The organism is Pseudoduganella sp. GW821-FHT05F09, from assembly GCF_059419605.1.
The window spans coordinates 451168-616682 of record NZ_JBWKSD010000005.1 but is presented as its reverse complement, the minus strand read 5'-3'; the positions used below and the strand labels follow the sequence as shown (position 1 = coordinate 616682).

The window sequence follows — 165515 nt, the reverse complement described above, 5'->3', positions numbered from 1 at the left end:
GCGCTTAGCTCAGTTGGTAGAGCGGAGCCCTTACAAGGCTTAGGTCGGGAGTTCGAGCCTCTCAGCGCCCACCATCGTCGGACATGCAAAAGCCAGTTGCGTAAGCAACGGAGCGGTAGTTCAGTTGGTTAGAATACCGGCCTGTCACGCCGGGGGTCGCGGGTTCGAGTCCCGTCCGCTCCGCCAGCATCCTGAAAAAGGCCTGATTCGTCAGGCCTTTTTCTATTTCCGCGCCCGTCCGGCTGCGCGATGTGTTTCCTTAACAACAAGCGGCAGCACTCTGTCAGCCGCCGGCGGCGAAACCGGGCGACAATGTTGCTTTGCAATGTATGCCCCACGGAGCACTGCCCGATGTTCGGCTTCCTCAAAACCCCCACCATGTCCCCGCGCCTGCACCGGCTGAAACAGTCGGCGCTGTTCGCCACGCTCACGCCGCTGGAGCTCAAGATCGTGGACGATATGCTGCACGAGCGGCGCTACCTGGCCGACGAGATCATCTTCGACGAGGGCGAGGAAGGCCAGGCGCTGTACCTGGTGACGGCCGGCCGCGTGCTGATCACGCGCGCGCACGACAGCGGCGTGGAAGTGGTGGCCGAGATCGCGCCCGGCTCCTTCTTCGGCGACCTGGCCCTGCTCGACAATTCGCCCCGCAACGCCCAGGCCCGCGCGCTCGACAACTGCGAGCTGGCGGTGTTCTTCCGCGCCGACTTCATGGGCCTGATGGAAACCGACGCCGTGGTGGGCTACAAGATCTCGCTCGCGCTGGCGCGCCATATTGCGCACCGGCTGCGTGAATGGATGGCGGGCAAGCCGCAGGTCGAGGCGCTGTGATGCAGGCCTACGCCGGCAGCCCGCAGCAAGCCTCCGGCCCGGTGGTGTGGAGCGGCATTATCGCCGCCACCTGCGCCCTGCTGCTGATGCTGCAGCATACGCTGTGGCTGGCCATTCCCTTCCTGCTGGCCATTATCCTGTACTACCTGCTGATGCCGCCCATGCAGCGCCTGCTGCGCCTGGGCATGGGCCAGAGCCTGGCCGCGCTGCTGGTGGGCAGCAGCTTCCTGGTCGCCGTGGCGCTGGGCGCGCTGCTGCTCAACCTGTGGATGGCGGGACCGTCCGAACCCTGGCAGGACCTGCTGGCGCGCTATCTGAACGGCGGCCTGGGCTTCGTGCGCGGGTTGCTCGCTTCGCTCGAAGAGCGCTTCCCCATCCTGCGCGACATGCACCTGAGCCAGGCCGTGAACGCCCAGTTCGCCGCCTACAGCGAAGACTTCATGCAGCGCCACCTGACCGCCATCGTGGTGTCGGTGGCGGGCTGGCTGCCGGCCCTGCTGCTGGCGCCCTTCCTCACCTTCTTCTTCCTGCGCGACGGCCACCTGTTCAAGAAATTCCTGGCGCGCGCCGTGCCCAACGCCTTTTTCGAACGCACGCTGTGCCTGCTGCACGAGGTGGACCAGACCGCGCACCGCTACTTCCAGGGCATGCTCAAGCTCACCGTGCTGGACACGGCGGTGCTGGCCTTCGGCCTGTGGTCTATCGGCGTGTCCTCGCCGGTGCTGCTGGGGCTGATTGCGGCCATGCTGGCCTGGGTGCCGTATGTGGGCTCTATCGTCGGCTGCTGCATGGTGGTGATGGTGGCGTCCACCGACGCGCCGGGCGATCCGCTGGTGGCCTACAGCGCCATCGGCGTGTTCATCCTGGTGCGCCTGCTGGACGATTTCGTGTTCATGCCGCTGACCCTGGGGCGCAGCCTGCACATCCATCCCTTGATTACGGTGCTGATGATTTTTATCGGCGGCTCGGTGGCCGGGGTCGCGGGACTGATGCTGGTGCTGCCGCTGCTGGGCGTGGTGATGGTGGTGGGCGAAACGGTGGGCCGGCTGGTGACCAACCCGCGCCTGCGCGCACGCCACCGCAACGCCAAGGCGCTGCGGGAAAAACAGGCCAGCGCAGACCTGGTGGTCTGACGCCGGCCTTCCGTCTTAGGCTGCCACCGCGACCGGTGCAGCCACTTCTTCCTCGTCGCCCGAGCGGATCAGGTGGTCGAATGCCGACAGTGCCGCCTTCGCGCCTTCGCCGGTGGCGATGATGATCTGCTTGTACGGCACCGTGGTCACGTCGCCGGCGGCAAACACGCCGGGGATGGAGGTCTGGCCGCGCGCATCGACTTCGATCTCGCCGTGCTTGGACAGGCTGACCGTGCCTTTCAGCCACTCGGTGTTCGGCACCAGGCCGATCTGCACGAACACGCCTTCCAGGTCCACGCGCTTGTCGGCGCCGCTGACGCGGTCCTTGTAGCTCAGGCCGTTGACGATCTTGCCGTCGCCATGGATCTCGGTGGTCTGCGCCGACACGATCACGGTGACGTTGGCCAGGCTGCGCAGCTTGCGCTGCAGCACCGCGTCGGCGCGCAGTTCCGCGCCGAACTCGATCAGCGTGACGTGCTTGACCAGGCCTGCCAGGTCGATCGCCGCTTCCACGCCGGAGTTGCCGCCGCCGATCACCGCCACGCGCTTGCCCTTGAACAGCGGACCGTCGCAGTGCGGGCAGTAAGCCACGCCGTGGTTGCGGTATTCCTTCTCGCCCGGCACGTTGATTTCGCGCCAGCGGGCGCCGGTGGCCAGGATCACGGTTTTGCTCTTGAGTACAGCGCCGCTGGCGGTCGTCACTTCCACCAGCTTGCCTGCGGTCAGCTGGGCGGCGCGCTGGGTGTTCATGATGTCCACGTCGTAGGCTTTCACGTGCTGCTCCAGCGCCACGGCGAATTTCGGGCCGTCGGTTTCGGTGACCGAGATGAAGTTCTCGATCGCCAGCGTGTCCAGCACCTGGCCGCCGAAGCGCTCCGACACCACGCCGGTCTTGATGCCTTTGCGGGCGGCGTAGATGGCCGCTGCCGCGCCGGCCGGGCCGCCGCCGACGATGAGCACGTCGAACACGTCTTTCTTGCTCAGTTCTTCAGCCTGGCGGGCGCCGGCGTTGGTGTCCAGCTTGGCGAGGATCTCTTCCACGCTGGTGCGGCCCTGGCCGAAGTGTTCGCCGTTCAGGAACATCATGGGCACGGCCATGATCTGGCGTTCCTCGACTTCTTTCGGGAACACGCCGCCGTCGATGGTGGTGACCTTGATGCGCGGGTTGATGACCGACATCGCGTTCAGCGCCTGCACTACCTCGGGGCAGTTGTGGCAGGTCAGCGAGATGAAGGTCTCGAAATGGAAATCGCCTTCGAGGTTGCGGATCTGTTCGATCACGGCGTCGTCGAACTTGATGGTGTGGCCGCCCACTTGCAGCAGCGCCAGCACCAGCGAAGTGAATTCATGGCCCATCGGGATGCCGGCGAAGGTCACGGCGATATCGGTCCCGGGGCGGGTAATGGCGAACGAAGGCTTGCGCACGTCGCCGTCGGTCTTTTCGACCAGGGTGATCTTGTCGCTCAGCACGACGATGTCGGCGAGCAGGGCCTGCATTTCGCGGGCTTTGGCGGAATCATCCAGCGTCGCAACGATCTCAATCGGCTGCACGACCTTTTCCAAATAGGTTTTCAACTGGGTTTTGAGGGCTGCGTCCAACATGGTGTTTTCCTTTTTTTCGGTTGGGCGCCGGGCAAATGCGCCGGCGCCTTACTACTCAACTTATTGCTTGAAGCTTAGATCTTGCCGACCAGGTCCAGCGACGGGGTCAGGGTGGCAGCGCCTTCGGTCCACTTGGCTGGGCAAACCTGGCCTGGGTGCTCGGCCACGTATTTAGCGGCTTTGACCTTGCGCAGCAGTTCGGAAGCGTCGCGGCCGATGCCGTTGTCGTGCACTTCCATTACTTTGATCTGGCCTTCCGGATTGATGACGAAGGTACCGCGCAGTGCCAGGCCTTCTTCTTCGATCATGACTTCGAAGTTGCGCGACAGGGTGCCGGTTGGGTCGCCGATCAGCGGGTAGTTCACTTTCTTGATCGCGTCCGAAGTGTCGTGCCATGCTTTATGGGCGAAGTGGGTGTCGGTCGAAATGCCGTACACGTCCACGCCCAGTTTGGCGAATTCAGGCTGGAAGTCAGCCAGGTCTTCCAGTTCGGTTGGGCACACGAAGGTGAAGTCGGCTGGGTAGAACATGAAGACGGACCACTTGCCTTTCAGAGACTCTTCGCTCAGGTCAATGAACTTGCCAGCGTGGTAAGCGGTTGCCTTGAATGGTTTTACTTGGGTATTGATCAGAGACATTGTGGTTTCCTCGTGAGGTTGTGTATCAGTGAGATGCCAGTTTAAGGCCTGCGTCGTCATTTGAAAAATTGATTGTTCCAATTATTCCAATTGACTTTGGCTATCGCAATGCGATGACCAGACCATCATTATCCCCGTTCCGGGGAAGATGCGTTGTCGCTTCGGCAGGGTTGCGTATCGGCGCCCTGAGATAACGCAAACTCAGGCGGCTACGGACTGGGCGCGCAGCAGCGCGTCGAATTCGGCGGCGGGGAGGGGGCGGGCGAACAGGTAGCCCTGACCGTAATCGCAGCCGGCGGCGGCCAGCAGGGCGCGCTGCTCGGGGGTTTCCACGCCTTCGGCGATGACGCGCAGGCCCAGCTTGTGGGCCATGACGATGATGGCGTCCGACAGCGCCATGTCGCTCGAGTCCGGCGCCAGGTTGCGGGTGAAGCTGCGGTCTATCTTCAGGTAGTCGATGTCGAATTTCTTCAGGTAGGACAGCGAGGAGTAGCCGGTGCCGAAGTCGTCCAGCGCCACCTGGATGCCGCCGTCGCGCAGCTGCAGCAGCTGGTCGGTGACGCTGCTGCTGGCGTCGAGCAGCAGGCCTTCGGTGATCTCGATCACCACCGCCTGGCCCGGCAGGCCCAGCTCGCCCAGCAGCGCCAGCCAGCTGTCGTAGCCGCCCTCGCGCTGGAACTCCAGCGGCGACTGGTTCACGCTGAGCTGGAACTCCGGGTGCACCTCGCTGCGCCAGCGCTGCAGCCAGTGCACCGATTCGCGGAACACCCAGCCGCCGATCTCGATGATGAGCCCGCTGGCCTCGGCCAGCGGAATGAATTCCAGCGGACTGACCAGGCCGCGCGCCGGGTGGCGCCAGCGCAGCAGCGCCTCGGCCTTGTGGATGCGGCCGGTTTTCAGGTGCACGATGGGCTGGAAGTACAGCTCCAGCTGCTGGCCCTTGACGGCGCCGCGCAGGTCGTTGGTCAGGCGCATGCGGTTCAGCGCCGCCACCTGCAGCGCCGGCGTGAAGTAGCTGAAGCGGTTGCGGCCCGCGCCCTTGGCCGCGTACATGGCCTGGTCGGCGTGCTTGAGCAGGTCCTCGATGGAGGCGGCGTCGTCCGGGTACAGGGTGATGCCTATGCTGGCCGACACGAAGGCCTGCTCGCCGCCCAGCGGGAAGGGCGCGCGCAGGCTGTCGAGTATGGTCTGGGCGATGGTTTCCACGCGGCCCAGGTCGGCGGCGGCCAGCTCGCTGAGGATCACGGTGAATTCGTCGCCGCCCAGGCGCGCCACCGTGTCGCACTCGCGCACGCAGGCGCCGATGCGGTGCGCCGCGTCCACCAGCAGCACGTCGCCCTGGTGGTGGCCCAGCGTGTCGTTGACTTCCTTGAAGTGGTCCAGGTCGATGAACAGGATGGCGATGCGGCTGCCGTCGCGCCGGCACTTGACGATGGCCTGCTCCAGCCGGTTCTGGAACATGCGCCGGTTCGGCAGCTGGGTCAGGGTGTCGAAATTGGCCTGCTGCCACACCAGCGCCTCGGTCTGCTTCTTGTCGGTGATGTCCTCTATCATGCACAGGTGGTGCGGCTGGCCGCCGGCGCCGCCGGAACTGCCGGCCTCGAGCGCGGTGATGGAGGCCTCCACCCACACCACCGAGCCGTCCGGCCGCAGCAGGCGCTTGGCCAGCTTGAAGCCGGCGATGCGGCGCGCCGCCAGCTGCGCCACCTGCTCCTGCTCGGCCGGCACGTCGTCCGGATGGCTGATGTCGCGCCAGCTGCTGGCCTTCATCTGCTCCAGCGAACGGCCGGCGATTTCCAGGTAGCGCGGATTGATGTCGCGGAACCGGCCGCTGGCGGTGTCGATCAGCGCAATGCCCATGGGCGCCGCCTCGAACATGGTGCGGAAGCGCGCCTCGCCTTCGCGGATGGCTTGCTGGGCGCGGCCGCGCTCGCGCGCCAGCAGCGCCATGTGCACGCCCGCCCCCAGCAGCAGCAGCACGCCGCCGCCGGCCAGCGCGCGGTACAGCCAGGCCAGCGCGCGGCCGCCGTCGGCCTGGTACAGAAAGCCGTCGAAGCCGGCGCCGCGCTCGATCAGGCCCAGCTCGGTGTACACGTCGGCGATATGCTGCCAGCGGTCCGGGTTCATATAGCCCACTTCCACCAGCACCGGCTGCACCAGCGCCACCATGGCGCGCGCCTCGTACAGCAGGTGGCGGCGATCGTTGCGGCGCGAATACTTGTTCAGGATGAGGTCGGCGGTTTCCTCCTGGTGGCTCATGGCGTACTGCCAGCCGCGCATGCTGGCGGCGCGGAAGGCCTTGACCCGCTCGGGATGGGCTTTGAGTTCGCGCTCGCTGGTGAACAGGTTGTCGCCGTAGAAGTCGATGCCGGCGTTGCGCGGGCTGTACAGGTCGTAGGGGAAGCCGGCCCGGTCCAGCAGGTCCGGCTCGTTGGTGGCGTAGACCGCCATGGCGTCGACCTTGCCCGAGATCAGGTCGTCCGGGTTGTAGCTGTGCTCAACGCGCCGCAGGCTGGACGGCGCGATGCCCTCCTTGCGCAGATAGGCCATCAGCTCGTCCGCCTGGTTCAGGTCGTCGGACAGCGAGCCTATCATCACGCGCTTGCCGGCCACCCGGTGCACGTCCGGCGCGGCCGCGCTTTGCGCCATCGCCAGCGCATACGGCGAATGCTGGAACACCACGCCCAGCACCACCACCGGCTTGCCGGCCAAGCGCGCCAGCAGCAGGCTGCTGTCGCCCACGCCATAGTCGGCCTGCCCGGCCAGCACCCGGCGCTCGGGCTCGCGGCCGCCCGCGCCTTCGCGGATCTGCACGTCCAGCCCCGCTTCGCGGTAATAGCCCTGCTCCAGCGCCGCGTAATAACCGGCGAACTGGAACTGGTGGCTGTGCTTGAGCTGCAGCACCACACTCTCCTGCGCCAGCGCCGGCGCGGGCAGCACGCAGCAGGCGCAGAGCGCCGCCAGGCGGGCCAGCAGGCCAGGGAGTGCGGTCAGGCGGCGCGGCAAGGCGGGTCCGGTCGGGGCGGGACGGCGGCTGGCGCCGTCCCTACTGCACAACCAGCACGGGCACACGCTGGTCGGTGGTCTGGCCGTTGCCCAGCTGGCCGTCGGCGTTCAGGCCCCAGGTCCACAGGGTATTGTCGAGCAGCATGCCCATGCTGTGGGCGGTGCCGGCCGAGACCGAGGTCCAGCCGGTGGAGGTGCCGATCTGCACCGGCGCGGTCTGGTCCACCAGGGTGTTGTTGCCGACCTGGCCGTTGCTGTTGGCGCCCCAGGCCCACAGCGTGCCGTCGGTGCGGATGGCCACGGTGTGCTTCAGGCCGGCCGATACCACGGACCAGTTGTTGGCGGTGCCCGCCAGCAGCACCTGCACCGGCACGGAAGAGTTGGTGGTGGTGCTCAGGCCCAGCTGGCCGGCGGCGTTGTCGCCCCAGGTCCACAGGGTGCCGTCGGTGCGGATCGCGGCCGAATGGCCGCCGCCGGCCGACACGCTGGCCCAGCTCTGGGTGCCGATCTTGACCGGCGCGGTGACGGCGGTGGCGCTGGCCGAGCCGTTGCCGAGCTGGCCGGTAATATTGCCGCCCCAGGCCATCAGCGAGCCGTCGCTGCGGCGGCCCAGGGAATGGATGTCGCCCGCCGCCACGGCGGTCCAGGTATCGGTGCCGATCTTCACCGGCGCCAGGCGCGGCAGCACGGTGCCGTCGCCCAGCTGGCCGTTGAAGTTGCGGCCCCAGGCCCACAGCGCGCCCTTGTCGTCGATGCCCAGGCTGTGCGCCTTGCCGGCCGCCACGTACAGCCACTTGCCGGTGCCGATCTTGGTCGGCACCAGCTTGTCGACCGAGGTGCCGTCGCCCAGCTGGCCGTTCTGGTTGAAGCCCCAGGCCCACAGCGAACCGTCGGCGCGCAGCGCCAGCGTGTGGAATTCACCCGCCGCGATCTGCTTCCAGGTGGTGTTGGCGCCGGCCACCACCACGGGCTTGCTGCGGCCTATGGTGGTGTTGTCGCCCAGCTGGCCTTGCAGATTGGCGCCCCAGGCGTACAGATTGCCGTCCTGGTGGCGCACCACGTTGTGCTTGCCGCCCGCCACGGCGGCGGCCCACTGGCCCTTCACCGTCACGTTGACGCTACCGGTGACCGCGCCGACGGTGGCCGTCACGGTGTCGGCGCCGACGTCCTTGGCGGTGACCAGGCCGCTGCCCGCCACCACGCTCAGGGCTGGGCCCTTGACGGTCCAGGTGACGCCGGTGGCCACGGCGGCGCTCTTGCCGTCCGAGTAGGTGCCGGTGGCCACCATTTGCTGGCTTGCGCCTATCGCCAGCGTGAGGGTGGCCGGCGTGACCGCCAGCGACACCAGCGTGGGCGTGGTAGGCGTGGTGGGGGTGGTCGGGGTGCTGTCGCCACCGCCGCCGCCGCCGCAGGCGGCCAGCAGCGCCAGCACGGGCGCCAGGAGCAGGGTTTTCAAGCTGAGGGTGTTTTTCATTTTCTTCCAGTCAGTGTCGCGAATGCAGGGGCGCGAGTCTGCCGCCAGTGTAGCCGCATCCCGCGCGCCTCGATCAGGGGAGCTGGGCAGAATTATCCATGCTATTGGAGAAAATGAGGGGATAAAACAACACCGCCCCTGGCAGGGGCGGTGTTGTTGGGGGAGCTGGCTTACTTGCTAACTTACTTGCGGCCGCGCGGCGGGGCGGCGGGACGGCCGCCCTTGGCCGGCGCCGCCGGCGCCGCGGCCGGCTTGGCCTTCACCTTGATGGTGTCCAGGATGGACGGACGCACCTTGGTCTCCGTGCTTTCACGCGCGGTCAGCGAACCGGTCAGCGCATTGGCGCGGCCGCCGCGGCCCACCACGCCCATCGCTTCGCGGCCGCTGCGCGTGCCCGGCAGGCCGGCGCGCGGCTTGGCCGCCGTCTTGGCGCCCGGCGCCGCCATCGGCATGGCGCGCTTGCCTTCCGGCGCGGCCTTGAAGTTCTCCTCGCCGGCCTGCCAGAACGGAATCAGGTGCTTCTCGCCGTTGCCGATCAGGTCGCCGCGTCCCATGCGCCGCAGCGCGTCGCGCAGGATGGGCCAGTTCTTCGGATCGTAGTAACGCAGGAAGGCCTTGTGCGCGGTGCGCTGCTTCTGGTTGCGCGGGGTTTCCACCACTTCCGAATCCTCGGTCACCTTGTGCAGCGGGTTCTTGCGCGAGTGGTACATGGCGCTGGCCATGGCCATCGGGGTCGGCATGAAGGTCTGCACCTGGTCCAGGCGGAAGTTGTTCTTCTTCAGCCACAGCGCCAGGTTCAGCATGTCCTCGTCCGTCGTGCCCGGGTGGGCGGCGATGAAGTAAGGAATCAGGTACTGCTTCTTGCCGGCCTCGATCGAGTACTTCTCGAACATGGCCTTGAACTCGTCGTAGGCGCCGATGCCGGGCTTCATCATCTTGCTCAGCACGCCGCTTTCGGTGTGCTCGGGCGCGATCTTCAGCAGGCCGCCCACGTGGTGGGTCACCAGCTCCTTGACGTACTCGGGCGAACGCACGGCCAGGTCGTAGCGCAGGCCGGACTGGATCAGGATCTTCTTGACGCCCTTGATCTCGCGCGCCTTGCGGTACAGCTGGGTCAGCTTGTTGTGGTTGGTGTTCAGGTTGACGCAGATCGACGGATACACGCAGGACAGGCGGCGGCAGCTCTCCTCGATCGCCTTGTCCTTGCAGGTCAGGCGGTACATATTGGCGGTCGGGCCGCCCAGGTCGGAGATGATGCCGGTGAAGCCCTTGGTCTTGTCGCGGATGTGCTCGATCTCGCGCAGGATGGACGGCTCGGAACGGCTCTGGATGATGCGGCCTTCATGCTCGGTGATCGAGCAGAAGGTGCAGCCGCCGAAGCAGCCGCGCATGATGTTGACCGAGAAGCGTATCATTTCCCAGGCCGGGATATTGGCGTTGCCATAGCTCGGGTGCGGGGAACGCGTGTATTCCATGTCGTAGACGTTGTCCATCTCGTCCATGGCCAGCGGCAGCGGCGGCGGGTTCATCCACACGTCGCGGTCGCCGTGCTGCTGCACCAGCGCGCGCGCATTGCCGGGATTCGATTCCAGGTGGAACACGCGCGAGGCGTGCGCATACATCACCGGGTCGTCCTTGACCACGTCGTAGCTCGGCAGGCGCACCACGGTGCGGTTGTGCTTTTCCTTGGCCATGGCCATGCGCTCTTCGCGCGTCATGATGCGGATAGGCTTGACGGTCGGTTCCGGCGCCGCGTTCTCGGTGGCGCACTCCTTCTTGTCTTCCTTGGCCATCGCATACGGGTCCGGATGCGGGTCGATGCGGCCCGGCACGTCCACGCGGGTGGAATTGTGCACGCCCCAGTCCTCGCCCGGCATCCAGCCCAGCGGCACCATGAAGGCGGTGCCGCGCAGGTCCTTGATGTCCTTGATGTTTTCGCCGGCGTCCATGCGGCGCGTCATGTCGACCAGCGCGCGCTCGGCATTGCCGAAGATCAGCAGGTCGGCCTTGGATTCGGTCAGCACCGACTTGCGCACCTTGTCCGACCAGTAGTCGTAGTGGGCGATGCGGCGCAGCGACGCTTCGATCGAGCCGATCACCACCGGCGTGCCGGGATAGGCTTCGCGCGCGCGCTGGGCGTACACGGTGACGGCGCGGTCGGGGCGCTTGTTGGGCGCGCCGTCCGGGGTGTAGGCGTCGTCCGAGCGCGGCTTGCGGTCGGCCGTGTAGCGGTTGACCATGGAGTCCATATTGCCGGCCGTGATGCCGAAGTACAGGCGCGGCTTGCCCAGCGCCCGGAACGGGTCCACCGACAGCCAGTCCGGCTGGCTGATGATGCCGACCTTGTAGCCCTGCGCTTCGAGCAGGCGGCCGACCAGGGCCATGCCGAAGCTCGGATGGTCGATATAGGCGTCGCCGGTGACGAGGATGACGTCGCACTGCTCCCATCCCAGGGCGTCCATTTCGGCGCGGGACATGGGCAGGAAAGGCGCGCTGGCAGCGCGGGCAGACCGCTTGGGAACGGCCGCAAATAAATTGGTAGGGGTCATAGGGACAGGATTGTACCGGAAATGCGCCCCGCCTGCTCAAGCGATAGGCACAATCAATTGGAAATTCTTTTAATTTTCAATAACTTGTGAATCATGGGCAAGCGTGACACCCAGACAAAAAATTAAGGGCAATGCATTGCCTTTGCTGTCAATTTTGCTATAACGAGAAGAACACACCTAGGAGATCACCATGCGACGCCGCCTCTATTTTGTGCTACCGGACATCCCCAGCGCCCGCGCCATGCTCGATGAAATGCTGCTGGCCCGTATCGAAGAACGCCACATGAAGTTCATGGCCAAGGAGGGTACGCTGCCGGACGACATGCCCGACTGCAGCTTCCTGCAGCGCACGGACCTGGTGCACGGGGCCCAGCTGGGCATGGTGATCGGCGGCATCGTCGGCCTGGCGGCGGCGGTGTTCCTGACCGTGTTCCCGCCCGACGGCATCACGCTGCGCACCGCCGCCATCCTGCTGGTGGCGCTGGGCGGCGCGATATTCGGCGGCTGGGCCTCCGGCATGAACGCGGCGGCCGTGCCGAACAAGAAACTGGAGCAGTTCGCGCCCGCCATCGAGCGCGGACAGGTATTGATGATCGTGGACGTGCCGCCCCGGCGCGTGCTCGAAGTGGAGGAGATGATCGCCAAGCGGCATCCCGAAATCAGCTTTGGCGGTATTGAACCGCCCATGCTGGCGTTTCCGTAACGCTGGCTGCCCGGGAGCCGGTCCCAGCAAGGCCGGCGGCCCCGGGTACCAATTGCAGTAATGTGCAGCAGCAAGGCGGGCGGCGCGACGGCGCCGTCCGCTTTTTATATGCCCATATTGCCCAGGATGCGCCCCAGTTCGCGCAGCGCCGGCTCCAGCGTGGGATGCTTGACGGCGAATTTGGCGGAAATTTCCTGGGTGCGTTCGGCCAGGCCGTAGGTGGTGGTGTCCTCCGCGCCGCCCGGGCCGCCCTGCAGCCCGCGCCCCTGCTGCGCCACGCGGCGCTCCAGCAATTGCTTGATATCGCCGTCCAGCTGCGTCAGCAAATCCAGCAGCTCCTCGTCCACCGGCCCCGGCGCGCTGGCCAGTTCGGAGTGCAGAGTCTTCAACGATGCCTTCAGATTGCTGTCCATGGTCCCGTCCCTTAAGTTGTGGTCCTAGTGGATTTATACACCCAATTGACCCGGCCAGCTATGACCGGGATCCACGCAGCCATTCGGCGTGAGCGCAGGACGGAAAAGCGTCGGCGAAGGCGGCGCGCAGCGTGCCCAGCGAGGGCCAGTCGCGCGACAGGCCGTCGATCTGCTCGACGCTGACCGAATTGACGTGGTCCATCATATTGAGTTCGCCCAGCTCGCCCATGGCGAAGATCTCGGCCAGTTCCTCCAGCTCGGCCTGGCCCAGCTGGCGCAGCGGGCCGGGCGGCACGCCCACCACCAGGTCGGCCATGCCGTCGATGGCGCGCAGTTGCCAGCCCAGCAGTTCACCGTCGATGGCCAGCACCTCGTCGCCGGCCTGCGCTTCGAGGTAGATCGGGGCATTGCGCGGCGGCACGCCGATGTCGATCAGCCAGCCCTCGCCCCGCAGCGGCAGGGCGCCGGACGCGGCGGCGCGCTCGCGGAATTCGGGCGCATTGCGCACCGCCAGGCTCAGGCGCAGCAGCTTGCCGTCGAACGGGTCCGGCCCCAGTTCCCAGCCCAGGTCGGGGTAGTCCTCCAGCGCCTCGCCCACCAGGGCCACGAATTCCTCCTGGCCCAGGCTGTCCAGTTGCGTCATGGCTTGCGCCAGCTTATCCAGCAATTGCTTCATCATGCTCTCCGAGTAATGCTCACAGCGACATGATAACCCTGCGCAGCATGGCGCTGCGCAGGGCTGGGACCGGCTTGTTGCTACGGCGTTGCTAAATTGTTACTTGCCGGCCAGGCCGCGGCGCTCCAGCAGCGGCTCGATGCGGGCGTCGCGGCCGCGGAAGTTGCGGAACAGTTCCAGCGCGTCCGCCGTGCCGCCGCGCGACAGCAGGGTCTTGCGGAACCAGTCGCCGTTCTTGCGCTGCAGGCCGCCGTTTTCCTTGAACCATTCCACCGTGTCCGCATCCAGCTTTTCGCTCCACAGATAGGCGTAGTAGCCGGCCGCGTAGCCGCCCGAGAAGGTGTGCGAGAAATAGGTGGTGCGGTAGCGCGGCGGCACCGGCGCATAGTCGACGCCGGCGTCCTTCAGCGCGGCCGCTTCGAAGGCCAGCACGTCGGCCGGCATCTGCGCGGCGCTCAGCTGGTGCCAGCGCTGGTCCACCAGCGACGAGGCCAGGTATTCGGTGGTGGCGAAACCCTGGTTGAATTTCTTCGATGCCGCCACTTTTTCCAGCAGCTCCTTGGGCATCGCCTCGCCGGTCTTGTAGTGGCGCGCGTAGTTGGCCAGCACTTCAGGCTGCACCATCCACATTTCGTTCACTTGCGACGGGTATTCCACGAAGTCGCGCGGCACGCTGGTGCCGGAGAAGCGCGGGTACTTCACATTGGAGAACATGCCGTGCAGCGCGTGGCCGAATTCATGGAAGGCGGTCTTCACCTCGTCCACCGTCAGCAGGGTGGGCTCGCCGGCCGGCGGCTTGGGGATGTTCAGGTGGTTGGCCACCACCGACTTGGTGCCCATCAGCGCGGACTGCGACACGTATTCATTCATCCAGGCGCCGCCCTGCTTCGAGGGCCGCGCGTACATGTCGGCCAGGAAGATGGCCAGCTGCTTGCCGTCGGCATCGAACACGTCGTACACCTTGACGTCCGGATGGTAGACCGGCAGATCCTTGCGCTCCTTGAAGGACAGGCCGTACAGCTTGCCCGCCGCGAAGAACACGCCCTTCTCCAGCACATTGTTCAGCTCGAAGTAAGGCTTGAGCTGGTTGCCGTCAAAGCTGAAGCGCTGGGCGCGCACCTTGTCGGTGTAGTAGGACCAGTCGGCCGCGCCGATCTGCAGGCCGGCTTTTTCCGCGTCGGCCACCGCTTGCAAGTCGGCCGCTTCCTTGCGCGCATTGCTCACGGCCGGCTTGGCCAGCTCGGCCAGCAGGGTGTTGACGGCGCTGGTGGACTTGGCGGTCTGGTCTTCCAGCGAATAGGCCGCGTAGTTCGGGTAGCCCAGCAGCGCTGCCTTGTCGGCGCGCAGCTTGGCGATCTTCAGCACATTGGCGCGGTTGTCGAAATCGCCGCCGTGGCTGCCGCGCGCCAGCGACAAGTCCATCATGCGCTTGCGGGTGGCGGGGCTGGTCAGCACGGACAGCGCCGCCTGGCCGGTGGTGTTGGTCAGCGCGACGGCGAATTTGCCGTCCAGGCCGCGCGCCTTGGCGGCCGCGGCGGCCGCGTCGATGGCGGCTTCGGACATGCCGGCCAGCTCGGCGCGGCTGTCCACCACCAGCGCGCTGGCGTTGATTTCCTTCAGCACGTTTTGCTGGAAGGCCGTTTGCAGCGTGGCCAGCTCGCCGTTCAGCACTTTCAGTTTTTCCTTGTCGGCGGCCGACAGCCTGGCGCCGGCGCGCACGAAGTCGGTGTGGTAGCGTTCCAGCAGGTGCCTGGATTCGGCGTCCAGGCCCAGCTTGGCGCGCTGCTCGTACAGCGATTTCACGCGCGCGTACAGCTTGGTGTTCAGGTAGATGGCGTCGTTGTGCGCGGCCAGCCTGGGCGACATCTCGGTGTCGATCGCATCGAGCTGGGCGTTGGTGTTGGCGCCCTGCAGATTGCTGAAGGTGGTGGACACGCGCGTCAGCAGCTGGCCGGAGCGCTCCATGGCCACCACGGTGTTGTCGAAAGTGGCGGGCTTGGCATTGTTCGCGATGGCCGCGATTTCCTTCAGCTGCTGCGCCATGCCTTCAGTGTAAGCCGGCACGAAGTGCTCGTCCTTGATCAAGTCGAACTGCGGATAGTGGAAGGGCAGCGGGCTGAGCTTGAAGAAAGGATTGCCGGCCTGGGCCACGGCGGCGGCAGCGGGCGCGGCGGCTTCGGCGGCGCAGGCGAACGGGGTCAGCGCCAGGCCGAGGCTGGCTGCGAGGACGAGCATCTGAGGACGGGACATAGCATCTTTCATGAAGTGGGCCAAGGACTGCCCTGCGGCCAGTGGCAAACCGGCTGCAGGACGGAAGCCGACGATAATAGCAGGCGGTCTATACAACGTCACCCGCAATCCATGGTGCAGCGCACGCTACAATCACCCGCATACTGAACGAAAGGGCAACAGTGGACTATTTCACCGCAGTGCGCGCGTTTGTGCGGGTCGTGGAAACGGGCAGTTTCGCCAAGGCGGCCGACACCCTGCAGTTCCCGCGCAACACGGTCACCAAGCTGGTGCAGTCGCTGGAGGCGCACCTGCAAGTGAAACTGCTGCACCGGACCACGCGCAAGGTGTCGCCCACGACCGACGGGGCGGCGTATTTCCAGCGCATGTCGCGCCTGCTCGACGAATGGCAGGAGGCCGAGGCCGACGTGGCGCACGCGCGCAACGCGCCGCGCGGCCGGCTGCGGGTGGACATGAGCACCGCGCTGGCCGCGCTGATGGTGATCCCCGCCCTGCGCGGCTTCCAGCAGCGCTACCCGGCGATGCAGCTCGACATCGGCGCCAGCGACCGCCCGGCCGACCTGGTGGGCGAAGGCATAGACTGCGTGGTGCGGGCCGGCGCCATCAGCGATCCCTCGCTGATCGCGCGCCACATCGGCGACCTGGCCATGGCCACCTGCGCCTCGCCGGACTACCTGGCGCAGCACGGCGTGCCGCAGCATCCGGCCGACCTGGCCAGCGGCCACACGCTGGTGCGCCACTTCTACGCCGGATCGAACCGCCAGTCGCCGGTGGTGCTGACGCACGCCAGCGACGCGGCCAGCCCGGCGACCATCAGCGGGCAGCACTTCCTCAGCGTGAACGACACCAACGCCATGCTGGCCGCCGCGCTGGCCGGACTGGGCGTGGTGCATTGCCCGCTGTTCATCACCGGCGCCCGGATCGCTGCGGGCGAACTGCAGCCGCTGCTGCAGGACTGGAGCGCGCCGGCCGTGCCCATCCACGTGGTGTATCCCGCCAACCGCCACCTGAGCGCGCGCACGCGCGCCTTCGTGGCCTGGATGGCGGAGCTGTTCGCGGCCAGCCCCTACGCGACTCCGCCCTCCCCTCCGCGCTAGCCCTGCGCCGCGCCGTGCTTGAGGCGCTCGACGAACCAGCGCCCGGCGGGTCCCGGCGGGTGGTCGCGCAGATGGATGGCGTGCATGGAAAAGCCCGCGCCCAGCCCGGTAATGCCCTCCAGCTCCAGGCGCACCAGCCGCCCGGCATCCAGGTCGTCCTGCACCATGTGCAGCGGCATATGGCCCCAGCCCAGGCCGGCTTTCAGGAAGGCGTGCTTGGCGCCCATGTCCGCCAGGCGCCAGGCCTGCGCCGCCAGCACGCCGAAGTTGCGGCCCTCGGTCAGCGGCGAGCGGTCCGTCAGCACCAGCTGGACATGTTCGGCGGCGCTTGCGCGCAGCACCATGCCCTCGATGGCCGCCAGCGGATGCTGCGGCGCCGCCACCGTCACGGCGGGCACGCTGAGCAGGTATTGGGAGGCGCAGCCGGGCGGCACTTCCGGCAGGGAGCCGATCACGGCAATGCGGCACTGCCCCGACAACAGCGGCTGCACCACTGCGCCCAGCGCCTCCACGAACAAGCGCAGCGGCGTGCCCGGGAATTGCCGGTGGAAAGCCTGCACCGCCGCCGTCAGCGTGGCGATGGGATACATCACGTCCACCGCCACCGCCAGCTCCGGCTCCAGCCCCTCGGCCAGGGTGCGCGCCTTGGCCTTGAAGGCGTCCATGCCCAGCACGGCGGAGCGCGCCTGCTCCAGCAGCGCACTGCCCTGCTCGGTCAGCTTGGGATAGCGGCCGCTGCGGTCGAACAGCGCGAACCCCACTTGCAGCTCCAGGTTGGCCAGCGTGGTGCTGACCACCGACTGCGCGCGGCGCAGCTTGCGTCCTGCGGCCGAGAAACTCCCCTCGTCGGCGGCGGCGATAAAGGTGCGCAGCTGGTCCAGCGACATGGCATCAAGCATCCATCTACTCCACAGATAGTATCCATCGAATTATATAGGCTTCCGCGATGGGTCATGCGGACCTAATATGGCATCCATACCGAACACACACCGAAAGGAAACGCAGATGAACCAGGCTATCCAGCCCGCGCAACTGGCTCCGGCCACCGGACGCGGCATCGTGGCGCGCACCCAGGGGCGCGGCCATCGCGGCATCACCCGTCTCGTCAGTCCCGGCGACCTGGGCGAGCTGATCAAACCCTTCGTGTTCCTGGACCTGTTCCGCATGGGCGCCAGCCACGGCATGAAGGGCATGGGCATGCACCCGCACTCGGGCATCGCCACCGTCACCGTGGTGATGGAAGGCGCGGTCGAATACCGCGAAACCACCGGCCAGCAAGGCGTGCTCAGCGCGGGCGGCGTGGAATTCATGAACGCCGGCGGCGGCGTATGGCATGGCGGCAGCCCGCACGGCGACGCCGGCGTGGCCGGTTTCCAGCTGTGGCTGGCCCTGCCCGAGCAGGACGAGAACGGCCCGGCGCACAGCCAGTATCTGGCGCCGGAGCAAGTGCAGTCCAGCGGACCGGCGCGCGTCATTCTCGGCAACTACGAAGGCGTCGCCAGCCTGATCCAGCCGCGCGCGCCCATCACCTATCTGCACGTGAAACTGCGCGACGGCGAACAGTGGACCTACACCCCGCCGGCTGGACACGACGTGGCTTGGGCGGCGGTGGGCAGTGGCACGCTGGCCGTGGACGACGCGCTGCTGCAGAGCGAAGTGGCGGTGTTCGACGAAGGCGGCGGCGCGCTGCAGTTCACGGCGCGCGGCGACACCGAATTCGTGCTCGGCTCGGCCGCCAAGCATCCCTATCCGCTGGTGACCGGCATGTACTCGGTGCACACCAGCGCAGCGGCCCTGATCAAGGGCGAGAACGAAATCAGCCGCATCGGCAATCAGTTGCACACCGCAGGTCTACTTTAATTTTGAAAGGAATCGCCATGAACACCAACAACACCTCCCCAGTACCCGTCATCGGCCGCATCCTGCTGGCTGCCATTTTCGTCATGAGCGGTATCGGCAAGCTGATGGCGCCGGCCGCCACCATAGGCTACATCCAGGCCATGGGCCTGCCGCTGGCCGGCGCGGGACTGGCCGCCGCCATCGTGGTGGAACTGGGAGGCGGCGTGCTGCTGGCCCTGGGCTACAAAACCCGCATCGTCGCGCTGGTCCTGGCCGCGTTCTCGATCGTAACCGGCCTGATCTTCCACAGCGCCGTGGGCGACCAGAACCAGATGATCCACCTGATGAAAAACCTGGCCATGGCGGGCGGCCTGCTGCAAGTGTTCGCCTTCGGCGCCGGCGCCTACAGCCTCGACGCCAAAGCCGCCGCAGGGCAGGCAGGGCGGGTAGGGCGGGCTAGCGAAGCGTAACCCGCCAAAACCAGCCGTCACCCAAACAGCTTGTTAGCCGTCTTCGCAATCAATCCCCCCTGAAAGCGCGCGCCGTCCAGCTCCAGCTGGCTCGGCTGCCGCTGTCCCTGGCCGCCGGCAATGGTGGTGGCCCCATACGGGCTGCCGCCCACGATCTCATCCAGCGTCATCTGCGCCTGGTAGCTATAGGGCAGCCCGACGATGGTCATGCCGAAGTGCATCAAGTTGGTAATGATGGAAAACAGCGTCACCTCCTGCCCGCCGTGCTGCGTGGCGCTGGACGTAAACGCGCCGCCCACCTTGCCGTTCAGCGCCCCGCTGGCCCACAAGCCGCCGGCCTGGTCCAGGAACGCCGCCATCTGCGACGGCATGCGGCCGAAGCGCGTCGGCGCGCCAACGATGATGGCGTCATAATTGGCCAGCTCGGCCACCGTCGCCACCGGCGCGCCCTGCTGCAGCTTGAAATGCGACTTCTCGGCCACCTCCTGCGGCACCGTTTCCGGCACCCGCTTGAGATCCACCGTCGCCCCCTCCGCCCGCGCACCATCCGCCATTGCTTCGGCCATCGACTCGATATGGCCGTAAGACGAGTAATACAAAACCAGAACCTTCGACATAGTTTTCTCCATGTGAATGACTAATCAGGCACGCGCCAGCGAGCGTGCGTTCTTAGCATAAAGCTATTTAAGAAAACGCGCGCACAAGCGGCGGATTATCACCGGCACAGGAACAGTGGAGCATTAAACGGCGGATTTATCACGCCATCCTTGCTCAATATACTGGCATCACCTGCTGGAGAAACAGCAGTCCAACCAACTGAGAAGGAAACGAAAATGAGCACTTCCACCGTGAACACCGTCGGCATCATCGGCGCCGGCTCGATAGGCCTGGCCTTTGCCAAGCAGCTGACAGCCGCCGGCATCAACGTCATCCTGAGCAACAGCCGTGGTCCCGAAACGCTGGCGGACGCCGCCAGGCAGCTGGGCGAGCGCGCCCGCGCCGGCACCGTGCAACAAGCCGCCGAAGCCGATGTGGTGTTCCTGAGCGTGGGCTGGGGCGCGGCGGAAAGCGTGCTGCGCGGCCTGAACCTGGCAGGCCGCATCCTGATCGACGCCACCAACCCGGTGCTGATGCCCGGCTTCCGCAAGGCCGAGCTGGGCGGCCGCAATTCGACCCAGGTGCTGAGCGGCTGGGCCCAGGGCGCGCGCGTGGTCAAGGCCTACAACACGCTGCTGTCGCAAGTGCTGGCCAGCGACCCGCGCGAAGGCGGCGGCCGCCGCGTGGTGTGGGTGTCGGGCGACGATGCCGAGGCCAAGGCCGTGGTGCTGCAACTGAGCGAACGCATGCAGTTTGCCGGCATCGACCTGGGCGGCCTGGAAGTGGGCGGCGCGCTGCAGCAATTCCCCGGCGGCCCGCTGCCGGCCCTCAACCTCGTCAAGCTGGGCTGAAGCGCGAGGTTTAGCCCGCGAGCCTGGTTTCGATGCGGCGGTCCGGAATGAACCACAAGACCGCGACCGCCACATACAGGCTCACGCTCAGCCACGGGTGCAGCGCAGCGACGGCGATACCCAGCACATAGATGGCGACCGACAGCCACAGCTTGCGCTCCTTGCCCACCGCCAGCGCCAGCGCCGAGTTGGCGCCGTGCAGCCTGATCAGCACTTTCTCCAGCAGCATATAGGCCAGCGCGCTCATGGTGAGCACCACGCCGTAGATGGCGGCCGGGATGGCGCTGAAATGGTTCTCGCCCATCCAGCCGGTGACGAAGGGAATCAGCGACAGCCAGAACAGCAGATGCAGATTGGCCCACAGCACGCTGCCATTCACCTTGCTGACGGCGTGCATCATGTGGTGGTGGTTGTTCCAGTAGATGCCCACGTAGACAAAGCTCAGCACATAGCTCAGCATCACCGGCGCCAGCGGCAGCAGCGTGTCCCACGTCGCCCCATGCGGCACCTTCAGTTCCAGCACCATGATGGTGATGATGATGGCGATCACGCCATCGCTAAATGCTTCCAGCCTGCCTTTGCCCATACTTCGCCTGTCAGTTATGAAATCCTGTGTGTATCATCAAATTGTGCACTACGCTGCCAGGCCCCAGAGCCAGCCGCTCTTGTAACAGGGTGCGCAAGCTCTGCCAGTATGCCGGTTCGTGTAAAATTTCCCAAACACCCCAAGAAAGCGTTGCGCAATGAGTTCTCAGGCATTACACGGTATTACTCTGGAATCGGTACTGACCCGGCTGGTTTCCCATTACGGCTGGAGCGGGCTGGCCCGCCGAATCGACCTCAACTGTTTCTCTAACGAGCCGAGCATCAAGTCGAGCCTGAAATTTCTGCGTCGGACCCCATGGGCGCGGGATCAGGTCGAACAGCTGTACCTCGAGACCAAATTCACCGATTAGAGAGAGCGCCTTCCGATACCCGCAGTGCCAACCAAGGTTTCCTTGGTTTCCAACCGTCTTGCACTGTCCAATCAATTATTGATATCGAGATCGCACCCAACGGGCAATTTTAACCCTCTATATCGTCCGCCGTTTCCTGACAATTCGGCTTCAAATTCTTTAGCATGAATGAGCTTGGCGTTATGCAAATTGAAGAGGAATTCATGGCTGGAGTTGTAGCTCCGCTTCGGGTCATAGCCAGGATGAAAAATCCGTATATTCAAATAGTATGGCAAGGACGGCTTCTCATCGTGATACCACGAAGCATACGCCTGAATTTGTGCCGGTTTCACAGCGCGAATCGTTCTTGCAACACAAGCTGGCAGGGTAGTCTCATGTGCGCCAATCCTCAACTTGACCAGCGGCTTTACTGAGCCGAGCCCATCCACAGTCAACTGGACTTTGCCAAACTCAGCAGGAACATCCCTTATCGAACCATCCGCTGCAATGTGCAGTATGCGGTCTTGATGTGCTTCTGCTGAACACACGAAAAACGCAAGCATCAACAGAAGAGCACTGATTTTTTTCATCCAAGCTCCATAAATGGCTTCGTAATGATGCGGCTACTCGCATGCAGACGCATTGTGATTCAACTTGTTCGGGCACGCAACTCGACACCGCCAATTTATCCACATAGACTTGGATCCACCATTCCCTCATAGCGCCGTGATGACACCGAAAATTCGCCTTCCAAAAATTCTTGCCCCCGCATTAGGCTTGCTTATGCTGGCCAGCGCGAGCAGCACTTTAGCCAGCGAAGAACGAAACACGCGCCCGATCGCAAATTTCAATAGCTGCCAAAAGCCCGAATGGCCAAAAGAAGCTCTACGCAACGAGCAAACCGGCACCGTGGTGCTATCTTTCCTGATCAGCGAAGAGGGCAAAGTCAAGGATTCGATGATCGTCAAGTCAAGCGGCGTGACCTTGTTAGACGAAGCGGCGCAACACGGCATCGAGCGTTGCGAATTTCACCCGGCAAGAGTCAATGGCATAGCGGTAGGCGCCTGGACGCAACTGCAGTATGTGTGGACTATAGAGACGCAGGAACAAACGCAAATAGCCTTGGCCCAGGCGGACGCCTATCGCACTGCTGCGCTGAAAGGGGATATGGCGGCCTTATATAAATTGGGCATGCTTTATCGCGGTATGGACGGGCTGCCCATGGACCAGCAATATGCGACCAAGATGTTTCAACTGGCTGCGGAACGTGGACAACCTGATGCCCAATATGAACTCGCGAACAGCTTGACCTATGGCGCGGGAGTACAAAGAAATCCCGAACACGCGCTTGCCCAGTATCAAAGTGCCGCCGAACTAGGCCATGTCAAAGCCCAATTCAAGTTGGCTGGCTTTTACGAGAACGGCGAAGGCGTCGCACGCAATGCTGCCCTCGCAGCGGAATGGTACAGCAAGGCCGCAGACCAAGGTGATCATGAAGCGGAGGGCAAATTAGGGATCTGCTACGAGAACGGAAATGGCGTTGAACATAACCATGCCAAAGCCGCCGCCTTATACCGCAAGGCGGCGGAAGCCGACATTCCTGCCGCTCAAACGCACCTGGGCTTAATGTACTTGCGCGGCAAAGGTGTTGAAAAGAACTTGCCTCAGGCTGTACTTTGGATCGGAAAGGCTGCACAAAAGCGCTATCCCGAGGCTGAGGTGATACTTGGTGAGTTGTATATTGCAGGCAAGGGCGTGCCGCAAAGTACATCAGATGGCTGGGGCTTCCTGCAACGCGCAGCGGCAGGCGGGAATATCCAGGCAATGGCTGTGATGGGATACATGCTCACCCGGGGGAGGCACTCGGTTGTGGATCTCGAACAAGGCCAGATGTGGCTGCGCAAAGCCTCGGCGCTTGGCAGTTCAGTGGCAAGCCAGTGGCTCGATAACAGCAGCGCGCCCAACTATATCTTTGGCGACTAACCGCCCCAGCTACCTCAGCTAGCCAAACGGGCGCACGCCGATCAGGGGGCCGTGCAGCCAGAAGGCGAAGGCGGCCCAGGCGAGGATGCCGGCCGCCACCGTGATAGCGGTGCCGGATGCGGTGCCCGGCGGGTAGACGGTGCCGGCGGCGCGGTCGCGGCGGCGGGAGGAGGCGAAGCAGACGATGGCCCAGACCAGGAAGCCGCCGAACAGCAGCACGTCCGCCACGGTGCCGTTGGCCAGCAGGTGCGCCAGCGCCCAGGTTTTTACGCCCAGCAGCATGGGGTGGTGCAGCCTGGCCTTGATGCCGTTGCGCGGCACGTAGGCGGCGGCCAGGAAGATGAAGGCGATCAGCACCAGCAGCGCGGCCAGGTGGCGCATGCCCGTGGGCGGCGTCCACAGCACGGTGGGCGTCTGGCGCGCCTGGCCGTAGCCCCACACCAGCAGCGCAAAGCCCGCCAGCGCCAGCACCGAATACATGCCCTTCCACGCGTTCTCGCCCAGCCGCGCGCGCATGGCGCTGCGCCATGGGTCGGCCACGATGCGCACCGAGTGCACACCCAGGAAAATCAGCAAACCCAGCACCAGAATAGTCATCGCGTCGCTCCAGATTGAATTGGCTTGACGATAGATCAAAATGGCCAAAGCAGCAACCTGCAAGCGGCGAAACTGCTTGAAATAGCAGGCAGGCAGCGTGCTACCATCATTGCATGGCCAACTCATCCCCCATCCGGTACGACGCCATCGTGGCAGGCAGCGGCCCCGGCGGCGCCAGCGTGGCGCGCGCCATGGCGCTGCGCGGCATGCGCGTGCTGGTGCTGGAACAGGGCAGCGCCGCGCCGCTGACGGGAACGCTGGGCCAGATGGCGGCCATTGCCGCCATCCCCGGCAAGGGCGCCTTCATCCACGGCGACGCTTCGCTGCTGGTGCGCGGACTGGTGGCGGGCGGCAGCTCGGCCATCAATTTCGCCACGGCCGCGCCGCCGCCGCAGGCCATGTTCGCCGCGCACGGCATCGACCTGGAGCCGCAGCTGGCGGCCTTGCGCGCCGAGCTGCCGCTGGCGCCGCTGCCGGACAACCTGGTCGGCCCCATGGCCGCGCGCATCATGCAGGCGGCGCGCTCGCTGGGCCTGGACTGGCACAAGCTGGACAAGATGATACGGCCGCAGATCTGCCGCAGCGGCTGCTGGCGTTGCGTGTACGGCTGCCCCTACGGCGCCAAGTGGACCGCGCGCGATTTTCTCGACCAGGCCTGCGCGAACGGCGCCGTGCTGGCGGCCGACGCACGCGTGACGCGCGTGCTGCTGCGCGGCGGCCGCGCGGACGGCGTGGAGGCGGTGGTGGACGGCGAGCTGCGCACCTTGCTGGCCGATACGGTGGTGCTGGCGGCCGGCGGCATCGGCAGCCCGCGCCTGCTGCACAGCTCGGGGCTGGCGCCGCGCTGCGCACCCTTCTTCAGCGACCCGGTGGTGGCCGTGATGGGCGGCGTGGACGACCTGGACGCGCCGCACCCCGGCGCCGAAGTGCCGATGGCGGCGGGCCTGCAGCTGCACGGCGAGGGCATTGCGCTGGCCGACCTGACCCTGCCCAAGCCCATGTACCAGGCCTTCGCTCTCCAGGCGGGCCGCTTCGGCCGCATGGGGGCGCACGCGCGCACGCTGAGCATCATGGTGAAGATACGCGACGGGATCGGCGGCGCCATCGGGCCGCACTGGGTCGACAAGCGGCTGCAGCAGGCGGACCGCAGCAAGCTGGATCAGGGCGAGAAGATGGCGCGCGGCATCCTGGCGGCGGCGGGCGCCAAGCAGGTGTTCCGCAGCCGGCATTTCGCCGCCCATCCCGGCGGCAGCGTGCGCATCGGCGAAGGCGTGGACAGCGATTTGCAGACCGGCACACCGGGCCTGTATGTGTGCGACGCGTCGGTGATACCGGGGCCGTGGGGCTTGCCGCCCACGCTCACATTGCTGTGCCTGGGCCAGCGCCTCGGCGCGCATATCGCGGGCGGGGCGTCGGCATCGCTTGCGGCGGCCACGGCGGCACGCCAGCAAGGCATGCCGATGCTGATCGCCGCATCCGGCCCGGCCCACGGCGGCGGCAGCGGCCCCGGCAATCCGGTCAGTAGTGCGGCGGACGCTCGTTGAGCGGACCCTGCCCGCCCTGCGGATTGTCGCGCACGTGCTGCGCCAGCGCGTGCAGCATCTGCTCCAGCTTGTCGATCTGCTTCTGCTGCTCGTAGATGCGCTGGTTCAGCGACTCCACCATGTCTTCCTGGTGGGCGATCTTGATTTCTATATCGACAAAACGGTCTTCTGTGCTCACTGCATACTCCCGGCGGTAAAGCAGCATTGTACCGCCCGGCGCTCAGCCGCCGTTCGGATTCGGCCGGGGCGCGGCCAGCAGTTCCTTCATGCGCGCCAGGCGCTCGCGCGGGCTGATGATTTCGGATTCCTTGGGCACGGCGTCGCCCACGTCCAGCTCCATCTCCTTGATGAAGCGCGACTGGTCGCAATGCACCTGCTCGCCGGCGCGCTTGCGCTTCTTGCACCAGGTGATCTGCAGCGTGCGCTTGGCGCGCGTGATGCCCACGTACATCAGGCGCCGCTCTTCCTCGATGCGCTGCGCCAGCGTTTCCACCGGCGCGTCCGGATCGCCCTTGTGCGGCAGGATGCCCTCTTCGCAGCCGACCAGGAACACGTGCGGATACTCCAGCCCTTTCGACGCGTGCAGGGTGGACATGCGGATCGCGTCCGGCTCCTCGTCCTTGCCCTCGAGCATGGACATCAGCGCCACCATCTGCGTCAGCTCCAGCACGTTCTTTTCCTCGCCGTCGCGGTCCTTGCCGCCCCGGCCACGGTCCTTCAGCCAGTTGACGAATTCCATCACGTTCTGGAACTTGCCCTGCGCGGCGCGCTCCTCGAAGCTGTCGTACAGGTAGGACTCGTAGTGGATGGCTTCCATCAGGTCGTCCAGCACCTGGGCCGCGTTGTCGCCGGAGCCGGCCGCGCCGGGGCGGCTGGCGCGCGCTTCCAGGTTGTTGATGAAGTTGCAGAACTCGCGCAGCGGCAGCAGCTGGCGGTCCGGCAGCTTGGCCTCGATGCCGCCCTTGAACACCGCCTCGAACAGCGAGCACTGCCACTGGCCCGAGAAAGCGCCCAGCACCTCCAGCGTGGACTGGCCTATGCCCCGGCGCGGCGTGGTCACGGCGCGGATAAAGGCCGGGTCGTCGTCCTGGTTGGCCAGCAGGCGCAGGTAGGCAATGATGTCCTTGATCTCGGCCTTGTCGAAGAAACTCTGCCCGCCCGAAATCGTGTACGGGATGCGCTGGTTGCGCAGCGCCTGCTCGATGATGCGGGCCTGGTGGTTGCCACGGTACAGGATGGCGTAATCGGTCCACTGGTTCTTGCGCTCGAAATGGTCGGCCGAGATCATGATGGCCACCTGCTCGGCCTCCTGCTCGTCGTTCGGCATGGCGTGCACCTTGATGGGCTCGCCCAGGCCGTGCTCGGACCACAGCGACTTCTCGAACAGCTTGGGATTGTTGCCGATCACCGCGTTGGCGGCCTGCAGGATGCGGGTGGTGGAGCGGTAGTTCTGCTCCAGCTTGATCAGCTTGAGGTCCGGGAAGTCCACCTTCAGGTTGGCCAGGTTTTCCACCGTGGCGCCGCGCCAGGCGTAGATGGCCTGGTCGTCGTCGCCCACGGCGGTGAACATGGGCTTCTTGCCTATGCCCGTCACCATCAGCTTGACCAGCTCGTACTGGCAGGTGTTGGTGTCCTGGTACTCGTCCACCAGCAGATAGCGCAGGCGGCGCTGCCATTTGTCGCGCACCGCGCCGTTGTCGCGGAACAGCTCCACCGGCAGGCGTATCAGGTCGTCGAAGTCCACCGCCTGGTAGGCCGCCAGCGTGGACACATAGCTGGCGTAGATGCGCGCCGACTGCGCCTCGTCCTCGTCCTTGGCGTCGCGCAGCGCGTGCGCGGGCTCGACCAGGCCATTTTTCCACAACGAAATATCGTTCTGGATGCCGCGGATAATGTGCTTGTCGGTGGTGATGGCCAGGTCCTGCACCAGCGCGTAGCAGTCATCGCTGTCCATGATGGAGAAGCGGTCCTTCAGGCCGAGATGGTTGGCCTCCTGGCGCAGGATTTTCACGCCCAGCGAGTGGAAGGTGGACACCGTCAGCAGCTTGGCCTGGCGCGGCTGCTTGAGCAGCTTGCCGACCCGTTCCTGCATCTCCAGCGCGGCCTTGTTGGTGAAGGTCAGCGCGGCGATGGTGCGCGGATCGTAGCCCCGGTCCTCGATCAGGTGGGTGATTTTCTGCGTGATGACGCGCGTTTTTCCCGAGCCCGCGCCGGCCAGCACCAGGCAGGGGCCGTCCAGGTAGAGCACGGCTTCGCTTTGCGGAGCATTGAGACCGAACTGTGGTGCGTTAGACATGATTTCCAGGCGGGAGGGGCAAAACAAGCCGATCATTGTAGCAGCGCAAGCATTGATAATTCAGGCTGCGGCAGAATATAGTGTCACTGGTCCCTTACCTTTTTAGGCAGCATCATGAAATTTGAACATCTGATTGAAATCAACGATCCGCTGAACCCGCTGATCGACGAACTCAGCCACGAACAGCTGTGGCGCGGCCTGGTGCTGCGCGCCGAATCGCCCAAGCTCTTCGTGCCGCACCTGGATGACTGCCAGATCGAGGACCGCCGCGAGCACAGCTTCAAGCGCACGCTGCGCTACGGCGACCTGGTGATCGCCGACAAGGTGCTGCTCGAGCCCATGCGCCGCGTGCGCTACGAAGTGGCTCCGCAGCAAGACATCAGCGCCTCCAGCCTGACCATGACCATAGAAACGCCGGAGCCGGGCACGCTGTGGGTGCGCTTCGAGTACGACGACGGCCACGACGCGGCCACCGACCAGGCCAACGCCATGTACGACGAGTTCCGCAAGTCGGCCTACCAGGCCTCGGACATCGACACCATCAGCGTGCTGCGCAGCCTGGCCGAGCAGGGCCGGCTCGACTCGCTGCTCAACTAAGCGCTACAGGGCCGCCGCGCGGCCCCACACCTGTTCCATGCGGAACGCCAGTCCCAAGCGGTCCAGCTCGTCTAGCTGCAGCACTTCGCGGATGGCGTTGAGTTCGTTGCGCGTGTCGCGCTGCACCGGCGGCGCCAGCGGCGCGCCAGCCGGGCCCGGCCCCAGCAGCGAGGCCACCCACGGCGAGGTGGAATTGAGCCCCTTGCGCATGACCACGCCCACTTCGCCGTTCAGCAGGCGCACGCAGGTGCCGATAGGATAAATCCCCAGTTCGCGTATCAGCACCGCCGGCAGCAGGCCGTCCAGGGTGTTGCGCGCCTCCAGCAGCAGGTCGCGCAGGGCCGCGTTGGGCGTCATGCCCGGCCGGTAGCGGCGCCGCGCCAGGCGGGCGCAATAGCGGTCGGCCAGCGCCAGCAGCTTGGCCGACTCCGGCACATAGGCACCGGCCTTGCCGCCCGGATAGCCGCTGCCGTCCTCGTTCTCGTGGTGGGCCAGCACGCAAGCCAGCCAGCCCGGGTGGCTGATGCCGGCCTGGCGCAGCAGCACCACGCCCGCTTGCGGATGGGCTTGCACCAGGCGGTGGTCGTCCTCGCTCAGCGGGCCGTTGAACATCTGCAGCCGGTCGTGCGCGGCCAGCATGCCCACGTTCATGGTCAGCGCCGCCAGCGTGATGGTCTGGATGTCCTGGTCCGGCTTCTTGAGCGCCAGCGCCAGCAGCTGCGCCACCACCGCCGTGTCCACGCAGTGGCGCACCGCATACGGCACGCCGGACTGGCCATGCAGGATGCAGGCCACCGCCACGTCGGCGTTCAGCTGCACCGCCGCCGTGACCAGGCCGGCGATATCCTCCAGCATGCGTTGCGCATTGCCAAAGGGCACACCGGTGGCGATCTGCTGCAGCACAGCCTGCAGTTCCAGCTGCGCCCCGCCCAGCAGGCGCGCCACCGACTGCGGCGCGCGCGACTGCGGCAGCGCTTCGCTCCAGTCCTCGACCACGCCGCGCTCGGCCAGGCTGTCGAGCTGGCCGCTGTCGGCGATCAAGTGCCCTTTGCGCGCCAGCAAGCCGCCGCCGTCCCCGTACACATCCCAGGGCAGCAGCTGGCCAACGTGGAGTTCGCCGGGACTGATCTTCCGTATCTTCATGCGCGCATTCTACATTGTTGCCCTACGTCAAGTAAGATCAAGCACAGCACACTCAGGTGCCCGGCGTGCAGTCCGGGCAGGGCTGGGGCGAGGGCGGCTCCTTGGCCAGCTGCTGGGCCAGGTCGCGCAGCGCGGTGCGCACGCCCTCCTCCACCACCGGATGGTAGAAGGGCATGTCCAGCATGGCGTCCACCGTCAGCCCGGCCTGGCAGGCCCAGGCCAGCAGATGGCCGAGGTGCTCGGCGCGCGGGCCTATCATTTCGGCGCCCAGGAAGCGGCCGCTGCCGAACTCGCCGTACACGCGCAGCATGCCGTGGTTCTGCAGCATCACGCGGCTGCGCCCCTGGTTGCTGAAGGACACCATGCCGACCGCGAAACGGCCGCTGTGGCTGGCGCACAAGGCCTGGTAGCCCGCGCCCAGGGTGGCGATCTGCGGCTCGCAGAAGGCCACCGTCAGCGGCGTGCGGCGCAGGCCGGGCTGCACGGCCGGGAAGCGCGCCGCGTTGGCGCCGGCGATCTTGCCCTGGTCGGCCGCCTCGCCCAGCAGCGGCAGCTCGTCGTCCGCATCGCCGGCGATAAAGATGGCGCTGCTGCCGCACTGCATGGTGTGGCGGTCGTACAGCGGAATGCCGCGCCGGTCCAGCGCAATCTGCGCCAGCTCCAGGTTCAGCGCGTGCACATTCGGCTTGCGGCCGATGGCCGACAGCACGTAGTCATAGCGCTCCTGGCGTTCCTGGCCGGCGGCGTCGCGGCTGGTGAGCACCAGCTGCTCGCCGTCCGGCTGGATATGCGCCACCTGGGTCTGGAAGCGGATGTCGAGCTCGGCGCCCAGCACGCGGGCGGCCTCGGCCAGCACCTGCGGATCGCCCAGCTGCGCCACGCTGCCGCCGCGCGCGTACAGGGCCACGCGCACGCCCAGCCGGTGCAGCGCCTGGCCCAGCTCCAGGCCGATCACGCCGCTGCCCACCACCGCCACCGAGCCGGGCAAACCGGTCCAGTCGAACACCGCGTCGCTGGTGATCACGCGCGGGCCGGCCAGCTGCCACTCCTGCGGCACCATGGGGCTGGAGCCGGTGGCGATGACGATGCGCTCGGCCTGCACCACCGTGTGCTCGTCCACCTGCAGCTCGCGCGGGCCGGTGAAGCGGGCGTGGCCGTGCAGCTTGTCCTCCCCGGGGATATGCTCCATGCCCTCCAGCACGAAGCCGACAAAACGGTCGCGTTCGCTGCGCACGCGCGCCATCACGGCCTGGCCATCGACGCGGACCTGGCCCGGATGCACGCCAAAGGCGGGCGCGGCGGCCAGCGCGTGGGCCGCCTCGGCCGCCGCGATCAGCAGCTTGCTGGGCATGCAGCCCACCCGGGCGCAAGTGGTGCCGTAAGGCCCGCTCTCGATCAGCACCGCCCGCTTGCCGCCGGCGCGCGCGGCGCGGTAGGCGGTCAGCCCGGCACTGCCGGCGCCGATCACCGCCACGTCCGTCTTTACGATCTTCATTGCCTTCTCCAATATTCACATTCAGAAATACTACTCTGTTGCGAAATTTAAAGCATGAATGCCGGAAACGCATTAGTATTGCTTATCATTTTAGATTTTTATAAGCCACACTTATGGGAAATCTGGATTACAAGGCGCTGGCCGTACTGGACGCCGTGGCCAGCCACGGCAGCTTTGAAAAAGCCGCGAGCGCGCTGGGCATCAGCCAGTCCGCCGTGTCGCAGCGCATCAAGGCGCTGGAGGACAGCAGCGGCCGCCTGCTGGTGGTGCGCGGCGTGCCCTGCGTGCCCACCGGCCTGGGGCAGCGCCTGATTTCCCACCACCGCAACGTGCGGCTGATGGAAGCGTCGCTGGACATCGACCTGGGCAACCGGGTCAGCATGCCGGAAATTTCGCTCGCGGTGGACGCCGCCAGCCTGGCCACCTGGTTTCCGCTGGCCCTGCCGCCGCTGCTGACGCCGCCGCGCTGCCAGCTCGACGTGCGCCAGGCCGGGCGCGAGCAGGCGCTGCACATGGTGCAGGAAGGCAGCGTGTTCGGCGCCGTGGCCGCCAGGGGGGCAGCGCCGGCCGGCCTGAACGGCCCCGCCACCGTGCCGCTGGGCGTGATGCGCTACCTGTGCGTGGCCACGCCGGCCTTCGCCGGGCACTGGTTCGGCGACGGCTTCTCGGCCGAAGCGGTGCAGCTGGCGCCGGCGGTGGTCAGCGAACGGGCCGCCATGGCGCGCTTCCTGGCCGGCGCGGTGGGCGAGCAGGGCAGTTTCCCGCACCACACGCTGCCGGTCTCGCCGGCGCTCTACGAATGCATCTACGGCGGCCTGGCCTACGGCCTGCTGCCGCAGCTGCACGCCGCCGGCGCCATCGACAGCGAGCGCCTGGTCGACGTCGCCCCCGGCCACGTGCTCGACGTCCCGCTCGACTGGCACGCCTGGAACCTCGACACGCCGTTCACGCGCGCCCTGTCCGAGCAAATCATCTCCAGCGCCCGGCGCTACCTCCTACAACCCTAATCCTCCCCCTACAAGCAGCCTGAGCCGCATTCGGGGTCTGACCCCGAATGCGGCTCAGGCTGCTAGATGTCGAGGGGGTCGACTTCGAGCGACCATTTGACGCGCGTTTTGAGGCTGCGCAGGGCGTCCATCCATTCTTTCAGGAACAGCTGCAGATTGGGCCGCGAGGGCGATTCCACCAGCAGCTGGGCGCGGTCGACGTTGTGGATGCGCGTCATCGTCATCGGGATCGGGTCGTTGATGGTGATGCCGGGGTGTAGCACGCAGCCGCGCGCGATGTCGAGGAACTCGATGGCCGTCGCCAGCTCGGCCGCTTCGGCCCGCAGCAGGGCCTGGAACAGATACGGCGGCAGCCCGGCCTGCTTGCGCTCGTCCAGCAAGGCCGAGGCGAAATGGTCGTAGTCGTGGTTCACCACCGCCGAGTACAGCGGGTGCTGGGTGTAGCGGGTCTGTATCAGCACTTCGGCCGCGCTGCCGCCTTCGGTCTGGGCCGCGCGCCCGGCACGTCCCGCCACCTGCATCAGCTGCGCGAACAGGCGCTCGCTGGCGCGATAGTCCTGCGAGAACAGCGCCGTGTCCGGGTTCATGATGCCGACCAGGGTGAGCTTTTTGAAGTCGTGCCCCTTGGCCACCATCTGGGTGCCGATCAGGATGTCGACCTCGCCCCGGTGCACGGTGTCGAACGCTTCCTGCGCGCTGCCCTTCTTGCGCGTGCTGTCGGCGTCGATGCGCAGGATGCGCGCCTCGGGGAACAGCGCCTGCAGGCCCTCTTCCACCCGCTGCGTGCCGCGCCCGACCGGCTGCAGATCGACGTTGCCGCAGGTGGGGCAGTGGTGCGGGATGCGCATCTCCAGGCTGCAATGGTGGCAGCGCAGCCGGTGCTCGGGCTTGTGCAGCACCATGAAGGAGGTGCAGCGGGTGCAGTCGCTGATCCAGCCGCACGATTCGCAGCAGATCACGGGCGCGTAGCCGCGCCGGTTCAGGAACAGCAGCGACTGCTCGCCGCGCTCCATGCGCAGCTTGAGCGCGGCCACCAGGGCGCTGGTGAGGCCGTCGCGCGGCTTGTCGCGTTCCATGTCGACCAGCTTGACCGCCGGCAGCACGGCGGCCTTCACGGCCCGTTCGCGCAGCTCCAGCAGCTTGTAGCGCCCGCCCTGGGCGTGGTGCCAGCTTTCCAGCGAGGGCGTGGCCGAGCCAAGCACGATGGGGATCTTCAGCTGCCAGGCGCGCCACACGGCCAGGTCGCGCGCCGAGTAGCGCAGGCCTTCCTGCTGCTTGTAGGAGGGGTCGTGCTCTTCGTCGATGACGATCAGCTTCAGCTTCGGCAGCGAGGACAGGATGGCCAGCCGCGTGCCCAGCACGATGCGGGCCTGGCCCTGGTGCGCGGCCAGCCAGTGCAGCATGCGCTCGCCTTCGGACAGGCTGCTGTGCAAGGTGGCCAGCATCACGCCCGGGAAGCGCGCGCGGATATTGCCTTCCAGCTGGGGCGTGAGGTTGATCTCCGGCACCATGATCAGGATCTGGCCCTGCGGTTCGCGCTCCAGCACCTGGGCGCAGGCCTGCAGGTAGACCTCGGTCTTGCCGCTGCCGGTCACGCCGTACAGCAGCGCCGGCTGGTAGCCCTGCGCGCCGCCGATGAAGTCGGCCGCAGTCTGCTGCTCGGGGTTGAGCTGGGGCATGTTCAACGGGGTGTGGTCGTGGCTGTCTTCCAGCTTGCCCAGTTTCTTGATGGCGCGGTCCAGCGCCACCGTGGTTAGCACGCGCAGGTTTTTCGGCAGGCCGGGCAGCGCCACTTCGCCCAGCGGGCGCTGGTAATAGTCGGCCGCGAAGCCGGCCAGCGCCAGCCATTGGGCGGACAGGGGCGCGAGCTGGTGGCGCACGGCCAGCGCGTCCTTCAGTTTCTCCACCGGCACGTCGCTGTGCTCGGCCAGGCCGACGATCAGCCCCATCACTTCACGGCGCGCAAACGGCACCAGCGCCAGCTGGCCGACTTGCGGGCGCGCGCCGTCCCCGCCGTCCGCGCCGCCGTCCGCATACTGCCAGCGGTAGTCGAAGACTGCGTTCAACGGGGTGTCGAGCGCGATTTTCAGTATGCACTGCGCCATCTGGTCCTATTTAGGTCAAAAATGGCCCGAAAATGCTCGGCTTTTCGGGCCAAAATAATTATCCACTTGTTTGTGGATAACTTTGTGAACAACGGATACTTAATTTCAGGAAACCGATAACCCCTGCCGGAAATCCTCTTGCGGTATCCCAAGTAGTGGTTTTTTTACTCTTTAAAATCAATCACTTACAAAACCCCTCCCAGAGGGACGAAAAACCATACCACTTTTCCCCTTGCTGTGCATAAGTGAAGTATTTAGGGCCGGATTTTCTGTTGAAATCAAGTGGTTTTTGCGGATCGGTCAGGCCACCGGGCGGCTGCTGCGGTACAGCATGCAAGCCGCGCCTGGCGACCGGCGCATTCTACACATTCTGCCATGCCTCATTTTGTCAAAACGCAATGTCTTTGTTGCAAGAAAAAGCCCACTGAATATCGTGCGCTGCAACATTTCTTCAACAGAAATCTTAGCAATGTGACTAAGTCACGGTTTACTAAGTACTTTTCGTTTTTATCCACAGTTTTTGTGGATAACTTTGTGGAGAATGCAGCAATAAGACCACTTTCACCTTGGGATAAAGTTTACTTATGCCCCACGGCCTGTCTGGCAGGTGAAAAATAAAGTCTTTTTAATCAACCACTTGGAAGCTTGCTCCGGGCTAGCGAAAAATCGCTGCCTGTTATTTCCGCAGCAAAAAAAATTGTGCATAAGTCGGTCTGCCGTAATGCGTGCAGACAAGAAAAAAGGGCGCGCTTCCGAGGAAACGCGCCCTTTGTCCCCAGACTACATCAGGCTGCGCGCAGCGTGCGGCTATGCGCATGTACAGCATCGACCATGGCCGCGACCGACTCCGGCGGGGTGAACTGGGAGATGCCGTGGCCCAGGTTGAAGACGTGGCCGGTGTCGTGCTTGCCGTAGGCGTCCAGCACCTTGACCACCTCGGCGCGGATCTGTTCCGGGCTGGCGAACAGGATGGCGGGGTCCAGATTGCCCTGCAGAGCCACTTTATCGCCTACCAGGGCGCGTATCTTGCTCAGGTTGGCGGTCCAGTCCAGGCCGATGGCGTCGGCGCCTATGGCGGCGATTTCCTCGGCCCAGTGGCCGCCGCCCTTGGTGAAGACGATGGCGGGAATCTTCACGCCGTCTTTTTCGCGTTTCAGCAGGGACACCACTTTGCGCATATAGTGCAGCGAGAATTCCTGGAAGGCGCCGTCGGCCAACGCGCCGCCCCAGGAATCGAACACCATCACGGCCTGCGCGCCGGCGTCGATCTGGGCGTTCAGGTAGTCGGCCACCGACACGGCGTTGATGTCCAGGATGCGGTGCATCAGGTCGGGACGGCCGTACAGCATCTTCTTAATGGTGTGGAACTCGCGCGAACCCTGGCCTTCCACCATGTAGCAGGCCAGCGTCCACGGGCTGCCGGAGAAGCCGATCAGCGGCACGCGGCCGTTCAGCTCGGTGCGGATCTGGGTCACGGCCTTGAACACGTAGTCCAGCGAACCCGGTTCCGGGGCGCGCAGGGCCAGCACGTCCGCTTCGGTTTTCAGCGGGCGCTCGAATTTCGGGCCTTCGTTTTCCACGAAGTGCAGGCCCAGGCCCATGGCGTCCGGCACGGTCAGGATGTCCGAGAACAGGATGGCCGCGTCCAGCGGGTAGCGGTCGATCGGCTGCAGCGTGACCTCGGTGGCCAGGTCGGGATTGGTGGCCAGGCCCATGAAGGAGCCGCCCTTGGCGCGCGTGGCGCGGTATTCCGGCAGATATCGCCCGGCCTGGCGCATCAGCCACACGGGCGTGTACTCGGTCGGCTGGCGCAGCAGCGCGCGCAGGAAGGTGTCGTTCTTCAGGGGGGCGAATTGTGGCATGGAATGCAATCAAAAGGCGGAGGAAAGGGGCTATTATCGCATCCCCTGCCGCCTTTTTTGCGCATGCCCTTACGGCTGTCTGTATCATTCGGCAGATATTTACGGAGCAAAGCTATGTCCACCACGCCGCAGTCCCCTGCCAGCCCGGCGCCATTCGGCGCCTGGGCCTCCCCGATCAGCGCCGCCCTGGTGGCGGCCGGCGCCACGCCGCTGTCTTCTCTGGCCCTGGGCGCGGACGGCGATCTGTATTGGCTGGCGGGCCGCGCCAGCGAGGCGGGACGCCAGACCTTGCAGCGCCGCCACGGCGGACGCACCGGCGAAGTCACGCCGCTGCCGCTGAATGTGCGCAGCCGCGTGCATGAATACGGCGGCGGCGCCTACGCCGTGCATGGCGATACCGTTTATTTTTCGCATTTTGCGGACAACCGGCTGTATTGCCGCAGCGGGGAGGGCGATGCCTCGCCGTTCACCGCGCCGGGCCGCCAGCGTTTCGCCGATTTCGTGGTGGACGCGGCGCACGCGCGCCTGATCGCGGTGCGCGAGCAGCATCCGGATGATGCCGACTCCCCTGGCTTGCCGCACGCGCAGCCTGTCAACACGCTGTGCGCCGTCGGCCTGCCGGGCAGCGCCGCGGACGGCGCCGAGACCGTGCTGGCTGCTGGCCACGATTTCTATTCCTCGCCGCGCCTGTCGCCGGACGGCGGCATGCTGGCCTGGCTGACCTGGGACCATCCGCGCATGCCGTGGCAGGGCACCGAGCTGTGGCTGGCCTCCGTGCTGGCCGACGGCACGCTGGGCACGCCCCTGCTGGTGGCCGGCGGCGCGGACGAATCGGTGTGCCAGCCTGAATGGGCGCCGGACGGCCGCCTGTATTTCGTATCCGACCGCAGCGGCTACTGGAATCTGTACCGCCACAATGGCGGCGGCGACGCCGGGGCGGCGCCCATCTGCCCCATGGAGGCGGAATTCGCCACGCCGCACTGGACCTTCGGCAATTCGATGTATGGCTTCGCCAGCGCCGGGGAAATCGTCTGCACCTATATAGACAAGGGCGTGAGCCGGCTGGCGCGGCTGGATATCGCCAGCGGCGAACTGGCGGCCATCGCCAACCCTTACGAGGAAATCCGCGAACTGAAAGCCGGCGGCGCCGCCGGCGCGGGCTTCATTGCGCTGCTGGGCGGCAGCCCCACCATCCCGCTGGAGCTGGCGCGCATCGACCTGTGCAGCGGCGAGCTGGAAGTGCTGGCGCATTCGATTGCGGACACGCCGGACCTCGGCTATCTGTCGGTCCCGCTGAGCATCAGCTACGCCAGCGCGGGAGGGCGCACCTCGCACGCCTTCTTCTACCCGCCCGCCAACAAGGACGCGCAGGCATCGGAGGGCAGCAAGCCGCCCGTCATCGTCATCAGCCACGGCGGCCCCACCGGCATGACGGTCAACACCCTCAAGCTGGCCACGCAGTACTGGACCAGCCGCGGCTTCGGCGTGCTGGACGTGAACTACGGCGGCAGCACCGGCTTCGGCCGCGCCTACCGCGACGCCCTCAAGGGCCAATGGGGCGTGGTCGACGTGGAGGACTGCATCGCCGGCGCGCAGTACCTTGCCGAACACGGCATGGCGGACGGCGAACGCCTCATCATCCGTGGCGGCAGCGCCGGCGGCCTGACGACCTTGTGCGCCCTCACCTTCCACGACGTCTTCAAGCTTGGCGCCAGCTACTACGGCGTGTCCGACCTGAAGGGCCTGGACCAGGACTCGCACAAATTCGAGTCGCACTACAACGAATACCTGATCGCCGCCGCGCCGCAGGCCGAAGCCTTGTACCAGGCGCGCTCGCCCATCAACCACACGGACCGCCTGGCGCGCCCCATGATCTTCTTCCAGGGCCTGGACGACAAGGTGGTGCCGCCGCAGCAGTCCGAAGCCATGGTGCAGGCGCTCAAGCAGCGCGGCGTGCCGGTGGCCTATGTGCCGCTGGAGGGCGAAGGCCACGGCTTCCGCAAGGCCGAGAACATCGTGCGCACGCTGGAGGCGGAGCTGTACTTCTACCAGCGCATGTTCGGCCTGCCGACGGCCGGGGCGCAAGCCGCGGTCGAGATCCACAACCTGTAAAGCACCATGACGGACCAGCAACTGCTCGCGGAATTCGAGGCCCTCAGCCTCGACGAAAAAATGATATTGGCGCTGCTTGCCCTGATCGGCGACGCCACCGGCCGCACGGCCATCCTGGACCTGCTGAACAAGGCCGGCGTGCGCGACGCGCGCGGCTTCATGTTCAACGTGGACACGCTGGACGAGCCGCTGCGCAAGCTGGAGCGCCTGGCCTTCACCACCGTGGTCACGGCGCGCGGCTACATCTGCAACGCCAAGTTGCGCTGGCCGGCCATCCGCGCCGCCATCGGCGCGCACACGCTGGCCGACCTGTGCACCGCCTACGAAACGCTGAACCCCATGCGCCAGGGCTGGAACGGCGCGCTGGAGGCGCGCAGCTACCGCCAAGCCGTGGCGCGCCTGCGCATGGCGCTGCTGCGCGGCCAGGCGCCGCAGCAGGTGCTGCCGCTGCTGCAGGCCTGCATGGTGTGCTACGAGGCGGCGCAGCTGCATCCGGTGGTGGACATCTTCACTAAGCCGCTGGAAGCGGGCATGCTGATCCTGGTGCATCCGCTGCTGGTGGACGACGTGTTCACCTTGCTGCTGCAGCACTGCCAGCGCGACCCGTCGCTGGCGCCCACCGTGCGCGGCCTGACCGGGCGCCACGTGCAGCGCCGCCTGGCCAAGAACGAATACATCACCGAGACCTTCCGCATGGCGCTGGCGGAGGACGCCATCCTGTGCGGCGAAATGAAGCAGGCCGCCATCTACCTGGAGGGCCTGGACGGCGCGCTGCCGCAGTTCCTGCTCAGCGTGATCCTGCTGCTGCGCGGCGACCTGGATAAATCGCTGCAGGGCTTCGAAGCGGCGCTGAAGTCGCTGCGGCGCGAGTCGGGCAAGCGCAAGCTGCTGTTCCAGGGCATGGGCGGCCACTTGTACGTGCTGGCCATGCTGCGCAGCGCCGACCCGAAAATGCAGAAGGCCGCCGAAAGCTATCTGGAACTGGCCATCCACGCCCAGGCCAACCCGGACAGCGCGGTGTACCAGCAACTGAGCATGCTGCGCCAGATCCGCGCCGGCACCATGCAGACCGACGTGGTGCTGTCGCGCAGCTGGGAAAGCGCCATGCAGCCGCAGATGTTCCAGGCGCTGCTGTGGTTCTGGCTGGCGCTGCCGCAGCTGGAAGGCAAGCGCGAACAGCTGCACGCGCTGGCGCAGCAGGCGGAAACGCTGGGCTATAAATTCATCGCCGCGCAAACGGCCAGCCTGCTGGGCCACCACGGCGACGCGGACATGGCCACGCACGCGGCCGCGCTGCGCGAACGCGGCGGCTTCACCGACATGAGCAGCTGGTTCGAGCGCCAGGAAGCCTGGCAGCGCCAGCTCTCCGCCCTGATCAACCTGCAGCAGGGCGCGCCGGACACCGCCAGCGGCGAAGCGCGCCTGGTGTGGATGATTACCTTCGATGCGCGCCACGGCATCACCGAGATCGAGCCGCGCGAGCAGAAGCGCGACGCCAAAGGCGCCTGGGGCAAGGGCCGCCCGCTGGCCCTGAAGCGCCTGCGCGAGGACGCGGCGCAGATGGAGTTCCTGACGCCGCAGGACATCCGCATCAGCAGCACCATCTCGCCTTCGCGCCAGGCTTATTCGTCCGGCCTGCGCTACGACATCGACCATGAACAGGCGGCGCTCGCGCTGGTGGGCCACCCGCACGCCTACTGGCTGGAAGCGCCGGACACGCGCGTGGAGCTGCTGGCCGGCACGCCGGAACTGCTGATACGCAAGCAGCGCGGCAATCTGCGCCTGACCCTGCAGCCCGCGCTGACCAATATCAACGCCAGCGTGATGGTGGTGCAGGAAACGCCGACCCGCCTGCGCGTGGTCAGCATAGAAGACGAACACCGCCGCATCGCCGCCATCGTGGCCGACGGGCTGGAAGTGCCGGCCAGCGCGGAAGAACAGGTGCTGCAGGCCATAGGCGCGGTGTCGGCCATCGTCACCGTGCAGTCGGACATCGGCGGCGGCACGGGCAACGCGGAGCAGGTGGAGGCCGACACGCGCCTGCACGTGCTGCTGCTGCCCTACCAGCACGGCCTGAAGATGCAGATCATGGTGCGCCCGCTGGCGGGCGGCGCCTACTACACGCCGGGCAGCGGCGCCGAGAGCATGAACGCGGAAGCCGAAGGCAAGCCGGTGCAGACGCGCCGCAGCCTGAGCGGCGAGCGCGATGCGGAACGCCGCCTGATAGGAAGATGCCTGGTGCTGGAACAGGCGGAGCAGGAGCACGGCGAATGGCTGCTCGGCCAGCCGGCGCTGTGCCTGCAGCTGCTGTCCGAGCTGCAGGAGCTGCCGCCGGAATTCGTGGTGGTGGCGTGGCCGGAGGGCGAGAAGTTCCGCGTCAGCCAGCGCGTGAGCGGCAAGCAGTTCCGCCTGAATATCAAGACCGAGAAGGACTGGTTCGCCGCCAGCGGCCAGCTGCAGATAGACGAAGACAAGGTGATGGATTTGCGCGCGCTGCTGGAGCTGATGCAGGCGAACAAGAGCCGCTTCGTGGAACTGGGCGACAACCACTACCTGGCGCTGACCGAAGAGCTGCACCGCCGCCTGCACGAACTGCAGGCCTACGGCGACATCAGCGCGGACGGCATCCACATCCACCCGCTGGCGGCCTTCGCGCTGGAGGACCTGGCGGCGGAGGCGGGCGAGGTCAGCGCCGATCCGGCCTGGCGCGCGCACCTGCAGCGCATGGAGGCCAGCACCGCCTTTGCGCCGCAGTTGCCCAGCACCTTGCAGGCCGAGCTGCGCGACTACCAGCGCGATGGTTACGACTGGCTGGCGCGCCTTGCGCACTGGGGCGTGGGCGCCTGCCTGGCGGACGATATGGGCCTGGGCAAGACGCTGCAGGCGCTGGCGCTGATCCTGTCGCGCGCGCCGCAAGGGCCGGCGCTGGTGATCGCGCCGACCTCGGTATGCCTGAACTGGGTGAGCGAGGCGGCGCGCTTCGCGCCCACGCTGAACGTGAAGGTGTTCGGCAGCGGCGACCGCGCCGAGATGGTGTCCGGCGCCGGCGCATTCGACCTGGTAGTGTGCAGCTACGGCCTGCTGCAGCAGGAGGCCGAGCGCTTCGCGGCCAAGCACTGGCACACCATCGTGCTGGACGAGGCGCAGGCCATCAAGAACGGCGCCACAAAGCGCTCGCAGGCCGTGATGGCGCTCAAGGGCGACTTCCGCATGGTGGCCACCGGCACGCCGCTGGAGAACCACCTGGGTGAGCTGTGGAACCTGTTCCGCTTTATCAATCCGGGCCTGCTGGGCAGCATAGAGCAGTTCAACCTGCGCTTCGCGGGGCCGATAGAGAAGCAGCAGGACCACCGCGCCGAAGTGGGCGCGCGCAACCGCCTGCGGCGCCTGATCGGCCCCTTCATCCTGCGCCGCACCAAGACGCAGGTGCTGACGGAACTGCCTTCCCGCACCGAAATCGTGCTGGAGGTCGACCTGTCGAAAGAGGAAACGGCGCTGTACGAGTCGCTGCGGCGCGAGGCGCTGGAGAACCTGGCGGCGGTGGAAGGCCCGGCCGAGAAGAAGTCGATCCAGATCCTGGCCGAGATCATGAAGCTGCGCCGCGCCTGCTGCAATCCCAACCTGGTGGCGCCTGGCCTGAAGCTCCCGAGCAGCAAGCTGGCCGCCTTCGCGCACCTGCTTTCCGGCCTGCTGGAGAACCGCCACAAGGTACTGGTGTTCAGCCAGTTCGTGGACCACCTGACGCTGATACGCGAGCACCTGGAGCGCCAGGGCGTGGCCTACCAGTATCTGGACGGCTCCACCCCCATGGCGGCGCGCAAGCAGCGCGTGGACGCCTTCCAGGCCGGCGAGGGCGATGTGTTCCTCATCAGTCTGAAGGCGGGCGGCATGGGCATCAACCTGACGGCGGCCGATTACGTGATCCACATGGACCCGTGGTGGAACCCGGCGGTGGAAGACCAGGCCTCGGACCGCGCGCACCGCATGGGCCAATTGCGCCCCGTGACCATCTACCGCCTGGTGGCACGGCATACTATCGAGGAAGGCATTGTCGACCTGCACCAGCACAAGCGCGACCTGGCCGACAGCCTGCTCGACGGCAGCGACATGGCCGCGCGCATGTCGGCCAGCGAGATGCTGGCGATGCTGCAGGAAGGCCTGAAGATTTAAAGGAGAACACATGGAAGAAGACAACGCATCCCGCCCCGCCGGCCATGGCACGCTGCTGTGCGTGAAATCCTGGACCGCCTACCTGAACACGCTGCTGCTCGCGCTGCTGCTGTTCGCCTTCGCGCTGCCGCTGGCGTTCCGCTACAGCGAGCTGCTGGCCGCCGGTGTGATGGTATTCGCGGTGGTGGTGGTAGGCTACCGCATCCTGGTGATACGCAGCGTGCAGCTGTATTACGACGACGTGGGCGTGTGGCTGTATTCCGGCATCCTGCCGTGGTCCAAAGGCGTGCAGGGCGTGAAATGGCGCGACATGGACGAAGCCACTTTCGTGCAGTCGTTCTGGAGCTGGCTGTTCCGCTCCTATTCGATCCGCATCGGCCACCGCTACACCAAGGGCAGCGAGATCATGCTGACGCGCATGGCGCGCGGCAAAGACGCCGTGGCGGCGCTCAACGCCCACCACCAGTCGCTGATACGCAGCAATGCGATCAACTGAATACACTAGCAAAGGCATACCCCTCATGATGAAAACCAAAATCGCGCTGGCCGCAGTGCTGGCCTGCCTGGCCCTGGCGCCCGCCACGGCCGCCCAGGCGCCGCAGAAAGCGAAGTCCGGCAAGACCGCGAAATCGTCGTCCAAAGCGTCTTCGAAATCTGCTTCGAAGTCGGGCAAGAGCGGCAAGGGCGCGGCCAAGAAAGGCGCGGTAGCAGCGGCGGCAGCCACGCCGATGATCAAGCAGGCGCCGTCCGAACGCAGCCAGGACAAGCGTATGGATGCCCAGTCGACCCAGTTCCTGGGCGCGCTGTGGAAGATCGATCCCGAGACCGCGATCTCGGTGGGCAAGTACGACACCGCCGCCACCATGACCATCCCGGACGCCACCACCCGCGCCAGCCAGCTGGCCTTTATCGACGACTGGCTGGGCCGCCTGGGCAAGATCGACGCGCGCCAGCTGTCGGCCAAGCAGCGCACCGACTTGGCGCTGCTGCTCAACAAGCTCAATTCGGACCGCTGGTATCTGGCCACCTTCCGCGAATTCGAATGGAACCCGGCGCTGTACAACATCGCCAGCCCGATCGACTTCATCCTCAACACCGAATACGCGGCCAAACCGCAGCGCCTGCGCACCCTGCTCAAGCGCATCGCCAGCGTGCCGGCCTACTATGACGCGGCGCGCGCCAGCATCAGCAACCCCACCCGCGAGCATACCCAGCTCGCCATCGCACAGGCGCCGGGCGTGATCGCGCTGCTGGCCGACCTGGACAAGCAGGCGCAGGCGTCCATCCTGTCGCCCATCGAGAAGCAGCTGTTTGCGCAGCGCGTGAGCCTGGCGAAATCGGCGGTGGACGGCTACGCGGCCTGGCTCGGTGAGCTGGACAAGACCATGGCGCAGAACGGCGGCGGCCGCTCCTTCCGCATCGGCAAGGAGCTGTACGAGGCCAAGTTCAGCTTCGACATCCAGGCCGGCAGCACCGGCGAGCAGACCTACAACAAGGCGCTGGCCGCGCGCGAACAGCTGCTGGCGAATATGGAGCGCCTGTCGGACGAGCTGTGGCCCAAGTATATGAACGGCGCAGCCAAGCCGGCCGACCGCACCGCCAAGATCGGCATGATGATAGACACGCTGTCGGCCAACCACGTCAAGCGCGAGGACTTCTTCCCCGAGATCCGCCGCCAGATTCCGGTGCTGCAGGACTGGGTGATCCAGAAGAATTTGCTGACGCTGGACCCGAACAAGCCGCTGGAAGTGCGCGAAACGCCGGCCTACCAGCGCGGCGTCGCCGGCGCCAGCATCGAGGCGCCCGGCCCTTACCGTCCGCAGGACCGCACCTATTACAACGTGACGCCGCTGGACGGCGAGTCCGCCGAACAGGCCGAAAGCAGCCTGCGCGAATACAACCACTGGATACTGCAGATCCTCAATATCCACGAGGCGATACCGGGCCACTACGCGCAGCTGGTGTACGCCAATAAATCGCCGTCCATCGTCAAGTCCATCTTCGGCAACGGCGCCATGGTGGAGGGCTGGGCGGTGTACGGCGAGCGCATGATGCTGGAGTCCGGCTACGGCGACAACGCGCCCGAGATGTGGCTGATGTATTCGAAATGGAATCTGCGCAGCGTGACCAACACCATCCTCGACTACAGCATCCATGTGCTGGGCATGCAGCAGGCCGAGGCGATGGACCTGCTGACGCGCCAGGCCTTCCAGACGCAGCGCGAAGCGGCCGAGAAATGGCGCCGCGCGCAGCTGTCGTCGGTGCAGCTGGCCAGCTACTTCAGCGGCTACAGCGAGATCATGGAGCTGCGCGAGGAGCGCAAGCAGGCGCTGGGCAGCAAGTTCGTGCTGAAGGACTTCAACGAGAAATTCCTCAGCTACGGCAGCGCGCCGGTGCGCGTGATCCGCGAACTGATGGCGCAGTAAGCCTTTGCGCGGCCTCAAGGCGCCGCGCATTCGACCGGGTACGATGGGGACGGGGGCTCTGCCCCCGTTCTGCTACTATGAACCTGGGAGCGATCATGACCATGCCTATCCGGATTGATACCCTGAAATATGCACAGCTGCTGAAGGAAAGCGGTTTGTCCGCGGAGCAGGCTGAGCTGCAAGCCGAGGCGCTCGGCACCGTGCTCAACGAATGCCACGTCGCCGTCGAGTCCGACCTCGTTATCCAGCGCAGCGACCTGCTGGCCCGGATGGACGTGTTACAACAGGAACTTCACGACCGGATGGATCTGCTGAAGCAGGAAGTTTTCGACCGGATGGATCTGCTGAAGCAGGAAGTTTTCGACCGGATGGATCTGCTCAAGCAGGAAGTCTTCGACCGGATGGATCTGCTCACGCAGGAAATTTACGGCAAGATGGATCTGCTCACGCAGGAAATTTACGGCAAGATGGACCTGCTCAAGCAAGAAATTTACAGCAGGATCGATGCCTTGGAGCTGAGGGTCGAGGCCCTGGAGCGCAGGCTTGAAGCGCTTGAGCGGAGGCTTGAAGCGCTGGAGCGGAGGATCGCCGGTTTCGAAACCAGATTCTATCTGCTGTTCGGCATCCAGTTTGTGGTGGACGCCGTCATCCTCTTCAAGCTCTTTGCTTAAACAGGCTCTTCCGGCGCCTGCGTGGCTTTGACGAACACCGGCGCCACCAGCAGGCCCAGCTCATACAGCAGCCACATCGGAATCGCCAGCGAGAACTGGCTCACCACGTCCGGCGGCGTGACGATGGCGGCGATCACGAAGGCGCCCACGATCACATAGGCCCGCACTTCCTTCAGCTTGGCCACCGACACTATCCCCATGCGCACCAGCACCACCACCACCACCGGCACCTCGAAGGTGGCGCCGAAGGCCAGGCACATGGACATGACGAAATCGAGATAGTTCTCAATATCCGGCGTCACCGCGATGGAGCTGGGCGAGAAGTCGGAAATGAAGTGGAATACGCGGCCGAACACGAAGAAGTAGCAGAACGCCACGCCGGCCGCGAACAGCACCGAGGACGAGATCACCAGCGGCGCGATTAGACGCTTTTCGTGCGCGTACAGGCCGGGCGCGATAAAGGCCCACAGCTGGTACAGCACCCACGGCAAGGCCAGGATGAAGGCGATCAGCAAGGTCACCTTCATCGGCACCAGGAAGGGCGAGATCACGCCGGTGGCGATCATCTTCGAGCCGGCGGGCAGCGAAGCGAGCATGGGGGCGGCGATGATGTCGTAGATGGCCGCCGGCCCCGGCCAGAACATCAGCGCGGCGCACACAATGGCAATACCGATCGAGGCTTTGACCAGGCGGTCGCGCAACTCGATCAGGTGGGAGATGAAGGTCTCCTCAACCGGGGTTTCTTCACTCATTTAGTAGAACGATGCTGGAGGTTTGCTGCTGGGGCGGAAGCGCGCAACCCGCGCGGCGCCGGACGTGACATGCATGCGCGTGCCGTGCTGCTGCTTGTACCAGGCCGGCAGCGCCGAGGTGCGCACCAGGCGCTTGCGGCGGAACTCCTTGGCCTTGCGCGCCACGTGCTCGGCGCTGGGCGGCACTTGCCCGTAATCGTGGCCGGAACTGTCCTGCCAGGCGTTCTGCACCTCGGCCACGCTGTCGGAAATGGATTGCTCCACGCCCTGCTTGATCGACTGCGCGGTGTCCTGCACTTCCTTTTGCAGGTTGCGCAGTTCCTCCAGCTCGATTTCGCGGCTGACTTCGGATTTGACTTCGTGCAGATAGCGCTGCGCGCGGCCGTACAGCGTCCCGGCCATGCGCGCCACTTTGGGCAGCTTTTCAGGGCCGATGACGATCAGCGCGACCACGCCGATAATGGCTAGTTTGGAAAGACCGAGATCGATCATAAGCGCTTAGCCACGCATTACAGCTTGTTTTTCTCTTTGGCTTCCACGTCGATGGTGGACTTGTCGGCCACCTGCTGGGCGTTGGCCTGGGTGCCGGCAGCCTTGTTCTCTTCTTCGCTGCCCTTCACGCCGTCCTTGAAGCCTTTGACCGCCTTGCCCACGTCCGAGCCGATATTGCCCAGTTTTTTGGTGCCGAAGACCAGCATGATAATTACCAGTACCACCAGCCAGTGCCAGATGCTCATCGAACCCATCATATTCCCCTTGCGGAACGCAACGCGCCCCAAAAAATTGCGGTTAGTGCGGACAGTATACGCGAAGCGCGCCTGTCATGTGCTTGTCATGAAGAAGTAGCAATATTTCTTGCTACCAGTATAGCGCTCTCAGCGCTCAGTGCGCCATGGGTGCGGGCCGCCGATGATGTGTAGGTGCAGGTGGTAGATCTCCTGGCCGCCGTCCGGCCCGCTGTTGATCAGCGTCTTATAGCCGCGCTGCGGCGCGCCGTCCTCGTCGTAGCCCACCGCCACGCCGTGCTCTTCGGCCAGGCGGGGCGCCAGCGCCAGCATTTTGCCCAGCAGCGGCGCGTGGCCGGCGTTGCAGTCGGACAAGGTGCTGATGTGGGTTTTCGGTATCACCAGCAGGTGCACCGGCGCGTGCGGATGAATATCCTTGAAAGCGAGCAATTCCTCGTCTTCATACACTATGGTCGAAGGAATTTGTTTCTTAGCAATTTTGCAGAACAGGCAGTTTTCCACAACAACTCCAGTAGATTTATTCTTTGCGGGACGCTTTTTCCTCGATGCCGGACACGCCTTCGCGGCGCGCCAGCTCGTCGAGCACCTGTTGCGGCGTCAAACCGAACTGGGCCAGCATCACCATCGAATGGAACCACAAGTCGGCGCATTCGTACAGCACTTTGGATGCATCGCCGCCGTGGCGCGCGTCTTTCGAGGCCATCACGAACTCGGTGGCCTCCTCGCCGACCTTTTTCAGGATGGCGTCGTCGCCCTTGGCGAACAGCTTGGCCACATAGGAAGTGGCCGGATCGCCGCCGTTGGCCGGCTTGCGCGATTCGATGGTGGCCGCCACGCGGTCCAGGATGGTGCTCATTTGCTTTTCGCTTCCGTGTAGATCGTGTCCGGGTCTTTCAGCACCGGCTCGCTGGCCTGCCAGTCGCCGTCCTTGGCGTCGCCATCGAACTTGTTGAAGAAACAGGAGTGGCGGCCGGTGTGGCAGGCGATGCCGCCGGCCTGCTCGATCTTCAGCAGCACCACGTCCTCGTCGCAGTCCAGGCGCATTTCCAGCACCTTCTGCACGTGGCCGGACTCCTCCCCCTTGTGCCACAGCTTCTTGCGCGAACGGCTCCAGTACACCGCTTCGCCCAGCTCCACGGTTTTATACAGCGCGTCGCGGTTCATCCAGGCGAACATCAGCACGTCGTTGCTGCCCGCCTCCTGGGCGATCACCGGCACCAGGCCGTGTTCGTCCCACTTGATCTTGTTCAGCCATTTGGCTTTCGCCACGCTGGGCGTCTGGGTCGGCATCATGATGAGATTTTCCTTATGTGTAAGCAGCGGGCTTCAGGCCAGGCGCATCGGAATGCCCTGCTGCGCCATGAAGCGCTTGGCTTCCTGCACGGTGTGCTGGCCGTAGTGGAAGATGCTGGCCGCCAGCACCGCGTCCGCGCGGCCCAGCTTGACGCCGTCGGCCAGGTCCTGCAGGCCGCCCACGCCGCCCGAGGCGATCACCGGAATGCCCACCGCGTCCGACACGGCGCGGGTCAGGCCCAGGTCGAAGCCGGACTTGGTGCCGTCGCGGTCCATGCTGGTGAGCAGCAGCTCGCCCGCGCCCAGCGATTCCATTTTCCTGGCCCACTCGACCGCGTCCAGGCCGGTGGCCTTGCGGCCGCCGTGCGTGAACACTTCCCAGCGGCCCGGCTGCACCTGCTTGGCGTCGATCGCCACCACGATGCACTGCGAACCGTGCTTCTGCGAGGCGTCGAACACCAGCTGCGGATTGGTCACGGCCGAGGTGTTCATGCTGACCTTGTCGGCGCCGGCGTTGAGCAGGCGGCGCACATCGGCCACCTCGCGCACGCCGCCGCCCACGGTCAGCGGAATGAAGACCTGGGACGCCACCGCCTCGATGATGTCGAGGATCAGGCCGCGGTTGTCGGAGGAGGCCGTGATGTCGAGGAAGGTCAGCTCGTCGGCGCCCTGCTCGTCGTAGCGGCGCGCGATTTCCACCGGGTCGCCGGCGTCGCGCAGCTCGGTGAAGTTGACGCCTTTGACGACGCGGCCGTCGGTCACGTCCAGGCAGGGAATGATGCGTTTTGCAAGCATGGTGGGATCAGTCTTCCAGACTGCCTTCCGTCAGTTCGTCGGCGCGCAGCTGGGCCGAGTTCAGGTCCAGCGTGCCTTCGTAGATCGAGCGGCCGCAGATCACGCCTTCGATGCCTTCGTCCTGCACCGCGCACAGCGCTTCCACGTCGGCCAGGTTGTGCAGGCCGCCGGAGGCGATCACCGGTATCTTCACCGCCTGCGCCAGCTTCACCGTCGCTTCGATGTTCACGCCGCCCATCATGCCGTCGCGGCCGATGTCGGTGTAGATGATGGATTCCACGCCGTAGGCTTCGAATTTCTGCGCCAGGTCGATCACCTCGTGGCCGGACATCTTGCTCCAGCCGTCGGTGGCGACCTTGCCGTCCTTGGCGTCCAGGCCGACGATGATGTGGCCGGGGAAGGCGCCGCAGGCGTCATGCAGGAAGCCGGGTTCTTTCACGGCGGCGGTGCCGATGATGACGTAGCTGATGCCGGCGTCCAGGTAGCGCTCGATGGTGTCGAGGTCGCGGATGCCGCCGCCCAGCTGCACGGGGATCTCGTCGATGTCGTTCTCTTCGGCGAACTCCTGCACCACTTTCAGGATGGCCTTGATCGCGCCTTCGTTTTTCGGCTTGCCGGCGAAGGCGCCGTTCAGGTCCACCAGGTGCAGGCGGCGCGCGCCCTGCTTCAGCCAGTGCAGCGCCATGTCGGCCGGGTTGTCGGAAAATACGGTGGCAAGTTCCATGTCGCCTTGTTTCAGGCGCACGCAGTGACCGTCTTTGAGGTCGATGGCAGGAATGAGCAGCATAGTCAGTGTAAGTGAGGTGAGTTTAAGGTTGCCCGGATAGGCTTAAGGTTGCCAATGCACGAAATTCTTATACAGCTGCAGGCCCACGGCGGCGCTTTTCTCCGGGTGGAACTGGGTGGCGAACACGTTCCCGCGCGCCACGGCGCTGCAGAACGGCGTGCCGTACACGGTTTCGCCCACGCTGTGCGCGGCGTCGCCCGGCTGCACGTAATAGCTGTGTACAAAATAAAAGTAGCTGTTGTCCGGAATGCCGGCCCACATGGCATGAGACGCGCGCTGGCGCACTTGGTTCCAGCCCATTTGCGGCACTTTGAAGCGCGAGCCGTCTTCCTGCAGCTGGCCGTCCAGCTGGAAACGCACAACCTTGCCCGGCAGCAAGCCCAGGCCTTGCGCATCGCCTTCCTCGGACGAATCGAACAGCATCTGTTCGCCGATGCACACGCCCATCAGCGGCTTGGTCTCGGCCGCGCGCAGCAGCGCGTCCTGCACGCCGGATTCGCGCAGGCTGCGCATGCAGTCCGGCATGGCGCCCTGGCCGGGCAGCACGATGCGGTCGGCATTCTCGATGTCGGCCACTTGCCCGGAGATGACGATGTCGGCTTCCGGCGCCACGGCGCGCAGGGCTTGCGCCACCGAGCGCAGATTGCCCATGCCGTAATCCACAACAACAATTTTCTTCATAATGCCATTCAAGCAGAGACAGCGCGGCCCGCGCAAGGGCAATCCGCGCTGCGATTGATTACAAGCTACCTTTGGTCGACGGAATGGTGCCGGCGGCGCGTTCGTCCAGCGTGGTGGCCATGCGCAGCGCGCGGCCGAAGGCCTTGAACACGGTTTCGCATTGATGGTGCGCATTGGTGCCGCGCAAGTTGTCGATATGCAAGGTCACCAGCGCGTGGTTGACGAAACCGCGGAAGAATTCCAGCGTCAGGTCCACGTCGAAGCCGCCTATCATGGCGCGGGTGAACGGGATGTGGTACTCGATGCCTGGGCGGCCGGAAAAATCGATCACCACGCGCGACAGCGCCTCGTCCAGCGGCACATAGGAGTGGCCGTAGCGAACGATGCCCTTCTTGTCGCCGATGGCCTTGGCGAAGGCCATGCCCAGCGTGATGCCCACGTCTTCCACCGTGTGGTGGTTGTCGATATGGATGTCGCCGGTGGCTTCCACTTCCAGGTCGAACAGGCCGTGGCGGGCGATCTGGTCCAGCATGTGGTCCAGGAAAGGGACGCCCGTGTTCAGCTTCTGCACGCCGGTGCCGTCCAGGTTGAGGGCGACACGGATCTGGGTCTCGTTGGTGTTGCGGGTGATTTCTGCGGTGCGGTTCATGGAAAGCTCTACGTTGGTCTTAGGCTGCCTGCGAGGCTTTAAATGCTTCGAGGAAAGCGGCGTTCTCGTCCGGGGTACTGACCGTGATGCGCAGGCAATTGGCCAGCACACTGTGCATTTTACCCACATTTTTGACCAGCACCTTGCGGGACAGCAGATAGGCGTTGGCCGCGTCGGCGTCGGGCACCCGGACGAGGATGAAGTTGGCGGCGGAGGGGAACACTTGCACGCCGGGTACGGCGGCCAGGGCCTCGGCCAGCAGCGCGCGTTGTTCGCGCAGGATGGCGGCTTGCTGGTTGAGCACGTCGATGTTGTCGAGTGCAAATTCGGCGGCGACTTGCGTCAGCACGTTCACATTATACGGCGGACGGACCTTGTCGAACTGCTCCAGCAGTTGCGGCGCGGCCGACATATAGCCCAGGCGGATGCCGGCCAGGCCCAGCTTGGACACGGTGCGCATCACCACCAGGTTGGGGAACTCGGGCAGGCGGCCCATGAAGCTCTGCTGGGCGAAGGGCTCGTAGGCCTCGTCCACCACGGCCAGGCCGGTGTCGCCCAGCGCCTCGATGATGGCGACCACGTCGTCCTCGCTGAACAGGTTGCCGGTGGGGTTGTTCGGATACGACAGGTAGACCAGCGCCGGCTTGTGCTGGGCGATGGCGGCCAGCATGGCGGGCAGGTCCAGCGTCAGGTCGGCCTTCAGCGGCACGCCGACGAAGTCCATGCCGGCGAATTGCGCCGAACGGGCGTACATGACGAAGGTGGGCACGGGCGCCAGCACCACGGCGCGACGGTCCTGGTGCGCGCAGGCCATGTCCAGGATGGAGATCAGCTCATCGGAGCCGTTGCCCAGCAGGACGTCGTAGCCGGCCGGCACGCCGAGCTGCTTGCAGATGCGTTCTTTCACGCTGGCGTAGGAGGCCACGGGGTAGCGGTTCAGGGCCACATTGGCCAGGCGGGTGGCCAGCTCGGTGGCCAGATGCTCGGGCAGCGGGTAAGGATTTTCCATCGCGTCCAGTTTGATAAAACCGCTTGCATCTGCCACGTGGTAGCCGGGAACGGCCAGTACGTCGGAACGGATGGTGTTGCGGATGAGACTGTCGATGGACATCTTGCTGCACTCCTTAAGTTAAATGGTAACTTCTTCGGGGGGCGCCTTTTTCGTGGCGCGTGATCGTTTCGGCGCCGCCGGCTTGGGCGCGGCGGCTTTCTTGGGTGCGGCTTTCTTTTTCGGCGCGGCGAGGCTGGGCTTTACTGCGGCCTTCACTGCGGCCTTCGCTTTCGGCTTGGCCTTGGGCTTGGCTTTCGCCTTGGCCGGGGCGTCCGGCGCGGCGGCCAGCGCCAGCGCCTCGATGGTTTCCAGCGCGGCCAGGCGCTCGTTGATGATGGCGCAGTATTCCGGGTTCAGCTCGAAGCCGACGAACTGGCGCCCGCAGCGGCGCGCCGCCAGCGCGGTGGTGCCGCTGCCCATGAACAGGTCCAGCACCACGCCGCCCGGCGGGCACGAGGCCTTGACCATGCGCTCGATGATCTCGAGCGGCTTCTGGGTCGGGTGGTTGGCGCGCTCCGGATGCTCGCGGTGCAGGCGCGACACGCTCCACACGTCCTTCGGGTTGTAGCCCACTTCCAGCCACTTGGCGCCGATGAAGATGGAGCGCGAGCGCGCCTTCTTGGTTTCGGCGTCGTAGGGAATGCGCACGGCGTCCAGGTCGAAGTAGTAGTCCTTGCGGCCGACGAAGAAGCCCACCGTGTCGTGCACCGACGAGTAGCTGCGCACGCTGCCGCCCATGGAAGGCACGCGGCGGTCCCAGATGATTTCATTCATCATCGTCATGCGCTGCTTCAGCATGACGAAGATTTCCGGCGAAAAGCGCCAGGTCAAAAAGATGTACAGGCTGCCGTTGGGCTTGAGCTTGGGCAGCGCCGCGTCTATCCACTGCTCGGTCCAGCGCAGGTATTGCTCCACCGTTTGCTGGTCCGACGCATTGCCGTAGTCCTTGCCCAGGTTGTAGGGCGGATCGGTCAGGATAAGGTCGACGGAACCGTCCGGGATGCGCGCCAGTCCGGCCAGCGCATCCTCGCAGAAGACCTGGTTGAGCCAGTCGCTCATCAGTCCTTGATCCTCAGTTCGGCGCTGCGGGCGTGCGCCTGCAGGCCTTCGCCGTAGGCCAGTTCGGCCGCGACCTTGCCCAGCGTTTGCGCGCCGGCTTCGGACACGTAAATGATGGACGAGCGCTTCTGGAAGTCGTACACGCCCAGCGGCGAGGAGAAGCGCGCGGTGCGCGAGGTCGGCAGCACGTGGTTCGGGCCGCAGCAGTAGTCGCCCAGCGATTCGGACGAGAAGCGGCCCAGGAACATGGCGCCCGCGTGGCGGATCTTGTCGGCCCATTGCTGCGGCTCGGCGGCTGAAATCTCCAGGTGCTCGGCGGCGATGCTGTTGGCGATGGCGCAGGCCTCGTCCATGTCGCGCACCTTGACCAGCGCGCCACGGTCGTTCAGCGAGGTGCGGATGACTTCCTGGCGCGGCATCGTGGGCAGCAACTTGTTGATGCTGGCCTCCACCTGCGCGATGTAGCCGGCGTCCGGGCACAGCAGGATGGCTTGCGCCAGCTCGTCGTGCTCGGCCTGCGAGAACAGGTCCATGGCCACCCAGTCCGGGTCGGTGCTGCCGTCGCACACGATCAGGATCTCGGACGGGCCGGCGATCATGTCGATGCCGACGGTGCCGAACACGCGGCGCTTGGCGGCGGCCACGTAGGCGTTGCCGGGGCCGACGATCTTGTCCACGGCGGCGATGGTCTCGGTGCCGTAGGCCAGCGCGCCGACCGCCTGCGCGCCGCCGATCGTGATGACGCGGGTGACGCCCGCCAGCGCGGCGGCGGCCAGCACCATCTGGTTCTTCACGCCGTCCGGCGTGGGCACCACCATGATGATTTCGCCCACGCCCGCCACTTGCGCGGGAATCGCGTTCATCAGCACCGACGAAGGGTAGGCCGCCTTGCCGCCGGGGACGTAGATGCCCACGCGGTCCAGCGGCGTGATGCGCTGGCCCAGCACGGTGCCGTCAGGCTCGGTGTAGCTGAAGCCTTGCAGCTCCTGCTTCTGGCGCTCGTGGAACACGCGGATGCGGTCCGCCGCCACCTGCAGCGCGGCGCGCTGCGCTGCAGGCAGCGCGTCCAGCGCGGCCTGCAGTTCGGCTTGCGGCAGGTCCAGCGTGTCCACCGAAGCGGCGCCGCCGTTGGGCAGGCGGTCGAAGCGGTTGGTGTACTCCAGCACGGCGGCGTTGCCGCGCGCTTTCACGTCCGCCAGGATCTTCGCGACAGCGGTTTCGATGGCGTCGTCGGTGGCGGCTTCGAAGGCCAGCAGCGCGTCAAGCGTGGGCTTGAAGTCCGCAGCGGACGAATCGAGTTTGCGGATCTGTATCGTCATTGCTTCACCTTTTTCGAAGCACGCTCAAAGGCTTCGATAATCGGCTGCAGGCGCTGGCGCTTGAGCTTGAGCGCGGCCTGGTTGACCACCAGGCGCGAGGAGATCTGCATGATCTCTTCGACTTCCACCAGGTTGTTGGCGCGCAGCGTGCTGCCGGTCGACACCAGGTCGACGATGGCGTCCGACAGGCCCACCAGCGGCGCCAGCTCCATCGAGCCGTACAGCTTGATCAGGTCCACGTGCACGCCCTTGGCGGCGAAGTGCTCGCGCGCGGTGGTGGTGAACTTGGTGGCCACGCGCAGGCGCGCTCCCTGGCGCACGGCCGCTTCGTAGTCGAAACCGGATTTCACAGCGACCGACATGCGGCACTGCGCGATGTTCAAGTCCACGGGCTGGTACAGGCCCTCGCCGCCATGCTCGATCAGCACGTCCTTGCCGGCCACGCCGAAGTCCGCCGCGCCGTGCTGCACATAGGTCGGCACGTCGGTGGCGCGCACAATCAGCACGCGCACATTGGGGTCGTTGGTGGCCAGGATCAGCTTGCGCGAAGTTTCCGGATTCTCGGTGACGGTGATGCCGGCTGCTTCCAGCAGCGGCAAGGTGTCTTCGAAAATACGGCCCTTCGACAGCGCAAGGATCAGCTGGGAATTGGCGTCGCTGTTAAATCCGCTCATGATGTTCTCTTTACTTGATTCGGCTGATGTTGGCGCCTATCGCCTGCAGCTTCACTTCCATGCGGTCGTAGCCGCGGTCGAGGTGGTAGATGCGGTCGATCAGCGTTTCGCCCTTGGCGGCCAGGCCTGCGATCACCAGCGAAGCCGAAGCGCGCAGGTCGGTCGCCATCACGGGCGCGCCCACCAGCTGATCCACGCCTTTGATAAAGGCCGTGTTGCCGTCGGTTTCAATTGCCGCGCCCAGGCGGTTCATCTCCTGGACGTGCATGAAGCGGTTCTCGAAAATGGTTTCGGTCACGCGGCTGGGGCCATTGGCGATGGTGTTCACCGCCATGAACTGGGCCTGCATATCGGTCGGGAAGCCAGGGTATTCGGTAGTGCGGAAAGTCACCGGGTTCGGGCGCGCATCCATTTGCGCGCGGATGGTGTCTTTGCCGATGGTCATTTGCAGGCCGATCTCGCGCAGCTTGTCGAGCGCCGCGTCCATGATGTCGGTGCGGGTGTTGCGCAGCGTGATGTCGCCGCCGGTGGCCGCCACGGCGCACAGGAAGGTGGCCGCTTCGATGCGGTCCGAGATCACGGAGTGCGATGCGCCGTGCAGTTCCGGCACGCCCTGGATCACCAGGCGGTCGGTGCCGATGCCTTCGATCTTCGCGCCCATGGCCACCAGCAGGTTGGCCAGGTCGGTCACTTCCGGCTCGCGCGCGGCGTTCTCCAGAATGGTCTCGCCTTCGGCCAGGGTGGCGGCCATCAGCAGGTTCTCGGTGCCGGTCACCGTGATCATGTCGGTGACGATGCGGGCGCCTTTCAGTTTTTTGCACTTGGCGTAGATGTAGCCGGCGTCGATGGTGATCTCGGCGCCCAACGCCTGCAGGCCCTTGATGTGCTGGTCCACCGGACGCGAACCGATGGCGCAGCCGCCCGGCAGCGATACCTTCGCTTCGCCGAAGCGCGCCAGCAGCGGGCCCAGTACCAGGATGGAGGCGCGCATGGTCTTGACCAGCTCATACGGCGCTTCCAGCTTGTCGATGGCGCCGCCGTTCAGCGTGACCTTCTCGCCGTCCTGCTGCACTTGCAGGCCGGTCTGGCCCAGCAGCTTGAGCATGGTGGCCACGTCGTGCAGATGCGGCACATTGTCCAGCACCACGTCGCCCGAAGTGAGCAGGCCGGCGCACAGGATGGGCAGCGCCGCGTTCTTGGCGCCGGAGATGGTGACGTCGCCGACCAGGCGCTTGCCGCCCGTGATGAGGAGTTTGTCCATGGTCTGTGTCCTTAGCCTTTGTATTCTTCCGGGGTCAGCGTTTTCATCGACAGCGCGTGGATTTCTTCGCGCATGCGGTCGCCCAGCGCCGCGTACACCAGCTGGTGGCGCTGGATAGGGCGCTTGCCGGCAAACGCCGGCGAGACGATCACGGCCTGGAAGTGCTGGCCGTCGCCCTCCACTTCGAGGTGGGTGCATTCGAGGCCGGCCTTGATGTAGCCGTGGATTGCTTCTGGAGTGGTAGTCATGGTGTTGGTCCTGTAATGTCGCCTTAGTGGCGTAAGCGGTAACCGCTGCTCAATAAACGTATAGCCAGCATCGACAGCACGGCCAGGAAGGCGCCGACGATGCCAAGGCTGATGAAGGGGTTGACGTCGCTCTGGCCGAAGAAGCCGTGGCGGAAGCCGTCTATCATGTAGAAGAACGGGTTCAGGTGCGACACGGTGAGCCAGAACGGCGGCAGCGAATGGATGGAGTAGAACACGCCGGACAGGAAGGTCAGCGGCATGATCAGGAAGTTCTGGAACGCGGCCAGCTGGTCGAATTTCTCGGCCCAGATGCCGGCGATCAGGCCCATGGTGCCCAGGATGGCGGCGCCCAGCAGCGCGAACACCAGTATCCACAGCGGCGCCACGAAGCTCATGTTGGCGAACCAGGCGGTGACGATGAACACGCCCGCGCCCACCACGATGCCGCGCACCATGGCGGCGATCACGTAGGCCGAGAAGATCTCCCAGTGCGACAGCGGGGTGAGCAGCACGAACACCAGGTTGCCGGTGATCTTGGACTGGATCAGCGAGGACGAGGAGTTGGCGAAGGCGTTCTGCAGCACACTCATCATCACCAGGCCGGGAATCAGGAAGGCCGTGTAGCTCACGCCCGGATACACCTGCACGCGGCCTTCGAGCACGTGGCCGAAGATCAGCAGGTAGAGCATGGCGGTGAGGATGGGCGCGGCCACGGTTTGCGTGGCGACCTTGTAGAAGCGCAGCGTCTCTTTATAAACGAGGGTGCGGAAGCCGGTCGAAATCATAATGCGCCCTTGTCCATAATTTGCAGGAAGATGTCTTCCAGGTCGGCGTTCTGCAGCTGCATCTCGTCGATGGCGGCGCCGCTCTCGCGCACGCGCGCCAGGATGGGCTCCACTTCGCTCACTTCGTTGATGCGCAGGCTGTACTTGCCCAGCGCCGCTTCTTCCGGGTGCGTGACCAGGTGGCGCAAGTCTTCCGGCAGCGTGCCATTTTTCAGGTGCAGGATCAGCGAGGAGCCGGAAATGCGGCGTATCAGCGCGGACATGGTGTCCAGCGCCACCACCTTGCCGGTTTTCAGCATGGCGACGCGCTTGCACATGGCCTGCGCCTCTTCCAGGTAGTGGGTGGTGAGCACCACGGTGTGGCCTTCGCGGTTCAGGCGCGAGATGAATTTCCACAGCGTCTGGCGCAGTTCCACGTCCACGCCGGCGGTCGGCTCGTCGAGCACGATGACGGGCGGCTTGTGCACCAGCGCCTGCGCCACCAGCACGCGGCGCTTCATGCCGCCGGACAGGGCGCGCATGTTCACGTCGGCCTTGCCGGTCAGGTCGAGGTTTTCCATGACCTCGTCGATCCACTTGTCGTTGTTCGGCAGGCCGAAGTAGCCGGACTGCAGGCGCAGCGTTTCGCGCACGGTGAAGAAGGGATCGAACACCAGTTCCTGCGGCACCACGCCGAGCTTCTTGCGCGCCGCGCGGAAGTCGCCGGTGACGTCGTGGCCGTGGATGCTGACCTTGCCCGCGTCGGGACGGATCAGGCCCGCGATGATGGAGATAAGTGTGGTTTTTCCGGCACCATTGGGGCCGAGCAGGCCGAAGAATTCGCCCTCCTCGATGGTGAGGGAGACGCCGCCCAGTGCCTGCAGCGACTTGTAGCGCTTTTCGACATTGCTGATTTGGATTGCTGTCATGCTTGGCTTTATGTTTTGGCTACGGCACGGTGACCGTCGCGGGAAGGGCACGAGACCCGGAGGTGCGATATGCCGTGGCACTCAGGCAACGGCAACGGTCAATTATATTGGAAAATGGACTCGGCCACGACGGACCGGGAAACTGCTGATACTGGTGCTGCGGTACTGCGCGGGGGTATGGCGGGGGTCAATGATGGTGGTGATGCTGCGGCACGTCGGCCGCCGGGCTGCTGCTTGGGCCGCATTCGGCCAGCGATGGCGATACCAGCGCGCACACGCCGTACAGCTTGGTGAGGCTTTTCAGGTTGGCCGGCAGGTTTTTCAGCTCGAGCGCCAGGCCCGCTTCCTGCGCGGCGCGCTGCCACGCCAGCAGCACCGACACGGCGGCCGAATCGACCGCCTCCACCTTGCTCAGGTCGAACACGGCCTGGCCGGCGCGGATCGCCGCCACGCCCTGCTCCAGCGCCACGGTGGCGTTGGACACGGTCAGGGACGTGAGGGATTGCATGGTGTCGGTGGATGCGGACATGGTTTTCAGGTCGATTATTTAGCGGAAGCTGCCTTGATCGGGCGGCTGGCCAGCTTCTTGTTCTTTTCGGACAAGGTCTTGATCAGGCCGTCGATGCCGCCCTTGGTGATTTCCGAGGCGAAGGTGCTCTTGTAGGTCTCGACCAGCCACGCGCCCAGCACGTTGATGTCGTAGATCTTCCAGCCGGTCGGCGACTTGGCCACGCGGTAGTTCAGCGGGATCGGCTCGCCGCGGGCCACGTTCACCTGGGAGCGCACTTCCACTTCGGTGTCGCTGGGATCGGCGCGCAGCGGCTTGAATTCGATGGTCTCGTTTTTCACCTGGGACAGGGCGCCCGAGTAGGTGAAGATCAGCAGCGAACGGAACTCGGTGGACAGCTGCTTCTGCTGTTCCGGGCTCGCTTCGCGCCAGTAGCGGCCGGCGGCCAGCGAGGTCATGCGCTGGAAGTCGACGTAAGGCAGGATCTTGGTTTCCACCAGGTCCATCACGCGCTTCTGGTTGCCGGCCTGGATTTCCTTGTCGGCCTTGGCGGTGTCCAGCACGTCCTGGCTGATGCGCTTGACCAGCACGTCCGGCGCTTCAGTGCCGGCCGGGGCCGCCGGCGCAGCGGCGGCGAAGGCCGCGGACGCGAAAGCGACCGTGGCGAAGGCGAAAAGTTGTTTTATCAATTTCATCTCTGTTTAACCTTATAGTGTGTGCTTCGGGCTCACAGGCTGGCGTTCTTATCCGCAGCCGGTGCCGCCATTATAGCCTCGCCGGTGACAGGCGCCGCCTCGTTGCCGTTTTCGGCATCGGCGGCGGCCGGCTTGGCCTTTTCCTTGTCCTTGTCGCCGCGCGGGCCTTCGCCGTCGTTGACCTTGCTTTCGCGCGCCTGCATGAAGCTGTCGCGCACGAACTCATAACGGTCCAGCGCGGCTTCTTCCATCAGGCTGGTGGCATCCAGCAGGCTGGCGCGCTTGTCGATCACACGGGTAACGCTGCCGATGTTGCGCACGTTGACAGGATCTTTATAGCCCCATGGGTCGGCCTTGATGTCCAGCGGCAAGGCCACGGTGTCGCGCACGGTGGACGGGCCCAGCAGCGGCAGCATCAGGTAGGGGCCGGATTGCACGCCCCAGTAGCCCAGGGTCTGGCCGAAATCTTCGTTATGCTTCTTCAGGCCCGCTTCGGAAGCGATGTCGAGCACGCCCAGCAGGCCGAAGGTGGAGTTCAGCGCCACGCGCATCACGTCCGACATGCCCTGCTCGCCCTTGCCCTGCATAAAGCCGTTGGCGGCGGTCCACACGTCCGACAGATTGCCGAAGAAGTTGCTCACGCCGGTCTGCACGAAGGACGGCAGCACGTTCTTGTAGGCGGTGGCGGCCGGCTTCAGCGCGGCCTGGTCCACCGTGTCGTTGAACTTGAACATGCTGCGGTTGAAGCCCTCGTAAGGGTCGCGCGGGTTGGGGCCGGCGCAGCCGGTCAGCACGGCGGCAGCCGCCACAGTCAATGCCAGGTGACGGAACTTGGTTGATGCGCTCATATTATTTGCCATCCTTTCCTTCAGCTGCTTTGCTGTAGATGAATTGGTTGATCAGGTCTTCCAGCACGGCGGCCGACTGGGTGCGCGCGATCTTGTCGCCCGCCACCAGGTTGTTGGTGTCGCCGCCGGCTTCGATGCCGATGTATTGCTCGCCCAGCAAGCCGGCCGTCAGGATCTTGGCCGAGCTGTCTTTTGGAAAGGCGTAGCTGGTTTCCATATTCAGGGTCACCAGCGCTTTATAGGACTTGTCGTCGAAGCGGATGCGGGCCACGCGGCCCACCACCACGCCGGACGCCTTGACTGCGGCCTGCTCGCGCAGGCTGCCGATATTGTCGAACTTGGCGGTCACTTCATACGTCGGGGCGAACGACAGCGAACTCGCATTGCCGGCCTTGAGCGCCAGGAAGGCCAGTGCGGCCACGCCCAGCACGACAAACAAACCCACCCACAGATCCAGAGATTTACGTTGCATAACACTATCCTAACTTGTTTTTATTTCTTCGGCGCACGGTGCCGTTATTTGCTAAACATCAAAGCCGTCAGCATGAAGTCCAGCCACCAGATCATCAGGGACGAAATCACCACGGTACGGGTGGTGGCGCCGGCCACGTCTTCCGGCGTGGGGCGGGCCTCATAGCCCTGGTACAGCGAAATGAAGGTGATGGCCACGCCGAACACGATGCTCTTGGCGAAGCCGTTGAACACGTCTTTCCAGATATCCACGCCGCCCTGCATTTGCGACCAGAACGCGCCCTCGTCCACGCCGATCAGCTGCACGCCGACCAGGTAGCCGCCGAAGATGCCCACCGCGCTGAAAATCGACGCCAGCACCGGCACGGCGATCACGCCGGCCCAGAAACGGGGCGCCAGCACGCGCTGCACGGGATTGACCGCCATCATTTCCATGGCCGACAGCTGCTCGCCGGCCTTCATCAGGCCGATTTCCGCCGTCAGCGAGGTGCCGGCGCGGCCGGCGAACAGCAGCGCGGTGATGACCGGCCCCAGTTCGCGCGTCAGACCCAGCGCCACCAGCAGGCCGAGCGACTGCTCGGCGCCGTATTTGTTCAGCGTGTAATAGCCCTGCAGGCCCAGCACCATGCCGACGAAGAGGCCGGATAGCGTGATGATGAGCATGGAATAATTGCCGATGAAGTGCAATTGCTCGATGATGAGGCGCGGCCGGCGCAGCAGGCCGGGCGACACGCCCAGCATGTAGAAGAAGGTGCGGGTCGCATAACCCACGCCTTCGACGTGTTCGCGCACCCAGATGCCCAGGCGCTCCAGCAGGCCGCCGATCATGCGCGCTCCTTCAGGCCGAGATCGGCCGCCAGGGACTTGCCCGGGTAGTGGAAGGGCACGGGGCCGTCGGCCTCGGCGTGCACGAACTGCTTCACATAGGGGTCGGACGACGCCATCATCTCGTCCGGCGTACCGTGCGCGACGATTTTGCCTTGCGACAGGAAATACACGTGGTCGGCGATGTGGAACGATTCCTTCACGTCGTGCGAGACCAGGATGGTGGTCGAGCCGAGCGCGTCGTTCAGGTTGCGGATCAGGTTGGCGGTCACGCCCATCGATATCGGGTCCAGGCCGGCGAACGGCTCATCATACATAATCAGTTGCGGGTCCAGCGCGATCGAGCGCGCCAGGGCGACGCGGCGCGCCATGCCGCCGGAGATCTCGCCCGGCTTGAGCTTGGCGGCGTTGCGCAGGCCCACGGCGTGCAGCTTCATCAGCACCAGGTCGCGTATCAGTTCTTCCGGCAGGTCGGTGTGTTCGCGCAGCGGGAAGGCCACGTTTTCGTACACCGACAGGTCGGTAAACAGCGCGCCGTGCTGGAACAGCATGCCCATTTTGCGGCGCAGCAGATACAGGTCGTCGGTCTTCAGTTTGTGAACTATCTGGCCGTCCACCGACACGTGGCCCTTGGACGGGCGGATCTGGCCGCCGATCAGGCGCAGCACGGTGGTTTTGCCGCTGCCGGAGCCGCCCATGACCGCCACCACCTTCCCGCGCGGGAAGTCCATCTGGAGGCCCGACAGGATGGACCTTTTTCCATAGGAGAAGTGTAAATCACGGATTTCGACTAGATTCGGCACGACCACGCTCACTTTTTTGAATCCCGTATTGTAGTGCAGAAACGCCAACCTCTGCTGAGAGCTCCTCCGGGAGAGGGAGACAAGAGGCAAATAATACAACATTAATAACCTGAAAGTCAGCAATTTACATCTGGAAAGGTATGTTAATTGCTGCGGCGCAGCAACAGCGGGGCCGCTACTGCGACCCGCTCCGTGGCTTGGGAAGCCCCGGCTACCCGGGGCGCAGGCTAGATAAAAGCGCTGACGTCAATCCGGAAGCGGGCGGCCAGCAATTTGGCCAGGCGCCGGCTGATTTCGCGGCGTCCGGCCAATATGTCGCTGACCAGCGCCTGTGACGCGATCTCGGCGAGGTCCTTCTGCTTGAGACCGTTCACCTCAAGTAAGTGGCGCAAGACTTCGCGCGGCGGGGCTTGGGCGATCTGCACGTGCGCGTCCTCCCACCGTTCGATCATTTCCATGACGAGGGAAAACAGTGTGTACAAAGGATGGCCTTCGTCGTCCCCCACTTCGTCAGCCAGAACGTTAGCCAAGGCGCGGATACGCTGGAAGTCCGTCTCATTCCGTATTGGCCCGAGACCGGCGCTAGCCTGGAGCGTCGTCCACGCCAGGGTAATCTCGGGCAAATGGGGCAACAAATTATTGATCGTCATTTTCCACGGTTCTGTTTAGTCCACTTGTCGTATTGCACATGAGTAAGCACCTCGCGGATATATACCAGCTGCTTGTGATAGTGGATCGCCGTCACGATGCGGTACTCGTTACCGCCTGCATTGAATACGGTAAATTGCCTCGGAACATAGTCAGCCGTATTGAACGTCTGTTTTACTCGCTAAAATTCTTCGCGTTGCAAGACTTGCATGTACGATACCACGCCTCTAACTTCTCTTTGGCGTCAGGATATTCTTGATAAAAATCTACCAATGCCGCTTTTGAGATGATCCGCATACAAGGCGTCTTTCCAAAATGGTTTATACATTTCGTTCTCCAAGAGCCTAAAAGAGGTGTTACAGGCAGGACACCAGAATAGCGCCCCAAATCAAGTATATCTCGTTTTGAGAAGTACGCAGTGCGAATTATCAATCTCTACTGATTATCATTTGCTGGAGAAAACCATGGATCTTGTGGCGGGGAAAAGCACGACGGCGGTACTGCTGTTCAGATAAAAAAAACCGGAGCCAACGAGGATCGCCCGTCGTGCTCCGGTGGGAGTGAAAACCACTACTTGGGAATCAGCGCGGCAGGTCGGACGAGCCCATCAGGAATTCGTCGACTGCGCGGGCGCACTGGCGGCCTTCGCGGATGGCCCAGACCACCAGCGACTGGCCACGGCGCATGTCGCCCGCTGCAAACACTTTCGAGACCGAGGTCTTGTAGCTGTTGTCGCCCTCGGTGGCGGCCTTGGCGTTGCCGCGGCCATCCTTCTCGACGCTGAAGGCGTCCAGGATGTTTTGCACCGGCGACACGAAGCCCATGGCCAGGAACACCAGGTCGGCCTTCATTTCAAATTCGGAATTCGGCACTTCGGTCATCTTGCCGTCCTTCCACTCCACGCGGCAGGCGATCAGCTTCTCGACCTTGCCGCCCTTGCCTTCCAGGCGCTTGGTGGCGACCGCCCAGTCGCGCTCGCAGCCTTCGTCGTGCGAGGACGAGGTGCGCAGCTTGGTCGGCCAGTACGGCCAGACCAGCGGCTTGTTTTCCTGCTCGGGCGGCATGGGCATCAGCTCGAACTGGTTCACCGAGGCCGCGCCCTGGCGGTTGGAGGTGCCCACGCAGTCGGAACCAGTGTCGCCGCCGCCGATCACCACCACGTGCTTGCCGGTGGCCTTGATCTGGTCCTTCACCTTGTCGCCGGCGTTGACCTTGTTCTGCTGCGGCAGGAAGTCCATGGCGAAATGCACGCCCTTGAGCTCGCGGCCCGGCACCGGCAGGTCGCGCGGCTGCTCGGCGCCGCCGGCCAGGATGACGGCGTCGAATTCTTTTTCCAGGTCTTCAGGGAAGATGGTTTCCTTGGCCCAGTTGTTGACGTTGGCCGGGAAGTCCTTGCCGATCAGCACGCTGGTGCGGAAGGTCACGCCTTCGGCCTGCATCTGCTCCACACGGCGGTCGATGTGCGACTTTTCCATCTTGAAGTCGGGAATGCCGTAGCGCAGCAGGCCGCCGATGCGGTCGCTCTTTTCGAACACCGTCACGGCATGGCCCACGCGCGCCAGCTGCTGGGCGGCGGCCAGGCCGGCCGGACCGGAACCGACCACGGCCACCTTCTTGCCGGTCTTGAAGCCGGCCGGCTGCGGAACAACCCAACCGTGCGCCCAGCCTTCGTCGATGATCTTGTGCTCGATCGACTTGATGCCGACCGGATCATCGCTGATGCCCAGGGTACAGGCCGATTCGCACGGCGCCGGGCAGATGCGGCCGGTGAACTCGGGGAAGTTGTTGGTCGAGTGCAGCACGTCCAGCGCGTCGCGGTAGTTGCCGCGATAAACCAGGTCATTCCAGTCCGGAATGATGTTGTTGACCGGGCAGCCGTTGTTGCAGAACGGGATGCCGCAGTCCATGCAGCGCGCGCCCTGCGCCTTGGCCTGGTCGTTGCTCAGGTGGAGCACGAATTCCTTGTAGTTTTTCAGGCGCGTCTCGGGAGGCAGATAGCTCTCTTCCTGACGCTTGAATTCCATGAAGCCGGTGATTTTACCCACGATGTTTCCTTATTCTTGTCCAGATCAGGCAGCGATGGCCTGGGTTTCCATTTCCAGGGCTGCGTTCTCAGCCATCTCGATCAGCGCGCGCTTGTACTCGTTCGGGAACACTTTCACGAACTTGGCGCGGCCTTCGGCCCAGTTGTCGAGCAACAGGCGGGCACGGGTGCTGCCGGTGTGCTTGAAGTGGCGCTCGATCAGGCGCTTGAGGATGACCTCGTCCGCCTCGGCCTCGCCGTCGCGGTGCTGCGCGTGCCAGGTGTTCTGGTCCAGCTTCTGCTCGGAGGCAGGCAGCACGGCTTCCAGGCTGACCATGGACGGGTTGCACTTCTGCGCGAAATCGCCGTCCGGGTCGTACACATAGGCGATGCCGCCCGACATGCCCGCCGCGAAGTTGCGGCCGGTGGCGCCCAGCACCACCACGGTGCCGCCGGTCATGTATTCGCAGCCGTGGTCGCCCACGCCTTCGACCACCGTGGTGGCGCCGGAGTTGCGCACCGCGAAGCGTTCACCGGCCACGCCGTTGAAGAAGGCTTCGCCGGCAATCGCGCCGTACAGCACGGTGTTGCCGATGATGATGTTGTTCACGGCCCAGCCGCGGAACTCGGTGTTCGGACGCACGATGATGCGGCCGCCCGACAGGCCCTTGCCGACGTAGTCGTTGCCCTCGCCCACCAGGTCCAGCGTGATGCCGTGCGCCAGGAAGGCGGCGGCGGACTGGCCGGCCGTGCCTTGCAGCTGGATGTGGATGGTGTCGTCCGGCAGGCCGGCGTGGCCGTAGCGCTTGGCCACTTCGCCCGACAGCATGGTGCCCACGGTGCGGTTCAGGTTCTTCACCGGCGAGATGAAGGACACGCGTTCGCCCTTCTCCAGCGCGGCCTTGGCCTGCGCGATCAGCTTGTGGTCCAGCGCCTTGTCCAGGCCGTGGTCCTGGTCTTCCACGTGGCGGATGGCCTGGTTGTTCTGCACTTGAGGCTGGTAGAAGATGTTGCTGAAGTCCAGGCCCTGCGCCTTCCAGTGCGTGATGGCCTTGGACTTGTCCAGCAGGTCCACGCGGCCGATCAGCTCGTCGTAGGTGCGGATGCCCAGCTGGGCCATCAGCTGGCGCGCTTCTTCGGCGACGAAGAAGAAGTAGTTCACCACGTATTCCGGCTTGCCCTGGAACTTAGCGCGCAGCACAGGATCTTGCGTGGCCACGCCGACCGGGCAGGTGTTCAGGTGGCATTTGCGCATCATGATGCAGCCTTCCACCACCAGCGGCGCGGTGGCGAAGCCGATCTCGTCGGCGCCCAGCATGGCGGCGATCACCACGTCGCGGCCGGTGCGCATCTGGCCGTCGGCCTGGACGCGGATACGGCTGCGCAGGCCGTTCAGCACTAGCGTCTGCTGGGTTTCAGCCAGGCCCAGCTCCCATGGGGTGCCGGCGTGCTTGACCGAGGACAGCGGCGAAGCGCCGGTGCCGCCGTCGTGGCCGGCCACCACCACGTGGTCGGCCTTGGCCTTGGTCACGCCCGCAGCCACGGTGCCGATGCCCACTTCGGACACCAGCTTGACCGAGATCGAGGCGCGCGGATTGACGTTCTTCAGGTCGTGGATCAGCTGTGCCAGATCTTCGATCGAATAGATGTCGTGGTGCGGCGGCGGCGAAATCAGGCCCACGCCCGGCACCGAGAAGCGCAGCTGGGCGATGTATTCGGACACCTTGTGGCCCGGCAGCTGGCCGCCCTCGCCCGGCTTGGCGCCCTGCGCCATCTTGATCTGGATCTGGTCGGCCGAGTTCAGGTACTCGGCGGTGACGCCGAAGCGGCCCGACGCCACCTGCTTGATGCGCGAACGCATGGAGTCGCCGTCCTGCAGCGGAATATCGACCACGATCTGCTCTTTGCCCACCACGGAAGCCATGGTTTCGCCCTGCTTGATCGGGATGCCCTTCAGTTCGCGGGTGTAGCGCGCCGGATCCTCGCCGCCTTCGCCGGTGTTCGACTTGCCGCCGATGCGGTTCATCGCCACGGCCAGGGTGGCGTGCGCTTCGGTCGAGATCGAGCCCAGCGACATGGCGCCGGTGGCGAAGCGCTTGACGATTTCCTTGGCCGGTTCCACTTCGTCCAGCGGGATGGCCTTGGCCGGGTCCAGCTTGAACTCGAACAGGCCGCGCAAGGTCAGGTGGCGCTTGGTCTGGTCGTTGATGATTTGCGCGTACTCTTTATAGGTCGAGTAGCTGTTCGAGCGGGTCGAGTGCTGCAGCTTGGCGATCGCGTCCGGCGTCCACAGGTGGTCTTCGCCGCGGATGCGGAAGGCGTATTCGCCGCCCGCGTCCAGCGCTTCCTTCAGCAGCGGATCGTTGCCGAAAGCCAGGTTGTGCAGGCGCAGCGCTTCTTCCGCCACTTCGAACACGCCGATGCCTTCCACGTTGGAGGCCGTGCCCTTGAAGTATTTGTCCACCAGCGACTTGTTCAGGCCGATGGCCTCGAAGATCTGCGCGCCGCAGTAGGACATATAGGTCGAGATGCCCATCTTGGACATGACCTTCATCAGGCCCTTGCCGATGGCCTTGGTGTAGTTATAGATGGCTTGCTCGCCGGACAGGTCGCCCGGCATTTCGTGCGCCAGCTCCATCAGCGTTTCCATCGCCAGGTAGGGATGGACCGCTTCCGCGCCGTAGCCGGCCAACAGGGCGAAGTGGTGGGTCTCGCGGGCCGAGCCGGTTTCCACCACCAGGCCGGTCGAGGCGCGCAGGCCTTTCGACACCAGGTGCTGGTGGATGGTGGAGGTGGCCAGCAGCGCCGGAATCGCCACGCGGTCCGGGCCGACGGAACGGTCCGACACGATCAGGATGTTGTGGCCGGATTTCACCGCGTCCACGGCTTCCGCGCACAGCGAGGCCAGGCAGGCTTCCACGCCTTCCTTGCCCCAGGCCAGCGGATAGCAGATGTTCAGCTCATAGGACTTGAACTTGCCGCCGGTATGCAGGGAGATGCCGCGCAGGCGGGCCATGTCGTCAAAGCCCAGGATGGGCTGCGACACTTCCAGGCGCATCGGCGGATTGACGTTGTTGGTGTCCAGCAGGTTCGGTTTCGGGCCGATGAAGGACACCAGCGACATCACCATGGCTTCGCGGATCGGGTCGATCGGCGGGTTGGTCACCTGGGCGAACAGCTGCTTGAAGTAGTTGTACAGCGGTTTCAGCTTGTTGGACATGACGGCCAGCGGCGAGTCGTTGCCCATGGAGCCGGTGGCTTCCTCGGCGGCGGCGGCCATGGGCGCCATCAGGAAGCGCAGGTCTTCCTGGGTGTAGCCGAAGGCTTGCTGGCGGTCCAGCACGGACGCGACGGCTTTTTCGCCCGGCGCGGCGCTGTACTTGATGCGGTTGTGCGCCTGCTGGCTTTCGCTCAGCTTGATTTCGTTGAGCTTGATGCGCACCGCGTTGATCCACGCCTTGTAGGGCTTGGCGTTGGCGTAGGTGTCCTTCAGCTCCTTGTCGTCGATGATGCGGCCGGCTTCCAGGTCGATCAGGAACATCTTGCCCGGCTGCAGACGCCATTTCTGGATGATTTTCGATTCCGGAATCGGCAGCACGCCGGATTCGGACGCCATCACCACCAGGTCGTCGTCGGTGATGATGTAGCGCGCAGGACGCAGACCGTTACGGTCCAGCGTACCGCCGATGTAGCGGCCGTCGGTGAACGCCATGGCGGCCGGGCCGTCCCATGGTTCCATCATCGCCGCGTGGTATTCGTAGAAGGCCTTGCGGTTGTCGTCCATCAGGGTGTGGTTTTCCCACGCTTCGGGGATCATCATCATCATCGCTTGCGCCAGCGGGTAGCCCGCCATCAGCAGCAGTTCCAGCGCGTTGTCGAAGCAGGCGGTGTCGGACTGGCCTTCATAGATCAGCGGGAACAGCTTCTGCAGGTCGTCGCCCAGCACGGCCGACTTCATCACGCCTTCGCGGGCGCGCATCCAGTTGAAGTTGCCCTTGACGGTGTTGATCTCGCCGTTGTGGGCGATCAGGCGGTAGGGGTGGGCCAGCGGCCATTCCGGGAAGGTGTTGGTGGAGAAACGCTGGTGCACCAGCGCCAGCGCCGAGATGCAGCGCGGATCCTGCAGGTCTTTATAGTAGACGCCCACCTGGTCGGCCAGCAGCAGGCCCTTGTAGACCACGGTGCGGGCCGACATCGACGGCACGAAGAATTCCTTGCCGTGGATCAGTTTCAGCGCCTGGATGGCGTGGCCGGACGATTTGCGTATCACATACAGTTTGCGCTCCAGCGCGTCGGTGACCATGATGTCCGGGCCGCGGCCGATGAAGATCTGGCGGATGATGGGTTCCTTGGCGCGCACGGTGGGCGACATCGGCATGTCGTAGTCCACCGGCACATTGCGCCAGCCCAGCACGACCTGGCCTTCGATGCGCACGGCGCGCTCGATTTCCTGTTCGCAAGCGATGCGGGACGCGTTTTCCTTCGGCAGGAAGACCATGCCCACGCCGTATTCGCCTGGCGGCGGCAGTTCCACGCCCTGCTTGGCCATTTCGTCGCGGTAGTACTGGTCCGGGATCTGGATCAGGATGCCGGCGCCGTCGCCCATCAGCGCGTCCGCGCCGACCGCACCCCGGTGGTCCAGGTTCTTCAGGATCAGCAGACCCTGTTCCACGATGGAATGGCTCTTGTTGCCCTTGATGTGGGCGACGAAACCGACGCCGCAAGCGTCATGTTCATTGGCTGGGTCGTACAAACCTTGCGAAATCATGCGTTTCTCCACTGCTGATAACTATCGAAAGCTCAGAGTAGTGCAATGCACAAAAAAACTCAACCAGAACAATTAGGGTCGGAGTCGAATTAATTTTTTACGCGTCGGTTTAAATTTTAATTAGGGACACAGTCAATCCTCACTCTGGGCAGGCGCGGTTTTCTTAAACGGGCGGCCGCGCTTGGCCGGCAGCACCTGGCGTTTGACGCGGTTTTGCAGCTCGGTCTTGAAGCGTTCCGAGCCCAGCGGCCAGCCTTTGAGCACGGCCCCCTCCACAATGGCGATCTGTTCGGCGGACAGGTCGGCGCCCGCCAGCTCCTTGTAGGCGGCCTCGCGCTGGAAGGGGGTGTTGCCCAGCGCCCAGTACAGCGCGTGGTCGGTCACCACCGGATCGGAGCGCACGCCGGTGTGGTGGGCGTAGCTGGACCAGGCATAGTCCTCGGGCCGGCCCGCCAGCCCGCCGCGCACCGGCAGGAACTCGATATAGCGGCTATTGCTCATCAGATAGGACTCGGCGTCGATGACCGAGGTTTTGTAGCGCCCCTGCCACAGCGTGCCGGCGCGGGCGTATTTCTGGTTGAAGTAGGGCACGTAGTAGCGGCCTATCCACTGCATCATCAGGCCCAGGCCGTCCTCGTCGCTGGGCGTGAGCAGGAAATGCAGCTCGTTCGGCGTCAATACATAGGCGTGCACGGCCACTTTCCAGTTCCTGGCGGCGCTGCGCAGCCAGCCGAGGAAGGCCGTGTAGTCGTCGGCGTCCTGGAACATGGCCTGGCCGTTCAGGCCGCGCTGGACCACGTGGTGGGGCTGGAAAGGGACGATGAGGCGGGGCAAGCGGGCCATAAAATGCGGGGAGGTAGTCTCGGGAGCCCCGATACTACCGCATTCGCAGCACTATGTCCCCATTTATTCGGCAATGAGAAAAAATCGGCTCGACTCTGTCCCTTTTTATCAGGAAACGGCCAGGGCGCGCCGGCGGGACGGCTGCCCGGCCAGCCGGAACACGCTCACGGCGGAGGCCAGCGCCTGGCTCTGGTCCTGCAGGGCGGCGGCGGCGGCGGCCGCTTCCTCGACCAGGGCGGCGTTCTGCTGCGTCACCTGGTCCATCTGCGAGATGGCGCGGTTGATCTGCTCGATGCCGCTGGTCTGCTCCACGCTGGCGGCCGTGATCTCGCCGATGATGTCGCTCACACGCTGCACATTGACCACGATTTCCTCCATGGTGCTGCCGGCCTGGTCCACCAGGCGCGCCCCGGTGGACACTTTTTCCACCGAATCGCCGATCAGCACCTTGATTTCGCGCGCCGCCGCCGCGCTGCGCTGGGCCAGGTTGCGCACCTCGGTGGCCACCACGGCGAAGCCGCGGCCCTGCTCGCCGGCGCGCGCCGCTTCCACCGCCGCGTTCAAGGCCAGGATATTGGTCTGGAAGGCTATGCCGTCGATGACGCCGATGATGTCGACGATTTTGTGCGCGGACGCGTTGATCATGCCCATGGTGTCGACCACCTGGCTGACCACGGCGCCGCCGCGCTGCGCCACGTCCGAAGCCGACAGCGCCAGCGTGTGGGCCTGGCGCGAGTTGTCGCCGTTCTGCTTGACGGTGGCGGTCAGCTCTTCCATGGAGGAAGCGGTCTGCTGCAGCGAACTGGCTTGCTGCTCGGTGCGCGCCGACAGGTTCAGGTTGCCGCTGGCGATCTCGCCGGACGCGGTGGCGATGGTCTCGGTGCCGCCGCGCACCTGGCCGACGATGCTGACCAGACTGGCGTTCATGTCCTTCAGCGCCTGCAGCAGCTGGCCGGTTTCGTCGCTGCTGGCCACCGTGATGTCGCTGCTCAGGTCGCCGGCCGCCACGGTTTGCGCCACGCGGACGGCCTGCCCCAGCGGCGCGGTGATCGAGCGCGTCAGCATGACGGCGAACCAGCTGCCCAGCAGCAGGACGCCGCCGGCCGTGAGCAGCAGGAACAGGCGGCCGTCGCGGAACTGCTGCTGCACCTGCGCCGCCAGCACGCGGCCGACCCCGGCCTCGTGCTCGCCGATGCGCTCGACGGCCTCCTGGTAGGCCGCGAACTGCGGCTCGAGCTGGCTGTCGACCATGCTGCGGGCGCCGTCGGCGTCGCCGCCCTTCTTGAGGGCGAACACGGCGTCGCGGGTGGCGGCGTAGCGCTTGCGCACCACGGCCACCGCGTCGAGCAGGCGCAATTCCTCGCTGCTGGACAGCAGCGGCTCCAATTGCTTCTGGATGGCGTTGACGCGCGCGCGGGTGGCGGCGGCCTTGTCGGCTTCGGCCTTCGATTCGACCTGTTCGGTATTGCGCGCAAAGGCGATCACCCGCACGCCGCTCACGCTGATCAGGTTGTGCCACTCGGCGGTCAGGCGCTCCTTGAGCATGGCGCTGCCGACCATTTCCTCGCTCAGCTGCCCCACCGCCTGCAAGCGCCAGATGCCCGCCGCCGCCATCAGCAGCATCATCAGCATGACGATGCCAAAGCCGCCGCCGAGGCGGGTACCGATATTCAGATTCCGTAGTTTCATCACACCCGTCTCCCGTGAGGACGCGCCGCCACCAACCCCGGACCAAAGGCGGCGCCTGGAAACCCATAGTAGGTGATATGGAACTACTGGAAACTATCGAAATGTCACGCCGCGCACCGGCGGCGTCACAAACTCAGGAGAGGTTGAAGCTGGCGGACAGGCTGTAGCCTTCGCCGTAGGCGCTGCGCAGGGGCAGATCCTCGCCCAGGCCGCTGCGCGCCTTCTTGCGCAGGCGGTACACCAGCATGTCCACGCGGCGGCCGGCGTCCGGGTCGTCGCCGCCTATGCCGGCCACGATGACCTGGCGCGGCACCGGACGGGTGTTAATCGTCAGCAGGTGCAGGAAGTTGCACTCTTTTTCCGTCAGCGTGATGGCCTGGCCCTGCAGCTCCAGCAGGCGGGCGCTGACTTTCAACGTCCACTTGTTGATCACGGGCGCGGGTTCCTGCGGGCCGACGCGGCGGTCCAGCGCCTCGATATGGGCGGCCAGTTCCGGGAACTTGATGGGCTTGGTCAGATAATGGTCGGCGCCCAGGCGCAGGCCCAGGATGCGGTTGTCGAAGGCCACGCGGCCGGTCAGCACCAGCAGGCCGATGTGCGGATACAGCTGGCGCATGCGCGGAATGACGTTGAAGCCGTCCTCGTCCGGCAGGCCCAGGTCGAGCACCACCACGCCAACGTTGCCTTGGCTGAGGGCCGACCACATGTCGCCGGCGTTGTTGGTGATGTGGACTTCGTGTTCAAGCTCAGTCAGGAACTCCGCCATTTCTTCGGCGTAGTCCAGATTGTCTTCCACGATCAGTATTTGCGTCATTGATGCGCCAATCTCTAAATGGTTGCAAGCCGAAGCTTGCGTGCGAGAATTATCACGGTTGCAATCGCGCGGCGCAAGGTTTTTCCCGGCTCACGCCGGTATAGGCAGCCAAATCCGAAATTTCTTGCCGCTTTCAGCAAAATTTTCCACTGTCAGCGTGCCGCCGTGGACTTCCACCACCGCGCGCGCCATGTACAAGCCCAGGCCGGAGCCCGGCGTGCCGGCGGCGGCGCGGCCGCGGAAGCCTTTCTCGAACAGCTTACCGACTTCGTCCTCCGGTATGCCAGCCCCCAGGTCCGATACCGACAACTCTATGCCGCCTTCTGTTGCTTTTTTGCCGACAAGCGTTATCTCGCAGCCATCTTCCGTGTATTTAATGGCATTGTCGAGCAAGATATCGAGCACCAGGCGCAGGCCGGCCGGGTCGCAGCGCATCCACTGCGGCAGGCCCTGCTCCACCACGCGGATGGCGGCGCGGCGCGCACCGGCCTGCCCGGCGGCATTCTCCAGCAGCGCCAGCGGCGACACCTCGTTCGGCTGGCGTTTGCGGCCTATGCTGGCCATGCGCTCGGGCGACAGGTATTCGTCCAGCATGCCCAGCAGGCGGTCGACCGCCGTCTGGATCTTGGTGTAGCGCTTGCGGGTGGCTTCGTCGTGGTGCGCGCCCGTCATTTCCAGGCGCTGGATGGCGCCGTCTATGGTGGACAGCGGGGTGCGGAACTCGTGCGACAGCATGGACGCGAATTTCTTCTGCTGCGCCTGCCAGTCCTGGCGCTCGCTCACGTCGCGCACCGAGCCGGACAAGGCGACCGGGATGCCGACCGGGTCCAGCACCAGCACGGACTCGATTTCCACCGGGACCAGATGGCCGTCCGCATGCGGCAGGTCCAGCTCGCGCGTCACGCGCGCGCGGCTGCGCTCGCCGGCGGCAAAGCGCTCCAGGCGCAGCGGCAGGTCGGCCGCCAGCTGGTCCGACAGCGCCTGCGCCTGCGCCAGCGTGTAGCCGAAGCGGCGCCCGGCAGCCGGGCTCAGGTACCGGATGCGGCCGTGGCTGCCGTCCCGCAGGTCCAGCAGGAAGTGCACTTCGCTGCTGTGGTCAAGGATGAGCTTGTGCAGTTCGCCGGCGTCGTCCATGGCCTAGTCCGCCAGCGGGGCGAAGATCTGCTGCAGGTCTTCCTGCGTCAGCGCCATCTTCTGCGACTCGCCCTCGGCCAGGATGGACTGCGCCAGGTCGGATTTTTTCTGCTGCAGCACCTGGATTTTCTCCTCCAGCGTGCCTTTCGCGATCAGCTTGTACACGAACACCGGCTTGTCCTGCCCGATGCGCCAGGCGCGGTCGGTGGCCTGGTTCTCGGCCGCCGGGTTCCACCACGGGTCGTAGTGGATGACGGTGTCGGCCGCCGTCAGGTTCAGGCCCACGCCGCCGGCTTTCAGGCTGATCAGGAAAATCGGCACCGCGCCCTGCTGGAAGGCGGCCACCTGGGCGCTGCGGTCCTTGGTCTCGCCGGTCAGCAGCGCATACGGGATGTCGCGCAGCTCGAGCTCCTCCTCGATCAGCTCCAGCATCGAGGTGAACTGCGAAAACACCAGGATCTTGCGGTCTTCCTCCAGCAAATCCTCCACCATCTGCATCAAATCGGTCAGCTTGGCCGAACCGGCGGTCTGCTTTTTCGACGGCAGCGACTTCACCAGGCGCGGATCGCAGCACACCTGGCGCAGCTTGAGCAGCGCTTCCAGGATGACGATCTGGCTGCGCGCCACGCCCTTGCGGTCGATTTCCTCGCGCACTTTCTGGTCCATGGCCAGGCGCACGGTTTCGTACAGGTCGCGCTGGGCGCCGGTCAGCTCCACCTTGCGCACCATCTCGGTCTTGGCCGGCAATTCCTTGGCCACATTGTCCTTGGTACGGCGCAGCAGGAAGGGTTTGATGCGGCGGTTCAGCAGCGCGCGGCGCTGCGGGTCGTCCTGGCGCTCGATCGGATGGCGGAACTGGGCGTTGAAGGATTTTTCGTCGCCCAGCAGGCCCGGCAGCAGGAAGTGGAACTGCGACCACAGCTCGCCCAGGTGGTTCTCGAGCGGCGTGCCGGACAGGCACAGGCGGTGCTTGGCCTTCAGCAGGCCGGCGCTCTGGGCCGCCTTGGAGCGGGTGTTCTTGATGTAGTGCGACTCGTCCAGGATGACCATGTGGAACTCCTGCTCGCGCAGCTTTTCCTCGTCGCGCGGCAGCAGCGCATAGGTGGTCAGCACCAGGTCGGACTGCTGGATCTGCTCGAACTGCTGCATGCGGTCCTTGCCTTGCAGCAGCAGCACGCGCAGGTCGGGCGCGAAGTGCGCGGCCTCGTCCTGCCAATTGCCCATCAGGCTGGTCGGCGCGATCACCAGCACCGGATGCGTCAGGCGGCCGGCCTCTTTTTCCACCAGGATGTGGGCCAGGGTCTGCACCGTCTTGCCCAGGCCCATGTCGTCGGCCAGGATGCCGGCCAGGTTGTATTCGCGCAGGAACTGCATCCACGCCAGGCCGTCGGCCTGGTAATCGCGCAGCGTGGCGCGCAGTCCAGCCGGAGTGGGCACTCGCTTCACCGTGGTGAACTGGTTCAGCTTGCGGCCCATGTCGCGCAATTCCTCGCCGCCGGTCCATTCGAAGTCGACGCTGCGGGCCAGCTCGTCCAGGCGGGCCGCGTCCAGCGTGGCCATGTGGACGGCGTGCTTGATCTTGTCGTTGAAGTAGAGCTCGCCCAGCGTGGCCAGGATGGGCTTGACCCGGTTCCACGGCAGCGCCACGCGGGTGCCGTCGGGCAGCGTGGCCAGCATCTGGTCTTCCTCGGCATGGCCGGCCAGCGTCTTCAGGCTGAAGTCCAGCGGGGCGTTGCGTATCATGTGCACCAGCACCGGCAGCAGCGGAATGCGTGCGCCGTCCACCGTGATGCCCAGCTCCAGGTCGAACCAGGCGTTGCCGCCGTCGGCGTCGTCCGGCTCCACCTCGGCGTACCAGCCGTCCACCGCGCTCACGTCATAGCGGTACTTGGCCGATTTTTCCACCTGCCAGCCCTGCGCCAGCAGTTCGTCCACGCCGTCGGCGGCAAAGCGCAGCCAGTCGGCCTGGCCGGCCAGCAGCAGGCCGCCGCGCACGCTCGACAGCGGCAGCGCGCCGGGCTTGCGGAAGCCCAGCCCGTTCAAGGTGGCCAGGGCGTCCGCCTCGGCCTGCTCGTCGCGCTGTATCACCTCGGTCACGTCGCCGCGCTGGCGCACCACGCGCTGCGACGGATCGAAGGAGACGCGCTCGCCGTCGTAGTCATAGGACAGCACGGCGTAGTCGTGCCAGCGCTGGGTGCTGCCGTCGGACAGCATGGCCGCGTCCAGCACCAGGATGGGGCGCGGCTTGACGTCTTGGCGGATGCGCTGCGGCAACGGCTGCGGCAGCGGCATCAGCTGCTGCAGGCCGTGCGCCAGCAGCAGCTGGGACACGCGCAGCTTGTCGTTGCTGGTGAGCAAAGGCGCCTGCGCCACCAGCGCCTGCAGCTCGGCCAGAGGAATCTCGGCGCCGCCCTGGTTCAGGAACAGCTCGCCGCACGACAGGTTGTCGATATACCACGGCGGCTCGGTCGGCAGCATGTAGTCGATCTGGTCGGCGCCGTGGTGGCGCGCGCCCTCGGGCGGCTCCACCGCCCAGCCCAGGCGCAGGCCCTTGCCCTCCTCGCGCCATGCCAGGTTGGCCTGGCGCAGGGGGCCGAACTTCATCGGGTAGACCAGGCCGTTGCCCACGTCGGCCCAGGAATTGGCCCACAGCAGCTTGTCCTGCTCGGCCAGCATGGTCAGCAGGGCCGCGCCTATCTTGCCGCGCGGCTCGGTGGCGGTGCCGGTCTGGGAATTCGGGCCGCTGCGCATGGCAACGAAGAAACGTATCAAATCGTCATCGCCGGCCGCCAGGAAGCTGGGCGGGGCCGACAGCAGCGAGAACACCTCGCTCACCGGGGTGGCGGCGGCCACGTCGCCGTTCGGCCGCAGCCGCGCCTTGTACAGGCACAGCGCCACGTGGCGGCCGCCGCTGGTGGGCGCCAGCACATAGATCAGCTTGTATTGCGGCTGCGCCTGCTTGGGATCGGGTTCGGCGGCCAGCAGCTTGGCTTTCGGATGCGCGGCAGCGTCCACCCGTTGCAGCCAGGTGGCCACGGCATAGGGCAGCTGCGGAGCAGGCGCCGATGCGGGAGCGGGGGCCTGGGCCGGTGCGGTGGGGGTTTCGCGCGTTTCGTCGCGGGTCAAATCCATAGTGCGCATTATCTGTACAAATATTACTGATCGATGACGGTTTGAAGGCGGTTCAAAAACTGCAACATGCAATATTATCCGGTTTAACCGAACTCTTGTTTGTGTTTCTTCCAACATAGGGCGTAGCATTTGGCGCATGGCCGTGGTTTGAGTATGATTCCGGCCTGGTCACCACAGGAATCTAGCTCATGCTGCCTACCATCGAACAACGCCTTGCCATCGAACTGGCCGCCAAGCCGGCCCAGGTTGCCGCCGCCGTCGCCCTGCTGGACGAAGGCGCCACCGTGCCCTTTATCGCGCGCTACCGCAAGGAAGCCACCGGCGGCCTGGACGATATCCAGCTGCGCCTGCTGGAGGAGCGCCTGCGCTATCTGCGCGAGCTGGAGGACCGCCGCGCCGCCATCGTGGCGTCGATCACTGAGCAGAACAAAATGACGCCGGCCCTGCTGGACGCCGTGATGCACGCCGAAGACAAGACCCGTCTGGAAGATTTGTATCTTCCGTACAAACAAAAACGCCGCACCAAGGCCCAGATCGCCATCGAGGCGGGCCTGATGCCGCTGGCCGACGCCCTGCTGGCCAACCCGGAACTGACGCCGGAAACGGAAGCGGCCGCCTATCTGCGCGAGCCCTTCACCACGCCGGACGGCAACAATCCGGGCGTGGCCGACACCAAGGCGGCGCTGGACGGCGCGCGCCAGGTGCTGATGGAACGCTTCGCCGAGGACGCCACGCTGCTGCAGTCGCTGCGCGAATATGTGACCGATCATGGGATAGTTGAGTCCAAAGTCGTGGAAGGCAAGCAGGAAGAAGGCGAAAAATTCGCCGACTACTTCGACTACTCGGAAACCATAGGCACCGTGCCCTCGCACCGCGCCCTGGCGCTGCTGCGCGGCCGCCGCGAAGGCATCCTGGACGTGACCCTGCGCCTGGACACCGAAGCCGAGAAACCGAAGTGGGACGCGCCACACAATCCCTGCGAAAGCCGCATCTCGGCCCGCTTCGGCATCAAGAGCGCCGGCCGCCCGGCCGACAAATGGCTGGCCGACACGGCGCGCTGGACCTGGCGCGTGAAAAGCTTTATGCACCTGGAAAGCGAACTGATGGGCGCGCTGCGCGAACGTTCCGAGACCGACGCCATCAATGTCTTCGCCACCAATCTGAAAGCCCTGCTGCTGGCGGCCCCGGCCGGCCAGCGCGCCACCATGGGCCTGGACCCCGGCCTGCGCACCGGCGTCAAGGTCGCCGTGGTCGATTCGACCGGCAAAGTGGTCGAACATGCCACCATCTACCCGCATCAGCCCCGCAACGACTGGGACGGCGCCTTGCACACCCTGGCCAAGCTGGCCGCCAGACACAATGTCTCCCTGATTTCCATCGGCAATGGCACCGCCTCGCGCGAAACCGACAAATTGGCGCAGGATCTGATCAAGATGCTGCCGGAACAGAAGCTGACCAAGATCGTCGTCTCCGAAGCGGGCGCGTCGGTGTACTCGGCCTCCGAATTCGCCTCGCGCGAGCTGCCGGACCTGGACGTGTCCATCCGCGGCGCCGTGTCGATTGCGCGCCGCCTGCAGGACCCGCTGGCCGAACTGGTGAAGATCGACCCGAAATCCATCGGCGTGGGCCAGTACCAGCACGACGTGAGCCAGTCGCAGCTGGCGCGCTCGCTGGACGCCGTGGTGGAGGACTGCGTGAACGCGGTGGGCGTGGACGTCAACACCGCCTCGGCGCCGCTGCTGGCGCGCGTGTCCGGCCTGTCGGCCAGCGTGGCGCAGAGCATCGTCACTTACCGCGACAGCAAGGGCGCCTTCACCTCGCGCGCCGGCCTGAAGAACGTGCCGCGCCTGGGCGACAAGACGTTTGAGCAGGCGGCCGGCTTCCTGCGCGTGGTGGGCGGCGACAACCCGCTGGACGCCTCGGCGGTGCACCCGGAATCCTACCCGCTGGTGGAAAAAATCCTGGGCGACCTGAAAAAAGACATCAAGGGCGTGATCGGCGACAGCGGCCTGATCAAGTCGCTGAATCCCGCCAAGTACGCGGACGACAAGTTCGGCGTGCCCACCGTGACCGACATCCTGAAGGAACTGGAAAAGCCCGGCCGCGACCCGCGCCCCGAGTTCACCACCGCCACCTTCAAGGACGGCGTGGAAGAAATCAGCGACCTGCGTCCGGACATGATTCTCGAAGGCGTGGTCACCAACGTCGCAGCCTTCGGCGCCTTCGTCGACATCGGCGTGCACCAGGACGGCCTGGTGCACATCTCCGCGCTGTCCAACACCTTCGTGAAAGACCCGCACACGGTGGTCAAAGCCGGCCAGGTGGTGAAGGTGAAGGTGCTGGAAGTGGACCCCAAGCGCAAGCGCATTGCGCTGACCATGCGCCTGAGCGACAGCGCGCCGGCCGCCGGCAGCAAGCCCGAGCAGCGCGCCGACCGCGGCGACCGCCGCGCCATGGGGCAGCAGCAGAAGAACCAAAGCCGCGAACCGGCCATCGCCGGCTCCATGGCCGCCGCCTTCGCCAAGCTGCGCGGCTAAGCAGCCCACCCTAGCCGGGGTCAGTTCTGTCATCGCGTCACGGCCTCATCCATTGAACGGCTGGGCTCGTGAGGCGATGGTGGAACTGACCCCGATTGTTGAGCTCGCTGGCGCTACAGGCGCTACAGTTGCTTCAGCGCCGCCATGCGCAGGCCGAGCTTGATGCAGCCGTACAGGCACAGCAGCGCGGCGGCGGCGCCCAGCCACAGCACCGCCAGGCCGGTGCCCTGGAAGGCGGCGTCCTGGCCGGCCAGCGCGGCCAGGTAGTTGCGGTGCGAAACAATCATCGGCACTTGCGCGATCAGCGCCAGGCCCAGCGGCAGCAGGATGCGGCCGTTCCTGGCCAGCTTGCCGGCCGTGTCGGTGAAGATTTCGGGCGTCGCGCCCGCCTGGCGCGCCTTGCGCCAGCAGTGCCAGCCCATGGTGCTGGCCACATGTTCCCAGCCCGCGTCGCGGAACAGCTGCAGGTAGTGCGGCGTGCCCTTCTGTACGTCCCAGCGGTAGACCATGTCGGCCGGCGCGCCGCGCACAAAGGTGTGCATGCCGATGGCGTTGGTGGCGCGCAGATGCAGGCCCTCGCGCGCCATGCGCTCCAGCCACTGCTGGTGTTCTTCGTCCTGCCACACGAACCACAGTTTGTACTTCCGTACCACGCTTGCGCTCATTTCGTCTCTCCAGCCGCGTTCAGCAATGCGCGTGCATTGCCCACCATGATTTCCAGGCGCCGCACCTGCTCCGCCAGCACGGCCCTGCCCAGTTCCGTCAGCGCGTACACCTTGCGCCGCTCCTCTTCCGCCACCTTGACGATCAGCGCCTGCTTTTCCAGCGCGCCAAACACGCCGTACAGCGTGCCCGGCCCCAGCGTGACGCTGCCGCCGCTCATCGCTTCCACCTTTTGCATGATGGCGTAGCCGTGCAAAGGCTCATTGAGCGCCAGCATCACGTAGAACGTCGCTTCCGAAAGGGGCAGATACTTCGAAAAATGAATGTCCGGCATCGCCAGTCCTTGTATCGTGTCACGATATATCGACTATCGATATAGCGATTAACGACATAATAGCGCGTAATTTCGCCGTGTCAAGCACGCGGGGGCCGCATTTCTTATAAAATGTCGGCATCTATTCAATTTCCCCCGAGGCAGCAATGAGCGACGTACAAACCTGGATCAAAGAAACCGTGACCAACACGCCTGTGGTCCTGTTCATGAAGGGCACCGCCCAGTTCCCGCAGTGCGGCTTTTCCGGCCGCGCCATCCAGATCCTGAAGGCGTGCGGCGTGGAGAATATCGCCACCGTGAACGTGCTGGACGATCCTGAAGTCCGCCAGGGCATCAAGGAATACTCGAACTGGCCGACCATTCCCCAGCTCTACGTCAAGGGCGAGTTCATCGGCGGTTCGGACATCATGAACGAGATGTTCGAGTCGGGCGAACTGAAGGCCCTGCTGGATGCCTGATCGCCCGCAGCGGCTCGTCATCGCCATCACCGGCGCCACCGGCGCCGTGTATGGGGTGCGGCTGCTGCAAGTGCTGAAGGACCTGCCCTCCGTCGAGAGCCACCTCGTGGTCTCGGACGCGGCCGTGCTGACGCTGCACCAGGAAACCGGCCTGCAGCGCAAGGAGGTGGAGGCGCTGGCCGACGTGGTGCACAAGCAGCACAATATCGGCGCGTCCATCGCCAGCGGGTCGTTCCAATCGGATGGGATGATCATCGCGCCGTGCTCGATGAAGACGCTGGCGTCGGTGGCGCATGGCCTGTCGGACAATCTGGTCGCGCGCGCGGCGGATGTGGTGCTCAAGGAGCGCCGCCGGCTGGTGCTGATGGTGCGCGAAACGCCGTTCAACCTGGCGCACCTGCGCAATATGACGGCCGTCACCGAAATGGGCGGCATTATCTTCCCGCCCCTGCCCAGTTTTTATCACCAGCCGCAGAGCATCGCCGACATGGTGGACCACACGGTGGCCCGCGTGCTCGACCTGTTCGGCCTGGAACACCAGCTGGCGCCGCGCTGGGGCGGCTTGGGCTAGCCTGCTTTAACTCTTCTCAAAGCTGCCGCTGGCACGCTTCAATTCCCTCGCTTCTTCCAGCATGCGCCGCTGTGCGATGCGCTTGCGCATCAATTCGGCATGGCGGGCGGCCGTCATCGGCGGGGCGGTCATCAGGTCTTTCAGCTGCGCTACATTGCTGTAGTTGTTTCTCATCAAGCGGCTCAATCCGGACTCCTGAAATAGCGCGTGCATTGCGCAGCCCTATTGTGCACCAATTCCGTTTCGAAACTGTGACAATTCGCTATCGGATCCCGAACATTCGGCGGAAACGCACGGATCCGCTTGATTGTGGCACACTCGTTCTTTAATTTATGAATCTATCAAGAACGGCGCGCTTCGTTGTTACTTTTGGTAGTTCACCCGCACCAGCATGCGAATAAATTCACGCGCGATCTGGCGGTGATGCTCGTCCAGACGCTGCAAATCGGCAATCAGTTTCACGTCGGCCGACTCGAAACGGGACAGGCCGCTGCCGCTGTCGCCGGCCGGGGCCGCCGTTTCCGGGCCGCCGAAACGCAGCCAATCGGCAGGAACACCCAGCCATTGGGCGATCATGCGCAGCTTTTCCTGCGTGGGAATGGCTTCGCCAACCAGCCATTTGCGCGCTGCGTGCACCGTTATGGGGCGTCCGTCAAAGCGAATGTTAAATTCGCGGGCCAGACGGGTTGGGCTGTCGGGAGAGTAGTGGGCGTTTTTCAGAGCCTGCTGCAAGCGCTGGCTAAAACTTTCGCGTTCGTTAGAAGAATTCATAGTGGCACTATTTCATATCATGCAATGAAAGTCAGTCTCTCGACGCACCAGACGAACTGTGTCAGCGGAGAACTTGATATTTAACATTGCTCATTCATTGGCGCCAGAGGCGCCCGCATATTGTCCAAATTTAATTTGTGATAAAGAATGATACGGCAAATTGAATTCAGACGTTTAATTTGTAGATTGAACGTTCGTTCGATAGCGATCTTACCCGGGATTGGCGCTTGCTTTGTAACATATCATGGCGAGATGCGTATTAGGCCGTCGCACGATACGCCATAGGCGGTCATCAATTGCCACCGACTGTACGTGCCGCGATGGGCTACAATGTATTTGACGTTACGTAAACGGAAGTTGAAGCCGATTTTATTAAAATGCCAACCTACACCATTACCGAACTGGCCCGCGAATTCGACATCACGGCGCGCGCCATCCGCTTTTACGAAGACCAGGGCCTGCTGAGCCCGTCGCGCGAAGGCGCCGGCGGCCGCAACCGCGTCTACACGCCGCGCGACCGCACCCGCCTCAAGCTGACGCTGCGCGGCAAGCGCCTCGGCTTGTCGCTGTCCGAAATCAAGAGCCTGGTCGACATGTATGAGTCGCCCAAGGACACCAGCGCCCAGATGCACCGCTTCCTGGGCGTGCTGAACCAGCACCGCGTGACGCTGGAACAGCAGCGCGAGGACATCGAAATGGCGCTGTCCGAGCTGACCGCCCACGAAGACGAATGCCGGCGCCTGCTGGCCGCCATCACCGAACCCCAGGCCACTTGACGTTTACGTTAACGTCACATCGGCGTATCATGGGCGCTTCACCACTCCAACCAGAAGAATGAGGACGACATGCTCCATCTCCCAGGCCTGACCTTTGACCACGGCGAAGACATCGCCGCCCTGCGCTCCGCCGTGCAGGAGTTCGCCGCCGCCGAAATCGCGCCGCGCGCCGCCGAGATCGACCGCAGCGACCAGTTCCCCATGGACCTGTGGCGCAAGATGGGCGACCTGGGCCTGCTGGGCATCACCGTGGGCGAGGAATACGGCGGCGCCAATATGGGCTACCTGGCCCACATCGTGGCGATGGAGGAGATTTCGCGCGCGTCCGCCTCGGTGGGCCTGTCCTACGGCGCGCATTCCAATCTGTGCGTGAACCAGATCAAGCGCAACGGCACCGAAGAGCAGAAGCAGAAATACCTGCCCAAGCTGATCTCGGGCGAGCACGTGGGCGCGCTGGCCATGTCCGAGCCGAACGCCGGTTCCGACGTGGTGAGCATGAAGCTGCGCGCCGACTGGAAGGGCGACCGCTGGGTGCTGAACGGCACCAAGATGTGGATCACCAACGGCCCCGACGCCGATGTGCTGGTGGTGTACGCCAAGAACGACCTGGAAGCCGGCCCGCGCGGCATGACGGCCTTCCTGATCGAAAAGAGTTTCAAGGGCTTCTCCGTCGCGCAGAAGCTGGACAAGCTGGGCATGCGCGGTTCGCACACCGGCGAACTGGTGTTCGAGGACTGCGAAGTGCCGGCCGAGAACGTACTGGGCGGCCTGGGCAAGGGCGTCAACGTGCTGATGTCCGGCCTGGACTTCGAGCGCACCGTGCTGTCCGGCGGCCCGCTGGGCATCATGCAGGCCTGCATGGACGCCGTGGTCCCCTACATCCACGACCGCAAGCAGTTCGGCCAGCCCATCGGCGAATTCCAGCTGATGCAGGGCAAGCTCGCCGATATGTACTCGACCATGATGGCGTGCAAGGCCTATGTCTACGCCGTGGGCCAGGCCTGCGACCGCGCGGCCTCGCCGGAAGCGGTGCGCCAGCTGCGCAAGGACGCCGCCGGCGCCATCCTGTACAGCGCCGAGAAAGCCACCTGGATGGCCGGCGAGGCGATCCAGACGCTGGGCGGCAACGGCTATATCAACGAGTATCCGGTCGGCCGCCTGTGGCGCGACGCCAAGCTGTACGAGATCGGCGCGGGCACCAGCGAAATCCGCCGCATGCTGATCGGCCGCGAACTGTTCGCGGAAACCAAGTAAGCTGCCAGAGCGCGATGTTGCCGGCCCGTCCATGATGAACCAGGCTGCATTCCCGAAACTGCTGTCTTCCCAGATAGCGTTCGACATCGCGCTCACCATCCGCGACGGCTTCGACAAGCATTACCGCCTGTTCCGCGCCACCAGCCAGCAGGCCAAGGCGCATTTCGAGCGCGGCGACTGGAAGGTGGCGCAGCAGGCGGCGCGCGAGCGCATCGGCTTCTACGACAAGCGGGTGCAGGAATGCGTGCACATGCTGGAGGACGAATACGCGCCGGAAGACCTGAGCGACGAGGTGTGGCGCGAATGCAAGCTGCACTTCATCGGCCTGCTGTCCGGCCACAAGCAGCCGGAGCTGGCCGAGACCTTCTTCAACTCGGTGTGCTGCAACATCCTGCACCGCAGCTATTTCCACAACGAGTTCATCTTTGTGCGGCCGGTGGTGTCCACCGAGTACATCGAAACCGAGGAAGCGGCGCCCACCTACCGCATGTACTACCCCGGCACGGACGGCCTGCGCGAAACGCTCAGCCGCATCGTCACCGACTTCCGGCTCAATGCGCGCTACTCCAACCTGGAGCGCGACGTGGAGCAGGTCGAGTCCCGCCTGCGCCAGCTGTTCGGCGCCGAAACGCTGGAGCCCAACCACCAGATCCAGGTGCTGTCCAATCTGTTCTTCCGCAACAAGGGCGCCTACATCGTCGGCAAGGGCATCAACGGGGCGCGCGAATATCCCTTCGTGGTGCCCATCCTGCACAACCGGCACGGCGAGCTGGTGCTCGACACGGTGCTGTTCGACCAGGAACAGATCATCATCCTGTTCTCGTTTACGCGCGCCTACTTCCTGGTGGACATGGAAGTGCCATCGGCCTATGTGCAGTTCATCCGCACGCTGCTGCCGCGCAAGCCGCGCAGCGAGATCTACACCATCCTCGGCCTGCAGAAGCAGGGCAAGACGCTGTTCTACCGCGACTACCTGCAGCACCTCAAGCATTCGTCCGACCAGTTCGGCGCGGCGCCCGGCATACGCGGCCTGGTGATGCTGGTGTTCGCGCTGCCGTCCTTCCCCTATGTGTTCAAGCTGATCAAGGATTTCTTCCCGGCGCCCAAGGACACCACGCGCGCGCTGGTGAAGGAAAAATACCTGCTGGTGAAACACCACGACCGCGTGGGCCGCATGGCCGACACGCTGGAGTATTCCAACGTGGCCTTCCCGCGCCACCGCATGAAGGAGGAGCTGATCGCCGAGATCCGCCAGCACGCGCCTTCGCTGCTGGAGGAGGACGGCGACAACATCGTCATCAAGCACCTGTACATCGAGCGCCGCATGGTGCCGCTGAATATCTGGCTGACGCACGCCGAGCAGCAGGGCGACGAGGCCCGCATCGAGCACGGCGTGCTGGAATACGGCAACGCCATCAAGGAGCTGGTGGCGGCCAATATCTTCCCGGGCGATATGCTGTACAAGAACTTCGGCGTGACCCGCCACAAGCGCGTGGTGTTCTACGACTACGACGAAATCGAATACATCACCGACTGCGTGTTCCGCGACATCCCCGAGGCCCGCACCGAGGAGGAGGAGATGGCCGCCGAGCCGTGGTACCACGTCGGCCCGCACGACGTGTTCCCCGAGCAGTTCGGCCGCTTCTTGCTGGGCAACGCGAAGATCCGCAAGTATTTCATGCTGCACCACGCCGACCTGTTCACGCGCGAGTTCTGGCAGCGGCGCAAGGAGCGCATCCAGGCCGGCATCGTGGAAGACGTGTTCCCCTATCCGCAGCACATCCGTTTTTCTTACCAGGGCACCCCTGCCATCCCATCCGCGGCGCATGTTGCGCCCACCTTACTGGAGACCAGTGAAAATGAATGATCCTATCGTTATCGTGGGCGCAGCCCGCACCCCCATGGGCGCCTTCCAGGGCGACTTCTCGGCCAAGAGCGCGCACGACCTGGGCGCCGTCGCCATCCAGGCCGCCGTCGAGCGTTCCGGCGTGGCGCCGGCCGCCGTCGAACACGTCTACTTCGGCAACTGCCTGATGGCGGGCCAGGGCCAGGCGCCTGCGCGCCAGGCGCTGCTCAAAGCGGGCCTGCCCACGTCCACCGGCGCGGTCACGCTGTCGAAAATGTGCGGCTCGGCCATGCAGGCCGCCATCTACGCCTACGACGCGCTGGCGGCCGGCAGCGCCGACGTGATCGTGGCCGGCGGCATGGAGTCCATGACCAACGCGCCCTACATCATTCCCAAGGCGCGCGGCGGCTACCGCATCGGCCACGGCATGATGTTCGACCACATGATGTACGACGGCCTGGAAGACGCCTACTCGCGCAACGAGAAAACCGGCGAAGGCCGCTCCATGGGCACCTTCGCCGAAGAGTGCTCGGCCAAGTACCAGTTCTCGCGCGAAGACCAGGACAGCTTCGCCATCGAGTCCGTCAAGCGCGCGCAGGCCGCCACCAATGAAGGCTGGTTCAAGTGGGAAATGGCGCCCGTCACCGTGACCAGCCGCGCAGGCGACACCGTGATAGACAAAGACGAAGGCCCGCTGAAAGCCAAGATCGACAAGATCCCTACGCTGCGCACCGCCTTCAAGAAGGACGGCACCATCACCGCCGCCTCGTCCTCGTCCATCAACGACGGCGCCGCCGCGCTGGTGATGATGCGCGAATCGACCGCCAAGGCGCAGGGCCTGACCCCGATCGCCAGGGTGCTGGGCCACGCCACCAACGCGCTGGCGCCGGACCAGTTCACGGTGGCCCCGATCGGCGCCATCGAGAAGCTGTTCAAGAAGACCGGCTGGAGCGCCAGGGACGTGGACCTGTTCGAGATCAACGAAGCCTTCGCGGCCGTGCCCATGGCCGCCATGCGCGACCTGGACATCCCGCACAGCAAGGTGAACGTGCACGGCGGCGCCTGCGCGCTGGGCCACCCTATCGGCGCATCGGGCGCGCGCATCGTGGTCACGCTGATCGGCGCGCTCAAGCGCACCGGCGGCAAGCGCGGCGTGGCGGCGCTGTGCATAGGCGGCGGCGAAGCCACCGCCATGGCCATCGAGCTGGTGTAAGCATGCCGGCCGTACTCATCATCGGCGCTTCGCGCGGCATAGGCCACGAGCTGGCGCGCCAGTACCTGGCGGACGGCTGGCGCGTGATCGCCACCGCCCGCAAGCCGGACGACGTGGCGGAGCTGGCCGGCATGGGTGCGGAAACGCACACGCTGGACGTGACCAATGTGGAAGCGGTGGCCGGCCTGGGCTGGAAGCTGGACGGCGAGCAGCTGGACGTGGCCATCCTGAACGCGGGCGTGTACGGCCCGCGCCATGACGGCTTTCCGGTGCAGAACGACTTCGACATGGTGATGCACACCAATGTGCTGGCGGCGATGCGGCTGCTGCCCATCCTGGCGCCGCTGGTGTGCGCCGCAGGCAAGCGCACCGGCGGCAAGCTGGCGGTGCTGTCTTCGCGCATGGGCTCCCTGGCGGAGCGCAGCAGCGCGGGCGGCTCGCTGTACCGCGCCAGCAAGGCGGCGCTGAACTCCGTGCTGATCGACACCGCGCTCACCTTCGGCAACAAGGGCTGCACCTGCGTGGCCCTGCATCCGGGCTGGGTGCGCACCGAGATGGGCGGCGGCGGGGCGGACATCGCCGTTGAAGAAAGCGCCAGCGGCATCCGCCACACGCTCGATACGCTGCAGGGCTCCACGCAAGCCGTGTTCCGCAACTACGATGGCACGCCTATCGCCTGGTAACCCCGCAACACTACGAAAGCACAGAATGATACTGAGCGAAGAACACCAAATGATACGAGACGCCCTGCGCAGCTTTTCGCAGGAGCGCCTGGCGCCCAACGCGGCGCGCTGGGACAAGGAACACCACTTTCCGAAAGAGGAACTGAAGGAGCTGGCCGCGCTGGGCGCGTTCGGCGTGGCGGTGCCGGAGGAGCTGGGCGGCGCGGGGCTGGACTATGTGTCCCTGGCCCTGGTGCTGGAGGAAATCGCGGCCGGCGACGGCGGCACGTCCACCGTCATCTCGGTCAACAACTGCCCGGTGTGCAGCATCGCCATGATGTACGCCAACGAGCAGCAGAAGCAGCAGTGGCTGCGCCCATTGGCGCAGGGCGACATGCTGGGCGCGTTCTGCCTGACCGAGCCGCACACCGGCTCGGACGCGGCGGCGCTGCGCACCACCGCAACACGGGTCAAGGACAGCGATGGCGACGGCTACGTGATCAACGGCGTCAAGCAGTTCATCACCAGCGGCAAATACGCCGACGTGGCCATCGTCATGGCCGTCACCGACAAGGCGGCCGGCAAGAAGGGCATCAGCGCCTTCTGGGTGCCGACCAGCGCGCCCGGCTATATCGTGGCGGGCCTGGAGCAGAAGATGGGCCAGCACTCGTCGGACACGGCGCAGATCCTGTTCGAGAATTGCCGCATTCCGGCCGCCAACCTGATCGGCGAGGAAGGCATGGGCTACAAGATCGCCCTGTCAGGCCTGGAGGGCGGCCGCATCGGCATCGCTTCGCAGTCGGTGGGCATGGCGCGCGCGGCCTACGAGGCGGCGCTCAAGTATGCGCGCGAACGCGAGACCTTCGGCAAGACCATCTTCGAGCACCAGTCAGTGCAGTTCAAGCTGGCCGACATGGCGACCCAGATCGAAGCGGCGCGCCAGCTGATACTGCACGCGGCCTCGCTCAAGGACGCCGGCCAGCCCTGCCTGAAGGAAGCGGCCATGGCCAAGCTGTTCGCCTCCGAAATGGCGGAGCGCGTGTGTTCGGATGCGATCCAGGTGCACGGCGGCTACGGCTATGTGTCCGACTTCCCGGTCGAACGCATCTACCGCGATGTGCGCGTGTGCCAGATCTACGAAGGCACCAGCGACATCCAGAAACTGCTGATCGCGCGGGCGCTGTAATGGCGACGCGGCTGCTGCTGGTGGAGGACGACGCGCGCCTGTCGTCCCTCGTGGCGGAGTACCTGGCCGCGTATGAGTTCGAGGTGGAGGTGGTGGCGCGCGGCGACCTGGCGCTGCCGCGCTTCCACGCCTTCGCGCCCGATATCGTGGTGCTGGACCTGATGTTGCCCGGCATGGACGGCGCCGACGTGTGCCGCCAGCTGCGCGCACTGGGCGCCACGCCCATCCTGGTGCTGACGGCGCGCGAGGATGATTACGACCAGGTGGCGCTGCTGGAACACGGCGCCGACGATTTCATCAACAAGCCGGTGCAGCCGCGCGTGCTGCTGGCGCGCCTGCGCGCGCTGCTGCGGCGCGCAGGGTCCGCGGCCGGTGCGCTTGCAGGAACGCCGCCGGCCGCCGCGCCGGGCACGCTGCAGTTCGGCGCGCTGTGCATCGCCACCAGCGACCGCGAGGTGCGCTGGCGCGGCACGCCGGTGCTGCTGAGCGGCAGCGAGTACAAGCTGCTGCTGGTGCTGGCCGAGGCGGCCGGCACGGTGCTGTCGCGCGACGCGCTGCTGAAAAAGCTGCGCGGCCTGGAGTTCGACGGCATGGACCGCAGCATAGACAACAGCATCTCCAAGCTGCGCCGCCGTTTCGACGACCACGACGCGGAAAGAATCAAGACGGTGCGCGGCGAAGGCTATCTGTTCTCGCCGTCCGCCTGGATCTAGCGCGCCGCTACTGGTACAGCGGCGCGATCGCCAGCGGCGCGCTGGCGCTGACGACCTGGCCCTGGGCCGGCGCCGCATCGAAGCGGTAGTTGACGACGCTGAAGCCGGCGCCGGCTTCGTCGGCGAAGGCCGGGCCGTCGCCCGCCGGCAGCGGCGCGCTGTCCTGCGCGCCCTGCCGCAGCCGCAATTGCGCCTCGCCCTTGCGCGCAAAAACAAACCTCACCCCCACGCACTGCCCGCCGCGAAACGCCGCGTCCGTGGCGCGCTGGTAGGCCTGCGCCTGTTCGCAGGCGGCGCGCAGGTCGGCCGCTTCGTAGACGCCGTCCGCGCGCACCACGATGGAAACGCGCGGCCGCAGCACGTAGCCGGACAGCTTGCGGTTCAGCACCAGCACCGCGTTGTCGTCATAGGCCGCCTTCAGCAGCGGGAACACGGTGCGCCCGAGCGGGTCCAGCGGCAGATTGAGCTGGCTGCCCCTGGCGTTCAGCGTCAGGCGCAGGCCGTCCAGCGTGGCGGCGCCGTCCCTGGGGCTGATCTGGAAGTGGTTTTGCAGGAAGTGCTTGGGTTTGCCGTACTTCTCGAACACCACCATGCTGCGGTAGGCGTCGCGGTAGCTGAACCATACACCGTCCTGTGCTTGCGCCGGCGGCTGCGCCGCCAGCCAGGCCGGCAGCAGCAGCGCGCACGCGCACAGGAGTCGCCTGGGGTTCATGGTCAGAAGCGGTAGGCCAGCGCCGACCACACCGTCACGGTGGCGGGGCGTTCAACCACGGGGCTGGCTTTGGCGTCGCCGGTCAGCCGCACGGCATGCGCGCCGCTGGTGAGCATCCAGGACGGCGCCAGCGCCCAGTTCCAGCGCACGCCGATATGGACGTCCTTGACGCCGCCGCCCGGCGCATAGGCCGGCCGCGTCAGCGCCGGGCTGGCCAGCGCCTGCGCCGGACTGACGCCGAACAGCGCGCGGTTGTAGCTGGCGTCCGCCAGCGTAAGGCCGGCGGTGAAAGAAAGCGTGTGATAGGGCGCGACCGTGGCGGCAAGGCGCTGCACGTCCAGCGTGGCGCGCAGGCCGTCGCGCTCCTGGCCGGCGCCGTACAGCACGCTGTTGGCCAGCCGCCATTCCGGCGACAGATACCAGGTGAGGAAGGCGCCGGCCTCCAGCCGCCTCGGCACGTCCGGCATGCCGGCCAGGCGCGTGAGACGGCCATCCGGCCCCATGGCCAGCGGCGGCAGGGCGGTGTTGCTGCCGGAGCCGCTCAAGCCGCCGCCGGTGAGCGCGCGTCCCCGCTCGCTGCGGCCCGGATGCAGCGACAGCAGCGGCCCGTATTCCAGGCCGGCGCGGTCCGACCAGTGCATGCCGGCGGTGGCGCCCGAGATGAACACGCCGTTGCTCCATTCCGCCTGCAGCACCGGCATCAGCATCAGGTGGCGGCTGGCGCCGCCCTCGTAGCGGCTGGCGCTTTGCAGTCCCAGCCCCACATACATGTCCCGGCTGCCGTCCGGCATGGGATTGGCGACGGGCGTTTGCGCGGCCGCGCCGCTGCAAACACAGGCGGCCAGCATGGCTGCCGAGATCAGGATGGGGGAAGTGGACGCGCGCATGCCGCCATTCTATATGGTCGGTGCGGGCAGGCGCTTGCTGATGAACACCACCGGCTCGTCGCTGCGGTCCACCGTGACGGCGGCGCCGCGCGCGGTGAAGGCGGCGATGCACAACACGGCGGGACCGGGCGGCGTGTAGGTGCTGGTGACGTACAGCTTGCCGTTCACGCGCGAGACGTCCGCCAGCTGGTTGCCGTCGCAGCCGCTCTCCACGCCGTAGAAGGCGAACAGCACCATGGACTTGCTGAAGTCCACCGCAGGCAGCGGCGTGCCGGGTACGCTGTAGCGCGTCCACAGCTGGGTCCAGGCGGCGGCGTCCTTCACCACCACGGTGGCGGGCTGGCGGTCCGCCACCGCCGGGTTCAGGCTGAGCGCGAGGCGGCTATACACCAGCGGCTGCGGGTCGATGCGGGTGAACTGCACCTTGGCGCTGGCCGGCGCGTCGCTGCGGTCCAGCACCGCGAGCACGCCCGGACTGGTGAACTCCGGCTTGCACAGCGCGACGGTCATCAGGCGGCCCAGGTCGTATTCCACCGCCAGCTTGCCGTCCGCCAGCGCGGTGCGGCTGATGGTGACGGAGCGGCAGCCGTCCTGCTGCTTGCCGGTGAACACGCCGACCACCACCTTGCGGCTGAAATCGATCTTCGGCGGCGGATGCAGGCTGCTCAGGTTGCGATGCCCCTCGTTCCACAGCGCTTCGAAGGCGGCCGTATCGGCCAGCACCACGGTGCGCTCGTCGTCGATGGCGGTGAAGGCGCTCTGCCACAGGATTTCAAAACCGAGGCTGGCGGACGGTGCCGGTTCACCCACGGCGATGGGGGCGGCCTGGCCGCCGGCCGGGGTGCCTTCCGCGCCGCCGCTGCCGCTGCCGCAGGCGGCCAGCAGGACTGCGCCCAGGGCAAGGACGGCTGTGCTCAACAATTTATTCATGGTGGCTCCTTGATTGGTAATCATGCCATCTTAGGCAAGCCGCCGCTTTGCTTCCTCCTTGCCATGTCGGTCAATTGTCATAAATTTGTAAGCACGCGGACGGCGCGGCGGTATTGCTTATAAACTAAGGCCATGAACCGCCTGTTTTTCCGCTTCTTCGTGCTGGTCATGCTGGCCATTACAGCGGCGACCTTTGCCATCTATTTCGCGATCAGCCGCCTGTACGGCGATCCGCTGGAGGACATCGCCCGGCGCCAGGCTGCGGCCGAGGTGTTCCTGCTGGAGCACTATATCGACCAGGCCCCGGCCGATGAATGGCTGGTGCGGCTGAACAAGGTGCGCGAGGTGTCCACGGTGCGCTACGAACTGCTGCCGCTGGCCGACGCGAGCGCGGCGCTGACGTCCGCCGAGGCGGCCCTGCTGCAGCGCGGCGGCATGGTGTTCCGGGTGGCGGACAAGGCCTTCCTGCGCCGCGTGGACCTGGCCGGCGCGCGCTACATCGGCAGCGAGGCGGACGTGCTGCGCGCCGAGGGCCTGCCGATCAATATCGCGCAGGCCTTGCAGCAGGAGGCGCTGCGCTACGCCATCGTGGCGCTGGCCTTGCTCGTGCCGATTGCGCTGTGGTCGCGCGCGCACTGGCGCGGCATGCAGGCGCTGGCGCGCGTGGCGGACGACTTCGGCGCCGGCCAGCTGTCGGCGCGCGCGCGCATGCCGGCCAGCGCCAGCATCTACCCGCTGGCCGAACGCATGGATTTGATGGCGGACCGCATCGAGCAGCTGATGGAGACGCAGCGCGCGCTGCTGCATTCAGTGTCGCACGAGGTGCGCACGCCGATTGCGCGGCTGGAATTCGGCCTGGAGCTGCTGCGCGCGGCGGCGGACGATCCGGCGCTCGAGCCGCGCATTGCCGCCATGGAGCGGGACCTGCGGGAGTTGAACGCGCTGATCGGCGAGCTGCTCGGCATGGCCAAGCTGGACAGCGGCCAGGCCATGCAGCGCCAGCCCTTCGAACTGGCGCCCGCGCTGCGCAGCTGCGCGGCGGCCCAGCCGGACAGCGCGCGCACGGCGCTGCGCATCAGCGACGACAGCCTGGGCCTGCTCGACGGCGACAGCCGCCTGCTGATGCGCGCGGTGGCGAATCTGCTCGCCAACGCGGCCAAGTACGGCGCCGGCCAGGTGCGGCTCAGCGCCGCGCGCGAAGGCGGCGCCATCGTCATTGCGGTGGAGGACGACGGACCCGGCATACCCGAGGCCGAACGCGAGCGCGTGTTCGAGCCCTTCTACCGGCTGGACCGCAGCCGCGACCGCACCAGCGGCGGCTTCGGCCTGGGCCTGGCCATTGCGCGCAAGGCCGTGGCGCTGCACGGCGGCACGGTGCGCGCCGGGGACAGCGAACTGGGCGGCGCCCGCTTCGTCATTTGCCTGCCGGCCTGACGGTGCGCAGCGGCCGCTCGGCCTCGTCCTGCTCGTTGCGCCCGACCCGCTCGAACTCCGAAATCACCTGGGCGCCGAACAGCAGCAGCGCGGCGGCGATCTCCAGGCTGAACATGACGACGATGGCGGTGGTCAGCGAGCCGTACACGATATTGACCTGGGACAGCGTGCTGAAGTACCAGACCAGCACGTGGCGCGCCGCCTCCCACAGCAGCGCGGCGGTGACGCCGCCGATCAGCGCATGCGCATACGACAGGCGGCCCACCGGCATCACCAGGTAGATCGAGCTGAGCATCAGCACTTCGCCGATCACGCCCAGCATGTAGAGCAGCACGCCGGACACGCCGTGCAGCGACCAACGGTAGCCGAGGAACTGCAGCTCCTCCTCGCCGATCACCTGCAGGCTGCCGGCCACCAGGGTCACCAGCAGTATCCCGATGCCCAGCGACAGGATGTAGCAGTAGGGCAGGATGGCGGAGATGAGGAAATGGCGGCGCCGCACCGCCACCCGGTGCAGGAAGATCACGCACATGGCGTTTTCCAGCACCGTGAAGGCGAGCGAGCTGAAGAACAGCATGGTGAGCGCCAGCAGCCAGCCGATCACGCTGCGCTGCGCCAGGAACTGCCCCACTTCGGCCACGATGGCGCGCGACTGGCCGGGCACCAGCCATTCGAGGTAATGGCCTATGGTGTCGAGCAGTTCGGCCGGGTCCAGCCAGTGCGACAGCACCACCACCACCAGCATCAGCAGCGGTACGATGGACAGCAGGGAGTAATAGGCGACGGCGCCCGCCAGCAGCAGCCCCTGGTTGGCGCGGAAGCCGCGTATGCATTGCAGCGCGAAGTCCAGGGGATGGCTGGCTACCCAGGCGGCGGCCTTGCTTGTGAGGATGCGCATGGGGCCATTCTACGCACGAGCAGCAATGGCTGGCGCGCAACAGCGGCCCAGGCTAGCTGACCGCCGGCTCCAGCAGGGTCAGCGTCTGCTGCTCCGCGTCCAGCGTGGCTTGCACGCCCATGGGTATGGTGAACTGGTGGCGGATGTGGCCGAAGGAATAGCCGGCCACGGCGGTCTGCTCCAGCGGCAGCAAATGCTGGTCCACGGTCTGGTTCAGCGTGAGCGAAATATCGTCGTCCTGGTTTTCGCAGTTCTCGAAGATGCCCAGCATCACGCCGGCGGTGTTCTTCAGGCCCTGGCTCAGCTGCAACTGCATCAGCATGCGGTCGATGCGGTAGGGCGCTTCGTTCACTTCTTCCAGGAACAGGATGCTGCCCTTGATGTCGGCCGCATACGGCGTGCCTTCCAGCGCACTGACCAGGCACAGGTTGCCGCCGGTCAGGTGGCCGGTGCACTGGCCGCCGTGCACCGTGCGCACCGTGTACTGCGGCTCGGCCACGGCCTTGTGGGCGTTGTCCTGCGACATGGCGATGGTGTAGCGCTCGTGCGGCGTCATCAGCACGTTTTTCAGCTGCGTCACCGCGTACTCGGAGAAGGTGGACGACGCCACCGGCCCGTGGAAGGTGACCAGCCCGGCGTGCTTGTTGATGGCCAGGTGCAGGGCGGTAATGTCGGAATAGCCGATCAGCACCTTGGGATTGGCGCGTATCAGCTGGTAATCGATATGGGGCAGCAGCGAAATGCAGCCGGAGCCGCCGCGGATGGCCCAAATGGCGTTCACTTGCGGGTCGGCGAACATGCCGTGCAGGTCTTCCAGGCGCTGCTCCACCGTGCCGCCGTAGTTGCCGTGCACCGCGTTGATGTGCTCGCCCAGCTTGACGCGCAGGCCCAGCGACTCGATGTTGCGCACGGCTTTTTCTATGGACTTGGGACTGGTGTGGCCGCCTGGCGCGATGATGCCGACCAGGTCGCCCGGCTCCAGGCGCGGCGGCTTGGTCAGCTGCGGCTTGGTCATGGCGTTGTTTCCTTGCGAGGGGTGCTGGCGAGCAGCAGGGCGGCGGGTAGCCGCCGTGGCGGGGAGCGACACGGCGGCAAAAGCGGCCCCGGCGGCCGAAGCCACCAGGCCGCCAAAGCGGCGCCGGCTGAGGGAGGAATTAGTCGGCACCGCTATGCACTTACATGAACTTGTACTTGAGGTTGACCGACAGGGAACGGCCGCGCGCATCCGCCACGCGTGGATCCCAGCCCGCGCCCACCACTTCATCCACGTTGTGCGCGGTGAACGGCGGAGTCTTGTCGAACAGGTTCAAGATGCCCACCGTGATGGTGGCGTTCTTGTAGCCGGTGTAGGTACCCGTCAGGTCATACTTCTCGTAGTGCTTCACGCGCGGTACGAAGCCGGCCGGCGGCGTGCCCTTGCCGCCGTTCGGCACCTGGTCGTTGTAGCCGGTGGAGAAGTTCTGCGTGAACAGCGCGCTCCAGTCGCCCTTGGCTACGCTGATGCTGGCGTTGTGCTTCCAGCGCAGGTAGATGTCGCGGCTGTTGAAGATGCCCACGTTCTCCTTGAACGGCTGGCCTTCGAACTCGGCGAACTTGAAGCTCTTCATATAGGTGCCGTCCAGCTTGGCAACCCATTTGTAGCCTTCGACTTTGCCGTCGGCCTGCAGGCCCAGGTCGGCGCCGCGGGTTTTCAGGCCGGCCGCGTTGATCCAGCCCGCTTCCACGTGGTCGATCACGCCAGCCGCGTTGCGGATGATGTACTCAGGCAGGAACTGCCAGTTGGCCAGCACCACTTGCGGCGTGCGGTTCAGGATACGGTCCTGGATGTTGATGGCCCAGAAGTCCAGCGAGGCGGAGAAGCCGCGCACCGGTTCCACCACGATGCCCAGCGTGCCCTGCTTGGAGGTTTCCGGCTTCAGGTTCGGATTGCCGCCGGTGTTGTAGTTCAGGCGCGGAATCGCGCAGAACAGCGGATTGCCCGGATTCTTGGCGCAGCCTTCCTGGTCGATAATGCCGTTCGGCAGTTCCTGCGACAGGCGGCCGGCGTACAGCTGGGTGAAGCTCGGCGCCAGGAAGCCCTTGTTGGCCGAACCGCGCAGCACCAGGTTGCTGGTGGGCTGGTAGCGGAACGACACTTTCGGGTTGGTGGTGGCGCCGATCACGCTGTAATCGTCGCGGCGCACGGCCAGCTGCACTTCCAGGTCCTTCATCACCGGCACCAGCATCTCGGCGTAGAAGGCGCGCACGTCGCGCGAGGCGCCGCTCAGTGCGGCATTGCCCGGCGAGAGCAGGATCTTGGTGGCGTCCACGTCCTGGCCGAAGTCATAGGTTTCCTTGCGCAGGTCGAAGCCGGCCGCCATCGACACGGCGCCGGTAGGCAGCTGGAAGATTTCGCCCGATACCGAGCCGTCCAGCTGGGTCATGGTGGTTTTGCCGTGCTGGAAGGCGCCGATGTACTTGGTCGACTCGATCAGCTGCATGGCTTCGGCGGTCTGGCTCTGGCCGGGCGCCAGCCACGGGTTGATCTTGCCGGTGCCCAGGGCTGCGTAGATCTTGTCGGTGTAGCCATAGCCGTCCACCAGCGCGGTCTTGGTGGTGCTCTCGGCGCGCGACAGGCCCAGCTTGTAGTCATACTTGCCCATGATCTGGCCTTCGGCGGCCAGCAGCACGCGGAAGTTTTCCGTCACGTTGTTCTGGGTACGGTCGCCCCACGGGGTGCTGCGCCATTTGTAGATGATGGGCTTGGTCTTGTCGTAGGTCGGGATGTACTGCGACAGGTCCTGGTAGTAGGGACCGTTGACCGGGTAGGCGTTGCCGGCCGCCAGGCTGGTGGAAATCTGCACCGGCGTGAGCGAGGCGGTCGCTTCGGTGCGCGAACCCAGCACTTCGAAGAAGACCTTGTGGTCGTCGTTGATCTTCAGCGTGCCGCGCGACACGGCGTTGGTGCGCTCGACCGGGAAGCTGATCACGTAGTCGGCGCCGTAGTCGTAGGCGCAGGAATACTTGGAGCGGGTGACGGCGGTGACGTCCTTCCACAGATCGCTCTGGTACTGCGACATGCCGGGAATGGAATCGCACTTGCCTTGCAGGCTCAGCAGGCCAGCCTGCAGATAGGTGGTGGCGTCGCCCGGCATTTTGAAACCGGTGCCCAGCGCGGTGCCGGCCCCGGTCAGGATGTTGGCGAACGGGGTGCCGGTGGTGTCCGGCGACAGGCCGCGCGAGGGCTGGAAGCCGTTGGCGAAGTCGCGCTGCTTGGAGCTCAGCTTGTCGTTGTTGTCGTGCGTGGCGGAGGCCATGATGTTCCAGCCGTCCTTCTGCAGGTCGCCCAGGCCGGCCAGCGCGGAGACGCGGCGGTTCATGCCGCCGCCGTGCTCGGTGCCGTTCAGCGTGGTGGACAGTTCCAGGCCCTTGTAGTCGGTGCGCAGAATGAAGTTGACCACGCCGCCGATGGCGTCGGTGCCGTAGATGGCCGAGGCGCCGTCTTTCAGGATTTCCACGCGCTGGATGGCGCCCAGCGGGATCGAGTTCAGGTCGACCGCCTTGCCGGAGGCGCCGTGGTTGCCCACGCGGCGGCCGTTCAGCAGCACCAGCGTGGCGTTCGGGCCGAGGCCGCGCAGCGAGGCGAAGGAAGCGCCGCCGGACACGCGGTCGGCGTCGGCGCCGAACACGTTATTACCGGAAGTCATATTGTCGGCGCCGGTGCCGCTGGCCGAAATGGTGCGCAGCAGCTGTTCGGTATCGGTGATGCCGGCTTTTTCAATCGCGTCGTAAGTCAGCACCTGCACTGGCAGCGCGCCTTCCTTGGCCACGCGCTTGATGCTGGAGCCGGTGATTTCCACCCGCTGGATTTGCTGCGGGGCAGCTTCCTGAGCCATCACAGGGCCTACTACACCTATCAGCGCAATCATCTGCGCGAGTTTTTTAACCTTCACCGTACTCTCCCTATTTAAACAAACTCTTGACCGCCCGCACCGGGCACGGCGTCTTGCGCGCCGCATTGAAAATTCAGAGTAGCGCTTTGCACTCCACGCCATCCAATGAAAATACCTCACTTAACCATAACTTTTAGGAATGAATAAGATATTTTCAATCAGGGCGCCATTTTAGTGACCTGATTCCGCTCTGCAATGTCCACATCCACATATCGCCAATTTGTGAACTCCACCGGGTGGCGCTTGTAGTTTTTTAGCCACGGTTGCTGGATATCGGCCGAAATCGGGTGGGTCAGCAGCACCCAGGGGTTGTAAGCATGGATCAGCTGGTTCATCTCGCGGTACAGCACGCGGCGCTCCGGCGTATCGCCCAGCTTGCGCGCCTGCTCGTAGCGGCGGTTGTACTCCGGCAGGTTGAAGCGGGCATAATTCGCGCGGCCGCTGTTGGGGCCGTACAACAATTGCAGATAATTGTCGCCGTCGGGGAAGTCGGCGATCCAGTTGGTTTCAAACATCATCACCTTGCCCAGGCGCGAAGCCTTGATGATTTCGGTCTTCTTGTCGCTCTTGAACTGCACCTGCAGGCCGATGGCGTTCAAGCTCTTGCGCCACAGTTCGTCGCGCAGCCGGCCCACCATGGACGGCTCGGAATGCATGGTCAGCAGCAGCGGCTGGCCGCCGGGCAGGGTGCGGTAGCCGTTCTTGCCGGTGCGGTAGCCGTAGCGGTCCAGCAGCGCGCGCGCCAGGGCCGGGTTGTAACTGATGGGACTGCGGTAATTGGCGTCATAGCCCAGCACATTGGGCGGCAGCGGCGACTGGGCCGGCAGCGCCAGCCCTTTCTTCAGCAGCGCCACGTCCTCCGGGCTGTTGTAGCTGAGCGCAATGGCGCGCCGCAGCGCCACCTTGTCCTTGCTGTAGCCGCCGATGACCGGGTCTTCCATATTCATCCACATATAGTAGGTCTGCAGCACCGGGAAGGGCGACAGCTGCATGCCTTTTTTCGCCAGCTCGGGCTTGAGCGCGGGGGCGGTGGAATCGGCGCGCAGCACCATGTCCTTCATCGATTCCGGCACTTGCTCGATATAGTCGAATTCGCCGTTCAGGAAGCCCAGCACGCGCGACTGGTACTCCTCCATGATCTTCACTTCAATCCGGTCCACCAGCGGCAGGCGCTTGCCTTCCAGCGCGGCGGCGGTGGCGCGGAACTCGGGGGCCACCTCGGGGCCGGCGTGGAAGACGGTGGCGCGGAAGTCCGGGTTGGCCTGCAGCGTGATCTTGTCGCTGCGCTTCCATTCGCCCACCACGAAGGGGCCGGTGCCCACCGGGTGGTTGCCCATCTGCGCGCCGTAGGCTTCGGCCACTTCGCGCGCCACCACGGCGGTGGCGGGCATGGCCAGGTAGTAGAGGAAATTGGGGTCGGGCGCGCTCAGGCGGATGCGCAGCGTGTACTTGTCCACCGCCTGCAGGCCGGGGATGGCGGTGGCGTAGCTGAATTTGCTTTTCAGGGCCTCGTCGCCCGCCAGTTTGCCTTCCAGCAGGAACAGCCAGGGCGATTTCAGCTCGGGGTCGTACAGGCGCTTGAGGCTGTAGACGTAGTCCTCGGCGGTGACTTCGCGCCGCTTGCCCTTGAACGCGGGATCGGGCGTGAAGTGGATGCCGGGGGTGAGCTGGAAGGTGTAGCTCAGGCCGGCGGCGTCCACCTGCGGCATGGCGCGCAGGGTGTTGGGCTGCAGCTTGACGGGGCGGGCCAGGTAGTCGTAGCGCAGCAAGGGATCGTACAGGTTTTCCAGCAGGGCCAGGGTGGCGATGTCGGACGCGACGGCCGGGTCCAGCCCGGTTTCGCCGGTGGACAAAAAGGCGTGCAGCACCTTGGGCTCGCCGGCCCCGGCCATGCCGCTGACGCCGGCCAGCGCCAGCAGCGCGGCGCACAGCGCCGCTTTCCAATTACCCCTCATCTGCATCCTCATTCCTGGTTGTTCCTGGGTGATTCCCCGTTCGGCCACAGGATACGGCATCGCGCGGCCGGCTGACCATGAAATCGGACCCGCCGCTTATAACTTTTTTGCATGCGCGGCGTGCATTCTTTCATCGCAGCATAATGCCGTAGCTCTATACTTTGCCTGCAAAATCATCCTGTTACCTTGTTATCGGAAATATCGCCCATGTCGCTTAATTACATCTGGTCCGGCTTCTTTTTGGTGGGCTTTGCCGCCGCCCTGGCGCAGTGGCTGTTTCTGGGCGATAACGAGATCTTCAAGAAAGTCATCGACGGCACCTTCGACTCGGCCAAGATGGGCGTGATGGACATCGCCCTGCCGCTGGCCGGCGTGATGACGCTGTGGCTGGGCATTATGAACATCGGCGAAAAGGCCGGCGTGGTGGGCTGGCTGGCGAAAGTGATCGCGCCCTTCTTCTCGCGCATCTTCCCGGAGGTGCCGAAAGACCACCCGGCCAACGGCCATATGGTGATGAATTTTTCCGCCAACCTGCTGGGCCTGGACAACGCGGCCACGCCTTTCGGCCTGAAGGCCATGGAAAGCCTGCAAACGCTCAACCCCAACAAGGACGAGCCGACCAACGCGCAGATCATGTTCCTGGTGCTGCACACCTCCGGCCTGACGCTGATCCCGCTGGCCATCATGGCGCAGCGCTCCATCCTCGGCGCGGCGGACGCGGCCGACATCTTCATTCCCTGCATGATCGCGACCTACGTGGCCACGGTGGCGGGCATTATCGCCGTGTCCATCCGCCAGCGCATCAACCTGTTCGACAGCGTGGTGCTGTCCTGGCTGGGCGGCATGACCTCGGCCATTGCCGCGCTGATCTGGTACTTCACGCAGTACCTGAGCAAGGCCGAGATCGCCACCGTGTCCAAGGTGGTCAGCAACGCCGTGCTGATCGGGGTGATCACCATCTTCATCGTCGGCGCGCTGCGCAAGAAGGTGAACGTGTACGAGGCCTTTATCGAAGGCGCCAAGGGCGGCATCCAGACCTCGCTGACCGTGATTCCCTACCTGGTGGGCATGCTGGTGGCCATCAGCGTGATCCGCAACGCGGGCGTGTTCGGCTTTGTCATGAGCGGCTTCAACTGGATCTTCAGCGCCATCGGCGTCAACACCGACTTCGTGCCGGCGCTGCCCACCGCGCTGATGAAGCCGCTCAGCGGCAGCGGCTCGAAAGCCATGATGATAGACGCCATGAACACCTACGGCGTGGACTCCTTCGTCGGCCGCCTGGCCTGCGTGTTCCAGGGCTCGGCCGACACCACCTTCTACATCGTGGCGCTGTACTTCGGCTCGGTTGGCATCCGCAAGACGCGCTATGCTATTTCCTGCGGCCTGATTGCCGACCTGGCCGGTGTGCTCACCGCCATCGGCGTGTCCTACGTGTTCTTCCATCAAGGATAATTTTATGTTCCGTCGCCTGATCCTGGTTTCCCTGCTGGCCGCCGCCGCTGCCGGCCCGAGCGCCCACGCCCAGCTGCCCGAGCCGGTGGCGCGCGCGCTGCAAGCGGCCGGCATACCCGAGAGCGCGATGGGCGTCATCGTGCTGCGCGGCGGCACGCCGCTGGTGTCGCACAACCCGGACCGCCCCATGCAGCCGGCCTCCACCATGAAGCTGGTCACCACCATGGTGGGCCTGGACCAGCTGGGTCCGGTATTCAAGGCGCGCACCGAGTTGCGCAGCGGCGCGGAGGTGGTGAACGGCGTGCTGCAAGGCGACCTCTACCTGCGCGGTGGCGCCGATCCGGATTTCAATGAGGACGTGCTGGTGCACATGCTGGAGAAGCTGCGCACCCAGGGCATCCGCAAGATCCAGGGCGACCTGGTGCTGGACCGCCAGCTGTTCCAGCCCGCCCGCACCGACCTGGGCGTGGCGCCGTTCGACGAATCGCCCGAGGCCTACTACAACATCATTCCGGACGCGCTGCTGCTGAACATGAATTTGCTGCGCGTGGACATGACGTCGACCGGCAGCAAGCTCAAGCTGGGCATGCTGCCGCAGCTCGAACGCGTAGCGATTGAGTCGGACATGACGCTGGTCGACACCGACTGCGCCAAGTGGGAGGACGGCTGGAAGCTGCCGGACTATACGCGCAAGGGCGGCAAGCTGACCGTGCGCCTGCACGGCACCTTCCCGAAAAATTGCAGCAAGACCACGGTCATCAATGTGCTCGAGCGCAACGACTACACCGAGCGCCTGTTCCGCAGCACCTGGGCGCGCCTGGGCGGCACCTTCACCGGCACGGCGCGCGAAGCGGCCGGTGCGGCGGCCGGCGCGCCGCAGACCGCCGCGCCCGCCACCCGCCTGCTCGCCGAGCACGTCTCGCGTCCTCTGGCCGAAGTGCTGCGCGACATCAACAAGCCGTCCGACAACGGCCTGGCGCGCACGCTGTTCCTCACCTTGGGCGCGCTGGAACCCGACCCGCTGCTGGGCAGCCGTCCGATACCCGCGCTGCGCCTGTCCAGCACGCCCGTCGCCAGCCCCGCCGTCCTGCCGGGCGAATCGCTGAGCAGCGACGCCGTTGCGCCGCCGCCCGCCGACGCGCTGTCCGTGCGCAGCGCCATGGTGCCCGGCGGCGGCGAGGCCGCCACCATCATCGCAGCGGCCAACCCGACGGCAGCCCGCGCCGAACAAACCATCCGCGCCTGGATGCAGCGCCACGGCATAGACGACACCGGCCTGGTGCTGGAAAACGGTTCCGGCCTGTCGCGCAGCGAGCGCGTGCGCCCGGCGCAAATGGCCGGCCTGCTGCAGGCGGCGCAAAAGAGTTTATGGATGCCGGAATTCCTGACCAGCCTGCCGATCGCGGCGGTGGACGGCACCATGAAGCGCCGCCTGAAAGACAGCCCCGCCGCCGCCCGCGCACGCGTGAAAACCGGCACGCTGAAGAACGTGGTCGCCATCGCCGGCTATGTGCCGGACGCGAACGGCGAGCTGTGCATCGTGGTCGCCATGATCAACCACGACCTGACCGGCAACGGCAACGGCCGCAAAGCCATCGACGCGCTGCTGGACTGGGTGGCAAGCAGCGGAAAATAAACCAGCCGGCATGGCGCACGAAATACCTTGATGGCGGCTCTTGCGTCCTCGGCGAGGTTGCCACTCATGGCCCGGGGTGGGTATTGTCGGGCAAGGATGGAATCGCTCGCAGGAATTCATAGATCGCGGCCAGGTCGCGGTCGGTCTTCTTGCCAAACACGGGCCAGGGCATGACTTGGACTATGGTGCCGGGCGGGTCTTTCGGGTTGTGGCCCGTCCGCATCATCTGGATGAACTCGCTTCGTGTCAGTCCCGCCGGCTTGCCGGCGTGGTCCGGGGTGATGTTGGCGGCCGTAATGGTGGGGCCGAAGCGCCGTCCGCCGGACAGGTATTCCTCCGCATTAATCCTCTCGGGCTCGCCCTTGAACGGGTCGCTGCCCGGCGAGTAGGCCGGATGGCTGTGGCAGTCGATACAGCCGCTGGTGTTGACGATGTAGCTGCCCAGCCCGACCAGCGCGCGGTTCTTTCCCATCAAATTCAGCTTCACGCCCGGCGGGACGATGTCAAAGCCGCGCTTCACCTGGCTTTCATCCGCGTCGTCATCGTCGTGCCCCCGGTACCGGTCCGACGCCGACACCGACAATGCCGTCGCCGCGATGAACGCAACGGCCAGGCAGGAACGGTGGTCCAATCCAAATAATTTTTTCATGTTTTCCCCCCTCCATCACAATAGATTTCGATGGCAAGCTGCCAGGCAGCGCAAGGCACTGCACGGCGGCTGCCATTCTGGAAGTCTAGTCGGGGCGGGGGGAGTTGCCGCTTCGTCGGACCATACTTTGATCCTGATCAAATGGCGGCACGTGGACGACGCTTCAAGCCTTGCGGCGGCGGCGGGCCACCATCGCGCCCACCATGCCCAGGCCCATCAGGGCCAGCGAGGCCGGTTCCGGCACGGCGCGCACCACCACATTGTCCAGCACGCCATCCTGGCTGTTGGTGGGGTTGTTGTTCAGGTCCTGGAAGCGCAGCGTCGCCTGGCTGCCATCGGCCACAAAATTGAAGGTGAAATGCTCCAGCAGGCCGGCAGTGTTGTCATTGACCACATTATTGATCAAGTCGGTACTGCTGGCGCCCAGCACGGTCGCGCGCATACCTTGTGCGCCGCCTGCGGTCACGCCGTAGTCGAACTCCCAGCGATAGGTCTGCCCGGCTACGGTGGCAAAGGTCTGCATCAGACGGCCGTTGGTGGGGCCGTCGCCGCTGTTGAACACCGCCAGGTAACTGCCGTCGGCGGCGATGCTGCCCGCGCCGAAGTAGTTTCCGGACGCGGCAATGCTGGTGGCGACAACGTTGCCGGTGGTGCTCCAGCCGGCCAGGCCGTTTTCGAAATTGCCATTGGTGATAAGGCCAGCGTGGGCGCCGTTGGCGGCCAGCAGTGCAACGGTAGCGATCAGCGATTTAATGGTCATGATGTTGCCCTTGGTTAATGTACATTAAATATATGCAACATCCATGCCTGACAGGGCAATATCCTATTAATCAAATAGTTACCGGACAAAAAAACGTATTTCCACAAAGAACTGTAAAGTTTGCCGACAGTCGATTGTGAACCGGCGGTTCGCAGGCGTTACAAAACCCGGGTGAAGCTGGCGCGCACCTGGACGCGGTCGCCGCAGTCGAAGTGCCACCATTCGCTGTTGATGCCGACGAAGCCGGCCTGGAACATGGCGCCGCGCAGCAGTTCGCGGTTGGCGACCTGCCCGGCGTTGAGCGCCCCGCTCGCCAGCATGGCGGGCTCCAGCGCGGGGTGGGATAGCTCGGTCAGATCGTCGAAGCCGGTGCCCATGTCCAGCTCGCGGCCCTGCTCGTCCAGGATGGTGATGTCCACCGCCATGCCATAGGAGTGGATGGAGCCGCGCGCCGGGTCGGCCAGGTACATCAGCAGCTCCGTGCCTTGCAGCGCGGCCCACAATTCCTCCTGCACCCGCTGCGGACGCAGCGCGTCGAGCACCAGCAGCTGGCAGCCGGGACGGCGCTCCCCCAGCCAGGCCACGGCCAGTTCCAGCGCGGCCGCCGCGTCGCGGTGCAGCCAGGCGCAGTCGTGCGGGGAGTACAAATCACGGCCGACAAAGTTGTCCGGCGTGGCGTAGCGCAAGTCGATGGCGATGCCGGCGATGCTGCTCAGATGCCGGTAGTCCGGGCTGGACGGCACATCTTCGTTGCGGATGGTCTTCATTGCTAGGCTTTCTTTTCCAAACAGGCGCGCGCGGCGGTGGCGATGCAGCCGGCCAGCTGGCGCGCGCCGTGCGACAGCGGCGCGTGGCCTGCCGTCAATAAATACAGTTGCACGGGGATGGCCGGCGCCCACGGACGGCGCTGCACCAGCGCGCTGGACGCGGACGCGGCCGTGAACGGGTCGACCACGGCCATGCCGCCGCCCGCTTCCACCAGCGAGCGGGCGATCTGGTAGGTCTGCACCACCGTGTGGAACACCGGATGCAGGCCCTGCGCCTCGCACGCGGCCACCACCATTTCGCCCAGCGGGTCGTTGTCGGCGTGGCCTATCAGTTCGCCCACCAGGCCGGGCGCGGCCAGCGGCGTGGCGCACTCGGCCGCGCTCCAGGTGCCGGCCGGGGCGATCGCCGTCATCACGCCCTGCGCCAGCGGCTCGGCGACGATGCCGGGGTGGCGCGGGTCCTGCAGCGACAGGGCCAGGTCCGCTTCGCCCAGGCGCAGCGTGTTGACGATTTCACTGGTGTGGTGGGTGGCCAGCTCGCAGCGCGCGCCGGGGAATTCCCGGCGCCAGGCGCTCACGGCCAGCGGCAGCACGCTGAGCGCCACGGTGGGCGTGGAGACCAGGCGTATGGTTTCCAGCGCGCGCCCCTTGAGGCTGGCCGCCAGGCGGCGTATGCCTTGCAGGTCGCGGTTCAGTTTTTCGGTTTCGGCGAACAGGCGGTGCGCTTCCGGCTTGGGATACAGCTTGCCGCGCACGCGCTCGAACAGCGGCATGCCCAGCTGCAACTCGCAGTGCTGCAGGACCTTGGTCACGGCGGGCTGCGAGATGTGCAGCACCTGGGCCGCGCCGCTGATGGTGCCAACCTGCATGATGGCGTGGAACACTTCTATATGGCGCAGCCGCATTGCTCTATCCTCGATCCAGCGCCGCAGGGCCTTCCCTGCGGAATCCGTGCAGGATAGGGGAAAGCAGGGTGCGGCGCAATGGCATTACAGATGGCAGCTTAGCGCACTTCGGCAGGCTGGACGGTAGTAGCCGGCGCGGCGGGCATGGCCGGTGCCACAGGGGCCACCGGCTTGGGCGAGGCCGTCGGCGCCAGCACTTCCAGGATGGCGGCCGACTCGGCGTCCGGGTTGCCGTCGAAACGGGCCGGACGGTATTTCGACTGGAAGGCGAACATCACGTTGCGGGTGGCTTCGTCCAGCACGCCGGTTTGCGGCACGGCGTAGCCATGCTGGGCCAGCTTCTTCTGGAACCAGGCCACGTCCGGCAGCTGGGTTTCAAACACGGCGCGCTGGGCCGCCACCTGGGCCGCGTCCGGCCAGGTGATCAGGCCGGCGGCGGCCAGTTGGTGCCAGGGGAACAGCGGACCCGGGTCCTGCTTGCGCTGCGGCGCGATGTCGCTGTGGCCGAGGATGTTCTGCGGCGGAATATTGTGGCGCGCCACGATCTGCTTGAGCAGCGGGATCAGCTGGTCGATCTGGGCCTGGGTGAAGGGACACCAGACACGGCCTTCCGGCGTTTCCTTGAAGCCGCAATTGACGATTTCAATGCCGACCGACATGGGGTTGAGGTTGCTATACGTCTTCCAGCTGCTCACGCCGGCGTGGTTGGACATGCGCGACTCGTCCACCAGGGTGTAGAACTTCGGCTCGGCCTCGTCGGTCAGCAGATAGTGACTGCTCACTTCCTGCTCGGTGAGGATCTTGATCGAGCGCGGCAGGTCGGACACGGTGTAGTGGATCACGATGAACTTGACGCGGCTGCTCTGGCTGCGCGCGGCCAAGCTGTTGTCCAGGCGCGGCGGGACGGACGCGCAACCGGCCAGCAGGACGGCCAGGATGGTGAGCAGGAATTTATTCAAGGAAGTCTCCGGTGGCGGGTAGTAAAGCTGAATTCAATGCTGGGGCTGCGCCGCCATGCGGGCGGCGGCGAAATGGGCCTGGGCGGTCTTGCGGCGCAGCGGCACCTCGGGCGACAGCGTGGCGCGCATGGTCTCCGCGATCAAGGGATGCAGTTCGGCGGCGCGGCCGGCCAGCACCACCGGGCGCACGCCGAAGCGCGACACCAGGGCGGCAGCCAGCCGCGCCAGTTCGCGCCCGGCTTGCTGCAGGATCAGGCGGGCGGCCTGGTCGTGCTCGGCGCTCGCGGCCACCGCCAGCGCCAGCTTGCCCACTTCGCCGCGCTCGCGGCCGTAGATGAACTGGCGCGAAAACGACCAGTCGCTGCCGCCCACGTAGTCGAACACGGCGCGCGCCATGGCGGAATCCTGCCAGGCGCCCGGCTCCTCGTCTTCGCGGCGCCAGATGCGGCGCAGCGCTTCGCGCGCGATCCAGAAGCCGCCGCCGCCGTCGTCCAGCGTGACGCCGCGGCCGCCGGCGCGGTGGAACTCGCCGCCCTGGTCGATATAGGCGGCGATGGAGCCGGTGCCGGCGTAGACCAGATAGCCTTCGCCGGGCTGGAAGCTGTCCAGGTAGGCGATTTCAATGTCGTTGGAAATAATGACGGCGGCCGGGGCGATGCCCAGCAGCTCGGCCAGCCACGCGGCCAGCAGTTCGCTGTCGCCGCCAAAGCCGGTCAGCCCGGCGCACACGCGCTGCGGGCGGCCGCTGGCCAGCACGTCGCCGGCCAGCGCGGCAAAGGTGGCGCGCACCGCGCCGCGGCCCGCTTCGTTGGCCATTTGCAAAGCCGACAAGCCGGCCACGCTGCCTTCGGCGACGATGGCGCCGGCCGGGTCGGCCAGCGCCCAGCGCGTTTGCGTGCCGCCGGCGTCTATGCCCAGGCCCAGCGTGGTGTCGTTGTCGGTTGTAGCCATCAGGACAGTTTATGTGAAAAGCAGCCGCGATTTGATGAAACCTTGGCCGCACACCATACCCGCAGGTTATGGATTTACAGCGGGACTGCCAGCGGGACTGCCAGCGAGCTGCGCATTGGCCTTCACACTCACGCGTTCGCTCTCGTTGCCCAGGCGGTCCACCGCGCTGACCACCACCGCGCCGGCTTGCACGCCGGCCTCGTCGGCCAGCGTGACTTCGCCGCGACCGGCCGGGGCCACGGTGAAGCGCCACTCCTCGCCGTAGCGCGCCCAGATGGCGTACAGGGTGGCGTTCTTGCCCGCGCTCAGCTTCAGGTCCAGGCCGGCCGCACCACGCCGCGCGCCCACCTTGGGTGCGCCCGGCGCTTCCGAGCCCAGCCAGGGCGAGGCGGGCGCCAGGGCGGCGCTCTGGTAGCTCACCGCCTTGAGCTGGTCGCTGATGCCCTTGCGGTTCTGCATCAGCGCGGCAATGCTGAAATGGACATGGCCGTTGGCGCCGGCGCGGCTGCGCGTGACGCCGATCTGCTTGACGATTTCCTCCGGCTCGAAGGACTTCACGCTGCCGTCGATGCGGCTGGTGTACAGGCCGGCCCAGACGTGGCGGCCGTGCGTGTTTTCGCGCAGCCAGTAGTCGAGCAGCACGTCGAAGGCCTGCGGCGGCGCGGCTATCGGCCAGTACAGCTGGGGCGCCAGGTAGTCCAGCCAGCCGTTTTTCAGCCACAGCTCGGCGTCCGCGTACAGCTTGTCGTACTGGCTGAAGCCGACGATGCCGGGCGGACGGCGGTCCGGGCGGCCGATGCCGAAGGGGCTGATGCCGAAGCGCACCCACGATTTTTCGCGGTGGATGCCGGTGTAGATCGCCTCGATCAGCTGGTTGACGTTCTGGCGGCGCCAGGAGGCGCGGTCCAGCTGGCCGCCGCCGGCGAGGTAGCGCTGCCAGGCGGGCTGGTCGGGGAAGTCCAGCTCGGGACGCGGCGCGTTGCCATTCGCACCCGGCGCGCCGGCTTCCAGCGCGGCCGCTTCGCCCGCCGCGCCCGGCGCTTCGATCGGGTAGGGATAGAAATAGTCGTCGATGTGCACGCCGTCGATGTCGTAGCGCTTCACCACGTCCAGGATCACGTCCAGCGTGTGCCTGGACGCCTCGGCCTCGCCCGGGTCCATCCACTGGTAGCGGCCGTAGGTTTTCACCGTCTGCGGCTTGGTCATGGAAATGTGGTCGCGCGAGTTGGCGGACTTGGCGGTGGCGTGGCGCGCACGGTAGGGGTTGAACCAGGCGTGCAGCTCCAGGCCGCGCGCGTGCGCCTGGTCGATCCAGAATTTGAGCGGATCGTACATGGGCGAGGGCGCCTTGCCCTGCTGGCCGCTCAGGTATTCGCTCCACGGCTCCAGTTCGGACGGGTAGATCGCGTCCGCGCTCGGGCGCACCTGCAGCACGATGGCGTTCAGGTTCAGCGCGCTGGCGCGGTCCAGTATGGCGATGGCTTCGGCCTGCTGCCTGGCCACCGGCAGGCCGGTGCGGCTGGGCCAGTCGATATTGGCGACGGTGGACACCCAGGCGGCGCGGAACTCGCGCGGCGCGGGCGGCGGCACCGGTCCGGTCAAACCAGGCGCGGCGCCGGGCGCGGCTGGCGCCATCGGGCCGCTGTCCGGCGCAGGCGTGAGCGGCGTGGTGGTGCAGGCGGCCAGGAAGGCGGCCACTGCCGCTGCTGCGCCGGCGGCCAGGGTCTGCCGCTTTTTCGGGTTAAAAGCCAAGTCCGTATCCTCGATTCAATTAGTGCGCGGTATTGTAATGTCAGTCCTTGCCGAAGGACGGGTCCACCTTGATCAGCGCGGTCATGATAAATGCCGGTATCGTCGCCAGGCACACCCACATGAAGAAGTGCTGGTAGCCCAGCTGCTGCTGGATCCAGCCGCTGGCCATTTGCGGCAGCATCATGCCCAGCGCCATGAAGCCGGTGCAGATGGCGTAGTGCGCGGTCTTGTGCGGGCCGTCCGCCACCATGATCATGTACAGCATGTAGGAAGTGAAGCCGAAGCCGTAGCCGAACTGCTCGACCGCCATGGCCACCGAAATCAGGTAGATGTTTTCCGGCAGCGCGCTGGACAGGTAGACGAACACCAGGTCCGGCAGGTGCACGGCAAACGCCATCGGCCACAGGCAGCGCTTGAGCCCGAAGCGCGAGATCACCACGCCGCCGGCCAGGCCGCCCAGCGTCAGCGCGACGATGCCTATGGTGCCGTACACCAGGCCCACTTCCTGGTTGCTCAGGCCCAGGCCGCCCTTGTCCAGCGGGTCCAGCAGGAAGGGCACGGCCAGCTTGAGCAGCTGCGCTTCGCCCAGGCGGAACAGCAGCAGAAAGCCCAGCGTGATGGCGATGCCCTCCTTGCGGAAGAAGGCGGCGAAGGTGGCGAAGAAGTCGCGGAACAGGTCGCCGCCGGCCGGCGCGCGCACGTCGGCGGCGGGCTTGGGCAGCAGGAAGAAGTGGTACACGCCCAGCACGCCGAACATGGCCGCCAGCACGAACAGCACGATGGACCAGGCCACGTGCGGGTCGCCCAGCGAGTCGGTCAGCTGGCCGGCCAGCCACAGCAGGCCGCCCTGTCCGGCGATCATGGCCAGGCGGTAGAAGGTGGAGCGCACGCCGACGAAGGCGGCCTGCTGCTGCTGGCGCAAGCCCAGCATGTAGAAGCCGTCGGCCGCGATGTCGTGCGTGGCCGAACTGAAGGCCATCAGCCACAGCACGGCCAGGCTGGCGCGGAAGAAATCGGGCAGTTTGGTGGTGAGGGCCACCCCGGCCAGCGCCGCGCCGATGACCAGCTGCAGCGCGATGATCCATTTGCGCTTGGTGCCCAGCAGCTCCACCACGGGCGACCACAGCGGCTTGATCACCCAGGGCAGGTACAGCCAGCCGGTGTAGAGCGCAATATCCGTATTGGAAATGCCGGTGTTCTTGTACATCGCCACCGACAGCGTCATCACTACGACATACGGAATGCCCTGGCCGAAGTACAAACTGGGGATCCACCACCAGGGGCTACGTTGAAGCGCGTCTTTCATTCCGTCCTTTGATGTCTCGTGTTATTGCTTTAGCGCCGCCCTCACACTGCCTTCGGCCAGATCCAGCGCGGCGCGCGCCTGGTCCACCGTCTGCCGGTTGAGCAGCGCCACGATGGCGACCTTGACGTGGAAGTTGCACTGCTCCAGCGTGGCGCGGGCGGCGGCTTCATCCACGCCGGTGGCGTGCATGGTCAGGCGCACGGAGCGCTGCACCAGCTTGGCGTTGGTGGGCTTCAAGTCTACCATCAGGTTGCCGTAGACCTTGTGCAGGCGCACCATCAAGGCGCTGGAGATGGTATTGAGCGCGATCTTCTGCGAAGTCCCCGCCTTCAGGCGCGTACTGCCGGAAATGACTTCCTCGCCGGTGTCCAGGGTGATGCCGATTTCGGCTTCCAGCGCCACCGGCGCGTCCGCGTTGTTGGCCAGGCCCACCGTCAGCGCGCCGGCTTCGCGCGCCGCATGCAGCGCGCCCAACACGTAGGGCGTGCCGCCCGAGGCGGCCAGCAGGAAGACCACGTCGTTGGGGCCGGGGGCCAGCGCCAGCAGGTCGGCGGCGCCTTGCGCACGGTCGTCCTCGGCGCCTTCCACGGCCTTGAACATGGCGCCGTTGCCGCCGGCCAGCAGGGCCAGCGCGCGCTCGTTGGGCCAGGAGAAGGTGGGGTGCAGCTCCACGCTGTCGAGCACGCCGAGGCGGCCCGAGGTGCCGGCGCCCGCGTAGATCAGGCGTCCGCCGGCCTGCATGCGCGGCACGGCGGCGGCGACGGCGGCGGCGATGCGGGGGGCGGCCGCTTGCACGGCGCGCACGGCGTTGAACTGGTCTTCAACGAAGGCGGATACCAGGTCGATGTCCAGGTATTGGTCCAGCTGCGCATGCTGCTGGCTAGGGGTTTCGGTTTTTAACATCGTCATCTGTCTGTGGGTGATACGATGAGACCAGTGTAATACCAAAACTGCACACCCTTCCCATGAAAGCTCGATGCGCTGGCATGCCTTAAAGTTATGCTGGCGCTTAGACCGGCGAGCGGCGCATTTCGGCCACGAAATCGTAGTGGTCGCTGCGGCAATAGGAATGGGTCAGCTCCACCGCTTCGCCGGATTCCAGGTAGGCGATGCGGGTAATGAACAGCACGGCCTGGCCTTCCGGCACGTCCAGCTGGCGCGCCAGTTCGCCCGAGGCGTTCATGGCGCGGATGTGCTGCAGCGCGCGGGCCGGCGCCTTGCCGGAGGCGTCCAGGAATTCATACAGGGAGTCGCCTATCGCTTCCGGGCGCGGCACCACGCTTTGCGGCAGCACGCTGACCTCGTAGGCCATCACCACGTCGTCGGCCAGGCGCAAGCGCTCCAGGCGCGCCACCTTGCTGTTCGGCGAAAGGGCCAGGCTCATCTGCTCGTCCGCGCTGGCGCTGACGATGGCGCGCTTGAGCCAGCGCGAGCCCGGTTTGTAGCCGCGCTGCTGCAGCTGCTCCGAAAAACTGGTGAGATTGGACAGCGGCTGTTCGATGCGCGGGGCAATATAGTTGCCCGACCCACGGCGGCGCACCACCAGGCCCTGGTCGACCAGCTGGTCGATGGCCTTGCGGGCAGTCACGCGGGACACGTTCAGCAATTCGGACAGCGTGCGTTCGGACGGCAGCGCCTGGTCGACCTGATAGCGCCCGTTGCGCACATCGTCGCTCAATTTACGTGCAATCTGCATATACAGCGGCGAATTGTCCTTTGCATCCGCTTGAAATTCAACGCTGGTCTGGCTCATATGGTATCTCCTAAGGCGTCTAGTGTAATAGCCAGGGCCAATTTGCGCTCATTTTTGGTTGCATGAAAATATACCGGCAACGCATAGCGCCAAGTTATGCGCGAATGAAACGATTTCATTAGGCGCGGCTATCCGGCGCCCGTATGCTCATTCAAACAACTATGCAACGAGGGACAGGCAATGAAACTGGGCATGCGCGCACTGCTGGGATGGGCACTGATGGGAAGCGGGATGATGCAGGCCATGGCCGAGGCCCCGGCCTCCGTGCAGCTGGACCGCGAGCTGGCCGCCGTCGTCAACGACGCGCAGCACCCGCTGTCCGGCCTGTCGGTGCTGGCCATCCGCGACGGCAAGGTGGCCTACCAGCAGCAGTTCGGCCTGCGCCGCATCGACACGGCGGGCACCGGCGTGACCGCGCCCGTGACGGCCGCCACCATGTTCCGCATTGCCTCCATCTCCAAGATGATGACCACCTTCGGCCTGATGAAGCTGGTGGAGGAAGGCAAGCTTGATCTCGATGCCGACGTGTCCGCCTACCTGGGCTTTCCTCTGCGCAATCCGAACGCGCCCGGCAGCGCCATCACGCTGCGCCACCTGCTGAGCCACACCTCTTCGCTGCGCGACGACGCCGGCTATTCCTGGGGCACGGACACCAGGCTGGCCGACGTGCTGCAGCCCGGCGGCGGCAAATACGGCGCCGGCGCCATGTGGGCGCAGGGCAAGAACGCCGCGCCCGGGACCTACTTCACCTACTGCAACCTGAACTGGGGCGTGATCGGCACCATCATGGAACGCGTGAGCGGCGAGCGCTTCGACCGCCTGATGAAGCGCCTGCTGCTGGCGCCGATGGGTTTGCGCGGCGGCTACAACACCTCCGAATTCTCGCCCGCCGAAGTGGCGGACACGGCCACGCTGTACCGCAAGCGCACCACCGACACCGAAATCTGGAATCCGGCCGGGCCGTGGATCGCCCAGGTGGACAACTACGGCGTGGTGGCGCCGGCCGCACCGGCGGGCATCGCCAGCTACGTAATCGGCAGCAACGCCACGCTGTTCAGCCCCACCGGCGGCATGCGCATCTCGGCGCCGGACATGGGCAAGATCATGCTGATGCTGATTAACGGCGGCACGCACGAGGGCAAGCAGATACTCAAGCCCGAGACCATTAAACTGATGTTCAGCGAACAGTGGACCTACAAGGAAAACGGCGGCGGCAACGGCGACACGCTGCGCGGCCTGTACCACAGCTGGGGCCTGGGCGCGCAGCGCTTCGCCGACACGCCGGGCGCCGGCAACCGCCTGGTGCAGGGCGGCGGCTTCAGCGCCGTGGGCCACCTGGGCGAAGCCTACGGCCTGGTGTCCACCTTCGCGGTCGACCTGGCCGGCCGCAACGGCCTGGTGTCGCTGATAGGCGGCTTCGGCACCGACCCGGAACAGTATCCGGGCCGCTATTCGGCGCTGGTGCGCTCCGAGGAAATGATATTGACGGCGCTGTACCGGCGCGCCGTACTGGGCCGCAGCGACTAGCGCGGCACAGCGCATCACCCAAGGTTATGGCCTGCGCATGACGATTCATTGGCTAGAAGCAGTGCCTGCCGCCACACTTTGAAACATCTAAATTAAACGGTTCTCCAGATGCAGCAAGGTACACAGCAAGACGCACAGCAGGTAGTGGTCATCGGCGGCGGCGTGGTGGGGCTGGCATCCGCCTGGTGGCTGCTGGAAGCCGGCTACCGCGTCACGCTGCTGGAACGCGCGCCCACCATGGGCAGCGCCTCGAGCTACCGCAACGGCGGGCAGCTCAGCTACCGCTACGTCGCCCCGCTGGCGGACGCCGGCGTGCCGCTGAAAGCGGTGCAATGGCTGTTCCAGCAGGACGGCCCGCTGCGCTTCCGCCCCGAAGCGGACCTGCGCCAATGGCGCTGGCTGGCCAGCTTCCTGGCCAACTGCAACGCCGCCAGCAACCGCCGCACCACGGCCAAGCTGCTGGAGCTGGGCGAACTGAGCCGCAACGCCATGGCGCAGCTGGAACTGGTGCTGCCGCTGTCCGAATTCGACTGGCGCGACGCGGGCAAGCTGGTGGTGTACCGCTCCAAAAAGATCTTCGACGCCGCCGTCGCGCGTCCGGATGCCGAAGGCAACCGCCAGGTGCTGACGGCGGCCGACACCGCGCGCATGGAACCGGCGCTGGCCGAGCTGAGCCCGCAGCTGGCCGGCGGCATCTACAACAAGGGCGAAGCGGTGGCCGACTGCCACGCCTTCTGCCTGGCGCTGGAGCAGCGCCTGCGCGCGCATCCGCGCTTCCAGGGCGTGATCCACGCCGAAGCGCGCGGCATCTTCGCCGAAAACGGCCGCATCTCCGCGATCGACACCAGCGAAGGCTGGATTTCGGCGGACCAGTTCGTGCTGGCCGCCGGCATCCAGAGCCGCGACCTGGCCGCCAGCGCAGGCATCTACCTGCCGCTGTACCCGCTGAAAGGCTACAGCCTGACCGCGCCGATCCGCGAGCAGGACTGCGCGCCGGAAATCAGCGTGACGGACTTCGAACGCAAAGTGCTGTACGCGCGCATCGGCGGCAGCCTGCGCATCGCCGCCATGGTGGACATGGTGGGCGAGGACACCAGCCTGGACCAGGACCGCGTGGCCGGCCTGAAACGCCTGGCGCGCGCCGCCATGCCGACGGCGGCCGACTACAGCCGCGCCGAAGCCTGGGCCGGCCTGCGTCCCGCCACGCCCAACAGTTCACCCATCATCGGCGCCACGCGCTATCCGAATTTGTGGCTGAACGTGGGCCACGGCCCGCTCGGCTTCACCTTCGCCTGCGGCACGGCCACCCTGCTGGCCGACCTGATGCGCGGCAAATCCACCCCCTTCGCCCTCGACGGCCTGACGCTGACCGCCTGATACCCTCACCGGGAGCTATGCGGCGTTGGTACCCTCATCGAGAATGTGCAGAAAATCCTGGTAGGCATACACTCGGCCACGCGGCGTCTAGCCAAGAAAAACGGAGGGCGAGGCTATTTGCTGCGAGCTTCACTACTGAGTTTTTCCGGTGCGCGGCAACAAGCCTGCAACACTAGCAGGGCAGGAAATGCCTCATCACTGGCATGCGGACCGTGTGGCTGTATGGCGCGACCCCGCCACCTTGGGCAAGTAAGGGGCGAGGGTGCGTTGCTGCCGCTACGCCGCCTTGGCGTGCATCAGCGAACAAGGTTGACGCTGTTTGGCCTGGCACAGGACGACCGCACGGACGAGCGGGTTTTCCAGTTGGGGGAGGTCAAAAAAAAGGTTCATCGCGGATTACCGGGATGAACCAAAAAAAAAAAACCTTCGGATAGTCCTGAAGGGGCTGGCCAGGCGATGACGAATTTCCTTGGCTCGTGGTTTGCCGGAACGGCGATGTTAGGTAACAGCGGGTTGTGGTGCGCAGCGAACCGCGCCGGCTCGTCATTCGTCTATTTCCGCACCATCATCGTCCTGGTTGTCGTCGTCGCTCTCGTCGCCAGTGTCGAGGCCCAGCTTTTTAAGGCTTTGCATTACTTGGCCGCATACAGGTGAACCATGGCGCAGGCCGTCAGAGACCGCAGGCGTCATCGTGTTGATTCCCTCGATCAGTCCCAACGCTTGGCCAGCCTGAAGGCCCTTAGCAAAGCCGACATCGTGACCTTTCGCCCACCCTTGCGCCATCCCTATGTCGAAGGCTACCTTCAAAATCGGTATGGCTCTGTTGAACTCTTCGTCGTTGCTCGTAGACATGTATTGTCCTTTCATTGATGTTGGCATGTGATTGAAAATTCCGACCGCCTCTGTCGCTTTTTAGCGAGCTTCGGTCAGTTGGCCTTGCGTGGTGCAATCTGCGAAACGCGGCCAGGCGACAGACCGTGTGCTTGAGCAACGACCTTGGTCGGAACTCCACGGGATACCGCTGATTTGATGGATTGATCGCGCAGGTTTTGTATGCTGCCTTCCAAACTCGCGATGTCGCGCGCTTGTGCCTGGACGATTTTTTCGAGTTGGTCGAGACGGTCGGCGTGCTGTTTCAGCTCACCGTTTTGTTCGACCAACGCGTCTTGAATGGCAGCGAGTGCTGCGTCGGTTTTGATGCCCATAATGCAGTTTTACCTCAAAAAAAGTTAATCAGAAGCCCGTAATTTAATTTACTAAATTAAGTTTTCGCCGTCAACATTTTTTTGAGTGGCAACGAAAGGGGGATCGTTTCGGCCTGCATGCCCCGTTCTCCGGTGGTGCGCTGCTCATCAGGTCGACACGATGCGGAAGCTCATCCCGCATCTGCAGCTAAATTAGGCGATGTGTCCACGCAGCGTTTCGCAGCTGATTCAGACCTTGGATTGCTGGCGCCGTTCTCCGACGACGGCGGCGGAGCAAAACAGACGCGCGATCACCCGGTCGGGAACACCGTATCTGATTAGCAACGCTATCGCCTCCAGTCTATTCTGCATGGAAAGGCTCGATTGAACTATGACGGCCATCTGCGAGTTCGGTCGGTCCATGATGTCGGAGTGAAGACAGGAATCGGCGCTGAAAGTTTCCACTGGGAATGCTAATCGCTGGTGCCGGTGACAGCCATTATGGCTGGGGGCCTGGCGGACTTAAACTATCTCAATGATGCGACGGTTTTTGCCCGCAACCTTGGGCAGAGCGTTAGCTGAGGAACAATATTTATCGCCACAATCTGATTGGGATTGCGCTAAATTAGCTGCGCAGCTAAACTAGCGAATATTGCTAAAGAAAAGAACTTTAACCTTATTTATCTGCGCAGATAAACTATGTCTATCCTTGAAAAGAATCTTGTCGAATCGCTACGCATGGCTCTGGCCAGCGCGGACATCGAGGTCGGCGAACCGATGTTCGACGTTTCCTACCGGGGCGGCAAGCTCGATTGTCTGTTGCATATCAACTCGCCCTATGGTCGCAGACGTCTGGCCGTCGAGTTGTTGCGCCAAGCCTATCCGAGAGACATCCGCGATGCTGCCTGGCAACTCCAAAGTTTCCTAAAGGATAACGACGAAGCCAAGGACATTATCCCAGTGGTGGCCGCGGAGTATCTCAGCGAAGGTGCGAAGGATGACCTGCGTCACCACAAACTCGCGTATTTCGAAGCCAGCGGCACGTTTTATTTGCGGCACAAGGAATGGCTCATCGATATCCAGCGCCCTTCCAGACCCAACGCCCGTCGGAGCGAAGTGCCGCTCTTTACTGGCGCCAGGGAGCAAGTCGTCCTGGCCTTGCTCGTGGAACGCCACAATTTTAGGAGCGGCCTGGAACTGGCAAAGCTGTCGGAGACGTCGACCTACACCGTGTCAACTGTGCTTGCGGAACTGGAGCGCAAGGAATGGATTGAGAGCGAGGGAAGCGGCCGGACGCTCCGTCGTAGGCTATCCCAGCCGACGGAATTGCTGGACGCGTGGGCGGAGGCGTGGACTCAGCGCAAAGACATTAAAACGAAGTGGTATTGCTTTATGTCCAATCCCACCAATATGCTCGAGCAATTCTTCGAGAAACTGGACGACTCATGGATGGGGAGGGACGACGGTGTCTTTACTGGCGCCGCAGCGGCGAACCGCATCACTCCGCATCTGACACGAACGGACACAGTCGAACTTATCATTCCTCCTGGTAAAGCTGGACTATATGAATTTTCGCTCAAGTTGAAACCGGTGGACAAGGGAGCCAACGTCACGCTGATCGAACGCACCGGCGCTAGCTTTCTGTTCACCGACAAAAAAACATCTTCCCAGCCCCGGTTGGCCAACCCTTTTATCCTGTATCTTGACTTGCTGGATGGCAAAGGTCGAAACAAGGAACTTGCTCATCAACTTCGCCTAAATGAACTAGGAATCTAAATATGGCCACTGCAGGAAAACCCAAAACAGCCGAAGGCTACGTCACCGCTCAAACCGAGGCCTGCGAACGGGTATTGGTCACGCTCCTGAAAGCGTTCGGTACACTGAAGAACTCGATCCGGTTGGTCGGCGGATTGGTGCCGCGCTACCTGACCCCGGAAGTGCCGCCGGACGTGCCGCCCCATGCGGGGACGACCGACGTCGACCTCGTCTTTAACCTGCAAGTGATTGCGGAAGGGGAGGGCTACGCGTCCTTGGGCGACCAGTTGAAAGCGCGTGGTTTTGCCCGCTACCTCAAGCCCGGCGCAAGAGGACCGAGCAGTTGGCAGTGGGAATACAAGATCTCCGAGCACGAAAGTGTCGTGGTGGAGTTTCTGCATAACGCGGCTGACGAATCTCAGGAAGGCAAGCTTACCTCGATCGAGGATGAGAAGGTGTCGGCCCTCGGCATCCGCCATGCCGGCGTGGTGCACACGTGGTTTCGCGAGAAAACAGTGACGGCGGAGTTGTTCGATGGAGCAGGGAAATCGACCGAGCTGGTTCGCTACGCAGACGTGACGTCTTTTGTCATCCTGAAGGCGCTCTCGTTCGCCGGCCGCGCCGAAAACAAGGATGCTGGCGACCTAGTCCATGTCATGCGGTATGCAGGTAAGCCCGAGGAGGTTGGAGATGAGATCGTCAAACGATACCGATCGGGCGAGCACAACCAAGCCATCCACGAAGCGCTCGAAGCTTTGCGAAACTGCTTTTGCGACGGAGAGGGCGTCGAAGGGTATGAGCGGGATGGCCCCGTCGCTGCAGCGAGGTTCAAACTGGGCCTCGATCCCGACGACGAAGACGAACGCGTTCGCGAGCAGCTGGACGTCGCAGGCCTGGTGATGGAGATCGTCACCTACGTCAAGGATCGCATTCACGCGGAAGAAAAGGCGGCGTGAGCCGCAAACCATGGGCATCGAATGAGTACCTTCACGCAGCAACAATTGGCAAAAGGCCGTGACCGTTTCCTGGCGGACCATCCCGCCATCAAGGCGCGCATCGCGGAACTGACGATCGGCTATGCCGATGCGCTCGGCGTCACGCTGGAGGCCTTCAGGAGACCGAGACTATGCGCGAGTTGCTGTTAATTGCACAGCAAAAGCACGTCGACTCGACGGAATTTTTCTGGCGCTACATCGCCGACACGCCCGAGGAACTGGCAACCATGCTCGTGCAGCAAGAGCAAAGCCTGCGGCAAATAATCGGCTGAATCCAGCAGTTGCCCTTTACCTCCATCCACTACGAGGCCGGGGGGATGGGATGAGCTTCTGGGCTCCCGTCCCCCTTGAACGATAAGCGGCAACAACGTACGGTGAGGGACAGCGTCGTGTCCAGCGTAAAATGCCGCACGAAATTCTGCACTTGCGCCGCTATGCGTTCCCGAATTGATCGAACGGCGTGATCTCATCCGATTCTGCAGGCGTCCATTCCCAATAGGGCTTCTTGCTTCTGCGATAAATTTCTTGCTTCTCCATTTTTCTTTTATCGTAGGCGGGCCGGCCGGTGACGCCGTACACTTCCATCGGGATGCCTTCGTTGCCGACGTCGCTGAGAATGAAATCGGGAAACACGACGTCAGTCGCCGCGTCAAAGCGCATCGGCTTGGTGAACTTGCGGCGATGCGCGACGAGCTTGTTGGCGACACGCAGCTCGTACGACGATTCGACAGGGATGAAAAAGTTATTCATCATCATCAGGGCCGCATCAATGACTACAAGCTTCGGATCTTTTCCGTTATCTTCCCATTTTGCGAGCGCCAGGCAGATGACGCGTGGCCGGTCTTTGTACTCTTGTTGCAACCACTCTTTTTTTACAGCGGCAGGATTTTCCAGGAGTCGCCCCACCAGCGGAAAGCGCTTGGCGAGGACGTCCAGTTCATTCTTCTTCAACAAGAAATTGCCGCCCCAATTGCATTTCAAAAAAGCGCCGCCGTGCGACGGAACGACGCCTTCCAGATTGAACAGCAGCAGGAAGTAGGGTTGATTGTTCTTGTCGATCTTGGCCGGTGGCGCTGCTGGCAGCCATGTCCGCTCCTGCTCGGGCTGTAGATGCAGGTGGTCCGACAGTTCGCGCGCACCGAGCCTGGTAGTGGCGATCGTAGCCATCAACTTGGTATAGGCCATGGCCCAGGGCATGATCTTCGGCGAGGTCCAGGTGTTCAATCCACTCTCGGTCCAGAGCTGGGACAGCAGCCCTCCGAGTCCCATCGAACCGCGCTGGAGCCTGCCTGTCTTGGCATCTCCATTGCCGGAAGGCGCTGCGGCCGGCTTGTCCGCGATTCCCAAGGGGAAGTTGACCTTGATATCGGTGACGCCGTTGTCGTCTTGTATCGCGCCCTGGTACTCGGCGGCGCCGCTGGTCGAGGTATTCTCGGAAAAAAGTTCGCAAGTATCCCTGGCATGCCGATGTGCGGTGCCGGGCATGCGGGCAAGGTAATAGCGCGACTTCCGACCGATCACCATCTCCACCTGGTCGACCGCCCTGGGATGGCACTGGCAGAGCAAACGATGGTCTCGCTGGGTCGCATACGCGTTGGCCAGCAGCACCTGGCCATCCTCGTGATCGCGCAGCCAATGCAGTTCGTATGTGCCCTTTTTTTGAACGCGGATCATGCTCATCTTATTGTCCATCGATTGTGTTTGCCTTAGGTTGGGTTTGTCCAGGTTGGACGTTCGGAGGCGACGGGGGAAGATTGATCGGCGTAACAGTGTAGCCATCCTTGGCCAGCAAAGCGAGCAAGCCCTGCGGGCCAGGCAGATGGGCGGCGCCGACGCCGACGACCGCATGGCCGGCGTCGAATGCCTGCTTCAACCCTGGTAGCCAGGCGACGTTGCGCTCGTCGATGAGGATCCGCTTGTACAGGCGCGCGTCAGCCGGCTGCTTGAAACTGTCGTCGATCAGGCGTGTGATGTGGTCGAAGTCGCCTCTGTTGAATGCTCCAACCAAGTCATCGTAGAAGCGCGTCAGGTCGAGCCTGGCGGCGTACTCGAAAGTTTCGACGTACAGCTTTTCCGGTATGGCGTCCCGGCGGACGGTAATTTGGGATATCGTCTCCAATTCCAGGAACGGGACCCCCTGCGCCTTTGCCATGGTTTCCAGCAGGGCGTCGCGCGAGGCTAGGCCGGGCGGTGCGCAGGGGACGAACGCCAGCGCGGCCCAGGTACGCGCGCTGCGCAGAGAGAGTACCCGCTCAAGTTTTTCCGCCGTCAGCGCCGCAGGCAGGCTGCACTCGAAGTTGCGCAGGACGGTATCTACTTGCGCAGCAGTGACCGTGCGCGCCCATTCCGCGCGCCTATTCCTCCCAGCGGCCTGCGCCACGAGTACTTCGGGTGCGGGCGTCCAATCGATCGGATCGTTCGCGGTCGAGTGCTCGACCGCGAATACCCTGGCGCCGTCGAACAGGCCAGGCGCCGGCTGCCGCAGCGCCACGTATGCAACATGCAAGGTGCCGATGACCACGCTCGGTTGGCCGTTCGGCGCGACGATGCGAAAGGCTGGCACGCTGGCGTCTGCACGCGCGCCAGCCAGGACGTTCAGCAGCAGCACCGCCGCCAGAAATTGTTCCAGGCGTCTCATCATAAAAATTCCCTTCATTGCTATGCCCTATTCTGGCGGCGTCGGCCAAAACGAGGACCGGAAAAATCGCCGGCAGCCGGCGCGGCACCAGCCACCATGATCTATGTCAAGCACATATCCCGAAAGATCCATAAACCATCGACCGTCAATGATTTGAATAATAAGCGTTTAACTGTCAAGTGTAAGCGTCCAGCCGTCCCACCTGTTCAGTAGGTTTAGGACGGCGTAGAGTTCGGAAATGGCAGCAATGAATCGATTTGGCTGTTAGGGCACGTCGGGGGACGTTCCATACACTGGCCAGCCAACTGAGCGGATCGAGTCCGTTCAGTTTGGCGGTGGCGAACAGGCTCTGGATAGCAGCGGCGCGGCGGCCGGCCCGCTCCGAACCGGTGAACAGCCAGTTCTTCTTGCCAATAGCAATGGGACGGGTGGCATTTTCGACCGGATTGTTGTCGATCGGCAGACTGCCCGAGTCCGCATAGCGGATAAGCGCCGGCCAGCACTTGAGCGCATGGTCGATGGCTTTGGCCGTGCTGCTGCCAATGGCAATGGTGCGTTGGGTCGCCAGCAACCAGGTGTGCAAATCGTTTAGCGCCGGCACGGCCAAGCGCTAGCGTAACACCAGCCGCTGCGGCGGATCGAGTCCCGCGCCTTGCTGCTCGATCGCGTACAGCGCCGCGATGCGGCGCAACGCCTCCTCGGCGGCGGGGCTGCCGCTGGCGGCGTGCACGTCAAAGAACTTGCGCCGGATATGGGCGAGACAGGCCAATTCGGTGGGGCCGTCGGTGAACAGGGATTTGTAGCCCACATAGTCGTCCACCATCAGATGGCCGCGCCAGCCATGCAGGAAGGCGCGTGCGTGCGCGCCGGCCCGGCTGGTCTGGTAGTCGAACACGACGATGGGCGGACCGGCGTCGTGCACGCCGGAGCGGTAGGCCCACAGATAGGCGTGTTTGGTCTTGCCGCTGCCCGGATCGAGTTGACGCACCGGTGTCTCGTCGGCATGTAAGCAGGCCTGTTGCCGCAGCAGTTCGGCGAGCCGGTCGGCCAGCGGCTGCAAGGCCACGCTGATGCGGCCGATCTACTCGGCCAGGGTCGAGCGGGCCAGCGGCACACCTTGGCGGGCCGCGATCTGCTCGATTCGGTACAGCGGTAAATGGTCGAGGTATTTGCAGCCCGCGATCCACGCCAGCAAGCCCACGGCGGCCATGCAGCCATCGATGATGGCCGCCGGGATCGGCGCTGCCGTCGCCGTCTCGCAGGGACGGCAGGCATACTGGGGACGGATGTGGCGGTGCACGAAAAAGCGCGCCGGTTCCACGTCCAGTTGCTCGCTGACGTCCTCGCCGATCTTGACCAGGTCGGCGCCGCACTGGCCGCACTGGCACGATGCCGGCTCATGGCGGTGCTCGATGCGCGGCAGCTCAGGCGGCAACGACTGCCGGCCGGCGCGTTGGCGCTGCCGCGTGGCCGGCGCGTGCCCCTCGAGCTCTTGCTCGATGGCAGCCAGGTCCATGTCGACCGTTTCCTCGAACAGCAGGCGCTGCTCGCCGACCAGCGCCTCGCTGGCCTTGCCGAAGCGGATGCGCCGGTAGTAGGCCAGTTCGTACGTCAACGCGGTGATCTTGAACTCCTTTTCAGCCAGCAGGGCATCGCGCCGCGACAAGGCCGGGTCGCGTTGCGCCAGATCGGCCTGCTGCTGCTCGACCAGAGGCGCGCACCTGCGCCAGCAGGGCGGGGGCGATGTCGGTGCGGGCAAGGTCGTCGAGCGGGTTCATGCTACGCAGTTTACAGCATGTCCTTATACACAAGTCTGAGATAGACAGCCAGCTCATGAAAAAGCAGTTTACATTCAGGGACTTGCAGCGGGCCTTGTAAACCGTCGCCATTTCGCGTTTACTCTCATATTTTGGGTGACGCATTGACGACCGCAGCACAGTGGACAGCCACGGAATTTGCACAGTTGAACCTCGGCGATGCGCGCCTCAACAATCGAGCGAGGACGTTGATGGAGCGATTTGCAGCTGACCCGACGGCGAGTATTCCCGATGCCCTGCCATGGCTGGGCGGAAACGATGGCCGCCTACCGGTTCCTGAGTAATGATGCTGTCGATTGGCAGGATATCCTGGCGCCACATTGGGAACAAACGCGACAGCGCATGCAAGCTCAAGCGGTTGTACTTTGCCTGCAGGACACCACCGAGCTCAACTTCAATGGGCAGGAAATTGAAGGCTTAGGGCCGCTCTGTTACGAGGCGCAGCGCGGCATGTATTTGCATCCGACGTATGCGGTAACTCCGGAGCGGGAAGCACTTGGGGTGCTCGATGCCTGGATGTGGGCGCGCAGCAAAAAAGATGCGGCAGGCAAACGTAGCGACCTGAAGGAAAGCCTGCGCTGGATTGAAGGCTATGAGCGGGTGGCTGAGATGGCGCCGGACTTTCCGGAAACGCGCCTGGTTTATCTGGCTGATCGTGAAGCGGACCTGATGCCGTTGATGCGACGGGCACAGCAACTAGGTGAGCCAGCGGACTGGCTGATCCGAGCAGCCCATAATCGCTGCGTGTCCGATGGCGGAAAACTGTGGGATCACACCATGGCTGGTGAACCAATCGGACAAATCGAATTTGCCATGGCTTCCCGGCACGGCGTCAAAGCACGCCCGGTACGCCAGCAGCTATGGCGGCAACGCGTGACATTGAGTAGTGATGGCGGGACGCCCCTGATGGTGACGTGTGTCGTTGCCCGCGAGGTTGATGCGCCCGCCGGGAGCAAGCCGGTCGAATGGCGTTTGCTCACCAACCGCTGCGCCGAGACATGCGCCGAAGTGGTAGAGCTGATCGACTGGTATCGAGCCCGCTGGGAAATCGAAATGCTGTTCGACATCCTGAAGAATGCATGCCGCATCGAGTCGCTACAATTGGAGCACATCGGCAAACTTGAGCGTGCTATTGCGATGTATCTGGTGGTGGCATGGCGCATTGCGCACCTGATGCGGCTAGGCCGTACTTGCCCTGAGCTCGATGCCAGTCGCTTTTTCGATTGGGCCGAGATCCGTGCAGCTTACATGCGTTCCAAGGCTGGGCCGCCCGCAGCGCCCACACTCAACGAAGTGCTGCGCTTGATCGCCGGCTTTGGTGGTTTCCTGGCGCGCAAAAGCGACGGTAAACCGGGAGTACAAACACTTTGGAAGGGGCTTCGAAAAATATGAATCGCGGCGGAGGCACTGCGTGCCGCAGATGCCTCATATCGCTAATTCAGACTTGTGTATAAGGGCATGCCCAAAAGTATGGCTTCATGAACCCCACAACTTTACATTGCGAAGGCGTTGTTGCATAAATCAACTCCGACGTCAACGAGGCGACAGCCGTCGGCCGAGCAAAGGGACTACCTCTAATTTGTGAACGAATGCGCACCTTGCCGAACACAAGCTGTCCACGTCGTCGAATAGCCCGTCCAGTAACGCTGAAGTACGCACCGACTGCATTGAGGCGGCAGGCTCCGTTATGGCGGATAATTGCGGGATGTCCAAGTCCAAATCCCCAGCGGCCTGCCCATGCGGCGGGCCATCGCTTGCCGCCTGCTGCGGCCCATATATAGACGGCGCGGCGCTGCCGCAAACTGCCGAGGCGCTGATGCGCTCGCGCTACAGCGCCTACAGCCTCGGCATCGAAGCCTATCTGCAAGCCACCTGGCACCCCAGCACCCGCCCGCAGGAAGCCATCATCGGCAGCGATGAAAAATTGCAATGGCTGGGACTTGAGGTAAAATCTGATTTACGTTTACGTCAACGTAAAGCAGAGAACGAAGACTTTGTTGAATTTGTGGCACGCTTCCGCGTCAACGGGCGCGGCCAGCGCCTGCACGAAGTCAGCCGCTTTCTGCGCGAGCCCTCCCCAGAGGGCCTGCGCTGGTTTTACGTAGACGGTACTTTCCCCGAATAGACAGCACGCGCCGGAGACAGCGCGACCAGAACAAGAGGAATCCGAATGCCGCATATCGAAAGCAAACTCAATCCGCGCAGCGAGGACTTCAAGTCCAACGCGTCGGCCATGCAAGCCCTGGTCGACGACCTGCGCGACAAGGTGGCGAAGATTGCCCAGGGCGGCGGCGAGGCGGCCAGCGCCAAGCACGTTGCGCGCGGCAAGCTGCTGCCGCGCGACCGCGTGCAGATGCTGCTCGATCCCGGCACGCCCTTCCTCGAATTCTCGCAAATGGCCGCCTACGGCATGTACCAGGACGCCAAGGGCGCCGACGCGGCGCCGGCGGCCGGCATCATCACCGGCATCGGCCGCGTGGCCGGCCAGGAATGCGTCATCGTCTGCAACGACGCCACCGTCAAGGGCGGCACCTACTATCCAGTCACGGTGAAGAAGCACCTGCGCGCGCAGGAAATCGCCGACCAGAACAACCTGCCCTGCATCTACCTGGTGGACTCGGGCGGCGCCAACCTGCCCAACCAGGACGACGTGTTCCCGGACCGCGACCACTTCGGCCGCATCTTCTACAACCAGGCCAATATGTCGGCCAAGGGCATCCCGCAGATCGCGGTGGTGATGGGCTCCTGCACCGCGGGCGGCGCCTATGTGCCGGCCATGAGCGACGAGTCCATCATCGTCAAGGAACAGGGCACCATCTTCCTCGGCGGCCCGCCGCTGGTGAAGGCGGCCACCGGCGAAGTGGTGACGGCGGAAGACCTGGGCGGCGGCGACGTGCACACGCGCTTGTCCGGCGTGGCCGACCACCTGGCGCAGAACGACCTGCACGCGCTGTCGCTGGCGCGGACCATCGTCTCGAACCTGAACCGCACCAAGCCGCAGCAGATGGCCTTGCGCGAGTCCGTGGAACCGAAGTACCCGACGCAGGAACTGTACGGCGTGATCCCGGTCGACACCCGCAAGCCTTTCGACATCCGCGAAGTGATCGCGCGCATCGTCGACGGCAGCGATTTCGACGAATTCAAGGCGCGCTACGGCGCCACGCTGGTGTGCGGCTTCGCCCATATCTACGGCATGAAAGTGGGCATCATCGCCAACAACGGCATCCTGTTCTCCGAGTCCGCGCTGAAAGGCGCGCACTTCATCGAACTGTGCGCGCAGCGCAAGATTCCGCTGGTGTTCCTGCAAAATATCACCGGCTTCATGGTGGGCCGCAAATACGAAAACGAAGGCATCGCCCGCAACGGCGCCAAGATGGTGACGGCGGTGGCCACCGCCGCCGTGCCGAAGTTCACCGTCATCATCGGCGGCAGCTTCGGGGCAGGCAACTACGGCATGTGCGGCCGCGCCTACTCGCCGCGCTTCATGTGGATGTGGCCGAACGCGCGCATCTCGGTAATGGGCGGGGACCAGGCCGCGTCGGTGCTGGCCACCGTCAAGCGCGACGGCATCGAATCGAAAGGCGGCCAGTGGAGCGCCGACGAGGAAGCCGCCTTCAAGCAGCCGATCAAGGACCAGTACGAGCACCAGGGCCATCCCTACTACGCCACCGCGCGCCTGTGGGACGACGGCGTGATCGACCCGGCCGACACCCGCATGGTGCTGGGCCTGGGCCTGTCCGCCGCGCTCAATGCGGAAATCCCGGACACCAAGTTCGGCGTATTCCGCATGTAAGGGGGCATATATGGCATACGAAACCCTGGAAGTGACAATCGCGGGTACACTGGCGACCGTTACGCTGAACCGCCCGGACGTGCGCAACGCGTTCAACGAGAAGACCATCAACGAGCTGACGCTGGCTTTCGACGAGCTGGGCCGCAATGACGCGGTGCGCGCCGTGGTGCTGGCCGCCAACGGCGCGGCCTTCTGCGCGGGCGGCGATTTGAACTGGATGAAGGCAATGGCGGGCTATACGCACGCCGAGAACAATGCGGACGCCATGCAGCTGGCGCAAATGCTGCGCACCATCTACCTGTGCCCCAAGCCCGTGGTGGCCAGGGTGCACGGCGACTGCTACGCCGGCGGCATGGGCCTGGTGGCCGCGTGCGACGTGGTGGTGGTGGCCGATGTGGCCAATTTCTGCCTGAGCGAAGTGAAGCTGGGACTGATCCCGGCCACCATTTCACCTTATGTAATCAAAGCCATGGGCGAGCAGGCTTCGCGCCGCTACTTCCTGACCGCCGAGCGCTTTGGCGCGGCGGAAGCCTACCGCATCGGTTTCGCCCACGAGGTGGCGCCGGCGGACGGTCTCGACGCGAAAGTCGCGGAGATCGTCAAGGCGCTGCTGGGGAACAGCCCGAACGCAGTGAAGGAAGCCAAGACGCTGGTGCGCGACGTGGCCGGACAGCCGGTCACCGACGCGCTGCTGGCCGACACGGCGCTGCGCATCGCGCATATCCGCGCGTCGGAGCAGGGCCGTGAAGGCGTTGCGTCCTTCCTGGAGAAGCGCAAGCCCGGATGGCTAAACTAATGGAGTATGTTTGGAATCGACTCAAACAAGTGATTGGGTAGCACGCAGCCTGCGCAGTGTATGGCATCCGTGCACCCAGATGCAGCACCACGAGACTGTACCGCTGATCCCGGTGAAGTACGGCCGTGGCGCGTGGCTGTACGACCATGAAGGCCGCCGCTACCTGGACGCGATCAGCTCCTGGTGGGTGAACCTGTTCGGCCACGCCAACCCGCGCATCAACGCCGCGCTGAAAGACCAGCTGGACTCGCTGGAGCACGCCATGCTGGCCGGCTTCACGCACGAGCCGGTGATCGAACTGTCCGAGCGCCTGGCCGCTTTGACGGGCCACAACCTGGGCCACGCGTTCTACGCATCGGACGGCGCTTCCGCCGTCGAAATCGCTTTGAAGATGAGCTTCCACTCCTGGCGCAACAAGGGCCGGGCGGACAAGCAGGAATTCGTCTGCCTCAAGGGCAGCTACCACGGCGAGACCATAGGCGCCCTGGCCGTCACCGACGTGGCGCTGTTCAAGGACGCCTACGGCCCGCTGCTGCGCGCCACGCAAACGGTGATGTCGCCAGATGCGCGCCAGGCAGCCGAAGGGGAAACGGCGCAGGAGCGCGCAGAAAATGCGGCCCGCCGCGCCGCCGCCGACGTGGAACGCCTGTTCAACGAGCGCGGCGACAAGATCGCCGCCATCATCATCGAGCCGCTGGTGCAGTGCGCCACCGGCATGGCGATGCACGACCCGCTCTACCTGCAGCTGGTGCGCGCGCTGTGCGATAAACATGCCGTGCACCTGATCCTGGACGAAATCGCCGTCGGCTGCGGCCGCACCGGCACCTTCTTCGCCTGCGAGCAGGCCGCCATCTGGCCGGACTTCCTGTGCCTGTCCAAAGGCATCAGCGGCGGCTACCTGCCCTTGTCGCTGGTGCTGTCGCGCGACGAGATCTATCAGGCCTTCTACAGCTCCGACGTCACGCGCGGCTTCCTGCACTCGCATTCCTACACCGGCAACCCGCTGGCTTGCCGCGCCGCGCTGGCCACGCTGGACATCTTCGAGCAGGACAATGTGCTGGCCGCGAACAAGGTCCGCGCCGAACGCCTGACCAAGGCGCTGGCGCCGCTGGCCAGCCACGAGCGCATCAAGAACGCACGCCGGCAGGGCATGATCTGGGCCTTCGACGCCATAGACGCGGGACCGGCTTTCTCGCGCCGCTACTTCGCCGAAGCCACGCGCCAGGAACTGCTGCTGCGCCCCATCGGTTCGACCATCTACCTGATGCCGCCCTACATCCTCGACGACGAGGAAATCGACGGCCTGGCTGCGCGCACACTGTCCGTGTTCGAAGCCACGCTGGCCGGAGCGGGGGCATGATGGAACTGCTGACCAAACTCCAGTCCCGGCTCGACGTGCTGGAAGAACGCAGCCTGATACGCAAGCGCCGCACGGTCGATTCCCCGACCGGCCCGCGCCTGACCGTGGACGGCCGCGAAGTGCTGTGCTTCAGCAGCAACGACTACCTGAGCCTGGCCAGCCATCCGCGCGTGATGGCGGCGCTGCAGGAAGGCGTGGCGCTGTACGGCGCAGGCAGCGGCGCCTCGCACCTGATCAGCGGCCATAGCCGCGCCCACGCGCAGCTGGAAGAGCGCCTGGCCGAATTCGTCGGCACGCATATCGCGTCGGCGCGCGCGCTGTACTTCTGCACCGGCTACATGGCCAACCTGGCGGTGCTGACCGGCCTGGCAGCGGGCGACAAGGACACCGAGTTCTTCTCCGAATCGCTGAACCACGCCTCGCTGATCGACGGCGCGCGCCTGTCGCGCACCACCATCAAAGTCTACGGCCACGCGGACGTGGAAGCGCTGGCGGGCCTGCTGGCCGCCAGCACCGCCGCCAACAAGATCGTGGTCACCGATTCCGTGTTCAGCATGGACGGCGACCTGGCCCCGCTGCCGGAGCTGCTGGCGCTGTGCGAACAGCACGGCGCCTGGCTGGTGGTGGACGACGCGCACGGCTTCGGCACCCTGGGCGAGAACGGACGCGGCGCGCTGGAGCACTTCAATCTGCGATCGCCCTACCTGGTCTACATGGGCACGCTGGGCAAGGCCGCCGGCGTGGGCGGCGCCTTCGTCGCCGCGCACGAAGTGGTGATCGAAACCCTGATCCAGACAGCCCGTCCCTACATCTTCACCACCGCCGCGCCGCCGGCGCTGGCGCACGCGCTGCTGGCCAGCATCGACATCATCGCCGGCGAAGAAGGCCGCGCGCGCCGCGCCAACGTGCAAAGCCTGGTGCAGCAGCTGCGCGCCGGCCTGCGGCTGGAGCGCTGGCGGCACATGCCGTCCGATACGGCGGTGCAGCCCATCATCATCGGCGAGAACCCGGAGACCATGCGCGCCGCGGCAGCCCTGTACGCGCAAGGCCTGTGGGTAGGCGGCATCCGCCCGCCCACGGTCCCGCAAGGCACCTCGCGCCTGCGCGTAACGCTGGCGGCAGGCCACACCGCTGCCGAAGTGGACCAGCTCATCGCAGCATTGAACGCACTGGAAAGGACCAGCCATGAGCGTTGAAAACTCGGGCATCGCGCCCACCGCAGACGCGCCGGACGTGGTTGTGGCCGCGCCGGATACCGATGTCGCAATCGGCCTGGCAACGCCTGCGGCGGATACCGCCGCCGCGAAGGAAAGCAGCGCCTCGGCGGCGCCCGCCGTTGCAGGCCTGCCGCCGCGCTTCTCCTGCTTCGTCACCGGCACGGATACCGAAATCGGCAAGACGCTCACTTCGTCGGCGCTGCTGCACGCGCTGGTGCAGCAAGGCGTACGCGCCTGCGGCATGAAGCCCGTGGCGGCCGGCGCGGAGATACGCAACGGCGTGCTGCATAACGACGACGCCGACCAGCTGGCCGCCGCCGGCAACGTCACCATGCTGCAGTCGCTGACCACGCCCTACATGCTGAAAGAACCGGCCGCGCCGCACATCGCCGCCGCCATGGAAGGCGTGACCATAGACGCGGTGCCCATCCTGGCCGCCTACCTGGAGATCGCCGCCGCCACGGACGCCGTGGTGGTGGAAGGCGTGGGCGGCTTCCGCGTGCCGCTGAACGACAGCTTCGACACCGCCGACCTGGCGCAGCAGCTCAACCTGCCGGTGATCCTGGTGGTGGGCCTGCGCCTGGGCTGCATCAGCCACGCGCTGCTGACCGCCGAGGCCATCGCCGCGCGCGGCCTGAAGCTGGTGGGCTGGGTGGCCAACGAGCTGCAAGCCGAGATGAATTTCGCCGACGAGAACGTGGCGGCGCTGGCGCAGCGCATTCCCGCTCCGCTGCTGGGCCGCGTGCCGCGCCTGGCGCAGCCGACTGCCGCAGCGGCAGCCGCGCACCTGAATTTTACGGGCCTGCCGAACTGGCCGGCCCGCCGCAACAATACCTGAACGTGAAGGAAACATGATGTCCCTGCAAGAACCGAAGACCGTAGAACTGCACCGCCCAACTCCTGCCATCAAGCTGCCGGAAGCGGCCACCTGGCCGCTGGACGACGTGATGGCGCTGTTCGAGCTGCCGTTCAATGAACTGATGTTCCGCGCCCAGGAAACCCACCGCGCCAACTTCCCGGCGGGCGACGTGGAACTGGCCACGCTGCTGTCGATCAAGACCGGCGGCTGCGAGGAAGACTGCGGCTACTGCCCGCAGGCCGCGCGCTACGACACCGGCGTGGAAGCCAAGAAGATCCTCGGCATCGACACCGTGCTGGAAGCGGCGCGCCAGGCCAAGGAAAACGGCGCCACCCGTTTCTGCATGGGCGCCGCATGGCGCAGCCCGAAAGACCGCGACATGGACAAGGTTGAAGAAATGGTGCGCGAAGTGAAGGCCCTGGGCCTGGAGACTTGCGCCACGCTGGGCATGCTGGAAGAGCAGCAGGCCGAGCGCCTGAAGGCCGCCGGCCTGGACTACTACAACCACAACCTGGACACCGCGCCCGAGTTCTACAACAACGTGATCTCCACCCGCGAATACCAGGACCGCCTGGACACGCTGGGCCACGTGCGCAACGCGGGCCTGAAGGTTTGCTGCGGCGGCATCGTGGGCATGGGCGAAACGCGCCTGCAGCGCGCGGGGCTGATCGCGCAGCTGGCCAACCTGAATCCGTATCCGGAATCGGTTCCGGTCAACCACCTGGTGCAGGTGGAAGGCACGCCGCTGCACGGCATGGACCCGCTGGACCCGTTCGAATTCGTGCGCACCATCGCCGTGGCGCGCATCACCATGCCGAAGGCGCGCGTGCGCCTGTCCGCAGGCCGCCGCCAGATGGGTGAAGCGGTGCAAGCCATGTGCTTCCTGGCCGGCGCCAATTCCATCTTCTACGGCGACAAGCTGCTCACCACCGACAACCCGGAAGCGAACGACGACCGCGCGCTGCTGGCCAAGCTGGGCCTGACCACCCGCGCCAACACGCTGGAATCGGTGCAGAAGGAAAGCTGCGCCTGCTAAATCGGGCTTGGCGGACAAGAAAAATCTAAGGCCACGAGCCGAATAGAGAGAGACCACATGTTCAAGAAAATCCTGATTGCCAACCGTGGTGAAATTGCCTGCCGCGTCGCCGCTACCGCGCGCCGCCTGGGCATCAAGACCGTTGCCGTGTATTCGGAAGCGGACGCCAACGCCAAGCACGTCGCCGTGTGCGACGAAGCGGTGCTGATCGGCCCTGCCGCCGCCAAGGAAAGCTATCTGCGCGGCGACAAGATCATCGCCGTGGCAAAAGCCACCGGCGCGCAAGCCATCCACCCCGGCTACGGCTTCCTCTCGGAGAACGCCGAGTTCGCGGACGCGTGCGCCGAAGCGGGCCTGGTGTTCATAGGCCCGCCGGCTTCGGCGATGCGCGCGATGGGCTCCAAGTCCGCCGCCAAGTCGCTGATGGAAAAGGCCGCCGTGCCCCTGGTGCCCGGCTACCACGGCGACAATCAGGACGCCGATTTCTTGAACCGCGAAGCCGACCGCATCGGCTACCCCGTGCTGCTGAAAGCTTCCGCCGGCGGCGGCGGCAAAGGCATGCGCGTGGTTGAAAATTCGGAGGCGTTCAAGGACGCGCTGGCCTCGTGCAAGCGCGAAGCCATCAGCTCCTTCGGCGACGACAAGGTGCTGGCGGAGAAATACCTGCAGCGTCCGCGCCACATCGAAATCCAGGTGTTCGCGGACACGCTGGGCAACTGCATCTACCTGTTCGAGCGCGACTGCTCGGTGCAGCGCCGCCACCAGAAAGTGCTGGAGGAAGCGCCCGCACCCAACATGAGCGCCGAGCGCCGCGCCGCCATGGGCGAAGCGGCGGTGGCCGCCGCCAAGGCCGTGGGCTACGTGGGCGCCGGCACGGTGGAGTTCATCGCCAACCAGGACGGCTCGTTCTACTTCATGGAGATGAACACCCGCCTGCAGGTGGAGCATCCAGTGACCGAAATGATCACCGGCACCGACCTGGTGGAATGGCAGCTGCTCGTAGCCGCCGGCGAGCCGCTGCCGAAGAAGCAGGACGAACTGGCCATCCACGGCCACGCCATCGAGGCGCGCATCTACGCGGAGAATCCGGAGAAGGGCTTCCTGCCGTCGATCGGCACCTTGCGCCACCTGGCGACGCCGGACGCCGTCAATTTCGAACTGGGTGACATTTCCGGCCATCCGGCCGGCGTGCGCATCGATTCCGGCGTGCGCGAAGGCGACGCCATCTCGCCGTTCTACGACCCGATGATCGCCAAGCTGATCGTCTGGGGAGCGGACCGCAAGCAGGCGCTGGCCCGCATGTCGCAGGCGCTGGCGCAGTACCAGATCGTGGGCCTGGCGGCCAATATCGCCTTCTTGAAACGCCTGGTGGAAGGCGAGGCCTTCTCCACGGCGGACCTGGACACCGGCCTGATCGAGCGCCACCACGACACGCTGTTCCCGGCCGCGCAGCCGGCGGCGCAAGGCGCGCTGGCGCTGGCCGCCGTGGCGCTGATCGAAGCGGAGAAGCAGGCATCGGCCGCGCAGTCCGGCGCCAACGCGGCCGACCCGTGGGGCTCGGCGCTGGGCTGGCGCATGAACACCGCCTACACGCGCAGCCTGTCCTTCACGGACGACTACGCGGCGGCGCTGCCGGCCAAGGCCTACAACGTGCAGATCACCTACCGCGACGCGGACTGGCTGTTCAACCTGCCGTCCTGCCCGGACGCGCAGCCCGAACGCCTTAGCCTGATGTCGCAGCAAGGCGCGGACTTCAGCATCAAGCTGGGCGGCACCGCCTGGCACGGCAGCGTGCGCCGCGACGGCGATACCTTCCACGTCTTCACCGGCGGCGCGCACTACGCGCTGGCCTACAACGACCCGATGGCGCACGCCGGCGAGACCGAAGCCGAAGGCGGCCGCCTGACCGCGCCCATGCCGGGCAAGGTGGTGGCGGTGCTGGCCGAAAAAGGCCAGGCCGTGAAGAAAGGCGACGCGCTGGTCATCATGGAAGCGATGAAGATGGAGCACACCATCTCTGCGCCGCACGACGGCGTGGTGGAGGAAGTGCTGTACGCGGTGGGCGACCAGGTGACGGACGGCGCGCCTCTGCTGGCCTTCAAGGCCGCCTGAGGAGGCCCCGCATGCGTATCTTGCTGCACAGGGCCGACGGCCAGACCGAACCCTGGATCAAGGACTTCGCGCGGCACCTGCCGGAAGCGGAAGTGGTGGTGTGGCAGGCGGAGCAAACCGCGCCGCCCTGCGACTACGCCATCACCTGGGCGCCGCCGGAAGCCATGCTGCGCAGCCTGGCCGAAGTGAAGGCCGTGTTCCTGACCGGCGCCGGCGCGGACGGCATACTGAAATTCGAGGCGGCGCTGCCGCGCAACGTGCCCATCGTCCGGCTCGGCGACGCGGGCATGGGCGTGCAGATGGCCGAATACGTCACGCACGCGGTGCTGCGCTACTACCGCCGTTTCGACGAATACGAGGCGCAGGCGCGCGCCGGACAGTGGTCGCCGCTGCCGCAGTACAACCGCGAGGATTTCGCGGTGGGCGTGCTGGGCATGGGCGTACTCGGCACGCGCGTGCTGGAAGCGCTGAAGGAATTCGGCTTTCCGCTGCGCGCCTGGAGCCGCACGGCCAAGACCATGGAAGGCGTGCAGTGCTTCCACGGCGAAGAGGGGCTGGATACCTTCCTGCGCGGCGCGCGCGTGGCCGTGTGCCTGCTGCCGCTCACGCCGGACACCAGCAATATTCTCAACCGCAGCAATATGAGCAAGCTGCCGCAGGGCGCTTACCTGATCAACGTGGCGCGCGGCGCGCACGTGGCCGAGCCGGATTTGCTTACGCTGGTCAAATCCGGCCACATCGCGGCCGCCACGCTGGACGTGTTCCGCAACGAACCGCTGCCGGTGCAGCACCCGTTCTGGCAGGAGCCGCGCATCACCATCACGCCGCATATCTCGGCACTCACGCTGCGGCGCGAAAGCGTGCAGCAGATCGCCGGCAAAATCCGCCAGATGGAGCGCGGCGAGCCGATGGCCGACGTCATCAACCGGGAACATGGATACTGATCCGAGGATAGCAAAATGAACGCACTGCCCAAACAAGTCAAAATCGTTGAAGTCGGTCCGCGCGACGGCCTGCAGAACGAGAAGGAAACCATCTCCGCCGAAGTGAAGACGGAGCTGGTGAACCGCCTGGCCAGCGCCGGCTTCGCCAATATCGAAGCGGCGTCCTTCGTGTCGCCCAAGTGGGTGCCGCAGATGGCCACCAGCAAAGAGGTGATGGCCGCCATTGCGCGCAGGCCGGGCACCATCTACTCCGCGCTCACGCCGAATATGCAGGGCTTTGAAGCGGCGCTGGCGGCCAGGGCGGACGAGGTGGTGATCTTCGGCTCGGCCTCGGAGGCGTTCTCCCAAAAGAACATCAACTGCTCCATCGCCGAATCGATCGCGCGCTTTGTGGACGTGGCCAAGGCGGCCAAGGACAACGGCCTGCGCCTGCGCGGCTCCATCAGCTGCTCCTTCGGCTGCCCCTACCAGGGCGAGGTGCCGCTGGACGCGGTGGCCGACGTGGTGGGCCGCATGCGCGACCTGGGCTGCGACGAGATCGACATCGCCGACACCATAGGCGTGGCCACGCCGCGCAAGACGCAGGCGGTGATGCAGACCGCCATCGGCGCCTTCCGCCTGGACGGCCTGTCCGGGCATTTCCACGACACCTACGGCCAGGCGCTGGCCAACATCTACGCCAGCCTGGAATTGGGGATCTCGATCTTCCACTCGTCGGTATCGGGCCTGGGCGGCTGCCCCTACGCCAAGGGCGCCACCGGCAACGTGGCGACGGAGGACGTGCTGTACATGATGAACGGGCTGGGCATCCATACCGGCATCGATCTGGACATCGTGGTGGACGCGGGGCAGTACATCTCGCAGATACTGGGCCGCAAAGGCTCCAGCCGGGCCGGCAACGCCATCGCCGCAAAGCGCGCCGGCTAGCCAAGGCGGCCTGAGCCGCATTCGGGGACTCGGCGTCCCCGTCAGACCCCGAATGCGGCTCAGCTCGCTTGATGTTTTTTTGCCGGCGGAATAGAAAAAACCCGCTTGATGTTGCCATCAAGCGGGTTTTTAAATTTTGGTCGGAGTACAAGGATTCGAACCTTGGACCCCCTGGTCCCAAACCAGGTGCGCTACCGGGCTGCGCTACACTCCGAAGAAGCAAGATAATACAAGCTGGGTTTTCTTCGGTCAAGGGCAGGGACGAAAAAACTTCAGAAATGCAGGTTTTTCTTCACTACGAGGCGTAGTCTGCGTATTTATTGGGCAAAACATCATGGCACTGCACATTTCTTATGCAGCAGGGACAGGGAGGCATCCGTATGGCGCCCCGGCCGGCAGGCCCGGCGGCATTGCCATCGGCGTGGCGATTTCGCTCGTGCTGCATGCGGTGCTGCTGTACCAGTCGCGCTTCGGCTGGTCTCCGCCTGCGCCGGCCGTGCGCGCGCCGGAAACCATTACCGTCTGGCTGCGCCCGGAGCCCAAGGCGCAGCCGCTGCGGCTGCAACCGCCGGCGGCGGCGGAACCGGACCTACCCGGCAAGGAGCGCGGGCAGCGCAAACCAGCGCCAGCAAGGAAGGCCTTGCCCGCTCCGGCAGCCACGCAGCAGGGGATGACTTGGGTGGCGCCGGAGCCGGCGGCGTCCAGTGCGGCGGCGGATCCGTTTGCGGAGCCGGCGCAGGCGGCGCCCAAGTTCGATATGGAGGCGGCCAAACGCTCGGCGCGCAAAGTGGCGCATGAGCGCGATCCGGCCAAGGCGGGGACGGCGGTGGGGCAGTTTCCGGAAAAGCCGCTGGCCAGCGAGACGCCATTGGCGCGCAAGATGTCGCAGGCGGCCCGCGCCGATTGCAAGGACGGGATTCCGGGCGGGCTGCTGGCGCCGCTGCTGCTGGCGATGGATAAGAAGGATCAGGGGTGCAAGTGGTGACCCGCCGGACGATTATTCTTCGACGCCGGCTTTCATTTGCAGGGCGCGCTCGTACAGGGCGTTTTTCTTGCGGCCGGTGATTTGCGCGGTCAGCGCGGCGGCTTGTTTCAGCGGCAGCTCGGCCACCAGCAGGGCGAGGATGCGCTCGGCTTCGGCGTCCTGTGCGTCTTCGGCTTCGGCCACGCCTTCCACCAGCACCACGTATTCGCCTTTTTCGCGGTGCGCGTCGGCGTTCAGCCAGGCCACGGCTTCGGACAGCGGGCAGCGGTGGATTTCTTCGAACAGCTTGGTCAGCTCGCGCGCGAACACCACCTGGCGCGTGGGCTCGAACGCCGCCGCCAGCGCTGCGGCGCATTCAACGATGCGGTGCGGCGCTTCGTAGAACACCATGGTGGCGGTGACGTTGCGCAGCTGCTGCAGCGTGGTCTCGCGCTGCTTGGCCTTGGACGGCAGGAAGCCGATGAAGTGGAACTGGTCGTTCAGCAGGCCGCTGGCGGAAATGGCGGTCACCGCCGCCGAGGCGCCCGGCAGCGGCACCACGCGCAAGCCGGCCGCGCGCACCGCGTCCACGATGCGCGCGCCGGGGTCGGACACGGCGGGCGTGCCCGCGTCCGACACCAGGGCGATGCGCTCGCCCGCCTGCAGCCGCGCGATCAGCGTCTCGGCCGCCTCGCGCTCGTTGTGCTGGTGGGCGGCGATGAGGGGCTTGTGCAGGCCGAATCGGGTCATCAGCTGGGCGGTGTTGCGGGTGTCTTCGCAGGCCACGGCGTCCACCAGGCTCAAAACGTGCAAAGCGCGCAGACTTATATCAGTGACATTACCGATCGGGGTCGCCACTACGTACAATGTTGCGATAGGATAGGTCTGGTTGGCTGTCTCGCCCAGAACGGGCAGGGTGGCGATGCTGGTTGCTTGTACTGTCATGGAGGTTGGATGCTGCCTATAAGAGTGAAATTGCTGCTGTTGTGCCTGGCAGCCAGTCTGACCAGCGCTTGCAGCACGCCTTGCGACGCGCCCGGCAAATTGTGCGCGCCTGTGACGTCAATTACAAGCCCGCCGCAGCAAGCCGCGCCGCCTGCGCCGCGGCCGGCGCCGCAACGCCCGCCGGAACCGCCGCCGCCGGCCGTGGAAACCTTCGCCGTGCCCATGCCCGGCACGGAGAGCGGCACGCCCGCCGCCCAGCCGAACAATACCGCACAGCCCGCCGCCGACGCCGACGCCGCGCCCGGCTACCGCATCGGCCTGATGCTGCCGCTGCGCTCGGAGCCGCTGCGCGTGGCCGCCGAGGCGGTGCGCGACGGCTTCATGGCAGCCTGGGAACGCGACCGCGCCGGCATCGCCGTCACCGTGATTGAAACCGGCGACGCCACGCAGGACGTGCTGGCCGTCTACGCCGCCGCGCTGGAGCAGCAGGACATGGTGGTGGGGCCGCTGGCCCGTTCCGCCGTCACCGCCGTGGCCGCCAGCCCGCTGGTGCTGAAACCCACCATCGCCCTCAACCACCCGGACGGGCGCGGCGAAACCACGCTGCCGGCGCAGATGATGGTGATCGGCCTGTCCATCGAGGACGAGGCGCGCCAGGCCGCCAGCTGGGCCGCGCGCGAGCAGCCGGGCGCCATCGCCTACGTGCTGTCCAACCCCGCCCAGTACCAGCGCCGCAGCGCCAGCGCCTTTGCGGCCCAATGGCAGCGCCTGGGCCGCGCCGCCAAGACGGCCGACTTGACCGTGCTGAACGGCTATCTGAACGACGCCGAGCTGGTGCAACTGCGCGCGCGGCTGCAGGCGGAGCCCTCGGCCATCGTGTTTGCCGCGCTGGACCCGGACCAGGCGCGCCAGCTGCGCGTGGCCCTGCAAGCGCCGCCGCTGGGCGACATTCCCGTCTACGGCACCTCCTCGCTCAATCCCGGCAAGGCCAGGCAGCTGCCCGGCCCGGAGCTGGACGGCGTGCACCTGCTGGACCTGCCCTGGCAGATCCAGCGCGACCATCCCGCCGTCATGGTCTACCCGCAGCCGCAGGGCAAGGACGCCGACATGGAGCGCCTGTATGCGCTCGGCATCGACGCCTTCCGCGTGGCGCATGAAATCGCCCGCAACGCCCAGCGCAAGCAGCAGGCCGATTTCCAGCTGGACGGCGTGACCGGGCAGTTGAAAGTGCATTTCGGCAATGGCCCGGCGGCGTTCGAGCGCCGCATGTTGCCTGCGGTCTACAAAAACGGCGTGCCGCTGCCGGCCACGGCCGCCCAGCCCTAGGAGCGGCCATGCCCCTCACCACGCGGCAGATGCAGGGCAACGCGGGCGAGGACGAGGCGCTGGCGCATTTGCAGCGGCATGGCCTGCAACTGGTGGAGCGCAATTTCCGCTGCAAGGGCGGCGAAATCGACCTGGTCATGCGGGACGGAGCGGCGCTGGTGTTTGTGGAGGTGCGCCAGCGCAGCGGCGGCGGCTTCGGCGGGGCGCTGGCCAGCGTCACGCCGGCCAAGCAGCGCCGCCTGCTGCACGCCGCCCAGTTCTACCTGCTGCGACTGAAACCCCTTCCGCCATGCCGTTTCGACCTGGTGGCCATCGATGCGGGCAAATTGAGCTGGCTTCGTAACGTTCTGGAAGCCCATGCCTGAAATGTAAGCATATTTAACAGCGCTTGTCCGGCCCGGCGGGCGACTGCACTATAATCCCACACCATGAATACTCAACGCATCCTCTCCCATTTCCACGAAAGTGCCGAAATCAAGATCCAGTCCGCCACCGTACTGGCGCAGCCGATAGGCCAGGCGATCGAATTGATGTTTTCGGCTTTGTCCAACGGTAACAAGATCCTGGCGTGCGGCAACGGCGGCTCGGCTGCCGACGCGCAGCATTTCGCCGCCGAGCTGGTGGGACGCTTCGAGCGCGAGCGCTTCCCGCTGCCGGCCATTTCGCTGGCGACCGACACCTCCATCCTGACCGCCGTGGCGAACGACTACAGCTACCGCGAGATCTTCTCGAAGCAGGTGCAGGCCTTCGGCCAGGCCGGCGACATCCTGCTGGCCATTTCCACATCGGGCAACTCGGCCAATGTGATGGCGGCCATTGAGGCGGCGCTGGAGCGCGAGATGCGCGTGATCGCCATGACCGGCAAGGGCGGCGGCGCCATCGGCAAAATGCTGACCGACGCCGACGTGCATATCTGCGTGCCGGCCGAACGTACCGCCCGCATCCAGGAAGTGCATCTGGTGACCATACATGCTTTGTGCGACGGCATCGACGTCGCACTGTTCGGAGGAGATGTGAATGAGTAAAGCCGGCACCGTGGTACGCCGCATAGTATTTGGCGCTGTTCTGCTGTCCTCGCTGTCCGCCTGCGTTCCGCTGGTGGTCGGCGGCGCCGTGGGCGGCACGCTGGCCGCGTCCGACCGCCGCACCTTCGGCGCGCAGACCGAAGACAAGGCCATCGCCTTCAAGGTCGAAACCAAGCTGCCCAACCTGGTGGGCGACGCCGGCCATGTGAACGTGGCCAGCTTCAACCGCCGCGTGCTGCTGACCGGCGAAGTGCGCGACCAGGCCATGAAGGACAGCCTGGAGCGCGAAGTGCGCGCCATCGAAGGCGTGCTGTCGGTGACCAATGAACTGGAAATCGCCGGCCCGGCCAGCTACACCTCGCGCTCGAACGACGCGCTGATCACCACCAAGGTGAAAGCCAGCCTGGTGGACATGAAAGACATCTCGGCCAACTCCTTCAAGGTGGTGACCGAGCGCGGCAATGTGTACCTGATGGGCCGCGTCACGCAGCGCGAAGGCACCATCGCCGCCGACGTGGCGCGCGGCGTGAGCGGCGTGTACAAGGTGGTCAAGGTTTTCGAGTATATTAGCGAAGACGAATGGAAACAGTACCAGCCTAAACCTGCAGCGAACTGATCATGTCCTCCTCCACCGCCTGGATCAAACCCGCCCTGGCCGCCGCCGTCATCGCGGGCCTGGGCGTGACCGCGTATTTCTCGCTCAGCCAGCACAGCAGCGCGCCGGACGTCACCTTCCTGGGCATCAAGGGCGAGCGGATCACGCCCGCCAGCCTGCAAGGCAAGGTGGTGATGGTGAACTTCTGGGCCACGTCCTGCGCCACCTGCGTGAAGGAAATGCCGCAGATGGTGGACACGTACAACAAGTACAAGGCGCAGGGCCTGGAGTTCGTGGCGGTGGCGATGAAGGAAGATCCGCCCAATTACGTGCTGAACTTCGCGGAAACGCGCCAATTGCCGTTCAAGGTGGCGCTGGACGTGAAGGGCGACGCGGCCAAGGCCTACGGCAACGTCGCCATGACGCCCACCACCTTCGTGATCGACAAGCAGGGCCGCATCATCAAGCGCTATGTGGGCGAGCCGGAGTTCCCGGCCCTGCACAAGCTGCTGGAAAAAGCGCTGCAAGGCTGACAGCCGGCGGGTTACGGCTGCGGCTCGGCGCCCCCGCCTAACCCGCCAGCCTCAGAATCCCGTCTGCACCGACAAATACCAGCCCTTCTGCTTCTTCTTGTTGAACACGGTAATCTCGCCCAGGTTGGCGTAGGCCGCCGTGAGCGACACATTGCGCGTCGGGAACCAGGCCACAAAGGCGTCGTAATAGGCTTTCTCCGGGTCCACGCCGAGGTTGTGCGGCTTGCGCCGGTATTCGGCGCCCAGCGCCAGCTTGCGGTTGATTAAATACGCGACCGACACTTCAGGCATCAGCCTGGCGTGGTCGCCCTGGTCGCCGCCGAAGCCCAGTATGCCCATCTGGTTGGCCTTGGTGGCGCGCAAGGTGCCGTTGACCAGCAAACTCTGCTCGAACAGGACCTTGGTGGCGGACACGTAATAGTCATAGCCGCTGTCGTCCTTGGCGCCCAGCTGCGTGACGTTGCTGACGCCCAGCGCGCCCAGGCCGCCTATGCCCTTGTTCTTCTTGTACATGATGCCCACCGCCACCTGCGGCACCCACACGTCCTGCCCGTAGACCGCGTCGCCCAGCAGGCGCACCTTGAGGCCGACGATGTCCTGCTTGATCTGCAGCGCGTCCAGCGGCGCCAGGCTGCCCTTGAAGTCCTGGCGCGCCAGCGACAATTCCAGCCGGTCGCCCACGCCGACCGCCACGCCATACGTGCCCAGCGAGTAGTCCTGCGTTTTCACATGCGTGTAGTGGGCGTTCGCGGCCCAGCTGTCGCGCGAGCCGTAGCCGGTGATCAGCGCCCACGGCGTGAGGCCGCCGCCGCCCGCGCCTTCCAGCTGGCTCACGCCGCCGGTGGCCAGGAATTTGCCCATGTCCGGCTTGCTTTGCACGCCGGGCGACGCGGTGACGATGTCGCGCTGCATGGGCGCCAGCTTGGCGATCAGCTTGTTCGACACGCTGCTCGGCACGCCGTGCTGCTCCATGGCGATCTGCAGGTCTTCCGCCAGCGCGTTGAACTGGGCGTTGGTGATCTTCAGGTCGATGTGCACCGACTTCATGTCGCGCACGGTGCCCACGCCGTCCATGGTCTTGTCGCGGTATTTGCCCGTGTACTTGCACGGGCCGCCGGCGAACTCGCAGAACTGCTCCTGCAGGCGCTGGTTCAGCTGCGGGATGTCGAAATCGTTGAAACTCTCCTTGATGCGGGGATCCGAGGTGATCAGCGCGACGAAGGTGTCGGTGATCTTCTTGATGCCCTCCTTGCCGCCCATGCCCTGGTAGGTGGAGTCTTCGGTGTACGGCGTCTGCGCGCAGGCCAGCGAGGAGGCGAGCAGCAGGCCGAGGGTGGCGGCCGTGGCGAGTTTCTTCATGTGCTTGTCCTTAGAGTGATTACTTCGGGTACAAGATCATTTGCGTGCAGCGGAACAGGGCGATGGTTTTGCCCGTGTCCTTGTGGACCACGGTGGCGTCCCACACCTGGGTGGTGCGGCCCATGTGGGCGGCCTTGGCGGTCACGGTGATGACCCCCTCGCGCGCGGTGCCGAGGTGGTTCGATTTCAATTCCAGCGTGGTGAAATTCAATGCGCCTTCCGGCAGGCTGGCGATGCAGCCGTAGCCGCAGGCGGTGTCCGCCAGTGTGACCACGGTGCCGGCGTGCAGGTAGCCGTTCGGCGCCAGGTGGTGCTGCGCCACCGTCAGTTCGGCGCTGGCCTCGCCCGGGCCGACGGCGGTGAAGTGGATGCCCATGTAGCCGGGCAGTTTTCCCGCGCCGAAGGCGTCCAGCTGTTCAATGTTAAATTTTGGTGCGTCCATTGCCTGTTCCATTTTGCCTTGTCATAGACGAATGATAGAGAAAGGTGGCAGGATTGTCGCTATTTTTACTGTCGGCTCCGCCAATTGCGTCCATATTGAAGCCTGGCCCACAACAGTAGTTTTTTGCAATCCATGGATACTCGACCTTCCCTCCATCCCGGCGCCATCGCCGTCTTCGGCGCCGGTTCCATCGGCGCCTATGTGGGCGGCGCGCTGCTGGGCGCGGGCGCCGGCGTGACCCTGCTGGGCCGGGCGCGCATGCGCCAGCGCATCGCCGAACACGGCCTGCATCTGACCGATTTGCACGGGCGCGAACTGCTGCTGGACGGCGCGCGCGTGCCCTATGCGGACGACCCGGCCATGCTGGCCGCGCTGCCCCGGCCGGCGCTGATACTGGTGACGGTCAAGAGCGCCGATACGGCCGCCGCCGCCGAAGCCATCCGCGCCCACGCCCATCCCTCCGCGCTGGTGCTCAGCCTGCAAAACGGCGTCGGCAACGCCGCCACGCTGCGCCGCCTGCTGCCCGGCTGGACCGTGCTGGCCGGCATGGTGCCCTTCAACGTGGTGCAGATGCCGGACGGCCGCCTGCACCGGGGCACGGCCGGCGAGCTGATGGTGGAGGCCTCGCCCGCGCTGGCGCCCTGGCTGGCGGCGTTCCGGGCGGCCCATTTGCCGCTGGCCGAGTGCGCGGACTTCGACGCCGTGCAGTGGGGCAAGCTGCTGATTAACCTGAACAATTCCGTCAACGCCCTGTCCGGCGTGCCGCTGGTGCAGCAGCTGCGCCAGCGCGGCTACCGGCGCTCGCTGGCGCTGATGGTGGACGAGGGCCGCGCCGTGCTGGCCAGGGCGGGCATCAAGCCGGCCAAGGTGGTCAGTGTGGGGCCGCGCGCCTTCTCGCTGATCCTGCGCCTGCCGGACGCGCTGTTCACGCGCGTGGCCGCGTCCATGCTGAAAATCGACCCCGAGGCGCGCTCCTCCATGTGGGAAGACCTGCAGGCGGGCCGCAAGACCGAGGTGCACTACCTGAACGGCGCCATCACGGCCTTGGCCGCATCGCTGGGCATGGACGCCCCCGTGAACCGCCGCATGACGGAGCTGGTGACCGCAGCGGAAAATGGCGCGCAAACAGCCCTGGGCGCGGCCGAGATGTATCGCACCCTGTCCGCCGCGCAGGCCGGACTCAGGCCCAGCTGATGGGAGTTTTGCCGTCGGCCGCGAGGTAGCTGTTGGTGCGGGAGAAGGGTTTGCTGCCGAAGAAGCCGCGGTAGGCCGACAGCGGCGAGGGGTGGGGCGAGGTGATGATGTGGTGCTTGGCGCCGTCGATCAGGGCTTTTTTGGCGATGGCGTAGCTGCCCCACAGGATGAAGACCAGGTGCTCGCGCTCTTGCGACAGGCGGCGGATGGCGCTGTCGGTGAACTGCTCCCAGCCTTTGCGCGCGTGCGAGCCCGCTTCGTGGGCGCGCACCGTCAGCACACTGTTGAGCAGGAACACGCCTTGCTCCGCCCAGTCCGACAGGTCGGTGCGGCTGCGCGCCACGCCCAGGTCCTCGCCCAGTTCCTTGAAAATGTTCTGCAAGCTGGGCTGCGGGCGGCTGCCCTCCGGCACGGAGAAGCAGAAGCCCTGCGCCGCGCCGGGCGTGTGATACGGGTCCTGGCCGAGAATGACCACTTTCACGCTGTCGAACGGCGTGAGCTCGAAGGCGCGGAAGATGTTGTCACGCTCGGGCCAGCAAGGCCCGGCCGCGTACTCGCCGGCGACGTAGTCCTGCAACGCCGCCCAGTAGGGCTGGCCGAACTGGTCTTGCAGCTGCGCCTCCCACGAGGGCGCGAGGCGCAGCGCGGCCATGCTTACACGGCTTCCAGTACGTTGTGCGCCTGTTCGTCCGCATGGTAGGAGGAACGCACCATGGCGCCGACGGCCGCATGCTTGAAGCCCATCTTGTACGCTTCTTCCTCGAACATCTTGAACACGTCCGGGTGCACGTAGCGGCGCACCGGCAGGTGGCTGTTGGACGGCGCCAGATACTGGCCTATGGTCAGCATGTCGATGTCGTGCTCGCGCATGTCGCGCATCACCTGCAGGATTTCCTCGTCGGTCTCGCCCAGGCCCACCATGATGCCGGACTTGGTCTTCACGCCGGGGTACATGGCCTTGAAGTCCTTGAGCAGCTTGAGCGAGTGCATATAGTCCGAACCCGGACGCGCTTCCTTGTACAGGCGCGGCACGGTTTCCAGGTTGTGGTTCATCACGTCCGGCAGGCCGTTGGCGAAGATGTCCAGCGCCTTCTGCAGGCGGCCGCGGAAGTCCGGCACCAGCACTTCGATCTGGGTCTTGGGCGACAGTTCCTTGGTCTTGGTGATGCACTCGACAAAGTGCTGGGCGCCGCCGTCGCGCAGGTCGTCGCGGTCCACCGAGGTGATGACCACGTAGCTCAGGCGCAGCTTGGCGATGGTGTTGGCCAGGTTTTGCGGCTCATCGTTGTCCAGCGGGTCCGGACGGCCGTGGCCGACGTCGCAGAACGGGCAGCGGCGGGTGCACTTGTCGCCCATGATCATGAAGGTGGCCGTGCCCTTGCCGAAGCATTCGCCGATATTCGGGCAGCTCGCCTCTTCGCACACGGTCACCAGCTTGTTCTCGCGCAGGATGTCCTTGATCTCGTAGAAGCGGGTCGACGCGGAGGCGGCCTTGACGCGGATCCAGTCCGGCTTTTTCAGGCGCTCGATCTGCTCGATGGGCGTGATCTTGATCGGAATGCGCGAGGTCTTGCTGGCGCCTTTTTGCTTTTCGCTTGCGTTGTAAGCTGGGGCGGCGGGGGCGGTGCTGGAAGGGGTCTCGGTGGTCATAGGCTTAAATTGATACAGTAGTTTCTTCGGCGGGAACAGCTGCTTCCAGCAGCCGCACCAGTTCGTTGGCCAGCGCCAGCTGCACGTCGGCAAGCGGCGCCTCCACTCCCATGGAGCGCATGTCGATGGTTTCCAGTCCAGAATAGCCGCAAGGGTTAATCCAGGCGAACGGGGCCAGGTCCATACCCACATTCAGCGACACCCCATGGTAGGTGCAGCCGTTGCCGCGCACTTTCAGGCCGAGCGCGGCGATTTTGGCGCCCTTTTTCGGGCCGGCGGCGATATAAATGCCGGGCGCGCCCTCGACGCGTTCACCGCCGAGATTATACGCCTGCAGCACATTGATGATGGCTTGCTCGATTTTGTTCACAAACTGGCGCGCATACAGCTTGCCGCCCGGCTTGTTGCGGCGCAGGTCCATCATCAGGTAAATCACCACTTGGCCAGGGCCGTGGTAGGTGACCTCGCCGCCCCGGTCGGTCTGCACCACCGGTATGGCGGACGCGCCCGCCAGCAGGTGGCCGCGATCCGCCCCCAGCCCCAGCGTAAAGACGGGCGGGTGCTCGACGATCCACAGTTCGTCGGGGGTTTCGGGCGTGCGCGCGTCCGTGAAGGCGCGCATGGCGGCGAAGGTGGGTTCGTACTCGGCTTGTCCGAGGTGGCGTATCAGTGCCGGGGCGATAGACATGCCGCCATTATAAGTCAGTGCTGAAATACTTTCTTGCCGTGCCTATTTTTTCGGCACCGGCGTTTTGGGCACCAGCGCCAGCCATTCCTGCACCGGCGCGCGCTGCCATTGGGCTTCGGCGTAGTCTTTCAGCTTCTGCGGCACGTCGTCGCCGCTTTTGATCAGGCGCATCAGCATGATGGCCAGGTCGGTGTCCGCCACGCACCAGCGGGTGAACAGGGTGGGGCCGTCCACCAGCTTGCCGGCGGCGCGTACCAGCTTGTCCGCCGCCGCGCGCGCTTCGGCCGACAGGGGCTGCGTGGCCGGCTCGTAGAACACGGTGATGGTGCTGCGTTCCTGGCGGATAGGTATCAGATCGCTGCGCAGCCAGGCCTGGACCTGGCGCGCCAGGGCGCGGCGCTGCGCATTGCGGGGCAGCACGGCGTGGTATTCGGGCGCGGGAAACACTTCGTCCAGGTATTCGCTGATGGCGCTGGACTCGGTCAGCACAAAGCCGTTATGCACCAGCGCCGGCACGCGCGCGGTCAGCGCCAAGTCGCGGAAAGGCGGCTCCAGGTTGGCGCCGGCCTCCAGGTCCACGGTCTTCAGCTCGAAGGGCAGGCCTTTTTCCTTCAGCGTGACGAACACGGACAGGGCGTAAGGGCTGGTGAACTGGCTGTCGACGTAGAGGGTGAGGCTCATGGTGCGCTCCGGCGCTGCCGCGCCATCTGGTTACATAACGATTTTTACCATCGGGTGAGCCGACAGTTCGGTGTACAGCGCGTCCAGCTGCGGACGGCTGGTGGCGCGCACGGTGACGGTCAGGCCGGTGTAGTTGCCCTTGGCCGACGGCCGTTCTTCCATCTTGCCCTGGTGGAAGGTCGGGTCGTGCTTGATGACGACTTCCAGGATGGTCGCCGCGAAGTCGATATGGGTCGGACCCATGATCTTGATGGGGAAATCGCTCGGGTACTCGATGAGGGACTCGCCCGGTGGGATCTCTGTTGCCATGATAATTCCAAAAATGAATGCCAACCGGTATTGTAACGCGCTCGCAATACCGGCGGCATGCAGGGCCTGTTTATGCGTTGCTGCCCAACTGCGGAGCGGCCTGCGCGGCCAGCTGGGGAACGGCGGGCTTGCCGGACAAGCGTTTCAGGCGGTCCAGCGCGGACTCGCCGCCGGCGGCGCCGGGATTGCTGACGGACTTGCGGATGGCGTCGATCTCGGCCGCCTGGTCGATCGGACGCTGGCCGATGTCGGCCACGATCTTCATGCCGGCCGCTTCATTGCTCACCGCCTGGGCGCGGCGGGTCAGCGCGTTCAGGGCGCTGGAATTGCCCTGCAGGCCTTTCAGGCCGTTGAGCTGCTCCTGGCGCTCATTGCGCACCTGCTGCAGGTCGCGCTGGGCGTTGGCTTGCGCCAGCGCCTGCATCGCCTTCTTGGCCGCCGCGTCGAAGTCGGCCAGCTGCTGCGACAGCGCGTCGACGATCTTCTGCAGCTCGTTCATATACTCCTCGGCGTCGGCCTGTTCCTGGATTTCCAGCGGCAGGCGCGCCTTGTTCGACTCCAGCTCGTCGCAGAACAGGTTGATGGTCGCTTCCGAGATGCGGCCCGACGCCAGGCGCTCGCCCAGGGTTTCGGCGGCTTTTTCGTCATTGGCGATCAGCTCCTGCAGCTTGACCACGTCCGCATGCTCCTTTTCAAAGGAGGAACGGGCGGCGGCCAGCTTCTGGGCCGTGGCGCGCAAGGTGTCGGCCAGGCGGTCGCGGTCGGCCTCGGTTGCCGTCTCGGGATCGAAATTGGCAATCGCCTCGGAGACGCGGTCGCCCAGGGCGCCGAAGTGTTTGGTAATCAGACGCGCGGTTAAACCCCAGCCATTCGAGTTGCTCATGTTGTGCTTCCTTTCGTTAGATGGAACTGCCGTGTGCGCGCCGCCGTCCTTACTGGATGACGACACGTTCCTGCTCAACCGGTATGCCGATGACAAAGTCGACATGGATACCGCGTTTCCCTGCATCGCCGTTCACGCTGGCGAGTATTTCCGTCGTAATCAGTAAAAACTCCCGGCCCGCGCCGTTCAGCTCGCGGACATAGGGCATCAAATACATCTGCTGCTGCAGGCCGGCCATGCCGCCGGCGTCGTCGATGCGGGTTTCGGTGCCGCTGAAGGGCGCCACGAATTCCGCGTCCGGGCTGCCCGCATCGCGCTGGTAGACCAGGCCTTCTTCGCTGCCGAAGGCCAGCTCCAGGTCGCGCGGGTCCAGGCCGGCGTCGCCCAGCTGCTCGCGCCACAGGGTGTAGCTGGCGTCGCCCAGGCCGTAGCCCGCTTCGCCGGTGTAGGCTTCCTGGTCCTCCACCGTTTGCGGGATCACGCGGGCCAGCTGGGTGCAGTACAGGATCTCGGCCACCTGGCCCTGCTCGTTCACATACACTTGCAGGAACTTCTCGTCGTCCGCGTCGTCGCCCTTGTCCAGGTAGTAGCGGTACAGCTTGCCGGACAGATTGAGCTTGATGCGCGAGATGGCCAGGATGCGGGTGTCGCTGCCGTTCGGCATGCGTATCAGCGAGCCGGCGGTGCTGGCGCGCAGCAGCGGCGACTGCTGCAGGTTCACCACGCTGCCGATGCGCGCGCCCAGCGGCAATTGCTGGTCGGCCGGCGCTTCGGCCAGGCCGTGCCTGGTGGCCGCGCCACGGACGTAATCGATTGCATCTTTCCAGCCCATCTCAATCTCCCAAAGTGTAGTTGCGGCCGGCTTTCGGCTTCATCAGCCTGCCGCGCAGCAGGCGCCAGCCGGCGTAGCCCAGGCCGATCACCAGCGCCCAGCCCAGCCAGCCCAGGCCGCCCGATTCCTTGCGCGCCGTCCTGGCTGCCTCGGCGCCGTCCATGCCGGCGGTGTTGCCGCTGGCGGTGGCGGTGGCGTTGCCGGTCGCCGCCGCCGTGCCCGCCACGGTAGCGTCCACGCTGGCCGGGTCCACCGGGCCGAGGGCGCCGATGTCGGCCGGCACATTCGCCGGCGCGGGGGCCTGGACCGGGGCGCGGTTGGCGTGCGCCGGCGCGGTCAGGATGGAGCCGAGCACTGCGCCCGCCGCCGCCGCGCCGGCGGTGGCCAGGCGGCCGTTGCGGTCGTAGCCGCGCTGGTCGTAGCCCCGGTTGTCGTAGCCGCGCTGGTCATAGCCGCGGTTGTCATACTGCGGCGCCTGCTGGCCGTATTGCGGCCCTTGGGGCTGGCGCGGCAGAACCGGGTCCAGCGGCGGCAGACGCGGTTGCGTAGCCTGCTGCTGCGCTTCGCGGGCGGCGCGGCGGCTGTCCATGGCGCGCAGCGCGTTTTCCTCGGCCTGGCGCCTCGACAAGTCCTGCGACATGGCGGACTGGTTGCGCGTGCCGGCGGCGCTGTCCGGCGCGCGGCGCGACGAACCGAAGGAACCGAACGAGGTGTTGCCGCCCCGGCTGGCCGCGCTGTCCGCGCCGCCCGATTTGTTACTTGGAGCGGTGTTATTTCTTGCAGTGCTGCTCTTTTGCGACGAAAATCCGCTCTTGAACGAGCCGGAACTCTTGGCCGGGCGCGTGTCGGCATAGGCGCCGTTCATGGCCAGCGCCATCGACAAGGCCAGCGCTATTGCAGTGCGGAGAGACTTCTTCATTTCCCCAACCTCTCTAGTTGAATGAATAACAGCATAATGACCGTGGCATACAAATGCATCGGTAAAAAAGGACACGCTTCACCATGACCCGCAAGTACTCAGACATGAACCAGCACGACGCGCTTTACACCGTGGCGCGCAGCTATCCGGGCGGAATCGACGCTTTGTCGCAAAGCATGGGGATCTCAGTGAACGTGCTGCGTAACAAATTGTCCCCGTCCATAGCGTCCCATTACCCCTCGTTCGAGGAGGTGTCGGCCATCATAGAACTGTGCCAGAAAGCCGGCGTGAAGGACGCCCTGCTGCCCCTGCACGCCCTGCTGACACGGCATGGCATGGCCGCTTTCGTGGTGCCGGTGCCGGCCCAGGTGGCCACCGACGACTTGTCGCAAACCGTGTGCAGGGTGATGAGCCAGGTGGGCGACGTGGCGGAGGCGGTTTCACAATCTTTACTAGATGGCAAGATTACACCAAGCGAAGCGGATTTGATAGAGCGCGAGTTTCACGACGCGCTGTCGGCGCTGGGCGAATGGCGGGCGCGCATACGGCATTTGGCGGACGGCAAATAAAAAAGAGCCGGCGATGAGGCCGGCTCGAAAAACTATTTTTCTACAGGGAAAAAAATAGTCGGGAACTTGTGACGAGGCCACTTTATGAAAAGTGGCCTCCCGTCGCCATCAAAATGTGATGAACTGCATAATTCGCGGCCTGGAAGTGCAAAATCCCGGCCTGAAACGCAGTGTGTTCCCGACATTATTCGCGCTGCCTGTGCTCGTCCTTGTCGCCGCCCCTGCGGCGGCCATTGTTGTTATCGTCGTCGCGCTGCTGCTGCGGCCTCGGCTGCGGCGCCTGCATTTGCGGCGGCGGCTGCGGCCGGGGTGCCGGCTGGGCTTGCTGCGGCTGCGGCTGCGGCTGTGGCTGGGCCGCCGGCGCAGGCCGGGCGGCCTGCATGTCGCGCTGTTCGCGCTGCGCACGCTGCTGATCGCGTTGCTCCCGCTGTTCGCGCATGCGCTGCTCGGCCCCGTCGTCGCGCTGGCGGAACTGGGCGGCCGGCGACGGCGCGGCTTGCGCCGGCTGCGCAAACGGATGCTGCGCCGCCGGCTGCGGCTGCGGCTGTGCCTGCTGCTGCGCCTGGATGGACTGGCGGTTCCCGCGCTGGCCGGCTTCGCGGCGGTCATTCTCCTCGCGCTCCTGCCGTCCACGGCGGCGCTCCTCCTCGCCATTCCGGTCCGCCGCCTGCAGCTGCGGGGCGGCTGCCGGCGGCTGGGCGAACGGCGTGGCCTGGGGCTGCACCGGCGCGCGGTTCTGGCCGGGGTTGATGCTCATGCGCGGCTGGCGCTCAGCGGCGTTGTCGCGCTCATGATCGCGGTCGCGGCGGGTTTCGATCACCCGGCCCGGCGTCACCGCGCCCGGCCACACGCGGCCCGAGGGCAGCGGCGCGGTCGACAGCGGCACGTTGCGCGCATCGTTCGGCGCCAGCGAGATACGCGGCGCCTTGCCCACGTTCACGGTGCGGCGCGCGTCGAACTGCTCGCGCGGCAGGACGGTCACGCCTTCGCGGCGCACTTCGCGCTGCGGCTTCCAGTGTACGCTGTTCTGGTGGCTCCAGCCCAGGCGGCGCTCATGCTCGGCCGACACGCGGTAGTTCGGCACGAAACGGTCGCGCGGCGTGAGCGGATACCAGCCCACGCCGGGGCCGTTGCGGCGGTCGGCAAAGGCCACGCTCCAGTTGCTGCCGCCCACCCAGCCCACCAGCGCCGGCGCCCAGACCGGACGCGTGGTGATGCGGCCCGGCGCCCAGTACCAGCGCGTGTCCAGCATCACCCAGCGGCCGTAGTGCGACGGGGCGTAGCCCCAGGGCGCGTCGTCCACCCAGGTCCATCCCCACGGGTCCAGCCAGGTCCAGCGGCCGTCGCGGTAGGGCGCCCAGCCCACCGGCACCGAGCGGGGCGACCACAGCGGGCCGTAGTCCTCGCTCTCGCGCCAGCTGCCGTACTGGTCCAGTTCCTCGTAGCCGGTGACGTCCGCCGTCACATAGCGCAGCGACTGCGAATTCTCGTCGCGCTTGTCGCGCGCCAGCACCCAGTCGTCAAAACGGTCGCGCTGCGCCTGGCCGGTGCTGACCTGCTCGCCCTGCACCACGGCGCGTTTGCCCGCGCGCAGCGTGAGCGCAGTGCCGCCGCCGTCCACGCTGGCCGCGCCCGCCAGCACCGAGATCACGCTGGTGTCCGGCTGGCGTTCGCTGTCCACGCGCAGCAGGCCCGGCTCCAGCATGGTGATGCGCGCCTGCGGCGTGTTCAGCTCAAAGTCGCCCAGCAGTTCGCCGCTGCGCAGGCGCACGCTGACGCTGCCGTAGTTCAGGCGCAGGCGCAGGCTGTCGTCGTCCAGCGCCTCCAGTTCCAGGCTGGAGTCGCCGTCCAGGCGGATGGCCGCCGAGCCGACGCGGAACTCCAGCCGCGAACCGGGCGCGGCCGTGACGCGGCTGCCGCCGGCCAGCGGCCAGTTCAGCAGGTTGCCGCTGGCTTGCTCGCCGTCGGCCTCGACCGTGACCTGGCCCTCGGCGCTGGAAATGCGGCCCACGCGGGCGGGCGGATCGTCGCCGGCCAGCGCCAGCGAACTGACGGCGACCAGCGCGGTCAACAGGATCAGGTGTACGAATTTGCGGCCCATGGCGGCACTCCAGGATGTAATGAATCTATTTAACGCCGCATTTGCGGTTCAGACGACGGCCGTTACAAATGTTTTCACATGAGGTTTTCACATCAGCCGTGGGCGCCGCCGCGCTTGACGAAGAACAGCGCCGCGCCGACCGCCATCAGCAGGCCGCCGAACACGCGGTTCTGGCGCTTGACGGACTTGGCGTCGCGGAAGAAGCGTTGCATGGACGAGGCCAGGAAGGCGTAGCTGTGCATGACCACCAGGTCGATGGTGCACATGGTGGCGGCCAAAATCAGCAGCTGCGGCACGAGCGGGTGGTCCTGGGCGATAAACTGCGGCAGCACGGCCACCATAAAGATGATGCCCTTGGGATTGGTGGCATTGGTCAGGAAGCCGGTCAGCACGCGCTTGCGCAGCGACGGCAGCACGGCCTGGGCCGGCGCGCCTGGCCCGCCCGCGCCTTCCGCGCCCGGCGCGGCCTGCACCTTGGCGCGCCACTGGCTGAAACCGAGCCAGATCAGGTACAGCGCGCCCACGGTCTTGACCACGTTGAAGGCCAGTTCGGACGCCAGCAGCAGCGAGCCCACGCCCGCGCCGGCGATGGCCAGCACCAGCAGCAGGCCCGCCTGCAGGCCGAGGATGGTGCCGCTGGCCTTGCGCACGCCGTAGGACAGGCCGTGCGACATCGACAGCACGGCGCCCGAACCGGGCGACACGGCAATGATGGAGGCGGCGATAACGAAGGTGATCCAGGTGCTGAAGGCCATGCTGATTTCCCGAGCTGATTTTCCGAGCGGCCATTGTAGCGCGCCTGCGCGAACACTTGCTTACGGACAGTTGCTTATGAGGTAAGATTGGCGCTGCATCCACTCACTCGACCGCGCCATGAATACTCCCGCTCCCGCTTTCCCCGCTCCCGCCGCCCCGGAGGGCTGCTGAGATGGCCGGCACCAGTCTGCTGGCCCTGATCGACGATATCACCACCATCCTCGATGACGTGGCCGCCATGAGCAAGGTGGCGGCCAAGAAAACCGCCGGCGTGCTGGGCGACGACCTGGCGCTGAACGCGCAGCAGGTGGCGGGCGTGAACGCCGACCGCGAACTGCCGGTGGTGTGGGCGGTGGCGCTCGGCTCGATGAAGAACAAGGCCATCCTGGTGCCCGCCGCGCTGGCCATCAGCGCGTTCGCGCCCTGGGGCATCACGCCGCTGCTGATGCTGGGCGGCGCCTATCTGTGCTTCGAGGGCTTTGAAAAAATCGCCCACCCGCTGCTGCACGGCGGCCACGAGGACGAGCACCATCATGCGGAACTGGCGGCCGCCCTCGCCAATCCGGCGGTGGACATGGTGGCGCTGGAAAAGGACAAGATCAAGGGCGCCGTGCGCACCGACTTCATCCTGTCGGCCGAGATCATCGTGATTGCGCTGGGCACGGTGGCCGAGGCGCCGTTCGCGCAGCAGGTGACGGTGCTGGCCGGCATCGCCGTGGCGATGACGGTGGGCGTGTACGGCATCGTGGCGGCCATCGTCAAGATGGACGACGCCGGCCTGTACCTGGCGCAGCGCCCCGGCGCGGGCGCCTTCACGGTGGGCCTGGGCCGCTTCCTGCTGGCGGCCGCGCCCAAGCTGATGAAGTTCCTGTCCGTGGCCGGCACGCTGGCCATGTTCATGGTGGGCGGCGGCATCCTGACGCACGGCATCCCCGGCGCGCACGACGTAATCCACCATGCGGCCGAATTCATGGGCGCCACGCCCGGCGCCGGCGCGCTGCTCAAGGCGGTCACGCCGTCGCTGCTGGACGCGCTGGCCGGCGTGGTGGCGGGCGCCATCGTGCTGGTGGGCGTGACGGTGGCGGGCCGTTTCTTGCGTTTGTTCAAGCGCTCGCACTGAAATATCTGTTTAGATACGGCTTACACAACGGCAACCACCAGGAGGCTCAATGAACAAGATTGCACCGCAACGTCCAACCGCCGCTTTCGTCGGCGCTTCGTGGGCCGCCCTGCTGGTGGGCGTGATCACCTACCTGAGCGGGCTGTGGAACGCCACCATGCAGCTCAACGAGAAGGGCTATTACTTCACGCTGCTGGCCTATGGCCTGTTCGCCGCCGTGTCGCTGCAAAAGTCGGTGCGCGACCGGCTCGAAGGCGTACAGGTCACCAATCTGTATTTCGGCCTGTGCTGGATCTCGCTGCTGCTGGTGCTGCTGCTGTTGTCGGTGGGCCTGTGGAACGCCACGCTGGCCTCCAGCGAGAAGGGCTTCTACGCCATGTCCTTCGTGCTGAGCCTGTTCGCGGCGGTGGCGGTACAGAAAAACGTGCGCGACAGCGCCGGCGGCGCCACGGCCGCGCCGCAGTCCGGCGACGCCTGACGCGCTACGCTGCCCTGGCAGCCTTTTTCTTTTTCGGCGCGGGCAGCGGCAAGGCCGCCGCCGTGCGCCGCGCCAGTTCGGTGAGCCATTCGCGCTCGTCCCAGCAATCCCCCGGGATCAGGAACCAGGGCTTGGCCTGCGGGTAGGGCTGCGCCTCCTGCGGCGTGCCTATCCAGGCGCGGCTGGCCTCCACCGGCTTGATGAAGAGCTGGTCGTCGCACACCAGGGCGAACATCTTGCCGTCGCAATAGATGGCGTACTCGCCGAACATCTTGCGCGCCGCCAGCGTGCCCGCGCCCGCCATCTGGTCCACCAGAAAATCCACCGTGCTTTGCTGCGACGCCATACCCTTGTCTCCTTCATCGTGTAGGCGCCCATGCTAGCGGCTCAGGGAACTTTTAGCCAGTGATGCGGTCCCATCGTCATAACCTGGCGAGGAGACCTATCATGTCAGATTTGCACACCCGCTTGCACCTGGCAATGACGGCTGCGCGCATGGCCATCTGGGACTCGGTGCTGGCCGGCGGCCGCGTGGCCGGCAGCATGGTCCACTGGTCCGCCGACGGCGCCACGCTGCTGGGCCTGCCTGAAAGCAAGCTGCAGCAGCCATTTTCCGATTTTCTGCAATTCGTCCATCCCGACGACCGCGACGAATTATTCGAGCGCATGCAGGACGCCGCCGACCACTGCGCGGACTACGAGCTTGAATACCGCGTGCAATGGCCGGACGGCAGCGTGCACTGGCTGGCCGCCAAGGCGCGCGCCCAGTGCGACGGCCAGGGCCGGGCCGTGCGCACCCTGGGCATCGTCTGGGACGTCACCTTGCACAAGCTGCGCGAACTGGACGCGGCGGCGCAGCGCGAACTGGCGGAGGTGACGCTGGCCTCGATCGGCGACGGCGTGGCCACCACCGACGCGCAGGGCAATACCCGCTTCCTGAACCGCGTGGCCGAGCAGCTCACCGGCTGGACCCGCGAGCTGGCCCTCGGCAAGCCCATTGAACAAACGCTGAAGCTGGCCTACGAGCCGCCGCCACCCGGTGCGCCGCCGCCGGCCCACGGCCAGCGGCGCGAGCCGGCCGGCTGGGACGAGCACGCCGCCACGCGCTGCCTGCGCCTGCGCCAGTCCATCGGCGTGAGCAACGGCGCCCAGCTCATCACGCGCGACGGGCGCCAGATTCCCATCGAGGACTCGGCCTCGCCGATCTGGTCCGAAAGCGGCGAGATGCTGGGCGCGGTGCTGGTGTTCCGCGACGTGAGCCACGAACGCAAGCTGACCCAGCAGCTATCCTGGCACGCCAGCCACGACCCGCTGACCGGCCTGATCAACCGGCGCGAGTTCGAGCAGCAGATCGCCGCCGCGCTGCACACGGCCAAGCACGACGGCCACGCGCACGCGCTGCTGTACATCGACCTGGACCAGTTCAAGATCGTCAACGACACCTGCGGCCACAGCGCCGGCGACGTGCTGCTGCAGCTGCTGGCCAAGATGCTGCAGGGCCAGCTGCGCGACAGCGACGTGCTGGCCCGCCTGGGGGGCGACGAGCTGGGCGTGCTGCTGCCGCACTGTCCGCCCGACCAGGCCATGCTGGTGGCGGACCAGCTGCGCCAGTCGATCAAGAATTTCCGTTTCGTGTGGGACAGCCGCAGCTTCGACATCGGCGCCAGCATCGGCCTGGTGGAAGTGACGCACGACAGCAAATCGATGACCGAGCTGCTGATGGCGGCCGACCAGGCCTGCTACCTGGCCAAGGAGCACGGCCGCAACCGCGTGCACCTGTACATGGAGTCGGACCTCAAGCTGGCCCAGCGGCAGGGCGAAATGCAGTGGGTGTCGCGCCTGAACGACGCCTTCGAGCACGACGCCTTCCGCCTGTACGCACTGCCCATCGTGCCGCTGGACGCGGCGCCGGGGCAGCAGCCTGGGAACGGCGAGGCGGCGCACGACGAGGTACTGATACGCATCCAGAAAGAGGGGGGCGAGCTGATTCCGCCCGGCGCCTTCATCCCGGCCGCCGAGCGCTACGACCTGATGGTGGCGATAGACCGCTGGGTGATACGGGCGATCTGCCACTACATTCACGGCCAGCGGCAGCACGGCTTGGCGCAGTATTCGGTCAACCTGTCCGGCTCCTCGCTCAACGACGACGGCCTGCACGACTACATCCTGCAGCAATTCGGCGAATTCGGCATCGATCCGGCCACCATCTGCTTCGAAATCACGGAAACGGCGGTCATTGCCAACCTGCCGCAGGCGCAAACCTTCATGGCGCGCCTGAAGCGGCTGGGCTGCCGCTTTTCGCTGGACGACTTCGGCAGCGGCCTGTCCTCCTTCGCCTACCTGAAGGCGCTGCCGGTGGACTACCTGAAAATCGACGGCATGTTCATCCGCGACATCAAGCAAAACGCCATCAACTATGCGCTGGTGAAAGCCATCAACGAAGTGGGCCACGTGATGGGCATGCGCACCGTGGCCGAATACGTGGAGGACGAGGAAACCCTGGGCCTGGTGCGCCGCCTGGGCGTGGATTACGCGCAGGGCCACGCGGTGGGCACGCTGCGCGCGCTGCCGGCTGGCGCAATTTAATCGGATGCGATGTATAATGGGCTTCCACCGATAAGGAAAGCCCATGGATACCGTCCCCGCCCCCGCCGCCGCCCCTGACGACCTGGCCGTCGCCGACCTGCCGCTGGCCGACTACCTGTGCTTCGCCGTGTATTCGGCCAACCTGGCGTTCGGCAAGGCCTACAAGCCCATCCTGGACGTACTCGGGCTGACCTACACCCAGTACATCACCGTGATCGCGCTGTCCGAGCAGGAGAACCAGACCGTCAGCGGCCTGGGCGAGAAGCTGTTCCTGGAGTCCAATACGCTCACGCCCATCCTGAAGAAACTGGAAGCCATGGGCTATCTGACGCGCCAGCGCGCCACCGCCGACGAGCGCCAGGTCATCGTCAACCTGACCAAGGAAGGCCAGCAGCTGCGGCGCAAGGCGGCCGAAGGCAGCAGCCTGTTCCAGGCATGCGGCTTGTCGGCCCAGGAGTTTCCAAAAATGCAAAAAAGCGTGGTGGCCCTGCGCGACAGCCTGCTCAGGTCCATACCGGGAAAGTGAGCCCCGCGCAATCCGGCCATTTTTGATCTACATCAATAAATTTGTCCGCCGCTCTCCGTACACTGGCTATATGTCTTGCGATACAGCAAGAAAACCAGCCAGCAGGAGAGCACCGTGCGCACCAACCTACCCGTTACCAACCGTGAAGTCGAACTTGCAGACGACCAGGCCATCGTCTCGAAAACCGACCTGAGCGGCAATATCGTCTACGTCAATCCCTATTTCATCCAGATCAGCGGTTTCACCGAGCAGGAGCTGATCGGCGCGCCGCAAAACATCGTGCGCCACCCGGACATGCCGCCGCAAGCCTTCGCCGACCTGTGGAGCTCGATCCGCGCCGGCATGCCGTGGACCGGCATGGTGAAGAACCGCTGCAAGAACGGCGACTACTACTGGGTCAAGGCGAATGTGACGCCGATCCGCGAAGACGGCCAGACGCTGGGCTATATGTCGGTGCGCACCCGCGCCACCCGCGCCCAGGTGCAGGAAGCCGAGCAGGCCTACCGCCAGATCCGCGAGGCCGGCGCCACGGCGGGCCTGACGATCAAGAACGGCCAGCTGATCCGCACCGGCGCGGCGCACTGGCTGGCGCGCCTGAGCCATTCCTCGCTGGCCACCCGCATCTGGGCCGCCACCAGCGGCGTCAACACGCTGCTGCTGTTCGTCTGCCTGGCCAGCCTGTTCGGCGAGGGCGCCTCGGCGCTGACGCGCTACAGCATCTTCGGCGCCACCTTCATCGGCCTGCTGGTCAACGTCTTCCTGTGGTACACCCTGCGCACCAGCGTGCTGCAGCCGTTGAAACAGGCCCTGCAAGGTGCGCGGGCGATTGCGGCAGGCGACCTGTCCGGCACCTTTGAAACCCACGCCACCGACGAAGTGGGCCAGCTGCTGCGCGCGCTGCAGCAAATGAACAGCAACCTGATCGCCACCATCCGCGACGTGCGCGTGAACGTGGAGACCATGGCCGTGGCCACGCGCCAGATCGCCGCCGGCAACGCCGACCTGTCCGGCCGCACCGAAGCGCAGGCCGCCAGCCTGGAGCAAACCGCCTCCAGCATCGAGGAGTTCGCCTCGACCGTGAAGCAGAACGCCGACAACTCGGTGCAGGCCAATGAGCTGGCGCTGGCCGCCTCCGGCGTGGCGGAAGAGGGCGGCGAAATCGTGGCCGACGTGATCGCCACCATGGACGACATCAACGCCTCCTCGCGCAAGATCGTGGACATTATCGGCCTGATCGAAGGCATCGCCTTCCAGACCAACATCCTGGCGCTGAACGCGGCGGTGGAAGCGGCCCGCGCCGGCGAACAGGGACGCGGCTTCGCCGTAGTGGCGGGCGAGGTGCGCAACCTGGCGCAGCGCTCGTCGGTGGCGGCCAAGGACATCAAGCAGCTGATCGACGTTTCGGTGGGCAAGGTCAGCGCCGGCATGACGCAGGTGCACCGCGCCGGCGCCACCATGGAACAGGTGGTCAGCTCGGTCAAGCAGGTGACGGCCATCATGCACGAGATCTCGGTGGCCTCGCGCGAACAAAGCATAGGCGTGGACCAGGTGAACCAGGCCATCGCCCATATGGACCAGGTGACGCAGCAGAACGCGGCGCTGGTGGAGGAAGCGGCGGCGGCGGCCAAGAGCCTGGCGCTGGAAGCGGGCGGCCTGACGCAGGCGGTCAGCCTGTTCAAGTTCGGCAAGCGCGCACTGCCGCAGCAGCGCAGCAAGGTCAGCCCGATCCGCGAACGGAACGGCAACAAGGGCAACGGCGCCAAGCGCCTGGCCGCATAAGGGAGGTAGCAGCCATGCCACTCACCACCGCTGTTGTTCCCGCCGCCGCAGCCATGCCGCTGCAGTTCGACGCCGCCACCATCGCCCGCCTGAGCACCTCCGGCCCGCGCTACACCTCCTATCCCACGGCCGACCGCTTCCAGGCGGACTTCGGCTACGGCAGCTACCTGGAAGCGGTGGCCGGCCTGAAGATGCGCGGCGGCGGACGCGGCCCGCTGTCGCTGTACGTGCACATTCCGTTCTGCGACACGGTCTGCTACTACTGCGGCTGCAACAAGATCGTCACCAAGGACCGCAGCAAGGCCGCCACCTACCTGAGCTATCTGAAGCAGGAAATCGGCATGCAGGGCAAGCTGTTCTCCGGAATGAACCAGCTCGCCCAGCTGCATTTCGGCGGCGGCACGCCGACCTATCTGAGCGACCGCCAGATGGAGGACCTGATGGCCCACCTGCGCGAGAACTTCGCGTTCGCGCCGGACGAGGAGGGCGAGTATTCCATCGAGATCGATCCGCGCACCGTGTCGCGCGAGCGCGTGCACTCGCTGCGCGCGCAGGGCTTCAACCGCGTCAGCCTAGGCGTGCAGGACTTCGACCCCGAGGTGCAGCAGGCCGTCAACCGCATCCAGCCGGAAGCGGAAACGCTGGCCGTGATGCAGGCCGCGCGCGACGCGGGCTTCCGCTCCATCAGCATAGACCTGATCTACGGCCTGCCGAAGCAGACCCTGGACACCATGCGCCAGACCATGGCCAAGGTGATCGCGGCCGCGCCGGACCGCATTGCGCTGTACAACTACGCGCACCTGCCGCACCTGTTCAAGCCGCAGCGCCGCATCCTCGATGCCGACCTGCCGCCGGCCAATGTCAAGCTGGACATGCTGGCCCTGTGCATCCGCGAGCTGACGGCGGCCGGCTACGTGTACATCGGCATGGACCATTTCGCCAAGCCGGACGACGACCTGGCCGTGGCGCAGCGCCAGGGCCGTTTGCACCGCAATTTCCAGGGCTATTCCACGCACGCGGAGGCGGACCTGGTGGCGGTGGGCGTATCGGCCATCGGCTCGGTGGGCAACACCTACAGCCAGAACGAAAAGACGCTGGACGCCTACTACGAAAAACTGGACCAGGGCAGCCTGCCCGTGGCGCGCGGCATCAAGCTCAATACGGACGACCTGCTCAGGCGCATCGTGATCCAAAAGCTGATGTGCAATTTTGAACTGTCGATCGCCTCCATCGAACTGGCCTACCCGCTGCGCTTCGCGGACTACTTCGCCGCCGAGCTGGAACAGCTGCGCGCGCTGGAGCAGGAAGGGCTGGTCTCCATCGACAGCGAATGGCTGTCGGTGACGCTGAAAGGCCGCCTGGTGGTACGCAATATCTGCATGGTGTTCGACCGCTACCTCGGCATGCCGCGCGCGCAGCAGGAGGGCGCCGCCCATGTCCAGCCGCTGCGCTACTCGAAGACCATCTGACGCGGGAATGACACTGCCATGAACGGCCTGAACCTGCTGCCGGTATTCCTGGTCGGCCTGGCCGGCAGCGTGCATTGCGCCGGCATGTGCGGCGGCATAGTCAGCGCGCTGTCGGCCGTGCCGGCAGGCCGGCGCGTGATTCCCATCGCGCAGGCCGCGCGCGGCACGGCGCTGCGCATGGCAGCCTACAACGCCGGCCGCATAGCCAGCTATATGCTGGCCGGCGCCATCGCCGGCGGGCTCGCGGGCGGCGCCGCCAGCCTGGGAAAAATCGCGCACTGGCAGAACGCCGCCTTCGGCCTGGCCAACCTCATGCTGATCGCCCTCGGCCTCTACCTGATGAACGCCTGGCGCGGCCTGGCGCGCGTGGAAAGGGCGGGCGGCGCATTGTGGCGCCGCATACAGCCGCTGCTGCGCCCCCTGCTGCCGATGGACACGCCGCTGAAAGCCCTGGGCCTGGGCGGCCTGTGGGGCTGGGTGCCCTGCGCCATGGTCTACAGCATGCTGCTGACGGCCGCCCTGAGCGGTTCGGCCGTGCTGGGCGCCGCCGTGATGCTGGCTTTCGGCCTGGGCACGCTGCCCATGCTGACGGCGCTCGGCCTGCTGGGCGCGCGCGTGCGGCAAGGAATGCAGCGGCCAGCGCTGCGCACCGCCTGCGGTTTGCTGGTACTCGCCTTTGGCGTGCTCGGCCTGCTGCGCGCCAGCGGCGCCGCCTCGCCGCTGCTGCAGCTGCTCGGCATGCCGGACGCGATCGCGGCCCACGGCTGGATCGACGCCCTCTGCATCGGAGTGAAGCCATGAGCAGCCCGGCATATGCGGTGTCCGAAGGCGCGCACACTGCGTCCAGGCCGCTCCACTGCTACCACTGCGGCCTGCCGCTGGCCGGCGGCGCACGCTGGCCGGCGCTGATAGACGGCGTTGAGCATGACATGTGCTGCCCCGGCTGCGCCGCCGTCGCCCAGGCCATCTCCGACGCCGGCCAGTCGTCCTACTACCGCGAACGCAGCGGCTACGCAGCCACTGCGGCGCAAGCCAGCCTGGCGCCCCCCGAACTGGCGCTGTACGACAACGCCGATCCCCGCTTCGCCGCGCGCGACGGCAACCCGGCCGATTCCGAAGCAACCCTGCTGGTGGAAGGCATACGCTGCGCAGCCTGCGTGTGGCTGATCGAACGCCGCCTGATGCAGCTGCCCGGCGTGCAGCAAGCCAGCATGAACGTGGCCACCGAACGCCTGCAAGTGCGCTGGCACAAGGACCGCTGCCAGCCGGCCGACATACTCGGCGCGCTGCACGCCATCGGCTACCAGGCCTGGCCCTACGACGCGGCCCGCCACAGCAAGCAATTGCAGCAGGCCGGCCGCACGCTGGGCCGCCAGCTGTTCGTTGCCGGCCTGTCCATGATGCAGGTGATGATGTACGTCGCCCCCGCCTACCTGGCCGACGACGGCACGCTGGACGACAGCATGGCCGCGCTGATGCAGTGGGCCAGCCTGCTGCTCACGCTGCCCGCCGTGTGCTACTCGGCGCTGCCCTTCTTCCGGGGCGC

Annotated in this window: 152 protein-coding genes, 2 tRNA genes and 4 pseudogenes (1 of these 158 running past the window's edge); 64 read left to right on the top strand and 94 right to left on the bottom strand. The window is 65.3% G+C overall.

The genetic code is table 11. From position 1 onward, the window contains the following. Positions 1-109 precede the first annotated feature (109 nt). From AC07S4_RS19705 to AC07S4_RS19695, 3 genes are all read left to right on the top strand, one after another. Positions 110-186: transfer RNA gene (locus AC07S4_RS19705), tRNA-Asp, on the top strand. Positions 187-351: 165 nt separating this feature from the next. Then, positions 352-831, top strand: coding sequence for a cyclic nucleotide-binding domain-containing protein (locus AC07S4_RS19700; RefSeq protein WP_494988247.1), 480 nt, complete (start codon positions 352-354; stop codon positions 829-831). Then, positions 831-1964, top strand: a complete 1134-nt coding sequence (locus AC07S4_RS19695; protein WP_494988246.1) for an AI-2E family transporter — start codon at positions 831-833, stop codon at positions 1962-1964. Before AC07S4_RS19700 ends, AC07S4_RS19695 begins: the two co-directional genes overlap by 1 nt. A 15-nt stretch (positions 1965-1979) precedes the next feature. On the opposite strand, the gene ahpF is transcribed toward AC07S4_RS19695, so the two are convergent. The 5 genes from ahpF to AC07S4_RS19670 all read right to left on the bottom strand — a co-directional run bounded on the left by ahpF (position 1980) and on the right by AC07S4_RS19670 (position 11161). Continuing rightward, complete coding sequence (gene ahpF / locus AC07S4_RS19690) at positions 1980-3566, bottom strand: alkyl hydroperoxide reductase subunit F (protein WP_494988245.1); 1587 nt, start codon at positions 3564-3566, stop codon at positions 1980-1982. 74 nt (positions 3567-3640) lie between these two features. Further along, complete coding sequence (gene ahpC, locus AC07S4_RS19685) at positions 3641-4204, bottom strand: alkyl hydroperoxide reductase subunit C (RefSeq protein WP_107869450.1); 564 nt, start codon at positions 4202-4204, stop codon at positions 3641-3643. A gap of 201 nt (positions 4205-4405) precedes the next feature. Then, entirely contained in the window at positions 4406-7210 is a 2805-nt protein-coding gene (locus tag AC07S4_RS19680; RefSeq protein WP_494988244.1) for an EAL domain-containing protein, read from the bottom strand. A 40-nt stretch (positions 7211-7250) separates the two neighbouring features. Next, entirely contained in the window at positions 7251-8684 is a 1434-nt protein-coding gene (locus tag AC07S4_RS19675) for an RCC1 domain-containing protein (RefSeq protein ID WP_494988243.1), read from the bottom strand. Positions 8685-8866: 182 nt separating this feature from the next. Next, on the bottom strand, positions 8867-11161 hold the full coding sequence (locus AC07S4_RS19670; RefSeq protein ID WP_494988242.1) for a YgiQ family radical SAM protein: 2295 nt from the start codon (positions 11159-11161) through the stop codon (positions 8867-8869). 262 nt (positions 11162-11423) lie between these two features. On the opposite strand from AC07S4_RS19670, the gene AC07S4_RS19665 reads away from it, so the two are divergent. Beyond that, positions 11424-11936 (top strand): DUF1269 domain-containing protein, encoded by a 513-nt coding sequence (locus AC07S4_RS19665; RefSeq protein WP_161070432.1) that lies wholly within the window; start codon positions 11424-11426, stop codon positions 11934-11936. Positions 11937-12040: 104 nt separating this feature from the next. On the opposite strand, the gene AC07S4_RS19660 is transcribed toward AC07S4_RS19665, so the two are convergent. The 3 genes from AC07S4_RS19660 to AC07S4_RS19650 all read right to left on the bottom strand — a co-directional run bounded on the left by AC07S4_RS19660 (position 12041) and on the right by AC07S4_RS19650 (position 15275). After that, positions 12041-12349 (bottom strand): DUF4404 family protein, encoded by a 309-nt coding sequence (locus tag AC07S4_RS19660; protein ID WP_494988241.1) that lies wholly within the window; start codon positions 12347-12349, stop codon positions 12041-12043. A gap of 58 nt (positions 12350-12407) precedes the next feature. Beyond that, entirely contained in the window at positions 12408-13028 is a 621-nt protein-coding gene (locus AC07S4_RS19655) for a hypothetical protein (RefSeq protein ID WP_494988240.1), read from the bottom strand. Positions 13029-13124: 96 nt separating this feature from the next. Continuing rightward, complete coding sequence (locus tag AC07S4_RS19650) at positions 13125-15275, bottom strand: M3 family metallopeptidase (protein WP_494988239.1); 2151 nt, start codon at positions 15273-15275, stop codon at positions 13125-13127. A gap of 161 nt (positions 15276-15436) precedes the next feature. Between AC07S4_RS19650 and AC07S4_RS19645 the strand changes: the two genes are divergently transcribed. Continuing rightward, on the top strand, positions 15437-16372 hold the full coding sequence (locus AC07S4_RS19645; protein WP_494988238.1) for a LysR substrate-binding domain-containing protein: 936 nt from the start codon (positions 15437-15439) through the stop codon (positions 16370-16372). Here AC07S4_RS19645 and AC07S4_RS19640 read toward each other — a convergent pair. Beyond that, on the bottom strand, positions 16369-17271 hold the full coding sequence (locus AC07S4_RS19640; protein ID WP_494988237.1) for a LysR family transcriptional regulator: 903 nt from the start codon (positions 17269-17271) through the stop codon (positions 16369-16371). The two genes, AC07S4_RS19645 and AC07S4_RS19640, sit on opposite strands and share 4 nt — an antisense overlap. A gap of 106 nt (positions 17272-17377) precedes the next feature. On the opposite strand from AC07S4_RS19640, the gene AC07S4_RS19635 reads away from it, so the two are divergent. Together AC07S4_RS19635 and AC07S4_RS19630 are read left to right on the top strand one after the other, a co-directional pair. After that, the gene (locus AC07S4_RS19635; RefSeq protein WP_494988236.1) at positions 17378-18232 is read left to right on the top strand and encodes a pirin family protein; all 855 of its coding nucleotides are present in this window, start codon (positions 17378-17380) and stop codon (positions 18230-18232) included. Positions 18233-18249: 17 nt separating this feature from the next. Further along, positions 18250-18681 (top strand): DoxX family protein, encoded by a 432-nt coding sequence (locus tag AC07S4_RS19630; RefSeq protein ID WP_494988235.1) that lies wholly within the window; start codon positions 18250-18252, stop codon positions 18679-18681. A 17-nt stretch (positions 18682-18698) separates the two neighbouring features. Here AC07S4_RS19630 and wrbA read toward each other — a convergent pair whose 3' ends face one another. Further along, entirely contained in the window at positions 18699-19298 is a 600-nt protein-coding gene (wrbA, locus tag AC07S4_RS19625) for an NAD(P)H:quinone oxidoreductase (RefSeq protein WP_494988234.1), read from the bottom strand. Positions 19299-19514: 216 nt separating this feature from the next. On the opposite strand from wrbA, the gene AC07S4_RS19620 reads away from it, so the two are divergent. Then, the gene (locus AC07S4_RS19620; RefSeq protein WP_494988233.1) at positions 19515-20129 is read left to right on the top strand and encodes an NADPH-dependent F420 reductase; all 615 of its coding nucleotides are present in this window, start codon (positions 19515-19517) and stop codon (positions 20127-20129) included. Between the two features lie 10 nt (positions 20130-20139). Here the strand turns inward: AC07S4_RS19620 and AC07S4_RS19615 are convergent, their stop codons facing one another. Then, positions 20140-20715 carry a TMEM175 family protein gene (locus AC07S4_RS19615; RefSeq protein WP_494988232.1) on the bottom strand — a complete coding sequence of 192 codons (576 nt, stop codon included), beginning with the start codon at positions 20713-20715 and terminating at the stop codon, positions 20140-20142. Positions 20716-20872: 157 nt separating this feature from the next. On the opposite strand from AC07S4_RS19615, the gene AC07S4_RS19610 reads away from it, so the two are divergent. Beyond that, positions 20873-21085: a VF530 family protein gene (locus AC07S4_RS19610; RefSeq protein ID WP_494988231.1), complete on the top strand. Its 213-nt coding sequence runs from the start codon at positions 20873-20875 to the stop codon at positions 21083-21085. A gap of 71 nt (positions 21086-21156) precedes the next feature. Here the strand turns inward: AC07S4_RS19610 and AC07S4_RS19605 are convergent, their stop codons facing one another. Then, entirely contained in the window at positions 21157-21654 is a 498-nt protein-coding gene (locus AC07S4_RS19605) for a hypothetical protein (protein ID WP_494988230.1), read from the bottom strand. A gap of 139 nt (positions 21655-21793) precedes the next feature. Between AC07S4_RS19605 and AC07S4_RS19600 the strand changes: the two genes are divergently transcribed. Continuing rightward, on the top strand, positions 21794-23047 hold the full coding sequence (locus AC07S4_RS19600; protein ID WP_494988229.1) for a TonB family protein: 1254 nt from the start codon (positions 21794-21796) through the stop codon (positions 23045-23047). Between the two features lie 18 nt (positions 23048-23065). On the opposite strand, the gene AC07S4_RS19595 is transcribed toward AC07S4_RS19600, so the two are convergent. Continuing rightward, positions 23066-23644 carry an NnrU family protein gene (locus tag AC07S4_RS19595; protein WP_494988228.1) on the bottom strand — a complete coding sequence of 193 codons (579 nt, stop codon included), beginning with the start codon at positions 23642-23644 and terminating at the stop codon, positions 23066-23068. Positions 23645-23757: 113 nt separating this feature from the next. Here AC07S4_RS19595 and AC07S4_RS19590 point away from each other — a divergent pair, with 113 nt between their 5' ends. Beyond that, the gene (locus tag AC07S4_RS19590; protein WP_494988227.1) at positions 23758-25188 is read left to right on the top strand and encodes a GMC family oxidoreductase N-terminal domain-containing protein; all 1431 of its coding nucleotides are present in this window, start codon (positions 23758-23760) and stop codon (positions 25186-25188) included. Here AC07S4_RS19590 and AC07S4_RS19585 read toward each other — a convergent pair. Together AC07S4_RS19585 and AC07S4_RS19580 are read right to left on the bottom strand one after the other, a co-directional pair. Further along, complete coding sequence (locus tag AC07S4_RS19585) at positions 25163-25393, bottom strand: SlyX family protein (protein WP_494988226.1); 231 nt, start codon at positions 25391-25393, stop codon at positions 25163-25165. The genes AC07S4_RS19590 and AC07S4_RS19585 overlap by 26 nt on opposite strands. Positions 25394-25408: 15 nt before the next feature. Then, complete coding sequence (locus tag AC07S4_RS19580; RefSeq protein WP_494988225.1) at positions 25409-27484, bottom strand: UvrD-helicase domain-containing protein; 2076 nt, start codon at positions 27482-27484, stop codon at positions 25409-25411. 114 nt (positions 27485-27598) lie between these two features. Here AC07S4_RS19580 and AC07S4_RS19575 point away from each other — a divergent pair, with 114 nt between their 5' ends. After that, a complete protein-coding gene (locus AC07S4_RS19575; RefSeq protein WP_494988224.1) occupies positions 27599-28081 on the top strand; it encodes an SRPBCC family protein in 483 nt (160 codons plus the stop codon). A 3-nt stretch (positions 28082-28084) separates the two neighbouring features. On the opposite strand, the gene AC07S4_RS19570 is transcribed toward AC07S4_RS19575, so the two are convergent. Continuing rightward, entirely contained in the window at positions 28085-29224 is a 1140-nt protein-coding gene (locus AC07S4_RS19570) for an HD-GYP domain-containing protein (RefSeq protein WP_494988223.1), read from the bottom strand. A gap of 52 nt (positions 29225-29276) precedes the next feature. After that, entirely contained in the window at positions 29277-30719 is a 1443-nt protein-coding gene (locus AC07S4_RS19565) for a dihydrolipoyl dehydrogenase (RefSeq protein ID WP_494988222.1), read from the bottom strand. 113 nt (positions 30720-30832) lie between these two features. Between AC07S4_RS19565 and AC07S4_RS19560 the strand changes: the two genes are divergently transcribed. Then, a complete protein-coding gene (locus tag AC07S4_RS19560; protein WP_494988221.1) occupies positions 30833-31726 on the top strand; it encodes an ArgP/LysG family DNA-binding transcriptional regulator in 894 nt (297 codons plus the stop codon). 62 nt (positions 31727-31788) lie between these two features. Here the strand turns inward: AC07S4_RS19560 and AC07S4_RS19555 are convergent, their stop codons facing one another. Both AC07S4_RS19555 and hemE read right to left on the bottom strand, forming a co-directional pair. Continuing rightward, positions 31789-33831, bottom strand: coding sequence for a primosomal protein N' (locus AC07S4_RS19555; RefSeq protein WP_494988220.1), 2043 nt, complete (start codon positions 33829-33831; stop codon positions 31789-31791). Between the two features lie 785 nt (positions 33832-34616). Continuing rightward, complete coding sequence (gene hemE, locus AC07S4_RS19550; RefSeq protein ID WP_494988219.1) at positions 34617-35693, bottom strand: uroporphyrinogen decarboxylase; 1077 nt, start codon at positions 35691-35693, stop codon at positions 34617-34619. 114 nt (positions 35694-35807) lie between these two features. Between hemE and AC07S4_RS19545 the strand changes: the two genes are divergently transcribed. The 5 genes from AC07S4_RS19545 to AC07S4_RS19525 all read left to right on the top strand — a co-directional run bounded on the left by AC07S4_RS19545 (position 35808) and on the right by AC07S4_RS19525 (position 45072). Next, the gene (locus tag AC07S4_RS19545) at positions 35808-37805 is read left to right on the top strand and encodes a dipeptidyl-peptidase 5 (protein WP_494988218.1); all 1998 of its coding nucleotides are present in this window, start codon (positions 35808-35810) and stop codon (positions 37803-37805) included. Positions 37806-37811: 6 nt separating this feature from the next. Further along, on the top strand, positions 37812-41975 hold the full coding sequence (locus AC07S4_RS19540) for an SNF2-related protein (RefSeq protein ID WP_494988217.1): 4164 nt from the start codon (positions 37812-37814) through the stop codon (positions 41973-41975). A 10-nt stretch (positions 41976-41985) separates the two neighbouring features. Next, positions 41986-42471 carry a hypothetical protein gene (locus AC07S4_RS19535; protein WP_494988216.1) on the top strand — a complete coding sequence of 162 codons (486 nt, stop codon included), beginning with the start codon at positions 41986-41988 and terminating at the stop codon, positions 42469-42471. Positions 42472-42496: 25 nt separating this feature from the next. Then, the gene (locus AC07S4_RS19530) at positions 42497-44401 is read left to right on the top strand and encodes a DUF885 domain-containing protein (protein WP_494988215.1); all 1905 of its coding nucleotides are present in this window, start codon (positions 42497-42499) and stop codon (positions 44399-44401) included. Positions 44402-44496: 95 nt separating this feature from the next. Continuing rightward, positions 44497-45072 carry a CCDC90 family protein gene (locus AC07S4_RS19525; RefSeq protein ID WP_494988214.1) on the top strand — a complete coding sequence of 192 codons (576 nt, stop codon included), beginning with the start codon at positions 44497-44499 and terminating at the stop codon, positions 45070-45072. Here AC07S4_RS19525 and tatC read toward each other — a convergent pair. The 33 genes and pseudogenes from tatC to AC07S4_RS19360 all read right to left on the bottom strand — a co-directional run bounded on the left by tatC (position 45069) and on the right by AC07S4_RS19360 (position 77281). Next, positions 45069-45824, bottom strand: coding sequence for a twin-arginine translocase subunit TatC (tatC, locus tag AC07S4_RS19520; RefSeq protein WP_161070405.1), 756 nt, complete (start codon positions 45822-45824; stop codon positions 45069-45071). The genes AC07S4_RS19525 and tatC overlap by 4 nt on opposite strands. Further along, a complete protein-coding gene (gene tatB / locus AC07S4_RS19515) occupies positions 45825-46316 on the bottom strand; it encodes a Sec-independent protein translocase protein TatB (protein ID WP_494988213.1) in 492 nt (163 codons plus the stop codon). 17 nt (positions 46317-46333) lie between these two features. Continuing rightward, a complete protein-coding gene (gene tatA / locus AC07S4_RS19510; protein ID WP_494988262.1) occupies positions 46334-46570 on the bottom strand; it encodes a Sec-independent protein translocase subunit TatA in 237 nt (78 codons plus the stop codon). A gap of 129 nt (positions 46571-46699) precedes the next feature. Further along, on the bottom strand, positions 46700-47071 hold the full coding sequence (locus tag AC07S4_RS19505; protein ID WP_161070403.1) for a histidine triad nucleotide-binding protein: 372 nt from the start codon (positions 47069-47071) through the stop codon (positions 46700-46702). Between the two features lie 16 nt (positions 47072-47087). Continuing rightward, the gene (locus AC07S4_RS19500; RefSeq protein ID WP_228894116.1) at positions 47088-47426 is read right to left on the bottom strand and encodes a phosphoribosyl-ATP diphosphatase; all 339 of its coding nucleotides are present in this window, start codon (positions 47424-47426) and stop codon (positions 47088-47090) included. Further along, positions 47423-47860, bottom strand: coding sequence for a phosphoribosyl-AMP cyclohydrolase (gene hisI, locus AC07S4_RS19495; RefSeq protein ID WP_161070486.1), 438 nt, complete (start codon positions 47858-47860; stop codon positions 47423-47425). Before hisI ends, AC07S4_RS19500 begins: the two co-directional genes overlap by 4 nt. Positions 47861-47896: 36 nt before the next feature. Continuing rightward, positions 47897-48658 carry an imidazole glycerol phosphate synthase subunit HisF gene (hisF, locus tag AC07S4_RS19490; RefSeq protein ID WP_161070401.1) on the bottom strand — a complete coding sequence of 254 codons (762 nt, stop codon included), beginning with the start codon at positions 48656-48658 and terminating at the stop codon, positions 47897-47899. 7 nt (positions 48659-48665) lie between these two features. After that, complete coding sequence (hisA, locus tag AC07S4_RS19485; protein ID WP_161070400.1) at positions 48666-49445, bottom strand: 1-(5-phosphoribosyl)-5-[(5-phosphoribosylamino)methylideneamino]imidazole-4-carboxamide isomerase; 780 nt, start codon at positions 49443-49445, stop codon at positions 48666-48668. Positions 49446-49487: 42 nt separating this feature from the next. Further along, positions 49488-50126 carry an imidazole glycerol phosphate synthase subunit HisH gene (hisH, locus tag AC07S4_RS19480; protein ID WP_494988212.1) on the bottom strand — a complete coding sequence of 213 codons (639 nt, stop codon included), beginning with the start codon at positions 50124-50126 and terminating at the stop codon, positions 49488-49490. Positions 50127-50184: 58 nt separating this feature from the next. Continuing rightward, positions 50185-50775 carry an imidazoleglycerol-phosphate dehydratase HisB gene (hisB, locus tag AC07S4_RS19475; RefSeq protein ID WP_494988211.1) on the bottom strand — a complete coding sequence of 197 codons (591 nt, stop codon included), beginning with the start codon at positions 50773-50775 and terminating at the stop codon, positions 50185-50187. A 19-nt stretch (positions 50776-50794) separates the two neighbouring features. After that, positions 50795-51886 carry a histidinol-phosphate transaminase gene (gene hisC / locus AC07S4_RS19470; RefSeq protein WP_494988210.1) on the bottom strand — a complete coding sequence of 364 codons (1092 nt, stop codon included), beginning with the start codon at positions 51884-51886 and terminating at the stop codon, positions 50795-50797. Positions 51887-51904: 18 nt separating this feature from the next. Beyond that, entirely contained in the window at positions 51905-52885 is a 981-nt protein-coding gene (locus tag AC07S4_RS19465) for a DNA-methyltransferase (RefSeq protein ID WP_494988209.1), read from the bottom strand. Further along, the gene (gene hisD, locus AC07S4_RS19460) at positions 52885-54204 is read right to left on the bottom strand and encodes a histidinol dehydrogenase (protein ID WP_494988208.1); all 1320 of its coding nucleotides are present in this window, start codon (positions 54202-54204) and stop codon (positions 52885-52887) included. Before hisD ends, AC07S4_RS19465 begins: the two co-directional genes overlap by 1 nt. Beyond that, positions 54201-54878 carry an ATP phosphoribosyltransferase gene (hisG, locus tag AC07S4_RS19455; protein ID WP_494988207.1) on the bottom strand — a complete coding sequence of 226 codons (678 nt, stop codon included), beginning with the start codon at positions 54876-54878 and terminating at the stop codon, positions 54201-54203. The genes hisD and hisG overlap by 4 nt, the downstream gene beginning before the upstream one ends. Before the next feature lie 10 nt (positions 54879-54888). Continuing rightward, complete coding sequence (gene murA, locus AC07S4_RS19450; protein WP_494988206.1) at positions 54889-56139, bottom strand: UDP-N-acetylglucosamine 1-carboxyvinyltransferase; 1251 nt, start codon at positions 56137-56139, stop codon at positions 54889-54891. Positions 56140-56150: 11 nt separating this feature from the next. After that, on the bottom strand, positions 56151-56387 hold the full coding sequence (locus AC07S4_RS19445) for a BolA family protein (RefSeq protein WP_056400003.1): 237 nt from the start codon (positions 56385-56387) through the stop codon (positions 56151-56153). Between the two features lie 23 nt (positions 56388-56410). Then, a complete protein-coding gene (locus AC07S4_RS19440; RefSeq protein WP_161070393.1) occupies positions 56411-57172 on the bottom strand; it encodes an ABC transporter permease in 762 nt (253 codons plus the stop codon). Next, the gene (locus AC07S4_RS19435; protein ID WP_161070392.1) at positions 57169-58080 is read right to left on the bottom strand and encodes an ABC transporter ATP-binding protein; all 912 of its coding nucleotides are present in this window, start codon (positions 58078-58080) and stop codon (positions 57169-57171) included. Before AC07S4_RS19435 ends, AC07S4_RS19440 begins: the two co-directional genes overlap by 4 nt. A 187-nt stretch (positions 58081-58267) precedes the next feature. Next, positions 58268-58609: an STAS domain-containing protein gene (locus tag AC07S4_RS19430; RefSeq protein ID WP_161070391.1), complete on the bottom strand. Its 342-nt coding sequence runs from the start codon at positions 58607-58609 to the stop codon at positions 58268-58270. A gap of 14 nt (positions 58610-58623) precedes the next feature. Further along, positions 58624-59283 carry an MlaC/ttg2D family ABC transporter substrate-binding protein gene (locus AC07S4_RS19425; RefSeq protein ID WP_494988205.1) on the bottom strand — a complete coding sequence of 220 codons (660 nt, stop codon included), beginning with the start codon at positions 59281-59283 and terminating at the stop codon, positions 58624-58626. Between the two features lie 32 nt (positions 59284-59315). Beyond that, positions 59316-60131, bottom strand: coding sequence for an MlaA family lipoprotein (locus AC07S4_RS19420; RefSeq protein WP_494988204.1), 816 nt, complete (start codon positions 60129-60131; stop codon positions 59316-59318). Position 60132: 1 nt separating this feature from the next. Continuing rightward, positions 60133-60603 (bottom strand): outer membrane lipid asymmetry maintenance protein MlaD, encoded by a 471-nt coding sequence (gene mlaD, locus AC07S4_RS19415; RefSeq protein ID WP_494988203.1) that lies wholly within the window; start codon positions 60601-60603, stop codon positions 60133-60135. A 44-nt stretch (positions 60604-60647) separates the two neighbouring features. Further along, a complete protein-coding gene (gene mlaE / locus AC07S4_RS19410; protein WP_494988202.1) occupies positions 60648-61430 on the bottom strand; it encodes a lipid asymmetry maintenance ABC transporter permease subunit MlaE in 783 nt (260 codons plus the stop codon). Next, positions 61427-62230 carry an ABC transporter ATP-binding protein gene (locus AC07S4_RS19405; protein WP_161070386.1) on the bottom strand — a complete coding sequence of 268 codons (804 nt, stop codon included), beginning with the start codon at positions 62228-62230 and terminating at the stop codon, positions 61427-61429. Before AC07S4_RS19405 ends, mlaE begins: the two co-directional genes overlap by 4 nt. 227 nt (positions 62231-62457) lie before the next feature. Beyond that, positions 62458-62880 carry a helix-turn-helix domain-containing protein gene (locus AC07S4_RS19400; RefSeq protein WP_494988201.1) on the bottom strand — a complete coding sequence of 141 codons (423 nt, stop codon included), beginning with the start codon at positions 62878-62880 and terminating at the stop codon, positions 62458-62460. Then, positions 62877-63044, bottom strand: a pseudogene (locus tag AC07S4_RS19395) (type II toxin-antitoxin system HigB family toxin); the annotation flags it as partial. The gene AC07S4_RS19400 and the pseudogene AC07S4_RS19395, both read right to left, overlap by 4 nt. Before the next feature lie 415 nt (positions 63045-63459). Beyond that, positions 63460-64923 carry a glutamate synthase subunit beta gene (locus tag AC07S4_RS19390; RefSeq protein WP_494988200.1) on the bottom strand — a complete coding sequence of 488 codons (1464 nt, stop codon included), beginning with the start codon at positions 64921-64923 and terminating at the stop codon, positions 63460-63462. A gap of 24 nt (positions 64924-64947) precedes the next feature. Further along, the gene (locus AC07S4_RS19385) at positions 64948-69669 is read right to left on the bottom strand and encodes a glutamate synthase-related protein (protein ID WP_494988199.1); all 4722 of its coding nucleotides are present in this window, start codon (positions 69667-69669) and stop codon (positions 64948-64950) included. Between the two features lie 132 nt (positions 69670-69801). Further along, the gene (locus AC07S4_RS19380; protein WP_494988198.1) at positions 69802-70512 is read right to left on the bottom strand and encodes a transposase; all 711 of its coding nucleotides are present in this window, start codon (positions 70510-70512) and stop codon (positions 69802-69804) included. Positions 70513-70620: 108 nt separating this feature from the next. Then, a complete protein-coding gene (locus AC07S4_RS19375; RefSeq protein WP_494988197.1) occupies positions 70621-72201 on the bottom strand; it encodes a methyl-accepting chemotaxis protein in 1581 nt (526 codons plus the stop codon). Positions 72202-72334: 133 nt separating this feature from the next. Next, complete coding sequence (locus tag AC07S4_RS19370; RefSeq protein ID WP_161070380.1) at positions 72335-73015, bottom strand: response regulator transcription factor; 681 nt, start codon at positions 73013-73015, stop codon at positions 72335-72337. Between the two features lie 90 nt (positions 73016-73105). After that, positions 73106-74149 carry a PAS domain-containing sensor histidine kinase gene (locus tag AC07S4_RS19365; RefSeq protein WP_494988196.1) on the bottom strand — a complete coding sequence of 348 codons (1044 nt, stop codon included), beginning with the start codon at positions 74147-74149 and terminating at the stop codon, positions 73106-73108. Between the two features lie 3 nt (positions 74150-74152). Next, entirely contained in the window at positions 74153-77281 is a 3129-nt protein-coding gene (locus AC07S4_RS19360) for a DEAD/DEAH box helicase (protein ID WP_494988195.1), read from the bottom strand. Between the two features lie 188 nt (positions 77282-77469). Here AC07S4_RS19360 and AC07S4_RS19355 point away from each other — a divergent pair, with 188 nt between their 5' ends. Continuing rightward, positions 77470-79818 (top strand): Tex family protein, encoded by a 2349-nt coding sequence (locus AC07S4_RS19355; protein WP_494988194.1) that lies wholly within the window; start codon positions 77470-77472, stop codon positions 79816-79818. Positions 79819-79940: 122 nt separating this feature from the next. Here AC07S4_RS19355 and AC07S4_RS19350 read toward each other — a convergent pair whose 3' ends face one another. Beyond that, the gene (locus tag AC07S4_RS19350; RefSeq protein WP_494988193.1) at positions 79941-80483 is read right to left on the bottom strand and encodes a DUF2812 domain-containing protein; all 543 of its coding nucleotides are present in this window, start codon (positions 80481-80483) and stop codon (positions 79941-79943) included. After that, entirely contained in the window at positions 80480-80815 is a 336-nt protein-coding gene (locus AC07S4_RS19345) for a PadR family transcriptional regulator (RefSeq protein ID WP_494988192.1), read from the bottom strand. The genes AC07S4_RS19350 and AC07S4_RS19345 overlap by 4 nt, the downstream gene beginning before the upstream one ends. 146 nt (positions 80816-80961) lie before the next feature. Here AC07S4_RS19345 and grxD point away from each other — a divergent pair, with 146 nt between their 5' ends. Together grxD and AC07S4_RS19335 are read left to right on the top strand one after the other, a co-directional pair. After that, the gene (gene grxD, locus AC07S4_RS19340; protein ID WP_132134412.1) at positions 80962-81273 is read left to right on the top strand and encodes a Grx4 family monothiol glutaredoxin; all 312 of its coding nucleotides are present in this window, start codon (positions 80962-80964) and stop codon (positions 81271-81273) included. Further along, positions 81266-81844, top strand: coding sequence for a UbiX family flavin prenyltransferase (locus tag AC07S4_RS19335; RefSeq protein ID WP_494988191.1), 579 nt, complete (start codon positions 81266-81268; stop codon positions 81842-81844). The genes grxD and AC07S4_RS19335 overlap by 8 nt, the downstream gene beginning before the upstream one ends. 6 nt (positions 81845-81850) lie before the next feature. Here the strand turns inward: AC07S4_RS19335 and AC07S4_RS19330 are convergent, their stop codons facing one another. Together AC07S4_RS19330 and AC07S4_RS19325 are read right to left on the bottom strand one after the other, a co-directional pair. Next, a complete protein-coding gene (locus AC07S4_RS19330) occupies positions 81851-82057 on the bottom strand; it encodes a hypothetical protein (protein ID WP_494988264.1) in 207 nt (68 codons plus the stop codon). A gap of 150 nt (positions 82058-82207) precedes the next feature. Beyond that, positions 82208-82615: a hypothetical protein gene (locus AC07S4_RS19325; protein ID WP_494988190.1), complete on the bottom strand. Its 408-nt coding sequence runs from the start codon at positions 82613-82615 to the stop codon at positions 82208-82210. 377 nt (positions 82616-82992) lie between these two features. Here AC07S4_RS19325 and AC07S4_RS19320 point away from each other — a divergent pair, with 377 nt between their 5' ends. The 7 genes from AC07S4_RS19320 to AC07S4_RS19290 all read left to right on the top strand — a co-directional run bounded on the left by AC07S4_RS19320 (position 82993) and on the right by AC07S4_RS19290 (position 90265). Next, on the top strand, positions 82993-83391 hold the full coding sequence (locus AC07S4_RS19320) for a MerR family transcriptional regulator (RefSeq protein ID WP_161070373.1): 399 nt from the start codon (positions 82993-82995) through the stop codon (positions 83389-83391). A 69-nt stretch (positions 83392-83460) separates the two neighbouring features. Continuing rightward, positions 83461-84645 (top strand): isovaleryl-CoA dehydrogenase, encoded by a 1185-nt coding sequence (locus AC07S4_RS19315; RefSeq protein WP_494988189.1) that lies wholly within the window; start codon positions 83461-83463, stop codon positions 84643-84645. A 34-nt stretch (positions 84646-84679) separates the two neighbouring features. Then, the gene (aceK, locus tag AC07S4_RS19310; RefSeq protein WP_494988261.1) at positions 84680-86512 is read left to right on the top strand and encodes a bifunctional isocitrate dehydrogenase kinase/phosphatase; all 1833 of its coding nucleotides are present in this window, start codon (positions 84680-84682) and stop codon (positions 86510-86512) included. Then, a complete protein-coding gene (locus AC07S4_RS19305) occupies positions 86505-87704 on the top strand; it encodes an acetyl-CoA C-acyltransferase (RefSeq protein WP_494988188.1) in 1200 nt (399 codons plus the stop codon). The genes aceK and AC07S4_RS19305 overlap by 8 nt, the downstream gene beginning before the upstream one ends. A gap of 2 nt (positions 87705-87706) precedes the next feature. Next, positions 87707-88387 carry an SDR family oxidoreductase gene (locus AC07S4_RS19300; RefSeq protein WP_494988187.1) on the top strand — a complete coding sequence of 227 codons (681 nt, stop codon included), beginning with the start codon at positions 87707-87709 and terminating at the stop codon, positions 88385-88387. Between the two features lie 25 nt (positions 88388-88412). Further along, positions 88413-89552 (top strand): acyl-CoA dehydrogenase family protein, encoded by a 1140-nt coding sequence (locus AC07S4_RS19295; RefSeq protein ID WP_494988186.1) that lies wholly within the window; start codon positions 88413-88415, stop codon positions 89550-89552. Continuing rightward, entirely contained in the window at positions 89552-90265 is a 714-nt protein-coding gene (locus tag AC07S4_RS19290; RefSeq protein WP_494988185.1) for a response regulator, read from the top strand. The genes AC07S4_RS19295 and AC07S4_RS19290 overlap by 1 nt, the downstream gene beginning before the upstream one ends. 7 nt (positions 90266-90272) lie before the next feature. On the opposite strand, the gene AC07S4_RS19285 is transcribed toward AC07S4_RS19290, so the two are convergent. Genes AC07S4_RS19285 through AC07S4_RS19275 form a run of 3 tightly spaced genes read right to left on the bottom strand, consistent with a single transcriptional unit; the run spans position 90273 to position 92794 of the window. Further along, positions 90273-90977, bottom strand: coding sequence for a hypothetical protein (locus AC07S4_RS19285; RefSeq protein ID WP_494988184.1), 705 nt, complete (start codon positions 90975-90977; stop codon positions 90273-90275). Between the two features lie 2 nt (positions 90978-90979). Continuing rightward, a complete protein-coding gene (locus AC07S4_RS19280) occupies positions 90980-91864 on the bottom strand; it encodes a MipA/OmpV family protein (RefSeq protein ID WP_494988183.1) in 885 nt (294 codons plus the stop codon). Between the two features lie 9 nt (positions 91865-91873). Then, the gene (locus AC07S4_RS19275; protein WP_494988182.1) at positions 91874-92794 is read right to left on the bottom strand and encodes a hypothetical protein; all 921 of its coding nucleotides are present in this window, start codon (positions 92792-92794) and stop codon (positions 91874-91876) included. A gap of 132 nt (positions 92795-92926) precedes the next feature. On the opposite strand from AC07S4_RS19275, the gene AC07S4_RS19270 reads away from it, so the two are divergent. After that, on the top strand, positions 92927-94228 hold the full coding sequence (locus tag AC07S4_RS19270) for an ATP-binding protein (protein WP_494988181.1): 1302 nt from the start codon (positions 92927-92929) through the stop codon (positions 94226-94228). Here the strand turns inward: AC07S4_RS19270 and AC07S4_RS19265 are convergent. From AC07S4_RS19265 to AC07S4_RS19250, 4 genes are all read right to left on the bottom strand, one after another. Continuing rightward, entirely contained in the window at positions 94209-95126 is a 918-nt protein-coding gene (locus tag AC07S4_RS19265; RefSeq protein ID WP_494988180.1) for a YihY/virulence factor BrkB family protein, read from the bottom strand. The two genes, AC07S4_RS19270 and AC07S4_RS19265, sit on opposite strands and share 20 nt — an antisense overlap. Before the next feature lie 52 nt (positions 95127-95178). After that, positions 95179-96291, bottom strand: coding sequence for a S66 peptidase family protein (locus AC07S4_RS19260; RefSeq protein ID WP_494988179.1), 1113 nt, complete (start codon positions 96289-96291; stop codon positions 95179-95181). A gap of 10 nt (positions 96292-96301) precedes the next feature. Beyond that, the gene (locus tag AC07S4_RS19255) at positions 96302-99001 is read right to left on the bottom strand and encodes a TonB-dependent receptor (protein WP_494988178.1); all 2700 of its coding nucleotides are present in this window, start codon (positions 98999-99001) and stop codon (positions 96302-96304) included. 215 nt (positions 99002-99216) lie between these two features. Further along, entirely contained in the window at positions 99217-101013 is a 1797-nt protein-coding gene (locus AC07S4_RS19250; protein WP_494988177.1) for an ABC transporter substrate-binding protein, read from the bottom strand. Between the two features lie 207 nt (positions 101014-101220). On the opposite strand from AC07S4_RS19250, the gene AC07S4_RS19245 reads away from it, so the two are divergent. Next, on the top strand, positions 101221-102465 hold the full coding sequence (locus AC07S4_RS19245) for a nucleoside recognition domain-containing protein (RefSeq protein ID WP_494988176.1): 1245 nt from the start codon (positions 101221-101223) through the stop codon (positions 102463-102465). Between the two features lie 4 nt (positions 102466-102469). Next, positions 102470-104101: a D-alanyl-D-alanine carboxypeptidase/D-alanyl-D-alanine endopeptidase gene (dacB, locus tag AC07S4_RS19240; RefSeq protein WP_494988175.1), complete on the top strand. Its 1632-nt coding sequence runs from the start codon at positions 102470-102472 to the stop codon at positions 104099-104101. A gap of 64 nt (positions 104102-104165) precedes the next feature. Here the strand turns inward: dacB and AC07S4_RS19235 are convergent, their stop codons facing one another. The 10 genes from AC07S4_RS19235 to AC07S4_RS19190 form a co-directional block, all read right to left on the bottom strand. Continuing rightward, positions 104166-104750, bottom strand: coding sequence for a hypothetical protein (locus AC07S4_RS19235; RefSeq protein WP_494988174.1), 585 nt, complete (start codon positions 104748-104750; stop codon positions 104166-104168). 163 nt (positions 104751-104913) lie between these two features. Next, positions 104914-105510 carry a PEP-CTERM sorting domain-containing protein gene (locus tag AC07S4_RS19230; protein WP_494988173.1) on the bottom strand — a complete coding sequence of 199 codons (597 nt, stop codon included), beginning with the start codon at positions 105508-105510 and terminating at the stop codon, positions 104914-104916. Positions 105511-105668: 158 nt separating this feature from the next. After that, positions 105669-106277, bottom strand: a complete 609-nt coding sequence (locus tag AC07S4_RS19225) for a M15 family metallopeptidase (RefSeq protein ID WP_494988172.1) — start codon at positions 106275-106277, stop codon at positions 105669-105671. Positions 106278-106279: 2 nt separating this feature from the next. Further along, the gene (locus AC07S4_RS19220; RefSeq protein WP_494988171.1) at positions 106280-107182 is read right to left on the bottom strand and encodes a LysR family transcriptional regulator; all 903 of its coding nucleotides are present in this window, start codon (positions 107180-107182) and stop codon (positions 106280-106282) included. A 98-nt stretch (positions 107183-107280) separates the two neighbouring features. After that, the gene (locus tag AC07S4_RS19215) at positions 107281-108141 is read right to left on the bottom strand and encodes an N-acetylmuramoyl-L-alanine amidase (protein WP_494988170.1); all 861 of its coding nucleotides are present in this window, start codon (positions 108139-108141) and stop codon (positions 107281-107283) included. 33 nt (positions 108142-108174) lie between these two features. Next, on the bottom strand, positions 108175-109092 hold the full coding sequence (locus AC07S4_RS19210; RefSeq protein WP_494988169.1) for an N-acetylglucosamine kinase: 918 nt from the start codon (positions 109090-109092) through the stop codon (positions 108175-108177). A gap of 66 nt (positions 109093-109158) precedes the next feature. After that, positions 109159-110844 (bottom strand): glycoside hydrolase family 10-like protein, encoded by a 1686-nt coding sequence (locus tag AC07S4_RS19205; RefSeq protein WP_494988168.1) that lies wholly within the window; start codon positions 110842-110844, stop codon positions 109159-109161. 40 nt (positions 110845-110884) lie between these two features. Beyond that, complete coding sequence (locus AC07S4_RS19200; protein ID WP_494988167.1) at positions 110885-112150, bottom strand: MFS transporter; 1266 nt, start codon at positions 112148-112150, stop codon at positions 110885-110887. A 21-nt stretch (positions 112151-112171) separates the two neighbouring features. Continuing rightward, entirely contained in the window at positions 112172-113053 is an 882-nt protein-coding gene (locus AC07S4_RS19195; protein ID WP_494988260.1) for an N-acetylmuramic acid 6-phosphate etherase, read from the bottom strand. Between the two features lie 106 nt (positions 113054-113159). Then, positions 113160-113903: a GntR family transcriptional regulator gene (locus AC07S4_RS19190; RefSeq protein ID WP_161070351.1), complete on the bottom strand. Its 744-nt coding sequence runs from the start codon at positions 113901-113903 to the stop codon at positions 113160-113162. A gap of 180 nt (positions 113904-114083) precedes the next feature. Between AC07S4_RS19190 and AC07S4_RS19185 the strand changes: the two genes are divergently transcribed. Together AC07S4_RS19185 and AC07S4_RS19180 are read left to right on the top strand one after the other, a co-directional pair. Then, positions 114084-115430 (top strand): serine hydrolase domain-containing protein, encoded by a 1347-nt coding sequence (locus AC07S4_RS19185; RefSeq protein WP_494988166.1) that lies wholly within the window; start codon positions 114084-114086, stop codon positions 115428-115430. Between the two features lie 108 nt (positions 115431-115538). Continuing rightward, positions 115539-116807, top strand: a complete 1269-nt coding sequence (locus tag AC07S4_RS19180) for a D-amino acid dehydrogenase (RefSeq protein ID WP_494988165.1) — start codon at positions 115539-115541, stop codon at positions 116805-116807. 543 nt (positions 116808-117350) lie between these two features. On the opposite strand, the gene AC07S4_RS19175 is transcribed toward AC07S4_RS19180, so the two are convergent. Together AC07S4_RS19175 and AC07S4_RS19170 are read right to left on the bottom strand one after the other, a co-directional pair. Next, positions 117351-117659, bottom strand: coding sequence for a hypothetical protein (locus AC07S4_RS19175; protein WP_494988164.1), 309 nt, complete (start codon positions 117657-117659; stop codon positions 117351-117353). A gap of 74 nt (positions 117660-117733) precedes the next feature. Then, positions 117734-118012: a hypothetical protein gene (locus tag AC07S4_RS19170; RefSeq protein ID WP_494988163.1), complete on the bottom strand. Its 279-nt coding sequence runs from the start codon at positions 118010-118012 to the stop codon at positions 117734-117736. A gap of 678 nt (positions 118013-118690) precedes the next feature. Here AC07S4_RS19170 and AC07S4_RS19165 point away from each other — a divergent pair. From AC07S4_RS19165 to AC07S4_RS19150, 4 genes are read left to right on the top strand one after another with little or no spacing between them, the layout of a single operon-like run. Next, positions 118691-119767, top strand: coding sequence for a type IV toxin-antitoxin system AbiEi family antitoxin (locus AC07S4_RS19165; RefSeq protein WP_494988162.1), 1077 nt, complete (start codon positions 118691-118693; stop codon positions 119765-119767). A gap of 2 nt (positions 119768-119769) precedes the next feature. Beyond that, positions 119770-120702, top strand: a complete 933-nt coding sequence (locus tag AC07S4_RS19160; protein ID WP_494988161.1) for a hypothetical protein — start codon at positions 119770-119772, stop codon at positions 120700-120702. Between the two features lie 21 nt (positions 120703-120723). Continuing rightward, positions 120724-120891, top strand: coding sequence for a hypothetical protein (locus tag AC07S4_RS19155; protein WP_494988160.1), 168 nt, complete (start codon positions 120724-120726; stop codon positions 120889-120891). Then, a complete protein-coding gene (locus AC07S4_RS19150) occupies positions 120873-121013 on the top strand; it encodes a hypothetical protein (RefSeq protein ID WP_494988159.1) in 141 nt (46 codons plus the stop codon). Before AC07S4_RS19155 ends, AC07S4_RS19150 begins: the two co-directional genes overlap by 19 nt. A gap of 160 nt (positions 121014-121173) precedes the next feature. On the opposite strand, the gene AC07S4_RS19145 is transcribed toward AC07S4_RS19150, so the two are convergent. The 3 genes and pseudogenes from AC07S4_RS19145 to tnpC all read right to left on the bottom strand — a co-directional run bounded on the left by AC07S4_RS19145 (position 121174) and on the right by tnpC (position 125138). Further along, positions 121174-122421, bottom strand: a complete 1248-nt coding sequence (locus tag AC07S4_RS19145) for a DUF1173 family protein (RefSeq protein ID WP_494988158.1) — start codon at positions 122419-122421, stop codon at positions 121174-121176. Position 122422: 1 nt separating this feature from the next. Further along, positions 122423-123382, bottom strand: a complete 960-nt coding sequence (locus AC07S4_RS19140; protein WP_494988157.1) for a TraB/GumN family protein — start codon at positions 123380-123382, stop codon at positions 122423-122425. A 212-nt stretch (positions 123383-123594) separates the two neighbouring features. Further along, positions 123595-125138 (bottom strand): annotated as a pseudogene (gene tnpC, locus AC07S4_RS19135) (IS66 family transposase). Between the two features lie 150 nt (positions 125139-125288). On the opposite strand from tnpC, the pseudogene AC07S4_RS19130 reads away from it, so the two are divergent. The 11 genes and pseudogenes from AC07S4_RS19130 to AC07S4_RS19080 all read left to right on the top strand — a co-directional run bounded on the left by AC07S4_RS19130 (position 125289) and on the right by AC07S4_RS19080 (position 138240). After that, positions 125289-126588 (top strand): annotated as a pseudogene (locus tag AC07S4_RS19130) (IS4 family transposase). A 313-nt stretch (positions 126589-126901) separates the two neighbouring features. Beyond that, positions 126902-127321, top strand: coding sequence for a YchJ family protein (locus tag AC07S4_RS19125; RefSeq protein WP_494988156.1), 420 nt, complete (start codon positions 126902-126904; stop codon positions 127319-127321). Between the two features lie 45 nt (positions 127322-127366). Beyond that, positions 127367-128989 (top strand): carboxyl transferase domain-containing protein, encoded by a 1623-nt coding sequence (locus AC07S4_RS19120; RefSeq protein ID WP_494988155.1) that lies wholly within the window; start codon positions 127367-127369, stop codon positions 128987-128989. A 10-nt stretch (positions 128990-128999) separates the two neighbouring features. Next, the gene (locus AC07S4_RS19115; RefSeq protein WP_494988154.1) at positions 129000-129785 is read left to right on the top strand and encodes an enoyl-CoA hydratase/isomerase family protein; all 786 of its coding nucleotides are present in this window, start codon (positions 129000-129002) and stop codon (positions 129783-129785) included. A 10-nt stretch (positions 129786-129795) separates the two neighbouring features. After that, positions 129796-131145: an adenosylmethionine--8-amino-7-oxononanoate transaminase gene (gene bioA / locus AC07S4_RS19110; RefSeq protein WP_494988153.1), complete on the top strand. Its 1350-nt coding sequence runs from the start codon at positions 129796-129798 to the stop codon at positions 131143-131145. Further along, positions 131145-132341 carry an 8-amino-7-oxononanoate synthase gene (gene bioF, locus AC07S4_RS19105; RefSeq protein ID WP_494988259.1) on the top strand — a complete coding sequence of 399 codons (1197 nt, stop codon included), beginning with the start codon at positions 131145-131147 and terminating at the stop codon, positions 132339-132341. Before bioA ends, bioF begins: the two co-directional genes overlap by 1 nt. After that, a complete protein-coding gene (gene bioD, locus AC07S4_RS19100; RefSeq protein ID WP_494988152.1) occupies positions 132331-133200 on the top strand; it encodes a dethiobiotin synthase in 870 nt (289 codons plus the stop codon). The genes bioF and bioD overlap by 11 nt, the downstream gene beginning before the upstream one ends. Positions 133201-133213: 13 nt before the next feature. Continuing rightward, a complete protein-coding gene (bioB, locus tag AC07S4_RS19095; protein ID WP_228894157.1) occupies positions 133214-134257 on the top strand; it encodes a biotin synthase BioB in 1044 nt (347 codons plus the stop codon). A gap of 57 nt (positions 134258-134314) precedes the next feature. Beyond that, positions 134315-136369, top strand: a complete 2055-nt coding sequence (locus tag AC07S4_RS19090; protein ID WP_494988151.1) for an acetyl/propionyl/methylcrotonyl-CoA carboxylase subunit alpha — start codon at positions 134315-134317, stop codon at positions 136367-136369. An 11-nt stretch (positions 136370-136380) separates the two neighbouring features. Next, positions 136381-137313 (top strand): 2-hydroxyacid dehydrogenase, encoded by a 933-nt coding sequence (locus AC07S4_RS19085; RefSeq protein WP_494988150.1) that lies wholly within the window; start codon positions 136381-136383, stop codon positions 137311-137313. A 15-nt stretch (positions 137314-137328) separates the two neighbouring features. Further along, a complete protein-coding gene (locus AC07S4_RS19080) occupies positions 137329-138240 on the top strand; it encodes a hydroxymethylglutaryl-CoA lyase (protein ID WP_494988149.1) in 912 nt (303 codons plus the stop codon). Between the two features lie 137 nt (positions 138241-138377). Here AC07S4_RS19080 and AC07S4_RS19075 read toward each other — a convergent pair. After that, a tRNA-Pro gene (locus AC07S4_RS19075) sits at positions 138378-138454 on the bottom strand. 120 nt (positions 138455-138574) lie between these two features. Between AC07S4_RS19075 and AC07S4_RS19070 the strand changes: the two genes are divergently transcribed. Next, positions 138575-139225, top strand: a complete 651-nt coding sequence (locus AC07S4_RS19070; protein ID WP_494988148.1) for a hypothetical protein — start codon at positions 138575-138577, stop codon at positions 139223-139225. A gap of 12 nt (positions 139226-139237) precedes the next feature. On the opposite strand, the gene rsmI is transcribed toward AC07S4_RS19070, so the two are convergent. Continuing rightward, entirely contained in the window at positions 139238-140149 is a 912-nt protein-coding gene (gene rsmI, locus AC07S4_RS19065) for a 16S rRNA (cytidine(1402)-2'-O)-methyltransferase (protein ID WP_494988147.1), read from the bottom strand. A 111-nt stretch (positions 140150-140260) separates the two neighbouring features. Here rsmI and AC07S4_RS19060 point away from each other — a divergent pair, with 111 nt between their 5' ends. The 5 genes from AC07S4_RS19060 to AC07S4_RS19040 all read left to right on the top strand — a co-directional run bounded on the left by AC07S4_RS19060 (position 140261) and on the right by AC07S4_RS19040 (position 143628). After that, positions 140261-141475, top strand: a complete 1215-nt coding sequence (locus AC07S4_RS19060) for a penicillin-binding protein activator (RefSeq protein WP_494988146.1) — start codon at positions 140261-140263, stop codon at positions 141473-141475. 8 nt (positions 141476-141483) lie between these two features. Next, positions 141484-141840: a YraN family protein gene (locus AC07S4_RS19055; RefSeq protein WP_494988145.1), complete on the top strand. Its 357-nt coding sequence runs from the start codon at positions 141484-141486 to the stop codon at positions 141838-141840. A 63-nt stretch (positions 141841-141903) separates the two neighbouring features. After that, positions 141904-142500 (top strand): phosphoheptose isomerase, encoded by a 597-nt coding sequence (locus tag AC07S4_RS19050; protein ID WP_494988144.1) that lies wholly within the window; start codon positions 141904-141906, stop codon positions 142498-142500. Further along, positions 142493-143116, top strand: coding sequence for a BON domain-containing protein (locus AC07S4_RS19045; RefSeq protein WP_494988143.1), 624 nt, complete (start codon positions 142493-142495; stop codon positions 143114-143116). Before AC07S4_RS19050 ends, AC07S4_RS19045 begins: the two co-directional genes overlap by 8 nt. Positions 143117-143118: 2 nt before the next feature. Further along, positions 143119-143628, top strand: coding sequence for a peroxiredoxin family protein (locus AC07S4_RS19040; RefSeq protein ID WP_494988142.1), 510 nt, complete (start codon positions 143119-143121; stop codon positions 143626-143628). A gap of 51 nt (positions 143629-143679) precedes the next feature. Here the strand turns inward: AC07S4_RS19040 and AC07S4_RS19035 are convergent, their stop codons facing one another. The 3 genes and pseudogenes from AC07S4_RS19035 to AC07S4_RS19025 form a co-directional block, all read right to left on the bottom strand. Next, on the bottom strand, positions 143680-144540 hold the full coding sequence (locus AC07S4_RS19035) for a DUF3034 family protein (RefSeq protein WP_494988258.1): 861 nt from the start codon (positions 144538-144540) through the stop codon (positions 143680-143682). A gap of 45 nt (positions 144541-144585) precedes the next feature. Beyond that, positions 144586-144888, bottom strand: a pseudogene (locus tag AC07S4_RS19030) (group I truncated hemoglobin); the annotation flags it as partial. 118 nt (positions 144889-145006) lie between these two features. Then, the gene (locus AC07S4_RS19025; protein WP_494988141.1) at positions 145007-145429 is read right to left on the bottom strand and encodes a PaaI family thioesterase; all 423 of its coding nucleotides are present in this window, start codon (positions 145427-145429) and stop codon (positions 145007-145009) included. 132 nt (positions 145430-145561) lie between these two features. On the opposite strand from AC07S4_RS19025, the gene AC07S4_RS19020 reads away from it, so the two are divergent. After that, entirely contained in the window at positions 145562-146623 is a 1062-nt protein-coding gene (locus AC07S4_RS19020) for a 2-dehydropantoate 2-reductase (protein ID WP_494988140.1), read from the top strand. Here the strand turns inward: AC07S4_RS19020 and AC07S4_RS19015 are convergent. From AC07S4_RS19015 to AC07S4_RS18980, 8 genes are all read right to left on the bottom strand, one after another. Next, complete coding sequence (locus AC07S4_RS19015) at positions 146610-147275, bottom strand: uracil-DNA glycosylase (protein ID WP_494988139.1); 666 nt, start codon at positions 147273-147275, stop codon at positions 146610-146612. The genes AC07S4_RS19020 and AC07S4_RS19015 overlap by 14 nt on opposite strands. Before the next feature lie 2 nt (positions 147276-147277). Next, positions 147278-148273, bottom strand: a complete 996-nt coding sequence (lipA, locus tag AC07S4_RS19010) for a lipoyl synthase (RefSeq protein WP_494988138.1) — start codon at positions 148271-148273, stop codon at positions 147278-147280. Positions 148274-148277: 4 nt separating this feature from the next. Next, positions 148278-148961, bottom strand: coding sequence for a lipoyl(octanoyl) transferase LipB (gene lipB / locus AC07S4_RS19005; protein ID WP_494988137.1), 684 nt, complete (start codon positions 148959-148961; stop codon positions 148278-148280). A gap of 42 nt (positions 148962-149003) precedes the next feature. Continuing rightward, entirely contained in the window at positions 149004-149642 is a 639-nt protein-coding gene (yfcF, locus tag AC07S4_RS19000) for a glutathione transferase (RefSeq protein ID WP_494988136.1), read from the bottom strand. A 30-nt stretch (positions 149643-149672) separates the two neighbouring features. Then, on the bottom strand, positions 149673-149951 hold the full coding sequence (locus AC07S4_RS18995) for a DUF493 family protein (RefSeq protein ID WP_494988135.1): 279 nt from the start codon (positions 149949-149951) through the stop codon (positions 149673-149675). Positions 149952-150021: 70 nt separating this feature from the next. Beyond that, positions 150022-150834, bottom strand: coding sequence for a hypothetical protein (locus tag AC07S4_RS18990; protein WP_494988134.1), 813 nt, complete (start codon positions 150832-150834; stop codon positions 150022-150024). Positions 150835-150883: 49 nt separating this feature from the next. After that, entirely contained in the window at positions 150884-151666 is a 783-nt protein-coding gene (locus AC07S4_RS18985; RefSeq protein ID WP_494988133.1) for a DUF2491 family protein, read from the bottom strand. Position 151667: 1 nt separating this feature from the next. Then, positions 151668-152585, bottom strand: a complete 918-nt coding sequence (locus tag AC07S4_RS18980; RefSeq protein WP_494988132.1) for a hypothetical protein — start codon at positions 152583-152585, stop codon at positions 151668-151670. An 83-nt stretch (positions 152586-152668) separates the two neighbouring features. On the opposite strand from AC07S4_RS18980, the gene AC07S4_RS18975 reads away from it, so the two are divergent. After that, on the top strand, positions 152669-153154 hold the full coding sequence (locus AC07S4_RS18975) for a phage regulatory CII family protein (RefSeq protein WP_494988131.1): 486 nt from the start codon (positions 152669-152671) through the stop codon (positions 153152-153154). 184 nt (positions 153155-153338) lie between these two features. On the opposite strand, the gene AC07S4_RS18970 is transcribed toward AC07S4_RS18975, so the two are convergent. Then, positions 153339-155255, bottom strand: coding sequence for a DUF6600 domain-containing protein (locus AC07S4_RS18970; protein WP_494988130.1), 1917 nt, complete (start codon positions 155253-155255; stop codon positions 153339-153341). Positions 155256-155347: 92 nt separating this feature from the next. Then, the gene (locus AC07S4_RS18965; RefSeq protein ID WP_494988129.1) at positions 155348-156010 is read right to left on the bottom strand and encodes a LysE family transporter; all 663 of its coding nucleotides are present in this window, start codon (positions 156008-156010) and stop codon (positions 155348-155350) included. A gap of 173 nt (positions 156011-156183) precedes the next feature. Here AC07S4_RS18965 and AC07S4_RS18960 point away from each other — a divergent pair, with 173 nt between their 5' ends. Both AC07S4_RS18960 and yiaA read left to right on the top strand, forming a co-directional pair. Continuing rightward, positions 156184-157131, top strand: a complete 948-nt coding sequence (locus AC07S4_RS18960) for a DUF808 domain-containing protein (RefSeq protein ID WP_494988128.1) — start codon at positions 156184-156186, stop codon at positions 157129-157131. A 49-nt stretch (positions 157132-157180) separates the two neighbouring features. After that, on the top strand, positions 157181-157609 hold the full coding sequence (yiaA, locus tag AC07S4_RS18955; protein ID WP_494988127.1) for an inner membrane protein YiaA: 429 nt from the start codon (positions 157181-157183) through the stop codon (positions 157607-157609). 4 nt (positions 157610-157613) lie between these two features. On the opposite strand, the gene AC07S4_RS18950 is transcribed toward yiaA, so the two are convergent. Further along, a complete protein-coding gene (locus AC07S4_RS18950; RefSeq protein WP_494988126.1) occupies positions 157614-157955 on the bottom strand; it encodes a TfoX/Sxy family protein in 342 nt (113 codons plus the stop codon). Positions 157956-158056: 101 nt separating this feature from the next. On the opposite strand from AC07S4_RS18950, the gene AC07S4_RS18945 reads away from it, so the two are divergent. The 6 genes from AC07S4_RS18945 to AC07S4_RS18920 all read left to right on the top strand — a co-directional run. Continuing rightward, a complete protein-coding gene (locus AC07S4_RS18945; RefSeq protein ID WP_494988125.1) occupies positions 158057-160195 on the top strand; it encodes an EAL domain-containing protein in 2139 nt (712 codons plus the stop codon). A 43-nt stretch (positions 160196-160238) separates the two neighbouring features. Next, positions 160239-160721: a MarR family winged helix-turn-helix transcriptional regulator gene (locus AC07S4_RS18940; protein ID WP_494988124.1), complete on the top strand. Its 483-nt coding sequence runs from the start codon at positions 160239-160241 to the stop codon at positions 160719-160721. Positions 160722-160835: 114 nt separating this feature from the next. After that, positions 160836-162500: a methyl-accepting chemotaxis protein gene (locus AC07S4_RS18935; protein ID WP_494988123.1), complete on the top strand. Its 1665-nt coding sequence runs from the start codon at positions 160836-160838 to the stop codon at positions 162498-162500. Positions 162501-162514: 14 nt separating this feature from the next. After that, positions 162515-163969: an oxygen-independent coproporphyrinogen III oxidase gene (gene hemN, locus AC07S4_RS18930; RefSeq protein ID WP_494988122.1), complete on the top strand. Its 1455-nt coding sequence runs from the start codon at positions 162515-162517 to the stop codon at positions 163967-163969. Between the two features lie 18 nt (positions 163970-163987). Beyond that, complete coding sequence (locus AC07S4_RS18925; RefSeq protein WP_494988121.1) at positions 163988-164770, top strand: sulfite exporter TauE/SafE family protein; 783 nt, start codon at positions 163988-163990, stop codon at positions 164768-164770. Further along, positions 164767-165515, top strand: the start of a protein-coding gene (locus AC07S4_RS18920) for a heavy metal translocating P-type ATPase (protein ID WP_494988120.1). The gene runs 1756 nt beyond the window's last position; the window shows 749 of its 2505 coding nt (coding positions 1-749); the start codon lies at positions 164767-164769; its stop codon lies beyond the right edge, outside the window. The genes AC07S4_RS18925 and AC07S4_RS18920 overlap by 4 nt, the downstream gene beginning before the upstream one ends.

What these genes read in the sequence shown, in the direction of transcription:
- AC07S4_RS19305 (WP_494988188.1), top strand. Translation starts at nt 86,505, where the DNA reads ATGAATGATCCTATCGTTATCGTGGGCGCAGCCCGCACCCCCATGGGC.
- AC07S4_RS19125 (WP_494988156.1), top strand. Translation starts at nt 126,902, where the DNA reads ATGTCCAAGTCCAAATCCCCAGCGGCCTGCCCATGCGGCGGGCCATCG.
- AC07S4_RS19115 (WP_494988154.1), top strand. Translation starts at nt 129,000, where the DNA reads ATGGCATACGAAACCCTGGAAGTGACAATCGCGGGTACACTGGCGACC.
- AC07S4_RS19665 (WP_161070432.1), top strand. Translation starts at nt 11,424, where the DNA reads ATGCGACGCCGCCTCTATTTTGTGCTACCGGACATCCCCAGCGCCCGC.
- AC07S4_RS19500 (WP_228894116.1), bottom strand. Translation starts at nt 47,426, where the DNA reads ATGAGCACCATCCTGGACCGCGTGGCGGCCACCATCGAATCGCGCAAG.
- AC07S4_RS19280 (WP_494988183.1), bottom strand. Translation starts at nt 91,864, where the DNA reads ATGCGCGCGTCCACTTCCCCCATCCTGATCTCGGCAGCCATGCTGGCC.
- AC07S4_RS19295 (WP_494988186.1), top strand. Translation starts at nt 88,413, where the DNA reads ATGATACTGAGCGAAGAACACCAAATGATACGAGACGCCCTGCGCAGC.
- AC07S4_RS19085 (WP_494988150.1), top strand. Translation starts at nt 136,381, where the DNA reads ATGCGTATCTTGCTGCACAGGGCCGACGGCCAGACCGAACCCTGGATC.
- AC07S4_RS19165 (WP_494988162.1), top strand. Translation starts at nt 118,691, where the DNA reads ATGTCTATCCTTGAAAAGAATCTTGTCGAATCGCTACGCATGGCTCTG.
- AC07S4_RS19325 (WP_494988190.1), bottom strand. Translation starts at nt 82,615, where the DNA reads ATGAATTCTTCTAACGAACGCGAAAGTTTTAGCCAGCGCTTGCAGCAG.
- AC07S4_RS19595 (WP_494988228.1), bottom strand. Translation starts at nt 23,644, where the DNA reads ATGACTATTCTGGTGCTGGGTTTGCTGATTTTCCTGGGTGTGCACTCG.
- AC07S4_RS18995 (WP_494988135.1), bottom strand. Translation starts at nt 149,951, where the DNA reads ATGGCAACAGAGATCCCACCGGGCGAGTCCCTCATCGAGTACCCGAGC.
- AC07S4_RS18990 (WP_494988134.1), bottom strand. Translation starts at nt 150,834, where the DNA reads ATGAGCAACTCGAATGGCTGGGGTTTAACCGCGCGTCTGATTACCAAA.
- AC07S4_RS19545 (WP_494988218.1), top strand. Translation starts at nt 35,808, where the DNA reads ATGTCCACCACGCCGCAGTCCCCTGCCAGCCCGGCGCCATTCGGCGCC.
- AC07S4_RS19635 (WP_494988236.1), top strand. Translation starts at nt 17,378, where the DNA reads ATGAACCAGGCTATCCAGCCCGCGCAACTGGCTCCGGCCACCGGACGC.
- AC07S4_RS19285 (WP_494988184.1), bottom strand. Translation starts at nt 90,977, where the DNA reads ATGAACCCCAGGCGACTCCTGTGCGCGTGCGCGCTGCTGCTGCCGGCC.
- AC07S4_RS19045 (WP_494988143.1), top strand. Translation starts at nt 142,493, where the DNA reads ATGAGTAAAGCCGGCACCGTGGTACGCCGCATAGTATTTGGCGCTGTT.
- AC07S4_RS19055 (WP_494988145.1), top strand. Translation starts at nt 141,484, where the DNA reads ATGCCCCTCACCACGCGGCAGATGCAGGGCAACGCGGGCGAGGACGAG.
- AC07S4_RS19335 (WP_494988191.1), top strand. Translation starts at nt 81,266, where the DNA reads ATGCCTGATCGCCCGCAGCGGCTCGTCATCGCCATCACCGGCGCCACC.
- hemN (WP_494988122.1), top strand. Translation starts at nt 162,515, where the DNA reads ATGCCACTCACCACCGCTGTTGTTCCCGCCGCCGCAGCCATGCCGCTG.
- AC07S4_RS19555 (WP_494988220.1), bottom strand. Translation starts at nt 33,831, where the DNA reads ATGGCGCAGTGCATACTGAAAATCGCGCTCGACACCCCGTTGAACGCA.
- AC07S4_RS19250 (WP_494988177.1), bottom strand. Translation starts at nt 101,013, where the DNA reads ATGAGGGGTAATTGGAAAGCGGCGCTGTGCGCCGCGCTGCTGGCGCTG.
- AC07S4_RS18960 (WP_494988128.1), top strand. Translation starts at nt 156,184, where the DNA reads ATGGCCGGCACCAGTCTGCTGGCCCTGATCGACGATATCACCACCATC.
- AC07S4_RS18940 (WP_494988124.1), top strand. Translation starts at nt 160,239, where the DNA reads ATGGATACCGTCCCCGCCCCCGCCGCCGCCCCTGACGACCTGGCCGTC.
- hisC (WP_494988210.1), bottom strand. Translation starts at nt 51,886, where the DNA reads ATGTCCATCGACAGTCTCATCCGCAACACCATCCGTTCCGACGTACTG.
- AC07S4_RS19255 (WP_494988178.1), bottom strand. Translation starts at nt 99,001, where the DNA reads ATGGCTCAGGAAGCTGCCCCGCAGCAAATCCAGCGGGTGGAAATCACC.
- AC07S4_RS19290 (WP_494988185.1), top strand. Translation starts at nt 89,552, where the DNA reads ATGGCGACGCGGCTGCTGCTGGTGGAGGACGACGCGCGCCTGTCGTCC.
- AC07S4_RS19025 (WP_494988141.1), bottom strand. Translation starts at nt 145,429, where the DNA reads ATGGACGCACCAAAATTTAACATTGAACAGCTGGACGCCTTCGGCGCG.
- AC07S4_RS19015 (WP_494988139.1), bottom strand. Translation starts at nt 147,275, where the DNA reads ATGGCCGCGCTGCGCCTCGCGCCCTCGTGGGAGGCGCAGCTGCAAGAC.
- AC07S4_RS19150 (WP_494988159.1), top strand. Translation starts at nt 120,873, where the DNA reads ATGCGCGAGTTGCTGTTAATTGCACAGCAAAAGCACGTCGACTCGACG.
- AC07S4_RS19675 (WP_494988243.1), bottom strand. Translation starts at nt 8,684, where the DNA reads ATGAAAAACACCCTCAGCTTGAAAACCCTGCTCCTGGCGCCCGTGCTG.
- AC07S4_RS19035 (WP_494988258.1), bottom strand. Translation starts at nt 144,540, where the DNA reads ATGCAGCGCGACATCGTCACCGCGTCGCCCGGCGTGCAAAGCAAGCCG.
- AC07S4_RS19210 (WP_494988169.1), bottom strand. Translation starts at nt 109,092, where the DNA reads ATGGCTACAACCGACAACGACACCACGCTGGGCCTGGGCATAGACGCC.
- AC07S4_RS19120 (WP_494988155.1), top strand. Translation starts at nt 127,367, where the DNA reads ATGCCGCATATCGAAAGCAAACTCAATCCGCGCAGCGAGGACTTCAAG.
- AC07S4_RS18985 (WP_494988133.1), bottom strand. Translation starts at nt 151,666, where the DNA reads ATGGGCTGGAAAGATGCAATCGATTACGTCCGTGGCGCGGCCACCAGG.
- hemE (WP_494988219.1), bottom strand. Translation starts at nt 35,693, where the DNA reads ATGCCACAATTCGCCCCCCTGAAGAACGACACCTTCCTGCGCGCGCTG.
- AC07S4_RS19070 (WP_494988148.1), top strand. Translation starts at nt 138,575, where the DNA reads ATGGCACTGCACATTTCTTATGCAGCAGGGACAGGGAGGCATCCGTAT.
- AC07S4_RS18970 (WP_494988130.1), bottom strand. Translation starts at nt 155,255, where the DNA reads ATGGGCCGCAAATTCGTACACCTGATCCTGTTGACCGCGCTGGTCGCC.
- AC07S4_RS19270 (WP_494988181.1), top strand. Translation starts at nt 92,927, where the DNA reads ATGAACCGCCTGTTTTTCCGCTTCTTCGTGCTGGTCATGCTGGCCATT.
- AC07S4_RS19315 (WP_494988189.1), top strand. Translation starts at nt 83,461, where the DNA reads ATGCTCCATCTCCCAGGCCTGACCTTTGACCACGGCGAAGACATCGCC.
- AC07S4_RS19230 (WP_494988173.1), bottom strand. Translation starts at nt 105,510, where the DNA reads ATGACCATTAAATCGCTGATCGCTACCGTTGCACTGCTGGCCGCCAAC.
- rsmI (WP_494988147.1), bottom strand. Translation starts at nt 140,149, where the DNA reads ATGACAGTACAAGCAACCAGCATCGCCACCCTGCCCGTTCTGGGCGAG.
- AC07S4_RS19605 (WP_494988230.1), bottom strand. Translation starts at nt 21,654, where the DNA reads ATGAAAAAAATCAGTGCTCTTCTGTTGATGCTTGCGTTTTTCGTGTGT.
- AC07S4_RS19320 (WP_161070373.1), top strand. Translation starts at nt 82,993, where the DNA reads ATGCCAACCTACACCATTACCGAACTGGCCCGCGAATTCGACATCACG.
- AC07S4_RS19360 (WP_494988195.1), bottom strand. Translation starts at nt 77,281, where the DNA reads ATGGATTTGACCCGCGACGAAACGCGCGAAACCCCCACCGCACCGGCC.
- hisG (WP_494988207.1), bottom strand. Translation starts at nt 54,878, where the DNA reads ATGAGCGGATTTAACAGCGACGCCAATTCCCAGCTGATCCTTGCGCTG.
- AC07S4_RS19700 (WP_494988247.1), top strand. Translation starts at nt 352, where the DNA reads ATGTTCGGCTTCCTCAAAACCCCCACCATGTCCCCGCGCCTGCACCGG.
- AC07S4_RS19175 (WP_494988164.1), bottom strand. Translation starts at nt 117,659, where the DNA reads ATGTCTACGAGCAACGACGAAGAGTTCAACAGAGCCATACCGATTTTG.
- AC07S4_RS19090 (WP_494988151.1), top strand. Translation starts at nt 134,315, where the DNA reads ATGTTCAAGAAAATCCTGATTGCCAACCGTGGTGAAATTGCCTGCCGC.
- AC07S4_RS19275 (WP_494988182.1), bottom strand. Translation starts at nt 92,794, where the DNA reads ATGAATAAATTGTTGAGCACAGCCGTCCTTGCCCTGGGCGCAGTCCTG.
- AC07S4_RS19190 (WP_161070351.1), bottom strand. Translation starts at nt 113,903, where the DNA reads ATGAGCCAGACCAGCGTTGAATTTCAAGCGGATGCAAAGGACAATTCG.
- AC07S4_RS19400 (WP_494988201.1), bottom strand. Translation starts at nt 62,880, where the DNA reads ATGACGATCAATAATTTGTTGCCCCATTTGCCCGAGATTACCCTGGCG.
- AC07S4_RS18975 (WP_494988131.1), top strand. Translation starts at nt 152,669, where the DNA reads ATGACCCGCAAGTACTCAGACATGAACCAGCACGACGCGCTTTACACC.
- bioF (WP_494988259.1), top strand. Translation starts at nt 131,145, where the DNA reads ATGGAACTGCTGACCAAACTCCAGTCCCGGCTCGACGTGCTGGAAGAA.
- mlaE (WP_494988202.1), bottom strand. Translation starts at nt 61,430, where the DNA reads ATGATCGGCGGCCTGCTGGAGCGCCTGGGCATCTGGGTGCGCGAACAC.
- bioD (WP_494988152.1), top strand. Translation starts at nt 132,331, where the DNA reads ATGAGCGTTGAAAACTCGGGCATCGCGCCCACCGCAGACGCGCCGGAC.
- AC07S4_RS19330 (WP_494988264.1), bottom strand. Translation starts at nt 82,057, where the DNA reads ATGCACGCGCTATTTCAGGAGTCCGGATTGAGCCGCTTGATGAGAAAC.
- hisB (WP_494988211.1), bottom strand. Translation starts at nt 50,775, where the DNA reads ATGAACCGCACCGCAGAAATCACCCGCAACACCAACGAGACCCAGATC.
- lipA (WP_494988138.1), bottom strand. Translation starts at nt 148,273, where the DNA reads ATGACCACCGAGACCCCTTCCAGCACCGCCCCCGCCGCCCCAGCTTAC.
- AC07S4_RS19580 (WP_494988225.1), bottom strand. Translation starts at nt 27,484, where the DNA reads ATGTCTAACGCACCACAGTTCGGTCTCAATGCTCCGCAAAGCGAAGCC.
- hisD (WP_494988208.1), bottom strand. Translation starts at nt 54,204, where the DNA reads ATGACGATACAGATCCGCAAACTCGATTCGTCCGCTGCGGACTTCAAG.
- AC07S4_RS19420 (WP_494988204.1), bottom strand. Translation starts at nt 60,131, where the DNA reads ATGAGCGCATCAACCAAGTTCCGTCACCTGGCATTGACTGTGGCGGCT.
- AC07S4_RS19615 (WP_494988232.1), bottom strand. Translation starts at nt 20,715, where the DNA reads ATGGGCAAAGGCAGGCTGGAAGCATTTAGCGATGGCGTGATCGCCATC.
- AC07S4_RS19220 (WP_494988171.1), bottom strand. Translation starts at nt 107,182, where the DNA reads ATGCGGCTGCGCCATATAGAAGTGTTCCACGCCATCATGCAGGTTGGC.
- AC07S4_RS19445 (WP_056400003.1), bottom strand. Translation starts at nt 56,387, where the DNA reads ATGACTACCACTCCAGAAGCAATCCACGGCTACATCAAGGCCGGCCTC.
- AC07S4_RS19235 (WP_494988174.1), bottom strand. Translation starts at nt 104,750, where the DNA reads ATGAAAAAATTATTTGGATTGGACCACCGTTCCTGCCTGGCCGTTGCG.
- AC07S4_RS19610 (WP_494988231.1), top strand. Translation starts at nt 20,873, where the DNA reads ATGAGTTCTCAGGCATTACACGGTATTACTCTGGAATCGGTACTGACC.
- AC07S4_RS19575 (WP_494988224.1), top strand. Translation starts at nt 27,599, where the DNA reads ATGAAATTTGAACATCTGATTGAAATCAACGATCCGCTGAACCCGCTG.
- AC07S4_RS19670 (WP_494988242.1), bottom strand. Translation starts at nt 11,161, where the DNA reads ATGTCCCGCGCCGAAATGGACGCCCTGGGATGGGAGCAGTGCGACGTC.
- hisF (WP_161070401.1), bottom strand. Translation starts at nt 48,658, where the DNA reads ATGCTTGCAAAACGCATCATTCCCTGCCTGGACGTGACCGACGGCCGC.
- aceK (WP_494988261.1), top strand. Translation starts at nt 84,680, where the DNA reads ATGAACCAGGCTGCATTCCCGAAACTGCTGTCTTCCCAGATAGCGTTC.
- AC07S4_RS19695 (WP_494988246.1), top strand. Translation starts at nt 831, where the DNA reads ATGCAGGCCTACGCCGGCAGCCCGCAGCAAGCCTCCGGCCCGGTGGTG.
- AC07S4_RS19365 (WP_494988196.1), bottom strand. Translation starts at nt 74,149, where the DNA reads ATGGACGACGCCGGCGAACTGCACAAGCTCATCCTTGACCACAGCAGC.
- AC07S4_RS19145 (WP_494988158.1), bottom strand. Translation starts at nt 122,421, where the DNA reads ATGAGCATGATCCGCGTTCAAAAAAAGGGCACATACGAACTGCATTGG.
- AC07S4_RS19535 (WP_494988216.1), top strand. Translation starts at nt 41,986, where the DNA reads ATGGAAGAAGACAACGCATCCCGCCCCGCCGGCCATGGCACGCTGCTG.
- murA (WP_494988206.1), bottom strand. Translation starts at nt 56,139, where the DNA reads ATGGACAAACTCCTCATCACGGGCGGCAAGCGCCTGGTCGGCGACGTC.
- AC07S4_RS19380 (WP_494988198.1), bottom strand. Translation starts at nt 70,512, where the DNA reads ATGGCCCGCTTGCCCCGCCTCATCGTCCCTTTCCAGCCCCACCACGTG.
- AC07S4_RS19140 (WP_494988157.1), bottom strand. Translation starts at nt 123,382, where the DNA reads ATGATGAGACGCCTGGAACAATTTCTGGCGGCGGTGCTGCTGCTGAAC.
- tatC (WP_161070405.1), bottom strand. Translation starts at nt 45,824, where the DNA reads ATGAGTGAAGAAACCCCGGTTGAGGAGACCTTCATCTCCCACCTGATC.
- AC07S4_RS19430 (WP_161070391.1), bottom strand. Translation starts at nt 58,609, where the DNA reads ATGTCCGCATCCACCGACACCATGCAATCCCTCACGTCCCTGACCGTG.
- AC07S4_RS19370 (WP_161070380.1), bottom strand. Translation starts at nt 73,015, where the DNA reads ATGACGCAAATACTGATCGTGGAAGACAATCTGGACTACGCCGAAGAA.
- AC07S4_RS19170 (WP_494988163.1), bottom strand. Translation starts at nt 118,012, where the DNA reads ATGGGCATCAAAACCGACGCAGCACTCGCTGCCATTCAAGACGCGTTG.
- AC07S4_RS18925 (WP_494988121.1), top strand. Translation starts at nt 163,988, where the DNA reads ATGAACGGCCTGAACCTGCTGCCGGTATTCCTGGTCGGCCTGGCCGGC.
- AC07S4_RS18950 (WP_494988126.1), bottom strand. Translation starts at nt 157,955, where the DNA reads ATGGCGTCGCAGCAAAGCACGGTGGATTTTCTGGTGGACCAGATGGCG.
- AC07S4_RS19660 (WP_494988241.1), bottom strand. Translation starts at nt 12,349, where the DNA reads ATGGACAGCAATCTGAAGGCATCGTTGAAGACTCTGCACTCCGAACTG.
- AC07S4_RS19385 (WP_494988199.1), bottom strand. Translation starts at nt 69,669, where the DNA reads ATGATTTCGCAAGGTTTGTACGACCCAGCCAATGAACATGACGCTTGC.
- dacB (WP_494988175.1), top strand. Translation starts at nt 102,470, where the DNA reads ATGTTCCGTCGCCTGATCCTGGTTTCCCTGCTGGCCGCCGCCGCTGCC.
- AC07S4_RS19185 (WP_494988166.1), top strand. Translation starts at nt 114,084, where the DNA reads ATGAAACTGGGCATGCGCGCACTGCTGGGATGGGCACTGATGGGAAGC.
- AC07S4_RS18965 (WP_494988129.1), bottom strand. Translation starts at nt 156,010, where the DNA reads ATGGCCTTCAGCACCTGGATCACCTTCGTTATCGCCGCCTCCATCATT.
- AC07S4_RS19630 (WP_494988235.1), top strand. Translation starts at nt 18,250, where the DNA reads ATGAACACCAACAACACCTCCCCAGTACCCGTCATCGGCCGCATCCTG.
- tatA (WP_494988262.1), bottom strand. Translation starts at nt 46,570, where the DNA reads ATGGGTTCGATGAGCATCTGGCACTGGCTGGTGGTACTGGTAATTATC.
- AC07S4_RS19160 (WP_494988161.1), top strand. Translation starts at nt 119,770, where the DNA reads ATGGCCACTGCAGGAAAACCCAAAACAGCCGAAGGCTACGTCACCGCT.
- AC07S4_RS19355 (WP_494988194.1), top strand. Translation starts at nt 77,470, where the DNA reads ATGCTGCCTACCATCGAACAACGCCTTGCCATCGAACTGGCCGCCAAG.
- AC07S4_RS19050 (WP_494988144.1), top strand. Translation starts at nt 141,904, where the DNA reads ATGAATACTCAACGCATCCTCTCCCATTTCCACGAAAGTGCCGAAATC.
- AC07S4_RS19375 (WP_494988197.1), bottom strand. Translation starts at nt 72,201, where the DNA reads ATGAAACTACGGAATCTGAATATCGGTACCCGCCTCGGCGGCGGCTTT.
- AC07S4_RS19465 (WP_494988209.1), bottom strand. Translation starts at nt 52,885, where the DNA reads ATGAGCGACTGGCTCAACCAGGTCTTCTGCGAGGATGCGCTGGCCGGA.
- yiaA (WP_494988127.1), top strand. Translation starts at nt 157,181, where the DNA reads ATGAACAAGATTGCACCGCAACGTCCAACCGCCGCTTTCGTCGGCGCT.
- AC07S4_RS19435 (WP_161070392.1), bottom strand. Translation starts at nt 58,080, where the DNA reads ATGACAGCAATCCAAATCAGCAATGTCGAAAAGCGCTACAAGTCGCTG.
- lipB (WP_494988137.1), bottom strand. Translation starts at nt 148,961, where the DNA reads ATGTCTATCGCCCCGGCACTGATACGCCACCTCGGACAAGCCGAGTAC.
- hisA (WP_161070400.1), bottom strand. Translation starts at nt 49,445, where the DNA reads ATGCTGCTCATTCCTGCCATCGACCTCAAAGACGGTCACTGCGTGCGC.
- hisI (WP_161070486.1), bottom strand. Translation starts at nt 47,860, where the DNA reads ATGCCGACCCAGACGCCCAGCGTGGCGAAAGCCAAATGGCTGAACAAG.
- AC07S4_RS19640 (WP_494988237.1), bottom strand. Translation starts at nt 17,271, where the DNA reads ATGCTTGATGCCATGTCGCTGGACCAGCTGCGCACCTTTATCGCCGCC.
- AC07S4_RS19265 (WP_494988180.1), bottom strand. Translation starts at nt 95,126, where the DNA reads ATGCGCATCCTCACAAGCAAGGCCGCCGCCTGGGTAGCCAGCCATCCC.
- grxD (WP_132134412.1), top strand. Translation starts at nt 80,962, where the DNA reads ATGAGCGACGTACAAACCTGGATCAAAGAAACCGTGACCAACACGCCT.
- AC07S4_RS19600 (WP_494988229.1), top strand. Translation starts at nt 21,794, where the DNA reads ATGACACCGAAAATTCGCCTTCCAAAAATTCTTGCCCCCGCATTAGGC.
- AC07S4_RS18980 (WP_494988132.1), bottom strand. Translation starts at nt 152,585, where the DNA reads ATGAAGAAGTCTCTCCGCACTGCAATAGCGCTGGCCTTGTCGATGGCG.
- AC07S4_RS19040 (WP_494988142.1), top strand. Translation starts at nt 143,119, where the DNA reads ATGTCCTCCTCCACCGCCTGGATCAAACCCGCCCTGGCCGCCGCCGTC.
- bioB (WP_228894157.1), top strand. Translation starts at nt 133,214, where the DNA reads ATGATGTCCCTGCAAGAACCGAAGACCGTAGAACTGCACCGCCCAACT.
- AC07S4_RS19620 (WP_494988233.1), top strand. Translation starts at nt 19,515, where the DNA reads ATGAGCACTTCCACCGTGAACACCGTCGGCATCATCGGCGCCGGCTCG.
- tatB (WP_494988213.1), bottom strand. Translation starts at nt 46,316, where the DNA reads ATGATCGATCTCGGTCTTTCCAAACTAGCCATTATCGGCGTGGTCGCG.
- AC07S4_RS19540 (WP_494988217.1), top strand. Translation starts at nt 37,812, where the DNA reads ATGACGGACCAGCAACTGCTCGCGGAATTCGAGGCCCTCAGCCTCGAC.
- hisH (WP_494988212.1), bottom strand. Translation starts at nt 50,126, where the DNA reads ATGAAGAAAATTGTTGTTGTGGATTACGGCATGGGCAATCTGCGCTCG.
- ahpF (WP_494988245.1), bottom strand. Translation starts at nt 3,566, where the DNA reads ATGTTGGACGCAGCCCTCAAAACCCAGTTGAAAACCTATTTGGAAAAG.
- ahpC (WP_107869450.1), bottom strand. Translation starts at nt 4,204, where the DNA reads ATGTCTCTGATCAATACCCAAGTAAAACCATTCAAGGCAACCGCTTAC.
- AC07S4_RS19300 (WP_494988187.1), top strand. Translation starts at nt 87,707, where the DNA reads ATGCCGGCCGTACTCATCATCGGCGCTTCGCGCGGCATAGGCCACGAG.
- AC07S4_RS19525 (WP_494988214.1), top strand. Translation starts at nt 44,497, where the DNA reads ATGACCATGCCTATCCGGATTGATACCCTGAAATATGCACAGCTGCTG.
- AC07S4_RS19080 (WP_494988149.1), top strand. Translation starts at nt 137,329, where the DNA reads ATGAACGCACTGCCCAAACAAGTCAAAATCGTTGAAGTCGGTCCGCGC.
- AC07S4_RS19530 (WP_494988215.1), top strand. Translation starts at nt 42,497, where the DNA reads ATGATGAAAACCAAAATCGCGCTGGCCGCAGTGCTGGCCTGCCTGGCC.
- AC07S4_RS19425 (WP_494988205.1), bottom strand. Translation starts at nt 59,283, where the DNA reads ATGAAATTGATAAAACAACTTTTCGCCTTCGCCACGGTCGCTTTCGCG.
- AC07S4_RS19020 (WP_494988140.1), top strand. Translation starts at nt 145,562, where the DNA reads ATGGATACTCGACCTTCCCTCCATCCCGGCGCCATCGCCGTCTTCGGC.
- AC07S4_RS19350 (WP_494988193.1), bottom strand. Translation starts at nt 80,483, where the DNA reads ATGAGCGCAAGCGTGGTACGGAAGTACAAACTGTGGTTCGTGTGGCAG.
- AC07S4_RS19585 (WP_494988226.1), bottom strand. Translation starts at nt 25,393, where the DNA reads ATGCTGCTTTACCGCCGGGAGTATGCAGTGAGCACAGAAGACCGTTTT.
- AC07S4_RS19225 (WP_494988172.1), bottom strand. Translation starts at nt 106,277, where the DNA reads ATGAAGACCATCCGCAACGAAGATGTGCCGTCCAGCCCGGACTACCGG.
- AC07S4_RS19570 (WP_494988223.1), bottom strand. Translation starts at nt 29,224, where the DNA reads ATGAAGATACGGAAGATCAGTCCCGGCGAACTCCACGTTGGCCAGCTG.
- AC07S4_RS19345 (WP_494988192.1), bottom strand. Translation starts at nt 80,815, where the DNA reads ATGCCGGACATTCATTTTTCGAAGTATCTGCCCCTTTCGGAAGCGACG.
- AC07S4_RS18945 (WP_494988125.1), top strand. Translation starts at nt 158,057, where the DNA reads ATGTCAGATTTGCACACCCGCTTGCACCTGGCAATGACGGCTGCGCGC.
- wrbA (WP_494988234.1), bottom strand. Translation starts at nt 19,298, where the DNA reads ATGTCGAAGGTTCTGGTTTTGTATTACTCGTCTTACGGCCATATCGAG.
- AC07S4_RS19180 (WP_494988165.1), top strand. Translation starts at nt 115,539, where the DNA reads ATGCAGCAAGGTACACAGCAAGACGCACAGCAGGTAGTGGTCATCGGC.
- AC07S4_RS19650 (WP_494988239.1), bottom strand. Translation starts at nt 15,275, where the DNA reads ATGTCCCGTCCTCAGATGCTCGTCCTCGCAGCCAGCCTCGGCCTGGCG.
- AC07S4_RS19245 (WP_494988176.1), top strand. Translation starts at nt 101,221, where the DNA reads ATGTCGCTTAATTACATCTGGTCCGGCTTCTTTTTGGTGGGCTTTGCC.
- AC07S4_RS19155 (WP_494988160.1), top strand. Translation starts at nt 120,724, where the DNA reads ATGAGTACCTTCACGCAGCAACAATTGGCAAAAGGCCGTGACCGTTTC.
- AC07S4_RS19565 (WP_494988222.1), bottom strand. Translation starts at nt 30,719, where the DNA reads ATGAAGATCGTAAAGACGGACGTGGCGGTGATCGGCGCCGGCAGTGCC.
- AC07S4_RS19200 (WP_494988167.1), bottom strand. Translation starts at nt 112,150, where the DNA reads ATGAAAGACGCGCTTCAACGTAGCCCCTGGTGGTGGATCCCCAGTTTG.
- mlaD (WP_494988203.1), bottom strand. Translation starts at nt 60,603, where the DNA reads ATGCAACGTAAATCTCTGGATCTGTGGGTGGGTTTGTTTGTCGTGCTG.
- AC07S4_RS19590 (WP_494988227.1), top strand. Translation starts at nt 23,758, where the DNA reads ATGGCCAACTCATCCCCCATCCGGTACGACGCCATCGTGGCAGGCAGC.
- AC07S4_RS19195 (WP_494988260.1), bottom strand. Translation starts at nt 113,053, where the DNA reads ATGTTAAAAACCGAAACCCCTAGCCAGCAGCATGCGCAGCTGGACCAA.
- AC07S4_RS19440 (WP_161070393.1), bottom strand. Translation starts at nt 57,172, where the DNA reads ATGATTTCGACCGGCTTCCGCACCCTCGTTTATAAAGAGACGCTGCGC.
- yfcF (WP_494988136.1), bottom strand. Translation starts at nt 149,642, where the DNA reads ATGAGCCTCACCCTCTACGTCGACAGCCAGTTCACCAGCCCTTACGCC.
- AC07S4_RS19655 (WP_494988240.1), bottom strand. Translation starts at nt 13,028, where the DNA reads ATGATGAAGCAATTGCTGGATAAGCTGGCGCAAGCCATGACGCAACTG.
- AC07S4_RS19560 (WP_494988221.1), top strand. Translation starts at nt 30,833, where the DNA reads ATGGGAAATCTGGATTACAAGGCGCTGGCCGTACTGGACGCCGTGGCC.